Below are 228075 nucleotides of genomic sequence, written 5' to 3' on the forward strand. Positions count from 1 at the left end.
CGGTGGCGGCACAAAAGGAGCGCGTCCTCTGCCGGAGATTGCCGATCTGCAGGCCCGAGTGCGCGGGTGGGGCCTGGATGACGACAGCGAGGTCGTGCTCTACGATTCCAATGGCGGCCTGTCGGCGGCGCGCGGCTGGTGGACCCTGAAATGGGCGGGCTTGCCCCGCGTGCGTTTACTCGATGGCGGTCTGGCCGCCTGGGAAGAGGCCGACCTGCCGTTCGCGCCTCTGGCCCACGCACAGGCGCAGGGCACGGCTTCTTTAAGCGCCGGGCATCTGCCGCAGATCGAGGCCGACGAAGCGGCGGATTTCGCGCGCCATGACATCCTGCTCGATGCGCGCAACGACAAGGCCTTCGCCGCCGGTCATATCCCCGGCGCGCGCAACCTGCCGGCGTCGGGCAATCTCGATGGCAATGACCGCTTCCTGCCGGACGAGGCGCTGCACGCCCGCTACAGTTTCCGCGATGGCGCACGGATCGCCGTGTCGTGCGGCAGCGGCGTTTCGGCGGCGCATGATATCGCGGCACTGGCCATCATTGGCATTCAAGCGCCGCTGTATGTCGGCTCCTGGTCCGGTTGGTCGGCCGACCCGTCGCGGCCCGTGGCGCTGGAAGCCGCCTGATGTCTTGCCAGTTCTCAGGCCAGCTTGGCATCCCTCTTTTTCCGGAATATAGGAAGGGACTGTTCATGAAAGGACAAAGACGTATCCATGCTGTCCCAACGCTGCCGCTATGCGCTGAAGGCGATGCTCAATCTTGCGCGCGACACGTCGGGTCTGTCGAAACAGGTCAAGGCGATCTCCATCGAGGAGAGCATTCCGCGCAAGTTCCTGGAAGGCATCATGTCGGAACTGCGCCAGTGCGGGCTGGTGGAAAGCGCGCGTGGCAAGACCGGCGGCTACCGGCTGGCGCGTCCGGCCGAGCTGATCACCTTCGGCGAGATCATGCGCGACATGGACGGGCCGTTGGCGCTGCTCACCTGCGTCAGCCACAACTTCTACAAGCGGTGCGAGGACTGTACCGATGAGAAGACCTGCGAACTGCGCCGGGTCATGTCGCGCGTCCGGCGTGAAGCCTCGGATATCCTCGACCGCACGACGCTTGCCGATGCGGTGGCCAAACCCGGCCTCGGTGTTCCCTGATCCCTTTCCTTTCAGAGCTTTCCAATGATCTTCAAGACGATACCGCTGGTGCCGGCGGATACCGTGTGGCTGACGCGCGGCCCGGTGCCGACCGTGACCGCCATCGGCCTGCAACAGGGCTGGTTCGACCAGGCCTTCGCCCGCCATGGCTTCAATATGCAGACCCTGGAGGCGGCAAGTGACGCCGCCCTGCGATCGCAGCATCTCTATCACGATATCAAGACCCTGATCCGCGAAGGCGGCAATGTGCTGCCGCTGTGGTCGCGCGCCCATAATCTGGCGACCAGGGGCTATGACAATACGGTCGTTGTCGGCCTGACCTGGGTGGACGAGGTTCAGGTGCTGCTGGCGCGACCTGGCCTGGGATTGGGCGATGGTGATCTGTCGGCCCTGAAGGGCAAGGTGCTGGGGCTTTCCAATGCGCCGGGCGAGATCAATCACTGGCGCGCCATGGCGCTGCGCGGTTTCGAGACCGCCCTCGATCTGGCCGGGCTGGGATTTGAGGATGTCGTCCTGAAGGATATCGACGCCCCGCCGATCCGCTGGCAGGACCAGGCGCGCATCGGCGGCACCGGTTCCGAAGTGACGGAAGCAGCCTTGTTGGCGGGCGAGGTCGATGTCATCTATGCCAAGGGTGCCCCGGCGGTCGCGCTTCAGAAAAAGCACAATCTCGATGTCGTGCTCGATATCAATTCGCTCGACGATCCGCAGAAGCGCATCAATAACGGCACGCCGCGCATCGTCACGGTTCATCGCCACTTTCTCGACGATCATCCCGAGCTGGTGGTGGCGCACCTGCAGGTCCTGCTGGCGGCAGGCCGCTGGGCGCATTCGCACCCCGCCGAGGTCGAGGTCATTCTCGGTGCTGAGACCGGCACGCCGGTCGAGAATGTCCGGCGCGGCTATGGCCCGCGCCTGCGTGACAGCTTCGATGTCAACCTGACCGAGACGCGCATCGCCGCCCTGCAGAACCAGGCCGATTTCCTGTATCGCCATGGCCTGACCGAACAGGCGGTCGATGTGCGGGCCTGGATCGATTCCGGGCCTTTGCTGAAGGCGTTCGCCGAGCCGCTGTCGTTCGAAACGAAAAAGGCGCCACAGCCATGAGCCAGACGCCCTTTATTGTCGGCTTCGGCGGTACCACCCGCGCCGGCTCCTCCAGCGAACGCATGGTGGCGGCCGTCCTGAAAGAACTGGAAAGCCAGGGGGCAGACACGCGTCTGTTCGGTGGGGAGTTCCTTGCCGGCCTGCCGCACTATGCGCCGGAAAATCCGCAGCGGACGGACGCGCAGAGTGAGTTTGTCGATGCCATCCGGCGCGCCGATGGCATCGTCATCGGCTCAGCCGCGTGGCATGGCGGCGTGTCGGGACTGGTGAAAAACGCCATCGACCTGATCGGTGACCTGCAGGAAGACCGCCGCGTGTTCCTGCAGGGGCGGGCGGTCGGACTGGTGGTCACGGCCGGTGGCTGGCAGGCGGCCGGCACCACGCTTTCAGCCATGCGCGATATCGTCCATGCCCTGCGCGGCTGGCCGACCCCGGCCGGGGTGGCCATCAAGTCGGAACCGGCTCATTTCACGGCTGACGGAACCCTGACGGATACAGCCATACTGCGCACGGTTCAGGCGCAGGCCGGGCAGATCCTGGCCCTCAGCACGGCCGGCGTACTGGTTTGAAGCGTTTCAATCAGCTCGAAATAGCCCCATCGCGTTCTTTACCTACCTCGCGGTTACTTTGTGCCTGCACCTGAGGGTGACGAAGCTGGTCATGGCGGCGCAAACGACGGACTGACAACTCGGTGGGAAAGAAAAATGGGCACCATTCGCGCGTGACAGATGTGCGGATAAATGCCAGAACCGCCCGATCATGGCCTTGGAAACTTTTTGCTTCGTGCTGTTGGCAGCGGCGCTTCACGCCACCTGGAACGCTGTAGTCAAAAACGGTGGTCACAAGCTGTTCAGCACGATCCTGGTGACCTCAACAGCGGCCATGCTGGCTATGCTTCTGATACCATTTCAGCCCTTGCCGGCGATGGCCAGCTGGCCTTTCATTGTGGCATCCACCGTCCTGCAGGTCGGCTATTATTTACTCGTTGCGCGTATCTATCATGTCGCGGATATGAGTCAGACCTATCCTCTGATGCGGGGAACGGCGCCTTTGCTCGTCGCTCTGATCGGCTCGATTGTCCTGAAAGAGACGTTGCCGCTGATCGCCTGGCTCGGTATCGCAGTCCTTTGCTTCGGTATTCTCAGCCTCGCCTGGGCAGGGCGGTCCACAGCGGGACAAGGCGTGCGCCTGGCGTTTTTCAATGCTCTGGTTATCGCGGCCTATACCCTGGTCGATGGTATGGGCGTCAGGCGGTCGGGACACCCCTTGGCCTATACGCTTTGGATTTTCTGCCTCTCCGGCATCCCCTTGCTGATCTGGGTCTCGGTCCGCCGGCGGCAGGCCTTTCGCCAATACATGACAGGCAACTGGTGGTTTGGCCTGATCGGTGGGGTGGGCACGATTACCTCCTATGGCATCGCCCTGTGGGCAATGACCGTGGCGCCCATTGCCGTGATTTCAGCACTGCGTGAAACCTCGATTCTGTTCGGCATGGTTATTTCAGCAGTTGTCCTGAAAGAACGTGTAGATCGCGCCCGGATCGTTGCGGCCTGCCTGATTGTGGGGGGCGCAGCGGCCCTGAGGCTCGCCTGATATCCTTGATGGCATTCAAGTTTCGATAACACGCTGAACCACAGACCAGAGGGGGGCTGCTCATCGCGCGGGCGGCATTTGTAATTTAGGCTGTTTTCACAATGGTTCCATCCCGCGCTACCAGTGTGGTGTGTGGCGGCACATGGGTCCAGGTTTCGTTGCGCGTCAGCGGCGTCGAGGCCAGTATGGTGACACGGTCGTCCGGTGTGGTCTCCTGGGCGAAATCGACCTCCAGATCCTCGTCGATCAGGCTGGCCTGGCCGAAGGGGGCGCGCCGCTCGACATAGCACAGCTTGGTCGAGCAACTGGCGTAGAGCGCGCGGCCATCGCTCAGCAGGGCGTTGAAAACCCCCAGTCCGCGCAGTTCGGCAAAGAGTTCGGCAATGGCGCGGGCCAGGGCCCGGTCGGACGGGCGCTTCGGATACATGGTGCGCAGGCGATCGAGGAGCCAGCAGAAGGCGTGTTCGCTGTCGGTGGTGCCGATCGGCGCGTAAAAGGTGAGGGACCGTTTCTTGATGCCCTTCAGCTGACCATTGTGAGCAAAGCTCCAGGCGCTGCCCCACAGTTCTCGGCTGAACGGATGGGTGTTTTCCAGCGCTACCTTGCCGCGGTTGGCCTTGCGCACATGGGCTATGACGATCAGGCTCTTGATCGGGTAGGACTTGATGAAACGCGCCAGTTCCGAATGGGCACTCGGATTGGGGTCGTGGATGCTGCGGCAGCCCTTCTGTTCATAAAAGCTGATGCCCCAGCCGTCGGTGTGGGCGCCGGTGGCGCCGCCGCGTTGTGACAGGGCGGCGAAGCTGAAACGCACATCGGTGGGGACATTGGCGCTCATCGCCAGCAGTTCACACATGACTCTCTCTCGTAAGTATGTGGTCTGTGTCGCGGCTAATTGGTCGGCTGTAAAGCGATAATGGCTCTACCAATCGCGCAGGCTGGCTATATTGCTCAGTTGGAGGCGGCGGTGTCGTCTTCCGGCAGGCTGGCCTCCACGGCCTGCATCCGGGCTTCGAGCTGTGTCACGCGGGCCTGGAGCGCCGTGTTTTGCGCCTGGACATCGGTCAGCTGTTTTTCCAGGGCGGTGGTCTTGGGGCTGTCGCAGCCGGTCAGGCAGACGAAGGCGGCGAGGAGGAGGCAGACGGGTTTCATGGCCGGTCCTTTCTGTTTCCTGCAATCTACAGCTGAATGGGCGGAGATGCGTTAACGGGCTTGACTCTTTTATGTTAAAAATGTTCTCTATTTGTTCTTTTTGGAATTCGGAATGTTTGCCCTCAGCCTGTTCGATGCGCCATTGCTGTCCGGCCTGAGCTACCGGGATGACTATATCACGCGAGCGGAAGAAGCCGGCCTGATCGCTGCCATCGACCGGCAGCCGTGGTCGATGGAGCTGTTGCGGCGGCGGCAATGGTATGGCTGGGCGCCGGACGACACCGCATATGGCGCGCCTGAGGAATACCGGCCGCAGCCCATGCCGGACTGGCTTCGCTGGCTGGCGGAGAGGCTGTATGCCGATGGCCTGTTCGCCGGTGTGCCGACGCGGGCCCTGGTCAATGAATATCATCCCGGGCAAGGGATTGGCGCGCATAAGGACCGTGACACGGAGCGAATTCGCACGGTGGCCATTATCAGCCTCGGCTCGCCGATCATGATGGACTTCACCCGGCTGGGCCATGCCGCGCGCACCCAGTATCTATACCCGCGCAGCCTGCTGGTCATGCAGGGCGAGGCGCGGGAAAAGTGGATGCACGGCATTACCGGCCGCAAGACTGACAAGATCGGCGGGCTGGTCCAACCGCGCCAACGCCGGCTGTCGGTGACCTTTCGTTATGTCAGCTCCTGATCAGGGCGGTGCGTTCTTCCGGCGTGATGAAGCGCCACTGGCCTTCGGGCAGGTTGCCGATGCTCAAGGTCCCGATACGGACGCGGTAGAGATCGACGACGCGCAGTTCGCACATGTCGCACATGCGGCGGATCTGGCGGTTGCGGCCTTCCTTGAGGATGAAGGTCAGGGCCTGGTCGCCGGTCTGGATGACCTTGGCAGGCTTGAGCTTGCGGCCGTCGAGTTCCAGGCCGTGGCGCAGCCACTTCAGCTTTTCCTCGAAGATCGGCCCGCGCACCACAACTCGGTATTCCTTTTCCAGGTCGCTTTCCGGACCGATGATCGCCTTGGCCAGCACGCCATCTTCCGAAAGGATCAGCAGGCCGCGCGAATCCTTATCGAGCCGCCCGACTGGGGCCAGCTTGCTGTTCTGATCCGGATAGACGTCCGCCGGTCCGAAGACATTAGCACGCCGGATCATGCGCACCGCCGGGGTTTCGCCCGGCTCCGGCTGGCCGGACACGATGCCGATCGGCTTGTGATAGAGGATGGTCATGCGGGCATCGAGTGCCGCCGCGCCGCCCTGGCCGAGCGTCAGGGTCTGGCCGGGTTCGATCTTGTGGCCGGCGGAGATGACGGTCACGCCCTCGATCTTCACCAGTCCGTCAGCGATCAGGCTGTCGGCCTCGCGCCGCGAGCACACCCCGCTCTGGGCCAGCCACTTGTTGACCCGTACCGGCTCATCGCCATCATATGTTTTCGTTACGCTCATCTGCGCTTCCTACCCCCTGATTGCCGGACGGGCAAGTCTGGGTTACGGTCGGTAGCATGACCCACGACCTCTATATTGACTGGCTGAAGACGGCGCCGCCCCGCGCCGAGATCATGCGTGGCCTGCATACGCGCTTTGCGCCCATCCGTCTTGATGCCAAAGGTGCGCTTGCGCTTGGCCTGAAAGACGACCTGCCGGGCGATGCCGTGCTGGCGAAAGGTCTGCTGGTCGGCGGTTATGACGAGGAACGCGCCATCTATTCCGGTCCGGTATTTGAGGCGCCGGCGGGTGGCGAGGCGCGCACCGTCCACCTCGCCATCGACCTGTTCGAGGCCGCCGGCGCGCCGGTCTTTGCGCCTCTGGCCGGTGTCGTCCACAGTTTCCAGGACAATGCCAACCCGAAGGATTATGGCCCGACGATTATCCTCGAACACGCCGTGACCTCACAACTGACTTTTTATACCCTTTATGGTCACCTCAGCCGCGAGAGCCTGGAAGGCCTTTCTATCGGCCAGCCGGTGGCGGCGGGCGCACGGATCGCCACCCTCGGCGCGGCGGCGGTCAATGGCGACTGGCCACCCCACCTGCACGTCCAGGTCATTCTCGATCTCATGGGCAAGTCCGGCGATTTTCCGGGCGTCTTCAAGAAAAGCGAACGTGAACAATGGAAACGCATCTGTCCCGATCCCGCTCCCTTGCTCGGTATCTGAGTGGCGCCTTACTGGGGGTAATGATCCTGTCCGGCATGTCTGCCTGCTCGAAGGCGGCATCGCCGGAGCAGATCGCTGCCGGCAAGGCGGTCTTCACCGCCAACTGCGCCCTGTGCCATGACGCCAGCCCGGCCATGGCACGCCTGCAGGGGCCGCCCCTGTTCGGCGTGGTGGGCCGGACCATCGGTGGCGCTGTGGGCTTCGACTATTCGAGCGCCTTGAAGACGGCGCATGCGCGCGGGGAAAAGTGGAACGAGTCCAGTCTCGATGCCTTTCTGGCCGATCCGCAGACCGCCATGCCGGGTTCGAAAATGCCGGTCAATGTCCCCGATCCGACCGAGCGCCGCAATCTTATCGCCTATCTCACAAGTCTGAAGGGCAAGACCACCATCAAGCCCTCGATGAAGGGCGATAATGCCTCGGCCGATAGCCTGGACTGGCGCAAGGATGCGCCCGGCGTGGTCCATAAGGTTACTGTGGCGGGCCTGCCGAAGCCCTTCGCCACCCAGTCGGCCGGTAATGGCGCGCAGTTCGTGAGGCCTGCGGCGGACTTCCTGCCGAAAGTCCCTGCCGGGTTTGTCGTCTCGTCGTTTTCGCAGGGTGTGGATGGTCCGCGCAACCTGCGCACGGCGCCCAATGGCGATCTCTATGTCGTGGAATCGAGCCGTGGCCGCATCAGCGTCTTCCGTAATCACGGCGGCAAGCTGGATACGCAGCGGCAGACCTTCGCGGAAGGACTGGACCAGCCGTTCGGTATCGCCTTCCTCAACGGCTACGCCTATGTCGCCAATGTCGGTTCGGTGGTGCGCATCCCCCTGGCCGGTGGCGCGAAGGAGACTGTAGTGGCCCGGCTTTCGACCACAGGCGGGCATTCGACACGCGATATCGTGTTCTCGCGCGATGGTCAGTACATGTATGTCAGCGTCGGCTCGGCCAGCAATGTCGCCGAAGGGATCGGCAGGCCGCCGCAGGGTTTCGTAGCGGGCCATGCGCTGGGCGAAAGCTGGGGCAGTGAGGCGGGCCGCGCCCTGGTGCTGCGCTTCCGCATTGACGGCTCCGAACGCCATATCGTCGCCACCGGCATCCGCAATTGCGTCGGCCTGGTCATGCGACCGGGCAGCGACGACCTCTACTGTACCACCAATGAACGCGACGCCCTCGGCGACAATCTCGTACCGGACTATTTCACACGCGTCAGCGAAGGCCAGTTCTTCGGCTGGCCATGGTACTATCTTGGCGACCACGAAGACCCGCGCCAGGCCGGTATCCGTCCGGACCTGAAGGGCAGGGTCAGTGTACCCGATACCCTGTTCGTATCGCACTCCGCGCCTCTGGGTTTTGCCTTCTATCAGGCGCCGGCGGGCGCGGCCTCGGCCTTTCCGGCGGCTTATAATGGCGTGACCTTCATTGCCCTGCATGGCTCGTGGAACCGCTCGGCGCGCACCGGATCGAAGGTGGTCATGGTTCGGCTGTCCGGCGGTAAACCCATGGGCGAATACGAGGATTTCCTGACGGGTTTCATTCTCGATGACCAACGTGTCTCCGGCCGTCCGGTCGGTGTCGCGGTGGGGCCGGATGGGGCGCTCTATGTCTCGGACGATGCCGGCGACCGTATCTGGCGGGTGGCGCCTAAACCCTGATGCCTGCTTTTAGCGCGGCTGCCGCCAGGGCGCGGACCTGCGCTTCGCTTAAAGCGTCGAGACTGGTATCGAAGGTGGCTTCCGGGGCGTCGATGATCCGGCCTTTATTCAGGCGCAGGATTCGGTCGGCCAGGCGCTCGACCTCATAGGCATCGTGACTGACATAGAGGATCGGCAGGCCGATATCGCGCGCGAGGGCGGCGATCATCGGTACGATCTCGGCCTTGGCCTCGCCATCGAGGCTGGACAGCGGCTCGTCCATCAGCAGGATTTCCGGCGCGCTCATCAGGGTGCGGGCCAGGGCCACCCGCTGGCGCTCGCCACCGGAGAGTTTGTGGACCGAACGCGGCAGCAGGGCCGTCAGGTTCAGGCGCTCGATCAGGCGATCATCGACTGTATGGCCACCGTTGCGCTTCCGGGAAAAGTCAAGATTGCCGCGCACGCTGAGATGCGGCAGCAGCGAGGCCTCCTGAAAGACATAGCCGACGCGGCGCTTGTGGACCGGCACGAAACGGAGGCCCTCCTGCCAGACATCGTTGCCGATGCGAACATGACCTTCAAGTCGCGTCAGTCCGGCGACGGCGCGCAAAAGCGTGGTTTTGCCGGAGCCGGACGGCCCCCAGATGGCGGTGACGCCCTGCGCCGGCACACTGAAGACTGCATCGAGCATAAAGGCGCCGGCAGAGCCTTTGAGTGACACGTCAATCATGTCTCTGGCTCCAGCGGCGGTCGATCAAAAGCAGCAAGAGCAGGACGATAAAGGCAAAGACCATCAGGCCGCCCGCCAGTCGATGCGCATTCGGCCAGTCGAGTTGCTCGACCATTTGCCAGATGCGGATGGAGACGACCTCCGTCTTGCCGGGAATGGCGCCGCCAATCATCAGCACCACACCGAATTCGCCAACCGTGTGGGCGAAGACCAGCAGGGCAGCCGTCAGGAAGCCCTTGCGCGCCATCGGCAGGGCGACCGAAAAGAAGGTATCGAATGGTGTGGCTCTTAAGGTCGCGGCGACATCGAACGGCCGCTGACCCAGGGCTTCAAAGGCATTGCGGATCGGCTGGACGGCGAAGGGCAGGGAATAGACGATCGAGCCAATCACCAGGCCTGCGAATGAGAAGTTCAGCGTGCGGATGCCGAAAGGATGCAGCAGGTCCATCAGCGGGCTTTTCGGTCCCATGGCGACCAGCAGGTAGAAGCCGAGCACGGTCGGCGGCAGGACAATCGGCAGGGCCACGATGGCGGTGATGACATCCTTGATGAAATTCCGCCGGCGTGAGAGCCACCAGCCGATCGGCGTGGCGATGACCAGCAGGCAGAGCGTGGTGACCGCCGCCAGGCTGACGGTCACGTGGATGGCCCCCCATAACTCGGTCATTCGGGTTTATGGCAAACGGCTTCGATATTGTGCCCGTCGGGATCGAGCACAAAGGCACCGTAATAGTTGGGGTGATAGTGTTCGCAAATGCCCGGTGGACCGTTGTCGCGGCCGCCGGCCGCCATGGCAGCCTTGTAGAAGGCGTCTACGACGCTCCGGTTTTCGGCCTTGAAGGCGATGTGGATATGATCGGCCGGCTGGCCGTCCCCGATCCAGAAATCGGGCTTGCCGATGCCATAGCCGGTGCCCCAGGGACCGTCCATGACGATGCCGAAGCCCAGAGGCGCGAAGGCCGCCGTGTAGAAGGCCTTGCTTTTCTCCCGGTTGGAAACCTTGACGCCCATATGGTCGATCATGGCCTTATTTTACCTCGTAGCCGTAGGATTTGATGATCTTAACCGCTTCGGGGCTTTTGAGGAAGGCGATATAGGCTTTCGCCGCCGGATCATTGGCGCCGGGCGTCAGCAGTATGGCCTGCTGGTCGATCGGCGTATAGTCGGCGGCGGGCACGATCCAGCGTGAGCCCTTGTTCAGCTTGTAGATCTGCGACAGGGCGACGAAGCCCAGTTCGGCCGAACCGCTGTCGATAAAGCCATAGGCCTGGGCAATGGAACTGCCCTTGACGATTTTCGGCGACAGGGCGTCATAGAGGCCGAGTTTTTTCATGGTTTCGACCGCCGCCAGGCCATAGGGCGCCGCGGCCGGATCGGCGATGGCGATATGCTGGAAGTTACCTTTTTTGAGGACCTCTCCCTTGCCATCGACGAGGCCGGGCGTGGCGCTCCACAGGGCCAGGGTGCCGTAGGCATAGACAAAGCGTGTCCCTTTGACGCCGAGGTTTTCGGCTTCGAGTTTGGTCGGGCGCTCAGCGTCGGCGCTGAGGAAGACCTCGAACGGCGCCCCCTGCTGGATCTGGCTGTAGAAGCCGCCGGAAGGGCCGAAGCTCATGACGACATGATTGCCGGTTTTCTTTTCAAACGCAGCGGCGATCTCCTTGGCTGGTTCGGTGAAATTGGCGGCTATGGCCACCTGGACATCGCCGGCGAAGGCGGGGACTGCAACAACAGACAGGCACAGGGCCGCCAGCAGGAAGGCGCGCTTATGGAACGTGAGCTTTGAGGTCATCGCGGTTCTCTTTGGATTGGGGGGAAGAACATGTACGCGGTACTTCAAGGCCCGATGATCAGCTGAACACCGGGCCTTGGCAAGTCTTTTAGGCAAGTCTTTTGGGCAGGCCTTATATCAGAAGCCGAACTGGCTGCGGACCGCGAAGGTGGTGTAGTCCTGGCCGATCTGGTCGCCGGCGGCATTGACGCGGTTCACTTCCACGCTCTGGCCCTGGAAGATGAAGCGGACCGTGGGGGTCAGCTGCCAGTCGAGGCCCAGCGCGGTGATATCCTGTTGGCCGCCGAGCACCCGATCCGCCGTCAGCGTTGCGTCAGTGTGATAGTCCAGGTCGAGGGTCGAGTAGCGCGCCACCAGTTCGAAGGCACCCCAGTGGCCGGACTTCGGGTCGAAATTATGCGCCGGGGTCACGCCGTCGAAGGCCGCCGTCTGGGTGTTGTACTTGCGGCTTTCGCCGGTCAGCACCCAGCCGCCTTCCACATACCAGCCCGTAAACTTCGGATTGGTGACGCCGGTGGCGGCGTTCAGGCGCTGGATGCGATAATCGAAGGCTTCGCTTTGCAGGAAGAGGTTCTTGTACTGGGCGCCGAATTCGACGCCAGTGGCGGCGGCGGAATCGGCATTGATGGCGCCGGTATCGATCAGGCGGGTGCCATCGACGCGCAGTTCCGGACGATCACGCAACTGCACCGGATAGCGGGTGGTCGCGGAAGCGCCGGTATCGGCCGGATTGATGATGGCGGAATAGTTCAGACCCACATGGACCAGCGAATTCTGGCCCTTGATCGGCGTGCCGGCGATACGGGCGGTGACGCCCAGCTGCTCGTCGTTATTGACCGTATTGAAGCCGGAGGCCGCCGTATTGAGCGAGGAGACGGTGTTGCCGGTGATGGCCACGGCCCACAGATAGCGGTCCTTGGCGTTGAAGGCCGTCACGCCCATGCGGGTGTCGCCGCCGGCGAAGTTGCGGGCGATTTCGGCCGAGGCGGGGCGCTCCAGGAAGGGCGAGGCGCCCTGCGAGCCGGCATCGGCCAGGCCGACATTCGGGCCGAACTCACCGACACGGAACTTGGCCGACTTGAAGCCGGAATACTGAATCCACGCTTCGTGGACACGGCCGACATCCTCGGCGCCGGCGCCGCCGAAGTCGAAGGTCAGGTTATAGTCGAAATCGCTGAACATCTTGCCGTTGAAGATGACGCGGGCGCGGCGGATATTAGTGCCGCTGTTCAGATCGCGCGCGCTGACGGCGGCAGCGAGGTCCTTGTCCTGGCTGTAGCTCGCGGCGTCGGCCTGGAACAGGCCCTTGACGTTGAAGGTAAAGGCGCCGTCGCTGGAGGCAAGGGCGGGCGAGCCGTTCTTGAGCGTGGCGGCGACCGCAGGGGCTGCCGGCGCGGCCGGGGCCGGCTTGGGCGCAGTGACGGCAGCCAGTGTTTGGGATTGCGCTTGCGACTGGGTCTGCAGGGTCTGCAACTGGTCCGCCAGGCTGCGCACCTGGGCCTGGAGGGCATCGATCTGGGCCTGCTTCTGGGCTTCCGAAGCGTCGTTGTCCGCCTTTTGCAGGGCGACCAGCTTCTGGGCTTCGGCCATGATCATTTCATGGATATCGGCCTGGGTCAGAGGCTTGGCCGGTTTGGCCATGGCGGGCACGGCCAGGCTCAGGGCCATCAGGCTGGCGGCGGAGATGATGAGGGTCCGGTGTGTCCGGCGGGCAGAGGTACGCATGATTACTCCTTTAGAAGAGAGGGAGGAGGGTAAACGGATTAGGTTAATTGCGCGTTTCGTATAAAGGACAACGTGAGGTCGTAAGGGCAGAGCTTTTGTGAGTTAGGTCAAGTCGTCGAGTGGGCTTTAAAAGGTATTTGATTTGTTTAAATAAATTCTGTGTTCGTGGCGCTACACAGTAGCTATGTTGCTACATTTTTCACTTCGACTTCCCTTTTTCGGCCATAAAAAAACGCCCCAGAGCCGACCGTGAGACGGTGGCCTTGAGACGTCGTTGTCCTGATACTGTGGGCGGTTATATCGTCATTGATACGACCGCGCCGATATGTGCTCAGCCTTGAGCCGGGCAAACCTGACCCGCCGCCTGATATTCGTCAAGCGCTTCCGTGGGCTTTATGTGCGCTGCAATAAGTTAGATGCAAATCTGTCACAGGCCTATCCAGCCGTGCGCAAAACCGATAAGAGCCTCCTGACAAATGACAGGAGGCTCTTATGGCCATAGCGCAAAGCGATCTTCAGGCCCGTATCGAAGCGGCCTTTCCGGATGCGGAAGTGATTATCACAGACCTGGCCGGTGATGGCGATCACTACAAGGCGCGCATCGTATCCGAAGCGTTCAATGGCCTGCCGCGCGTGCGCCAGCATCAGCTGGTCAACAAGGCGCTGGCGGACCTGCTGAGCGGCCCGCTCCACGCCCTGGCCCTGGAGACGGTGGCGAAGGGGTAGTCCTTCCGGTGGGAGCCTAATCTTTCTTGCGTGACCCTAATCTTTCTTACGCGACCAGGTGTAGACGCCCTTGCCGCCTTCGAGACCGAGCGACAGGGTATCGCCGTCTACACTATAATCCGCCACGGAATTGGCGTTGAGTTCCCATTTGGTATCGAGACCGGGCGTCAGGCAGGCCATGCGCGTCATGGCCAGAGGTCCGAAGGTCAGGTGGCCGTGGGTGCCGTCGGTCGGTGTCATCTCCCAGATAGCGGTGGCACGGTTGCAATCCACCTTCATGGCGGCGCGGCCTTTGCTGAGGAAGGTCAGTTCATACTTGTCGGGTGCGTCCGGTTTCACAGGGGGCGCATCGGCGTCGTTCGGCTGGAACTGTACCAGTTGCCAGGTGCCGACCAGGGTCTTGGGTGGCTCGGCGCCGGCGGTGGGTGTGCTGGTCTCCACCGAAGCCTGAGGCGAATCCGTGGCGCAGGCGGTCAGGGCAAGGGTGGCGATGAAACTGGCGGTAATCAGAAATCCGGTACGAACGATCATGGAACGGCGCCTTCTGCTGGTGCGATGAGCCCGGTTTGCGGGCGTCAGCACCTTACCGCAGATCGCCTTTTCAGGGAAGATGAGGCTGCGCGTTCTCTTGTCGCATGTGTCACAGGCTCGGCGACGGATCGCGCTTCAGACGGCGCAGGCAGAAGGTCGAGCGGGCGTGGCGGATGCCGGGGAACTTCAGCAGGCGCTTGCGCAGGAAGCCTTCATAATCCTCGGTATCTTCCACAGCAGCAATGATCACATAGTCATATTCGCCGGTGGTCAGATAGGCGTCGGTCACTTCCGGCAATTGCGCCAGGTGGCGGGAAAAGGTCTCGATCTTCTCGTCGTCGTGCTGGTCGAGATTGACCTCGACAATGACCGACAGCGGCCGGCCGATCTTTTCCGGACTGAGCAGGGCGACATAGCCGGCGATCACGCCCGATTCCTCCAGCCGCTTGACGCGCGACCAGCAGGGCGTCTGTGACAAACCCACCTTGTCGGCCAGCTCCTGCGTGGTCAGGTGCGCGTCTTCGCGCAGCAGGCGCAGGATCTTGCGATCGATTTCATCCAGAGACTGGGCGTCTTTTGTCTTGTTCATTGCGTATTTTTGCCCTGCAGCAAAATATTATTCTCGTTGTCGTTATTATTGCAGAAAAATTCTCCCACGCCAATGGGCTTGCACCGGCAGTTTGGAAGCACATTCTCCTGAATCGGGTCTAGTCTCGCATGTAACGATAAAACGCAGGGATCGCTATGCGCGCACAGGTGACATTGGCGGATAAGTACGAACTGGACAGTGGCCGCGCCTTCATGACGGGCGTGCAGGCCCTGGTGCGACTGCCGATGCTGATCCGCGACATGGACCGCGCCCGAGGACTGAATACCGCCGGTTTTATCTCCGGTTATCGCGGTTCGCCGCTCGGTACCTACGATATGCAACTGGCCCAGGCGAAGGATCTGCTTGAGACGCATGATATCGTCGTTCAGCGTGGCATCAATGAGGATTTGGGGGCCACGGCCGTCTGGGGCACGCAGCATGTGCCGCTGTTCAACGGCCATAAACGCGATGGCGTGTTCGGTCTGTGGTATGGCAAGGGACCGGGCGTGGACCGTACGGGCGATGTGTTCAAGCACGCCAATTTCGCCGGGACCTCGGCCCTGGGCGGCGTGCTGGCGCTGGCGGGCGACGATCACAGCTGCAAGTCCTCGACCCTGCCCAACCAGTCGGAATTTGCTTTTGCCGATGCCGAAATGCCGAGCCTGGTGCCTTCGACTATCGATGAGGTGATCGAGTTCGGCCTCAAAGGCATCCAGCTGTCGCGTTATTCGGGCTGCTGGATTGGCATCAAGACCATCGCCGACCTGATGGACGCCTCGACCTCAGCCCATATCGACCACCGGCGCTGGCAGACCACCGTGCCCGATTTCGACCTGCCCGAAGGTGGCCTGAATATCCGCCTCGGTCAGACGCCGGACCAGAAGGAAATCCTGCACCGTCACTTCCGCCTGCCGGCGGCCCAGGCCTTTGCCCGTCATAACGGACTCAACCCACTGACCCAGGACGCGCCCGCCGCACGGCTGGGGATCGCCGCTTCCGGCAAGGGTTTCCTGCATGTCATGGATGCCCTGCGCCTGCTGGAGATCAGCGAGGCCGAAGCCCGCCATATGGGGCTGCGGATCTGGAAGGTCGGCATGGTCTGGCCGCTCGATCCGGTCGGGGCCACGCATTTCGCCGACGGGCTGGAAACTGTGCTGGTGGTCGAGGAGCGGCGCAATCTGATCGAATACCAGCTGCGCGATGCGCTCTACGGCCTGCCCGATGCCCGCCGGCCGAGAATCCGCGGCAAGGATCTGGTGCGCGATGTGCTCGATCTCGATACGGTGGGTGTCGCTATCGCCCTGTTTGAAGTGCTGCCGCCGGAGGCGCGCACCGAGGCGCGTCAGGCCATCATTGCCCGCTCTACGGCCCAGGCGGCGGCCAAGGAAAACGTCGTCCAGCTGCATACGCGCAAACCGTTCTTCTGCGCCGGTTGTCCGCATAATACCTCGACCACCGTGCCGGAAGGCAGCCGCGCCTCGGCCGGGATCGGCTGTCACTACATGGTGCAGTTCATGCCCGACCGGCATTCGGAAATCTGCACCCATATGGGCGGGGAGGGCGTTACCTGGGTGGGGCAGGCGCCCTTTACCGACGAGCCGCACATCTTCGCCAATCTTGGCGACGGCACCTATTTCCATTCCGGCCTGCTGGCTATCCGTCAGTCGGTGGCGGCGCACGTCAACATCACCTACAAGATCCTCTATAACGATGCCGTGGCCATGACCGGCGGCCAGCATGTCGATGGCGTGCTGCATCCGGTGACCGTGGCGCAGCAGGTGGCGGCCGAGGGCGTAAAGCGGATCATCCTCGTGTCGCCGCATCCCGATCGCTGGCGCAATCACCCCAAGATGCCGGCCAAGGTCAGCTTCTATCACCGCGACCAGATCGAGCAGGCCGAGGCCGAACTGAAGGCGACGCACGGCACAAGCGTGCTGATCTACGACCAGATGTGCGCCACCGAACTACGTCGTCGGCGCAAGCGCGGTCTGGCGCCGCAAATGAAAGAGCGCATCTTCATCAATGACAAGGTGTGCGAAGGTTGTGGCGACTGCTCAGCCAAGTCGAACTGCATCGCCGTGGGGCCGAAGGAAACCGAACTCGGGCGCAAGCGCGAGATCGACCAGTCGGCCTGTAATCTCGATACAAGTTGCGTCAAAGGTTTCTGCCCCAGCTTCGTTTCGCTCGAAGGCGCGCAGGTCAAAAAGGCGCAGCCCGCCGCCATCGATCACCTGATCGAAGGCCTGCCGGATATCATACCGGTCAGTTTGAGCGATCAGCCCTATAACCTGCTGATCACTGGTGTCGGCGGACTGGGCGTGACCTCGTTGTCGGCCATGGTCGGCATGGCGGCCCATATCGAAGGGCTGGAAGTCATCTGCGTCGACCAGATCGGCCTGGCGCAGCGCGGCGGCGCGGTCGATGCCCATGTCCGATTTGCCGCGCCGGGCGTGATGGTGCCCGGTGGCCGCATTCCACTGGGCGAGGCCGACGTGCTGATCGCCGCCGACATGATCACGGCGCATGGCAAGGCCTGCCTGCCGTTGTTGGGCAAGGACCGCACCACCGGCTTTCTCAACAGTGCGCTTACGCCCAGTGCCGAATTCACACTTAATACCAACACCATCTTCGATCAGGCTTCGATGACGCGCCGGGTGCGCCAGGCCGCCCGCTCGCTGGAAACGCTCGATGCCGCCGGTCTGGCCCGCACCTATATGGGCGATGCCGTCTATGCCCTGATGATCCTGTGGGGGGCGGCCTGGCAATCGGGCGTCTTGCCGCTGTCGCTGGCGGCGATCGAAAAGGCCATCGAACTGAATGGCGCCGCAGTGAAGGCCAATCTGTGCGCCTTCGCGCTTGGCCGCGCCTGGGCCGAGGGGCGGCTGGAGGCGAAGCCGGAAGAGACGCACGTTTTCGATCTGGAGACCTTTGTCGCGGCGCGTGTGGCCGACCTGACCGTCTACCAGAATGCCGCCTACGCCGCGCGTTACAAGGCTATGGTCGATCTGGTGCGGGGCGAACCACAGTTGACTGAGGCCGTGGCGCGCAATGCTTACAAACTGATGGCCTACAAGGATGAATACGAGGTGGCGCGCCTCTACAGTGATCCGGACTTCCGCAAGACATTGGCTGAACAGTTTGAAGACACGAAGAAAATATCCGTCTTCCTGGCACCGCCCTTCATGGGGACGAAGAAGCGCAAATTCGGCCCATGGGTCTTTCAGGCCTTTGTCCTGCTCAAGGCCATGAAGGGATTGCGCGGCACGCTGTTCGATCCCTTCGGCCATACGCACGAGCGCCGCACCGAACGGCAACTGGTCGTCGACTACGAGCGCCTGATCCAGCGCCTGGTGCGCGATCTCGCGCCTCATAATCTCGATCTGGCGGTGGCGCTGGCCAGACTGCCAGAGGAGATCCGTGGCTTCGGTCACATCAAGCTGGCCAATCTGGAAAAGACCAGAGCGAAGGAAGCCGATCTTGTCGTGCAATTCGAGGCCGCCACACCCAAAGAACCCCATACCAAAGCCCAACTGAAAGACGCAGTACATGTTTGATCATCCCGATTACGACGCCCACGAAAAAGTCCTCATGGTGGAGGATGCGGCCAGTGGCCTGAAAGCGATCATTGCGGTCCATTCCACCGCTCTGGGCGCCGCCGCCGGCGGTTGCCGCCTGTGGACCTATGGCAGCGGCGTGGCCGCACTCGGCGATGCCCTGCGCCTGTCACGCGGGATGAGCTACAAGAACGCCATGGCCAATCTCCCGATGGGCGGCGGCAAGGCCGTGATCCTGGGGCCGGTTCTGCCGGAGCGTCGCGAAGCGGTGCTGGAAGCCTTTGGCCGCGCGGTCGATAGCCTCGATGGCCAGTATATCACCGCCGAGGATGTCGGGGTTTCGGTTGCCGATATGAAGATCGTGGCGCGCACCACCGGCTATGTGTCCGGTCTCGATGCGGCGGTGGGCAAGAGTGGCGGCGATCCGTCACCCTTCACGGCGCGCGGCGTGCGGGTCGGTATCGAGGCGGCGGTCAAGGCCAAGCTTGGCCGTTCTGATCTGGCCGGCATCAAGGTGGCCGTGCAGGGGCTGGGCCATGTCGGCAGCTATCTGTGCGAGGAACTGTTCAATCTCGGCGCCCGTCTGGTGGTGGCGGATATCAATCCGGTGCGGGTGGAAGAGGTGTGCGACCGCTTCGCCGCGGAAAGCGTATCGGTCAACGACATTCTGCTCCAGACCGTCGATGTGGTGGCGCCGTGCGCCTTAGGGGGAGCGATCAGCGAGGTGGTGGCGCAGCAGCTTCAGGCCACCATTGTGGCGGGGGCGGCCAATAATCAGCTCCTGACGCCACAGGCCGGGGTGATCCTCGGCGAGCGCGGCATTCTTTATGCGCCGGACTATGTGATCAATGCCGGCGGCATCATCATGGTGGCCGGTGAAATCTCCGGTCATAATGACGAAGCCCATATACTGGCGCAGGTCGATGCCATCGGACCGCGCCTGACGGATATCTTCATCAAGGCAAAAAGCGCGAATGTGATCACAAATTTGGTTGCCGATTCGATGGCGCGGGATAAGATCGCCGCGGCAAAGGCCCGGCAGAATGTGACCGAGGCCGCCTGATCACCCAAAGAGAGAGACCTGATGCGCGAGATATCCCACTTCATCAACGGCAAGTCTGTGGCTGGCGCATCAGGTCGCTTCGGCGATGTCTATAATCCCAATACCGGTCAGATCGAGGCGCGCGTGGCTCTGGCCACAGCCGCCGAGATCGATGACGCCATCCAGAAGGCCGTGAAGGCGCAAAGTGGATGGGCGGCCATGAACCCTCAGCGCCGGGCACGGGTGATGTTCGCCTTCAAGGCGCTGATCGAGCAGAATATGGAGGAACTGGCGCATCTGCTGTCCTCCGAACACGGCAAGGTCATTGCGGATTCCAAGGGCGATATCCAGCGCGGACTTGAGGTGGTGGAATTCGCCTGTGGCATTCCGCACCTGCTGAAGGGCGACTATACTGAAGGCGCCGGACCGGGCATCGATGTCTATTCGATGCGCCAGCCTCTGGGCGTGGTGGCCGGTATCACGCCGTTCAACTTCCCTGCCATGATCCCGCTGTGGATGTCGGCGGTGGCGCTGGCCTGCGGCAATGCCTTTATCCTCAAGCCTTCGGAAAAGGACCCGTCCGTGCCGGTGCGCCTGGGCGAGCTGCTGATTGAAGCGGGGCTGCCTGAGGGCGTTTTCCAGGTTGTCCATGGCGACAAGGTGGCGGTCGATGCCCTGATCACCCATCCGGATATCAAGGCGGTGTCGTTTGTCGGCTCGTCGGATATCGCCCAGTATATCTATGCCACGGGCGCGGCGCACGGCAAGCGCGTCCAGGCCATGGGCGGCGCCAAGAACCACGGAATTATCATGCCGGATGCCGATCTCGACCAGGTGGTGAAGGATATTGTCGGGGCGGCCTATGGCTCGGCCGGTGAGCGCTGCATGGCCTTGCCGGTGGCGGTGCCCGTGGGCCAAAAGACGGCGGATGCCTTTGTCGAGCGCATGATCGACGCGGCGCGCAATCTGAAAGTCGGGATATCGACCGATGCCGAGGCGCATTACGGGCCGGTGATCTCTGCCGCCCACAAGACCAAGGTGGAAAACTATATCCAGATGGGCGTCGATGAGGGCGCAGAACTTCTGCTCGATGGCCGCGGGCTGAAACTGCAGGGGCATGAGGCGGGCTTCTTTATCGGGCCAACCCTGTTCGATCGCGTCAGGCCGGACATGGTGACCTATCAGGAGGAAATCTTCGGGCCGGTGCTGCAAGTCGTGCGCGCCGAGACCCTGGAAGAGGCGGCGGCCCTGCCGTCCCAGCACGCCTATGGCAATGGCGTGGCCATCTTCACGCGTAACGGCCTGGCGGCGCGGGAATTCGCGGCCAAGGTCAATGTCGGCATGGTGGGGATCAATGTGCCGATCCCGGTGCCGGTGGCCTATCACAGCTTCGGCGGCTGGAAGCGCTCGGCATTTGGCGACATGAACCAGTACGGCGAGGACGGCGTGCGCTTCTACACCAAGGTCAAGACGGTCACCCAGCGCTGGCCGGACGGTGATATCGGCGATCAGGCCTTTGTCATTCCGACGATGAGTTAAAGTACGAAACCTTTCCCGTGAGAGGAGAGGGTAAAACAGGCCAGGAAACCCAATGCCACTGAACGACGACCAGCTTATGATTCAGGCGGCGGCGCAGCGTTTTGCGTACGACCGCCTGCGGCCCCATGCCGGCGAGTGGGACGAACATAAGCACTTTCCGGTCGATGTGATGCGCGAGGCGGCGGGGCTGGGTTTCGCCGCCATATATACCGGCGAGGCGCATGGCGGATCGGGGCTGTCCCGCCTCGATGCCGTGCTGATCTTCGAGCAGTTGTCGCGCGGCTGCATCGCCACGGCGGCCTTCCTGTCGATCCACAATATGTGCACCTGGATGATCGACACCTTTGGTTCGGCGGCCTTGCGCGCACGGTTCGTGCCCCGGCTGACCGGCATGGAACTCATCGCCTCCTATTGCCTGACCGAGCCGGGCTCCGGCTCCGATGCCGCCGCCATGAAGACACGCGCCGAGGCAGAGGGTGAGACCTATGTGCTCAATGGCTCGAAGCAGTTCATTTCCGGCGCCGGCACCTCGGATATCTATATTGTCATGGCGAAGACTGGCGAGACCATATCGGCTTTTGTCGTGCCGAAGGCGACGCCGGGCCTGAGCTTCGGCGCCAATGAAAAGAAGATGGGCTGGAACGCCCAGCCGACGCGGCAGGTCATTTTCGAAAACGTGCGCATCCCGGCCGAAAACCGCATCGGCGGGGAAGGCGAGGGCTTTAAATTCGCCATGAAGGGGCTGGATGGCGGCCGGCTCAATATCGCAGCCTGTTCACTCGGCGGCGCGCAGGATGCCCTCGATCGCGCCCGGCAGTATGCGGGTGAGCGCAGCCAGTTCGGCAAGACGCTCGATCAGTTCCAGGTGACGCAGTTCAAGCTGGCCGATATGGAAACCGAACTCCAGGCGGCGCGCACCCTGCTTTATGAAGCGGCCGCAAGACTTGATGCCGGCGCGCCCGACGCCACCCGCTGGTGCGCCATGGCCAAACGCTTTGTCACCGATACCGGCTCGAAAGTCGCCAATGAAGCGCTGCAAATCCATGGCGGCTATGGCTATCTGCATGACTATGGCGTCGAGCGTATCGTACGCGACCTGCGGGTGCATCAGATTCTCGAAGGCACCAATGAAATCATGCGCGTCATCATCGCGCGCGATATGTTGAAAGGGCAGTGATGGACGTTGTTATCCGCATTGAGAACGGCATTGGCCGCATCACGCTCAACCGTCCGCAGGCCCTGCACGCGCTCAATACCGACATGTGTCGGCGGATGAGCGAGGCCCTGACCGAATGGGCGACCGACGATCGCGTGAAGCTCCTGATGATCGACCATGCTGAGGGCACACGTGGTTTCTGTGCCGGTGGTGATATTCGCATGGTGGCGCAGTCCGGCCGGGTGGATGGTGTCGAAGCGGCTGATTTCTTCCGTATTGAATATACGCTCAACACGCAGATCAAACGTTTCCCCAAGCCCTATATCGCCTGCCTCGATGGCGTAACCATGGGCGGTGGTGTTGGTATCTCGATCCATGGGTCGCACCGCATCGCTACCGAACATACGCTATTTGCCATGCCGGAAACGGGTATCGGCCTGTTCCCCGATGTTGGCGGTTCGTGGTTTCTGCCGCGACTGGAGGGTGAGTTGGGCACCTGGCTGGCCCTGACAGGGGCGCGACTGAAGGGGCGGGATGTGCTGGCCGCAGGCATTGCGACCCATTTTGTGGCTTCCGAAAAACTGCCGGAGGTAAAGGCGCGGATTCTGGCAGGCGAGGCGCCGGATACGGTGCTGGCCGGCTATACCGAGACACCCCGAACGCCGGTCTATGCCGAGCATCTCAATATCATCAATCATTGTTTTTCACGTCCGACCGTCACCGATATCTGTCTGGCGCTGAAAATGGCCGATGATGACTGGGCGACGGCGCAGGCCGATATCCTGAAAACACGATCGCCGCTCTCCATGGCCGTATCGCTCGAACAACTGCGGCGCGGCGCGCACATGTCGTTCTTCGAGGAGATTATGCGGATGGAATACCGCATCGCTTGCCACATTATCCGCACGTCCGACTTTTCCGAAGGCGTGCGCGCGGTGATCGAGGACAAGGATCATGCGCCGCAATGGTCGCCACAGACACCGGCGGGCGTATCGCAAAGTCAGATAGAGACCATGTTTGCCCCGGTGGCAGAGGAGCTGGCGCTATGAAAATCGCCTTTATCGGCCTGGGCCATATGGGCTCCGGCATGGCGGCCAATCTGGTGAAGGCCGGGCATGCCGTGCGCGCCTTCGATCTGAGCGAGGCGGCGATGGCGCAGGCCGTTTCCGATGGCTGCATCGGCGCGCCGTCCCTGGAAAAAGCCTGTGAGGCAGTGGAAGCTATCATTACCATGCTGCCCGGTGGCCAGCACGTCCTGTCCGTCTATTCGCAGGTGGTGGAGCACGCGCCGAAGGGCGCCTTGCTGATCGATGGCTCGACCATCGATGTCGACAGCGCCCGTCAGGTGGCGACACAGGCGCAAGTCGCCGGTTATCCGATGATCGATGCGCCGGTCTCCGGCGGAGTCACCGGCGCGAAGGCCGGCACCCTGACCTTCATGTGCGGCGGCCCGGACGCTGCCTATGAGCGTGCCGAACCGATCCTGAAACAGATGGGCAAGACGGTGATCCATGCCGGGGCGGCAGGGGCCGGTCAGGCGGCCAAGCTGTGCAACAACATGCTGCTGGCCATCACCATGATCGGCACCTGCGAGGCCTTTGCCCTGGCGGAAAAGCTGGATCTGAAGGATCAGGTCTTCTTCGATATCGCCTCCAAGGCCTCCGGCCAGAACTGGGCCCTGACCAGCTACTGCCCGGTGCCGGGGCCTGTACCGACCTCTCCGGCCAATAATGATTACCAGCCGGGCTTTGCCGCCGCCCTGATGCTGAAGGATCTGGGGCTGGCCATGCAGGCGGCGGCCCAGACCAACGCCGATACCCCTTTGGGCTCACGGGCGCATGCGCTTTATGAAGCCCTGTGCAACCAGGGCCACGCCGCACAGGACTTCTCCTATATGATGGAACGGATCAGGCGCGGGGCCTAAGCCCTAATGTAATTCAACACTTCCGGGCTGTTGGCGGCGGCGGCCATGACCACCTTGTTGAGGCCCTGCTGGGTGGTGCGCTCGTCGATCTCACCCTTGCGATACATCCAGGACAGCTTGCGCAGATAGTCGCGCAGGGCGATCTTGTCGTCCTCGCCGAAGCGAACCGAGGTCATGGATTCGATCTTGGCCTGAAGCTTTTCCCGTGCGGCCCGGCCTTCGCGTACGCCAACCTTGAAGGCGGCCATATGCTGATCGACGAACGCCTTACGCGTGGCTTCATTAAACAGATTGATACTCATGATAATGCTCCCGAAAAATCATGCGGGGACCGTCGCACGGACAAGCGCCTTCGCCAACTAACGCTTGCTCACTTCCGCGTTAGCCGCGAACACCAAAAAGGTGATCAATTGTGATCAGAGCGTTTTGTACATCACGAAGGCATCGACAAAGCCCAGGCGCGGATGATCGAAGGCGCCCGGCAGGCAGCCGGCGATCTCAAAGCCCAGTCTTTGCCACAGGGCGACGGCGCGCGCGTTGCTGCTGACCACGAAATTGAACTGCATAGCGCGGAAGCCCTGCGTCTTGGCCGTTTCCAGCGCGTGGCGGCACATGGCGCTGGCCACGCCCTTGCCGGTGGCCTGCGCCGAGACCATAAAGCCGCAATTAGCGACATGGGCGCCGCCGCCCTGGCGATTAGGCATCTGGAAATAGTGACCTAGGATTTCGCCGTCGCTTTCCGCCACATAGACCTGATGCGGCGGCGCGAACCAGTAGGCGAGGCCGGTGTCGCGGTCCCAATCGCGCGGCAGGGAATAGGTTTCCCCTTCGCGGACGATCGGTTCGATAATGGTCCAGATGGCGTCGTGGTCGGCGGGGGTGGCGGGTCTGATAAGCATGCACCGGCTATACGGTTTGTTGATCGCCGCGAAAAGCCTTAATGGCGAGGTGAGGTCGGGTATTTGGAAAAGGTTGGGCATTTGGAAAAAGTTAACGCCTCAGGCGCATCGTCGTCACTACCCCCATCGGAACCCTTCAGTAATGCGTACCCTTGCCCTGCTTACGGCCGCCTGTGCCTGCCTTGTTTCCACACATGTTAACGCCATGCCGCACGGCCCGGAAGGCGATGTGCTGGCCATGATCAATGCCGAGCGCGTCCGCCATGGTTGCCAGCCCCTTCGTGTTGAAGCCCGCCTGTCCGAGGCTGCCGAACGTCAGAGCCGCGGCATGGCCGAGCGCCACTATTTCAATCACAATGCCCCGGATGGCTCCACGCCGGGGCGGCGCGTGCAGGATACCGGCTATGTCTTCCAGATGGTCGGAGAGAATATCGAGGTCAATACGGATGATCCCGAAGAGGTATTCGCCACTTGGATGAACAGCCCCGGTCATCGGCAGAACATTCTGATGTGCGCCTTCAAGGAGACCGGCATCGCCATGGCCTGGCAGGAAGACGACCAGCGCGTCCCCGGTGTGCCGCCGGAATTCCATGCCTACTGGACCCAGGTCTTCGCCATGCCTCTCAATCTGGGTAAATAGCCGTCAGATCACATAGAGATCGACATAATCATTGACCGGCATGGCCTCAAGCGCCACCTGGTCGAGACTGACCTTTAGTATGGCGGCCTGCTGCTTTGCGGGAAAACGGCGCGCCAGGTTGGTGCGGAACTTGGCCTCCAGCAGAGGGATGCCGTCGGTGCGCCGGCGTTTATGGCCGATTGGGTATTCGACCACGACCTCATCAAGCACCGTGCCGTCAGTCAGTTCCACAGTCAGGGCATTGGCGATCGAGCGCTTGTCGGGATCGTGATAGTCGGTGGTGAATTGCGGGTCTTCAATGCAGATGATCCGGTCTCGCAACACATCGATGTGCGGATCGGCCGCCACGCTGTCTTCATAATCGGCGGCGGTCAGGCGGCCGAAGATCAGCGGCACGGCGACCATGTACTGGATGCAGTGATCGCGGTCGGCGGGGTTATCGAGCCGGCCCTTCTTGTCGATGATGCGGAGGCAGGCCTCGTGCGTGCGGATGGTGATGCGTTTGATATCCCCGGTCGTCTTGCCGAGGGCCGCAAGCTGGTGGTGCAGCCGCATGGCCGCCTCGACCGCGGTCTGGGAATGGAACTCGGCGGGAAAGCTGATCTTGAACAGAATCTGCTCCATGACATAGCTGCCATAGGGGCGCTGGAATTTGAAGGGCTGGCCCTTGAAGAGCACGTCGTAAAAGCCCCAAATCTTGGCGGTCAGGACTGACGGATAGCCCATCTCGCCTTTCTGCGCCATGAGAGCCAGCCTGACCGCGCGGGACGTTGCGTCGCCGGCCGCCCACGACTTGCGCGAGCCGGTATTGGGGGAATGGCGATAGGTGCGCAAGGACTGGCCATCGACCCAGGCCAGAGAGACGGCATTGACAATCTCGTCGCGATCCAGCCCCAGCATCTGCGCCACCACGGCGGTGGAGGCGACCTTGACCAGCACCACGTGATCGAGCCCGACCTTGTTGAAACTGTTTTCCAGCGCCAGGCAGCCTTGGATCTCGTGGGCCTTGATCATGGCGGTCAGGACATCGCGCATGAGCAACGGCTTTTTACCGGTAGAGACCGCAGTGCGTGACAGCCAGTCGGCGACGGCCAGTATGCCGCCGAGATTATCGGACGGGTGTCCCCATTCGGCGGCCAGCCAGGTGTCATTGAAATCGAGCCAGCGGATCATGGCGCCGATATTGAAGGCGGCCTGAACGGGATCGAGCTGGAACTGGGTGCCGGGCACTCTGGCGCCATTCGGCACGATGGTGCCGGGGACGATCGGGCCCAGCAGCTTGGTGCAGGCGGGATAGTCGAGCGCCTCCAGCCCGCAGCCGAGGGTATCGATCAGGCAGTTGCGCGCCGTTTCATAGGCAAGGTCGGAGGTGACCTCGTAATCGAGGACATAGTCGACGATATCGACAAGAACCTGATCAGGGGCGGGGCGTTCGTTAGGTATATGGGCAGACATGGTTAGGGACGGTCTTTCAGTGGCACAAAGGGCCGGTCTTCCGGGCCGGTATAGTTGGCATTGGGACGGATGATCTTGCCGTCCTGGCGCTGTTCGATAATGTGCGCTGACCAGCCGGCCGTGCGCGACATGACGAACAGGGGCGTGAACATGTCGGTCGGCACGCCCATCATGTGGTAGGAGACCGCCGAGAACCAGTCGAGATTGGGGAACATCCGCTTGGCGTCCCACATCACGCTTTCCAGCCGCTCGGCGATGTTGAACATCTTCAGGCTGTTCTGTTCATTGGACAGGCGGCGCGCCACTTCCTTGATCACCACATTGCGCGGATCTGAGACCGTATAGACCGGATGGCCGAAGCCGATGATGACCTCCTTGCGGTCGACACGGGCGCGGATATCGGCCTCGGCTTCATCCGGATTGTCGTAGCGTTTCTGGATATCGAAGGCGACTTCGTTGGCGCCGCCGTGCTTGGGGCCGCGCAGGGCGCCTATGCCGCCGATGATGCAGGAGTAGAAGTCGGACCCCGTGCCGGCGATCACGCGGGCGGCGAAGGTCGAGGCATTGAACTCGTGTTCGGCGTAGAGGATCAGCGAGGTGTGCATGGCGCGCACCCAGGAGTCGGGTGGCGGCTTGCCGTGCAGCATGTGGAGAAAGTGGCCGCCGATCGAGTCATCGTCGGTCTCGACCTCGATACGCTTGCCGTTATGGCTGAACTGATACCAGTAGAGCAGCATGGAGCCGAGTGATGCCAGCAGCTTGTCGGCGATATCGCGCGCGCCCGGATGGTTATGGTCCTCGCGCTCCGCCGACTGGCAGCCGAGCACGGAAACGCCGGTGCGCAGAACATCCATCGGGTGCGTGGAGTAGGGCAGGCTTTCCAGCACGGCCTTGAGCGTGGCGGGTAAGCCGCGCAGAGACTTCAGCCGCGTCTTGTAGGCGCTCAGTTCGCTGGCATTAGGCAGCTTGCCGTGGACTAGTAGGTAGGCGATTTCCTCGAATTCGGACGTCGCCGCCAGATCGAGGATGTCATAGCCGCGGTAAGCCAGGTCATTGCCGGTGCGCCCGACCGTACACAGGGCGGTATTGCCGGCAATCTGGCCGGACAGCGCCACGGATTTCTTGGGCTTAAAGCCAATCGATTCAGCGGGAGTATCCGCCATGGCTTGTCTCCTGTTCCTGTCTGTTTTGCCGGTCTTTGCCGGCTTCATTTTTGAACCACGAAAAGCACCAAAAGCACGAAAAAGCACAAAACTCTTAGTGTTGTGACTTCGACGCGAAGCGTCATTCATCAGCCATATAACACTGAGCCGTTGGTTGCCCTTCGGGCGAAAACGATTCAGCGATCTCAGATTTTCGTGCCTTTTGGTGCTTTTGGTGCTTTTCGTGGTTAAACCTTATTGCTGTTGAAGAGCGCATCGAGACGCGCCTCAAATTCCCAGTAACCGATGCGGTCATACAGTTCCTCGCGGGTCTGCATGGTGTCGAGCACATTGCGTTGGTGGCCGTCGCGACGGATAGCCTCATAGACATTTTCCGCCGCCTTGTTCATGGCGCGAAAGGCCGACAGCGGATAAAGCTGGATGGCGACGCCGGCCGAGGCCAGTTCCTCGCGCGAGAACAGCGGCGTCTTGCCGAATTCGGTGATATTGGCCAGCACCGGCACCTTCACGGCGTCGACGAAACGGCGGTAGGTGTCGAGATCATAGGCCGCCTCAGCGAATATACCGTCTGCCCCGGCTTCGACGCAGGCGATGGCGCGCTCAATAGCGGCGTCCACACCATCGACGGCGATGGCGTCGGTGCGGGCAATCAGGAAGAAGTCGGGATCGGTTTTCGCATCCGCGGCGGCTTTGACCCGGTCGACCATCTCAGCGGTGGAGACGATCTCCTTGCCGGGGCGATGGCCGCAACGCTTGGCGCCGACCTGGTCTTCGATATGGCAGGCGGCCGCGCCGAACTTGATCAGTGACTTGATCGTGCGTTCGATATTGAAGGCGGAAGGACCGAAACCCGTATCGATATCGACCATAAGCGGGAGATCGCAGACATCGGTAATGCGACGAATATCGGTCAGCACGTCATCGAGTGTGTTCAGGCCGAGGTCGGGCATGCCCAGAGACCCGGCCGCCACGCCACCGCCGCTGAGATAGATGGCCCTATATCCGGCACGCTTCGCCAGCAGGGCATGATTGGCATTGATCGTGCCGACGATTTGCAAGGGCTTTTCAGCGGCCAGGGCAGCACGGAACTTCCCGCCGGCGGAGGCAATCGTCATGGCAATATCCCTGTTTGTTTTTCTTGAAGGTATCAATTGAAACCATCAAGGTCAAGTCACAGGTTATTTACGTCTGCGTAAAGTTTTCCGTCAATTCACTCTGTCTTGATTGCGCGCAAACCATCGAGATATACGCGCAACTGCTTCATGCCGGAAAGCAGGACACGGGCATCCTGTCCGGTCTTGGCCAGTGAAATATAGCCCTCATAGCTGGCCACAAAGAAGGTGGCCGTTTCGCGCGCATCGATATCGCGTCTGACCTTGCCATTGACCTGGCCCAGCCGCAGGGCATCGGTTACACCGCCGATCCAGTTGGTGAAAATCTCTGACAGACGCATCCGGAAGCCCTCGTCGAGCGGTGACATCTCCTGTGCCAGGTTATTGAGCGGGCAGCCGCCATTGACCTCGGCCTCCGACGTGCCGGTGTCCTCCAGTATGCCGATCAGGGCATCGATCGGATCATCGACATCGTCAAGCGGCGCCAGCCATTTGTCCTGGGTGATCCTGGCGATCACGCCCTCGATCACCGCATGGCCGAGGGCCTCCTTGCCGGAGAAATGATGGTAAAGCGCGCCTTTGGTGACGCCCGCCTTGGCCAGGATCGTGTTCAGGTCGCTGCCGCGAAAGCCGGACTGATACACCTCTTCGAAGGCCGCATTGACCAGATGCTCACGGGTACGACCGGAATCCCGGCGGGAAGGAGTGGAGGCGATGATCTTTTCCATACCGACCAGTATGTATGATGCACGGGTAGAGTCAAGTCTTCACAATATGTGCGGTCTCGCCGGAATTATGCTGACAGAATGTGTCATCAGGCGGATGATAGGCAAGTCTCAGTGCCGCGTACCTGAGCCCACCTGACCAAAGGATGCCGTCATGTCACGCGCCACCCGCCTGCTGGACCTGCTGCAACTGCTGCGCCGCCACCGCTATCCGGTTTCGGGCGCTGAACTGGCGCGCGAACTCGATATTTCCCTGCGCACGCTCTATCGCGATATCGGGGCGCTTCAGGCACAAGGGGCGCATATCGAGGGCGAGCCGGGGGTCGGTTATGTGCTGCGGCCAGGCTATATGCTGCCACCGCTGATGCTGAGCCAGGAAGAACTGGAGGCCCTGGTTCTGGGTGTAAAGTGGGTGGCGGATCGCGGCGATGCCCGGCTGGGCAATGCGGCGCAAAACGCCCTGACCAAGATTGTCGCTGTCCTGCCGAAGGATCTGGCGGACGAGATCGAAACCTCCGGCCTGTGGGTGGTGCCCAGTTGGTCGACCCCGGAAAGCCGTATTGACCTCGGCGATATCCGCGCCTCTATCCGCAATGAAAGCCGTGTACAGGTCCGCTATACCGACCTCAAGGAGGTGACGACCGACCGCGTGGTCTGGCCGATCGCACTTGGTTTCTTCGAACATATCCGCATGGTGGTGGTGTGGTGCGAGATGCGCCAGGCCTTCCGCCATCTGCGGGCGGACCGGATCGTCTCCTGGACGCCGCTGGAAAACCGCTATCCCAAACGGCGCGCCGTATTGCTCAAGGCGTGGCGGGCGGAACGTGACGCTGAACATGCCGAGTATGAGGCGGCCGTCGCAGCGAAGACGGTATCGGCCGCCGTGGCCGTGCAATAAAAAACGCCCCCGAAACCGGGGGCGTTTTCTTTATTCCTTGACGATCGGCAGCCAGACCGCCGAGGCGGTATCGGCGCCGCGATAAACGCTCTCCGTCGCCGCCTTATAATCCGAGGCCTTGGCGTTGAAGATATTATCGACAAAGGTCTGCGGATTGCGGTCGTAAAGCGGGAACAGCGACGATTGCACCTGAATCATCATCTTGTGTCCCGGCAGGAAGACGTGGTCGATGTTCGGCAGGGCGAACTTGTATTCTTCCACCTTGCCGGGTGTCAGGGCTTCCGGCTTGTCGAAGCCATGGACATAGCGGCCACGGAAGATTTCGATACCCATCGGCAGTTCGAAACCGGCCATAGACGGCTTGGAGCCTTGAGAGGCATCTTCCGGCGATTCATTGGGATAGACATCGATGATCTTGACCACCCAGTCGCTGTCCGTACCCGAGGTGGCGGCAAACAGATCGACCTCCGGCGCCCCCATCACATGCACGGCCTTTTCCAGCGGCGCGCTGGTATAGGAGAGCACGTCCGGACGGTCGGAAACGAAGCGCTGATCATGGACCAGCCACGGCTTCCACTGCGAGGCATCGGACATATTGATCGGGCGCGGAATGAACGGCACCGGCTTTGACGGGTCGGAGACATAGTCGTCATGTGCCGCCGCGGCCGGCTTGTCGAAGCTGGCTGTGGCATTGTCGCCGATATAGAGCGGGGTCAGGGTGCCCATCGGCCACTTCGGCGACTCGTCCCAGTGATTGACGCCGGTGGCATAGGTCAGAACCGGCGGGGTCTTGGGATCGGGCGCGCCCTTCAGATAGTGGTCGAAGAAGGGCTTCATATACTTGACGCGGAATTCCTGCGCCGTGTCGCCGGTGAAGGTGAGGGCGCCGAGATCATAGCCATAGTGGTTGACGCCGGAATGGCGCCACGGCCCGATGACCAGCGAGACCATGTCGTTGTTGGTGTCCTTGGGCTCGATCGCCTTGTAGACCGCCGGGGCACCGTAGGAATCCTCCTGGTCCCACTGACCGACGACCAGCATGGTCGGCACCTTCAGCGGCTGTTCGGCCATCCACTTGTCGACCGCCTGGCCGGACCAGAAGGTCGTATAGGCGGGGTTTTCCATCAGCTTGCGCACGAACGGCACCTGATCGATGCCCCATTTACGGGCGTAATCACCGACCGAACCGGCATCGAGATAACGGTTATAGTCATCACCTACACCGCCGGGGATGGCGGCGCCGGCCTCAGCCTTGCCGGTGCTCTGCTCCAGGGCATAGTCGAAGCTGCTGACGCGGAAGGCGCCGTTATGGAACCAGTCGTCGCCCATCCAGCCATCGACCATCGGGCTCTGCGGCACGGCGGCCTTCAGCGCCGGGTGCGGATTGATTTCGGCCATTAGCGAGGTGAAGCCGAGATAGGATGAGCCGACAATGCCGACCTTGCCGTTCGATTCAGGGATGTTCTTGGACAACCAGTCGACGGTGTCGTAGGCGTCGGTCGATTCATCGATTTTGGTGTCATTGAGCGGTCCGGCGAGCGGACGGTTCATGACGTAGACGCCTTCGGAATTATGGATGCCGCGAATGTCCTGCGTTACGATGATATAGCCGTCATCGACGAACTCATTATACATCGCCGGCAGCACTTCCTTGATCGTCTGGCTGGAGCTGCGGGCCATGGTGCCCTTGGCGTCATAGGGCGTGCGGCTGAGCAGGATCGGGCCGTTGGTGGTGCCCTTTTTGAAGACGATGACCGTGTAGAGCTTGGTGCCGTCGCGCATCGGTATCATGACGACGCGGCGGACGAAGTCGGCGTCGGGCCGGACCTTGTCATAGCTGTCGAATATGTCCGGCGTCATGGGCGTGACCGGCGCATTGGCGGCGGGCGCCGGGGCCGGCTTCGGCTTGGCCATCACAGGAGACGAGGCCAGGGCCAGGAAGGCGGCGGCGCAGGTGAGGGTGCGGAAGGTCATGACTTAATCCTTGCTGTAAAGGGCCTTGGCATCGGCCTTGAAGGCGGTGCCGCTGCCGGCGCGGCTGTAGAACATATGGCCGCCGGGATAGACCGACAGCTTGACCTGGCGGGTGCCGCCGAAGGTCGGCATCTGGTCGATGACCAGTTGCGAAGCGAAGAAGGGGCAGGACAGGTCGTTATAGCCGTGAGCGATCAGCACCTTCATCTTGGGATCGTTGGCGATGGCCTGGCGCAGGTCGCTGACCGGCTTGTCCTCGTTGGGATACTGCTGCCAGCCTTCACTGACGATGGGTGACAGGGCCTCGTAATGGGCGTCCGTCTTCCAGCCCACCTCACGGGTGACGAAATCGGCCATGGCGCTGGTGGTGGGGGCCAGCAGGGCGTTCAGGATCGGGTCGCCCGATTTCTGGCTGGCGGATTCGGGGAAGGGATCGTAGGCGGTGACGTTGGAATCGTACCAGCTGCCGATCTTGCGCTCGTTGCGGTGGCTTTCGCGGATAAAGGTCATGCTGTCGACGCGGCCGTCCATACGTGCCACCAGGGCCGGATCGAGGCCGGTATATTCCGACACCTTGGCGACCAGGCGGCTGACGGCCTGCGGATCGGCGCGGCCGGCCAGGAAGTCGGTAACAAACTGGGTACGGTCGTATTGCTCGACCTCGGCGATGGCGGCGGGGGTCAGCTTGCCCTGCTTTTCCAGGTTGGCGGCGGCCATGGAAGGCAGGTTGATCATCCAGGGTAGGGGCGAAAGCGCGGTTTCCGAACCGACAGCAGCCGGATCGAGATAGGGCGAAACCATGATCAGACCGGAAACGCCGACGCCCATGCGGGTCTGCAGGGCATTGGCGATGCGCGGGGCACGGTAGCCGCCGTAGCTTTCCCCCATCACGTATTTTGGCGAGCGCAGACGGCCATTCTTGACCAGCCAGTCATAGACCACGCGCGACAGGTACTGGATGTCGGCCTCGGTGGACCAGAAGTCCTTCTTGGTTTGGTCATCGTCTTCCAGCGAACGCGAATAGCCCGTGCCGACCGGGTCGATGAAGACGAGATCACTCATGTCGAGCCAGCTGTTGGGATTGTCGACCGTGGTGCTGGAATCGGAAGGCGAGTCGCCTTCGTCGCCGAACTGGACGCGCTTGGGACCGATGGCGCCCATGTTGAGATAGACGGATGCGGCGCCGGGACCACCATTGAAGGCGAAGGTCACCGGACGATTGGGATCCTTGCCGGGCACGATATAGGCCGTGAAGACGACATCAGCGATTTTCTTGCCCTTGGCATCACGGACCGCGATACTGCCGACCGTGGCGTCGTAGGCCAGGGTCTTGCCGTCGAGCTGGATCGACTGATGGATGGTCTTGTCTTCCGGCAGAGGCGGCAGGCCTTCGTCGCTCTTGTCATCTTTGTCGGCAGGTTTATCGGCGGCGGCATCCGGCTTGGCCTTGTCAGCGGCGGCGGCGGGCAGGACGGCGCCGGCAAGCAAGAGGCAGGCCATGCCAGCCAGCAGGGCGCGAACAGAAACAGAGGAGCGGTGGATCACTGGGAGACCTTGTATTTATGTCGTTATCATTACGAAGCGATGACAATACACAGTTGGCGATCTGATACAATATACGCCGGTTTCATTTGCATCGAGGGGTGATGAAAATGCAAAAAGATGATGTGGGACTCAATGATGGACTCTTGTTCTGTTTTGCGTGGTGAAATAAAAAACTGATAAATCTCAAATATTTGAACATGGATTTGCTTGCGTAACGCGGTTCGCGGTGTAGGGTGTGCGCGGGCGGAGCTTCGGGGTTTTTGCTGTGACAGGAGCCTTGTTCATGAGTCCGACCCTTGCCCTGGCCTTTACCGGCGCCGCCGGTTTCCTTTTTGGCGTGGCGTCGCCCGCCCTTTTCGATCAGGTGCCCCCCGATGCCAGTCCCACCCCGGCGGCCGCGGCCGTGGCCGGCAGCGCCCCCCAGGTCAGCGATGCGCCCGTCCTGCCGGGACCGGACAGCCTGTGGGAGATTACCACGATCACCACCGTAGCCGGTCAGACGCCGACCACCACCACGGCCAGCCTGTGTGCCAGTCTGGAGGACCTTAAGGCGCCGCCCGCCGCCGTCACCGGGCCGCAATGCGACGGCCAGCAATTCAGCGAGGCGCGTAAAACCGTTTCCTGGAGCACGGATTGTGCGGCGGTGAAGGGGACCGGATCGATCACGATCGCCGAGGACGGCCAGTCCTTTGGCGGCGATGTGACGGCCTCTGCCGCCGGGCAGGACACCACTCTGCATGTGATGGGCAAGGTCACCGGCACCTGCACCAAGTCTTAAGGACAGAAAAGGTTTAACCACGGAAAGCACGGAAGTAATTACGCAAAGAGTTTCCGTGTCTTTCTGTGCCGCCGTGAAGCGGTGGTTCCGTGCTTTCCGTGGTTAAACCTTACTTTTGTTACCTCATCCACTATCCTGCCTTGACTGGAAAAGAGAGTCGCGGCCCCATGCGCGACAACAAAGGGACCGCGCTCATGACCGATATCAAACTCGATGAAGGCTGGAAGACCCTGCTGGCGCCGGAATTCGCCATGCCCTACATGGCCGACCTGAAGGCCTATCTTCAGGAACGCCGCGGGGCGGGCGCACGGATATTTCCCAAGGGGAATGACTACTTCCGGGCGCTCGACCTGACACCGCCGGAAAAGGTCCGGGTCGTGATCCTGGGACAGGACCCCTATCACGGCGAAGGACAGGCGCATGGCCTGTCGTTTTCCGTGAAGCCTGGCGTGCGCATCCCGCCATCATTGGTCAATATCTACAAGGAACTGCAGGGCGATCTCGGTATCGCACCGGCCCCTCACGGCTTCCTCGAACACTGGGCGAAGCAGGGCGTATTGCTGCTCAACAGCGTGCTGACGGTCGAGATGGGCATGGCCGCCGCCCATCAGGGCAAGGGCTGGGAGAAGTTTACCGATGCGGTCATCCGCGCGGTCAATGATCTGCCGCAGCCTGTGGTCTTCATCCTGTGGGGCAGTTACGCGCAGAAAAAGGCGGCCTTTGTCGATACCTCCAGGCATCTGGTGATCCGATCAGTCCATCCGTCGCCGCTATCTGCCCACAACGGATTTTTCGGCACGAAGCCGTTCTCGCGCGCCAATGATTTTCTGGCGTCCAAAGGCTATGCGCCAATCGACTGGCGCTTGCCGGATCAGCCGACAAGCGGATAAGTAGTCATTTTCCACGATATATGTCGCCGGCGAAACAAAAACTCCCCATTTCATCCTTACAAACCGCCTTCTAAAGGTTGGCGGGGGCCGATCGTTCGGAGTTTTTTCATGAAATCCAGTTTTCACCTTCTGTCCGCCAGCGTCGCCGTACTGGCCTTGTCCGCTCTGGGCCTGTCCGCCTGTAGCCCGTCCACGCCGGCTTCCACCGCCTCGGCTTCGAGCGAAACAGCTACGGTGACTACGGATGACACCACAGCGGATACCACCGAAGCGGTGACGGACAGCGAAGCCAGCTCGGCGGCGACCGTCGTGGTCACCCAGGCCGAGACCTACGATCCGGTGGTGATCAAGCAGATGGGCCAGAAGCCCGGCTACTGGGAAGTGAAGCATACCGATCCGAAGACCAAGAAGAGCTACGTCACCCATGTCTGCGTCGACACGGCGCTGGGCGCGAAGATGACCAACCAGGGGCCGGTTTCGGCGCCGTCCGATCGCCGCGACTACAAGGATGACGCCAGTTTCAAGGGCGAATGCCCGAGCGGTGTTCGCGGCGGCGATGTCCAGAAGAGCGACGGCAAGAAGGTCAATGCCTATGGCGACCGCAAGCCGCAGGCGAACGATCATGACCAGGCGCCGGGCAATGGCCAGGACAACAAGCCGGGTAATAACGACAGTCGCCCGAACGAAAACACTCCCGGAAACAATGCGGGCCCTAACGCTCAGAAGGACCAGTCAGGCGCTAAGACACCGCAAGGGTCTAACAATCCGCATGCCACGCCAGCGGAACAGCATGGCAATGACAAGCCGAAATCGGATCGCGCCGGCGATCAATCGACCAGCTCGGCCTTGCATCCGGGTGAAAACCACTAGTAAGTATGGCCTCAAGCCCCACTTCCGAATTTCGTATTTATAATTCCCGTGATTATGGTTTCGGAAGCGGGGCGTTTGAGAAGGTCATTTATGAAGCTATTTTTTCGTGTGTTTTCAATTGCCTGTGCCACATTTGCCTTAACTGGCCTTGGTGCCTGCCATTCGGAAACGAGCGATATGGAAGCCATGTCGTCGGATGAAAGTCCGGCGGCCAGCCTGACCGCAGAAGAAGCGGCGGCCTATGCCAGCTATGTGCCGGACATGGATTTCGATAAGAACACGCCCGATGGGGAGGCGGCGTCAAAATGAGGGCGACGGGTGTTTTTGCTACGGGGCTGATATTCCTGACGATCGCGGGCGGTCTGGCGGGATGCGGCAAGCCGGAAAAACCCCGGACACCGTTCGTGGAAGATGGCGGTGGTCTGTCGGCTGCCACCGCCTCGGCTTCTGAAGCCAGCATGGAAAGCAGCGCGGCCACTTCAGAAGCTGCGCCCGTCTACCAGATCAGCGCCCTGGGCCAGCGCGCCGGCCTGTGGCAACTGACCCAGACCCTGCCGCAACTGGGCGGCAAGACGGTGGCGAAGATCTGCGTCAACGATGCCCAGGGCGAGAAGCTGGCCCTGATCGGCCATGATCTGCCGGGCAAGCCGGAAATGGCGCATCTCGAATGTTCGGCCCGAACCGTGACCAAGAGCGATGATGGCGCCGACATCGATACGGTCTGCATGGTCAATGACACCACCCTGACCTCGCATATACATGTCGATATCGTTGGCCACGAAGCTTTCCACCAGACGGTCGAGACCCGTTATTCCCCTGCCTTTGCCGGCCATGGCGATCAGGTGACGATCACTGACGCCAAGCGCCTGGGCGACTGCCCGGCCGACATGAAGCCGGGCGATTACATCACGGGCGATGGCGTCAGGATCGGCGCCGGCGTGGTGCTGGCGAAATTTCGTTAAATCACCGTTCCTAACGCCGTTCTTCGGATGTATGCTGGCCGCATACAAACCGGAGGAGGCTGTGATGACCGTTCTGCGTTTGCGTACCTGGGTATTGATGGCGGCGTTGGGGGCACTGGCCGGCTGCAGTCCGTCGAAAGCCCCTGACGGCCAGGCGTCCGCCAGCGCCGAAGTGGCAAAGCCGGCCGCGCTTGCCGGCACCAGCCCGATCCTGCAGAAGCCGGGCCTGTGGGAAATCTCTACCGAGGTGCAGGGGCTTCCCAAGGGGATTGTCAGCCAGTTGTGCGTCGACGAGGCCTTGAGCGGGCGCATGGCCGAGATCGGCCTGAAAGGAATGAATGGCAATACGCACTGCTCGCAGAAGAATGTCGTCAGAACCGGCTCCACACTTGATATCGATTCGGTGTGCGAAATGATTGGCCATACCGTCACCAGCCATATTCATATGGAAATGGTCGGCGACAGTGAGTATCACCAGACAGTCACCGCCACGACGACACCGCCAATGACGGGGGATGGCAAGTCCACCACCCGGATTACCGGCAAGCGCACCGGCGACTGTCCGACGGATATGAAGGGCGGGGACATGGTCATGCCGGGCGGCATGAAGATGAATATGTACGACGCGGTGAGCCGGGCAGCGGCCGCCAATTCAGGCCAAAAAAGGATTGCATGAAACAGTATCTGATCGATGCCTTTGCGGACCAGCCGTTCAAGGGCAATCCGGCCTGTGTGCCCGAACCTTTCGATGCCTGGCCGGATGACGCCTTCATGCAGGCCCTGGCCATGGAGAACAACCAGGCGGAAACGGCTTTCCTGCTAAGAACCGACGATCCGGCGCGGTTCGGCCTGCGCTGGTTTACACCGGCTATCGAGGTGCCTTTGTGCGGACACGCCACCCTGGCCTCGGCCCATATGCTGTTCCGCGAAATGGGACTGACGGCGGATGAAGTCCGCTTCGATACCTTGTCGGGACCGCTGATCGTCCGGCGCGCGGGCCGTGGGTATGAGATGGATTTCCCCGGTTACCTGCCGCACGAAATCGCGCCGGTACCGGAGATCGAGGCCGTATTGGGCGTGAAGCCGCAACGCTGCTATGGCGGTCCGGCGCTGATCGCTTTCCTTGACAGCGAAGCGGCGGTGCGGGGCGTGACGCCGGACCTGGAAAAGCTGACCGCCTATCAGGGGACGGCCTATACCGATCGCCATCTGATCGTCACGGCCTTTGCCGATGAAGGCAAGCCTTACAACGTGGTCAGCCGTTTGTTCGCGCCGGATATGGGCATACCGGAAGACCCGGCCACCGGCTCCATGCACTGCATGCTGGCGCCGCTCTACCAGGCTCTGACCGGAAAAGCGGTGCTCGACTACTATCAGGCCCACCCGAAGCGCGGGGCGCATTTGCAGTGTGAAGTGGCCGGTGATCGCGTCAAATTGCGCGGTCAGGCGGTGACCGTGGCGCGCAGTGATCTGCTGATATAAAAGACGTTGGGAAGATAGATGTTGAAGACCTTTGCCCTGGCGGGCGCCTGCCTGCTGGTTTCGTTCGTTTCTGCGCAGGCGGAAGCGCCAGTCTTCAAGCCGCAGACACTGGTGCTGAAACACATTCCGAAAGCGACCGGTCCGGCTGTAGCGCTGTTCAATGGCAAGGATCTCGATGACTGGAGCGCCTGGCTGGGCTATCGCGACCCCGGCCTGACCTATAATCCCGGCAGTGCCCGTCCCATCGGTCCCGGTGGTAAGGGGGATACTTTCTCGGTGGTGGCGGAAGACGGTGCGCCGGCTCTGCGGGTGAGTGGAGAGACCTGGGGCAGTTTGGTTCACAAGGGCGACTTCCGGAATTATCACCTCCATCTCGAATATAAGTGGAGCGGCAAACGCTATGCGCCGCGCCTCGATCAGCCGGAAAACAATGGCCTGCTGTATCACACGCATGGAGCGCCCGGCGCGGTCTGGGGCACCTGGTCAAGGTCCGTGGAGTTCGAGATCATGACCGGCAGCGTCGGCATGGTGGTGCCGGTAGGGGCGGGGCTGGCGGTCGATTCGAGCGTGGCGATCGATCCGGCGATCATCGATCCGAAACAGCGGTTCATGGTGGGCGCGCCGAAAGGCGCGGCAGTCGGCAATACGGCGCTGTGGAATATCGAGAACAATGTCAATGCCGACAGGCCGGTCGGCGAATGGAACCGGCTCGACCTCTATGTCTTCGCCAACCATGCCGTCCATGTCGTCAATGGCGTGCCGGTGATGGAGGTCTGGGGCCTTTGTGATAAGGTTTCGGCGGACGCGCCCTGTGAACCCCTGACCCACGGCGCCATCCAGCTTCAGTCCGAAGGGGCGGAGACCTTCTTCCGCAATATCACGATTGAGCCGATCAATAGCCTGCCGGTCATTGAGGCGCACTAGACCGAAGCGGGTTCCCACAGCTCGATCTTGGTGCCTTCGGGATCGAGAATATGGGCAAAGCGGCCGCTGGGGTCTTCGTCATTACGCCAGATCGGCTTGACGTCGTGTTCGGCGCAACGCGCCAGCATGCTGTCCATGTCGTCAACACAGAAATTCAGCATGAACTCCCGCTTTGACGGCTTCATATAGTCGCTGTTGGACTTGAACAGTGAAAAGACCTGAATGGTCTTTTTCGGTGCGAGCTGAGGGGGGATAGCCGTTCCGAACCAGTTCGCGTCCATATTCATGCCCAGCACCTCGCGATACCATTTCGCCAGCGCCTTGGGCTTTTTTGCCTTGATGAAAACGCCCAGCCCTATGACCTGCGCCATAACCGGTCTTCCTTCCTGCTTTTATCTCTGCGGCAAAATACCGACGATTTGGGTCAGGATTCGGGCTTGGGCCGGGATTTTCGGTTTTTCCACCATCTGCTGAAAAGCCAGATCGCGGGCGTAAGAACAACCGCCAGCGGTAGCAGGAAGGCGGCGATGGTGATCAGCGCGCCGACCATCTGCATCATATTGTTGAGGATATTGCGCAAGGCATTGGTGACCGGACGGAAAGTGCCGTTCGAAGCGGCCGCCGCCTCGCTCTCGTAGGTGAGGGTGAGATGCGTGGTGGCCACCCGCTTGCGCAGTACCGCCAGGCTGGATTGGGCGGAGTCGATTTCGCTCTGCACCTGGGACAGCTGGGTTTCGGCCTCGACCAGATCGGCGACCTTGCCGGGGTGGCTCTGGATGATGGTCAGCAGGCGATCCCGCAGGGCCAGCTTGTTCTTGAGGTGCGCGTCTGTATCGACGATCTGCAGGCTCAGATCTTCACTGGTGACGTTCTGTGAGGTCAGGTGGCCGCCGACTTTCCTGAGGCCGCTGTCGAGATTGCCTTGCCAGGCGGTAAGCCATTGCGGCGTAACCCGAAGTTCCAGGGTTTTACGGACATAGCTGCTGTCGGGGTTGTTATTGGCGCTCAGGGAAATGACCTGACAGACGCCCGGTCCGGCCTTGGCGCAGGCCGCCTGATCCGCAGTGATCAGGGTCTCTATGCCCTTGGCGGAGGCCGAAAAGCCATACGCATAGTCATAAGCCAGTTGCGGGGCGCCGGATGGTGCGTCGGCTGGGGGCTTGGCATTGGCGGCATCCACCGGGCCGGGCGGCGCCACCAGATCCACATTGACCTTCTCTTCAGCGAAACCTTCTTCTGTCGCCGGTTTTGGCGTGCAGCCGCCGAGCGTCAATGCGATCCCCGCCGTCAAAAGAATGGCGGTTGGAATGAAGCGATATGTCATGGCGGTCCCCCCGGCGCATTGTTAAGCCGACTATGACTCCGAAATGCAGAAGTGACTACGCAAAAAGAAACCCCGCCGCAGATACGCGCGGCGGGGCCAAACACAGGGTCCGGTCAGTTGGGGGAGGTGTTTAATCGAGGGAGACGACGGTCACCGATTCTGGCGCCAGCTTCAGCACCAGGCTGCCGTTCTTCGCTGTGGCCGAGATGGCCTTCGGGACAACCGTATTCGGCTTATCGAAGGTGTTGATGCTGTCGAGCTTCGGTGCGGTCAGAGTCTGGCCGGAGGCGGACTTGGCCTTCAGGCCGAGCGCCGACAGGTCGACTTCCAACGGCTGGGTCGGGTCGATATTGGTAATCGAGACATAGACCTTGCCGTCTTTCGCCTTTGCAGCGGCAATATCGGCGCGCGGCAGGGTGACGGTGCCATGCGTATAGGTGCCGGCATCATAGCTGACCGGCAGGAAGGTGGCGTCCTGCCACGGCACGTACATCTTGAAGACGTGATAGGTCGGGGTCAGGACCATCTTGTCGCCATCGGTCAGGATCATGGCCTGGAGGACATTGATCATCTGGGCGATATTGGCCATGCGGACGCGATCGGCATGGCGCGTGAAGATGTTGATCGTCACGGCCGCCAGCACGGCATCGCGCTGCGAGTTCTGCTGATAGAGGAAGCCGGGATTGGTGCCGGGCTCATTCTTCAGCCAGGCGCCCCATTCATCGACCACGAGCGCGACCTTCTTCTGCGGGTCGTACTTGTCCATGATGGCTGAGTGCTTGGTGACCAGTTCGTCCATGCGCAGGGCGGTCTTGATCACCTTGGCGTATTCGGTCTCGTCGAAGCCAGTGGCCGGCTGGTAGGGCGGCCAGTTCTCGAAACCGGAATAGAAGTGCAGGGAGAGGCCGTCCATGCCCTGACCTTGCGTATCCTTCATGACCGTTTCGGTCCAGTTGTAATCATCGACATTGGCGCCCGAAGCGATCTTCTTCATCGGTACGGCGCTGTTGTAATTCTTGGCGTAGGTGGCGAACTGGCGATATTCGTCGGCATAGTGTTCCGGTGTCATATTGCCGCCGCAGCCCCAGCTTTCATTACCGATGCCGAGGAAATGGACGGCGTAGGGCGCCGGATGGCCGTTTTCACGGCGCGCCACGGCCAGGCTCGTTTCCTTTTCAGAGGTCATATATTCCAGCCACTCGGCGGTTTCACGCGGGGTGGAGGAGCCGACATTGGCCGAAACGTAGGAGTCGGCGCCGATCTGGCTCAGGAAGTCCATATATTCGTCGGTGCCGAAGGTATTGGGTTCGATCACGCCGCCCCAGTTGGAATTGAGCGTCACCGGACGTTTGCCTGTGCCGATGCCCTTTTCCCAGTGATATTCGTCGGCAAAGCAGCCGCCGGGCCAGCGCACGTTCGGCACCTTGATCGCCTTCAGGGCGGCGACGACGTCATTACGGATGCCGCGGGTATTGGGGATGGCTGAATCCTTGCCGACCCAGATGCCGCCATAGATGCCGGTGCCGAGATGTTCGGCGAACTGACCGAAGATCTGGCGGCTGATTTCAGCGCCCGGCTGGGTCGTGTCGACGGTGGCCTTGGTGACCGGTGTGGCGGCTTCGGCCATGGCGGCCCAGCCAAAGGCCGCGAGGCCCATTGCGGTTAAGGAAATGGCGTAACGACGCATGCAAAACTCCCTGAATTGCCCGATATTATGGTTGTGCTATTTGTAGGACAATTAAATCAGGCTGGCAAGGCGTCTTTGCGCCTATTTTTCGCGCATGGCCTTGTCTAAGGCCTTGACTTCCTCACGCAAAGCCATGAGGCCGTCGAGTTCCAGGCCTGAGGCGCACAGCATGGCCGGCGGGATGGCGCGGGCCTTTTCACTCAGACTTTTTCCATGTGGCGTCAGGTGAATGCGCACGATGCGCTCATCCTTTGCATCGCGCCCACGCGTGAGCAGGCCGGCCTTCTCCATGCGCTTGAGCAAGGGGGTGAGGGTGCCCGAATCGAGGTGCAGGGGATGGGCGATCTCATTGACCGAGCGGCCGTCCTGTTCCCACAGCAGCAGCATGACCAGATACTGCGGATAGGTGAGGCCCATCGGCTCCAGATAGGGTTTATAGGCCTGGGTAAAAGCGTGCGCCGCCGAATAAACGGCGAAGCAGATCTGGTTTTCCAGCTTCAGTTCGGGTGGGGAGGAATCGGGCATTGCGGGCTCACATACTTTTTTCATTACATAGCGCACAATTTAATTGACATCAAATTGCACACAATATAATTGTTCGATATTGAAATTTACAAAGGAGACCGATCATGACTGAAGCTGTAACTGTTCTGTACACTGCGCACGGCAAGGCCACCGGCGGCCGCGAAGGCACCGCCTCGGCGGGCAATCAAAATCTGAAACTCTCCACGCCGAAGGAACTGGGCGGCGCGGGTGGTGACGGCACCAATCCGGAAGAACTGTTCGCTATGGGCTATGCCGCCTGCTTCATCGGGGCGCTCAAGGCGGTGGGCGCCGGGCAGAAGATCGCCGTCCCGGCCGATACCCACATCGAATCGAGCGTCGGCATCGGCAAGATCAGCCATGGCTTCGGCATTACGGTCGAGCTGAAAATCTCGCTGCCCGGCCTGTCATCCGAAGTGGCCGACAAGCTGATTGCCGATGCCCATCAGGTCTGTCCGTATTCCAACGCCACGCGCGGCAATATCGACGTAAAGCTGTCGCGCATTTAAAGGGGCACGATTGAATGTAAAAAGCCCTCCGGTTTTGCCGGAGGGCTTTTTACATTTTGATGTATCGATCAGGCGATTGACGCCAGTCCGCGCTCCAGGGCGGCGATCAGGTCCGGGGCTTCTTCAAGGCCGATCGACAGGCGGATCAGGCCGTCACTGATGCCGGCTGTGGCCAGGGCTTCGGGCGACATGGCGGCATGGGTCATCGAGGCGGGGTGGACGATCAGGCTCTCGATACCACCGAGCGATTCCGCCAGCGAAAACAGTTCGATATGGTCGAACAGCGTCTTCACCGCGTCCAGCCCGCCGGCCAGTTCGAAGCTCATCATGGCGCCGAAACCGGCCTGTTGCTTCTTTGCCAGATCGTGCTGAGGGTGCGACGGCAGGCCGGGATAATGGACGGCCTTCACCTTGGGGTGGGCATACAGGAATTCGGCCACGGCCTGGGCCGATTGCTGCTGCTGGCGAACGCGGACGAACAGGGTGCGCACGCCGCGCAGGGTCAGGTAGCTGTCGAACGGCGCGGCGGTGGCGCCGACGCAGTTCGCCCACCAGCGGTACAACGTAACGTCTTCCGGCGTGGTGCAGACCAGCGCGCCGCCGATCACGTCGGAATGGCCGTTGATATATTTGGTGGTCGAGTGGACCACGAAATCGGCGCCGAACTTGATCGGGTTTTGCAGGGCGGGGGAGAGGAAGGTGTTGTCCACGGCCACTTTCGCTCCGGCCTTGTGGCCCAAGGCGATCAGTTTTTCCAGATCGATCAGGCGCATCAAGGGGTTGGATGGGGTCTCCAGCAGGAGCAGGGCTGTGGGCTCCGACAGTGCCTTTTCCAGCGCGGCCTCATCGCCCTGGTCGACATAGACCAGATCGATCAGGCCTTGTTTGGCGCGGGCATTGAGCAGGCGCTGGGTGCCGCCGTAGCAATCGTGCGGCACGACCACGCGCTTGTTGGGTTTCCAGGCTCGCACACTTTCGTCCGAAAAGTGGGGGCCACTTTTCGGAGTGTGCGACGGCAGATCCTGCCAAAGGAGATCGAGCGCCGCCAGACCAGAGGCGGTCATGACTGCGCCGACGCCGCCTTCCAGTTCGGCGATGACATCAGCGATGATCTCGCGGTTTGGATTGCCCGAGCGACCGTAATCATAGGTGCGCTTCTTGCCGAAGCCCTCGAAGGTATAGTTGGTAGTCAGGTAGATCGGCGGCATGACCGCGCCGTGCGCCGGGTCGGAATCGATGCCGATATTGATGACCTTGGTGCCGAGCCCGGCGTTCTTCAGATAATCTTTGGACATGTTACTTTTCGAGAGATGTGCGAACAATATCGGAAACGAGCTTGATTTCCTTCAGGAAAGCATCGTGACCATAAAGCGAGGGGAAGTCGATGAAGACGCTGTCGGCCAATGCTTCGTCCAGGGCCTTCATGTCTTCGTAAGGCACCAGCCGGTCGGTGGGGACGGCGGCCAGGAAGACCCTGGCCTTGATCTTCGACGGATCGACGCGGTGGCGGTCCAGGCTGTCGGACATCGAGATCCAGCGATTGACGTCGGTGGCGGCATAGGCGTCGCCACGGGCGCGCAGGTAACCACAAACGACATAGTTGCCGCCGGCGGCTTCCGGCGGCGGGCCGTCGAAGCGCTCGGAGAATTCGGCGTCGGAGCGATAGGTGGTCATGGCCAGCTGACGGGCCAGTGAAATGCCTTCCTGCGGCCTGCCGGTATCCTTGCCGAATTGCAGCAGACGGCGTTGCAGACCGCGGAAGGCCGTGGCCATGGGGTGGGCGCGGTGAGCGGCCGAGATGACGCACAGGCGCTCAACGGCATCCGGATATAGTTCGGCAAAGGCCAGGCCGATCATGGCGCCGTAGGAGGCGCCAATAAAACTGTAGATTTTCTCGACGCCGAGCTGATCGAGCAGCAGCTTTACCAGTCGCGCCTGGTCATGGGTGGTGATGGTATAGACATGTGACGCCGGCAGGCGCGGGGCGAATTCGATGGAGAGCACGCGGAAAGTGTTGAGGTCGAGCGCCTCGCCCGGACCGGCGACGCCTTCCCACCAGCCGGGGGCGGTGTCGGTACTATCTTCCTTGGCGAACAGCACGCGGCCGGCCGAAATGCCGCCGGCGGCTACGACCACAGGCGCGTCCTTCGGGCCATAGAGCCGCGCCACCACGTCATCCTGTTCCAGCTTCATGCCACTTTGCAGGCGGAAATCGGCAGGAATGGGAGCGGTGATATCGGTGCCGATCAGGTCGGGCGCGGTAAAATGGATGGCGTTCATGGTGTGTCCGGTCGCTGCAAAACCTCACCGGACCAGACGGGAAAAGACGCCGCGCGGGCGTTGGAGTTCCGTCTCATCTGTCAGGGAAATGCGCCCTGTAGGAGTTGGCACCATACTGCGTTTGCAGCGGTTGCCCCAGCGTCGTTGGGCCTTTCCCTCGGCTGGTCTCGATGAGTAAAGCCTATATGCGCAAATGCTGCGGTTGCGTCAAGAGGGCGTGTTTCAGCACTTCGAAGACGTGGTTGTCCTGCATCTGGGCGATATTGAAGCGCATGAAGCTTTGCGCCCCCTGGGACAGGCTGAAGGCATTGCCCGGCGCCAGCACCACCTTTTGCGCCAGGGCCTGGCGGGCCACCTCCGAAGCGTCGATGCCATTCGGCAATTCGCACCACAGGAACATGCCGGCCTGAGGTACATGCCAGGGATGAATGCCGAGTGCCGCCAGTTTGCGGAGGATGACCGGGCGCAAGGCGGCCAGCTTTTCGCGCATATCGGCCATGTGCTTACGATAATGACCGCTGCTCAGGATATGATACAGCAGTTCGGCGGACAGCGGATCGTGGGTGAAGCTGGTGGCGATCTTGAGATCGATCAGTCCTGCCAGCCAGTCCGGCCGGATCGCGATGAAGCCGCAGCGCACAGCCGAGGACAGGGTCTTGGAAAAACTGCCGATATGGATGACGCGCTCCAGCCCGTCGAAAGCGGCCAGCCGGGGTGAAGGGCCGTGCTCGAAATCGGCGTAGATATCGTCCTCGACAATCAGCAGGTCATGTCCTTGCGCCAGCTTCAGCAAACGATGGGCGATCACCGGGGAAAGCGTGGCGCTGGTCGGGTTATGCAGGGCGGAGTTGGTGATGTAGAGGCGCGGCTTGTGGGCGATCAGGGCGTTGGCGAAGGCGTTTATATCCGGGCCATTCGGCGTCATTGGCACGCCTATGACCGTGACCCGATGGGCGCGCAGCAGGGCCAGGAAGTTGAAATAGCAGGGATCATCGACCAGCACCGTATCGCCCGGCGTGAGCAGGAAGCGACAGATCAGGTCGATCGATTGCGTGCCGGAGCCGGTCAGCATGATCTGTGAAGGCGCAGCGTCTATGCCGCTGTCGGACAGGCGGCGCGACAGTAATTGCCGCAGGGGGGCGAAGCCCAGGGGCGTGGCATATTCCGTGAGATTGGTCGTCTCGGCGCGAGCCAGGGTGCGCAGGGAGCGGCGGATGTCGTCCTCCGGCAGCCAGGAGGAGGGCACCCAGCCACAGCCGGGCTTGAGATAATCGGCCTCGGTTTCCAGGGATTGGCGGGAAATCCACAAAGGATCGACCTGGCGATCCAGTTTCGGTCCGATCTCCGCCAAAGCCAAAGGCGCATGAGGGGCGGCGACGAAATAGCCCGAGCCGCGCCGGGCGGTGATGACGCCCTCGGCATGGAGGCGGTCATAAGCCTCCACCACAGTCGATTTTGACACCTTCTGCGTTTCGGCCATGGAGCGGATCGAGGGCAGGCGTGCACCCTGCGGTAATTGCTGACGGGAAATGCGGTCACGGATCTGCTCCATGACGCGTGAGGTGAGGGGCGCGCTGCTCATAACTGTACTGGTATCCGTACCCATATGGTTTGATGTAATTTTACCGGAGCGTGCCTGTCAGGGCGAGTCTTTTATCGTCATACGCAAGTTGTAATCGAGGAGTGTATGATGGACCGGAAAACGATCGGGTGGATCAATGGCGGACTGGGCGTGCTGACCTTCAGCGGCTCCCTGCCGGCAACCAAGGTGGCCGTGCAGGCGATGTCGCCTTTGTTCCTGACCAGTGCGCGGGCGGTGATCGCAGCCGGACTGGCGGCCATATGTCTGATCGTGCTCAAGGCGGCGCGGCCGGAAAAGCGCGATATCGCCTCGCTGATCGGCGTGGCGCTCGGCGTGGTGGTCGGGTTTCCGCTGTTGTCGGCCATGGCGCTGCAACACATCCCGTCCGTGCATTCCATTGTCTTCACCGGCCTGCTGCCGATCTCGACGGCGGTCTTTGCCAGTCTGCTGGGCGAAAAGCATCCACCTAAGCTGTTCTGGCTGTTTTCGGGCCTGGGCGGCGTCTGCATCATTATCTATGCGCTGACGCAGGGCTTTTCGGTCTCGCCGGTGGGCGATTTACTGATGCTGGCGGCGATCATTGTTTGCGGTTTTGGTTATGCCGAAGGGGCGCGGCTGTCGCGTAAGCTGGGCGGCTGGCAGGTGATCTGCTGGGCCTTGCTGGTGGCGGCGCCAGTCATGCTGGCTTTAGGCGTGATGACCTGGCCGAATGATCTCTCAGTCGTCCATTGGCCTGCCTGGCTGAGCCTGGGTTATGTGTCGCTGTTTTCCATGCTGATCGGGTTCATCTTCTGGTATCGCGGTCTGGCTTTGGGCGGGATTGCCGCCGTTGGACAGTTACAACTGATGCAGCCGTTTCTCGCACTGATCCTGGCGGCTTGCCTGCTAAAGGAGCCGATCAGTTGGGCCGTGGTGGCGGTAATGGTTGCCATCGTGGCTTGCGTGGCCGGTGCGCGGCGGTTTGCGTCCTAAGGCTTGGGCGTAGCCTTGAGACGACTCCATTCCGACAGGACAATGCCGCCGCAGACCAGGGCCAGGGCCACCAGATGGAAGCCGTGCAGCGGTTCGCGCAGGATCAGCACGGCGAGGAAGACACCGAAGATCGGCAGCAGGTTAATGAACAGGCCGGCGCGATTGGGACCGATCAGTTCGATGCCGGCGATATAGGTGGCTGAAGCGAGCAGGGCGACGAACAACGAGGCATAGACCACGACGCCCCAGCCGGTACTGTCAGGCGCGCCAAACGGATGGGTGAGAGCGCGCCAGATAATGAAGGGCAGGCAGGTCAGGGCGCCGCCGATGCAGGGAATGGCCAGCAGGCTTTGCCAGTGGATCGCCGGCTTCCATTTCAGACTGACTGTATAGCCGCCATAGACGAGAATGGCGCCCAGCATCATCACATCGCCGATATTGAGCTTCAGGTGTAGAAGCTGGTGGATATCGCCGTGGCTGGCGGTGATCAGCACGCCGGCAAAGGTCATGACGAAGCCGATAAGCTGGGCCGCGGTCGCCCTGATGCGGAACAGCAGGAAGTTGCCGAGGAAGATGATCAGGGGGATGCCAGCCTGCTCAATCATGACATTGACCGCGCTGGTCTGGGTCAGGGCTGAATAGAGGAAGATATTGAACAGGGCGAAGCCGCTGGCGCCATAACCAAACAGCAGCGGCCAGTGGCGTTTGATGACCGGCCAGTCGGTTTTCAGGTGTTTGACCGACAAAGAGACGATCACCAGGGCGGCGATCCACCAGCGCAGGGTGGTCAGCAGGATCGGATCGATATGCCCGGCAGCGATCTTGCCCGCCACGCTGTTACCCGCCCAGATCAGGCTTGTCAGGACAAGAAGGCCGTAGGCCCGGAACAGAACGGCGCGGTTATGCATGGGGCTGATTTGCCGCATTCGGAGGGGCTATTCAAGTCTGTCCTTCGGAAGCGGCAGCCGTATCGTCCGAAACCAACACCAAGAATCTTAACGCCAAACACGTTTTTTCTTGGCTCCAGCGTCAAAGTCTTATAGCGACCGTGCAAATTGGTCTGAAACGGGTGAATTATGTCTGTCCTGGTCGTTAAATTCGGTGGTTCGGTGCTCACGAGCGAAAGTGCGCTGCAACGCGCGGTCTCGGAGATTTACCGCTACGTTCGCGACGCGCACAAGGTGATCGCCGTGGTTTCGGCCTTCAAGGGCCAGACCGACCAGCTTTTGCGTCTGGCCGGCAGCTATACTCAGGCCTCGGTGTCTTCGGCGACGCCGCATCTGGTGGCGACCGGTGAAATGCGTGCGGCCACCTTGCTCGCCATGGCCGCCGAACGTTCGGGCATCGTGACGCAGTTCCGTTCGGCCTATGAAATCGGCTTGGTGGCCGAGGGCGAGCACCTTAATGCCAATCCCGTCTCCATCAAAGCCGAGGTGCTGACCAGCGACCTGCAGAAGGTCGATCTGGTGGTGGTGCCGGGCTATGTGGCCGAAAACGCCGGTGGCGAGCCGGTTCTGCTGGGCCGTGGCGGTTCGGACTTGACCGCTGTTTACATTGCCAAGGCGCTCGGTGTCACCGCCCGTCTGATCAAGGATGTCGATGCGGTCTATGACGCCGATCCTGCCAATGTCGGCGATTCCGCTAAACCCTATGAGTCGCTCAACTGGGAAGAGGCGCTGAAGATCGCCTTCCCGGTGGTGCAGGGCAAGGCAATGCGCTTCGCTGCTGACAATAACCTGATGGTTCAGGTCGCCGGCCTGGCCAAGGGCTACGAAACCACGCTCGGCAGCGAGACCGCCTATCGCAAGGGCCAGACCCTGAAACGCCCGATCCGCATCGCCGTCATGGGCGCCGGTGGCGTGGGTTCGAAGTTTCTCGAACGCTGTCTGGAATGGCCGGAACTGATCGAGGTCGATCGCATCCTGGTGCGTGATGCCTCGAAACGCCGCGATCATCCGCTGGCGGCGAAATTCACCTCGGATGCGCGGTCTTTCGTCCGTAACGATGTCGATGTGTTCGTTGATATCGGCACCGGCGTTTCGCCCTCGGCCGAACTGCTGGAAGGCTTCCTTAAGGCCGGTGTTTCGGTCACCAGCGCCAACAAGCAGGCCGTAGCCGCGTCGGCCGACAAGTTGCGTGCGGCCGCCAAGGCCTCCGGCGCCATGCTGACCTATTCGGCTTCGGTCGGTGGCGGGGCGCCGATCATCGAGGCGCTCAAGCGTGCCGCCGCGGCCGGCCATAAGGTCAAATCGCTGGCGGGCGTGCTCAACGGCACGTCGAACTTCGTCATCGACCAGGTGGAATCGGGCAAGACCTTCGATGCCGCCATGGATGAGGCGCGCCGTCTGGGCTTTGCTGAGCCGGATTCGACGGCTGATCTCGACGGCACTGATGTCGGCGCGAAACTCAAGCTGCTGCGTGAAATCGCCTTCCCTGGCCAGACGCCGAAACATATCGAAGTGGGCCAGATCACCGAAGACTCGCTGGTCATCCCGAAGGGCAAGGGCCTGCGCTATGTCGCCCGCGCCTATCCGACCGCCGACGGCCTGCAGGGCTCGATGAAACTGGAAGTGCTCGACGCCGATCATTATCTGGTCGGCGCGCGCGGCGAGCAGAACCGGGCCATCATCGAACTGGATAATGGCGAGACCTGGTACGTTACCGGTAAGGGCGCGGGTGCCTGGCCGACCTCGGAATCGCTGCTGGCGGATACCCTGCAAATCGCCCGCGAGATGCCCCTCAAGTGACACCTGCCGCCTTCAACGCCTTCTGCGCCACCTTGCCCCAATCCACCCATGTGGTGCAGTGGGGCGGGGCGGATGTCTGGAAGGTGGGCGGTAAGGTCTTCGCGATTGCCGGGTTTGTGGAAGAGATCGGTCTGTCGGTCAGTTTCAAGGTGACGCCGATCGGCTATGAAATCCTGAGCGACGCCGAGGGCTGCCGGCCGGCGCCCTATCTGGCGTCACGCGGTATGAAGTGGATTCAGGCCCGTGGCATTGCGGATACGGACCTGATGGACCATGTGCGCGGTTCTTATGATATTATTGTCGCTGCCCTGCCTAAGAAGACGCGGCGTGAACTGGGACTTTTATGAATTACCGCCACGGCTTTCACGCCGGAAATTTCGCCGATCTCGCCAAGCACGCCGCCATACTGGCCATGCTTCGGCTGCTGCGTGACAATGACCGGCCGCTGCTGACGGTCGATACCCATGCCGGCGCCGGTTATTATGACCTGTCCAATCCGGATTTCGCCCGCTCAAAGGAGGCCGAGGCTGGTATCAAATATCTGATGGGTCGCGATGTGCCGGAAAGCCTGAAGCCCCTGGGCGATTATGTTCGCGCCAAGAACGCGAAAGCAGGGTTCAAGGGACGCATCGGTATCTATCCGGGATCTCCGACGCTAATCCTCGACAACCAACGCGCCGGCGACCAGTATGTCGGATGCGAGCTGCGTGACGACGATTACCGCCTGTTGCATGACCGCATCGAACCGCGCGGCCAGGCGATCAAGGCCGACGGTTACAAGGTGGCTCTGCAAACCACCGAAGGCGACGAGGATCTGCTCTATATCATCGATCCGCCCTTCGAGAAGCCGGACGATTATCATCGCATCACCGATACGGTGCGCGACCTGCTGACACTGCGGTCCGATGCCCGGTTTCTGATCTGGCTGCCGCTCAAGGACCTGGAAACCTTCGATGCCTGGCTACGCCATATGGAGCGCGAAATGGGCGACATGGCGGAGATCCAGGTGGCCGAACTGCGCCTGCGGCCGCTATGGAATCCCATGAAAATGAACGGCTGCGCCCTGGTGGCGGTCAATGCGCCGGAAGGCTTCGCGCCGCGCCTCGAAGCCATCTGTCAGGCCGTGGTGACGACCTTTGGCGAGGCGGGGGCCGAAGCGCGCATACGGATATTGTGATCGCTCTCCTTATTGGAGACTCAACCGAAACATGCTATGCTGCGCCGCAATAAAATCCCCATAGGACGCAGAGGATAAGATGTTAAGCATGACCGATTACCCGACGCCGAAATTCCCCGCCTTCTCCACGCCGGAAGAGGTCAAGGCCGCTTCCGAAAAGGTGGTCAACTTCTGGGTCGGGGCCCTTTCTCCCATGTGGGTGCCCTTCTGGGCGGCCTCCAGCTTCGGCCTCAGCGCCTGGGCGATGACGCAGAGCCTGAGCAAGAGCGAAGGCCTGCTGAAGGACGTGCCGCAGATGGGCGACCTGGCCAAATGGCCGGGCTTCGGCACCACAGGTTTTGGTGGTGTCTGGGGCGCGGCGGAAAAGGTGGCCGGCGCCGTCGAACCTGCGGCTGAAAAAGCGGCATCGGTGGTCAAGTCGTCTGCCAGGGCGGCCCCAAAAACGGCAAAGGCAGTTGCCGAAAAGGCCGTGGATACAGCCACGGATACGGCGAAGACGGCGGTGAAGGCCGCAAGCAAGACGGTCGAGGCCACGACAGCGATGGTGACCGACGCCGTGGAGGCTATGCCTGAGCCCAAGGTTGCTTTCGATCCGGTGATCGAAGCGCCCGTCGCGGTCGAGGCCGCGGCCGTGGAAGCGCCGGCTGTGCTCAAGGCGGCGGCCATAGCGCCGGTCAAGGTCGAGCCCAAGCCGATTGCCCGCGCTGTCTCGGCGGTCAAGAAGCCCAAAAAGTAATTCTAGTTCACCCGCCGGACGTCGATCAGGATCGGACGGTGATCTGAACCGTTATCGGGTCCCACCTGACGATGTGACAGGCTGAAATGGCTGCCGGCAAAGGCATTGTCTATGCCTATGCGAAGCGCGCCGGGCAAAAGCGCCGGCCAGGTACCGGTCGGCGCCGCCACCGGACGGAACTTCATGTCGCGGGCAAAGTCCTGCAGAAGATAGGCGCTCAAGGATGAGTTGAAGTCACCGACCATCAGGGTGTCAGGGCGTTCGTCCGCGCCGATATCCTGACGCAGGCGGGTCATTTGCGATGACTGGCACTCATGCGAGGTGAGCCTGGGCTGGCAGAGATGCACCACGGCCAGGTGCATCAGGCCCTGGGGTGTGCGGATATCGAACATGTCGAAGCTGTATTCGGTATCGCCATGATGAGCCGACAGGATCGGGTAGCGCGAATAGACAACCGTATCCCGGTGCTTGGAATGGTAGGGATAGGCCTTATCCACCATCGGCGCTTCGTCCGGATCGGTCAGGTTTTCGACCGTGGCGACGATATCCGGCTTCTCACTACCCACCCAGTCGAGCAGGCGGGCGGGATCGCGGTTGAAGATATAAAGGTTGGAAAACATGACACGCACGGTTGGTGATTTGGTGTCCACCGGCGTTTGAGGGGGAAAGGCCTGCGGCCACAGGGCCAGTAACCAGGCGCCGGCGGCGACGAAACCCAGTCGCCAGGCCGCTTTCTCGCGCATCAGCCAGAAGGCGACGACGAGCGCGACCGTAGCGGTCAGCAGGGGCAGGGTAAAGATATCGATCAGGTAAAGCGGCGGGTAATGCGGATTTGTGTAGCATAAGGCGGCCAGCACAAGTGACAAGGCCGAAGCGCCGGTACACAGAGCCGACCAGATCGCTCTCAGGACAGTGATCGGCCGCATGGGACTCCAATCGGTATTGACAAGAACTGAGTTCCCCGCGTTATTGGTTAACGCAGGTTAAGAGTGTCATCATTCCAGTGTCTATTATGTGTCCATCCATCGGGGGGCAAGGGCCATGTTCGCGAAAACCCAGGACGAGGTATGGCGCATCTATGAATCGGTCGAGACCGTCAAACGGCTGTCGGACCGGATCATCGGCATAGGGCCGATCAATATCATCGGCTTGGACGGTATCCTGGCACTTTTGCCCTTTCCCTTCCTGTCCACGGTCTATTCGGTGGGGGCGGGGCTTATCCTCCTGTTCCAGGGCTTCCGTGCGCGGGTGACACCGGCCACGCTGATCATCTCGCTGATCATTCTGGCGATCGACAGTGGCATCACGACTGTCGAGGATGTCGTCAAGCTGATACCGGGGGCAGGGGCTGTGCTGGGCCTGATCCCCGGCGGGGTGGACGCGCTCTTCCAGGGCCATCTTTATGCCGCCCACCTGATTCAGCAGGATATCAAGAAGACGCATTATATCGAAGGCAGCGCTGCCCAGGCCCATCGTGACGGCAGCCATGAGCATAACATCAGCGATATGCGCGGCACCAAGGGCAAGAAGCGCCTGATCTATCTCTATAGCTGAATAACTAATCCCCGCCGGCAGAGGCCGCCCTCATCCTTCAGGACACATTCATTTCCTGAACAGGTGAGGCGTGAGCGATACGACACCCCGACTCCAACTGCCGCTGATAGGCGACCACAGCCAGAAGCGCATTGTCATGAACGCCGATCTGATGCGGCTTGAAAGCCTGGTGCAGGCGTTCGTCATCAGCCGCAGCGTGGCGGCCCAGCCGGCGGACGCGGTAGAGGGCGACACGTACATCCTGCCCGCCACCCCGACCGGCGATGCCTGGTCATTGCTTCCGGCAGGCAGCTTTGTCCGAATTGAGGGCGGCGTGTGGGAGGCGGTGGATTTCCCGGAAGGCGCCATTGTTTTTGTCCGGAGTGAGGGCATTTTCCTGCTGCGCACGGCCTCGGGCTGGACGAGCTTCGAGGACGCTATCAAGGCCCTGGCCAATCTGACGCGTTTGGGCGTGGGCACGACGGCGGATGCCTATAATGTGCTGGCCGTCAAAGGGCCGGCGGCGCTTTTGAGTGGCAAGACCGTGGCCGAAGGCGGCAGTGGTAACCTGTCGCTGGTTCTCAACAAGGAAGCCGATGGCAATAGTGCGCAACTCCTGTTCCAGAAAGGCTACAGTACGCGGGCGATCCTGGGCCTGCTCGGCGACAGCAACCTGACCCTCAAGGTGTCTCCGGACGGCAGCAGTTGGCGCACCGCCCTGACGGTCAACCGATCGAGCGGCCGGATGCGTTTCGGCAAGGCGATTTACAAGACGCCGGCCGTGCCGCAGCGCAACTATGTGACCGGCACGGCGTGGCTGGCCAGCACAAGCGCTGCCGATAACAACTGGCAATCGGTCTGCTGGTCGCCGGAACTGGGTCTGTTCTGTGCCGTAGCGAATTCCGGCACAGGCAACCGCGTCATGACCTCGCCGGATGGCATTACATGGACGGTTCGCACCAGTGCGGCGGATAATACGTGGATATCGGTGTGCTGGGCGTCCGAGCTGGGGCTTTTCTGTGCCGTAAGCAGTTCCGGCACGGGTAACCGTGTCATGACTTCGTCGGATGGCGTCACCTGGACGGCGCGTGCCAGCGCGGTGGATAATAACTGGCGCTCGGTTGGCTGGTCGCCTGAGCTGGGACTGTTCTGCGCCGTGAGCGCCACAGGGACCGGTAACCGTGTCATGACCTCACCGGATGGCATAAGCTGGACGGCGCGCGCCAGTGCCGCAGACAATACATGGCGGTCTGTCTGCTGGTCCGCGGAGCAGGGACTGTTCTGCGCGGTCGGTAACACAGGGACTGGCAATCGCGTGATGACGTCGCCTGATGGCATCACCTGGACCAGCCGCAGTTCTGCGGTCGACAACGACTGGCAGGCTGTCTGCTGGTCCGCGGAGTTGGGGCTGTTCTGCGCCACGGCCGTGACCGGCACTGGCAATCGCATCATGACCTCGCCGGACGGCATCACCTGGACCGCCCGCGTCAGCGCTGCCGATAATAACTGGCAATCCGTTTGCTGGTCGCCGGAACTCGGTCTGCTTTGCGCGGTAGGGGACGGTGGCACGGGCAACCGTGTCATGACCTCACCGGATGGTGTCGCCTGGGCGACACGATCCAGTGCGGCTGACAACAGCTGGGATGCGGTCAGCTGGTCTCCTGATCTGGGGCTTTTCTGCGCTGTCGGTGTCAGCGGCACAGCCAATCGCGCCATGACCTCCGTTTCGATGTTCAAATACCCTTACAGGAGTTAGGTATGAAACTCATAGACAACTGGCGTTCGGCCCTGCGCGCCTATTCCACCTGGGCCCTGGGAGCTGTGGCGGCGATTCCCGCCCTGTGGCTTCAGGTGCCGGACGAGGTCAAGGCGTTGATCCCGGCGCAGGATATGGCGAAGATCACTGCCGTGATCGCCGTGGCCGGACTTGTGGGGCGCTTTGTCGATCAGGGCACCGGCACGACCCAATCTTAAAGCCGGCTTTACGCGGTTTTTGCAGGATCGGTGGTATAGGGGTATCGCGCCCTCTATCACAAAAAGCTATATCTTGTAACAGTTCATTACAAGGATGGCGCCATGTTCCGCATCAGCTTCAATTTTCACAGCCGCCTGTCGGACGGCCGCTCCAGGGGGCGGCCGGTCAGCGATGCCACCTTCCGCCGGAAACTGGATACGTCGGATACCCTGCGTCACATGTGCGGATTTGATAGCGAACTTTACCAGGCGATCCGCCAACTGGGTGGCTGAATCCGGAAATTATGGACCAGAAATGGCGAAGGCCCGATCCCTTTAGGGGATCGGGCCTTCGTGGTGCCACGTGAGAGACTCGAACTCTCGACCTCAGCCTTACCAAGGATGCGCTCTACCACTGAGCTAACGCGGCCCGGAACAGGGAAACACAGAGAAACCATGTCCGAGGCGGCGGCTATAGCCAAAGTTTTTGAAAAGACAAAGCGAAAAATGCGGGGGAAGGGGTGAAAAAACGCAGGACTTGCATTTAATCCCCGGATTTCTTAAGCCGGAGACCTGACGACCCTCTCTTACCTGCCCCCAGCATGTCCGATACACCAGAAACATCGAACCCAGCCAAACGCCTAACCCAGGCCGAACGGCGCGCAGCGCGCCTGCAATCGGCCCTGCGCGATAATCTGCGGCGGCGCAAGGCATCGGCGGCGCCTGCAGGTCCATCCACTGATAACGAAAAAGCGAAGCCGGACGAGTCCTGAAAACGAAAACGAACTGTTGCGCGGCGCTCAATGTCATGTAGAACCGCGTATTCGCCGCTTCGGCGCAGAGGTTCGAGTTACAGGCCGGTTCATGGATCGCATTGCTATCGAGGGGGGCACCCCTCTTTTCGGAGACATTCCCGTTTCGGGCGCTAAGAATTCCGCCATCAAACTGATGGCCGCGTCCCTGCTGACCTCCGAGCCCGTGCGCCTGACCAATATGCCGCGCCTGGCCGATACCCGCCTGCTGGGGCGGCTGCTGACGCGCTTCGGCACCCAGATTACCGAATCGGATGGTGTGGATGGCCAGGAAACTCTGCTGCACACGCCCGAAATCACTTCGGCCTTCGCGCCTTATGATCTGGTGCGACAGATGCGCGCCTCATTTAACGTGCTGGGGCCGCTGATCGCCCGCACCGGCCACGCCAAGGTAAGCCTGCCCGGTGGCTGCACCATCGGTGCCCGCCCGGTCGATCTGCACCTGAAGGCGCTGGAAGCCCTGGGTGCCCATATCGACATGCACGAGGGCTACGTCTTCGCTCAGGCGCCGCGCGGCCTGAAGGGCGCCGAAATCGAGTTCCCGTTCGTCTCGGTCGGTGCTACCGAGCACGCCCTGATGGCGGCGGTACTGGCCCATGGCACGACCGTCCTGAAGAATGCCGCCTGCGAGCCGGAAATCTCCGATCTGGCCGAATGCCTGAACGCGATGGGCGCCAAGGTCTCAGGCCACGGCACCCCCACCATCGTCGTCGAAGGCGTCACCAGCCTGAAGGGTACGGACTGGTCGGTGATCTGTGATCGCATCGAAGCCGGCACCTATGCCGTGGCCGGCGCCATGGCCGGCGGCGAGATCCGTCTGACCAAGGTGCGCCCGGAACTGATATCCATCCTGCTCGACAAGCTGGTCGAGGCCGGCTGTGAGGTCCATCGCGGCTTCGATACCGTGACGATCAAGCGCTCTGGCGCCATCAGGCCGGTCGATGTGACGACCGATGTCTATCCCGGTTTTGCCACCGACCTGCAGGCGCAGTTCATGGCGCTGATGACCCTGGCCACGGGTGAAAGCGTTATTCGGGAAACCATCTTCGAAAACCGTTTCATGCACGTGCCGGAACTGGGCCGTCTCGGCGCCGACATCCGCGTTACCGGCAGCGAAGCGCGGGTGCATGGTGTCGCCGAACTGCGCGGCGCTCAGGTGATGGCCACCGACCTGCGGGCCTCGGCCTGCCTGGTCATCGCCGGACTGGCGGCGCGTGGCGAGACCACGGTCAACCGAGTCTATCACCTCGACCGCGGTTTCGAGAACCTGGAAGGCAAGCTTTCGGCCTGCGGCGCGAAGATCCGCCGCATCAAGGGCGATACGCCGGTGATGGAAGAGGAATAATGGCTTGGTTCGGGCTAGGTAAGGCACCGGCCAAGCCCCTGCGCCTCATGGCCCAGGCGGCTGAAGACCTGCCCGCCATCTCCGCCCTGGTGCAGGACGCCGCCCTGCGCGCCGGCGATCTCAGCTACGATCCGGCGGGCCGCCATCTTACCCTGCGCATGAACCGATTTTGCCATGAGGCCGATAAGGGCGTGCCCCTGCGTGCGCCCAGCGTGTTGCGGATTTCCGATATCACTTCGATCAAGCTGCGTGGACTCGACCTCAGGCAGGCGAGCCTGCCCCTGAGCCTGCTGGATATCGCGGTTGAGCCGCTGGAAGCGCCGGCCGTGGCCCTGACCCTGCGTTTTGCCGGGGCAACTCATCGCGATGTGCGGATCGAGGCGGAGTGCATCGACGTGCTGCTGCTGGACCTGGCCGCGCCGCGCCGCGCGAGAAGCGTGCCGATTCACGACTAGATTCGCGCCTCAAATCACGCCATGCTCGATGGTGTCACACGCAGAATGAGAGACGATCATGCGCATCGCCCGAATCGATATCGACGAAGAGTCCTTAAGCGCCCCTTCGGACCAGGTGGAGCATGAACGCAAGGTCGCCATCTTCGATCTGATCGAGAAGAACAGCTTCGTACCCGAAGGCGCGGAGGAGGCGGGCTCTTCGGGGCCATTCGACCTGCGGTTAGCTCTGGAAGACAACCGGCTGGTTTTTGACGTTACCGGACCGCAGTTCGCGCGCAAGATCATCCTGTCGCTGGCGCCCTTCAAAACCATGCTGCGCGATTACCGCATGATTTGCGAGAGCTATTACGAGGCATTGAAGAACGCTACCCCTGCTCAGATCGAGTCGATCGATATGGGCCGCCGGGGTGTCCACAACGAAGGCGCTGAACTGCTGGCCGAACGACTCAAGGGCAAGATCACCCTGGACCACGAAACGGCACGCCGCCTTTTTACCCTGGTGAACGCGCTTGTGCGTTCCTGAGTCGGCAGATTTTTCCTATCTTTATGATTTTATTACATTATTTTCATTCATGTTCGTTCAGCAATAGGGCGTGAATCGGGCTGAAACCGGCCATATATCACGCCGTTCGCCTTACTTAGGGCGAGGCTGTGGCAGTATGGCCTTATTTCGGCGCAATCACCTTAAAATGACCCCGTAATCGCCCCACGAAGGTCCGCCGGGATCGCCATATTAGCTCCAGACGACATCATGATCGTCCGGCCCGCACTCTCCCCGGTGCGTGACCAGTTTAATTTGGAGCACATATTATGAAGACCTTTCTGATCGCCACCGCTGCCGTGGCTGCTACACTCGTCGCCGGTTCCGCCGCCTATGCCCAGGATTCCAAGGATGTGGGCAAGGTCTACGGCTCGCTCGGTTACCAGTCGACGGATAACGACACGACCAATTCCAACCTGGGCAGCGTCAATGCCCGCGTAGGCACCAAGATCACCCCTCATTTCGGTGTTGAAGGCGAACTGTCCTATGGCACCAATGACGACAATGGCACGGGCGGCAATTACAAGCTGACCAACAAGGCCGCTGTCTATGGTGTAGGCTATCTGCCGGTATCACCCAGCTTTGACCTGATCGGCCGTGTCGGCGTCTCCGACACCGATCTGAAGGCCCCGGCTGCGGCTGGCAAGTATGAGCAGGGCACCGCTCTGGAATACGGTGTCGGCGGCCAGTATCACATCAATCCGGAATATGCGGTTCGCGCCGACTATACCCGTTCGGATTTCAATGGTGACAAGGGTAATGCCGATACGGCCACCCTCAGCCTCGTGAAGAAGTTCTAACTTCCCCCCGCAGAACACTTCACGTTCAGGCGCGCCTTGCTTCCCCGGCAAGGCGCGCTTTTCCTTTTTGGGCTTTCCAGTTGCGGCCTTTGGGTATAAAGGGCGCAATCGCAAAATTTCAGCCGGGTGAGTCCCTGAGGGGATCATTCGTGCATTCAGAGGGGCCGTATGGCAAAAGAAGAACTGTTGGAATTTCCGGGTACGGTCGTTGAACTGTTGCCCAATGCTACTTTTCGCGTGAAGCTGGAAGAGAGTGGCCATGAAATCATCGCCCACACGGCAGGCAAGATGCGCAAGAACCGCATCCGCGTTCTGGCTGGCGACCGTATCCTGGTCGAGATGACTCCTTATGACCTGACCAAGGGTCGTATTACCTACCGCTTCAAATAAGTTAAGCGCCATGATGGCTGAGCGCGCCCCACTTATACTGGCCAGCGCCAGCCCGCGCCGTCGTGACCTTCTGGCCCAGATCGGCATTGTGCCGGATCATATCGCGGCGGCCGATCTCGACGAAACGCCCCTGAAAATGGAAACGCCTGCGCAACTGGCGTTGCGGCTTGCGGTCTCGAAGGCGCAAGCCGTATCGGCGTCAATGCCGGGGTATGTGCTGGCCGCCGATACGGTGGTCTGTGTTGGCCGTCGTGTACTCGACAAGGCCGAAACCGCAGCCGAAGTCATCACCTGCCTCAAACAACTCTCCGGGCGCGGGCACCGCGTCTATACCGGTGTGGCGATCGTCGACCCGTCCGGTAAGATGTCGTCACGCCTGGTCGAAACGCGTCTGGCCTTCAAGCGTCTGAGCGAAGCTGAAATCGCCGCCTATGCAGCCAGCGACGAGGGGATCGGCAAGGCGGGGGGGTACGCCATCCAGGGGCTGGCTGGCGCCTATGTGATTCAGCTGGTTGGCAGCTATACCGGCGTGATGGGGCTGCCGCTCTATGAGACGAAATGCCTGCTCGATGGCGCGGGTTACGCGCCGTGATCACCCTGCATTACGAAAGCCGGTTCGGTCTGGCGCGCGGTGCCGTTTGTATCGATGGCCGGCCGCATCTATATGCCGAGGGATATGAGTTTAATCAATCATTGACCATAATAGGCACACGCTCTGTAGCGCGTTTAAAAGCCAAGGCGGGCGGTATGGCCTTTCTGGCCATGGTCGATGGTGACGAAGCCGTTCTGGACGTGCCCCAGGAGGTTCTGGCAAGGCTCAATGAAGGCGCGGCGCTCGAGGTCGGGATCGTCGCCGAAGCCCGGCAGGACAAGCGGGCGCGAGCGTGTTTGATTGGTCCGGTGGAAGGCGAACCGCGCCGTCTGTCACCTGTGCTTTCCCTGAAAGAGCGACTGCTGAATCGTGCAAACGCCTGGGGGGAGATTTTTGAATCAACTGTTGATTTGGGTGTGTTGGGCATGGCCGAAGAGGCCGCGCTCAATCCCTCCGGCGCTCTTCCAGAGGGCGGCTATCTGAGCATCGAGCGTACCCGCGCCCTCATCGCCTGCGATGTCGATTCGGCGGGCGGCGAGGGCATCGCCACCTCGAAAGCTTTCGCCAAAGGTTGCAATGAGCGCGCGGTCAGCGATATCGGCCGACGGTTGCGCCTGTCCGGATTGGCCGGGCTCGTGGTGATCGACCTGATCGGCAAGCGTCACGATGCCGAGCGCCTGCACCGCCTGCTAAAGGGGGGATTTGGCGCCGAGGCCGGGCAGCTGATCGTCGGGCCGGTCGGCAAGTTCGGCACACTGGAGTTTGTCCGCCCCTGGGGCGCCACGCCACTGATGGATACGGTGCATTCTCCGGTCCGTTCTGCCCATCGGCTGCTGCGGGAAGCGGTCGTGTCCTCCGAGGGCGAGCCGGGGCGCCTGCTGACCTTGCGCGCGCCGGCAGGCATACTAGATATCATCCGTCCGCTTCTGGCCGCATCGTACGATCCGCTCTCTGCGATCATCCGCCTGGAAGCGGCCACTAGGTCCGAGGTTATTGTCACATGATCCGTAAATGTACCCGCTGCCAGAAGCCTTATGGCGAGGATGTCGAAGGCGTTGTCAATGCCGCGCCGAATTTTGCGCCCTTCTGCTCGAAGCGCTGCGCCGATGTCGACTTGGTCCATTGGCTGAAGGGCGATTATGTCATTGATGGCGCCGGCAGCCTGTCGGTCAGCGAGGAAGACACGGATGCCGGACTGGCTTCAGTGCCTTCCGATGAAGATGATGTGGAAGACTGAGGGGTTTTCGAAAATTCCTGTCTTTTCGGCTGGACAAGGGGATGGGGCTCCCCTATAGACCTGCCTCCGCCCGAGGCGTCGTGAACCATAGCGACGCTGGCTTTGAGGGCCTGGATAGCTCAGTTGGTAGAGCAGCGGATTGAAAATCCGCGTGTCGCTGGTTCGATTCCGGCTCCAGGCACCACTATTTCCTTAAAATTCAATTTCTTACGTATTGTTTTGGCCTTCGGTTCGCGTCTTGGTATCAGGTCAGGTATCACGTTGCCGATCTGTTTTTGTTCTGTTCACTTGCGTTTTTGATGCGCTTGTCTTGCCCGCATCATCTGCCGTGCCTCGCCGGCATATTGCCGAATCATGGTCATTGTGGCGTGGCCGAAGAACGAAGCGATCTCGGCGTCGCTGCATCCCGCCCAGGCCAATTCCATAACGCCGCGGTAGCGCAGGGCATGCAGGTCATAGTCCTCAAGGTCGAGCCGGACGCGTTCTGATCGCATGACCTTGGCCATATAGAAGTATTTCATCCGATTGCCGTTCGATAACGACAGGATGGCCTTTGATACGTGCGGCAAGTAGCCGAGCCCTGCCTTGTGGGCGTCTAGCGCGGCCTTCAGGTGGTCTGTGCAGGGCAACACAAGGTTCACATCGGTTTTGCCCTGCGTGGCCCTTAAATTCGTCGCGTCGGCAAAATGCGCGCCTGAATACGCCCGGTCAGCTATGGCTTGAGCGCCATGCCCGGTTCGACGCTACCCGGCAGGCCTCTGCCATAAATCTCTGACAGGACGTCGACGCGATGATCGTTCAGCATACGCTGGCCCCGGCTGAGCTCCGCCTGCATGACGGCAAGCCGCCGTCCCGCCTGGCGGATTTTGAGAGGGCAAGTCGCAGGGCTTGCCAAAGAGCTTGGTCAAATGCCAAGGTAGCTGAGAGGGGGAGCGGTCAAGCCACAGTGTCTGGGCACATCTTATTGCGATGACCAGCCCCATCACAAAGAACACGAACATCGCTGTGTGAGTGCGGTGATATGACTTTATGTGGAATGCATTCGCGAAAATTCCAAACGCCAACGGCAAGGCAAACCCCCACGATAGATTGAAACTGAGGACGCGGTTTCGGAACTGATTAGCCAAGGTCGCCAGGAGGGCGGCATAGGGCACCAGAATGATCATGTCATAGTCCATCAGCCGAGGGTTGAGGAATACGGCCGTTCCTAAGCCGATGAGTATCCGCTCGTCGTCGGACCATTTGAAGCGACTGCCAATCAGGATGCCGCTGCCGGCGGCAACCGCCATGTAGGCAAGCGTAAGGATGGCATGCAGGGGCGTGCCGGTCCCTATGCCAAGCCACTCTGCCAGGGCGAACCAGCCCAGCCCCGGTTGTTCTTGTATCGCTACACTGCGCAGGGTGGCGAGCCAGTCCGAACGCATTGAGGCGGCCTGGATGAATGACAGCCAGACGACCCCCACGCCGCACAGGCAGGTGCAAGCGAACGCCCGCGCGCAAGCGAGCCACGAACGATCCTGGATCAGCAGAATAATCAGATAGCTTAGAAAGCTAGGCTTAATGTAGGCGCAGGCCAGGACGGTCGCGATGAACGGAAGCTTTCGGTTTCGGAAAGCCACCAAACTGAGAACGACCGTGGCATGCATGACAATGCCGATATTGGCACAACAAAAGGTCATGGGCGACAGCGCCGCAAAAGCCAGCCATCGGTAGGTCGGGGCAACGCCTGGGAAAGTCCGAATAAGAGCGAACCAAAGCATAAAGGCAGTCGCTGGCGCCAGGAGGAGCACAAGATACAGATCGTGCAGGGTATGAGCACCGAAAAGACCGACCAGGGGAGCCAGCGTGCGCGCGATCTGCGGCGCATAGACGTAGGCGGCAGGCGTCAAGCCGGGGCAAACCGGATTAAATGGGCTATGCGCGACGATCCCGTAAGCTGAATGGCCTATACCGACCGCACGGGCTGCGCAGATGACCGCATCAACGTCCATATACATCCAGGAGTGATGTTTTAATTTCGCAATAACACCAGCCACGACCGGAAAGAGACAAGCCGTCACGTAGAGACCGCGACTACCCTTGCCACGCGTGTGTTTTTCAATGAATTGCAGCGCTTTCATATTTGCTCCTTGAGGAACAATTTTATGAAAACAATGTTCGGGAAAAATAGGTCGGTCCTGTGTAGAGAAGGTAAAGTCCGTGGTGAAATGGTGGCGACATCCAGCGCGGAGAGGACGGGCTACGGTCGGACTTCAAAGTCCTCATTACGAAGCCGATACACTCTTTCAAAAACGATCCATCAAAAGCGATATTGAAACCCAAATACCGCATCTGAGCAGGCAAGCGACGAGGCAGGCAGCATTGCACGGCCGCAGGCCGAAGCCTGTTTCGTCGTCTCAGGGCTTGGGTGCGCCCGGCGGCGGCCCACCGGCATTGGCAAACGCATCCCAATGCTCGGCAATCTTGCCGTTTTCGATGCGGTAAAGTTCGAAGTCGCTGCCTTGTGAGACGTTGCGCGGTCCCTCAATATTGGGGGCGCGCATGAACAGCATGACAAAGTCTCCGTCAGCCATGACCAGTACAGGTGTATTCTGGATAACGCCCGTATCGGGCCCAGGGGTAGGCGACTGCCTCTTGAAGCGCGCGAACATCTGCTCGGTGCTCTCTTTCGCATTATGATGGCTGATGTAGCCCGGCGCCAGTAGCGCCCTGGCCTTATCGAAGTCGTGCACTTCAAAGGTCAGGCGAAAATAGTCGAGTACCAGTACTCGGTTTGCGGCTTCGCCGGGTGTGTCGGCCGCCAGGGTCGGCGTACCTCCAAGGCTCAGACCTAGTCCCGCCATCATGGCGATCGTAAAAGGATTGGCTCTCATTTTTATTTCACTCCCTGTTAGGCATGGAAATGAGCACCTCCTTAGCCGCGGTGGCAAATTCGGATTTTCGATAACGTGCATCGGAGATAGTCATGACAGAGGCAGTGCAGGGACTTGGCGCGATCCTGCCGCCAGGGTTACAGGGCGGGCTGCCGAATGGCGGCTGCCCGCGGCAGACGCAGTTGTGCCTTCAGGCCTTGATGCCCCGGAAGCAGAATGATGTCACCGCCGTGTGCGCGGGCAATCGACCGCGATACGGCCAGCCCCAGCCCAACGCCGGATGTATTGAGGTTGCGAGAGTGGTCCGAGCGATAGAATGGCATGAAAACACGTTCCATTTCGCCGGCGGGCAGACCTGGACCTTCATCCTCGACCTCCGTCACAACATCTGTCCCATCCTGAAAAACGCGGACATGCGCCCTTTCGCCGTACTTGAGCGCATTATCGATCAGGTTGGTCAAAACGCGCTCCACGCCGAGACTGTCGACATCGACAGGGACCCGCTCACCGGGATCGAGGCTGATGTCGCCCCCCATCAGGGCGGCGTTGTCGACGACGCACTCGAGAATGGAGCGCAACTCCACGCGTTCCCGCACAGACGGTTCGCTTGCATCACGGATAAAGACCAGAACCGAACTGATCATTTCCTCCATTTGCGCGATATCATGCGACATGCCCTCGCGGGCTTTCGGGGGCAGTTTCTCCAACCTAAAACGCATGCGGGCAAGAGGGGTGCGCAGATCATGGCTGATGGCGCCGACCATGGCCGTCCGATCGTCTATGTATCTGCGTAGCCGTGCCTGCATGTCGTTAAAGGCGCGGGCGGCCCGTCCGATCTCCGCCGGACCGTCCAGCGGTGCCTGTTTGCCCGACGGGTCGCGTCCCAGTCGCTCGGCCGCGTCAGCAAAATTAGCCAACGGCGAGGCAAGCCGCCGGGCAAAAACAAGACCGACTGGAACGACGATTGCAGACGATACCAGAAACCAGAGCATGATACGGCGCTGCCAGGTCGTCGGAAACGTCTCGGGCGCCGGTTGAACCGTCACCCACTGACCTGGGGACGTCTGAAGGGCGGCAACGAAGTCCCCTTGCAGATAGCGGGTTCCAGGCGTGCCGAAGAAGCCTTTAACAGGATCGTTGCCAGACGGCAGGAGGTAGCCGCCGCGATCGGCCGGGCTGACAATAAACCCTGTTTCGCTATCGGCCTTTCCCGATGGCTGGTTTGCGGAAGTCTCCAGTGCTGACTCATTGCGTGGGGGGGGGAAAGGGGCGATACTTTCGTTTGCGTGACTTGCGCCCGATACAGTCGTGCTGGGTGGCTCGTTACCCTGTTGTGCCTTAGGTTCCGGGAATAGGGGCGTCGATATGATGTCTCGCCAGAATGGGATCGTATAGGCGGACCCGCCCGCGGGCGGCGGGGGCGTATAGGCCGGCATCGCCGTTCCCGACGGCGATGCCCCGGACGTGCCTGGACCGCCTGGCGGAGGCGGGGCGGCGCTGACGGTCGGCGGTGGTGAGGCCTCTGGTGCAGCGGCCGAGGCCGGTTGCGGTTGGGGGGAAGACGGTGCAACCGTCTGGGTTTGCGAACTCACCTGTTGGCTTGCTTTGGGGACGACCGCTGACGACGATGAAACGCCCTGATTGGGCAATTCTGAGCGTTGTGGCATCTGATTTTGAGTGATGGGGCTGGGCATATTGGTCGGATAGTTGCCAAAGCCCCCGCCCGGAAAACTCCCGCCGGGTGCGCCCCCCGATCCGGGACCTCCCCCTGGGCCGCCCTGGAAAAAGGCCAGCCCGAAAATAGAAGCTTCGAGAACCTGCGCGTGCTCAGCCACAGGCGAATGAGGCACAGGAAGCTTCACGCCAAAGGACCATTCCAGATCAGATTTAGAGGGGGACTGTTCGGCGAGGGAGGCAGTTCCATTGCTGCCCGTTAGCGGGAGCGGCGAATAGAAAAGAATGCGGACATCAGTCACGGGGGCGCCGACCATTCGCGCCAGTTCCGCGCGCGAATGATCCGAAACCACCCAGTTTGGACTTTGGAGGCTCGGGGGCGCGGAGCGGACAAGACGTGTCAGCGGGCGCGGGTTGCTGACCTTAAGCGGTCCGCCTTTCAAGGCCAGCGCGACCTCTGTCAGCCGATATTTCGGCGCAGGCTTCGGCGGCAACAGGACTGTAAGGGCCAGTGTGGAGATTTGTGCCACGATAACGCTGGCCAGAAGCAGGATGACGAGCTGGACTCTCAGAGGCACGCCCCGAAGGCGCCAGTTACGCCAGCGAACCGGGATCATAGGGCGATGACCTTGGAATCCAGGATATAGCCCAGGCCACGGTGTGTCTTGATAATCTCCATCCCGCTTTGCTCATTTATCTTCTTTCGCAGCCGACTGATCTGGATATCAATAGCTCTGTCCAGAGACACGGCGGAATTACCGCGCGTAAAACGGGCAAGCTCTTCTCGCGACAGAATGCGCTGGGGGTTTTCAACAAGGGCGCCCAACAGCGAGAGCTCGCCCGGGGTCAGCATAAGGACGGTATCGTCGGGGGCGCGCAGTTGGCGGCGGACCAGATCGAAGCGAAAGCCTGAGAAGGCGTACGTCGCAATGCGGCTCTTCGGCGTGGATTGATTGCCACGCCGGCGCAGCAGAGCTCTCACGCGGGCCAGCAACTCGCGGGGTGTCACTGGCTTGACGACATAGTCATCCGCTCCCAGTTCGAGCCCAAGAACGCGATCTATGGACTCGCCCATTGACGACAACATGAGCACGCTGGGACCATCGGCCCCTTTTAGCGACTGGCAGATGGAGAGCCCATCCTCGCCTGGCAGCATGACATCCAGGATAACGACCTGGATGGGATGCGACTGCAACTGGGCGCGGGCTTCCTTGCCGTCACGGGCCTGATGCAGCAAAAACCCATGTCCGGCCAGGTAGTCAGCCATTTCGCGGCGCAGTTCATCATCGTCGTCGACAATGAGGATGTCTGCTTCTCTGGGGCGCAATTCGTCTTCAGCCATGCGGCATACGATACCATGGTTCGGCGCACACGAGTAGAGGATCGTGGCGCGGCGCGCGTTGGCTGGACCGTGAAGAGGTACGTTCTTTCCTCAATTCGGTATGCGACGGTAAGCGTGATGGTCGTCTTGCTTGTAACATCATGTCAGCCTCTCAACGCTCTTGCGGGACTGTGGGGGCGAAACGAGGGCGCGAGGCGCTCAATATTGAAACAATGGATTTCATCTTTGACATTCAAGGGGCCGGTTTGCCCTCTTGAGAGCCGAAAGTCGCTGTCCTGCCTTTCATTTCTGAAACAAAGCATCGCGGATGTTTCATGCCTGAGCGCGGACGTTTCCAACATCAGCGTTTCGCGCCCAATAGGCGCGCGAATGATGCGTCAAAGTCATCCAAGATGTCGCCCGGACGATCTGGTCGACACCCGTTGGGCACCTTAACGTTATCATCGAGGATCTACTATGTACATCGAGCGAACCGATCGGAATTTCGGCGTCACCCTGCGCGCGCGCGGGCACGTCCTGTCGACTGCTGGTACATTTGGCCAGCCGGGCCGGGCCGGTAGCGATGACACGGATATAGGGCAAACGTCCGAGGCTCAAAATCCCAAAGCCCAAAAGCATCATATTCTCATACTTCAAATCGGCGTCTCGGATAAACCGCAGCAGCACTTTAAATTCGATCCCGAGGTGTTCGACGTGACCCTCAGACCGTGGTCCGGCGGTTCAGACCTGGTCAGGTCGGTAGTTCCCGTCAGTCTGGTCATCGTCGAATTTGTGGATGGCGCCTACGTGGATACGGGTATTTACAAAGCCTTAGCGTACTCCCTGCCCGGGGTTCCAGTTATCATGCTGGCGCGATGTGAAGGCGCCATCGACCGCATTGTCGCGCTTGAAGTGGGATTCGCCGATTTCGTCTCGAAGCCTGCCCACCCTCGGGAGTTGGAAGCCAGAGCCCGTGCAATCCTGAGATACGAGCCGGTGCGCGGGAAGCTGCAAGAAGCCACTGGTGTCACCTATGGAGGCATTTATCTCTCATACCATGACAGGTCGGCAACGACGGCGCGCGGGCATGCCCGGCTGACAAATGTCGAGTTTTGCCTTCTCAACAAACTTATTGACGCCGGCGGGCGGATGGTTACCCGTGAAGCGTTGATGGAGTGCCTGGCGGAAGACGTGAAAGATACCCACCGTGAGTACCGGGGCATAGACGTTACCATAAGCCGGCTGAGGCGGAAAATTGACATTCCTGGGCAGGAGAGTCTGATCCGGACCGCGCGAGGTAAGGGATATTGTATCTGAAGCCCGGCTCAGTGCGCTCTGACTGCGCCTGCGTCGCTGGCTGGACGGAGAACAAAGTCGCGCACCGCAATGTCTGAAGCCGGAGCGGGCGTCTCCTGATGTGGTGGAGGCATCGTCCTCCCAGGCGCCTAGGCGGATTTCAGCGGAAACGTCTCTGGCAATAAGGTGGCCATGCCCGCCAGCATTTCGCTGACCAGTCCGGGCAGGTCGTAGCGGGCGCACCAGCCCCAGTCCTTCGCGGCCTGGCCGTCATCGAGCGAGTCCGGCCAGGCGGCGGCGATGGCCTGGCGATAATCCGGCGCGTAATCGATATGGAAGCCGGGGGACTGGCGGGCGATCTCGGCGGCGATTTCGGCCGGCGAGAAGCTGACGCCTGCAATATTGTAGCTGCCGCGTTCGGTGATGGCCTCGGCAGGGGCGGTCATAAGCTCGATCGTGGCACGCACGGCATCCGCCATATACATCATCGGCAGGGTTTCATCGCCATTGAGGAAGCAGGTGAAGGGCTCGTCCGCTACCGCCGCGCGGAAGATATCTATGGCATAGTCGGTGGTGCCGCCACCCGGCGGGGTCTTCCACGAGATCAGGCCGGGATAGCGCAGGCTGCGCACATCGACGCCATGGGTCTGGTGGTACCAGCGGCACCAGCCTTCGCCGGCCTGCTTGGAAATGCCGTAGATGGTCTCCGGCTCTATGATGGTTTTCTGCGGCGTACGGTCCGGGGGCGTGGTCGAGCCGAAGACAGCGATGGAACTGGGCCAGAAGACTTTCAGGTTAAATTCTCTCGCCAGTTCAAGCACATTTAGCAGACTGCTCATATTCAGGTTCCACGCCCACAGCGGCTTTTTCTCGCCGGTGGCGGAAAGCGCGGCGGCCAGGTGGTAGATCTGGGTGATACCGTTTGCACGTATCGCCTGGCGCAGGGCTTCCGCATCGGTGGCGTCGACAATTTCATGACGCAGGCCGGTCACGGTCTTCGGCGGCGCGAGATCGCTGGTGACGACCTGGGCGGCGCCATAGGTTTCCACCAGGGCTGCGGCCAGTTCACTGCCGAGCTGGCCATTGGCGCCGGTGATTAGAATCCTGGGTAATGTGCTCATTGGATCAGCCCCAGTTCACGCCCGGCGGTGGCGAAGGCGGCCAGAGCCTGGTCTAGTTCATCATCCGTGTGGGCAGCGCTGATCTGGACGCGAATGCGTGCCTGGTTCTTCGGAACGACCGGATAGAAGAAGCCGACGGCATAGACGCCGAGGTCCAGCAAGCGGGCCGAGAGTCGCTGTGCCGTCACGGCCTCTTGGGTCATGACCGGGATGATCGGATGTTCGCCCGGTTTCAGCTCAAAGCCCAGCGCGGTCATGCCTGTGCGGAAGCGCGTGGCGTTCTGCTCCAGGCGATCGCGCAGGGCGGTGTCGTGTTCCAGCAGGTTCAGTACCTCGATGCTGGCGCCGACGATCATCGGCGCCAGCGTATTGGAAAACAGATAGGGCCGGGAACGTTGGCGCAGCAGTTCGACCACCTCCTTGCGCGCCGCGGTGAAGCCGCCCGAGGCACCGCCCAGCGCCTTGCCCAGTGTGCCGGTGATAATATCGATCTGGCCGAAGACGCCCCGCAGCTCATGGGTGCCGCGTCCGCGTGCGCCGAGGAAGCCCGTGGCATGGCTGTCATCGACACCGAGCAGGGCGCCGTAACGATCGCACAGGGCGCGAATCTCATCGAGCCGGGCAATGATGCCGTCCATGGAGAAGACACCATCGGTAAAGACCAGCTTGTGGCGCGCCCCGACGGCATCGGCGTCTTGCAGGCAGCGCTCCAGATCGGCCATGTCATTATTCCGGTAACGAAAGCGCTGTGCTTTCGACAGGCGGATGCCGTCAATGATTGATGCGTGGTTCAGTTCGTCGCTGATGATGGCGTCGGCCTCACCCAGCAGGGTTTCGAACAGGCCGCCATTGGCATCGAAGGCCGAGCCGTAGAGGATGACGTCCTCGGTGCCGAGAAAAGCGGCCAGTCGCTGTTCCAGTTCCTTGTGCCGGTCCTGGGTGCCGCAGATGAAACGCACCGAACTCAGGCCGAAACCGCGGGCATCCAGCGCCTTGTGGGCGGCGGCGATGACAGCGGGATGCGAGGACAGGCCGAGATAGTTGTTGGCGCACATGTTGATCAACTGTTGACCATCGGACAAACGCACCAGTGCGCCCTGCGGCGTGGCGATCACGCGTTCGGACTTGAACAGGCCTTCCTGTCGCGTGGTGGCGAGCGTCGCTGCCACGCCTTCGTAAAAGGCATCCATGGACGATTGGGACTGGCTCGACATCGAAACCTCTTTGGGTTAGCTTGAACGTTAAATCGAACATAATTCAATATATCGATCTATTTGTTCGTTATAACGGATAATCTGGCAAAGAACAATACGCATGTCCAATCCCGCCACTGAAGGTCCGCCCGCCATAGGCGCCACATTGCAAGCCCTGCGTCAGACCCGGAAACTGTCACTCGACGAGTTATCCAAACGGGCAGGGGTGTCCAAGTCGATGTTATCGCAGATCGAGCGTAACACCACCAATCCGACCGTGGCCGTGCTGTGGCGTCTATCCAATGCGCTGGGGGTCTCGATCACCGATTTCCTGGCGAGCGGCCGTGCGGAACGTAAGGCGCCGCTGATTTCAGTCGTGGCGGCCCATGCCACACCGTCCCTGATCAATCCCGATGGTCAGAGCGAACTGCGAATTCTGGGGCCCATCGAACTGGCCGGGAAATTCGAATGGTACGAACTGATCATCCAGCCGGGCGGGGCCCTGACCTCTGACGCCCACGAACCGGGTGCCCGCGAGCATCTGTCGGTGCTGTCAGGTTCGGTGGTGGTGCGGGCTGGCGAGGAAGAGACGCGGCTCAGGCAAGGGGAGACGGCGCGCTATGCCGTCGATGTGCCGCACGCCATTTCCAATCCGGGCAAGTCGGTGGCGACCATGCTGCTGGTCGTGGCGCATCCGGACTAATTGTAGCGGCTGATTGACAGGTCGCCGGTTTCGATTTCCGGCGTTTGTCCGCTGATCATGTCGGACAGCACGCGCGCCGAGCCGCAGGACATGGTCCAGCCCAGGGTGCCGTGGCCGGTATTGAGCCAGAAGTTGTCATAGCGCGTCCGGCCGATCACCGGCGTGCCGTCCGGCGTCATCGGGCGCAGACCGCACCAGAACTTCGCCTGGGACTGGTCGCCGGCGCCGCTGAAGAGATCCTCGACCGAGTGGGTGAGGGTGGCCTGGCGGGCAGGAGGCAGGTCGCGGTTGAAGCGGGCGATTTCAGCCATGCCGCCGATGCGGATCCGGTCACCCAGGCGGGTGATAGCCACCTTGTAGGTCTCGTCCATGACGGTGGAGACCGGGGCGCGGGCCTCGTTGACGATCGGTACGGTGATCGAATAGCCCTTGACCGGATAGACCGGCAGGTCGAGGCCCAGCGGCTTCACCAGGGCAGGGGTATAGCTGCCGAGCGCGCCGATGAAGACATCGGCTGCATGATCGCCCTGGTCGGTCTCGACCGCGATGATCTTCTGACCGTCATGGCGCAGGCCGCGGATGTCGACATTATATATGAAGCCCACGCCGGCCTTTTCAGCCAGGGCGGCCAGGGCGGTGGTGAACTTGTAGCAGTCGCCAGTCTCGTCATTGGGCAGGCGCAGGCCGCCGACGATCTTGCTGGCATCGATGCCTGGCTCGGCGCGGGCACAGCCGGCTGCGTCCAGTATCTCAAACGGCACGCCGCCGGCCTTCAGCACTTCGACATCCTTGCCGATGTTGTCGAGTTGCTGCTGTTTGCGGAAAACTTCCAGAGTGCCTTGCGTGCGCTGGTCGTACTGGATGCCGGTTTCGGCGCGCAGGGCGATCAGGCAGTCGCGGGCATATTCGGCGATGCGCACCATGCGGCCCTTGTTCAGCGCATAGCGGGCCCTGGTGCAATTACGCAGCATGGCCAGCATCCAGCGCAGGGTGGCTGGATCGAGCGTCGGACGCACGATCAGAGGGGCGTGCTCCATGAAGAGCCACTTCAGCGCTTTCTGCGGGATGCCGGGAGCTGCCCAGGGTGAGGAATAGCCGGGTGAAATCTCGCCGGCATTGGCAAAGCTGGTCTCGAGCGCGGCGCCGGACTGGCGGTCAAGCACCGTAACCTCGTGGCCGGCCCTGGCCAGATACCAGGCGGAGGTGACGCCGATCACACCGGCGCCCAGGATAACGATCTTCATTCAAGCCCCACATATGTACGATGGAAGCGACGGCCCAGCGCCGTCAGGATTTCGTAGGAAATGGTGCCGGCATCGGCGGCGATGGCATCCAGGCTCTGATGCGGCCCGATCAGTTCGACGAAGCTACCCTCGAAAATGGCGCCTTCGGGCAGGCCGGTGACATCGACCATCAGGCTATCCATCGACACGCGTCCTACGATCGGCAGCCGGATATTGCCCAGCCAGACGGCGCCACGGGGGCTTAAGGACCGTGGCAGGCCATCGGCATAGCCGGCACCGATGGTGGCCAACTTCATTTCCCGTTCGGCCACATAGGTGCCGCCATAACCGATCTGCGTGCCGGCTGGCACGGTCCGAGTCTGGATAGCGGCCACATATAGGCTGACGACGGCCTGCATCGGATTCGGGCCGGCATCATTGGGCGCGCCGCCATAGAGGGCGATACCCGGCCGGGCCAGGGCCTGCAGAAAGCCGTCACCCAGGAAGAGGCCACCGGAATTGGCGAAACTGACCGGTACGCCGGGAAAAAGGGCGCGGATTGTATTCATCTGTGCCAGTTGCGCGGCATTGGCCGGGCTGGCGGGCGTATCGGCGCAGGCGAGGTGACTCATCAGGAAGCGGATGTCGAGCGGCTTAAGTATGCCCTGAGCGGCGGCGAGCGCCTCGGCCTCATCCGGTGCCAGGCCCAGCCGCGACATGCCGGTATCGAACTGGATAACCGCCGGCAGGGGCGTCCCGCGCGCCATGGCCAGGGCAGACCAGCGGCGAATCTGTTCGGTCGTATTGAGAACGGGTATGATGTCCTGATCGGCGCAGGCCTCTTCGATGCCCGGCATCAGGCCGTTCAATATATAGAGTGAGGCGTCGGCCGGCAGGTGAGGGCGCAGATCGAAGGCCTCCCGCGCCAGGGCAACGAAGAAGTGCCGGCAGCCCGCCTTATAGAGCACCTGAGACACAGCCCTGGCCCCCAGACCATAGGCATCGGCCTTGACCACGGCGGCGGTCAGGCCATCACCATTGCGCCTCGAAAGCTGCTGATAATTGGCCACGAGCGCGCCCAGATCTATACTCAGATATCCGCTGGTGCCGCAGGCAAACGCGGCTCGTTCTTCAGGGGTATTGACGATATCGGGCATGGGGGCATCCGGTGGCGCGGTAAGGGAAAGCCTAGGTCAGGTGTTGCGGGATGTGCTGTGAATCCGTCGGTAAAACTGTGAAAACAGGACGCGGGATTGGTAAAATAGTCAGAAGCCGCGCAAAAATATTGCGCTGCGAGATCGTGGAAGTCCAACGCGAAGAGGGCGGGGGTGAGCTAAGACGCTTTTCACGCCTTCTAACGGCGAGTCAGCAATCCCTTATAACGCCGTTTTTGGGAGCGCTAACATGGCGCGCGGCCGGTTGCGGGTTGCGATAACCGGCGATGATTCATCCAGAAGGCGTATTTTGCGAAACAAAGTGGTCCGGGCTGAATTTTTTTTGCCCGTGGTCCAAAAAAATTTTGCGAAGGCTTTGCAACATTAACTATCGGACATGTTTGAACTTTTGGTAAGAAGTTGACGGCAGGTTCGGGCCGAACGGTCACGGCGACGTGAAAACTCTGTAACTGACACCTTGACGTTTAACGCTCAGCCGGATCATTTAGGCCCAAACCGCTTGTTCACGGGTGTTACGACCTGTAACAAAGGGGTCGCCTTTTGAGCCATTCTGGTTCATATTGGCAGAGTTTGTGCTCAGGCGCGATGTGATGCGGACGTCAGATTTCGTACATATAGTGCCCGGACACGGGACTCGTTTAGGGGCCGAAGGCTGACGCCTGAGGTCTTTTACGCGTCTATTGTTTCAACATGGGGTAAACGCTTCCCCTTTAGTCCTTGGTCAACCCTTCGGTGGGTGAAGTCCATATTCAGGAATTGGCGAAAAATGCTCGAACACAAGAAATCTAACCCGCTCATTGCTCTGCTTGGCGCCGCCGCGCTGCTGATGAGCGCACCCGCCATGGCCGCCACGGCCTCGGCCCCCGCCCCGGCGGCCGCTCCGGCCGCTGCCCCGACGGAAGCTCCCGCGGCTGACGCCGCTACGACCGAAGACAGCTCTTCGGCTGCCAGCGCTCCGCACGCCGCCAACGTCGACTTCGTGTCGATGTTCATGGGCGCGACGATCGTCGTTAAGCTGGTCATGGCCATCCTGGCCATCTGCTCGGTTGTGTCCTGGGTCCTGCTGATCATGAAGCTGATGGACTTCTCGTCGCTGAACCGCGTCACCTCGAACTTCCTGGAAGCCTATCGTGGCGCCCGTTCCATCGCCGACATCAACCGCATCTCGGTGTCTGACGAGTTCGCCGGCAACCCGCTGGCCGACATGGCCGCCGTTGCCACTGAAGAAGTCCAGCTCTCCAAGCAAGCCGGTCTGTCGATCTCCGGTGAGCATCGCGATACCGTCCTGCACCGCGCTCAGGCTTCGGTTGCCGCTGTTCAGGCCGGTCTGGCCAAGCGTCTGTCGGGCGGTCTGTCCTTCCTGGCTTCGGTCGGTTCGGTTTCGCCGTTCGTCGGTCTGTTCGGTACCGTTTACGGCATCATGAACTCCTTCATCTCGATCGCCCAGTCGCACACGACCAACCTGGCCGTCGTCGCTCCAGGTATCGCTGAAGCCCTTATGGCTACCGGCCTCGGCCTGATCGCCGCTATCCCGGCCGTTGTCATGTACAACATCTTCAACACCGCCATCTCCAACTACGGCATCCGTTCCGAGCAATTCGTCTCCGAACTGATCAACTCCCTGTCGCGTCAACTCGACAAAGGGGCGTAACTGATATGGGAGCCAAGCTATCAGGTGGTGGCGGCTCGAAGTTTCACGTCGAGGCCAACGCGGAAATCAACGTTACGCCGTTCGTCGACGTCATGCTGGTTCTGCTTATTATCTTCATGGTGGCGGCGCCGCTCGCCACTGTGTCGGTAGAAGTGAAGCTGCCCCCGGCGGTTGCCAAACCGATCCAAAATCCGCCGAAGCCGGTTTATATCTCACTGCAAAAAAGTGGTGATGTATTCGTCGGCAACGAACCTTCGTCGCTCGATACCCTTGGGGATGACCTCAAGAAGGCTATCGGTGCACGGAACCCCGATGAAGAGCGTATTTTCATCCGTTGTGACAAAGGCACCCGCTACGCCGAGTTCATGAAGGTGATGAACAAGCTGCAGGACAATGGTTTCTACAGTGTCGCACTTCAGGGTGAAGACGACGCAAAGTAAGAGGGTCTGAATTTATGGAAGAAACACCCCATAGGAAACGGGACCCGATACTTGATCCGCCAGAGAAGAAGAATTCCGCCTCTCTCTGGGTCGGTCTTGGCGTCGCCGCCGCGCTTCACCTCGGTGTTGCGTACTACTTTCTCCAGGCGAAGTTTGAGCTGAAGGAAGAGAAGTTCACGGATGAGAAGGTGAATGTCGACCTGGTCGCACCGCCTCCGCCTCCGCCTCCGCCTCCTCCGCCTCCGCCTCCGCCGAAGGCACCGCCGCCTCCCGTGGTCCAGCCGCGTGAGACCCCGCCGGTCCCGAGCGTAACGCCGCCGCCGCCGATCCCCGTGCCGCCTGTTCCGCAGGAAAAGCGCGTGGAATACAAGGAGCCGCCGGCACAGATGAACACCGGCACACCGCCGCCCGTGACCCCGCCGGGGCCGCACTATGTCGGTGGTGACTGGAAGGTTCCGGGTTCGGCTGAAATGTCGGATTCCTATCCGGACCGCGCGGCGAACGACGAAGTGGAAGGCTCGGTCACCATCGACTGCGCCGTCAGCTCTTCGGGTCGCGTCACCTCGTGCGATATCCTGAACGAAAGCCCCAAGGGCTATGGGTTCGGTGCCGCTACGGTGAAGCTGTTCATCCGCTACGCAAAGGTCAGCCCCAGTTCCGTGGGCGGCGAGTTGCGTGACGGTGACCGCAAGAAGTTCACCTACAAGTGGCAGCTCGGCTAAGCCGGTCTCCATTGAACGAAAAGAAACGCCCTGGGTTTTGCCCGGGGCGTTTTTTTTATTGCGCTCGATTCTAATTGACGCTTGCGTCAAATTTGATGTGGTAGTATCGTGCTCTTATAAAAAGAAAAGCCAATACACTATACTCGTTGATGCAGGCGCGTACAGCCTTGTGTCGGTGACTATTTGCCGGGCGGGGACTGTTATCCTTCTGCGTGATTTTTAATCATGGAAGGAGATTTATTGTGATAGATGTTGTCCCTAACTACCATTCGCCCATTTTTGATGAGCCGAAATCCAGAAAGTTATCAGCTTCCTTCTACTGGGGTCTGCTTTTTGCTGTGCTTCTGCACCTGGCTTTACTCTACTATTTCTTCAATCATACCTTTACGACGGCCTTCGTGGATAATCCCCCTGAAACGCCATCGACGACTCTCGAATTCTACCAGCCGCCTGTGCCCCCGCCACCAACTGATCAGAAGCCAGCACCCAGCAAGGTGATTGTGGCGCATACGCCTGTGGCGACCACTCCGGTTGACGTACCGACCGTGCCGATCCCCCCTCAGAAGGCGCAGGCCACGGATGACGGGACGAAGACGCCGCCAGTCATCAGCACCGGGCAGGGGGAGGCCTTATCCAGCGCGTCTGCCAATCCGTATGTCGAGGCCCGCTGGACGCGCTTCCCGGATGCAGCGGCCCTGGGGGAGTACTATCCCGAACGCGCCGCCAATGACGAGATCGAGGGGACAGCGACGGTGGAGTGCACAGTGCTGGATGCCGCCGGTCGCGTCAGTTGCCGGGCGCTGTCGGAGGTTCCCGGTAATTACGGCTTCGGCAAGGCGACGGTGCGCATGGTTCAGGACAAGGGCCGAGTCGATACCACGCAAGGCAATGTCCGGATCGGGTCCGTCCTGCGGACTACGGTCAAGTGGCAACTGGGCTGACAAACAGAGCCTCAAAGGACGCCCCGGAAATCCTCCGGGGCGTTTTTGCATGAGGGGGCGCAGACTGATTTTCACATAAATCGCATTCATCCCTGTTTTAGGGGCTTGATTGAGGGGCCGCGCCATATTAGAGGATGGCCCCTCGCGATAGCGTGCCGCCTTAGCTCACTTGGTAGAGCGCCAGATTGTGGCTCTGGAGGTAGCCGGTTCGAAACCTGCAGGCGGTACCATCGCGTTTTTATCCGGTCACAGACCGCTTTTCCCTGCAAATGTCAGATTGCCGCATGGCCACCGCACGCGGAATCGCGTAGGTCGTCCGCATGGCGCAAACCTCTTCCCGATCGGTTATTATTGTTGGCGGTGGCATTACCGGCCTGACCATAGCCGTGGCCCTTCAGGCCAGCGGGCACAAGGTGACCGTGATCGCGCGCGATGCGCCGGAAGACACGGCCTCGGGTGTGGCGGCCGGCATGATCGCGCCGGCCATGGAAGCCATGAACGATCCCGATCCGGCTTTCAGCTTCGAAAGACTGAAGACCGCGCAGCAGGCGTGGCAGACATTGGCGCCTTTATGGCCGCAGAGCCTGCAGTTCCTGTGGCCCGAGGTCATGGAGGGGCATAGCTATTTTATCTGGCCGGAACGGGAAGGGCAGGGGCTCGAAGCGCTGCGTAAAACCCGAGCGGTGCTGGCCCCGCTTTCAGAAGACTTGCATAATGGGCTTGAACTGCCGGAAAGCTTGTCGGCCGTACGCGTGGCCGGTGACGGTAATGTCTCGGCCATGGACCTGCTGCAGGCCTTTGAAGCCCATCTGCGCGCTCTGGAGGGCATTCTTGTTCGCGGCGCCGTGATGCAGGCAGAGGCCGGCCGGGTCCTTGTCGATCATATCGGCTGGGTCAGCGGAGACGAAGTCGTCATTGCGGCCGGCTATGACAGTCACGTCCTGGGTGTCGGCCGACTGAGCCCGATCAAGGGGCATCTGCTTGACGTGACCACGCAGCGTCCGCCCGTCGTTCTGCGTGGGCAGGCGGGATATCTGGCGACGCGAACGGACGGAGCGCGTTTTGGCGCTACCATGCAGGCCGGTCAGTCGGATACCGATGTCGAACCCGAGGTGGTTGCCGATCTGAAGCGGCGGGCCCATGATCTGTTCCCGGATATCGATCTGACGGGGGCCGTCCCCCGCACCGGCATCCGTGCCTCTACGCCGGACGAATGGCCGCTGATCGGCCGCGATCCGGCATCCGGCGTACTGGTGGCCACGGGTATGCGGCGAAATGGCTATATCTTCGCGCCTTTGGCGGCGCAGATTATCCTGGCCCTGGTCGAAGGGCGGGAAAGCCCGGATGGCGGCATTTACCGGCCTGACCGCTTCGCACCCGGCACAAATTAACACTCGTTAAGTGCATATTAACCACATGGGCGGCAAAATCTGCCCATCTATAGTGGTGTCAATATGAGCGGCGTGCCCCAATCTCCTCTCGATCCGAACCTGCTGGGCCAGTTGGTGGACCAGATAAGCCGGCGCGTCAGTAACAGTGCGCGCGCGGAAACGCGCACCAATGGCACCGGCGTGATGGGAGCCCTGCAACGCGCCGCCGATGCCACGGGCGTTGATTTCAACTATTTGGTCAAGACGGCGACGCGCGAAAGCTCGCTTAACCCCAATGCCAAGGCGCCCAGTTCCTCGGCGGCGGGTCTGTTCCAGTTCATCGAACAGACCTGGCTCGGTACGATGAAGGCCCATGGCGCCAAGCACGGTTATGGCGCCTACGCCGATCAGATCACCAAGGGCAGCGATGGCCTCTATCATGTCAATCCGTCGGCGCGGAAGCAGGTGCTGGGGCTTCGCTATGACCCTAATGCCAGCGCCGTCATGGGGGCCGAACTGACCGCCGGCCATGCCGCCTATCTGAAGGGTCGCATCGGTCGCGATCCGACCCAGGGCGAACTCTATGCCGCGCACTTCCTCGGGCCGGAGGGCGCCGCCAGCCTGATATCGGCCAGCCAATCCCGTCCGGGGGCGGTGGCCGCCAGCCTGTTTCCCTCGGCAGCACGGGCCAATCGCAGCATTTTCTACAAGAATGGCCACGCGCTTAATGTCGGCGATGTTCTAGCCAATCTGACACGCACGGGCGGTTCTGATGCAGTGACGGTGCGCCAGCTGGATCCGATCGAGGATACGGACACGAGTACGGATACGCGCCTTGCCGCACGTTGGGACAAGCTGAAGGCTGACCAGGCCATCATGAACATGGTCATGGGCGGCGGCAATGATGGCCAGCAGAGCCTTCTGTTCGCTACGCAACTGCTCTCGGCCTTCGGTCCCGGCGAGGACGGCGATGGAGACAAGGCCCCGGATGCTTCCAGCGGCTACAGCCAGGCCTTCGGCAATATGTTTGGCTAAATCTGCGGTGCCGGCTGGCTCAGGGCGCGGTTCAGGGACTCGCGCGCCAGGGGCAGCAGCAGGGCGCGTACGCCGAGCGTGTTCAGGGCCTCTGCCTGATCGCCGTTAGGCAATACAGCCAGGATATTGAGTGGAGCATCGCTCTGGCTCTGGCGCATTGCATCAAGCCAGGTTTCCAGTTTTGCCCGTGAGCTGGCGTCCTCCAGAGGCTCGAAAGCGCCAGTGCTGATCAGGCAGGCGTCGATGGGCGCCTTTTTCGCCAAGGAGAGGGCACGCTCGCGCGAGGTCGAGGCGAGGCACTGATGGCCCTGGGTTTCCAGCATGTCGCGCAGCTGCGCCGCCCGCAGGGTGTCGTTGACGATCAGCAGCACACGCAGGGACTGCCGCGCGGTCGTTTCGGTCTCTTCAAAATCAACCGGGCGAGCCGGCGGCAGGGCGCTGATATCATAGGGGAGGTCTAGCCAGAACTTGGAGCCGACATCGAGCGTGCTCTCGGCGCCGGTGCGTCCGCCCATCATCTCGGCCAGGGAGCGTGACAGGCTGAGCCCCAGCCCGGCGCCGGAGTGCCCGGAGGAGGTGCGCAGGATACGGCTGTGTGGCGTGAAGGCCTGTGCCAGTTCTTCCGCGCTCAGGCCAGGACCGGAATCGACGACTTCAAGGCGCAGATAGCCTTCGGGCAGATACAGCAGTTTCAGTTCGACGCGGCCTTGCGGCGTATAGAGCACGGCATTGCTGAGCAGGTGGGCCAGGATCTGTTCGACGCGGTGGGCATCGCCGAGCACCGCGCCGCTTTCCGGCAAGCCCTGCGGATTATAGGTGAAACTCAATCCCTTGCCGCGCGCCAGATCGGCGAATTGCCCCATCAGGCGCTGGGCCAGCAGGTCGATATCGAGCGGCTGCATATCCAGCTCGATCTGGCCGGAGGCGGCCGTGTCATTATCGAGCGTGGTCACCAGTATGGTCTGCAGATGGCCGACTTCGGCCAGGGCAGCATCGACATACTGGCGGGGGGCAGGGGCGCGGGTGAGGTGCGTCAGGCCCTGCAGCAGGTTCTGTTCGACACCTTTCAGTCCGGTCTGAACCTCGCGCGACAGGGTTTCCATCAGCGCGACCTTGGCTTCATTCATGGCGTCGCTGTCGGCACGGGCAGCCTCGCGCTCGCGGGCGGCATCGAGCTGGGCGTTTTCCAGCAGGTAATGCTCCTGCATATGGCGGTTCATGATGAAGGCCATGGCGAGGGCGAGCGCCATGCCGCCGACCATCGGCTGAGCCAGGTCTCCGCTGGAATCGAGATTGTACAGGGCGAAAACCGGCCCTGCGGCCGCCAGCGGACCCAGGGTCAGCAGGAAGAGCAATACCGGTGCGCTGAAGAAGATTATGCCGACGGCCGCACCGGCGCAGAGCAGCAGGAGGGTGGCGGTATAGGGGCTGGCCCCGATACTGAGGCAGATGGCCAGCAGGGTGACCGTCCACAGGCCACCGGCCAGCCATTGCCGCCACAGGCGCTCACGGATCAGCATCCGTCGAATGGCCTTGTCCGGCACCGGCACAGGCGTCATGCGACGCGCCACCTGGCCTTTCATTATCATGAAGGCCGACCAGTTGACGATGAACAGCAGTATGTAAAAGGCCATCAGCCAGGCCGGCATGGAAAGGTGCACGGCCCAAAGGAAAAGCGGCAGACCGACGCCGAAGAAGCCGAGGGCATAGGGTGCCAGCCGCCATTGGGCGACCAGGCCGTAATCGAGCACGACAGAGTCACGGGAGGCGTTGCGCGGCAGGGGCGCCCGCGGACGCGGCAGATTGGGCGTAAAGGCATTCATGGTCGCAGACTAGCAGGCTTTCCTTGCTACCGCGTTACTCGCCGATGAGTGGCATAAAGATTCGATGTGGAATTGCGGAAGGGGCGATTAATGCCCGGACCTTTATTTGCAAGGGAAAGCGATATTGATCGTTATTTTGAGCCTTGTTTTTCAGGGTTAACCGCGTCGCAACCCTGCCGGTAAAGCTTTCGTTAGGATTCGGGCGCGACACTATGATTTCCAAGCCTTTTCAAGGATTCGTGCCATGACTGCCGGTAATGCCTCAACCCAGCGCGCCAGCCTTTCCGAACAAGACGTCCAGAAACTGGTGCGTAGCGAAAACGCCGATGATCGCGCCGTGGCGACGCACAGGATCTGTCGCCTCATGGAACGCGGTGACCTGACGCAGGCCGAGCGTACGGCGGCGCAGGAAATCATCCGCATGCTGGCCCAGGATGCCGCCGAGCTGGTGCGCCGCGCCCTGGCCGTGACCCTGCGCACCTCCGACCTGCTGCCGCACGATGTGGCCATGCGTCTGGCCCAGGATGCCACCACGGTTTCGGTACCGGTCCTGACCCATTCGCCGCTGTTCAGCGATGAAGATCTGGCGGCCATCATTCGTTCCGGCGGGCCGGTGCGTCAGGTGGCCATCGCCAAGCGTGAGGCGCTGTCGGAAATCGTCACCACCTCTTTAGCGGATAATGGTGTCGAGGAGGCGGTTGTCATCGCCTGCGCCAATGACAACGCGCGTTTCTCGGATGACGGCATGAACCGGGTGATGGACCGCTTCGGCACGTCAGAAGTGCTTCACAGCGTCCTGATCAATCGCAAGGCCCTGCCGGTTTCGGTCAGCGAGCGCCTGATCCATGTGGTCAGCACAGCCTTGCGCGAGCAATTGGTTTCGCAGCACGCCATATCGCCGGAAACGGCTATCGGTATCGCCACGGCCACCCAGGAACGCGCCACGGTCGACATGGCCGACCAGGCCGGCGCCAGTTTCGATCCGCAAGGTCTGGCCCATCATCTGATGACCTCCGGTCGCCTGACGCCCTCACTCATACTTCGAGCCTTGGCGCGCGGACATATGGGTTTCTTCGAACATGCCCTGGCCGAACTGTCCGGTGTGCCGCATGAGCGGACCTGGCTGATGGTGCATGATGCCGGCTCATTGGGCCTGCGCGCCATCTACGATCGTGCCGGCCTGCCGGCGCGCATGTTCCAGACCTTCCGCATTGCCGTGGAAACCTATCATACGCTCCAGGCGGAGGCTGGGCATCTCGATCCGCTGCGCCTGCAGGAGCGCCTCATCGAACGCTTCCTGACTCAGGTACCATTCGCGCCGCGCGAAGACCTGATTTATCTTTACGATCGCCTGGATCGCGACAGCAAGGGGCGCCGCTGGAGCCGCGCCACCGACAAGGCGCCGGCGACCGTCGCCGCCTGATAATCAATTATTGAGCAAATTGCGTCAGGCCGCCGACTGCGGCATACGCGGCGATATCAGGGCGGCGGTCTTCATGCTGGCATGGGTCACCCCTGCCAGTCTGGCCACAGCCATCTGGCGGTAATTGTCGAAGCCCTGAACCATGCATGCGCCCGCCGAAGCCTTGGCGGCCATAGCCAGTGCGCCGAGATAGTCGCGCAGATTGTCCTCGTCGCGCTTTACGCCGTCATATTCCAGGCAGACTCCCGACAGCCCGCACTTGGCCAGGCCCGCGATGACCTTACGATCGGGACTGACTGAGCCCACGACCGTCATGCAGAAGGGCTTGATCAGCGAGACGATTTCCAGGATTCGATGGGGCGGAACGCCGTCGAGACCGCGTACCTCGAACAGGACCTTCAGCCCCATCTCGGCGGCGGCCTTGTGGACCTCCTGGGTGATCTTCTGGCGGGCACGGGCGGAGGCAAAGGTCGAGAACGCCGCCGGCACCACCATCATCATCTTGCGTTGTTCGGGCGTGCGCAGTTTGAGCAGCTTCAGGCCCTGCTCAACATTGAGAATATCGATCATTTCCCGCAGACCCCAGTCGAGATTGGCCAGGGCCTTGCGATCAAGCAGGGCGTTATCCAGGCTCTCCATCACCAGGGCTTCGAGGCGATGGCCGATCATGACCATCTTCTTCATCTCGAACAGGGGCTCGATCGAACTGGCGACCTTGAGGCTGCGGCCGCCATGCGACAGGCTGGTCGCGACGATCATAGGGCGCTGGCCGCCTGTGCTTTCCGAACCAGCCTCTCCATTGCCGGGACGAATCCCCTGCGCTTTTATAGGCCCGTTGTCGTGGTCATCGGCGGGGAAATAGGTGGCGAGATTGAGCTTCTGTATCGAGATGCGGTCCACATCCTCGGCCAGCACGTCATAGAGAGGGATATCCAGGTCGGACATATCGCCGACAAAGAAGCCGCACAGTTCGCGCCAGGTCTCGGCCATGAACAGGGCGCCCTTGCGCGCGCCACTTTCCGGCAGCATGCCGAGCCAGCAGTCGCCATTGATGGGTATGCACCAGTTGGGTTCGGGATAAGCACGCTCGAAGGCGGTCTTCAGGTGGTCGAATACCTGCTCGCTCTTGCTTTCCCACTTGGCGCCCAGGCGCACGATCAGGGTGTCGAGCTTGAGCAGGAAGGTATGGCCGGTAATATCGACATGGGTTTCGCGCAGGCGTTCAATGATTTCGACGGCGTCGTCATGCGCGATGATCAGGTTCTCACGGCCGTGGCCAGCCGCGCGCATGACTGGTGCCCCGCTGTCCGCGGTGCTGGGCGTGGGCGCCGGATGGGCCTCCTGAGGCATATCGGACATGGATGTCCTTCTTGTGGGTACACTGAACGGCCAAAAGCCTAAGCCGGGGTCAATTGAGACAAGATTAATGCGATGCCATTTTATGCCGAATAATGGCGTTATCTCGGCTCAGGGTTGAGGGAGGTGTGCATTAAGCAAGTCTTCACCCTGTTTGGTCAGACTCCGTTTACCCGAATCCCCGCGTGTACGGTCTGTCATCATCCAGGAACCGCTGCCGTCTTGTCACCCTTGCCCATTGCCAGTCCCGAGCCGATCGACACCGCCGCGGTGCCGACCGAGGTGCGTCCGGCGGTCGAGGCAGGCCGGGCAGGAGCCGACATCTATACGGAAGAAGAGCTGATCGTCCGGTTGTGCGGCCTGCCGGTCAACCTGTCGGCGCCTCTGCTGAAATCGGTTTTGCCGACCCTGACGCCCGAAGTTCTGCTGGCCCTGATTGCCTCCACGGGCGAGTCGCACCATCGCCTTGTGGCGGCGCGTCCGGCCCTGGATCGGCGCGTCATCAAGGCCCTGCTGCGGACGCAGACCGACAGCGTCATCCTGGCGCTGGTGCGTAATCCCGGACTTTACCTGGATGAGGAAGACCAGGCTGTTGTCGCCAATCGCGCCAAAGGAAATCCCGGTCTGCGCGCCGCTTTGCTGGAAAGCGAGACCCTGCCTATCGCGAAGGCGCATCTGCGCGACTGGCGCGCCGAGGCCAGCGGCCACGATAATCTTCGACTGATCGCATTGCTGCGGGGCAGGGAAACCGCCGGTTTCGTGCGCGAACTGGCGCGGCGGGTGAAATGCGACCTGGCCGGCTTGAGCTTGGCCCTGGTGTCGGAATCCGCCGTGCCGCTGGCGCTTAGCCTGCGCGCCGCCGGCCTGGACCGGGCGGTCTTCCGGCCTGTACTGGCCCTGTGGCAGGCCGCCAATGACGGTATGCCCTATATGGCGGAGAGCGCTCAACCCTTGATCCTGTCGATATTCGACCTCCCGGCGGCGGAAGCCCAGCGCAGGTTAGCGACGCTGATCAATCGCGCGCACTGATTTCCTTAGACTTATTAGCGAAAACCGGCTTAGATATGCGGTGTTGCAACCCTTCTGACTGTCGCTAATGTCCCTCCGTCTCGATTTTACCGCCTCCGATCGCCCCGAAGCCCAGGCTGCCTGTGCGCGGCTGAAAGCCATGTATGGTTCGGTCGCCAATCCGGATGTCGTGGTGGCCCTGGGCGGAGACGGCTTTCTGCTGCAGACCCTGCACAAATACCTTAAGGCGCAGATTCCGATCTTTGGCATGAACCGGGGCAGTGTCGGCTTCCTGCTCAATGACTATGCCGAAGACCAGTTGATCGAGCGTATCCTCAAGAGTGAAAGCACCCTGATCAGCCCCTTAAGCATGCGGGCGCGAACTCGCGCCGGTACGGAACACACGGCCCTGGCCTTCAATGAGGTGTCGTTGCTGCGGCAATCGCATCAGGGGGCCAAGCTCAAGATCTATATCGACGGCAAGGTACGGTTGGACGAGCTGATGTGCGACGGCATCATGGTGGCCACGCCGGCCGGCTCCACCGCCTATAACCTGTCAGCGCACGGCCCCATCATTCCGCTGACGGCCAAGGCCCTGGCCCTCACGCCTATCAGTGCCTTCCGGCCCCGGCGCTGGCGTGGCGCCATCTTGCCCCATACGGCCCGGGTGCGCATAGAGACGCTGGAAGAGGACAAGCGCCCGATCAGCGCGGCGGCGGATACCTATGATGTGCGCGATGTGGTTCGGGTAGATATCGCCGAGGCGGAGGATATGAAGGCGACCTTGCTGTTCGATGCCGGCAATGGCTATGACGAGCGGGTGCTTGCGGAACAGTTCGCTTCCTGAAAAATTGAGGCGTATTAGGTCTTCTTAAATGACCTTCCTGTAATCTGCCTCGAAAGAGATTTGCGTGGAAGGTGTCTTACATATGGCAATGCCGGAAAAAGCTCAGATTATTCAAGTGCCCAATACCCTGCGTGCCAAGGTGGGCGGGCGTCTGGGTGCAATCGACGCGCAGGCCATTGCCAAGGCCGAAGCGGCTCTGGCCGACCTCTCCAGCCAGTTCGAGGACTGGCTGATGGAAGAGATCAAGAAGCTGGAGGCCGTTCAGCAACTGATCAAGGACGAAGGGCTTAACCCGGTCAATTCCGACCAGCTGTTCTATCGTGCCCATGACCTGAAGGGCCTGGGAACGACCTACGGCTTTCCTCTGATCACCCGCATTTCCGGCTCGCTGTGCAAGATGCTGGATGAAGAAGAAAAGCGCGCCGTGGCGCCGTGGAAGCTGGTCGAGGCCCATCTCGACGCCATCCGCGCTGTGGTTCGCGGCCAGATCAAGAGCGAGGACCATCCGGTTGGCGTGGCCCTGTCCGAAGCGCTTGAGGTCCGCGTCAAGGAACATCTCGACGAGCATAATCTCAATAGTTGATTGATCCGCAAAACCCAACAGCAAGATAATGAAAAGGCGGTCCGTGAGGGCCGCCTTTTCTGTCAGCTGAAAGTATCGCAGGCCGCTGGATCGCCGGAGGCAAAACCTGCCTTGAACCATTTCATGCGCTGCGCCGAGGTGCCATGGGTGAAGCTGTCAGGCACCACACGGCCTTGAGATTTTTCCTGAAGCGTGTCGTCGCCGACCGATGACGCCGCATTGATCGCTTCTTCTATGTCGCCGTCCTCGATCCAGTGCTTCTCGTCATTGGAGCGCTTGGCCCAGACGCCTGCATAGCAATCGGCCTGAAGCTCAAGCTTAACCGAAGGGCTGTTGGCGCCAGTCGTGCCCTGGGTCCGCTCCAGTTGCTGGACCTTGTCGCTGGTGCCAAGCAGGTTCTGGACATGGTGTCCGACCTCGTGGGCAATCACATAGGCGCGGGCGAAGTCACCCTTGGCGCCGAGTTGCTGGTCCATGGTGTTGAAGAAATCGAGGTCGAGATAGACCCGCTGGTCTTGCGGGCAATAGAACGGCCCCATGGCGGATTCACCCAAACCGCAACCGGTCTGAGTGCCTTCGGAATAAAGCACTATGGCCGAAGGCTGGTATTCACGGCCTTCCGACTTGAAAATTTCCGCCCAGGTGTCGTCGGCCGAGGTATGGATGGTCGAGGCGAACCGGCACTGGGTGTCATCCGTGGCGCAGGTGCTTTGCGCCACGGTCTGCTGCTCGCCCGTTGACTGAACGGATTGCGAGGCATTGAGGATCTGGCTCGGATCTATGCCAAAGACGAAATAGCCGATAAGCGCGATGACAACGACACCCAATCCGCCGCCGCCTATGACATGCGTTGCACCGATCCCTTTGCCGCGGCGGTCCTCGACTTCGCCTTCACGTCCCAGTTGCCATTTCATGCTGATCTCTCCCACAGAGTGTTCCCGACCTTTATCAGGTGAATTAACACTCTTTTCAAGCCGCAGAGTGTTTCATCACTGACAGATTTCAGCGAAGCTGTGGTATAGCGAATAGGGTAACGCCGCGCGGCGGCCGGGACACGCATGAGAGCGTGTTCGTGAATGATTTGTAATGTCGTCTTTCGTTGACTTGCAACGGGGGGCGAAGCAATGTGCGGCGTAAAGAAAACAACGGTGTCTGCCGAAATCGGCGACATAAAAAAGTAGGATCAATGGGCATGACTTGGGGAATTCTGAAAGCCGGTTCGCGGCCGCTGATGGCGGCGGGCCTGACCACGGCCCTGGTGCTGGGACTGGGTGTCAGCGGCTGTTCGGGCAAGAAAAAGGAAGCGGCGCCGGCGGCGCATGTCTCCGCTGTCAATTACGCCGTGGTCCGCCAGGTCTCGGCACCGGTCCAGATTACCGGTTCGGGCACGGTCAGCGCCTGGCAGGAAGTGGCCGTGGGCGCCGAAACCGGCGGCCTGACCGCTGTCGCTCTGCTGGTTGATGAAGGCCAGACCGTCAAGCAGGGGCAGCCCCTGCTGAAGATGGATGATGTGCTTCTCCAGGCTCAGCTCAAGCAGGCCAAGGCCAATTACAACCAGGCCAACAAGGCTTATCAGCGCTCCCAGACCCTGTTTCAGCAGGGATATCTCTCTGCGTCGGCGCTCGATAGCGCCGAACAGTCGAAGCTGACGACCGAGGCCGCCATGGAAACGGCCCAGACCCAGCTCGATATGGCGACGGTACGCGCGCCGGTCTCCGGCATCGTCACCCATCGCACGGCCGTTCTGGGCCAGAACGTCAGCCAGGGCGCCGAGTTGTTCCGTATCGTGCGCGACGGCCGCATCGAGCTGAACATGGAAGTGGTCGAAAACGACCTGCATGATATCCAGCCGGGCATGGCCGCCACGGTCACCAGCGAATCGACCGGCACGGTCGCCGGTTCGGTACGGATCGTTACGCCGCAGGTCGATGCCTCGACCCGCCTCGGCTATGCCCGCGTCAGCGTACCGTGGACCTCCGGCCTGCGTCCGGGCATGTTCGCCTCCGGCACGATCGATGCCGGTCTGCACGATGTGCTGGTTATTCCGCAAAAGGCTATCGTCTATACGCAGAATACCCCTAGCGTCTTCGTCATCGGCACGGACAACAAGGCCCGTGTGCGCAAGATCGTAACCGGCGGTCCGGTCGGCAAGGACGATGTGGCGGTGCGCGAAGGCCTGCAGGCCAACGAGCAGGTAGTGACCACCGGCGCCGGCTTCCTGAATGATGGCGACCTGGTCAAGGGCACGCTGTCGGCGACGCAGAAGGGCGCGGAATAAGATGTCGGACCCGAACACGTCTGCCGCCGAAGGGGGCGGCTTCCAGATATCCTCGTGGTCGATCCGCAATCCGATCCCGACGATTGTCTTCTTTATCGTCATGACCATTGTCGGCATACTGGGTTTCCAGTCAATGCGCGTCAACAACTGGCCGGATATCGACCTGCCTTACGTGGTGGTGACGGTTATCCGTTCCGGGGCGGCGCCTTCCGAACTGCAGAACCAGGTCACCCGTATCGTCGAGGATTCGGTCTCCGGTCTCGGCGGGGTGCGCCATATCCAGTCGACCGTCAATGAAGGCGCCTCGACCACGGTCGTGCAGTTCCAGCTGGGTGAGGACCTCGAAAAGGCTACCAATGACGTGCGCAATGCCGTGGCCGGCATCCGCAGCGACCTGCCGTCCGATGTGCAGGACCCAATCATTTCGCGCGTCGATAATGCCGCGGGCGGGGCGCTTCTGTCCTATACCATCCGCGCTGCCGAGATGTCGCCGGAACAGCTCTCCTGGTACGTTGATAACGATGTCTCCAAGCGGGTTCTGGCGGTTAAGGGCGTCTCCAAGCTGACGCGCGATGGCGGTGTTGACCGTGAGATCCGTATCGAGCTCGATCCGGCCAAGCTGGCGGCGCAAGGTGCCACGGCCTCGGATATTTCCAGCCAGTTGCGCTCGTTCAACGTCGATATGCCCGGCGGCCGGTTCAATTTCGGCGGCCAGGAACAGAATATCCGTACGCTCGGCAATGCCGATACGGTCCACCTGCTGGCGGAAAAGCGCATCGTTCTGTCGAGCGGTAAATCGGTTCGTCTGGGTGATCTCGGTACGGTAAGCGATACCTGGACCGAACCGCGCGTCCGTGCCCGTTATAACGGTAATGAAGTGGTCGGTTTCAGCATCCAGCGGACGCGCGGCACTTCGGAAGTAGCCGTGGCCAAGGGGGTAACGGCAGCGATCGAAAAGCTGAAAAATGATAATCCGAACGTCCGGATCGAGGAGGTGGCGTCTTCCGTTACCGATGTTCAGCGCAGCTATGACGCCTCGTTTGAAGCCCTGATTATCGGCGCTCTGCTGGCTGTGGTCGTGGTGTGGCTGTTCCTGCGCGACTGGCGGGCGACCTTCGTGTCCGCCATCGCCATGCCTATGTCCCTGCTGCCGACCTTCTTCGTCATGCATGCCACCAACCAGTCGTTCAACGTGGTGTCGCTGCTGGCCCTGTCATTGACGGTCGGTATCCTGGTCGACGACGCCATTGTCGAGATCGAGAACATTGTCCGGCACATGCGCGAGGGCAAAAAGCCCTATCAGGCGGCCATCGAGGCGGCGGATGAAATTGGTCTGGCCGTCGTGGCCACCACGGCGACCCTGATCGCGGTGTTCGCGCCGACTGGCTTCATGCCGGGTATCGTCGGGCAGTTTTTCAAAAGCTTCGCGGTCGCGGCCTGCGTCAGTGTCTTCTTCTCGCTGGTGGTGGCCCGGACCCTGACACCGCTGATGGGCGCCTACCTGCTGCGTGACAATCCGAAGCACAAGGACGATGAGCCCTTCTGGATGTCGACCTATCTGAAGATGCTGCGTTTCTCGCTGCGTCACAAGATTCTGGTCGTTTTCTGCAGCCTTGCCTTCTTCGCCGGCTCGGCGGCCCTGGTGGCCTTGCTGCCCAGCGATACTATCCCGGCCAGTGACCAGAGCATGTCGACCATGAGCATTTCCCTGCCGCCCGGTTCGCTGCTGGACGATACCGATGCCGTGGTGATGGAGGTCAGCGACCAGTTGATGAAGCGTCCGGAAGTGCGTTCCGTCTATGCGTCTGAAAGCATGGAAACGGCCAGTCTGATCGTCAATCTGGTGCCATTCAACAAGCGCAAGCTGTCACAGGCAGAGTTCGAGCAGGACTTCTCCAAGGCACTAAAAACCTATCCGGGCATAAGATCCAGTTTTGGTCAGTCCGGCGGCGGCGGCACGGGGGTTTCCTATATCCTCGTCTCCGAGGATGGCGATGCCCTGAGAGCGGCCTCGACACAGCTGCAAACCCAGATGGCGGGCCTGAAGGAACTGGCCAATGTCCGTTCCGAGGATAACCTGACCCAGCCGGAAGTGCAGATCACGCCGAAACTGGACGAGGCGGCGCGGATGGGCGTTTCGACCACGGCCATTTCCCAGGCGGCGCGCGTCGCCATGGTTGGCGACATCGACCAGAGCGTGGCCAAGTTCAATGACGGGGACCGCCAGTTGCCCATTCGTGTGCTGCTGAAGAGTGCCGCGCGATATGATCTGAGCAATCTCGACACCCTGATGGTGCCGACGGGCAGTGGCGCGTCCGTGCCCCTGACCGCCGTGGCCGATGTGACCTTTGGCGCCGGACCTATCGCCATCCACCGCCTTGACCGGACGCGTTCGGCCACGGTCAGCGCCGATCTGAACGGTGTGACCAACGGAACGGGGGAAGCTGCCGTCAAGAACCTGCCGATCATGAAAAAGATCGCAGCCGGTGAGGTGCCTGGTGTTCACACGGTTGTGGACCCGAACAACGAGGATTTCCTCGAAATGGTGCCGAACTTCATCGCCGCCATCCTGACCGGGATTCTTTTGATGTATGTCGTGCTGGTTCTGCTGTTCGGGTCTTTCACGCACCCGTTCACCATCCTGTCGGCTTTGCCATTGTGTTTCGGCGGCGCCTTCCTGGCCCTGATCGCCTGCCGGATGAGCCTGTCCATGCCGTCCTATATTGGTCTGATCATGCTGACCGGCATTGCCGCGAAAAACTCGATCCTGTTGGTGGAATACGCTATCATGGCCATGAAGAACGGCATGTCCCGGCATGACGCCCTGATCGAATCGGCCCGCAAACGCGCGCGCCCGATCGTTATGACCACGGTCGCCATGGGCGCCGGTATGTTGCCGGTGGCTATCGGCCATGACAGCTTCCGTCAGCCCATGGCGGTGGCGGTGATCGGCGGCCTGATCACCTCGACCTTCCTGTCGCTGCTGTTTGTGCCGGTGTCTTACGAACTGGTGGACAAGCTGTCGAACTTCTTCGGCAAGTTCATCAAGTTCAAGGCCGAGGGCAAGGATGAAACGGAGACGGTGCATCCAGGCGAATAAGGCCTGTTACTGAAAGCAAAATCCCCGCTGGAAAATCCGGCGGGGATTTTTTTATGCTCAGAGTGGAGAAATCTTGATCGCGGTGATCTGGTTGCGCTGGCGGCGCATGATCTGGAACTTGCGATCATAAAAGATAAAGGTCTGGCCCGGTTCGGGGATGGTGCGGGCCTCGTGGATCACCAGACCGGCGATGGTGACGGCGTTTTCATCGGGCAGTTCCCAATCCATGGCGCGGTTGAGGTCGCGGATGGCCAGGTCACCATCGACATGAATTGAGCCGTCGGACTGGCGGCGCAGCGCGGTGAGCACGGCGTCATGTTCGTCGTCGATCTCGCCGACGATCTCCTCCAGAATGTCTTCCAGCGTCACCAGGCCCTGCAGGGCGCCGTATTCATCGACAACCAGGGCGAAGTGCGCCTTCTTGCGGCGGAATTCGGCCAGCTGGTCCTTGAGGTTGGTGGTATCGGGGATGAACCACGGCTCACGGACAATGGCCATGACATCGACGCGCGTAATGTCGCCACGGGCGTGGATCACCGCCGCCATCAGGTCGCGGGCATGCAGAACACCGATGATATTCTCGGTGTTGTCCTTGTAGAGCGGTACGCGGGTGTGGCTGAAACCGAGGGCGATATCGATGATCCGGTCGGTCGGCAGATCAGCGTCGATCATGTCGATCTGTTTGCGGTGGACCATGATCTGACTGACATCGAGTTCGGCCAGGTCGAGCACGCCGCGGAACATGTTGCGGTCCTCGACCTGCACGGCGCCTTCGTCATGGTGATATTCGACCGCGCCGCGGATTTCCTCGTGCGCCGCAAGCACATCGACCTCCATGGACATGCGTACGCCGAACAGGCGCAGGACGGCGCGCACGAACCACTGCACGGCATTAATGATCGGCCCGAACACGAAGACCGTCCAGCTGACCGGGCGTGACAGAAAACGCGCCACGTCATCCGGTTTCATAATGGCCAGGGTCTTGGGCAGGACCTCGGCGAAGACCAGCACCAGTACGGTCATGAATACGGTGGAAACCGCCGCGCCCCAGGGGCCGGGAATGGCGCGGTCGATCGAGATGGTGGCGATGGCCGAGGCACCGATATTGAGCACGTTCTGCAGCAGCAGGATGGCGCCGATCATCTTTTCCTGATTGGTCAGCAGCCGGTTGACCCGCTTGGCGGCCCGGTCGCCGTCGCGTTCAAGCTGGTGCATGCGGCCGCGCGAGGCGGCGGTCATCGAGGTTTCGCCCGCACTGAAAATCGCCGATACCCCCAGGATCAGCAGCAGGACAGGAACCAGGGCGATAAGCGAGGCGATCAGCATGAGACACCTAAATTATTTCCAACGCTCAAGCGTTGGCAAGGGCGACCGCCCGCCGTCGCTTGTGCGACGAGCCTGCGCGGCCTCTGAGCGCATAATGCAATCTGCCTGCACTATGCGGATTATAAAACCACCGTTTTGCCCAAGGCGGATTGCGCGCCGTCCAGGCTCAGGAATTCGGCGATGGATTCGGCGGGCACCTTCTTGGCCACAAAGGCCCGGCCTATGCCATTGACCAGCACGAAGGTGAGGGTGCCGCCCTCAGCCTTCTTGTCGTGCCCCATATGGGTGATCAGGCGGTCGGCATCGAAGGGCGCGTTCCTGATATCGCTCATGCGCGTCGGCAAGCCAGCGTGGGCGATGGCCGCCACGGCGCGGGCCTCGTCCTCTTCCGTGCACTCGCCATTGAGCGCGCTGTAGCGGAAGGCCTGGGCCATGCCGATGGCGACGGCCTCGCCATGCAGAAGCGTGTCGCCGAAGCCAACCTCGGCCTCGAGCGCGTGGCCGAAGGTGTGGCCGAGATTGAGCAGGGCGCGCTGGCCGCCTTCGCGTTCGTCGGCGGCGACGATCTCGGCCTTCATCTCGACCGACCGCGCGACGGCATGCAGGATGGCTTCCGGTTCCAGGGCCAGCACCTTCTCGTCATTGACTTCCAGCCAGTCGAAGAAGGCCTTGTCGCCCAGCAGGCCATACTTGATGATCTCGGCATAGCCGCAGCGGATTTCGCGCGCCGGCAGGGTTTTGAGTATATCGAGATCGCACAGCACCAGGCGCGGCTGCCAGAAGGCGCCGATCAGGTTCTTACCCTTTTCGTGGTCGATGGCCGTCTTGCCGCCGACCGAGGAATCGACCTGGGCCAGAACGGTGGTCGGGATCTGGATGAAGTCGATGCCGCGCATATAGACCGCGCAGGCAAAGCCGGTCAGATCGCCGATGACGCCACCGCCGAGCGCGATCACTACGTCCTTGCGATCCAGCCCGCAATCGAGCAGGGAATCGAGCACGAACTTGAAGCCGTCATAGGACTTGCTCTCCTCGCCGGCGGGCACCACGATCTTATGCGTCTTGTGGCCGGCGGCCTCGAATTGCGCCAGTATGCCATCGGCATGCAGCGGCCCGACATTACTGTCAGTGACCATGACCACCCGCTTGTTGGTCAGGAAGGGGCCAACCCACTTTTCGGCTTCGGTCAGAAGGCCCTGGCCGACAATGACTTCATAGGCCTTGAAGCCTTCGCCAGCGACCGGAATGCGTTTCACAAGGCTCATTTGCCACCTGCGATATGGAGGCGCAGGGCCTCGACTACCTGATCGAGTGCCTTGCCGTGCGACTGGTCGCCCGTATCGACGGAAATGTCGGCGATTTCATAGAGCGGGTAGCGGGTCTTGACGTGTTCCTTGAGCACTTCGATAGGGTTCCGGTCTTTGAGCAGGGGACGATGCGGGCGGTTAGCGACGCGCTTGGCCAGCACCTTGATGTCGGTTTTCAGCCACAGGGTAATGGCATGGGTTTTCAGTTTTTCGCGGGTCAACGGATGGGTCAGCGCCCCACCGCCGGTGGCCAGGATGCGCGGCTCGCCTTCCAGCAGGCGCGCGATCACGCGCTGTTCGCCCTCGCGGAATTCCTTTTCGCCGTACTTGGCGAAGATGTCGGCGATGCTCATGCCGGCCGCCTTTTCGATCTCCTCATCGGCATCGACGAACGGCAGGCCGAAATGATCAGCCAGGCGGCGGCCGATGGTGGTCTTGCCCACACCCATTAGCCCGACAAGCGCAACGGTTTTCGGCAGGGGAAACACAGGGCGCGCAACGGGTTCGGGCGCGGAAGGCTCAGGCTGGGCGGTCATTCGCCTGCTTTACACGATATTAGCGGTACTTTGCCAGACTTAACCTTATGACTTCGCGATTCGACCCCGTAAAACAATTCCTGCAGATGCTGGCCGTGGAGCGCAATGCCGCGAAACCGACCCTGGAGGCCTATGGCCGTGACCTCGGCGATCTGGCCGATACGCTGAACGTGACACAGACGGGCCTGCTGGAACTGACGGAAGGCGATCTGGCGCATTATTTCACCCTGTTGAGCGAGCGAGGGCTTTCCGCCGCCACCAGCCAGCGCAAGCGTTCGGCGATCCGGCAGTTCTACCGTTTCTGCGTAGCCGAAAACCTGGCTGCCGCAGATCCCAGCCGCAAGATCGCCGCCGCGAAAAAGGGCCTGAGCCTGCCAAAAATCCTGTCACGTGAAGAGGTGGAGGCGCTGATTGCGGCCAGTGGCGCCAAGGACCCACACCAGGCCGTCCGCCTGGAATGCCTGATCGAGATGGCCTACGCTTCGGGCATGCGCATTTCCGAGCTGGTGGGGCTGAAACTCGATGCCGTCCAGCGTGATCCGGCCTTTCTGATCATCAGGGGCAAGGGCGGGGTGGAACGGCTGGTGCCGCTCAATCCCTCGGCGCGCACGGCGATTCGCGAATATCTCGATATCCGACCGGCTTTCCTGCCGGCGGGGGATAAAAACAATCCCTTCCTTTTCGCTTCACGCGGCGCCGATGGGCATCTGACCCGCCGACGCGTTGGTCAACTGCTCGATGAAGCGGCGGTCAATGCCGGGATCGATCCGGCGCGGGTGTCGCCGCACGTTCTGCGTCATGCCTTCGCGACTCACCTGCTGGAAGGCGGGGCCGACCTGCGCACGGTCCAGACCTTGCTGGGCCATGCCGATATTTCGACCACGCAGATCTATACCCATGTGGCCGGCGAACGCCTGCGCGAGGTCGTCGAAAGCCATCATCCGCTGGCCAAGGGACGCGCTTCCTGAAAAATCCCCTTTGACGGATCACGACTTGCTGTTAAACGGCCTGTCCTCTAAGACAGATGGCCTTTAAGGGTGATCCCCTTATTCGGTATTGGTTTTTAACGCCACGCGCGTACATTTGGGGCAATCAAGAGCGGCCTGATGCGACATTATCTCGAATTCGAACGTCCGATCGCGGACCTGGAAGCCAAGATCGAGGAGCTTTCCGCCCTGTCGCAAAGCGGTGGAGCGAATCTCGATGTCGAGGTGCAGGCCCTGCGCCAGCGCACGGAAGTCCTGCGTCGCGAAACCTATTCCCATCTCGATCCGTGGCAGAAGACCCTGGTGGCCCGCCATCCGGAACGCCCGCACCTGGTCGACTATATCAACGGTCTGATCGAGGATTTCGTCGAACTGCGCGGTGACCGCAAGTTCGGGGATGACCAGGCGATTGTCGGTGGTCTCGGTCGTTTCCGTGGCCAGTCGGTCGTGGTCATGGGGCATGAAAAGGGCCACGACACCACGACGCGCCTGAAGCACAATTTCGGCATGGCCCGTCCGGAAGGTTATCGCAAGGCCGTCCGCCTGATGGAAATGGCCGAGCAATTCGGTCTGCCGGTCCTGACCTTTGTCGATACCGCCGGCGCCTATCCCGGCATTGGCGCCGAGGAACGCGGCCAGGCCGAGGCCATCGCCCGTTCGACCGAAAAGGGCCTGACCCTGCGCGTGCCGGTCATCGCCACGGTGACGGGCGAGGGGGGATCCGGCGGGGCCATTGCGCTTGCCGCCGCCAATCGCGTGCTGATTCTCGAACACTCGATCTATTCGGTCATTTCGCCGGAAGGCGCGGCCTCGATCCTGTGGCATGACGGTTCGCGCGCCAAGGATGCCGCCGACCAGATGAAGATCACCGCCCCGGACCTGTTCAAGATGGGGATTGTCGACCGCATCGTCGAGGAACCGGCGGGCGGCGCCCATTCCAATCCGGAACTGATGATCGAAACGCTCGGCGATGTTCTGGAAAACGAACTCCAGGCCATGAGCTTCCTGTCGCCAGACCAACTGGTCGATCAGCGTGCCCAGCGCTTCTACGATATCGGCCGCAAGGGACTGGCGTAATCCACAGCTCTCAGCGAGTGGTTCAGGCTTCCTTTACCGCTCCCTAATAATCCAGCCTCTCAAATCACTTTGTGAACCGACAGCGCTATTCCTACGCTGCGGCGCAACAACCATAGTTTGGGAAGCCATCCAATGCGTCACCTGTTTATGCTTGCCGGCCTGATGGCCGCGGCCGTCGTCCTCCCCGCCACCGCCCAGGCGGTCGAACCTGATTTTATCGGCGCTCGCGTCGGTACCCTGGGGGGAGGGGCGGAATTCGGCCTGAAGCTCAGCCCGCACTTTACCCTCCGCGCCATCGCCAATGGCGCCAATATCGGCTATAACGACACCAGCGATGATATCCGCTATGACGGCGACCTGAAGCTGGCCTCATACGGCGCACAGTTGGATTATCGTTTCACGGAAAAAGGACCGCTGTATCTCAGCGCTGGTCTCTACAAGAACGATAACAAGATCGCCGCCACCGGCCGCGCCAACGGCACGATCACGGTCAGCGGTGTGACGTTGACGGAAGACCAGGTCGGCACGCTCAATGGCCGCGCCACCTTTGCCGACACCGTGCCTTACCTCGGTATCGGCGCCCGGTGGCCGATCGGCAAGGTCGAGATCAATGTCGAGGCTGGTGCCTACTTCCAGGGCAAGTCGCATGTGACCCTGACCTCTGACAGCGTCTATGCCGACCTGCCGGAAGTCCAGGCGGCGCTGGAAAGTGAGCGCCAGGATTTGCAGGACGATATCGACGATTACAAGACCTATCCGGTCGCTGAAATCGGCCTGCGCTATAAGTTCTAACCTACTTATTCAAGCTGACCTGATGCGGATAGGGGATTTCGATCCCCGCCGCATCGAAGGCGGCCTTGATATCGATCATCAGGCTGGTGCGTGCGCTGTTGCCATGCGCCGGCATGACCCACAGGAAGATGCGCGCGGTGATGGCGCTGGCGCCGAAGACCGTCAATCCAACCACCGGTTCATGCGCGCTCAGGCGCTCGGGCTGTTTCAGGGCGACATCCTTCAGGATATCGAGGGCCCGGTTCAGGTCGGTGTCATAGGCCAAATCGACCAGGACTTCTAGTTTCAGGGCCGAATTGGTCGTGACATTGTAGATCTCGTTGCTGAAGACCTTGGTATTGGGCACATAGACGCGGATATTATCGGCATTGTCGATTTCGGTGGCGAACAGGCCCAGGCGATGCACCGTGCCCTTGATCTCGCCGATATAGACTGTGTCGCCGATGCGGTAAGGCTTGTTGAACAGGATCATCAGACCGGCGGCCACATTGCCGAGCGTGCCCTGCAGGGCCAGGCCGATAGCCAGCGAAGCGGCGCCGAGCACGGTCAGCAGGGAGGCCGTCTGGACCCCCAGCCGGTTCAGCACCGCCACCAGTCCAACCGCCAGAATCAGCCAGCGCACCACTTGGGAAAAGAATTCCAGCAGGGTGCGGTCGCCGTCCTTGTGCACCAGCCGGCGCGAGGCGCGCTTGACGGCATCGGACGCCATGCTGGAAAGCATCAGGGTAATGGCGAAGATCGCCGCGGCCCAGCCGATATTGGCCATCATATCCGGATGCTCGCCCAGCTTGGCCCAGACAATGCCGGCTTCGCGTCCGATCTCATCCACGAAGGACTGCAGGGGACCGAGGTTGAAGCTTGTGCCGGACATTGAAAGGCTCCTTGGCAAATAACAGGTGACCGGCTATCCGTATGGGATGACGGGCGGACTGACAACCTTTTCATGGTCGCGATTTAACTGGCCGCAGGGCGCCTTTGCGGCCCGGTTGGTGCTGGCGGCTGTGCTGGCGCTGTTCGCCGGCCATTTTTTACCCGGCGGGCATGCCTTCAGCGCCGTGCTCAGCGCCCTGATCGTGGTGCGGCCCTATAGCCAGGGCGCCTTACGGGCTGGCTTGATGCGGCTGGTGGCCACGTTGTCAGGGATCGCGCTGTCGTTCGGCACTTTGTTCCTGCACCGCTTCGGCCTGAATGACTATGTCCGCCTGCTGATTGGCGTGGTGCCGCTGGCCTTGCTGACAGCCTATAATTCCGAATATCGCTCCTCACTGATCGCCGCCGTGCTGATGCTGGGCGCCGCATCGGCAACCACGGCCGGCGTGGAAGAGGCCGCTGTGGCCCGCGCGATTGTGGTTGGCCTGGGCGCCTGTATCGGCATCGCCGTTTCCGTCCTGGTCCTGCCGACACCCCATAAGCGCGCGGTGGCTGACAAGGCTTTGCAGATACTGGCGCAGATGATTGGCGGCCTGCTGACGCCGCCGGATGCGCGCTCGGAAAAAGCCGATACGAAACTGCGTCGGGCCTTGCTGGACCTCAGCCAGATGCACCGCGATAACGGCAAGGGCCATGCCGAGGACGATCCCTCCGGACAGATGGTTCGACTGGTGCGTCATGCCCAGGCGGTCTGCCTGCTGCTGCGCGTGGAATGGCGGCGCGAACCGGGGGAGGGCCGGGAAGCCTTTTGCGCAGCGCTGCTGGCTCAGATTGACGCTCTGCGCGCCGGCCAATCTGTTGACGACAAGACCGTCTGGCAGGCTTTACCGGAAGTGACCGGCGTGCAGAACTGGATGGTGCGCGCCCTGGCGGGAGATGTGACGCGCCTGGCGAAGCTGATCAGTTAAGGTTTCCGGCGCGCCTTGAAAAAGCTTTTCAGCATATCGGCGCTGTCTTCTGCCAGCACGCCACCGGTAACGTCTGGCTTCCAGTGGCAGGTCGGTTGCGCGAAGAATTTCGGTCCGTGCTCTATGGCGCCGCCCTTGGGGTCTGGCGCACCATAGATGACCCGGCCGATGCGGGCATGGCTGATGGCGCCGGCGCACATGGCGCAGGGTTCAAGCGTCACATAGAGCCACAGATCGGTCAGGCGATAATTGCCGATTTTCTCTCCGGCGGCCCGTAAAGCCCGTATTTCGGCATGCGCCGTGGCGTCATGTAACGAAATCGGCGCATTTCCCGCGCTTGTTACAACAGTTTTACTTGACGGATCGTAGATTAAAGCGCCTATCGGCACCTCGCCGGACCGGGCCGCATCTTGCGCCTGTTCCAGCGCCTTACGCATCAAGTCGATATCGTCTTCCATGGACGACTTAAAGACGGGCCTGAGTTCAGACGTCAAGCAAATACGGCGTCAAACACATTTAGAGAGATATACCGTGACCCAAGACAGTAACGCTGGAGAGCGTAACGAGCCCCAGAATGAATCCGAACGCGAACTGACGCCGCAGGAAATCCAGGCCGCGAAGGAATTGCAGGAGATCGCCGACGGTCACCGCTACATGCCGCAGGATATGCGCGACGCCAAGGAGGCTGCCGGCAAGAAGGACCGCGCTAAAAAACCGGCGAAAACCGATGCCAAGCCCGCCGCTAATACCGGTGAACGCATCGCCAAGGTGCTGGCGCGCGCCGGCCTGGCCTCACGCCGCGAGATCGAGCGCCTGATCGGGCTTGGCAAGATCGCCGTCAATGGTCGCATTCTCGAAACCCCGGCGGTCCTGGTCAAGGCGACCGATGTCATTACGGTCGACGGTCAGGAGGTCGGCAAGGCTGAACCGACCCGTCTGTGGCGCTATCATAAGCCGGTCGGTCTGGTGACCACCGAACGCGATCCTTCGGGGCGTCCTACCGTATTTGACAAGCTGCCGGCGGATCTGCCGCGGGTGCTCAAGGTTGGCCGTCTCGACCTCAATTCCGAAGGCCTGCTGCTGCTGACCAATGACGGCGAGTTGGCCCGTGCCCTGGAACTGCCTTCCGCCGGCTGGGTACGCCGTTATCGCGCCCGTGCGCTCGGCCACACGACCCAGGCGCGCCTCGATACGCTGAAGGACGGCACAACGGTTGACGGCGTCATCTATGGTCCGATGGAAGCGACGCTCGACAAGGTGGCGGAAAAGGCCGATGGCCGCGCCAACTGCTGGGTCACGGTCTCGATCACTGAAGGCAAGAACCGCGAAGTCCGTAAGGTGCTGGAATCGATCGGCCTGAAGGTCAATCGCCTGATCCGCCTGGCCTATGGACCGTTCCAGCTGGGCAATCTCGAAGTCGGTGAGGTGGAAGAGGTCGGACCGCGCGTTATTCGCGAACTGCTGGCCGATGTCGTGCCGCTGAAGAATCTGCCGCCGGAAGGCGCGTCGCAGACCCGCAGCCGTCCTGCTGCACACCGTGACGCGGAGGCGCCCGCCGGCCGCCGTGGCGGTGGCGATCGCTTTGAAAAGAAAGCCTTCGGCGATAAGCCGGCATTCGGGGCGAAAAAGTTCGGGGACAAGAAATTCGGTGATAAGCCGAAAGAATGGAAGCCGCGCACCGAGTTTGAAAAGCGTGACTATAAGGATCGCGATTTCGATGAGCGTCCGCGTTTTGAAGGCGATGGCGAGGCCCGTGATCGCCGCCCGTCGCGCGAGGGTGATTTCGCCGATCGCAAGTCGTTCGGGGAAAAGAAGTGGACGCCACGCGCCGAGAGCGGCGAGCGGAAGTCCTACGGTGACCGTCCGGCCTTCAGGAAGCCCTATGCAGCCCGCGAAGATGGCGAGCGCAAGTCTTACGGTGACCGCCCGAAGCGCGATTTTGGCGATCGCCCGCGATCAGACCGTCCTCAGGGCGACCGTCCGTTCAAGAAGCCCTACGCCAAACGCGATGACAATGGCATTCCCGCCGGTGAGTCCGGTGCCTATGAACGCGCCAAGCGCGAATTCGGTGGGGCGTCTCGTGAAGACCGCGGCGAGAAGAAGTGGACACCGCGTCCGGAACGCGGCGACCGTCCGCAAGGCGACCGCCCGGCCTTCAAGAAGCCTTATGCCTCGCGTGATAACGCGGGCGGCGAACGCGCCTATGGTGATCGCCCCAGGCGTGATTTTGGTGACCGTCCGCCGCGTGCGGAGGGGGATCGTCCGGCCTTCAAGAAGCCCTACGCCTCGCGTGATAACGCGGGTGGCGAACGCGCCTATGGTGATCGCCCCAGGCGCGACTTCGGTGACCGTCCGCCCCGCGCGGAAGGGGATCGTCCCGCGTTCAAGAAACCCTATGCCGCCCGTGATGGCGAAAGCCGTGGCCCCAAGCGCGACTATGCGCCGCGTGAAGGTGGTGAACGCAAGGCCTATGGCGATCGTCCGTCATCGGGCGGTTTCAAGGGAAAGCCGGGCGGCAGGCCTTCCGGTGGTCGCCCAACGGGTGATCGCCCGTCCGGCGGTCCCCGTCCAGGCGGGAAGCCAGGCTTCAAGCCGCGCCGCGATAGCTAAGCCGTGCGGATTGTCGGTGGCAATTTCAAGGGCCGCAGCCTTGTGACGCCGGACGGGCAGAACACCCGTCCGACCTCCGACCGCGCGCGCGAAGCGATTTTCAATATCCTGGCCCATGCCGACTGGGCACCGAATCTGGAGGGCGCGCGCGTCATGGACGTGTTCGCCGGTTCCGGCGCGCTGGGTTTCGAGGCCCTGTCGCGCGGGGCCGCCTTCTGCCTGTTTGTCGAAACTGACGAGGCGGCGCGTGGCGCAATCCGGGACAATGTCGAAACCTTCGGTCTTTTTGGCACAACCCGCGTCCACCGGCGCGACGCCACCCAACTCGGACCGCGTCCCGGTTCGCAAGCCGAGGCCTTCAACCTCGTTTTTCTCGATCCACCCTATCGCAAAGGCTTGGGAGAAAAGGCTTTGGACGCGCTGATCAGCGGTAACTGGTTGTCTGAAAATGCCATAATCGTCTTTGAACGAGCCGCTGATGAGGACGATTTTGTCACAGGCGTGTGGCAGAAAATCAACGTTAAAACCTATGGCGCGGCGCAGGTTCTCTTCCTGCAACAAAAAATTTTTAATTCGTAAGCGCTGGATTTCATTAAATAAAAAATCAATAAAAACGCCGTGCGTGGTATATTTAACGCAGGGTTAAAAATTATCTATTGACGGTTCTTAACTCTTATCCCCAATATGTCATTAACAAGGCATGAACAGCAAATCGGCCCGCAGAATGAGGCACAAAAATTGCTGGTAGCCTGAGTAGACTATTACTAAAAATTAGGGGTTAAGTGATGGACATTCAAACTGCACAAGCCGTATCGCCGCGCACCGTCAAGCGCCGCGCCGAGGGCCTCAAGCTGCTTCTGGTGGCTGGCCTCAGCGTCCAGGTCTGGGGCGTGGTCATGGGCCTCGGCCTGATCATTCTGAACCTGACACACTGATCCGTTTTTTGAGCCTGTAACTGTCCGTTACGGGCTTTTTTAATGGGTTTTCTCGGGGCCGGGGGCCATTGCCGGGGCGCGCGAAGGATCGCAGCGCCCCGGTCGTCTTTAACGACGCCCAAAAAGTTTTTCGATATCCTTGAGCTTTAGCTCGACATAGGTCGGCCGACCATGATTGCACTGGCCAGAATGGGGCGTCGCCTCCATCTGACGCAGCAGGGCGTTCATCTCGTCAGCCGTCAGCCGGCGGCCGGAGCGGATACTGTGGCGGCAGGCGTGATCGCCGCAGATTTCCGCCATCCGTTCCTTCAGGGCCAGCAGTTCGCCATGCTCGGTCAGGTCATCGACCAGATCGCGCACCAGGCCTGAGATATCGCAATCGCCCAGCAGGATCGGGATATCGCGCACCAGCACACTGGTCGGGCCGAAGGCCTCGATGCCTAACCCCATGGCCTGCAGGTCGGTCTGGCGCGCCATCAGACGGCTGACCTCCTCGCGCTCCAAGTCGACAATCTCCGGAATAAGCAGGCTCTGGCTTTGCACATGGCCTTCCGCCATAGCCAGCTTCATCTGTTCATAGACCAGGCGCTCGTGAGCGGCATGCTGATCGACGATCACCAGCCCGTCAGCCGTCTGGGCAATGACATAGGTTTCGTGCAGCTGCGCCCGCGCCGCGCCCAGGGGAAAGGCTTCCTCCAAGGTTGGGGCTTGCGTGGGCGCGAAGGCAGGAGCTGAGACTTCCGTTACCAGATCCGGAGCATAGGCCTCGGCCACGCCTTGGTAATCGCCGTAAAAGGGTTCCGGCTCGGCCTCGACCCGTGCGGTCGGGGCAAAGGGCGCCGGTTCGGAGGGATAGGGCGCCATATAGGGGCGCACGGCGGCGATCTGTGCAGGCGAGATCGGGTTATAGGGCCGGTTCAGGCCGAGCAGGGGCTGTACCACCTGCGGCTGGAAGGCGCTGATTGTCTGGTGCGCCACAGTGGTGGCGGCGCGGTGGCCGGCCGAGGCCAGGGCGTGCTTGAGGGCGCCGATGATCAGGCCACGCACCAGGTTCGGGTCGCGGAAGCGCACCTCGGTCTTGGCCGGGTGAACGTTGACATCGAGCTCCTGCGGATCGATCTCGACGAACAGGGCGGCCAGCGGATGGCGGTCACGCGCCAGGAAGTCGGCATAGGCCGCGCGCAGGGCACCGGCCAGCAGCTTGTCGCGCACCGGGCGGTTGTTGACGAAGAGATACTGATGCGCGGCATTGCCACGCGAGAAGGTCGGCAGGCCGGCATAGCCGGTCAGGCGCACACCTTCGCGCGCCTGATCGATCAGCAGGGCATTTTCAGAAAAATCGTTGCCGAGCAGGGCGGCCAAACGTTTCAGGCGCCCCTCGAATCCGGCGCTTTCGGCATGGAGCTTGAACTGTTTCTTGCCGTCGAGTTCGAGCGCGAAGCCGACATTTTCATGCGCCATGGCTTGACGCTTGACCTCTTCGGCAATGGCCATGTTCTCGGCGCGCTCGGACTTCATGAATTTCAGCCGGGCGGGCGTGGCATAGAACAGGTCGGTCAGTTCGATGCGCGTGCCATGCTCGCCGCCAAAGGCTGCCGGCCTGAGCGGGGCGATGACGCCGCCATCGACGCGGATATTGAGCGGGCTGCTATCCTTAAGGCGTGAGGTGATATCGAGCCGCGCCACCGAACCCATGGAGGGCAGGGCCTCGCCGCGAAAACCGAGGGTCTTGATATGCAGCAGGTCCCAGGTGCCATCGGCCTGGGGCTTGAGCTTGGAGGTGGCGTGGCGCTCGATGGCCAGCTGCAGGTCGTCCGACCCCATGCCGGAGCCATTGTCCTCGATCAGGATGCGCGACAGGCCGCCGAGATCGGCGCGGATGTCGATCCGGGTGGCGCCGGCATCGATGGCGTTTTCCACCAGTTCCTTGACTGCCGAGGCGGGCCGCTCGACCACTTCACCGGCGGCAATGCGATTGATAGTGTCCTGGGGGAGGCGCTGAATATTCGACATCCGGCCTTTATAGCGGGAGTCGGGAGATGTGTCTTGCATCGTTAAGGAGAACCACGAAAAGCACAAAATAGGAGAAGGTACGTCTTAAGGGCCGGGGCTCTTACAAAATAAAAACGTCAACCTCTGACATCGGAAGTGTTGCGCACAGGCGCTACACCACTTTGCGCTTTTATCTTCTTTTCGTGCTTTTCGTGGTTAAACCTTTAATGCAACGGCCGACGGAAGACCAGCGCCATGCGGTCGGTATGGCCCCGGATCGAGGAATCGAAAACATTCTTCGTGTGATCGTCCGCCGGATTGGCCAGGCTGTCATTGTCTTCCACCAGTTCAAAGCCGGCCGCTTTGAAATCGGCTAACACGGTGGCCTTGTCGATGCGGTGCAGGGTATCGGTCGCGGCGGCGCCCACACCATCGGCGGTCCGGTGATCGGTCAGGATGACCAGCCCGCCGGGCTTCAGCGTCGCCAGCAGAGTCTTGTCCATGGTCACTGCATCATGGCCGGCTTCATTATAGGTGTCGTGATAGATGGTGCCGATAAAGATGACATCGTACGGCGTCGCGGGCATAGGCACCTTGTCGAAATCACTCTGCACCAGATGGATATTGGGCCGGGCGGCGGCCATCTCCTCGCGCGCCGGCAAGGCTTTGAAATCGACATCCCATTTCTGCGGGTTCTGCGAATCGACGCTGCCGGAACAGACGGCCGCTGACAGCAGGTAGGAAGCATAGCCACCGCCGGCGCCGAGATCGAGCACGTGGTCGCCGGGCTTGACATGGTCGAGCACGAAGCGCGTCTCGCTCAGACGGTTGGCATCGTTGGCGCGCTGCTTGGCCGGGCGATCGGCCTTGGCCAGCACCGCCTCGATGCGTGTATCGAGCGTGGCGCTGGGGGCGCATTCCGGCGCTTCGGCGGCCATCGCGGTGTGCGTGAGGCCAAATAATGAACCTGCAAGGGAAAGTACCAGGGCGAAGGAGAGGATACGCTGTGAGACCATGAAAGTTCCTCCTGTTTATGATGGCCAAAAAAGAAAAGGCGCTCCGAGGAACGCCTTTACTATCCGAATTTTCAGTTCAACCTAGAGGCCCGGCAGCTTGGACTTCTTGATCGGCTTCTGGGTAATGATGATCTGCTGATCGCCGACCAGGGCCTTCAGGCGGGCTTCTTCCGAAGCGGCATCGACCGGTGTCGGTGTATCACCGATGGCGGCGTTGGCCGCGGCGGCCTTGGCGTCATCCGAAGCGACGGGCGGCTTCTTCCAGAACAGCACCTTGTCGGCGAAGGTCGGCTCTTTATAGGCCAGATCGCCGAATTCGTCGTCAACCACATAACGGGCCAGCGGATCGGCCTTGTCGCCGCCGACCTTGGCGACGAGGGCGGTCTCACCGGCGGAACGGTTACTGGCGTCGCGCTGGCCGAGCAGGGCCTGGCGCGCGGCGCTTTCCGGCTGGAGTTCCTGTGGGCGCGGCTCGCCGGGGGCGGGCGGACGCAGGGCGTAATCCGGCGGCACGACCAGCGGCGCCTTGGTGACCACGCGGAATTCATCGGGCACGACCTTGTTCAGGCCCAGGGCGTTCCGGGTGGATTGGCAACCCGAAAGGGCGACACCCGCCACGATCAACAGACCCGCCGCAATCTTAACCGACTTCATCATTTGCTCCAGTGTCCCCATTCGGTGCTTTAGCCACGCCGACCAATGCCGGGATCGTGGGGGAAGTGATACTTGTTTTATCTGCTGCTGCCAAGCGCTTTGCGTCAGGCAGCGTCCTTGCGTTTCGCTGTCAGGTCGGCGCGGACGAAATACCAGACCAGCAAAGCCACCCCGATACAGATCGCGCTGTCGGCGACGTTGAAAACCCATGGGAAAATGTGCGTTCCGGAAAAATCGAGAAAATCGATGACAAAGCCCAAACGGGCCCTGTCGATACCATTTCCGATCGCCCCGCCAATAATGAGCCCGAGGCTCAGGGCCAGCCAGGCATTGGTTTGCGTCCGCACATAGTCCATCAGGGCCAGGCCCATGCCGAACTGAAACAGCACCAGAACCCAGCGTCCGGCGCCTTCCGAATGGAAGAAGCCGAAGCTGATGCCCTGATTGTGAACCATCGTGAGTGAAAAGATGGGCAAAATATTGACCTGATCGCCAATGGTTTGCAGATTCAGGCCATGCCAGACGCCGAGCTTGGTCAGCTGGTCGAGGATCAGCACAAGCAGGGCCAGCCCCAGCGCTTTCAGGCCGAGCGAGGAGTAGAGCGGGGTAAAGTGGGCGCGCAGCTTATCCATAAGGCTTATCCAGCGTGGGTGGCGTCATAGGCGGCGACCGCTTCGGCGTCGCGCAGAGACAGATCGGGGTAGCGCGGGTCCGAACCGACCTCTGGCAGAATGCGCCACGAACGGGCACATTTGCGGCCTTCAGCCTGCGCGAAGACCACGGCGATCATGGCCAATCCTTCCAGCTTGAAAGAATCAGCAGGCGCGGGCTCGATCGTCAATGTGGCCTGGGAGGTGCGGAAGACCTCGGCGGCATCGATCTCCTGCATGGCTTCCCAGACGGCGTTATCAGCGATATGGACCACCGGCGCGGCTTCGAGGGCCGAGCCGATGACCTTGTCGCGGCGCTTTTCTTCCAGGGCGGCGGTGACGACCGACAGAACCTGTTCGATCTTCTGCCAGCGGTCGTGTTCGGTCACATTGTGCCATTCGTCAGGCGCCGCCTCGAGCACACGGAACAGGTTGGCCTGCGTGTTGCCACTTGACGCCCACGCTTCTTCGGCAGTGAAGGTCAGGATCGGCGACAGCCACAGGGTCAGGCGCTCGAACAGGATGTGCATCACCGTGCGACAGGCGCGACGCTTCAGCGACGAAGGCGCGTCGCAATAGAGACTGTCCTTGCGGATATCGAAATAGAGCGCCGAAAGCGTCTGGATGCAGAAATCGGCGACGGGACGAACCACGCCGGCGAAATCATAGACTGCATAGGCGTCGCGCACCTTGCCATCGAGGGCATGAACCTCATTGAGGATATAGCGTTCCAGCGAAGGCATGTCAGCATAGTCGACCGCCTCACCATCAGTGAAACCATTCAGCGCGCCCAGCAGGTAGCGAAGGGTGTTGCGCAACTTGCGATAGGCGTCGACCGTGGTCTGGATGATCTGCTTGCCGATGCGCTGATCTTCGGAATAGTCGGCGAAGGCGACCCACAGGCGCAGAATCTCGGCACCGGAGTCCTTGGCGATATCCTGAGGCGCGATGGTATTGCCCTTGGACTTCGACATCTTCTCGCCGTTCTCGTCGAGCGTGAAGCCGTGGGTCAGCACCGCCTTGTAGGGGGCGCGGCCACGCGTGCCGCAGCTTTCCAGCAAGGACGACTGGAACCAGCCGCGATGCTGGTCCGAGCCTTCAAGATAGAGATCGGCCGGCCAGGCGGAATTTTCACGGCCTTCGATGGTGAAGGCATGGGTACAGCCGGAATCGAACCAGACATCGAGGATGTCGGTGACCTTCTCATAGTCGTCCGGATTGTAGCCATTCCCAAGGAAATCGGCGTCCGGGCGGGTAAACCAGGCGTCGGCGCCGCCATCGGCGATCATCTGGATGATGCGTCCGTTGACAGCCTCGTCCTTCAGCGGCTCGCCGGTTGTCTTGTCGACGAACATGGCCAGCGGCGTACCCCAGTTGCGCTGGCGGCTGATCAGCCAGTCCGGGCGCGTCTCGACCATGCCGCCGATGCGGTTGCGGCCCTGGTCGGGATAGAAGGCGGTAGCGGCGATGGCGGCCATGGCTTTATCCCGTAAGGACTCTTCGCCGTCCATTCGGATAAACCACTGCGGGGTATTGCGAAAGATAACCGGAGCCTTGGAACGCCACGAATGCGGATAGGAGTGCTCGACCCGGCCACGCGCCAGCAGGTTGCCGGTCTCGATCAACCGATTCATGACGGTCGGGTTGGCGTCGCCGAACTTGCCCGCCTTCTTGCCCTCGGTTTCCAGCACCTTGAGGCCGGCGAAGAGCGGTACGTGTGGATAGTAGGCGCCATCGGGATCGACCGTATCGGGGATCGAATCGAGCGAACGGCCGGATTTCAGCCAGACATTGTAGTCGTCGGCGCCATGGCCAGGTGCGGTATGGACAAAGCCTGTACCGGCATCGTCGGTAACGTGATCGCCGGCCAGCATCGGCACGTCGAAGCCATAACCGGCATCGAGCGCGGCCAGGGGGTGCGACAGCCTGAGGCCGCCCAGAACGTCCGGCGGCACATCGATGACCTTAGTCCATGAGGTGGCATTGGCGGCCTGCAGCACGCCCTCGGCCAGCTTGTCGGCCAGGACCAGCTTGTCACCGGTCTTGACCCATGGCGCGAAGCCCAGGTCTTCCTCGGATTTAACGCCGGTGACCTCATAGACCGAATAGGCCACCTTGGGATTGAAGCTGACGGCGCGGTTGGCCGGGATGGTCCACGGCGTGGTGGTCCAGATCACGACCGAAGCGCCGTGCAGGTGCGCGAAAGCTTCCGAGGCATCGCCCCAGTCACCCGGCTGGATCGGGAACTTCACCCAGATGGTCGGCGACACATGCGGATGGTATTCGATTTCGGCGTCGGCCAGGGCCGTGCGCTCGACCGGCGACCACATCACCGGCTTCGAGCCGCGATAGAGCTGACCCGACATCAGGAACTTGTGGAACTCGGCCGTCACCTTGGCTTCGGTGGTGAAGTCCATCGTGGCGTAACGGTCCTGCCATTCACCGAGTACGCCCAGGCGTTTGAATTCCTCGCGCTGGACATCGATCCAGCCGGCGGCATATTCACGGCAGGCCTTGCGGAATTCGGCGGCGGGCACCTCATCCTTCTTGCGGCCCTTGGCGCGGAACTGTTCCTCGATCTTCCATTCGATCGGCAGGCCGTGGCAATCCCAGCCCGGCACGTAATCGACATCGTAGCCGGCCAGCAGTTTCGAACGGACGACGAAGTCCTTCAGGATCTTGTTGAGCGCGTGGCCGATATGGATGTTGCCATTGGCATAGGGCGGGCCGTCATGCAGCACGAACAGGGGGGCGCCGGCCGCCTGACGGGCCTTGCGCACGGCGTGATAGAGATCGGCCTCTTCCCACTTTTTCAGCAGCTCGGGCTCGGCCTTGGGCAGGCCGGCGCGCATGGGGAAGTCGGTTTCAGGCAGGAAGACGGTCTCGCGGTAATCGCGGGCGGTCACGGAAGCATTGGAATCGGACATGAATCTCAGGTCTTATAAAAGGATGTCTACAATTGGGCGCAACAAAACTCCCAGCACGGGCAACACGGCCTCGTACTGGGTTTCAAATTCGAATTATGCGGCCGGACATCAACATGGCTCTGGCTTTATCAGAGCGTCTCAATTTTTCCTAGCGCAATTGCGTCTTGGCGCGTTTGAAAGTGCCGTTGAAGCGCACGCTTTCGCCGCCGCAGCGGCCCTGGTCGGTGACCGCCAGGCTGTCGCCGAAGTTCAGCATGGCCACCAGACAGTCGGTTTCGCGTGGCGGATGCCCGTCCTCGGCGGCCTCGTCATAAAGCAGGACAGGGCCATTATAGGCGGTGGTGGCGGTGAACATGCCAAGATGCGTATCGGTGCCGCCGATGGTAGCGAAGCTATAGGCCGAATAGCCAGTCAGGCCGAGGCTTTGCGCGCTCAAACCACTCCGTTTCAGCGGGTCGTAGGTCAGGAGCGCATAGACCGATTCCGGGTCGGGATGAGCCTGCTGGGCCTGGTAGCGGCCTGAGAAATCTGCAACGCTCATGACGGTGAGATTGGCCTTTGTTTGCCCCTGATCGGCATGCCAGACGCCCTGCCAGGCCAGCGACGACAAGGGCTTTGCCTTTTTGATGCTGATACGGGCCTTGTCGACCCAGCCGGAACTGAAGCTGTCGTTTGTCTGGAAGATGACGCAGGCCACGGCATCGCGTTCAAAAGCGATGATCACCGACTGGCCGCGGTCGACCGTATTGGCAGGCGGTCCGCCGCACAGGGCCGGTTCGAGGCCGACGCAGGGGCCGGCGGCTTCGAACAGGGCGGCCGGCTTGAAGGACACGGTTTTCGATATCCGGCCGGTCGTGAAGGTCAGGCCGGGCGTGGCGAAGCGATGCAGATCGGAGAAATCGCAGTCATTATAGCCACTCATTGCACTGGCTATGCCCGGCAGGTACAGCGCAATCAGGCTTGAAATAATCAGCAGTGCCGTCCGCATCTGATATCCCCCACCAGAAAATGGTTAACGCAGGTTAACGCAAAATGGACAGGAGGCCAAGCCTGCCGGACATAAAGCCTGCTGGCAGTTTCTGGTCGCCATCGGGATAACAATGACCTGAAACAGGAGGCCATATGAGCAAGATCGATCTGAAGGCAGAGCACAAACCGCTCTACAGCGCGCCGATGAAGGACTTTGCGCTCGTCGAGGTGCCGCCGCTGCAATATCTGATGTTCGACGGCAAGGGCGATCCCAATACCGTGCCGGAATACCCGCAGGCCATCGAGGCGCTCTATTCCCTGTCCTATACGCTGAAATTCATGAGCAAGCGGGCCTTTGACCGTGACTTTGTGGTCGGTCCGCTGGAAGGCCTGTGGTGGGCAAAGGATATGAAGACCTTCGCCACGCGGGAGAAATCGAAATGGTCATGGAGCATGATGATTCTGCAGCCGGACTGGATCGAGAAGGCGCATCTGTGCGCCGCCCTAAGCGAGGTGGTGATGAAAAAAGGCCTGCCAGGGCTTGAAAAGGTAAGGTTGGAGCGGCTGGAGGAGGGGCTTTGCGCCCAGATTCTGCATATCGGGCCGTATGATGACGAAGGGCCGGTGCTCAGGCGGCTGCATGAAGACTGGCTGCCGGCCAATGGGCTGACTGAGACCGGCCGGCATCATGAAATCTATCTCAGCGATCCGCGTAAAACCGAACCGGCGAAACTGCGAACGATCCTGCGCCAGCCGGTCAGGCGGATTTAAGAAGGTTTATCCACAGTTTTACACAGATTAGAAATGCGCGTCAGCGCCTTCACCATCAGCCACGACTGAATAGTGGTTCAAAGTGCATGACTGGCGCAAGTGCGCCACTTAATCTGTGCAATCTGCCGATTCTACATCTTCTGGAACCAGGCCCGCGCCTTGGCGGCGTCGTTCTGGATTTCCAGCTTCATCTCGTCGAACGAAGCGAACTTCGCTTCCGGGCGAATAAAGTCGAGCAGGGCGGTTTCGACCACCTGGCCGTAAATCTCTTCACTGAAATCGAAAAGATAGGTTTCCAGCAACTCGATATCGCCGCCCACGGTCGGACGCACACCGATATTGCTGACGCCGTTGATCACGCGGCCATCGGGCAAGGCGGTCTGCGTAATATAGATGCCGTAACGCGGACGTTGGTAATCGCCCAGCGTCAGATTGAGCGTCGGAAAGTCGATGGTGCGGCCCTGCTTGGCGCCGTGGATCACTTCGCCGAGATAGGCCTGCGGGCGGCCAAGAATTTCCGTCGCCAGCTTTGCATCACCGGCCAGCAGGGCCTCGCGCACCGCTGAGGAGGACAGTTTGTGCCCTTCGGTATCGGTCTGGCAGGGCAGGATATCGGTGGTGAAGCCCAACTGTTCGCCAAAAGCCACCAAATCTTTGGCATGGCCGCCGCCGCGCTTGCCGAACTGGAAGTCGAAACCGGCCGAAACGTGGCTGAGCTTGATATAATCGCGCAGGATCAGCCGGGCGAAGTCTTCGGCCGTCAGGGCGGATAGATGTGTGTCGAAGCTCAGGACGAAGGCATAATCGACGCCCATGGCCTCGAAGGCGCGCAACTGCTGCGACAGGGTCATCAGGCGGAACGGTTTGCCATCGCGGTGAAAGAAGGTCTGCGGATGCGGATCGAAGCAGATGACCGCCGATGCTACGCCCTTGCGCCTGGCCACGGCTATGGCCGATTCGATGACATGCTGATGCCCCACATGAACGCCATCGAAACTGCCGATCGCCGCGCAGGCGCCGACGGGCAGGGGCGCATCGGTCCTCAGGCTGTGGTCTCCTGCCACGCCAAGCGTGACGACCTTGATGGAGCGGGGCAGAAGCGCGTTCACAGATTTAAGCAGGTCTTTTGGGGGCAATAACCACGGCGGTTCCGCTTAACATGGTCTTGTTGCGCACCTTGGCAAGGGTCGACAGTGTCACATGGCCCGATTTCAGGTCGATGGCCTTGATGGTCACCTCAATGGTCACCTCGTCGCCGGGGCGGACGGCGCGCTTGAAATCCAGAGTCTGCGACACATAGATCGAACCACGGCCGGGCAGGTCGGAGGCCAGGGTCGCCGAGATATAGGCGCCCAGCAGCATGCCGTGGGCGATGCGGCCCTTGAAGGGCGACTTCGCGGCGAAATCCTCATCGACATGGACCGGGTTATGGTCGGTCGACACATCGGCAAAGGCGCGGATGGCAGCATCGTCGACCAGGAAGGCGCGTGAGGCGGTCTGTTCCAGCGACAGTTCGTCAAGATAGAAGGCATTCGTCATGACTCTGCTCTAATTCACGCCGTCAGCACTGCCAAGGTATTTTTTAAGCACAATAAAACGTCCCATGGCGGCACAGAAAAATTCAAACAGAGGCGGAATTTTCACCATAATTCGTGGTTAATAGAGGATATATCGTTGAAATATAATGATAAATTTAGATAACGCTCTTAACCTGATTTTATCGTCTCGAAGCTAATCTGCGATTGTACAGACGGAAGGGCCTGCACTTTGCAGGGCTCGCTTAGAAAAAGTGGGGCGTTACATGGCCATCGATATGTCCATGCCGGTCTTGGTAGTTGATGATTACAAGACCATGCTGCGAATTATCTCCAACCTGCTGAAGCAGTTGGGTTTTGAAAATGTCGAAGAAGCATCGGATGGTACCGAAGCTCTGGAAAAGATGAAGAAGGGCTCTTACGGCCTGGTCATCTCTGACTGGAACATGGAGCCGATGACGGGCTATGAGCTGCTGCTCAAGGTGCGCGCCGATGACGTCCTGAAGCGTACGCCGTTCATCATGGTCACTGCCGAAAGCAAGACGGAAAACGTCATCGCGGCCAAGAAAGCTGGCGTTAACAATTACATTGTTAAACCTTTCAATGCTGCAACACTGAAGCAGAAGATCACGGCCGTCCTGGGTGAATTCTAAAACCTGGTGAGTGCACCCCGTTTCCCAGGAAACGTCTCGTCTATAAAGTAGGATTACTATGGCCCTGCCAGCATCAAAAACAGACGAAGGTTACGCACCAGACGGATTCGATCCGGCCAAGGTCGGCGAACTGGAGCCCAAGCTCATCAATCTGATGCAGCAGTCCGAAGCGCTCGTCGCCCTGATGCGCGGTTTCTTCCAGCAGCTCGACAAGCGTCGTTCGGAAGAATTCAGCGTCATCGCCGGCTATATCGCCAAGGCGAAGGAAGAGATCCGCGAAATGCGTCCGCACGACATTTCGCAGGAACGCATCCCGACCGCCGGCGCCGAACTGGAAGCCATCACTCGCGATACCGAAAACGCCACCCACAATATCATGAACTCCGCCGAAGCCATGATGGGCTTCTCGGTCGATCAGTTCGGCGGCGACGCCAATGCCTACAAGGCGGCGGTCGACGACGAGGTCATGAAGATTTTTGAAGCCTGCTCATTCCAGGACATTACCGGCCAGCGCGTGTCGAAGGTCGTCAATGTGCTGAAGCAGATCGAGGAGCGCGTTGGCCGTCTGGCCAATACGCTGGGTATCGAAGACGGTGCGCCGCGTGAAATGACGGCTGAAGAAAAGCGTGCCCACGATCTCCTGCTCAATGGTCCGGCCATCGGTGGCCCGGAAACCAAGCAGGACGCCATCGACGCCATGTTCGATTCCTTCGACGAAGCCCCCGCCGTCGATACGCCGAAGGTGGATGCCCTGGCTGCGAAAGCACCTGCGCCGAAGGCTGAGCCAAAGCCTGCACCCGCCCCGGCACCGGTGGCCAAGGCGCCTGAGCCGAAGGCTGAACCGAAACCCGCGCCCAAACCGGCTCCGGCCCCTGCGCCAGCACCTGCCGCAGAAGCCGAAAGCAACTCGCAGGATGATATCGACGCCTTGTTCGATATCCCCGCGGAGGACATGGGCAAGACCAATTCCCAGGACGATATCGACGCCCTGTTCGACTAACCCGATAAGCAAAACGGTCACGAAGCGCATCAAGACGCTGATGACCACAGAATAAAGTAATGCGTGATGGTGTAGGAACGCGGTGGCCCGGTTGGCCGCCGCGTTTCTTGCTTTTCAGGGCATTGGCTTTAAGAAGGACGCATGTCCGATCTGATCATCCGCGCCGTTACGCCCGAAGACCATGCCCTCTGGCTGCCGCTCTGGGCGGGCTATAACGCCTTTTATGGCCGTTCGGGCGCGAGCGCCCTGCCGGATGAGGTGACGCGCACGACCTGGGCGCGCTTTCTCAATCCGGACGTACCTGTGCATGCGCTGATCGCTTCCAGCAATGGCGAGATCGTCGGCCTGGCGCACTATCTCTTCCACCCTTCGACCTCGGCCGTTGATCTGACCTGCTATATGCAGGATCTTTTCACCGTACCGGCGCGGCGTGGGCAGGGGATCGCGCGGGACCTGATCGAGGCGGTCTATGAGGCGGCGAGAGAGGCCGGCACAACGCGAGTCTACTGGCATACGCACGAAACCAACCGCACGGCGCAAAGGCTTTATGACAAGATCGCGCAGAAATCCGGCTTCATCGTCTACCGGAAGATGCTTTAGGCTTTCCTGCGTCCATTTACTTCCAGCGTAAGGCCTCGGCGACGTAACGGGCATTGGCCATCTGGCTATCGAGCACAGCCTTCAGCAGCAGCGGATCGAGCTGGCCCTCGGCATTGGTGGCCTCGGCGGCATGGATGCCGGCGGCGATGAACAGCAGGTCGAGGCCCTGGCCATTGGCGCCCAAAACATCGGTCGGCAGGCCGTCACCAATGGCCAGGATACGGGCCTTGTCGTGCGGTTTGCCGGTGATTTTTTCCAGAGCCGCGTAGCATAGTTCATAGATCGGTGCGTAAGGCTTGCCGGCCATGATCACCGGACCGCCGAGCGAGGCATAGAGATCGGCCAGCGAACCGGCGCACATGATGATCTTGTCGCCGCGCTGGACCACCTTGTCCGGATTGGCGCAGATCATCACCGCCTTGCGCTGTGCGGCCAGGGTGAAGGCGTGCTGGTACTGGTCGAGCGTGTCGTTCTCGTCGTCGAACGGACCGGTGCAGGAGATGAAGGCAGCGGTTTCCGGTGTGCCGGAAAAATCGATGTCGATCCCTTCATAGATGACGTTGTCGCGTTCGGGGCCGACCTTCCAGGCCGCGCCTTGCGAAGCGAACTTCTTCAGATACTCGCGGGTGGCGTCGCCGGAGGAAATGACATCCGAAAAACCATCGGCCATGATGCCCAGGCTGGCCAGTTGCTCGACCAGGCTGTCATGCGGGCGCGGCGAGTTGGAGATCAGGATCACCGGGCCATGGTTTGCCTTGAATTCGCGCAGGGCTTCATAGGCGGTGGGGAAATGCTGGCGGCCATTGTGGATCACGCCCCAGATATCGCAGAACACGGCGTCATAATCACCGGCGACATCGGCCAATCCTTTTAAGAGATCAGGGCCGGTTAACAATTCAGGGTGGGACATCAGATTCACGATCTTACAGGCGAGGGAAGGCCTTTCCTTACCGACTGTGAGTGATGAGGGGAAGGCTGAAAGTCAGCTGATAATACAGAAAACTTCTGGGTGCAGGGGCTGTGCCCTGCTTACGCTCGTCTGCGAACCTGCGGCAGGGTAGACTTGATAAAGCCAGCGGGGGGATCGGTCTCGGCCAGCACCTGTTCCTTGATGGCGCGTGGTTCGCCGAACAGGTGACCCTGGGCATAGCCGATCTCGATATCGAGAATATCGACCACCTGCTTTTCGCTCTCGACCTTCTCGGCGATGACCTCGATACCGTAGCGCGCCAGCAGACCGGCATAATCGCCGGCATGGATGTCCTTCAGGAACTTCAGGGTCGGCTTGCCTTCCACATCCAGCAGCTGCTCGAGCAGCAGGGCGGCGCCCACCTTGACGTAGCGCACGTCGGAACGGTGCAGATCCTGCAAGTCGAAATCGATGCTGGTCACCTTGTCGATCGAGAAGCGGAAGCCGAGATCGGCCAGCTTGGCCATGTTGCGCGCCTCGACTGAGCCACGGGTGGCAAAGGCATCCTGACCTAGCTCGAAGATCAGCGAACCGGCGAGATCGCGGTTTTCATTGAGGAACTCGAGGAACTGCGGGAAGAAGGTTTCGTCGCGCAGGGAGGTGAGCGAAATATTGCAGAAGATGCCGATGCGGCGGTCCTGCTTGGCCAGGCGGCGCACGATCTGCACGCAGCGGAACAGCAGCAGGTTGTCGATGGAGGGCACCAGACCTTCGGCATCGGCGACATTGAGATATTCCGCCGGCATCAGCACGCGGCCGGTGACATCGCGCAGGCGCGAGAAGGACTCGTAGAAGATGGTCTTGCGCTGGGGCAAGGAGACGACCGGCTGGAGGTAGAGATCGACGCGGTTGGCGATCAGGGCTTCGCGGATCGTCTCGATCAGGGCCAGGGTCTGGGCTTCGCGGGCGTTCATGGCCGGGGTGCCGCGCAGGGGCACCACCGTGGCGGCGGGCGCGGCCTGCCAGGTATTCAGGCGCTCCTCGATGCTCTCGCCCAGCTTCATGACCAGATCTTCCAGCATCTTGACTTCCGAAGTCAGTTCCTCGGACCGCGAGGTGCGCTGGTTCTGGACGCGGTCGGCCAGTTCGATCATATCCTTCTGGGTGGAATCGATAGCGTCGACCATCAGGCGATGGGCTTCGCGCACGCTTTCGACATCCTGGGTGATGCGGCGCTCGGCCAACTGCTGTGAAGCATAGCCATGAAACGCGAGGAAACAGCCCAGCACCCCCGCCAGCACACCGAACGCAGCACCGCGATCCGATCCGAGCTGGTAAACCATGATGGCCAGGGTCGCACTGATTATAATATACGTTACTACCAGGATAGCCGGGGTGAATTTGCCCATTGAAAGTCCCATTTCACAGGAATCGGCGCACAGAATCGCAGATTGACTATGGAATGATTCAAATCACTCGCCTAGTGGGCGTTAAGATTTACTAACAGAAGATTAAAGTTAACGTCAGTAGGCGCCATCGGTGCTGCGGCGGCGCGGGCCGGCATAGGCGGAATCGCTGGTGCGGCGACGGTCCGGGCCGAAATAGGTCTTGCAGCGAATGAAGGGGCGGGGGCGCATGATCACGGAATCGAGCCGCCCCAGCAGCGAACGAGCGGTCAGTGGCTTGACGATGAATTCATTGACCCCGGCATCGCGCGCCTGGATGACTCGTGAGCGCTCGGAATGGCCAGTGATCATGACCACAGGGAGGTAGGGGTTCGAGGAATCCGGCGCGTTGCGCAGCAACTTGGTGAATTCCACGCCATCGATCGGGTCCATGTTGAAATCGACCAGGGCGATATCGGCCGGGTACTGGCGCAACATGTCCAGCCCCTCGGCACCATCGCGGGCCTCACGGACATTACGAATGCCGGTGCCCTTCAAGATGGCGATCACAATGGAACGCATATGCTGATTGTCTTCGATCAGCAGGATTTTCAGACTACTGTAATCGGCCATGACTTGGGGGAATGGATGGAAAGAGCGCTGTCTTATAGTGTTGTTATAAGAAACGCATAGGCCTGTTGTGCCAAATGTTCAATTATTTTCCATGCAGGCGGCAGTTTGTGGTAAATGGATAACGCTGTTCGGTGACAATCGTCTGACCTGAAGCGTCAGGTTTGCACCATCAGGCTGGGGTCCATATGGCGGTCGCCCCATTTCAAACGCCAGCACAGGTGCGGGCCGGTGGCACGGCCGCGGTCCCCCACAAGGCCGATCAACTGGCCCTGAACCAGGCGGTTACCGGCCTTCACCAGAACCCGCGACTGATGCAGGTACATTGAGATCACGCCCTGGCCATGATCGATAAAGGTCAGACCGCCTTCGTAGAACAGGTCAGGCTCGGCCAGGACCACCAGCCCGCCCTGGGGGGCATAGATCGGCGTGCCGATCGGCGTCGCCATGTCGAAGCCGTAGTGCGGGCTCTTGGGTACACCGTTCAGTATGCGCTGATTGCCGAAACGGCCCGAAACAATGAAGCTTTTCAGGGGCCAGATAAACGGGCTTTTGAAGTTGTCGTCCGTGTCGCGGCTGGCGAAGGCGGTGGCCTTCAGTGCGGCGTCCCGTTTGATGCGCTCCAGGGTTTCTGGCGCTTCCGGCGTCACGGTTTCGGGCGGCAAGCCGTCGACGCGCTGAGTGTCGTAGGTCTGCGGGGCGATGGTGACGGTGGTGGCCTCAATGCCGGCCGGGGTATTCAGCTCTATCCGGCAACTGGCCGGGGAATCGCGATCGAAGCCGACATAGAACCAGCCGTCTGACGAGGCGATGCCCTGGCGTACACCATCCACCCATAGTTCGGCATTGGGCGTTGAGCGGCCGACGCAATAGCCGCTCTGGATAAAGCGGCCCCTCAGGCCGAAAGGGTCAGGCGTTTGGGCATGCGCCGAAAGACCGAGGCCGCCGATCAGGGCGGTCGCGCCGGTAAGTAAGGTGCGGCGGTTCAGCGCTTCAGGTTTTTCCACGCCTGGGTGGCCTCCTCCGGACCGGCATAGGCTTCCTGAGTGCGGGGATTCCAGTATTTCAGCGCCTCCAGAGGAATCTGACGGCCGGAGACGGCGCAGATCACGAACTTGCCGGGACGCATGACGGTATAGTCGCCGTCGCCGTAATGGAGAACGGCTTGGCCGGGCAGGGGAGAGGGCATATGCATGTTCATGCGGTGAACATAGGCCTGATGCGCGGGCGGATCAAGAGAGCCATATCAAAAGAGGCTGCCCTGATCCGGTGCGCTGGATCTGGGCTTTGGGGCTGCCGGTTTGGGGGCTGGCTTGGCGGGCGGCGGACCGCCTTCACCGGCAATGACGCCCAGGGTCTGGTCGCCCTTGAAGGTCAGGACCAGGGCATCGCCGCTGGATACGCCGACCGGTGACTTGATCAGGGCGCCATCTGGCCGATTGACGCGGGCAAAGCCGAGATCGAGTGGCCGGTCAGGGTTGAGGCTCGTGCGCAATTGTTCAAGCCTTTGAAGGCGTTCCTGTCTTTGCCTGAGATCGCGCGCGAAGGCCTCGCTGAGCCTTTTGGCCAGTTCGGGCAGGCGGGCATGAGTGGCGGCGAGCGTGACGCGACGGCTGACGGCGAGGTCGAGGCGCTGGCCCAGTTGCCCCAGATGGGTCTGTTTCAGTTGGACTTCGCGTTCCAGCAAAGACGGCGAGAAGCGCCCCGACAGGCGGGCATAGGCGGTGCGGTGCAGGTTCAGGTTTTGCAGCAGGCCGCCGCCGAGCCGGTGTGCGGCATAGTCGAGCCTTTGCTGAGCGGTGTTGATCAGGTCGAGCGGTTTCGGCAGGGCGCGCGCCAGCAAGGCTATGCGCTCGCGACGCGTCTCCAGCAGGCGCGCCATCGTGCCCTGGCGCCGGCGCTCCAGATCGGCAGTGAAGGCGCGCAGTTCTCCCAATACCGGCGTTGCCATTTCGGCCGCGCCGGTAGGGGTGGGGGCGCGGCGGTCGCTGACATAGTCGATCAGGGTGGTGTCGGTCTCGTGGCCGACGGCGGAGATAACGGGGATAGTGCTGGCGGCCACGGCGCGCGCCAGGTCTTCGCTGTTGAAGGCCCACAGGTCTTCGACCGAGCCACCGCCGCGCGCCACGATGATCACATCCGGGCGGGGTACGGCGGGGTCCGTATGAAAGCCGCGCAAGGCATTGATCACCTGCGGCGCGGCGGCATCGCCCTGCACGATGACCGGCCAGACAATGACGCGGCAGGGCCAGCGGTCGCGGATGCGGTGCAGGATGTCGCGGATGACGGCGCCGGTCGGCGATGTGATGACGCCAATGGTACGCGGCGCATAGGGCAGGGGCTTTTTACGCGCCGGGTCGAACAGGCCTTCGGCGTGCAGCTTCTTTTTCAGGCGATCGAGCTGGGCCAGCAGGGCGCCAACGCCAGCCACTTCCATGGCCTCAATGACGATCTGGTATTTCGATGAGGCCGGAAATGTGGTGATCTTGCCGGTGACGATCACCTCCAGACCGTGCTCCGGCTGTGCCTGCAGGCGGCTGACATTGCCCTTCCAGATGACGCCGTCGATGGCGGCCTTGTCGTCCTTGATCGTCAGGTAGACGTGGCCGGAGGCATGGCGCGTGACCTTGGAGATTTCGCCGCGCAGGCGGACATGGTCGTAGGTGGTTTCCAGAGTGCGCTTGAGTGCGCCGGCCAGTTCGGAAACCGAATAGGCGGCGGCATTGGTTGATTCGGCGGTCAGAAGGTCATTGGCCATAAGGCATCTTAGCGTAATTTCGGGCCGATCCCCACCCTTGGGGGCCGGAATGATTTTTATCCACAAAACTTTGCTACTCAGACAAATCTTTAGGTTTTGTTGAGGGCGTCAAACTAAGCTGAGCCTTGGTAATCTGCAGGACAAAGCGCCATGCGCCGCCTAAATTCGAAGACTGATGACACCGGTCGCCATGCCGTATTTCATCAGCCGGACATTTTTGAGGCCGAACCCGACTCGGGTTTCGATCATCTGACCGCCCTGGCGGCGGATATTCTGGGTGTGCCGATTGCCCTGATTTCACTGGTGGACGGCGAACGCCACAGCTTCGTTTCCGCTCATGGTCTGGACCTGCGCTCCGTGCCGGCGGAAGTCTCTTTTTGTGAGCATACCTTGCGATCCGGCGCGTTGATGATCGTGCCTGATGCCACCGCTGATATGCGTTTTGCCGGTAATCCCTTCGTCACCCATGCGCCGGGCGTGCGCTTTTATGCCGGGCACCCCCTGGTCTGCGAGGGGGCGCTGATCGGTACCTTCTGTGTACTCGATACCGTACCGCATACCGATTTCGACGCCGTTCAGGCCGGTCGCTTGCAAAAGCTGGCCGCCAGTGTCTCCGAAATGCTGATCATGCGCAGCCGCAGCGCGGCGAAGAAGGCGTCGATCCGCAAGTTGCAGGAAACCCAGCGCAAGCTCGAACTGATGGAAGAGGTCGCTGGGGTCGGTTATTGGCATATCCACGCCCCGACCGGAGAGTGCTTTTGGTCGCGCGGCGTCTATGCCATTCATGGATTGAAGCGCGAGGAGTATCAGCCCCGGCTCGACAGCTCGATCAATCTGTTCCATCCCGATGACCGGGCGGCTGTTGAATCCTGTGTCCGTCAGGCCATGTCCAGCGGCGAAGATTTCACTTTCGAGCATCGCCTGATCCGCTCCGATGGCGAAGAGCGCATCGTCTATTCCAAGGGCGGGGTCGAGTTTTCCGAAGATGGCCAGCCGGAATATATTTTCGGCATCCTTCAGGATGTGACCGAGCAGGCGCATCTGGAAGATACCCTGCGGACGGCAAAAGAGAATGCTGAAGCCTTCGTTCTGGCCAAGTCGGACTTCCTGTCCAATATGAGCCACGAAATCCGCACGCCCCTGACCACCATCCTCGGCTATGCCACCCTGCTGAACAGCGTATCGGACCTGCCCAAGGACGCGCGCCACTATGTCGGTCGTATCAACAAGGCGGGCGAGGCCCTGCTCAGCCTCATCACCGACATTCTCGACTTTTCCAAGCTCGAAGCCGGACAGGTGCGCCTGGCGCCGCAGGCGACTAATCTGCGCGTCCTGACCTCGGATATCGTCGACCAGTTTGCTGTGCTTGGCGAAACGCGCAATATCGACGTTACCTGCCGGTACGATGCGAATACCCCGGACTGGCTGCTTCTGGACGATGTGCGCCTGCGTCAGGTCTTCTATAATCTCGTCGGCAATGCCTGCAAGTTCACGCAGAATGGCACGGTGGTCGTTTCGGCCGCCATGGTCGATGCTGGCGTTGATGCCGGCCACTTGCGCGTCGAGGTGCGCGATAACGGTCCGGGCATCCCCTATGACCAGCAGCCGCATCTTTTCACACGCTTCAACCAGATCGACAACGGCATCAGCCGCAAGTACGGCGGCTCGGGCTTGGGGCTTTCCATCTGCCACGAGATCATCAAGCTGATGCAGGGGCGGATCGGCGTTGACTCCGTGCCGGGCGAAGGCGCCTGCTTCTGGTTCGAAATTCCGGTCAGCGAAGCCTCGGTCCCGGCGCCGATCATGACCGCCAACGATCTCAAGCCGGTTTTCCTCGAAGACCGCAAGGTGCTGATCGTCGACGATCACCCAATCAATCGCGAGCTGATCCGTCTGCTGATGACCGATTCCGGCCTGGAAATCCATGAGGTCTGCAATGGCGAGGAGGCCCTGGAGCTGTGCGAGACGATCAAGTTTGACCTGATCTTCATGGATATCCAGATGCCCGTGCTGGACGGCATTGCCGCCACACGCTGCCTGCGCGAGCAAGGCGGCCCGAATGCGGAGACGGCGATCGTGGCGCTCAGCGCCGCCGCCCAGACCAAGCTTTCGGATGATACGCGCGGTCATGGCTTCAATCATGTGCTGACCAAGCCGATCGACATGCCGCAGTTTTTCAATACGCTACATGCCTGTCTCGAAGGCACGGTGACGCCGTATCGGCTGGCCAGCTAGCGGTCAGGCTGTCAGATTTCGCTTGACCCGGAAGGCCGGGTGAGGGAAGCGAAACCCATGAACATTCTGCTGATCGGTTCGGGCGGCCGTGAACACGCCCTCGCCTGGAAAATTGCGCAATCGCCGCTCTGTGGCAAGCTGGTCGTCGCGCCGGGCAATCCCGGCATGGCGTCGATCGGCGAATGCCGTAATATCAAGGCGACCGATGTGCCGGGCCTGGTAGGGCTGGCGCGCGAGATCAAGGCCGATCTTGTGGTGGTGGGGCCGGAAAACGCCCTGGCGGAAGGCCTGGCCGATGCCCTGGCGTCTGCCAATATCCCCTGTTTCGGGCCGCTGAAAAAGGCGGCGCAGCTGGAATCCTCCAAGGGCTTCACCAAGGACTTCTGCAAGCGCCACAATATCCCGACCGCCGCCTACGAGACCTTCGACACTGTCGATGACGCCCGCGAATTCCTGAAGACCTATAGCCCGCCCTATGTGATCAAGGCCGATGGCCTGGCCGCCGGCAAGGGTGTGGCCATTTCGCCCGATTACCAGGACGCGGTGGCCGAGGTCGAGGCCATGCTGGGCGGTCGCTATGGCACGGCCAGCTCTAATATCGTCATCGAGGAATTCATGAACGGGGAGGAGGCCTCGGTCTTTGCCCTGTGTGACGGCGAGACTGCCATCCTCTTCGGCTGGGCGCAGGACCACAAGCGTGCCTTCGATGGCGATACCGGGCCCAATACCGGCGGCATGGGCACCTACAGCCCGGCGCCGATCGTCACGCCGGACCTGCTGCGCATCACCGAGACCGACATCCTGGCCCCGACCATGGCCGGTATGAAGGCCGAAGGTAATCCGTACAAGGGCGTGCTCTATGCCGGTCTGATGATCGAGGATGGTAAGCCGCGCCTGGTGGAATACAATGCCCGCTTCGGCGATCCGGAATGCCAGGTGCTGATGCTGCGTCTGAAGAGCGATATCGTGCCCTATCTGCTGGCGGCCGCGACGGGCAATCTGAAAACCCTGCCGGCGCCACAGTGGTATGACGAGCCGGCCGTCTGTGTCGTCTATGCCGCCAAAGGCTACCCTGACAGCCCGCTGACCGGGTCGGTCATTCGCGGGGCGGACCAGGATTTCGGCGCCGACGTCACCGTGTTCCATGCCGGAACCAGCCGTGGCGAGGACGGAAGCCTGCGCGCAGCCGGCGGGCGTGTGTTGAATGTCTGCGCCCGTGGCAAGACTCTGCAGGAAGCGCGCGACAAGGCCTATGCCGCGATCAATGGTATTGACTGGCCGGGTGGGTTTTACCGCACCGATATCGCCTGGCGCGCCCTTTAGGCTGCGATCTTGGGGCGATTAGGGAAAGCGTACCTGCGGCGCTTGTCTCCTGCTACTCGCCGCAAAGCTCTGGCCTAAAGACGACCGGGAGAAGTGTCAGCTTTCAATCATGTAGGTAAAGGGTTTGCCGCGCGATTCCGGCTCCCAGCCATCGGCGATGGCCTTGCCGATCTGGAGGGCGACGTCGCGCTTGTCGACCTTTGGGCGCTGGGCATGGCGGCTGGGCTTGGGGAACGGATATTCCAGCAGCAGGATTTTCTGCGGATTGTCGGCGTGCTGCACCGATATGCACAGCCCCTTGGGACCATCCACCGACGACCATTGCGGCTCCCGGTGGATGTGCCAGCGGTAGGAGACGCCGTCCAGCAGGGCGACGTCTTCCATTTGTCGTTTCGCTTTCGCGACCATTATTTGCCTTTGGGAATGAGGGCGTCCAGAATCGGCTTCACCCATACCTTCTTTTCGGCGTCATAGACACCAAAACTACCGTCCCAGTACCAATAGGCGGTGGCAAAGCCGTATTTATGCGCCGTGTCGGATACGGCCTGGGTCCAGGCGGCCCGATCCTCTAACTTGCCATATTTGTCATAGGCACCGAATTCGCCCAGGAAAATCGGGCGTTTGGCGGCCTGCGACCACAGGAGAACGCCGCCCAGATCGTCACTGACCTTCTTCATTTCCTCCGGTGTGCCGGTCCAGCGTACCCCTTGCGTCTTTTCCAGATCCGGACCCGCCCAGTTGGCGCCCTGGTGAGTAAAGGTCATCGGCTCGTAATAGTGGATGGTGACAATGATGTGCTTGTCATTATCCGGCAGCTTGAGCAGGGGCAGATCGCTGCGGCTGTTCCAGTGGGTGGGGCCGATGATGACATTGCGCTCCGGATTGGTCTCGCGGACGATAGCCAGCAGGTCGATCAGCCAGGAATTCCAGATCTTGTCATCCACCTGGCCATTGGGCTCGTTCAGCAGTTCGAAAAGGACGCTGTTCGGATAGGCCTTGTAGTGATCGGAGAGTTCGTACCAGACATTCGCCAGGTTGCCGGCGCAGGCGTCGGCATCCTTGGCGCAGGTCTCGAAATCATGCTCGTCCAGAATGACAGTCAGGCCGTTGGACAGGGCGGCCGCCACCACCTGGTCGATCCGCTTGAAATAGTCGGCCTCCAGATGGCCGTCCTTGGTCAGGTGCTTGAAGGCGAACAGCGGAATGCGCACAGTGGAAAAGCCGGCGGTGCGGATCTTGGTGAAATCGCTCATGCTGAACTGGGTCTGGCCGCCATCCCAATAGGCGTCATAACCGCCAATGACATTGATGCCGGCGGCCATTTTCAGGACCTGCTGTTCCGGCGAGATCGGTTCGAACTTGGCGTCACCCTTTACGAAGCTGTTATAGCTGTCGATCTGCTGTTTGGCGATTTCAAGTCCGCGATCGGCGCGCATGGTCGGGGCGTCGGGCGTGATCGGGGTGCCGTTGACCTGGGCCGATGCGGCCAATGGAGACAGGGCGAGGGCAGCGGTGAAGGCAAGCGTGGATATGGCGCGCATGGATTATTCCTTATTAATGTTTATTGGGGGGAATAAGGGCATTGAGAATGGGTTCGACCCATTGCTGCTTTTTGAAATCGTAGAGAATGAAATCACCGGAAAACTGCCAGTAGGCGAAGGCAAAGCCGTGGGCTTCGGTGTAGTTGCCCTTTCCTCCGGCCTGCCAATAGGGATCGTAGCCGATGATATTGACGCCCCGGCCCATCTGGGCGACCTGGGCCTCAGGGGCAAGGGGTTGAAAAGGCGTTTCGGCGTTTGCCTGCGGGACCATCAGGCCAACACCCAAGGCCAGCGCCAGGCCCATGCCTGCCAGCTTCCTGAACACAATATCTCCTCCAACCAAAATCAATGATCTGGCATTTTATTTATGATTGTCGCCACATTAGCCGCAATTGACGGCAGATGGCAAGTCAGGCGGAGTGCGGGCGGATCAGGGCCAGCAGGCCGGCTTCGTCATCGAATTTGGCCGTGATCGGCAGGCAGGCGATGCGCGCACGCCAGGCGGGATCGAGCTTGATCCAGTCCTTCTGGGTGGTGATCAGGCGCGCATCGGCGGCGGCGGCTTTCGCAGCGAGTGTTTCCAGTTCGGCATCGCTCAGGGCGGCATGATCGGGAAAGCCTTCAAAGCCGGCGATATCGTAGCCTTCAGCGCGCAGTGTCGCTTCGAACTTCCACGGCTTGGCGATGCCGGCAAAGCCGTAGACCGGCGCGGGGATGGCCGGGGCATGGGCCTGCAGGCGGGCGATAAAGACCGGCTTCTCGCCCAGAAGCGCGACCAGTGCCGGATCGGGCTGAGCGTCGTCATCAGGCAGCCACAGGATGCAGAGATCGGCGCGAGCCAGGCCGGGGGCGAACGGTTCGCGCATCGGGCCATAGGGACAGATGCCGCCATCGCCGAAGGGCCAGGCGCCGTTACGCGTATCGCCATCGATCACCAGGACATGCAGGTCCTTGGCGATCTTCAGGTTCTGGTGGGCATCGTCGACGATCACCCTTTTGGGCTTCGGCGCCTTGCGGCGTTTTTCGATCAGACGCAGGCCGGCGGCGCGGTCGCGGGCGATGACAAAGAGATGATCTTGCGCCAGCATCAGGGGTTCATCACCGACCTCGGCGGCCGTATGTTTATTCGGGTCGACAGCGATTGGGCCAGCAAGCGTGCCGCCATGGCCGCGCGACAAACCCACCGCTTCCGGCGCCAGCAGATCGAGCAGGGCGGCGGCGATCGGCGTCTTGCCTGAGCCACCGAGCGTCAGGTTGCCGACGCTGATCACGAACAGGGATGAGCGATAAGGCCGGGCATTTGCGGCCTTCAGCGCATTGACCGCCCGCCATAGCAGCGACAGGGGCCACAGCAGCGGCCGCCACCAGGGCGCGCCGGCGGCGTTTTTCTTATACCACCAGTCTGGGGTCTTAATCGCCATCGTATTGTTTCGGGGTCTTTTTCGGCAGAAGGGGCTCCAGCGCCACCCACACGACATCGAGCGTATCGGCCTCCTTGCGGCTGACGGCCAGGGCCCTGTCATTGGCCGCCTTTACCGCCTCCGGGTGCTGGCGCAACTGGCTGAGCAGAAAGCCCAGCTCGGCCGTCCCCTTGACGCGGAAACCGGCATCGGCATCGAGCAGGTCGGCGTAGATGCCGGACCAGTTGCTGATATCCGGGCCGGTGATGACGCACTTGCCAAGCCGCGCCGCTTCGAGCGGATTATGCCCGCCGATATCTTCCAGGAAACTGCCGCCCATGATGGTGATGCCGGCGACCGAGAAGAACAGGCCGAGCTCGCCCAGGGTATCGGCGAGATAGACGTGGGTCTGGCTGGTGACGGCCTCGGTTTTTGAGCGTTGCGCCACCTTCAGGCCCATGGCTTCGAGATCGAGGCGGATTTCGCCGGCACGGATTGGATGGCGCGGCGCCAGGATCAGCAGGTCGCCGCCCCACAGCGCGGGCTCCAGCGCCTTGGCGATCAGGCTATCCTCGCCATAGTGGGTGCTGGCGGCAAAATAGACGAACTGTTTGCCGATCAGCTTTTTCAGTTCGCTCAATGCCTTGGCCTCGACCGGCGGGGCGGCGCCCAGCGTTTTCAGGTTGGCGCGCGGGCCGGGCGTGACGCCCATGGCCTTCAGGCGGTCCTCGCTGGCCTTGTCCTGTGCCATGATAAGGCTGTAGCCGGCCAGCAGGGAACGCATCGCGCCCTTGAAGCGCTGCCAGCCCTTGTAGGTCTTTTCGGTGATCCGGGCGCTGAGCAGGACATGCGGTATGCCGCGCCGGGTCAGTTCGCGCAACTGGGTGGGCCAGATATCGCTTTCGATGAAGACGGCGAGATCGGGCTGCCAATGATCGAGGAAGCTCTTGACCGCCTGCGGCGTATCGAGCGGCGCATACTGGTGGATGGCTCCCTTTGGCAGGCGTTTGGCCAGGATATCGGCGGAGGTGGTGGTGGCCGAAGTGATCAGCACGGTAAGGTCCGGACGCTCGATCGACAGGGCGGCGATCACCGGCAGGACCGACAAGCTCTCTCCGACGCTGACACCATGAAACCAGACAAGCGGGCCTGCCGGGCGCGCGAGGTCGGTCTGGCCCAGCTTTTCACGCCAGCGCAGGGCGTCTTCCTTGCCGCGCCTGACGCGGCGCTCCAGCAGGCCGGGCGCGATCAGGTGCGCTGTGCCCATCAATCGTTGATAGAGGGAGAGGCTTAGGCTCATGCCGCCCCCTGCGGCACCAGGCCCAGCAAGACATCGGCACGATCGGTCACGCCGGTCAGGGCCTGTTCGGCCTGAAGGCGGAGCGCTTCCAGTTGCCTGTCGTCCGTATCGGCCGGAATGGCAGGCAGCACGCCCCAGACCATGGCGCCGCGCGAAAAGGGCAGGGGAATGCGCATGCGGTCCCAGGTCTTGAATTCCATGTAGTGCTTAGTCGACTGGCCGAGGACGACCAGCGGCGCTCCGGACATCTGTGACAGCTTGAGCGAGCCCTCGGTCATGACGCGCGCCGGGCCGCGTGGCCCGTCCGGCGTCATGGCCACACAGCGGCCGCCGGTCTCGCGGTCGCCACGTATCCAGCGGATGAGTTCGCGGAAGGCCTGGGCGCCGCCCTTCTGCTTGGTCGGGTCGGACTTCTTGGCCGAGGAGCCGCGGATGGAATGATAGCCGAAGCGGGTATTGATCTTCATGCTGACCTCGCCACTTTTCGACATCGAGGCCAGGACGCAGACCGGCTGGCCGCGATCGCGTGGCCAGGAGGCATGGCCCAGATGCAGGCGGCCATGCCAGAACATCAGCACGACGGGGCCCTTGCCATCCCAGATGGCTTCAACCGGAGTCTGATCTTCTATAGTCCAGCGCGTTGTTTTGTAGCAGAACTTCAGATAACCGACGAGGGTATTGGCGATCAGATCCTGCATGAAGGGAGACTGGAGAATATCGCTCACGAGGCCACCTCCGCCACGGGGGCGCCGAACTGGGTGGCGGCCAGGCTGGCATAGAGGCCGCCGGCCCGGATCAGCTGGTCGTGTGTGCCGCGTTCGACGATTTCGCCCTGGTCGAGCACCAGGATCTGGTCGGCGTGGCGGATGGTGGAGAGCCGGTGGGCGATGATGAAGGTGGTCCGGCCGGCCATCAGGCGCTCCAGGGCCTCCTGCACCTTGATCTCGGACTGGGTGTCGAGCGCAGAGGTCGCTTCATCGAGCAACAGCATCGGGGCGTTTTTCAGGAAGGCGCGGGCGATGGCGATACGCTGTTTCTGTCCGCCGGAAAGACGCGAACCGGCCTCGCCGACACGGGTATCGTAGCCTTGCGGCAGCTCGCGGATAAAGTCATCGGCGGCGGCGTCCCTGGCGGCCTGTTCGATGTGTTCGACGGTGGCGCCGGCATTGCCGTAGGCAATATTGGCGCGGATGGTATCATCGAACAGGAAGGGATCCTGTGTCACCAGGGCGATGCGGCTGCGCAAACCGGCGATCGACAGGTCACGGTGGCTCAGGTCATCGAAACGGATGTCGCCGGCTGTCAGGTCATAGAAGCGCGGCAGCAGGTTGAGCAGTGTCGATTTGCCCGAGCCGGAAGGGCCGACCAGGGCGATGCTTTCGCCAGCCCGGACCACGAAGCTGACATCGCGCAGGACCGGTGCGTCCCCGTAGGCAAAGCCGGCATGGTCGAAGGTGATGGTTTTGAAATCGCGGCCCAACGGCTTTGCATTGGCGGCGTCGACGATTTCGGGTTCGATGTCCAGCGCTGTGAACAGACGACGAGCGGCGGTCAGGCCCTGGGTGAAAGTCCCTTGCAGCCCAGCCAGCTGGCGCAGGGCCTGACTGGCGGTGCCGAGCGCGGCGACATAGGCGAACAGACCCGCCACGGTTAGGTGTCCGGCATGCGCGCGCCAGCCGGCGAAGGCTAGCAGCCCGGCCAGCAGGAACGCGGTCAGCAATTCGGTGGCCGGCGCCGCCATCGAACGGGCATTGGCGCCCTTTATGAGAAAGCGCTGGCGGCGATTGATAACCTCACCCACGCGGGCTTCTTCCGCGGCTTCCTGGTTGGCGATCTTGACGATTTTGACGCCATCGAGGCTTTCCATGACGGCGGTGGAGAGCGAGGCGGTTTCCGCCATGGCGCCCTGCGCGGCCTTCCGGGTGGCCTTGAGATACTTGCCCATAACCGCACCGATGATCGGACCCGCCACCAGCACCAGCAAGGTCATCGACCAGTCGGTCCAGAACATGAAGGCCAGATTGCCGATCACAAGCAGCAGGGCCTGGACATATTGCACAACCCCGGTGGAAGCCGCGTCACGCACCTGATCGGCGTCATACAGCACGGACGACAGGTACTGGCCGGAATGCGCCTTCTGCAGATGACCGAGATCGGCGCGTACGAGACGCGAGAACAGCTGTTCTTGGATGCGGCCGACCAGTTGATTGCCGATGTGGTTGAGCGTGGTGGTTAGGCCGCGCTGGCCGGCGAAACGGAGCAGGCCGAAGATGAGGATGACCAGAGGCACGGACAGGAGCGGATGCGCGCGTATCCACGCCGGCAGGTGCAGCGTAATGCGGTCATCGGCGCTGCTGATATTGAACAGCAGGTTGATGGCGGGATTGAGCCAGCCCACCACAACGGTCGTTGTGACTGCCACGACGACGGCGCAAGCCAGGGCAAAGAACAGGCGCCCCTTCTGCGGTGCCAGATATTGCGACCACACGCGACCGATCAACGCAGAGGTGCGCATTTCGGTCGAGTAGGTGGCGGGTGTGTGCGTCATGCGTGGTCTGGAAATGGCTTTGTGAGCGATTATATAGGGTTATGCTCGAATTCTGAAAGCCTGTCGCCTGTTTATGTGTTAATGGGCGAGCGAATCCACAATCGAGGTGCCCTTGAAGCTGCTCCCAAAAAAATCGCACGTTAAGCCGTTTCCGACGGACACCAAATGGGGGCTTTTCACCACCTATCTGCATTATCTGTGGGCGGACCACGCCTATTTGCGAATCGGCTTCACCAATGCCCACTGGATCGGGCCGGACATGGTGCGCACAAACCAGCCGTGGCCGTTCCAGCTGGCCTGGTGGAAGAAGCAGGGCATCAAAACGGTTATCAATCTTCGGGGTGGCAAGGGCTCTTTCTATTATCTCGAAAAGCACGCCTGCGAAAAGCTGGGCCTCCAGCTTGAGGATTTCGGCCTGACGTCGCGCAGTCTGCCGACCGCCGCAGAGTTCCGCGAGGCGAAGGCGCTGTTCGACCGTATCGAATATCCGGCGCTGTTGCATTGCAAGTCTGGCGCCGACCGTGCGGGGATGATGAGTGTGCTTTACCGCCATTTCCACCTCGGCCACTCGATCCGCGATTCAGCCAAGGAACTCGGTCTGCGTACCCTGCATATGAAAGCCGGACATACCGGCGTGCTCGACTATGTGTTCGAGGTTTACTTGCGCGATATCGAGCCGCAGGGCATCAGCTTCTGGGACTGGACGCAAGGGCCGGACTACGATCCGGACAAGCTGAAAGCCAGTTTCAAGGCCAGCTGGTGGGGCACCCTGCTGACCGACAAGCTATTGAAACGGGAATAGAAAAAGCCGCCGGATCATCCCGGCGGCTTTTTAGGTGTTTAGTGGCTGTGATCGTCGCTCGACGGATCGATCAGCTTGTGGGCGTGGATCACGAAGTAACGCATCAGGGCATTATCGACAGTGGATTGCGCCTTCGAGCGCCAGGCCAGGACGGCTTCGGCGTTGTTGGCATAGGCGCCAACGAACTCGATCTTCTTCAGATCCTTGAAGGTGGTGCTTGTGAGGTCGGTCAGTTCGCCGCCGATGACGAGATGGAGGAGTTGCTTGTCGCTCATTGTCTTACTCTTACACGTTGATATCAAAGGGTTTCCAGGTGAGCGCACCTTCGAATGATTTCATCGAAAAGCGGCGCGCCCGCGCAGATCAGGCTGGGTTTGAGGCTGTCTATAGCATTGAATCCATAAGGATTGCCTAAATGGTCCGAGACCACCGCGCCGGCTTCCTGGGCAATCAGGGTGGCGGCGGCCACGTCCCAGTCGCGTTTCGGCGTCAGGGCCAGGGTGAAATCGGCCTTGCCGGCAGCGACGCAGACCATGCGGTAGGCAACGGACGGACGGGAGTGAACGCTGAGGCGTGGCCAGGGCAGGGGCCAGATATCCTTGCCGAACAGGCGGGCATCGCCCAGCACCTCGGCGTCTTCCAGGGTGTCGCGCTGGCTGGCGTGAATCGGTTGGCCATTCAGCCAGGCGCCTTCACCGTAAGCGGCCGAATACAGTTCGCCGGAATCGGGGGCATAGACCACGGCTGCGACCGGCTGATTGGCCTCGATGACCGCCAGGGCGATGGTCCAGTAGGGGCTGCCCTTGGACAGGCCCATGGTGCCGTCGATCGGATCGAGCACGAAGGTGCGTAAGGAAGTCAGGCGCTCAGTATTGTCGGCTTCTTCCTCGCTCTGCCAGCCATAATCCGGGCGGGCGGCCAGCAGAGCTTCCTTGAGCCATAGATTGACCTCGGTATCTGCATTGGTAACGATGGAGCCGTCCGATTTGTAACGGGTGATCAGGCCATTCGCCTTTAGATGCTGGGCGAGCGCGCCGGCGCGACGAACCTTGTCGGTAATGAGCTCAAGGTCGGTCGCGTGATCGTCGCGCATTATTTGCCCCCGACGCTCAGGGCTTCGACGAGCAGGCTCGGTGTATCGAGTGTGCCCTTGATTTCCAGGTCGCTGGCGGGGACGAGGCGGCTGTAGATGTCGATCAGGTTGCCGGCCACGGTGATTTCATTGACCGGATAGGCGATGACGCCATTCTCGAACCAGAAGCCGGAAGCGCCGGCCGACCAGTCGCCGGTGTCGTTATTGACGCTGGGGCCGAACATCGAGGTGACGATTACGCCCTGGCCGACCGAGGCCATCAGGCTTTCCGGCGATTGGGTGCCGGCGCTCAGGGTGACATTATGCGTCGAGACGCCCGGCGCGCTGGTCAGGCTGCGCGAGGCGTGGCCGGTTGAGGCCATGCCCAACTGGCGGCCCGCGGCGCTGTTCAGCAGCCAGCCGCCCAGGACGCCATCCTTTATGAGATGGCGTTCGCTGACCGCCACGCCTTCATCGTCGAACAGGCAGGAGCCCAGGCCGCGCACACGCAGGGGGTTATCGATGATCTGGATGGACGAATCGAACAACCGCTGGCCGAGCCGGTCCTTCAGAAAGCTGGAACCGCGCGCCACCATGGTGCCGGAAATGGCGCCGATAAACTGGCTGATCAGCGACTTGGCGATGCGCTTGTCGAAGATGACGCTGGTCTTCTGCGTATCGATCTTGCGGGCACCCAGCGCCGCCAGAGCACGTTCGGCGGCGATTCGGCCGGTGTCTGAGGCGTCAGGCAGGTCAGAAGCGAAACGGACCGAGCGGCCTTCGCCATCGCGCTCCATATTGCCTTCGGCATCGGTGGCGATATAGCGGCCGGACTGGAAGAACAGGCTGGTGGTGTGGTTGCCGCGAAAGCCGCCGGAGGTCAGCATCGACCACTGATTCTGGACGTAGCCGGTGCTGGCGGCATCGCTTTGAAGCGCGTCACTGCCGAGCGACAGGCCGGCGGCCTCGATATCGAGCGCGCGCTGTTGCAGGCTTTCGGCGCTGAGATGCGTGCCGTCGAATAGCTGAAGATCGGTGACTGTGCCCGCATAGAGCAGGGCCGGGTCGGCCAGGCCGGCATAGGCGTCATCGGGCGCCAGCTGCGCCATGGCGATAGCGCGTTCGACCAGACGGTCCAGCGTACCTTGCGAAAATTCGGAAACGGAAACGACCGCCTGCTTGCGGCCGACAAAGACGCGCAGGCCAAGATCGCTGTTCTCGTCGCGCTCGACGGTTTCTACTGCCGCCTTGCGCACGCCGACCGACAGGGAGCGGCTTTCGGCAAAGACGGCCTCGCAGGCATCGGCGCCGGCTTTGCGGGCCGCCGTCAGCAGGTTTTCGAGGCGCTCGAACCGCGCATCGGGCGCGGCAGTCAGCGGGGCGTTTCGCGATTGCAACATGCTCAATTCTATAGGCCCGCCACGGATATGAAAGCAAGTCTCGTTTGTGACAATTTGACCCGAAAGGCGAGCGGAAAATATGCGCAAATTGCATCCGAATACCGCTGGGTTAGCGGTTTTTTTAGGTGTCGCTCTTACGGTGCCGGCGATCAGGCGCGTCCTGAGGGATTAGGGACCAGGACTGGCGTATGCTGAGTTGGATAAAATTGACCTACGCCAGCCTGTTGTCGCAGCGCAAAAAAGAGACTGCCCCTCTGGATCTGAGTGAGGCGGAGCAGGTGGCGGCGATGAAACCCATCGTCTCCAGCTATTGCCTGACCATCGGTTTCTACTACGCCTATGTGACTCTCAATCGCTTCTTCACGGAAACGGGGAACGCCCTGGTCGCTATGGCGACCCTGTCCGGACTGACGACAATCGCCAGCTTTTATCTCTATTGTGTCTACCTGAAATCGGCACGGCGCGTTTCAGAGCTCAATGTCGCTAGCCTGACGGTCAATATTCTCCTGTTCGCCAATCCGGTCACTTTTCAGGCCTTGCATTTCGATCCCAAGAGACTGGTCTATTTCGTTTTCCTGGCCTTGATCTTCTCCATGACCGGGATCAGCCTGCAGGTCGTTGTTCCCAGCGTTCTGGTGACCCTGCTGACCGTTGGCTATATGGCCATCAAGTTCAATGGCGGGGTGTCGATCGACAATGTCGGCATGATTATGCTGATGGTGCCGCTGGCGATCCTGCTGGCCACTGTGGTGCGCCAGACCCTGCTGCGGGCCGTGCAGGCGCGTGTCCGGGCGGAAAGCCTGCATGTCGAGGCCCAGGCCATGGCCGACAGCGACATGCTGACCGGCTTACCAAACCGCCGCAGTTTCTTCCGTCTGATCGAGGCGGCGATTGCCGGCCTGAAGGTGGGGCAAAAGGGCTTTCACCTGGCCCTGATCGATCTGGACGGCTTCAAGCCGATCAACGACATCTACGGCCACAGCGTCGGCGATGCCCTGCTGATCGAGGTCGGGCGGCGCCTGCGTGAGGTCTGCGGCGAGCGAGCCTTCGCGGCGCGCATGGGTGGGGACGAATTCGCCCTGATCTTTTATGGCGATGTGCCGCCGGCCGAGCTGGACAGCTTCGGTCAGCAGCTTTGCGACACTCTGCGCGACACCTACCTGCTGGGGGGCATCACCGCCAATATCTCCGCCAGCGTCGGCTTTGTCCGCTGCGCCAACGATCACCTGACGGCCTCGCAGTGGCTGGAACGCGCCGACTATGCCCTCTATTTCGCCAAGCAGAACCTGCGTGGCGCACCGGTCGTCTTTACCGAGAAGCACGAAACGGAGATGAGCGATTTCAGCCAGGTCGACCAGACCCTGCGCACCAGCGACCTGGAGGCCGAACTGTCGATCGTCTTTCAGCCGCAGGTCGATATCACCGAACATCGCACGGTCAGTTTCGAGGCCCTGGCGCGCTGGAACAGCGCCAAGCTGGGCAATGTCCGGCCGGATATTTTCATCAAGGCGGCCGAGCGCTCCGGCCTGATCACCCAGATCACCCTGCTGCTGCTGGAGAAGGCTCTGACCAAGGTGCGCACCTGGCCGGCCGATACCAAGGTGTCGTTCAACCTGTCAGCGCGTGATCTGCGTTCCGGCATTTCGATCACCAATATCTGCAAGGCCGTGCGCGACTCCGGCATCGATCCGCAGCGCATCGAATTTGAAATCACCGAAACTGCCATGCTGACTGACTTCGAGCAGGCGTGCGAGGCGCTGGTTCGGCTGAAGGCCATGGGGTGCCGCATCGCCATCGACGATTTCGGTTCCGGCTATTCCAGCTTCAGCTATATCCATCGGCTGCCGGTCGATAAAATCAAGATTGATCGCAGCTTCGTGGTGCAACTGCTCCAGCACAGTTCGGCGTTGAAAATTATAAAGACAATCATCGATTTGTGCCGAAATCTGAACCTGGAGTGCGTCATAGAAGGCGTCGAGACTGAGGCCGAGATGCACAAGCTGATGCAGGTACGCGCCCGCTATATTCAGGGCTATCTGTTCTCCAAACCTCTGCCGGCGGATCAGGTCCTGCCGTGGCTGGACAACGAGGTCAGGCAGGTGGGGGCAGCCGCGCAGACGGGACCGGGTCGCGCGACGGCTTAATAGCAAGTTCATTTCAGCAAATGGTTAAACTTCCGGTGGTAATCTTAACTGACCTAGCGCCTGCGGCGCTCGATCAGAAAGAGATTTAGTCGCTTGAAACCATCGAAGCAGTTGGAAATGTCGGCGGACAAGCGGTTGCGGCGCGTGACCTTTGCTTACCAGACGGCTTCTCTTGTAGTGGCCCTGTTCAGTCTTTTCTGGGCGGTGGTATTTGCCGCCAATCGGCAATGGGGGCTGGCGATTGCCGAACTCTTCCCGACCATCACCGGCGTGGTGGGCTTCGTCCTGGCACGGGCCGGCCGGCTCGATGCGGTGCTTGTCATTGCCGAGCTTGCCTTCTTCATATTCATCACCGGCTTTTGTCTGTGGTTCGATACGAATATGGCGGATGCGCCGCGTGTGACCCACCTTTTTTTCCTGACCCTCGCGGTCATGGGCTATCTCAACCATATGCGGCGCCGGTCGGTATTCCAGATGGCTATAACGGGTGCCAGCCTGATAGCCTTCGTGGTTTTTGCCAGTTGCAACCTTCAACTGCCGGGCGCCCAGCCTATTCCAGTCAGCATCCGCCAAATAGGGGTGTGGCTGAACGCTTCGTTGTCAACCGCCCTCTTGTGGGGCATGATTTGCGCGTTGCAACGCGAATTCGTCAATCCCAGCGCCGTCGCACGCGAACTGCCAGCCGCGATCCGCAATGGTCAGCTGCAACTATTCTACCAGCCGCAAACCGACCTCAACGGTGTGATCGTCGGCGCGGAGGCCCTGTTGCGCTGGAATCACCCGAAGCGGGGTTGGGTATCACCGGATATCTTCATTCCCGCAGCCGAGACAGCAGGCCTTATGCCAACCGTCGGCGGCTGGGTATTGAAGGCAGCCTGCGAGACACTGGCCGCATGGAAGGCGCAGCCCGCACTGTGCGACTTGACCCTGGCTATAAATGTCAGTCCCAGCCAGTTCAACCGCGATGGCTTCGCCGAACTGGTGCAGGAAACCGTGTCATTGTATGGCATCGATCCGACGAAGCTCAAACTGGAGCTGACCGAAAATGTGCTGATTGGCGGGATCGAGGCGGTGGCCGAGCGGATGAACATTCTGCGCACCATTGGCATCAGTTTCGCGCTTGACGATTTCGGTACCGGTTATTCCTCGCTCAGTTATCTGCGGCGCCTGCCCGTATACCAGCTCAAGATCGACCGCAGTTTCGTTCAGGGAGCGGTTGAAAGCCCGCAAGGCGCTGCGCTGGTTCGCAACATCATCCGTATGGGACGGGACCTCGATTTTATTGTGCTGGCCGAAGGGGTGGAAACGGCCGCCCAGCACCTGTTCCTGCGCGATGGCGGCTGTCACCAGTTCCAGGGTTATTATTTCGGGCGCCCCGTGCCGATTGGCACTTTTCAGCTTCAGGTCGTGTCAGCCGAGCTTGTCACGACGCCTCACACTCTGCAGGCCCGCATTACGGCAGCGTTTTAAGATCCTTTGTTCCAGATATCTTTTCCTGAACCGGGCAGGCCCATCTCGGCCCACTTTTCCGACACGCGATCAATGATGGACTGTTCCATATAGAGTTTCTCACCCCATTCGCGATGGGTTTCCGGCGCCCATTTGTTGGTGGCGTCGAGCCCGATCTTGGAGCCGAGGCCGCTTTCAGGGGAGGCGAAGTCGAGGTAGTCGATCGGTGTATTCTCCACGACCGTGATATCGCGGGCCGGGTCCATGCGCGTGGAGAGCGCCCACATGACGTCCTTCCAGTCGCGGGCATTGATGTCGTCATCGACCACGATGATCCACTTGGTGTACATGAACTGGCGCAGGTACGACCAGGCCCCCATCATCACGCGCTTGGCGTGACCGGGATAGGCCTTCTTCATGCTGATGACGGCGATGCGGTAGGAGCAGCCTTCCGGCGGTAGCCAGAAATCGACGATCTCCGGGAATTGCTGGCGGATCAGCGGGATAAAGACCTCATTCAAGGCTTCGCCCAGAACGGACGGCTCGTCGGGTGGACGGCCCGTGAAGGTCGAGAGATAGATCGGCTTTTTCCGCATGGTGATGGCGGAAATCTCGAAGATCGGGAATTTTTCGACCGAATTGTAATAGCCGGTGTGGTCGCCATAAGGGCCTTCGTCGGCGTACTCGTCGAGCAGGACATGGCCTTCCAGCACGATCTCGGCATGGGCCGGCACCAGCAGGGGGACGGTCTTTGCCGGCACAAGCTCGGCCTTCTGGCCGCGCAGCAGGCCGGCGAACTGGTATTCCGACAGGGTATCCGGAACGGGTGTGACGGCGGCCAGGATCAGGCCCGGATCGGCGCCGAGCACGGCGGCGGCGGGCAGGGGCTCTCTCTTGCCTTCCGCCTTCCAGCGGCGGTGGTGCTGTGCGCCGCCGCGATGGGCCAGCCAGCGCATGATGGTGCGGTTCTTGCCCATCACCTGCATACGGTAAATGCCGAGATTGTAGTCGTCCTCGCGCTTTTCCGAAGGTCCTTTGGTGACGATCAGCGGCCAGGTGATCAGCGGGGCGGGTTCGCCGGGCCAACAGCCCTGGATCGGCAGTCTGGTTAAATCGATATCTTCACCGGTCAGTACAACCTCCTGAACCGGTGCGGTTTTTACTGTCTTCGGTCGCATGGAAAGCACGGTCTGCATCAGCGGCAGCATGCCGACGGCATCCTTCAGACCGCGCGGCGGCTCCGGCTGGCGCAGGAAGGCCAGCAGTTCGCCGACCTCGCGCAGTTCGGCGCCGGTGGTGCGCTCGCGGCCTTCGAGCGTGACCCCCATGGCGACCCGCTTGACCGTGCCGAACAGATTGACCAGGACCGGCATGGGCGAGGGCGTGCCGTCTTCCAGTGTGACGTTCTCGAACAGCACGGCCGGGCCTTTTTCGGCCAGCAGGCGGGTCTGGATTTCGGTCATTTCGAGATGTGTGGAGACGGGCGTTTTCACGCGCACCAGTTCGCCATCGGCTTCCAGTTTATCGATAAAATCACGCAGGGATTTATAAGCCGCCATGTCACACCTCAATTTACTTGCCGACATAGGCCGGAACGTGGCGAATGGCAATGGCGGCGCATGCCATTGAAAAGCTCATGCAATTCCGCCAAGCTGGTCGGATTCGCGGAGATCAAGCGTGAAGGAAGACAAGAAAGGCCTGCTGGTTATCGGTGCCCGTTCCCTGGTGGGGCGGCGCATGCCTGAGGCTGTTCGTGCCGTGGGCTGGCCGGAGGCCTCGGTGGCGTATAGCTCGCGCCAGCCGCTGGCGGGATCGGGACTGATTCTCGATACCGAACGCCCCTACGAATTCCAGCCGAACCATACCTTTCCGGCGGTGATTGTCTGCGCGCCGGTCTGGCTGATTACCGATACCCTGCTCGAACGCCTGCTTGGGCTGGGCATGAAGCGGATCATCGCCTTTTCCTCGACCAGCCGGTTGACCAAGGCGGCTTCGGCGGAGGCGGAAGAACGCGAGGTGGTGGCGCGTCTGGCCCAGGGCGAACAGACCCTGGTCGATTTCTGCGCGGTGCATGGCGTGGCCTATACCCTGTTGCGACCGACCCTGATCTATGACGAGGGCAGGGATGAAAATATCACCCGGATCGCCGGCCTGATCCGCAAGCTCGGTTTTTTCCCGGTCTGCGGCCTGGCTTCCGGCCTGCGCCAGCCGGTCCATGCCCGCGACCTGGCAAAAGCAGCCATGCAGGCCCTGACCGCGAAGCCGGCCTATAACAAGGCTTATAATCTCAGTGGTGGTGAGGACCTGACCTATGTCGCCATGGTGCGGCGGATATTCGAGGCGCTGGACCGCATGCCGGTGATCGTCGCCCTGCCGGAAATCCTGTGGCGGATCGGCTTTTTCGCCGCGAACCTGATCCGACCGAAGAAGCTGAAGCGCAATATCAGTATGGTCCTGCGCATGAATAGCGACCTGTGGTTCGACCACAGCGCCGCGACGCGCGATTTCAGCTATCAGCCGGGGCCATTCAAGCCGGAGTTTGAGTAACTATTCCGGCTTCCAACGCATGGAGAGGTGCAGCGACTTGCCGTCGAACGACTTCGCCCAATCGGTCTTGTTACCGGAACTGCCGAGCCGGTCCATGATGTGCATCAGAGCAGAGCCAAAGCCGTAATCCTTCGGGTCTTCGGCGGTCAGGACGCAATCATCAAAATCGCCGGTGGCGGTGAAGCGGCATTCGGCCTCGGCCCGGCCGCTGACCCGGTCGTTCTGGGCATCGCCGGGATAGGCTGAAACGCTCAACTGATCGTAATAGCCGTGGATATCCAGGGTCTGGAAGCGCGGATCGCTGTTGTCGGTGGCGTAGAAGATCACGTCCTGCGGAATCTTGCCCAGCTCCAGCACATCGTCGCGCGTCGCATCGGGATGGGCCTTCAACCAGTCCTTCGCGGCGCTATCGTTATCGACACGGGCCAGGATATCGTAGAGCCGGCCGGCGCGCCCGAGGTCCGCCGGCGTGCCCATGCCGGACTCATACTGGTGCGCCAGCAGGCGGACGGCCTCGCGGTTGCCGCACCGGGCCGCCTTCTTGAACAGGTTCAGCGATTCGGTTTCATTGCGCGGTACCAGATCGCCGATCATGTAGATCTGGCCAAGTTCGGTCAGGGCGGCGCCGTGGCCCTGGTCGGCGGCCTTTTTCAGGTTGGCGAGTGCCAGGGCGCTGTCGGCCGGAAGCCCCTTGCCTTCGAGATAGACCATGCCCAGGGCATAAAGTGCGTCGGCATCGCCTTTTGCGGCGGCGCTCTGGCAATAGGGCAGGGCCTTCGTCCAGTCGGCGGTTACTGTCTCGCTCTGGGTATAGGTGGTGCAGACAAAGGCGCGAGCGTCGTCCTGACCCTGGTCGGCGGCCTTTTGGTACCAGTTCAGCGCCTGATCGCCATTGGCTTTCGTGTGATGGCCGAGGCGGTAATCCTCGGCGAGATCGAACTGTGCCTCAAGCTTGCCGCCCTCGGCGGATTTGGTGATCCAGGCAATGCCGGACTTATCGTCCGACTTCTGGCCGAGCAGGCCGTCGAAATAGACCTGCGCCAGGTCGTATTGCGCCTGGATATCGCCGCCCTCGGCCCTGGCGCTCAGGGCCTTGAATTGTTCCTTGGCGGTTGGCGGCTTGGGCGGGACAAGCGCCGCCGCGGCAGGAGACGCCGTGATCGCCAGAGTACTTATCAGCATACCTGTCAGCGGAAGCCAGCCCAGCCTGTTCACTTAAGTACCTACTTGTCGGACCACACGGCCAGTTCGTTACCGGCCGGATCGGTAAAATGGAAGCGGCGGCCACCGGGAAAATCGAAGATCGCCTTGGTTATTCCGGCCCCTTGCGCCTTTACGGCGGCAAGCGATGCCTCGATATCTTCACTATATAGGATGACCAGCGGCTTTGCGGAAGCCTCCGCCGCATCGCCCTGAAAACCACCGTCCAGCCCGGCATCGGCCAGTGCGGCGTAGGTGGGGCCGTAATCGATGAAATTCCACCCAAAGGCCTTGGTGTAGAAGCTTTTGACCGCGCCGAGATCGCCGCCAGGCAGCTCGATATAGTCGATCTTGTGGTGTTGGGGCACTCAGGTCTCCAGTTTCCAGACACTGGCCGGTTTCACGGCGGTTTCCTCGATATCGGCATTGGTCAGGATATCATAATCCGCTAGCCGGATCAGTCCCGTTGTCGGGAAATAGGTCCGGTGCGGATCGCCGATATAGGTCTCTATTCTGTGCCGCGCGGCGCGGCGAAAATATGTCAGCATGGCGTCAGTCATCGGTTTTTCGTAGCAGATATCCCCGGCCAATATGACATCGACCTCGGGCAATGGGCCTTCTGGCAATGAGCTGGCCAGCAGGTCATGACCGGTGAAGGCGAGGTCGACGCCGTTCAGCGCCGCATTCAGCGCCACGGCGGCGCCAGCATAGGGATCGATGTCATTGCACAGCACGCTGTGCGCGCCGGCCTGACTGGCGGCGATACCGACCAGGCCGGAGCCGCAGGCGATATCGAGCACGCGCCGGCCGCGCACGATTTCAGGGTTTTCCAGAATATGGCGCGCCAGGGCCTGTCCCCCCGACCAGGCGAAGGCCCAGAAGGGGGGTGACAGGCGCTGGCTGGCCATCTCCTGCTCGGTCATCAGCCACAGCGGCGTGACCTCGTTAGCCTGATATAGCCGGATCAAAGGCAGGGAGGGCACGGGCAGAGGGCGGGTCTGTGCCTGGATAAAGGCGGTCAGGTCGGTCACTCGGCGTCCGGATCGCTGAGGGCCTGCTGCGCGACCGGCTCGCCGCCGAACTGATCGGCAAATTCGGAGGCGATGACGCCTGTGAGCAGGCTTTGCGGCACGCGGATCTCATAGGGGCCTTCGGCATAGGGGCCGACATCGTAAGGCGCATAGAGGGCATCCACCGCGCCGATCCTGCCACCAGCCTGGGCCGGGATCAGCACCAGTCGGCTGTCAGTGAATTTCGGGCAGGCGAAGCCGGAACTGGCCTGCGAAACCGGCTCGCCGGCCCGCTTCGAACGTGCGGCCTCGACCTGACGGCAGAGATAGGTGTCGATCGTACGGAAATCGGCATTGGGCTGGAACAGGCGTTGGGTGTCGATGATCGATCTGGTGTTGCGGTCCCACAGCAGGGTCTCAATCGTATGGTTGGGATGGGCGCCGCCCTGATAGTCGTCGGCTTCGGAATAGACCGAGACGAGTCGTGGCGTCTGGGCGGAAATCTTCCAGACGATACTGTGGTAATAGGGTGGCTCTTCGATGCCGTCGGCGCTGTTCTGGGCGCGGTCCTTGTGCGCCTGATCCACGAAGGCGGTCAGTTCGGACTGTCCCTGGTTGTACAGCCGGGTATGCAGTTCGGGATAGAGCTTGATGCCTTCGGGCAGGGTCAGATTGACCTGTGCATCGGCCGTGGTGCTGGCGATGGTCAGGGGCGGCGGCGGACCGGCCGGCACAGTGGCCGCCGGGCTGGCGGCGGGCTGGTCCTTAGGCTTTTTCTGGCAGGCCGTGACCGTGACGAGAACGCCCAATGCCATGGCGGTGGCGAAACGGCGTGTCGATATCGGCGGCATGACCTCTCCTGATCTTATGAATTCATCGCACCGGTGAAATGCACCGCCAGCAGGCTCAGGAACCACACTATGCCGGTCAGCCGGTTGGACTTGAACAGTTTGAGGGCCAGGGGGCCATTCCACCGTTCACCTGACGAATCCGGCCGCAGACGCGTCACCTGCATAAATAGATGCGCCAGCACCAGGAAAAGTCCACCGAAAAAGAGCGGCGACAGGCCCGCCAGCCAGCCAGCGATGCCGGTGAGCAACGCTGCCATGCCGTAGAACAGGCTGACACCGCTGACCGTGTGCTTTCCGAGGGCCCGTGCGCTCGATTTGACGCCGATCATGGCGTCATCCTCGATATCCTGCAGGGCATAGATGGTGTCATAGCCCAGGGTCCAGAAGATCAGCCCGGCATAGAAGAGCAGGGCCGGCAGGGTCAGGGTATCGGTCACCGTGGCATAGGCCATCAGGAACCCCCAGTTGAAGGTCAGGCCCAGCCAGGCCTGCGGCCACCAGGTGATGCGCTTCATGAAGGGATAGGCGGCCACCAGCAGCAGGGAAGCGGCGCCGAGCGCGATGGCCAGCCAGCCCAGCTGGATCAGGATCAGAAAGCTGATCAGCGAACAGATGGCGGCGAAGGCGATGGCCTGCTTCGGGCTGATCTGGCCGGAGGGGATCGGGCGGCCGCGTGTGCGCTCCACCTTCGCATCGAAGTCGCGGTCGACGAAATCGTTGAAAGCGCAACCGGCGGCGCGCATCAGCACCGAGCCGATGGCGAACAGTAAAAGTTTGTACCACGGAAAGTGATAGCGCAGGACGTCCAGCGGCGGCATGACCTGGCTGTTGCCGCTGGTATCGGTGGCGAAAAACGGATGAGCGATGGCGAAGGCCAACCCCATGGCGCCCGGCAGGAACAGCAGCCAGATGCCGATCGGCCGGTCCAACCGGCCCAGTTTCAGCCAGGGTTGCAGGGCGCGGGGGGCGTAGCGGTCAACCCAGTTGAGCGTGGCGGCGTCAGGGAGAGGCGCCTGAGAAGGAGCACGTGTCGTCATGCGCCGTTGATGAACCGTGCAGGGCGAATTGTCGAGGGGATTCTGAGACGGTTGCGCGTGCTCTGTCTGACGAATGGGGCAAGGGCCTGTAGCCCTTGCTAAGCCCGGCGCTTGATCAGTTGCGAGCGGTCGCGGCGCACCTGGGCGGCCGGGATGACGCGGGCGAAGGGACGCCGGCCGAACAGGCTGTCTTCCATGCCGGTTTCCAGGATGTCGCCGCGCTTGGGGGCCTTCAGGAAGAGGTCTTCCATCGGTGTGATGACGTAAAGGCCTTCCGGGGCATAGACCAGCACCAGACCTTCGTTCTTCGGCATGACTTCCGACCAGATTTTCAGCTGCTCATAATAGTGCGGGCGGCGCCAGTCGTACGGCCGGTCGGGATCGACATCGACGGCCAGGGTGGTGCCGTTGGGTTCCAGACGCAGCACGAAACCGGCGTGATCCGGCCGCCACAGGCCGTTCATATCGTCATGCTTCAGCCACAGGCACTTGAATTCCTGACAGATCTGCGGGTGCAGGCCCCAGACGCCGCAGCCGCCTTCGGGCCGCACGTTCATGCAGGTGTGGCCGGCTTTCTTTTCGAGATCGGGGATGTCGTAGACCTTGCAACACAGATTGCAGGTGCCGCACTCTTTCAGGCTGGCCCGTTTTACGGGAGCAGGTGGGGGCGCCTTCTGGCTGTTTACGTCATGTGCGCTTCGCGTCACGCGGGGTATCATAGGCCCTGAACCTTTTGTTCAGACTGACGGCCCTTTTGCCGACAGCAACGCCATGACCTTCTCAAAACAGAGTCAATAAACGGTTACTTTAACCTTTTATTTTTCAAGAATTTGCCGCGTGATTCGATGTTCCCGTCCTGTTCACGGCTGGAGTTTCTTGCGACCCTCGATCACCTCGTCATAGGAAAAGAGGATATCCGGATCGGGGGCGGCGACATCGCGGCCGGCATGGGGGCAATCCAGTACCTTGAGGACGTGACGCAGAATGTTTTCACGTGCCTTGACCTTGCTGTCGGTGGCGATGCAAATCCACGGGCCATGTTCATGGTGCGAGCGGCGCAGCATGTCGTCGCGTGCGGCGGAATAATCGGTCCAGCGGTCCTGCGCCACCTGGTCGAGATCGCTGACCTTCAGCTTCTTGCGCGGATCGGAGCGGCGGTCATCGAGGCGTTCCTTCTGCTCCTTCATCGAGATATCGAGCCATAGTTTGATCAGGGTGATGCCGCTGCGCGCAATCATGCTCTCAAAATCGGGCACGTCGCGGATAAAGGTTTCCTGCTGGTCGGGCGTGGAAAAGCCCATGACCTTCTCGACCCCGGCGCGGTTGTACCACGAGCGGTTATATACTACCCATTCGCCGGTGGAGGGGAGACGGTTGACATAGCGCTGGAACCACCAGGCGCCCTTGTCGAAATCGGTCGGCTTGGGCAGGGCGATGACATGGGTATTGCGCACCGACAGGCATTCGGTCAGGCGCTTGATGGCGCCGTCCTTGCCAGCGGCGTCGCGCCCCTCGAACAGGATACAGACCTTGCGGCCATTGGCCATGGTCCAGATCTGGGTGTCGACCAGCGCCACCTGCAGGGCTTCGAGACGTTTCTGGGCGACTTCCTTGTCGTCGTGTTTTGACACCTGATCCTCCTTATTAAACGCTTCCAGCTTGCCGGAATTTCGTAAGGAAACAAGTGTAATCCGTGTTTCAGGCGATACGGCGACCGTCCGAAGTTACAAGGCGCAGGTGCGAGATCTTCTCGGCCGGTTCCGGTTCGATCAGCCGCGAGGCTTCAAGAGTGTAGCGGCCGAGCACGCCATTGGGATTGCGCGGCATCGGGCTGAGGGTCTGGTAGAGGCCGACCATGCGGTCCACCTTGCCGTAGCCGTTCAGCATGGGACACAGGCAGATTTCCAGGCGGACTGTCTCAGTCTGGAACAGGGCCAGTTCTTCCGGCGACATGTCGGGATGCGAGACGTTCCACGGCGCGGTCAACGACAGGATAACCGGCAGTTCGCGGCGGCGGGCCAGCATCAGGGCCGTGGTCAGCGAACTGAGCGAGGCGTTGCGGAAGAGTGCCGGAAAGGCCGTATCCTTCAGGTCATAGCCATGCAGGGAGCGCAAGAATCCGCCCGACAGGCGAAACCGGTGATGGTGATCGGTGGTCGAGACCATCATCATCTGCGGCATCAGGGCCTTGAGGCGGGCCGGATCAAAATGCTCGCGCAGGGGCGCCTTGTCCGGTTGCATCTGCAGGCCGCGCCAGTAATTCAGGAATGAAACTGTACTGGAATGGGGCACAACGATCTCCTTTGCCGGGACAAGAGGCAAGATCGCTGCCGAAAAACGGTGTTTTAGTACATTTTCGGTGCATGATTTAATCAAAAGGCAAGTTTGGCGCGGTATGGTTCTTGCTGAGGAATGGCCAAATAGCCACGAGGGCGAAAAGCCATGAGGAAAGTTTTGATGCGCGCTGTCTTTAAGAATATTGTGATCGCCCTGCTGGGCATTGGCCTGCTGTCCTTTGCCGGAGGCGCCATGGCCTGCGATTGCAAGCCGTCGGCCCCCACCAAGCCGAGCAACCCGCGTCCCCCGCAGAACGGCTGTAATTCGGGCTGCGGTGGTGGTGGCGGATCGAAATCCAGTTCCTATTCCAGCTCGCGTTCCTCCAGCTCTTCGAACTCGACCTCGAGTTCGTCCAGCTATTCCGGCGGCTACAGCAACTGGTCGCAGACCCCGGGCTATCCGCAGTCGGTCGGCGCGCTGAACGTGGTCGGCGGCGACGAGTCGGCTTTTGAATCCTACAGCGAACAGCAAACCTTCACCAAGCAGACCATCATTCAGGCCAGCTGCATTGACGATACCGGCGTGCCGCATCCGGCCTCGCAGGTCTTTGCCGGCCGTGACATCGCCGGTTCCTACCGCGGTGAGGTTTATCGCTGCATCGCCGGCACGCACATGCAGTGGACCTATTCGGACTATGACGGTTCACACATTAATTTCGACGGCGGCAAGAACGCCACATGCGCCAAGAACGAGGCCCTGTGGTTCGAAAACGGCGCCCTGACCTGCAAGGTGCAGATCCCGCAGCGCCAGTGCAACGAGCGTTCGCTGCTGCGCCGCTTCGGCGTCGGCGTCAAGGTTCTGACCCTGACCCGTACCGAGACCATCACCAAGCAGCGCCAGGTCGCCTCGGCCCGCAGCAGCGCCGGCCTGACGGTAATGACCTTCGATGGCGGCGTCGGCGGCTTCGTCCAGTAATATACCTATAATAAAGTGCACCAAGACAAACTGAAAACCCCGCCGGTTCATCCGGCGGGGTTTTTGTTTGCCTATTTGGTGGCCGTGTCCGTCGTCGGTTTGATCTGGATGCGCAGGGCCTTGCTCATGTCGAGATACTCATTGGCCAGCTTCTGGATATCGGCCACCGTCACCGCCTTGTACTGCTCACGGCGGTTACGGATATAGTCGAGCTTCTTCGCGTCGGTGGTCGAGCCCGGCAGGGCGCCGGCCCAGTAAGTATTGGTCTTCAGGTCGGTATCCATGCGGTCGAGCAGGGGCTTCTGCGCGCGCAGCAATTCGTCATCGCTGATCGGATGGGCCTTGAGGTCGGCCACGATACCGGCCACGGCGTCGTAATAGGCCTGGTCGTCTTCCGGCTTCACCTGGGCGACGGCGCTGAGATAGCCATAGCCGGGGAAGGTCTGCGAATAGTAATTGCTGGCATCGGGGCTATAGCTCAGCCCCTTCTGTTCGCGCACGATATCGGTCAGGCGCAGTGACAGCACCTCGGCCAGTACAGTCAGGCCGCGCGCCCGCTGGGTATCCGAGAAGAAGTCGGTGCCCGGCCAGGCGATATAGCTCAGGTCCTGGTCGGCGCGACCCTGATGCTCGAAAGTCTGCTTCAGGTTGGTCGTCGGGAAGTGCAGGGACAGGCCATCGGCGGGGATGGAGGGCTTGTCCGGACGCTTGGCCAGTGTAGCGAAGGTCTTGGTGATCTCCGCTTCGGCTTCCGCCTCGGAAATATCGCCGACAACGGTGATTTCGACTGGTGCGGTCTTGAGTTGATGGTCGATCAGGGCCTTGACCTGGTCATTGGTGGTGGCCAGGAAGTCGGCCTGGCTCGGCATTGTGAAGCGCGGATCGTTGCCGCGCAGGGCGGCCGCGCCGCTCATTTGGAAAACGCCGCCGGGGGTGGAATTGAGCTGATTGTAATAGTCGGGGATGAAGGCCTTGAGGCGGGCGAAGGCGTCGGGGCTGTAGGCGGCATCCTTGGTGAAGGCTATCAGCACCTGCATCTGGGTGGCGAAGTCGGTCGGATTGGTGCCGCCCGAAAGCGTGGTGGCGTCCTCGCCGATATCGAGGCCTATGCTGTAGATCTTGCCGGTCAGGGTGTCCTTGATCTCGGAAGCGCTGAGTTTTCCGAGGCCGCCTTCCTGCAGGTCGGAGACCGAGGCGGCAAAGACTGGCGGCTTCGAAGCCGGCGACAGGGCGCTTAAGCCCCCGGCGAAGCGCACCGTGATGCCGATCTCGTCGTCCTTGAAATTGGTCGTCTTGATGGTGGCGCGTACGCCATTGGACCAGGTCAGCTGGGTCAGGCCGAGATCCTTGATCTCCTCGCGCTTGACCAGCTTCGCCGGCGTACCGAAATCGGTATAGGGCCAAGGCTTGATGGTGCGGGCTTCCTGTGCCGTCAGCTTCGTTGACTGGACGGCCGTATAGGTATCGAGGAAGGCCTTCTGGTCGAAATCGCCCAGGGTCGCGCCCTCATGCCACAGCAGCGGGCCATCGCCGGCAAACAGCGGCTTGATGCCGGCATTGAGCGTATCCAGCGTGATCGAAGGCTTCAGCTTCTGAAAATAGTCCCAGTCCTGCTGCGGTGAGGTGAAGACCTCGCCATCGGCCACAGTGTTGACCAGGGATTCGGCCAGTGTGCGGCTGTTGCGCGTATTGGCGCCCATCAGGGCTTGCTTGAAATAGGTTTCGGTGTCGCTGAGCGTGCGATCGAGTTCGGACTGATCGGCACCGAATTCGATGAACTGGCGCACGGCGGTATAGGCGGCGACGAAGGCCTCCTTCTCGCGGCCGGGCTTGGGCGTGATCGACACTTGAGTGACGGTGGCCGTGTGATCGACATCGTCATGGCCGATCGAGGCGGCGGCGAAGGGCGTATCTGCCAGCTTGGCCAGGCGCTCCAGGCGTTCATTGAGGATCTGGGTGCGCAGGCCGTCGAGGAAATCAACAGTTTCCTTGGCCTCATCCTGATAGACCTCCTTGATCGGCTGCGACCAGGTGAGGGTTAGTTCGGTGCGCAGGCCCTTTTCGGCATAGGCCTCGGAGGTGACGCCCTTCGGTTTATAGGCGCCGAAATCGGTCACGCGGATCGGCGCGGCCGGGGCCTGCCAGTCGGAGAATTTTGCCTTGATGCGGGCTTCCATGGCGTCCGGATCGAAATCGCCGACCACGACAAGGGTCGCCTGTTCCGGACGGTAGAAGCTGTTGTAATAGTCGACAAAGCGGTCGCGCTTGGCGGTCTTGATGATGTCGATCTGGCCGATCGGCAGGCGGACGGGATATTTCTGGCCGCCGAAGGCCGCGTCGGCCCACTTCATGTAGGCGTGGCGGCCGGGGCTGTCGCTGGCGCGTTCCTCGCCCAGGATGACGCCGCGCTCGCGGTCGATGGCGCCGTCGTCGAGCGACAGGTTGCCGGCGGTTTCGCGCATCAGGAACAGGCCGGTATCGAGGTCGTCATCGGCCACCTTGGGCAGGTCCAGTTCGTAGACGGTCTCGCCGAAACCGGTATGAGCGTTGGTATCGGCGCCGAAGGACAGGCCGTGACGCTCCAGGATCTTGACCATGTCGCCCTCGGCCACGTTCTTCGAGCCGTTGAAAGCCATGTGTTCGAGGAAGTGAGCCAGGCCCTGCTGGCTGTCGTCTTCCATCAGCGAACCACCATTGAAGCGCAGGCGAATCGAAGCGGTGCCCGGCGGGGTGGCGTTCTTAAGGATGATATAGGTCATGCCGTTGGGCAGCTTGCCGAAGCGCACGGCCGGGTCGGCCTTGATGTCCGAATGGTTCTGGGCGAAATCGAGGCCCTTGCTGACGTCGACAAGCTGAGCGGAAACAGGTGCCTGCGCATAACCGCTGACAGGGGTGAGGGCGGTCGTGGTCAGGGCCGCGATGGCGAAGGCGGTCAGCAGGGATTTCTTTATCGTCATCAGTGTCGCTCCGGTTATGGAACCGGACACTGCCGCAGGATTACGGCTGAATAAAGCAAAATCCGTCAGGACGAGCGCATCCTGAAAAGTGTGACGCACTTTTCAGATTAAGATGCGCGTTAAACAAGGGAATAGAGCGCAGATCCTATTCTTCAGGATCGACGCTTTAGCTCTTGTTAAGTGAGGGCGATGGCGTGGCCGGCAGGGGCTCCGCCTTTTTCTTCTTGACCGGCTGGCAGACAATCAGGGTGACGGGCACATTGCGCAGATTGCATTCATCGCGTGTCATATACTGGTGATAGGTCAGGGGAGCGTAGAAGAGGTAGCTGCAGGCGATCAGCACGCTCAGGCCGCACAGAAGGCCGAACCTGTATTTCGCCACCAGCGGCACCTGCCGCGCCACGATCTTGAAGCACAGGGCGATCAGCAGGAAGGTCAGGGCCAGGCCGATGAAATAGTGGTAGATGTACATGACCCGGTGGATGCCGAGATAGATGTGGAAGGTCCAGAACACCATGAACATGGCGAACAGGGCCTCCAGCCGGTCATAGTCGCGGGCGCGTGCTTCCGCATCCGGTGTCTCCCGGCGATCGAAGCGGCGGCGTGCGATCAGGACAGCCGCTCCGACGATGCCGATCAGGCCCAGTCCCCAGTTGACCGGATTGCCGAGCATGTGAGTATAGGCGGTCTTCTTGCCGTCGAAATCCCAGCGATAGGTGATGGCCTTGGCCATAAAGGGCCACAGCACAGGTTGCGAGCCATTGGGTTCGGTCTTTACCTCGCCGGTGAAGTCATACTTCATGTACTTGTAATAACCGACCGTGGCGTCCCAGACGACGGCGGGTGACAGGCCGCGCTTGTGGGCAAGGTAATCTCTGTAGACCTGGCCCATGGCGTTGTAATCGCGTGTGCCGGCCTTGGTGGTGATGTCGGGCTTGTTGGGATTGAAGGCGACATGCAGGGTGAAGATCAGCACGACAACCGAAAGGAAAGCGGCGGCGATGGCGCTGCCGCGGCCGAACTGCCGCAGCCAGTTGCGGCGCGAATGGTCCATCCACAAAGCGCGGCCCAGGCTCAGGGCGCCGAGCGCCAGCATGACCAGCGAATTGACCTTAACCATGAAGCTGAGGCCGCACAGCAGGCCAAAGGCGGCATAGGTCAGGAGCGGGCGTTTCGGTTCGCGCCCGAAGGTATGCAGCCACACCAGTATCGAGCCGAGGGTGAAGGTGAACTGGTAGGAATCGAGATGGGCGGCGCGGAAATGGACGATGTAGGCGTTCTCGAAGACGAACAGCAGCGAGAAGACAAAGGCCTCGAAGGCCTCTCCATTGAGCTTCAGTATGATCAGGTAGAAGAGTAGGGCGCTGACAATGGCGAACAGGGCCGAGGGCAGGCGGATCGGGGTGAAGTCATAACCCTTGGGCACGATGCGCGAATCGATCTTCTTCACATCGCCGAGGGCATGGGTGTCGATATGGCTGTTGACGCCCAGCATCTTGCCGGTCTTGACGCCCAGGTCCATGAACATGAAACCAAGCGGGGGGTGCGAGGCATATTGCGCCTTGCCCTCGACATAGCGCTGGGTCGTGGTCAGGTAATAGGATTCGTCCCAGAAGGCGTGGTAGGGATTGTTCAGGTCACGTACGAAATTGAAGCAGGCCAGGATGATGATCAACACGCCCAGTACCCAGCGCAGGGTCTGGTCATCGGCATTCCACAAACGATCGGCAAAGGTCCGGACCTTCTGTGAGAAGGTAGCGGCGGGCATGTTCGTATCGACCGTCATCTGGGCTCGTTTATGTCGTTTTGGCAGGGGCGTTCCTTATGCCCTATTCGTCCGGTTCTGCCTATAGAGTCCGCAGGCTTTGATTCAGCAAGTGCACTCGATCGCTAGGGGTGCAATTTTTGCGGGAGATCCTGGCGCCCTGTTAATAAAAATACAACCTTTGAGGGTCTATTTTGTAAACGCGGCCTGATCAATTCCCCTGAGGTCATGTCGTGTATCGGGCGCAATTCTTCCCTCTTCCGGACGCGCACCGTCATCCCGCCGGACCTGCTGGTCCCGGGTCCGGCAGGATGTTTTTTAGCTCTGTCTCAACTTCTCAGGCGATAGCCGGTTTTGAAGATCCAGGCGATGACGGTGACGCAAGCCGCCATGAAGACCAGGGTCATGCCGAAACTGATCAGCACATTGACATCGGCCTTGCCGTAGAAGGTCCATCTAAAGCCGTTGACCAGATAGACGATCGGGTTGAACAGGGTAACGGTCTGCCACAGCTCGGGCAGCATCTTTATGGAATAGAAGGTGCCGCCCAGGAAGGTCAGGGGGGTGATGATCAATAGAGGCACCACCTGCAGCTTCTCGAAACCATCGGCCCAGACGCCGAGGATAAAGCCGAACAGCGAGAAGGTCAGGGCGATCATGACCAGGAAAAGCGCCGCCCAGACGGGATGGGCGATCTCATAAGGCACGAAGAGGCGCGCCGTGATCAGGATGATGGTGCCGAGGATGACCGACTTGGTGGCTGCGGCCCCAACATAGCCAAGCAGGGCTTCAGCTACAGACACTGGCGCCGACAACAGTTCGTAGATCGTCCCCGTGAAACGCGGCAGATAGATTCCGAATGAGGCGTTCGAGACGCTTTCCGTCAGGATCGACAGCAGGGTCAGGCCGGGCACGATAAAGGCGCCGTAGGAGACGCCATCGACCAGGGTCATTTTACTGCCGATGGCCGAGCCGAAGACGATGAAATAGAGCGAGGTCGAAATAACCGAGGCGGCGATGCTCTGGAACAGAGTCCGCCAGGTGCGGTGCAGCTCAAAGAAATAGATGGCGCGGACGGCGTGGAGGTTCAAGTTCATGCTTTTTTCTCCACCAGGTCGACAAAGATATCTTCCAGCGACGAGCGTTTGGTACTGACGGACTTGAAGTCGATCTTCCGGTCCATCAGGGCCTTGAGCACGTCGGCTACGCTGGCATCCTCGGCATCGCCTTCACCTGTCAGGGTAAAGGTCAGGGTTTCGCCGTCGTCGGAGAGGTCGAGCTTTTGTGGGATATCCGGCGGGGCATCGAGTTTCGATTTCAGGCCGATGGTCACGCGGGTCTGGCCCAGCTTTTTCATCAGGGCGTGCTTTTCCTCGACCAGTATGATCTGGCCCTTGTTGATGACGCCGATGCGATCGGCCATCTCCTCGGCTTCTTCTATATAGTGGGTCGTCAGAATAATGGTGACCCCCTGTTCGCGCAGGCGGCCGATCATCTTCCACATATCGCGGCGCAGCTCGACATCGACGCCTGCGGTCGGCTCATCGAGGAACAGGATTTTCGGCTCGTGCGACAGGGCCTTGGCGATCAGCACCCGGCGCTTCATGCCGCCGGAGAGGGTGGCGATCTTGTTGTCCTTCTTGTCCCACAGGGAAAGATCCTTCAACACCTTTTCGATATGGGGCGGATTAGGCGGCAGGCCGAACAGGCCGCGCGAGAAGGTCACGGTCGACCAGACGGTTTCGAACATGTCGGTGGCCAGTTCCTGCGGCACCAGGCCAATCTTGGCGCGTGCCTGGCGGTAATCCTTCGTGATGTCGTGGCCGTCGGCGATCACCGTGCCGCCGGTCAGTTTCACCAGTCCGCACACCACGCCGATCAAGGTGGTCTTGCCGGCGCCGTTCGGCCCCAGCAGGGCGAAGATTTCGCCACGTTTAATATCGAGATCGATGGATTTCAATGCCCGGTGACCGCTCTTGTAGGTCTTGTCGAGTTGCTTGATCGAGATGACCGAATCCATCTGATATCCTTTGCCGGGTAGCGTATGGCCTATATAGTCCGTTATGCGCCAAAAAACGACAGGGGATAATCGCCAATGAAGAGAGTTTTGTGTCTGGTGATGGGGCTTACCGCCTTTGGCGCACAGGCGAAAACACCTGCCGCCGACACGGTCTTCCGCAATGCCTATGTCTATACGGTCGATGCGAAGGACAGCACGGCCCAGGCCCTGGCGATAAAGGATGGCCGCATCGTCTATGTTGGCGATGACAGCGGGGCAAAGGGTTATGTCGGTCGCAAGACCCAGGTCATCGATCTCAAGGGACGGATGATCATGCCGGGCCTGATCGATGGCCATATGCATCCGCAATCGGGTGGCCTGCGCATGCTGAGCTGCAATCTGAACTATGAAAGCCTGACCGTAGCGGAATTCCAGGCGCGCATTCAAAAGTGCGTCGACGACGACAAAACGGCCGGACCTGACGACTGGCTATTAGTGATCAACTGGTTCGAGCAGGGCGCGAAACCGCAAGGCACAGTCCTGACCCGCGCCGCGCTCGATGGCGTGAAGACCACGCGCCCGATCAAGGTGCATTCGTCGTTCGGCCATTCCAACCTGACCAATACGCGCGGCCTGCAACTGGCCGGCATTACGCGCGATACGCCCCAGCCGAAGGACGGGGTGATCGTCCGCGATGCCGCGGGTGAGCCAACCGGGCTTCTGCAGGACGCGGCGCAGGACCTGCTCGACAAGGTGGTGCCGCCACCGACTGTGGAGACCAATTACAAGGCGACGCAACTGGCGCTGAAGGCCATGCGCGAACAGGGGATCACGTCCTTTCTCGACGCCTATACCGATATCGAGACCATGACGGCCTATCGTACGGTCTCCCAGCAGGGCGGACTGACCGCGCGGGCGCATTTCGCCGTGCTGATCGATTCTCCGGCCGACTATGATGCGGATAAGGCCATTGCCGAGGTGCTGAAGGAAAAGGCCGAATTCGAGCAGGCGGATGACGGCGTGAAGCCAATCATGAAGGTCGATACGGCGAAGCTGTTTCTCGATGGCGTCTATTCGGCGCCGGCCTATTCGGCGGTGATGGTCGAACCCTATTTCGAGAACGGCAGGCCGGGGCAAAATTACGGACCCAAGCCGTATTTCTCGCAAGATCAACTCAATGAGACCCTTACCAAACTGGCGGCAGCCGGGCTCAATCCGCACATGCACGCCGATGGCGATGGCTCGGTACGGATGGGGCTGAATGCGGTGGAAGCCATGCGCAAGGCCCATCCGACGGACGAAATCCGCCCGGCCATCGCCCATGACGAAATCGTCGATCCGGCGGATTACAAACGCTATGCCGAGGTCAATGCTCTGCCGGTCCTGTCGTTCCAGTGGGAGCGGCCATCGGTGGATATCGAGCAGTCGAAACCGGCCCTGGGGCCGGTACGGTCCGCCCTGATGGAGCCGGCAGGCATACTCGAACTCTACGGCGCGCGGATCGTCTATGGCTCCGACTGGCCTGTGGACGCGCTCAATGAATGGCTGGCCCTGCAGATCGCCGTCACCCGCTCGGCCATCGGTGAGGACGCAGTGACATATCCGGGGCGGCTGGGCATCGATCCCGGCCTGACGGTGGGGCAAGCCATACGCGCGATCACGCTCAATGCCGCCTATAGCCTCAGGCAGGACAAGGTGACGGGGTCGCTGGAAACCGGCAAGTTCGCCGACCTGATCGTGCTCGACCGTAATCTGTTCCAGATCAGACCCGAGGAAATCGGTGACACCAAAGTGTTGCTGACCATGGTCGGCGGCAAGGTCGTCTATAAGGCGGATGACTTGAAATAGGCAAACAAAAGGGCCGGCGAGGGGGATATTCGCCGGCCCGGAAGTTATGTCACACGGACTTTATCAGTACTTGTAGGTGATCTGCAGGAAGCCCGAACGACCGACGCCGTCGTACCAGTTGCTGTTGTAGTACGGATAGCTGGTCCAGGTGGAATCGTAGGAGGGATCGGTATCTAACAGGTTGTCGATGGCGAGTGACAGCGTGATCTTCTCGTTGATCTCGTACTGCGCCGAGGCGTTGTATAGCGTGTACGGCTTGACCCAGCCGTCCTCGTCATAGTTCGGCAGGCGGCCGATGAAGTTGCCGTCGATGTTGAACTTCCACTTGCCGGTCTTCAGGTTGACGCTGCCCGAAGCCTTGTTGCGCGGGATGTAGTAGCCTGAATCGTAGGCCAGCTTGTCGATGGGGGTATCGCCGGCATAGCGGGTGTAATCGTGATCGATGGCGTGGGTGTAGCTGCCGGACAGGCCGAGAATACCGATCGGCGTATCGAAGCGCAGGTGCGCCGCCACGTCGATGCCGGACGTATTTTCCTCGGCGACATTGATCGGGCTGACATAGACCTGGGTGATGTCGCCGTCCGAGTCACGGGTAACGCGGGCGATGGCGTCCTGGCAGGTGGGGGAATTGATATCCTGTATGCCATTGCGGCATTCGCCTTCGGTCCGGGTCAGATTGTTGATGACAAGGTCCTCGACCACGCCCTTCATGGTGATCTTGTAGTAGTCGACGCTGAGATCGAAGGCGCGTGATGGGGCCCAGACGAAGCCGGTATTGAAGCTTTCGCTGGTTTCCGGGTCGAGATCGCGGTTGCCGCCGGTCTGGACGGAGATGCGCGAGCCGCGGCCACAATCGCCCGGATAGTCTTCCGGCGTGTCGTTATAGCAGGCGTAGTAGTCGGTGGCGCGGCCTTCCTCGTAACCGATTCCCTGATAGACATAGTTGAGGTCCGGTGCGCGGAAGCCCGTGCCCCAGGCGGCGCGCAGCAGCAGGGTTTTGAGCGGACGATATTCGAGGCCCAAATTGTATGTGGCCTGACCGACATCGTGCTCAGCATAGCTGTAGTGATCGTAACGGGCCGCCAGGCTGGACGACAGGGTTGACAACAGTGGAATGCTGAATTCCACGCCGGTGCCGTAGTGCGTGCGGTGGCCCTTCGAGATGAAGTCGGTCCAGCTGAAGAAGTAGGGCTCCGCCGCCTTGGGGTCGGTGCCCTGGTCGTAGTCCTGGCGGCCGCCTTCGACGAGGAAATTGAAGCCCACCGGGCCGGCCGGCATCTGGAACAGGTCGCGGGTGCCGATCTGGGCCGTGAGCTCGCCGACCGAGCTCTTGGGATGATAGACCGCGTTTTCGGCGATCGAGTCATATTCCTCGACCGTCAGCGGGGTGTAGAACCGGGTCGGATCGGCGTTGAAGACCGGCAGGCCGTAGTCATCGTCCTCACCATCCTGTGTACCCAGGAAAAGCGCATTGGCCTTTGCCGCATTGATCAGCGGGAAGATGACCTCGGCCGTATAGGCGCTGTAGTTGAGCGCAACCTCGTAATTCCACTTGTCATCCTTGCCGAAGGTGCCGCGCACGCCTGGCGTCAGCGTATAGGTGGTCGAGTTGACATGGCGCATAGCCTTGTCGAGCCCGCCCATTTCTTCCGGCGTGAAGATGCGATACCAGTTGTCGGTGCCCCCGGTATAGCTGTTGTAGAAGTCGCCGGTGTCGTCGCCATCGGCGGTCTGGTAACTCCAGGAGGTCGGGCGCTTCAGCAGCGAGACCTGGCTGACGCCGAACTGCACGTCGGCAAAGAAATGCAGGGTATCGGAATAATCGTAGGTGAAGGAGCCCACCAGGTTGCCGGCATGGCGCTCGGACTGGATGGTGCGGTAGCCGGCAGCGGATTCGCTGCCGCAGTAATTGCCTGCCGCGTCATTGTCACCCCCCGAATAATAATCATCGGTCGCCAGATGCGTGGTGCCATTATTGGTGGAAGTGGTCAGGGCGCACTGCGCGTCCGTGGCATCGATGGCGTACACATCATAATCGACGCGCTGCCAGTTGGTTATGGCCGTCTGGTATTCCGGGTCCGGCGCATCCAGTGTCGAATCCTGTTTCTTGCGCTGGTAGCCATAGATCGGGTCCTGCCACAGAATTTCACCGCCGAAGACGCCGTGGAATTTGCCGGCATCGAAGCCTGAGGAATAGTTCAGGCGGTGCGACTGGCCGCCACCCTTTTCGGTCCAGCCATAGCGGTAGTCGAGCGTCGAGCCGTCATACCGCTCCTTGAGCTTGAAATTGACCACGCCGGCCAGGGCGTCCGAACCGTAGATGGCCGAGGCCGAGCCGGACAGGATTTCGATCTGGTCGACCATCCCGAGCGGAATGTTGGAGATATCGGTGAAATTGCCGTTGCCATCGAACGGCATGGGGAAATCGGAAATGCGGCGTCCATTGACCATGACGAGGGTATGGTTGGGGCCGAGGCCGCGCAGGTCGACCTGCTGGGCGCCGGGGGAATAATCGGCGGCATTGCCCGATTGCTGCGATTCCGTTTCACCGCTGTTTTGTGTCACGGTCTTGAGCACGTCCGGTACGCTGGCATAACCGCCGGCGCGAATTTGGTCGGATGTGATCACGGTCACGGGGGCCGGACCTTCCTTCTGGGTGCGGGGAATACGCGAACCGAGCACAACGACGGTCTGCGGTTCTTCGCTCCCGGCTGTCGTCGGGGTTGTGGCGGAAGTGTCCTGTGCGTGGGCGGCGCCATAAAGACCATAGAGGCTACACCCCGCCAGCAGGGTCAGCCGGCACAGACGAGTAAAACTGGGGCGTGTGAAGTTTGTCTTCGTCATTAAGCAGCTCCTGATTTTTACGTAACAATGTTCGCTTTTGCGAATTGGAAAAAATTGCAAATATAGTTTCAAAGTGCACTAAATTTGCTGAAACATGAAGAAAAGTGACATCAATATGTCATCTAGTGCAATCAAATTGTTGCCTTAGGGGCAATTTGAGATCACAGTTGTGGTGATATGTTGCATTTGCGCACTAACCACACGGAGCCCGTCATGCGTCACCTGATTCTCGCCTTAAGTCTCGCCTGTGTAACTTTAAATGTGGCGAATGTAGCGGAGGCGAAGGAATGGACAAGCGGGCCGGGCTACAAGACCTTTGTTATCGGTGATGAGGCCAAACCGACCACCGATCCGGTAAGCGGCGGCTTTCTCCTGAGCGGTGGCGGTGACTGGGCTTATGATGCCTTCCGCTGGTTCACCGCTCATGCCGGTCACGGTCATATCGTCGTCTTGCGCGCTTCAGGCACCACGGAATCGCAGGATGAATTCTATAATCAGGTGAAGGGCGTCAGTTCGGTGCGTACCTTCCTGTTCACCAATCGCAAGGCGGCCTACGATCCGAAGCTTCTGGAAGCGGTGAAGAAAGCCGATGGCATCTTCCTGGCGGGCGGCGACCAGTCCAACTATGTGCGCATGTGGAAGGGGACGCCTTTGAACGAAGCGCTCGATGCCCATGTGGCGGCCGGCAGGCCGATCGGTGGCACCTCGGCCGGCCTGGCGGTGCAGGGGGCGTGGCTCTATGGCGCCATGGATGGCGGCAGCGTTACCTCGCCCGAGGCCATGAAGGACCCGATGGGACCGGCCGTGACCATGGAAAGCGATTTCCTGCATTCGGAGCTTTTGGCCAATATCGTCACCGACAGCCATTTCGGCGTGCGAGAGCGCCTCGGCCGCCTGATCGCCTTTGTCGTCAAGTCGGAAACCCTGCGCGATGCCGATGGCAAACGTTACGCCCATCCGTTGGTTGGTCTGGGAATCGACGAGGAAGCCGCCATGACTGTCGAGGCCGATGGAACCGCAAAGGTCTATTCCAATCTCGATGGCCACGGCTGGCTGGTTCAGGGCGGCGAGGTTCATGACCTGGCGGCGGGCAAGCCGCTCAATATCAAGAATGTCAGCGTCACCGGCATCGGCAAGACCAGCACCTTCAATATAAAGACCCTTGAGGTCGGCCAGCCGTCCTTTACCCGCACCTATGATGTCACCGATGGCGTCCTGACCCAGCAGAAGCATTGGTCGCTGGCCATTCACGGCGGGGCTGGCGTGATCGACCGCGGCGATCTGACGCCGGAGAAGGACGCGGCCTATCGCGCCGGTCTGGCCGAGGCGCTGAAGGCGGGGCAGGCGGTGCTCGACAAGGGCGGCACAGCGCTCGATGCGGTTGAGGCCACGATCAAGCCTCTGGAAGATAATCCCCTGTTCAATGCCGGCAAGGGCGCGGCCATCGCGGCCGACGGCAATGTCTATCTCGACGCCGCGATCATGGACGGCGGCACGATGAAGGCCGGCGCCGTGGCGGCCCTGACGCGCACCAAGAACCCGATCCTGGCGGCGCGCGCCGTCATGGACAAGACGCGCCACGTCTTCCTGGCCGGGGAGGGGGCGGATGCGTTCTCGAAGGCGCAGGGGCTGGAACAGGTCGATCCGAGCTATTTCCACACACCGGAACGCGAACAGATGCTGGTAGACTGGAAGAAGGACCACCAGGCGATGATCAATCCCACGCATATGTACGGCACGGTCGGTGCGGTGGCGCTCGATTCGGACGGTCACCTGGCGGCGGCGACCTCGACCGGCGGCCTGACCGGCAAGCAGTGGGGCCGTATCGGCGACAGCCCGCTGATCGGCGCCGGCACCTATGCGCGGGATAGCGACTGCGCGGTTTCGGCCACTGGCACCGGCGAATATTTCATCCGCGATTCCGCCGGCCGCCAGGTCTGTGACCGCGTGCGCTGGAATCATCAGAACATAGAAACGGCCGCTTATGACACCATCATGTCGATCGGATCGATAGGCGGTGATGGTGGCCTGATCGCCATGGACGCCAGCGGAAAGCCGGCCTTTGCCATAAATGATGTCGGGATGTATCGTGGGGCGGTCTCTTCCGATTCCCCCGTTATCCAGACCGCCATCTATGGCGACGAGAAAATGAAATAAATGACCACGCGCAAGCCCGCTCCGGAACTCGACGCCATCGACCGTAAACTGATGGCGTCGCTGCGTGAGAATTCACGCCTGCCGGTGTCACAGCTTGCCACCATGCTCGATATTCCGCGCACCCAGGTCTATGCCCGTCTGGAGCGGCTGGAAAACGAAGGCATTATCGACGGCTATACGGTCAGGCTCGGGCAGGCCTATTCGAAATCGCGTCTGCGGGCGCATGTCATGATCAAGACCCTGCCGCGACTCTGTCAGGAGGTCGAGGTCAGCGTGGCCGAGATTTCCGAGGTGTCCGCCGTCTATGCCATCAGCGGCGAGTACGACATCATCGTCATGGTCGAGGCGGCAGACAGCATCGAAATGAACGAGCTGATCAACCGCATTGGCTTGCTGGATGGCGTTGAGCGCACCACCACCTCGATCATCCTGGCGGCCAAGCTGGAACGCTAAGCCCGGTGGGCAAACCACTGGGTCAGCCGGCGGATCGCCTCCTCGATCTGAGGCGTGGAGACGGCAAAGCTGAAGCGGATGAAGTGCCGTCCGTCCACCGGATCGAAATCATACCCTGGGGCCGCGGCCACGCCTGTCTCGCGCAGCAGGGTTTGGCAGAAGTCCAGGCTGTTGTCGGTCAGGTGGCCGATATGGGCATAGATATAGAAGGCGCCATCGGGCGGGGCGATTGACGTCAGCCCCATGGCGGGCAGGGCGTCGAGCAGTAATTGCCGGTTTTTGGCATAGACCGCGACATGACCCTCCAGTTCCTCATGGCAATCCAGCGCCACCAGCCCGGCGTGCTGGCTGAGCGAGGGAGCGGTCAGGAACAGGTTGCCGACATAGGCGCGTGCCCGCTCCAGATGGCCCGGCGGCACCAGAAGCCAGCCCAGCCGCCAGCCGACCATGCTGAAATATTTGGAGAAGCTGCTGACGACCAGGGCGTCCGGTGCGAATTCCAGCATGGAATGAGCGGGTTCGACATAGCTCAGGCCATGGTAGATCTCGTCGGAAATGATGCGGATGCCGCGTTCCCGGCAGACGGCGGCGATGGCCTCCAGTTCGGTGGCGTCAATGATCGTGCCGGTCGGATTGGCCGGGCTGGCGATGATGACGCCATCCGGCGCCGGTTCGACAGCTGCCAAAGCCTCGGCCGTCAGCTGGAAGCGCACCGAGGCATCGCAAGGAATCTCCACCGGCACCTGACGCAGGGCCTTGACCGTGTTGCGGTAGGCGACATAGCCCGGCCGCGCCATGGCGATGCGGGCGCCCGGTTCGAAACTGGAGATCAGAGCCAGCAGCAGGGCGGGCGAGGCACCGCAGGTCAGAATAAAGCACTCCGGCGCGACGGTGACGCCATAGGTTTCCCGGTAGTGGCGCGCCAACCGTTCGCGCAGGGCCGGGCTTTCCCAATAACCCAGACCGTCCGTATCCAGCACATGATGCGCGGTTTCGATCGCCCTGGCGGGAGCGCCGGTCGAGGGCTGGCCAAACTCCATATGGATGATCGAGCGGCCGTCGGTTTTTAACTGGTGCGCCAGGCGGCTGATGGTGATGGCGTGGAAGGGTTCGATATCGTGCATGTGTCATCCCTAAGCCAGATGGGCGCCGATCCCAACTGGAAAATGGCAGGGTTTAAACGCTTAATTTGAATAGCTACGTTATGTTTTTTAATGCTTTGGACCGCTTGCCAGAGTAGGGAATTGTTGTTAATGCGAATGATTATCAAGTTAATGCGGTATTTCTCTCCTTATGGCCAGTTCTTCAACGGCAAAATCAGGCTTCTGGCGTAACCAGCTACGTCAGTGGCACTGGATTAGCTCGGCCATCTCTCTGATGGGGCTGCTGCTGTTTTCCGTGACCGGCTTCACGCTCAACCATGCGACGCAGATCGAGGCCGAGCCGAAGGTAACGAAGATTGAGCGCCAGGTGTCGCCCGCTACACTGGCCGGACTGACATCTGTAACCGCCAATGTGCCCCTGACGGCCACGCAAGCCATAGCCATTCGCGGGGCGACGGGCATCGATGTGCGTGGCGCTGCGGTCGATGCCGATGATGACGGCATTTATCTCAGCCTGTCGGCGCCGGGCGTGGATTCGACTCTGGAGATCAGCCGTATCGATGGCCACGCCATCTATGAACGTACGGACCGGGGCCTGATCGCGGTGCTCAATGACCTGCACAAGGGCCGCCATTCCGGGCCGGTCTGGGCCATGTTCATCGACCTGATCGCCATTGCCTGCGTGGTGTTTTCCGTCACCGGCTTCGGCCTGCTGTGGCTTTACGCCCGTGGCCGCCGCATCACCTGGCCACTGGTGGCGCTGGGCCTGGTGCTCCCCTTCATTCTCTTCCTTTTGTTTGTTCACGCCTGAGGTTTCCCATGACTGCCAAATACCTTGCTTTCGCCGCGGTTGCGGCCACCGGCCTGACCGCTTCCGTCGCGAATGCGGGCCAGGTCGTGCTCGATATCGAGATACCGACCCAGAAGGTCGCCGAATATCACAAGCCCTATGTCGTCGGCTGGATCGAGGATACGTCCGGTAATCACGTCGCCAACGCCTTCCTGTGGTACGATACCAAGAAGCAGGAAAATCACGGCGCCCGCTGGCTGAAGGACCTGCGCTCCTGGTGGCGCAAGAGTGGCCGCGACCTGGTCTCGACCGATGGTTTCAGCAGCGCGACACGCGCTCCCGGCCGCAACAGCCTGACCCTGGATACCAATAATTCCGCATTCAAGGGCCTGAAGCCCGGCGCCTACAGCTTCGTCGTCGAGGCTTCGCGCGAACAGGGCGGCCACGACCAGGTAAAGCTGCCGCTGAATTGGAACCCGGCCAGGGCGACGACCGCCACGGCGGCCGGCACCACCGAACTCGGTCAGGTCAAGCTCACCTATAAGCCGTAAATGTCCCTGCCGCTGCCCGCCCTCGATCGTCGCGTCCTGATCCCCGACCTGGTCGCGGAACCGCATCCGCCTGTCGGAACGGTCCGCCACGATCTCGGCGGTTCGGCCTTCGCCACGACCTGGCGGGTCAGCTTCCATGCCGAGGCCGATGCCGTCCTGCTGGGACTGCCGGCGCGGCTGCAGGCAGTGCTGGACGGAATCGACCGGGAAATGAGCCCGTACCGGATCGATTCCGACCTGACGCGTTTCAACTTGGCGCCGGCCGGTACCTTCGTGGCCCTGCCGGCGCGGATGATGACGGTCATACGCCATGCCCTCGCTACGGCGGACCTCACGGATGGTGCTTTCGATCCGGCTATCCTGCCGGCGGTGGAACTGTGGGGCTTTGGCGCTAAGGCTGTGCCCGAGGGGCTGCCGGATACCTCGGTCCTGTCGCCCGGCCGCTGGCGCGATCTCGTCTGGCAGGCGGATGGCATGATCAAGCCAGCGGATGTGCGCCTGGACCTGTGCGCCATTGCCAAGGGGTATGCCGTCGATGCCCTGATGGACCTGCTGAAGGCCGAACCGGGCGTGCGTTCCGCCCTGATCGAGGTTGGAGGCGAACTGAAAGGCTGGAACGTGCAGCCGGACGGCCTGCCGTTCTGGGTCGAGATCGAAACACCGGCTATGACCGCTACCGTGGCCGCGCTGTGCGATCTGGCTGTGGCCACGTCCGGCGAACGGGTGCGTTCGTTCGTGCATGAGGGGCAGGTGCATTCGCACATCATCGACAGCCGTACCCAGGCGCCGACGCGCTCGGGGATTGTCAGCGTGACTGTCTTTGATGCCGAGTGCTGGCGCGCCGACGCCCTGGCCACCGCCCTGATGGTGATGGGGGAAGCAAAAGCCATGGCCTTTGCTGCGACCAGCAATATTCCCTGCCTGGTCTGGCTGCGCGAAGGCGATGGCTTCCGTGAAGCCGTGAGCCCGCGTCTGGAGGCCTGGCTGTGACGCCCTTCCTCGATACCCTGACCACTGACCCCGAACACTGGGCCTGGGCGGGCGGCTTTGGCGCTTTCTTCGTGGCGGTCAGCCTGTGGGCGGCGCTGAAGGGCCGCAAGCGTTCGAACACGACCAGCGACTATCTGGTGCTCTATGCTTCGCAAACCGGACAGGCCGAGGAGATTGCCCGCGACAGCATGGCCTCCCTCGTGGCGGGCGGCCGCGAGGCGCAGGTTCTTTCCACCGACAAGGTGAGCCTGGCGCAATTGAAGGCAGCGAAACATATTCTCTGCGTGATCTCGACCACGGGCGAGGGGGACGCCCCGGACGAAGCCCTGCGCTTCGAGAAGACCCTGATGCGCGAAACGCCGGACCTTTCCGGGCAGCGCGTGGTCGTCCTGGCTCTGGGCGACCGCAAATATCATCAGTTCTGCGCCTTCGGGCACCGTGTTTTCAACTGGCTGGTCTCCTGCGGCGCGGAAGCCGTGGCGCCGGCGGTCGAGGTCGATGATCTCGATGCGGCGGCGCTGAAGAAATGGCATGACCTGCTGGTGGCTCTGGGGGGGCAGGAGACCGTTCATGCCGACGCCGGGCTGCCGTGGCGGCTGGAAACGCGCACGCGCCTCAATCCTCAGGGCAGCCATCCCCTATATCACCTTGGCTTCACCGGCCAGACGGTGGACTGGCAGGCAGGCGATCTCGTTGAAATTACCACGCCGCTTGGCCATCGCCGCGACTATTCGATTGCCAGCCTGCCGCAGGAGGGCCGTCTGGACCTCTATGTCCGCGAAGTGCGCAAGGCTAATGGCGAACGCGGTGACGGTTCCGGCCTGCTGATCGCAGGTCTGGAGACGGGCGGAAGCCTGCCGTTGCGGGTCAAATCACACAAGGGGTTCCATATGCCGGAAGGCGACGGTCCCCTGTTGCTGATCGGCGCCGGATCCGGCCTGGCCGGCCTGCGGGCGCATATCCTTCAGGCGAAGGCGCAGGGGCGCAAGGTCTGGCTGATCTACGGCGAGCGCCATCCGGTGAATGACGGTGCGCTGGCGAACGAAATGACGGCGTGGCGCGAAGCCGGACAACTGGCGCGTCTCGACCTGGTCTTTTCCCGGCCGGATGACGGCCAGGGGCAATATGTCCAGGCGGTGGTGACGGCTAAGGCTTTGGATATCCCGGCCTGGCTGGGCCAGTCTGGCGCCATTCTCTGTTGCGGCGGCCGTGATATGGGGCTGGCAGTCGAGCAGGCGCTGGTGGGCGCGCTCGGCCAGGCCTGGGTCGATGACGCCAAGACTTCCGGCCGATACCGCCGCGATCTTTACTGAATTATATGCGTTTTTGGGAGACACTCATGTTCAAACCTGTCCTGTCCGGCCTTGCCGCCAGCCTCACCATAGCCGCCCTGTTCGCCACGGTTTCCGCTGAGGCACGCACCAGCTATATCCTGCCCTATAATTTCGCGCCGACCGATGCCTATGTCACGGCCGAGGCAGCGACCTCGGAGAACCTCTTCATACCGGAAGGGGCGCTGAAGGTCGACGGCTTCCAGATCATCGACGACAAGGGAGCGGCCACGACGGCCAAGAGCACACAGTTCAAGGAAGTCACCCTGTTTGAAACAGCTCTGCCGCACGAAGGCACCTTCCGCCTGACGACGGGCAATGTGGAAATGCGTTCGATGCAGATGGTTGAGCTCGATGGTCAATGGCGTCCGGTGCGCGGTCCGGGCGGCCCCGGTGGCCCCGGCGGCGGGCAAGGGGGGGCGGCCCCCCAGGGGCAAGGTGCGCCGGGCGGCGGACAGATGCCGCCCCCGCCAGCCATTCCCGCCGATGCCCGGACCGTTACCGTCAAGGGCATGAGCCGCGCCGACAGCTATATTTCGCTGAAAAAACCCTCCGATAGCCTGCCCCCGCTTGAAGGCAAGGGCCTGGAAGTCGCGCCGGTCACCCATCCCAGCCGCCTGTTCGCCGGCGGCACGTTTGATTTCGCCGTGGTGTTCGATGGCAAGCCCCTGCCGGCGGCTGATTTCAAGATCGAGCGCGGCGGCGACCAGTATCGTGACGCCAGCTATGTCTATACCGGCACGACCGGCGCGGACGGCAAGGCGCAGGTGACCTTCGAGACGCCGGGCGTCTATGTCATCGAACTGAACCGCAAGTGGCAGGATGGCGACCAGAGCGATCCGCGCAGCTGGTCCTACAGCCTGACAATTGAAGTCGCGCCCTGACGGACGGCTTCTGCACCTGTCTGCATGGATATTAAGGCCGCCTGGGAGACCAGTGCGGCCTGCCTTTTATGAACAGATTGGCCGTCAGCCGGCCCATGAGCGGATCAGCGCTCAGCGGCATGTCGGAGGGGATAATGCCGGAATGCAGCAGGCTGCCCGGATATATGGCCAGGCGATCCGGCACGGCCTCGATCTCTCCGATCTGTTCGAACCAGGCGTTTGAGCCATTGATATAACCCTCCTGCGGCCATTGCGGGCTTTCGAGCCTGAGCAGGGTGACCAGGGCGTCGACATTTTCGGCCGTCACCCGTTCGATGCCGGTGGCGCGATGGCGGTAGAAGGCCGTGCCCCTTCCCTGTGTCGGGCTGAGATAGTGCAGAATGGCGAGATAGTTCGGATCGGTATCGTCGAAATGCGGCACGCGCTGGTTGGCGGAGAGGGTTTCCGGTCCGCGTGTCACCATGGAAAAGCTGGACTCCAGGATATCGAAGCCGTTGAGACTGTATGTATCGTTGATCAGAGGCGCCGCCGACTGGAGCAGGTCATCGGCATAGGCCTGGGCGGCCGTATCGGCAGGCGTGATGAAGCGCCGCAGGCCCGGATAGTAGGTGCCAGCCGCGGGCGGGAAGGGGGCAAGCCCGGCCGCGAGGTTGCGAATCCGCTCGCAGGCGCCGGTAAAGCCATCCACAATCACGATCCGGCTCTGGTTGTTGCCGATGACCCGCAACTCAGGTGTCATGATTTGTGTCCCCCGTGACAGGATGTTGCGGCTGTTACCTGAAAAGCACATTGTTTTTCACAATAAATACAATGTTTTGCCGCTTGTCATTAATTTGTTTCGCGTTCGACAAGATTGCTTCTTGAAAGCTTGCAAAAACTGTCACCTGGCGGGATTACGGCGGTTTTCCCATGGAACACTGGAGTTCCGTGGGGATATATCATGAAAATCACGCTGTTCACTTCTGTGGCCGCTTTTGCACTGATGAGCGCTGGCCTGGTCCACGCCCAGGATGCTGCGCCTGTTGCCGATGCCGTTGCGCCGGCCGCTTCCGAGCAGGTTACCGAAGTCATCGTCTACGGCCAGGGCCAGAGCCGCCAGACCCAGTCGGTCAAGGCCGACGACATCACCAAGGTAGCGCCGGGCACCAGCCCGCTGAAGGTGCTCGACAAGCTGCCGGGCGTCTCCTTTCAGTCATCCGATCCTTTCGGCGCCTATGAATGGTCGGCCCGCATCTCGGTGCGCGGTTTCAACCAGAACCAGATGGGCTTCACGCTGGATGGCATCACGCTCGGCGACATGTCCTACGGCAACTATAACGGCCTGCACATCTCGCGCGCCATCATCAACGAGGACATCGCCCGTGCCGACCTCTCGCAAGGCGCCGGTTCGCTGGATTCGGCGACTTCGTCCAACATGGGCGGCACCCTGAAGTTCATCTCGCGCGATCCGTCCGAAACGCTCGGTGGCGAACTGGCCGGCACGCTCGGCTCGGATGAGATGCACCGCCTGTACGGCCGCTTTGAAACCGGCGCGATCTCGGCCCTGGGCGGCCTGCGCGGCTATATATCCGCTGTCGACATGAAGACCGACAAGTGGAAGGGCGGCGGCGAGCAGAAGCAGCAGCAGGTCGATGCCAAGGCGGTCCTGCCGATCGGCGAGGGCTCTCTGTCGGCCTTCGTGAACCATTCCGAGCGCCGCGAGCAGGACTATCAGGACATGTCGTTCGAAATGATCGACCGCCTGGGCTATGACTGGGACAACTTCCAGCCCAACTGGCAGCTGGCCAACGAAGTCGCCGCCGCTTACCAGGCTTCCGCCGTGAGCGGCACTGCGGCGACCTATCCCGGTTCAATCGCCACCGTGGATGACGCCTATTATTACGGCGGAGGTGTGCGCGACGACACCCTCTCCGGCATTTCGCTGAACCTGCCGGTGTCCGACAAGCTGAAGTTCAACGGCACCATCTATAACCACACCAACAAGGGCCAGGGCCTGTGGGTCACGCCTTACCTGCCTTCGCCGGGCAATGCCTACATGCAGGCCTTCGCGCCGGCGCTCTATGACGCGACCAGCACCGATGACGCCAATGTCTCGATCCGCACCACGGAATACGACATCGACCGTACCGGCGCTATCGGCGGCGTGGCGCTCGATCTCGGCGCGCATCAGGTTTCGGCCGGCTTCTGGGTGGAAAACAACGACTTCAACCAGGCCCGCCGTTTCTATGGCGAAAGCCTCGAAGCCCCGCACCGCGACAGCCTGGGTTTCCAGAGCAACCCCTTCTATACGCAGTGGGAATATGCCTTTAACACCAAGACCACCCAGTTCTATCTCCAGGATGTCTGGACGATCAGCGAGGCCTTGAAGGTCAACTATGGCTTCAAGTCGCTGGAAACCACCAACAAGGTTGACCAGCTGGTCGGCGGCACCATCAAGGCGGAGCTGAAGTCCAAGGACAACTTCATGCCGCAGGTCGGCGCGGTCTACAAGATCGACAGCCATTACGAAGTCTTCGGCTCCTATTCCGAAAACATGGATGCCTACGTCTCCGCCGCCACGGCCGGTCCGTTCAGCTCGCAGTCGCAAAGCAATATCGACTACGTGAAGGACAACCTGAAGCCGGAATCGTCCAAGACCCTCGAAGGTGGCCTGCGTCTGCGCTTCCCGCAGTTCTCCGGCGTCGCGGCGCTCTATAACGTCAAGTTCGACAACCGTATCCTGGCCGTAGCGCAAGGCTCCGGCATCCAGGGCAATGCCCCGGTGCTGTCGAACGTCGGTGGCGTGACCAGCCAGGGCGTCGAACTGGCCGGCACCTATCGCTTCACCCCGCAATGGAAGCTCTATGCCTCCTACAGCTACAACGACTCCAAGTATGAGGACGATGTTGTCTCGGCGGATGGCACGATCCAGGCCCACACCAAGGACAAGACCGTTGTCAACACGCCGAAGAACCTGCTCAAGACCGAGCTGGGTTATGACAATGGCGCGCTGTTCGGCACGCTGGGTGTCAACTTCACCGGCAAGCGTTACTACACCTATGAAAACATCGGCGGCGAAGTGCCCTCCAGCACGATTTCCGACCTGACCGTCGGTTATCGCTTCGAGAACGTCGGCACCACCATCCAGCTTAACGTCACCAACCTGACGGACGAGAAGTACATCTCCACCATCGGTTCCAACGGCTTCGTCAATTCCGACGCTTCCGGCACGAGCCAGACCATCCTGCCGGGTGCTCCCCGCCAGGTCTTCCTGAACGTTCGTAAAACTTTCTAACTTTTGCTTTACCTGACTTGACCAGCCGCGTTCACCACCGCGGCTGGTTTTTCTTTTCGCAAGGCGCTACCATGATGCATCTTAATCGTCGCCGGCTTCTCGGTGCAGGACTTGCCACCATGGCCGCCGCCACAGTTGCCTATGCCGCCAGTCCGAAACGCCCCCTGATCGTGGGCCACCGCGGCGCGCCGGGCTACCTCCCCGAACACACCATTCCAGGCTATGAACTGGCCATAAAGATGGGTGCCGATTTTATCGAGCCAGATGTGGTCTCCACCTCCGATGGCCATCTGATCGTTCGTCATGAGCCGCTGCTCTCGGTGACGACCGATGTCGTGGATCGTCCCGAATTTGCCGACCGCAAACGTACGCGTACACTCGATGGCATTGAAACAACGGATTTTTTTACCTGCGATTTTACCCTGGCCGAGATTAAACGTCTGCGCGCCCGTCAGGCGTTCGAGGACCGCGACCACAGCCATGACGGCCTCTATCAGGTGCAGACCCTGCAGGAGGTCATCGACCTGGCTCAGGCGAAAAGCCGCGAAACCGGCCGCGCCATCGGCGTCTATCCGGAAGTCAAGCATTCGACCTTTCACCAGCAACTGGGCCTTCCGATTGAGGACAGGCTGCTGGACACCCTGAACCGTGCCGGCCTGGACAAGGCGTCATCGCCGGTCATCATCCAGTCGTTCGAGACCACCAACCTGAAATACCTGCGCGGCAAGACAAAGGTGCGCCTGATGCAACTGATCGACGGTTCGGATACCGATCCGGATACGGGCGCCATGATCCTGAAACCGCCGTCCGACAAGCCCTATGACTGGGTGGTGGCCGGCCGGGCAGGGGATAACCTCGATCAGCTGTCGCCGGCGGGGCTGAAGGCCATTGCCGCCTATGCCGATATCGTGGCGCCATGGAAGCGCCACCTGATCAGTTTCGCCAAGGGGCAACTGGTGCGCCGCAAGGATATCGTTGACAATGCCCATGCCTGTGGTTTGCAGGTCCATAGCTGGACGATGCGCAATGACCGCCTGGACCCGTATTACAAGAACAATGCCCAGGCGGAATATTTCGACCTGTTTGACCTGGGCGTGGATGGCCTTTTCACCGATTTCGCCGATGCCGGCGTCAGGGCTCGCGATGCCTGGATGGGGGCTCGGAAAGGCTGAATTTAAAAACTTTGGAAAAAGCGAATTTAGCGCTTGTCATGGCAAAATAATTGGCTATGTTCCGCGCCTCACCGCCGGGGTCACCAAGCCCGGCAGGTTACGAAGATTGGTTCGGGTGTGTAGCTCAGTTGGTAGAGCAGCTGACTCTTAATCAGCGGGTCCACGGTTCGAGTCCGTGCCCACCCACCAATTTCTTCTCTTATTTCAATAAAATATGCTGATTTCTGTGCGCGTCAAGTTGTGGCTCGCATAAAAGAAACGGCTCTGCGTTTAGAGGCAGAGCCGTCTGCGGTGTCTTGAGAATTCTGGATCGCTATTTCACCGACCGGATCGGCAGGACGAAGAACGACCCCGCGAAGACGAAGACCAGGGCGGCGATGAACAGCACGCGATAGTCGGTATGGAAATATTTCAGCAATTGCGCCGCCATGACCGGTGAGATGATCTGCGGAATATTGACGGCGGTGGTCAGCAGGCCGAGATCCTTGCCGGCTTCGCCCGTGTCTTTCGGCAGAACCTGGGTCATGAGCGCCATGTCGATCGACATAAAGGCGCCGTAGCCTATACCGATCAGGGCCGCATATCCGTACATGCCTTCGAGGTTCGGCATGAACAGCGGTACGACCAAAGCCGCGCCCATGATCAGGCTGGCGGCAAAGACGAACGGCTTGCGGCGCTTGATCCAGTCAGACAACACGCCCGACAGGAAGGAAGAGGTCATGACGCAGACGAAGGTGATGGCCGAGACCGTGCCGATGACGATATTGGCCTGATCGGTGCCCAGGCCGATATAGTCCTGCAGGATGTAGAGCAGATAGGTGACGATGGCCTGATAGCCCATATAGATGGTGAAGCGGCCGGCAAAGGCCCACCAGAAATCGGGATAGGCCTTGGGATCGATCCAGAAGCCCTTGAGGAAGTCGCCGGCGCGGAATTTGGCCAGCGGCTCTCCCTTAGATGAGGTGTCGTGGTTGAGGATAACGAAGGCAATACAGCAGAAGGCAATCGCGCCGGCGAAGACGGCATAGGCCAGCGGCATATTGTTGGCCAGACGCCCGGCGACGATCATGCCGACCGTACCCCCGGCGGTCATGCCGGCGCCGACAAAGCCGGAGGCGGTGCCGCGGGCATGTTCGGGGAAGCGGTCGGCGACCACGGTGGTCAGGGCCGGTTGCATGGAGTTGAGCGCGATGGCGGCGATGACCCAGACGGCCGTAATGGTCCAGAAGGTTGGCATATAGGCGACGCTGGCCAGCGCAATGGCGCCGATTACCGAACCGGCGACGATCCATGGCGTGCGGCGGCCCCATTTTGAGCGGGTGCGGTCTGAAAAGGCGCCGGCGATGGGGGTGGTCAATGTTGAGAAGATCGAGGTGACGAAGAACATCAGGCCGAGGTTCTCTACCTTGTGCGCCGGATCGAGCGTGGCGATCTGGTTGGGCAACAGCACGGCCAGCACGCCGCAATAGAGCGCCAGCAGCATGAAGAAACAGACGAACAGCGAGCACAGCAGCAGCCAGCGGCGGCCGCCTTCGACATGCGGGATGCCGGAAAAGGAAACGGCGGGCGCTTCGGTCAGGGTGGGTTGCTGGTCCATTGTTTCCTCTTTTTTTATAAATGATAGACGGTCCGGGCGGTGCCTGACCAGACCTCTGTTTGCTGATCCTGCGGCAGATAGGCGATGGCAGCGGCCACGACGGCCTGCCAGCGCGCATAGCCGCCAGCGAGATTAACCACCGGCCAGTCACCGCCGAACAGGCAGCGTGAGGGACCAAAGGCGCTCAGGGCGTGATCGAGGTAAGGGCGGAGCTGTTCGGGCGTCCAGTGGTCCCAGTCGGCCTCGGTCGGCAGGCCGGATAGCTTGCAAAAGACATTAGGCAGGGCGGACAGATTATTGATTTCGTTGATCCAATCGTCGCCGGACATATCCGCGCCATGGGCCTTGATATCCGGCTTGCCGAGATGATCGAGAACGACACGCGCCTCGGGCACAGCCGCGAATAACCGGTCCAGCGCCCGGCGCAGTTCCGGCAATTGGCGGGCGCGGATGCACATATCCAGGCTGAAACCCGCCTGCGCAGCGGCGATCAGTCCGGCCACATAGCCGTCCGAGGTCATAAAGCCGTCGGGCTCATTCTGCGCATTTCGGCGGATGCCGACGACCTTCGGCTTGGCTTTCAGGGCGTGAATATGCGGCGTGTCACCGAGTTCCAGCGGCGCATAGGCGACGATACCCAGAATGGGAAAGTCGAGAGTGTTGATCCAGTCGACCTCATCCAGCGCCTCGGCGCAATCGGCCTGAACAAAGATCGCGCCTTCGAGAGACGCGCCCGTCGCTGCAAATTCTTCCGGGCCCATATGACCGCTGATCGCCGGCACATATTGCAGCCAGTCATAGGTCAGCTGTTGCGGATTCCAGAAATGCAGGTGGGCGTCAATCATTGATCACTGGCCTGCCTTGCCGCCATTGCCGGGCAGAATGTCCCAGCCCTGGTTCAGCACCGGCGCCAGAACAGCCTCGACCCGCGCCAGCAGACCCGGGTCGATCGGTTCGGACAGAGCGGCCACATTATCGCGCATATTGGCCGGACTGGAGGAGCCGATGACGGTCGTCGCCATGCCGTTTTTCACCGCGCCCTGCAGAGCGAATTGCAGGGCCAGTTTCGAGATATCGCTGCCGGCCTCAGTGCAGATCCGAGCGGCCTCGGCGGCGGCGGCATGGACCGTAGGATGGCCCGGATGCCAGTCGGGCGGGCCACGGCGAGTCAGCAGGCCCATGCCCAATGGCGAGGCATTGAAAACATTGATCCCTTTCGCCTGAAGCCGCCGGGCCACCGGCGCCAGACGTTGATCCTGGAGCGTGTAGGTGCAGTAGGCCATGACGGTATCGACGCGCTGCTCGACAGCGACCTTTTCCAGCAGGGCGAGATCGTAACCGGTAATACCGACAAGGCTTATGACGCCCTGACGCTTCAAATCATGCAGGGTGGGGAGGGCCTCGCTGATCAATTGTTGATAGTCGCCCATCTCGATATCGTGGCATTGCAGGATATCGATATGGCCGCATTTCAGACGGCTGAGGCTGGCATCCAGACTCGCCAAGGTGGCTTCGCGCGAGAAATCCCACTCCTTGTCGCCATAGCGGCCGATCTTGGTGGCCAGCACATAGGAGTCCCGCGGCACACCCGTAAGGGCGTGTCCCAAAGCGGTCTCGGCCCTGGTCAGGCCGTAATAGGGCGCGACATCGATGAAATTGACGCCCAGCTCCAGCGCGGTCTGCACGGTCTGGTCGGCATGAGTTTGCGAAACGTCTGAATAGACGCTGCCAAGCGAAGCGGCACCCAGGGCAAGCGCGGATATGGCAGGGCCATGCGGACCTAATCGAATCGTCTGCATCTCGGTTTTCATTTCGCTTTTCTGGTCAATTTTTCAGTTTTCCGGCACCAGCCGCAGGCCGGCGCGAGCCGGGCGGACATGGGGGCCGCCCGTAACATTCCACTGGCCGGACTGACGCTTGTCGAGGATCGCGGCCTCGTCGACCGTAATGCCGAGGCCCGGCGTATCGCCCAGAATGATGCCGCCATCGGCAACCTCCTGATCGACCGTCAGGCCGAAGGGCACCTTCCAGTCCTGAACCTCGACCGTCAGCAGGTTGGGCACGGCCGCCGCGGCATGCGCCACCGGATTACCATTATACCCGACCGGCGAGACCGGCAGGTTATGGGCATGGGCGGCCATGGCCACGCGGTTGAAATGGGTGATGCCCCAGACCATACCGGCCTGGACGACATCGACCGCGCCGGCGGCAAGAAGCGGCAGGTATTGGTCAAGCCCTGTCAGGTTTTCACCCGTGGCCACCGCGCATTTGGAGGCGCGGCTAATGACGGCGTGGCCCTCGGCGTCCCAGCGACGCACAGGTTCTTCGATCCAGGTCAGGTCGAGATGCTGTTCGATCTCGGCGATATGACGCACGGCCTGCTTGCGTGACCAGGATTCGTTGACATCGAACATGATGGCGGGGCGGGGCGTGTTGCGACTCAGAACCTCGCGTACGCCCAGCATCCGGCGGATATCGCGCGTGATATTGCGCCCGCCTTTCAGCTTGGCCGAGCTGTAGCCGCGTTCCGCCCATTGGCCGTAGAGGGCGTACAGCTCGTCATCGTCCAGGCCCATGCACAGGCCGGAGGCATAGCCGGGCACGAAGCGGTCGCGCGCGCCAAGGGTACGCCACAATGGCTCGCCCGCCATCTTTGCCTTCAGATCCCACAGGGCCATGTCGACGGCGCCGATAGCGCCATAGGTGGCGCCGGCATGACCGCTCTTGAAAACATGGGCGAGCATCCGGTCGTAAAGCGCTGAAACTGCACGTGGATCTTCACCTTCAATAGCGGGAAACACACGGTCAATATCGCCGTGGGCGCCCAGACCCACGCCGGTCAGTCCCTCATCGGTTTCGAGAAGCAGGATCGGTACATCGGTGATGCCGGAGCGCACCAGCCCGTTGACATCTCCGATCGGACGGCCCCAGTCGTGTATGGTGGTGAGGCTGCGATAGCCGGTAATCTTCATCTGGGGTCTTTCTGGTCGTTTCGTCCCATTGATCGGGCGGATCGCCTGCCTCACCGGCGGGAGGAATTCCGCAATGTGAAGTTATAATATGTATGATGAAAATTAACATCGCGTTCCGGACTTGGCAAGGGCTGAAATGGCGTCCTTGCAGGTTTGAAATAATAAGCCGTTGAATTGCTTTATAATAAGACTTGCGGGTTGTTGAAAAATATATGACATATTCTGAATGAAGCGGGTCGCTGCGGGATTGAAGCCCATGTGAATTTCCGCGATCCGTGTTACGCTTAATGAGAATCGACTTTCCGGGATATGAGCCCCTTGAATACCACCGTAGCCTTTTCCGCCCGCAATGCCCGCCGCCGTCCACGCCTAGCCGTGGCCGTGGTCGAAGATCTCGTGACCGCCATCGTAACCGAGGTCTATCCGGCCGGCTCGGCCTTGCCGCCGGAAAACGTGCTGTGCGATATGTTCGAGGTCAGCCGCACCGTCATCCGCGAGGCGACCACGGCCATGACCGAAAAAGGCCTGGTGGTCTCGCAGCAGGGGCGTGGCACGATCGTGCAGGATTCATCGCACTGGAGCCTGCTCGATCCGATGGTGCTTGGCGCCCTGTTCCAGCGCGATGACGGCCTGAGCTATCTCGATAACCTGATCGAGATTCGCGTCACCCTGGAAGCCTCTATGGCCGCCAAGGCCGCCCAGAAGGCCACGGTCGAGGATCTGGCCGAACTGAAGGGCCAGATGGAAAGACTGGAAAGTCTGATCCAGACCCCGGCCGCCTATGTGCATGAGGATGTCAGGTTCCACGATATCATCATGCGGGTTTCGGGAGACCGCCTGAGCGAAGCCATCATCAATTCGATCCAGGGCAAGGCGCTGAAGAACCTGAACTATTCCGGAAAGCTCAATGTCGAGCATATCAAGGAAACCCATGCGGCCCATGCGGAGGTCTATCAGGCGATCCTGAAACATGATGGCGAAGCGGCGGCCAAGGCCATGCGTGACCATATCGAAAGTTCGTGGAAGAAGCGCCGGCCAACGAGCCTGAAAGCCTGATTTCGGCCTTCAGGAGCGGAGGATCAGCCGATAGCGATATCCGTTCCATTCTTCTGAACGATCTGGCTGGCGGCAAAACCTTCGATCCGGCCCCCCTTCACATCGTCCAGAACGATGGCGGGCCGGGCATCGGCTTTTTCCACGTCGAACTGACAGTCACGTAAGTTCAGGCCGCGCACATTGCGTCCATAGAAGCCATAGGCGGGCAGGGGGCCCATGAAACTGACCTCCAGGCTGGTTTCACGCTTTTCCTTCGGTGTCCGGGTCGCGTCTTCCGCCGTGCCGCCGCCGGCGCTGACGACATGTAGCTTTGAAAAGCTGACATCCATCACCGGGGCATCGGGAATGCCCTGCACGCCGCAGGGATAGCGGCCATCGGCACCGGACACGTCAATATTATCAAAACGCACCCGCCGGCAGGTGCCGACCGCCGTGCCCGCTGGCGCGCGCAACCGGGCCGCCTGGCGGACAAACAGGGGGTGGTTGACCGGGTTTCGCAGGATGATGTTCGAGACGACGACATCCTCCAGTACACCGCCATCGACCACGCCGACCAGGATGCCGCGGGTGTTTTCGCACAGGCAATCGCTGATCAGTATATTTCGGAAACCGCCATTGCTCTCCGTGCCGAGCTTGATACGGCCGAGCACGCCGATATCGTCCACCGAGCGGTAATCCGACAGGCGATAGCTGCCATCGAGCACGGAGCCGGTCTCGAAACCCGAGGTCTGGCAATGGCTTATGATAATATTCTCACAAATGACCGGGCGGCCGAGGGCATAGCTCGATTTGACGACAATGCCGTCATCATGCGGGGCATTGACTCGACAGCCGGTCACGCGCACATCGCGGCAGCAATCGATATCGATGCCGTCCCGGTTGGTGTCGACCGTGATGCTGTCAATGATTGAATTGGTGCAGCCGAGCAGGTGGCAGGCGAAGTGTCCGCCTTCGAGAATGGTCACGTCACGCACCAGCGCATTGCGGCAGTTTTTCAGGCCGATCGCGCGGAGGCCCTGGCCCTGCGTGGCGATTTCCTTCGGATCGGCGCTGCGCGGTGCGATCCAGCCGGTGGCGCCATGCCAGCGGGCACCCGGATCTTCACGCACCAGCCCCTTACCGTGGATCAGGCCGCGCCCGATGATCGAGACGTGATCGGCGCCATCGGCATAGATCAGGCTGCAATGGAACTGGGTGATGCCGAAGTCCTGGAACTGTTCCGGCAAATCAGCCTCGGCCAGGTCATAGCCGCCTGTGTGGATCGCCGGATTAGCGGCTTCAAGCACGCAGCCTTCGGCAAGCAAAAGCGTAATATGATCAAACAGACGCAGCGAAAAGCTGAGATAATGCCCGGCCGGCAGCAGGACCGTGCCGCCACCGGCCCGGCGGGCAGCGGCGATAGCCGTATTGATCGCCGGGCTGTCGAGCGTGACGCCATCGCCGCGTGCGCCGAAGTCGCGGACATTGAACAGGCCATTCGCCGCGAAAGCCGGCAAGGCGATCAGCGCCGCCACCCCCGTGAGCAGTGACCGCCGGATCATTCCTTGCGCGTCTTTTCGGCGATGGGCGAACCGTCCGGCTTCGGCAGGCCGGCAGGACGCGCCAAGGGCTTCACGGCGCCGAATTCGACCGGCCCGGCCTCCGGCATGATGCCGGCATTGGCCATGACCTGCTTCGCCGCTTCCGGCCACTGGCCATCCGTAATCAGGTGGTCGTCAAGAATCAGATCTTCCTGATAGGGCGTCCAGATGCCGCCGGTCTTGGTGGTATTGTGCCAGTTGCCGCGGGCCGTATTGTTGACCGAGGTGCGCAGGGGCAGGGCGCCGCGCGCCGTATTGATGTTCAGCCAGACGCCGGCATCTTCCACCACATTATGGCGCGCCAGTATGCCGCGTGAGCCCTCGTCGAAATAGAGGGCGATACGGTCGCCGATATCGAAGACATGGTTTTCGGCGAAGACGCAATCCGGGCAGGCGCCAAGATTATAGATGGCGCCGCCGTCGCTGAAGAGCTGCTTGACCTTGTAGACGCGGTTGAAGCCGACAAAGACGTCCTTGTGCGTCGTCGGCGTGTCATAGACCGGCTGGCCGCCGCCGCCCTGGGCCACGGCGTCATAACCGCGCTGGCGGGTGCGGTAGTTGGGGTTGCCGCCGGCATCGACATAGCCCCAGCCATAACCGACATCGATCGCATCATAAGGGGCGCCGGAAATGTCGTTATGGATGATGACCGTATTCCACACATAGGTGGAAAGGATGGCGGCATTGTCCTTGTAATCCTGGCTGACGTTCTGGACCAGGTTGTTCTCGACCAGCAACTGGCGATTGGTCAGATTGCCGGAAGACGGATGGTGCGCATCCGGCAGCACGCCGCCGGAGGAAATGGCGCCGCCGGCCAGATCGGTGAAGACATTGCGCGAAACGATGATATCGGCCGTGGCCAGGCCCTGGCCGGTCAGATTGGCATTGGTGTCATTGCCGATGCCGAGCGCATACTGGCCGAGATGGGCGAAGACATTGCCATCGAGCACGATATGCTGGGCAGCGGCAATCTGCACGGCGGCGGGCGTCTGGTGCCATTTGTCGCGCACGGTCTCGAATTCCGGGCAGCCGGTCTTGCAAACCTGAAGCACGTTCTTCGGATAGACGGCGGCCCGGTCGGTCAGGAAGGAACCGCTCTGCTGGCTGGCGAAGCCTTCCGGTGAGGAGGGGCCCATCCATGAACTGTAGGAGAATTGCAGGCCGGTAAAGGTCAGGTCGGTGACCGGGGCTTCCGGCGTACCGGCCGCGCTGACCAGCACCTCCAGGCGCGGCAGGATGACCTTCGCCTTGGCCATATCTACCCCGTCGGCGGGCTTGTAATAGAGCTTGCCGGCGGCCGGATCGATATACCACTGGTTGGCCTTGGTCAGGAAGGCCAGGCTGTTTTGCAGATAGAGGTGCGACCATTCCGGATGGAACGGGTAGGGGATGCTGTCATAGCCCCAGATATTGTTGGCCCAGGCCGGTTGCTGCATGGTGAGGCTATTGCCGCTGATGGTTTCCACCGGTGAGAAGCGCGAGGTGAAGAAACCCTGGCTCTCGATTTCGATCCGTTTCTGGTCCGGCAGTTTTTCCAACCAGGCGAAGCGCTTGTCTTTCAGCACCATGCCGGTTTCGGTGAAGCTTACCGCGTCGCGCGGCAATTCCACCTGGGCGCGTTCGGCCAGGGCGTCATTGACCCAGAGCTGGCGGCTGTCCGTCCCCTTCGGCACATCGGCGACATAGATGTGCTGTTTGGCGTCATGGACGCGCCAGCCGGTGACCGGCACCCCGCCGGAAAGCACCGGATGCGCCTGCGGGGCGGCCTGCCAGGTGACGGTAAAGCCCTTCTGCCCGCCATCGGCCTGGGTGAAGACGAGTGGCGCCGACAGCGGATAGGTGCCATCGGCCAGGATAACGGCCACATCGCCCGCGGCATTGAACTGGCGCACGGCGGCCTGGGCACGGGGCAGGGTTTTGAAAGGGTGCGCCGCCGAGCCGTCGCCGGCGTCATCGCCTGCGGGGGAGACATGGATATCGTGACTGGGATGATCCCATTTCGTCTGGGCCTGTACGGGCAGAGCGACCAGGGGCGGTGTGGCGATAAGGGCCAGGGCGGCGAAAAGGCGGCGATCAACAGGCATTATCCACTCCCACGGGACTATGTTTTTGCGCGGCTTGAACCGCATTTATGCGTCATCCTTCAAACATAATACATCATATGTCAAGGGTGTGATGTGTTCGCAAAAGCTTACATCATCCTGATTTTTTGTCCTGAAGCTACGCATGGCAAGCCTATGGCCATGAAGGCTAAAGCAAGACATCGAGCAATATCGCTCCGCTCGGACCCTTTATCTGAGGTATTCAAATGCTCAACTTTCCCAAATTCAAAGCCGGCGGTTTTGCCCTGGCCCTCGCCCTGACCACCACCGCCCTGGTACCGGCCGTTATGCCGCAGGCGGCCGAGGCCGCCACCAAGGCCGATATCAACAACGATTCCCAGTCGGCGCTGAATTCGCTCTATGCCGGCAATGCCACGGCCAAGCTGATTGGCTCGCGTGCCAAGGCCATCCTGATCTTCCCCAGCATCGTCAAGGCAGGGCTTGTCTTTGGCGGCGCCTATGGCGAAGGCGAATTGCTCGCCAATGGCGGGGTGGAGAACTACTACAACTCCTTCTCCGGTTCCTGGGGGCTGCAGGCCGGTGCCCAATCCTACGGCTATGCGGTCTTCCTGATGACCGACAGCGCCGTGAAGTACCTGCATGACAGTTCGGGTCTGGAAATCGGTGTGGGCCCAACCGTGGTGGTGGTCGATGAGGGCGTGGCACGCAACCTCTCGACCTCTACCCTGAAGGACGACGCCTATGCCTTCATTTTCGATCAAAAGGGCCTGATGGCCGGCGTCTCCATCGAAGGCACCAAGATATCCAAGATCAAACAGTAGTCCCCCAGGTTTGATCTTGCCATGGGCCCTCCGGTTACCCCTGCCGGAGGGCTCTTTTTATTCCAGGGTCAGTCCACCCAGTCCTTTTTGATCGTGCGTGAGGCCAGGGCCATCAGGACCGCTGCCACGATGTAAAAGCCGAGCCCGATGACGAAGGCCCATTTCATCGAATCGGCGCCGTAGTGGGGTTTCAGCAGATCCGACAGTTTGCCGAAAAAGTAGGGACCGACGCACAACCCGATCAGGTTGGTGATCAGCAGGAACAGGGCCGACATCTGAGACCGTGAATTGGCCGGGGCCAGATGCTGGGTTGCCGCCAGCAACGGCCCGATCCAGGTCAGGCCGAGCGCCTGGGGGATCAGCACGAACAGAAACGCCATCTGTGGCGTCTTGGCCATGACACACAGGGCATAGAGCGGCGCCGAGATGATAAAGGCGATGGCGGGTATCAGTGGGTAAGCGAATTTATGCCCCGGCCCCAGACGATCACCCAGCCAGCCGCCTCCGAAAATGCCGGCAATACCGCTGATCAGAAAGGCCCCGGCGAACAGTTCCGATCGGCTGACGATATCCATATGCAGCGAGCGCGCCAGGAAGGTCGGGAACCAGTACAGGAAGCCATAGCCGACCAGTGAAGCGCAGGCCGTGCCGAAGGAAATCAGCCAGAAGGTCGGCTTGCCGGCCGCGAGCCGGACCACGCCCATCAGATTAAGCTGACCGGTCTGCGGTTTGTCGAAGCGACCGCGTACCGGGTCTTTCACTAGCAGACGTAAGACCGGCGCCAGCAGGACGCCAAGGCCGCCAATCACCAGAAAGGCCCAGCGCCAGTTTACCGTCGCCGCCATCAGCCCGCCAAACAGGATACCGGCGGCGCTGCCGAGCGGAATGGCCAGGGAATAGAGCGACAGGGCGCGGGCGCGCTGCTTCGGCGGATAGAGGTCGGAAATCAGGCTGTAGGCTGGTGGCGTCCCTCCAGCTTCACCGATTCCGACGCCCATGCGCGCCAGGAACAGTTGCGGAAACGAGCCGGCCAGTCCGCATACGGCGGTGAAGCCCGACCAGATCGCCAGCGCAGTAGTCATGATCCAGACGCGGGAATAGCGATCCGCCAGCCAGGCCACGGGAATGGCCAGCACGCTGTAAAGCAGGCCGAATGCCAGCCCGCCCATCCAGCCCAACTGGGCATCATTGAGGTGCAGCTCGGCGGCGATCGGCTCCTTGAGAATGCTCAGGATCTGGCGGTCGAGAAAGTTCAGCGCATAGACCGCGATCAGCAGGCACAGCGTAAACGATCGGCCTTTCACAGGCGTGGTTTCCGATGACATGGTCCGTCTCCCCATCTTCGCCGCCTTCATAGGCGTATCCGGGACATCCGACAAAGGAAAAGCGGTGGTTTCATTGAGTTGTCATGAAAAGAGGACTAAACCGGAGCTTCCCATCACACATCAGGAGAGTAGCGCATGATCCGTACCGCACAGGCCCACTGGGCCGGCAATGGCCAGCAGGGCGAAGGCACGCTGACGACGCAGAGCAAGGTGCTGAACAGCCAGCCCTACAGCTTCAAGCTCCGTTTTGAAAACGCCGATGGCCAGGCCGGCACCAATCCGGAAGAACTGATCGCCGCGGCCCATTCCGGCTGCTTCTCCATGGCCCTGGCCTTTGCCCTGGCGGCGGGCGGTTTTACAGCCGACAGCATCGATACCGAGGCTTCGGTCAAGCTCGATCCGGCCGAGGGCGGTTTCGCCATTACTGGCATCACGCTGAAGCTGACGGCCAAGATTCCCGGTATTACCAAAGAGCAGTTCGACGCCATCGCCGCTGGCGCCAAGGCCAATTGCCCGGTCTCCAAGGCGCTGTCATCGGTGCCGATCACGCTTGAGGCGACACTGGTTTAAGGCTGATCGACGTCACAGTCGTTCGATTTCAAGAACCCGGTATAGAGTCGGAAATCCGACTTCTTGCCGGGTTTTTTCAGGCGGGAAACCGTACCGGCGTCTTGCAGGTTGGCAAAGCACCGGGCCAGGTCCGGCGTATGACCCGCTGAAACCACGATCAGGGCGCGACTGCCGGGCTCAGGACGATAATCCGGCCAGTTGTAGCGATCCTGTTCAGCCATAGGCACTATGGCGTGGTCTGACATCCAGAGATGATGATAACTGATCTCGCCCTGACTGTTGTAATCAGTGGTGGCGATCCAATTGGCATCCGCCTTGTGAGCGGCATTATCGACCTGGTACATCAGTCCCTTCCAGCCCTGGCTCAGTCCGGCGGCACCGGTCATCTGCGGCAGAACGGCGCCAAGGGCGAGATAGGCGAGCGCAAGCGCGCTTAGCCCGATGCCCATCGGCGGCGCCCATTTGCGCGCCCAGCCGAACCGGCCGCCTTCCGCCGCCACTGCCGCCAGCAACACCAGTCCGGGAAAGACCGGCGCCGGCCAGTTACCCTGGATGCGGTCGTGAAAGACATGGACCAGCATATAGGCCAGCAGGGGCAGGGGCAGGGCGACCAGCAGGGTCAGGGCGGAGTTGTCGCGCTGTTTCCACCACGCCTTCACGCCCAGAACCACAAAGACAAAGATTAGCGGATTGAGCAGCAGGGGCTGTGAAATCAGAAATTCCAGCAGATATTGCGCTGTCAGGTGCGCACCTTCGATACGGCCGAACTGTTTGGCGAAGGTGATCCACTGGTGTTGTGCGTTCCACATCAGGTTGGGCGCCATGGCTGCCAGAGCGATCACGCCGCCGAGCCATGGCCAGGGCGTCAGAAGCCACTTGCGCGCCGGCTTATCGAGCACAAACCACGCCAGAACACCTAAGCCTAAGAAGAAGTTGGTATATTTGGCCTCTATGCCCAGCCCGGCGAACAGGCCGAACAACAGCCACCAATAGCCCTTGCCAGTCGCCTGCAGCTTCGCCAGCGCCCACAGTCCAAAGGCCCACATCAGCACCGACGGCGGATCGGGCGTGGCGACCACCGAACCGATGCTCAAAAGCAGGCAGGCATTGAGCCACAAGAGGGCGCGGCGGGCGACGGCGTCGCTGAAAAGAGTCTTGCCGGTATCATGGATCAGCCAGCTCAGAATCGCGAAACTCAGGACAAACGGCAGCCGAACCAGCAGGGCTGTATCGTAGAGCCAGGTAAAGGCCGCGATCCACCATGCCACCATCGGCGGATGATCGTAATAGCCAAAGGCCGGATGCTGCGCCCACAGCCAGTAATAGCTTTCATCCGGCACCAATCCGGCAAGCCCTGCCGCCAGCAGCCGCAGGACCATCAGTCCGGCGAGCAGGGGCAGGTAGGGGATACGGCGCAGGCGGTCAATCAGGCTCATACGCTCTTATTGGCCGGTTTCGCCCCTATAAACAAGTCTGGTCAGACAAGCTTCATGACGGCCGGACCGCCCAGGGCTGGATCGGTCACGGATGGCTGTCCGGTTTCGATATGACCGGCAAAGCGATGGCTGAAGCCGTTGCCGCTGACGCTGATATCGTACCACTGTCCGCTGGCCGCCAGATCGAAGGGCAGGTCTTGCGATTGCCCGGCGGTGAGCGTGACCGTCCGTTCTGGCTGGCCATAGGCCTCGTCACGCAGGATCACCTGGCCTTCGCCCCTCAGCGTCAGGCGGTTATCGTGCCATTGCGCCGGTATGGCCTGCGCGGTCTTGCCGGCAAAACGGCGATGGAAACCATTCGGCGCATAGAGCCACAGGTCATAGTCTTCACCCGCCGGGATCAGGGCGGTCAGTTGCCCGCCGGCCTTCACCGTATAGCGGCGCGGTGGCGCGGCCGGCGCCAACTGGTCATAGATATGGAAAACCACGGCGGTCGCGGTGCCCGAATTGCTGAGATCGAGCACCACAAATCCAGGTTTGGTCGCGGCATTGGCTTCGAAAGCGTAGGGCAGGGGGCGCCGCGGCCGCTGGCCCTTTTCCTGAACCGGCGGGGTGATCTGCGCCGGCGGCTTCGGCGTGGGCTGGCCGTCCAGCTTGCGGGCACGCTCAGCGAGTTCAGTCGTTTTCGGCAGACCCTGGAAGAAGGCTTCGCTGTTCGGGCTGGCGAAATCGAAACAGCTGGTCAGGTCACCGCAGACGGCACGGCGCCACGGGCTGATATTGGGCTCATGCACGCCGAACCGCGTCTCCAGGAAACGGATGACCGAGGTGTGGTCAAACACCTGCGAATTGACGAAACCGCCCTTGCTCCATGGCGAAATGATATAGAGCGGCACGCGCGGGCCGAGGCCGTAGGGGCGGTCTTTCCAGTCCTTGTCGTTATGATATTCGCCGGTGGTGTCGACCTGGCTCTCGCCGTAGGTCACGCCGTCGAGCTTGGCGGGCACCGAGGGGGGCGGCACATGGTCGAAATAGCCGTCATTCTCATCGAAATTGATCAGGAAGACCGTCCTGGCCCAGACCGCCGGATTGGCGGTCAGGGCGTCGAGCACCTGGGCGGTATAGTCCGCGCCCTGCGCCGGGGAAGACGGGCTCGGGTGCTCGGACCCCGCCTCGGTGGCGACAATCCACGAGACCTGCGGCAGCTTGTCGGCCAGCACGTCTTCCTTCAGCTTGTCGAGGGCGCGGGTACGCAGTGAACGCGCCGCCAGGTCTACCAGAGGCGCGGACTTCGACTTGTCGGCCATACGGTAGAGCTTGAAGCCGGCCAGGGGATTGTCGGTGAAATTGTCGTCCATATCCTGATAGATCTGCCAGCTGATGCCGGAAGCGGTCAGGCGTTCGGGATAGGTGACCCACTCATAGCCGCCATGGCCCTGCGGATCGGATTTCAGATTGTCGTAGCCGTTATCGATGGCCGGGCCGTGATGCGTGCCGGAAGGATCATTGGTGCCGGTCCAGATGAACAGGCGGTTCGGATTGGTGCCCGCATGGATGGCGCAGTGATAGGCGTCGCAGATCGTGAAGGCCTCGGCCAGGGCGAACTGGAACGGGATATCCTCACGCGTGAAATAGCCCAGGCTGTGATTGTGCTTGGCTCCAGGCCAGTTATCCAGCCGGCCCAGATCCCAGGCGTCCTGCGCGTTGACGAAATTGTGCGGCGTGCCTTCGGCGCGCATATAGGTAAAATCCTGAACCGTATTGAAACGGTAGGGCGCGATCAGGTGCTTGGCGTCATGTTCGTCGGGCTGGGACCATACTGTGCCGTTGACGGTCGGGATCGGGAAGCGGTCGGAAAAGCCCCGCACGCCTGAGAGCGTGCCGAAATAATGGTCGAAAGCGCGGTTTTCCTGGGTGAGGATGACGACATGCTGCACATCCCTGATCGTGCCGGTGCGATTGTCTGCCGGGATATCGAGCGCGCGGGCGATTGAGGCGGGCAGGGTGCCCAGCGAGGCCGTCAGCAGGCTGGACAGCAGGAAACGGCGGCGATCTATGGTCATGATGTCCCCTCAAGGCAGGTGCCTTAGGGGCATATCAGCCGGTTATGACGGTTTTATCAAGGCTGAAGACTGGTCAACACCTTGATTATGCGGCGCGTGCGGGTCTCAGCCGTTTTGGCATCTGTCACCGAGCGGACATGTTCCTTGCGATAGGTGAAGGCCAGCGTGTCGAAAGCGTCGCGCTTGCCGGCGTCTTCAAGAGCGCTGGCCAGGTCGTCCGGCACCTCTACCGTGCGCACTTCGGTATCCAGGGCCAGCTCGATCTCAACTTCATCGCCTGCCGCTACACCGGCCGGAGCGCGATTTTCGAGGCTGAGCGGCAGCATGAAACGGCCGCCCATGACCGAGATTGTGGAGCGATAGGTATAGCCATTGATCGTCACCCGAACCGGCGGACGCTTGCCCTTGCCGAGCGCCTCGACGATTTCCGGGGGCACGATAATGCCCGTAACATTGCGGGCTTCGGGCTGATCGATGATCGTGCGGAATTTCATGAGCCTCTCACAGTTTCAGGAACCAGCGCTTTTGCCAGCATAACAGAAGCGGCAGAAAGATCACCGTCAGCATGACCATGCCGAACAGAAACGAGGCCAGGTGCGAGTCTGCAAAGGTGCTGAACGTCACTTGGCCCAGGCCGCGTAGGGAATAGGCGGGCGGCTTCAGCCAGACAAAATCAATTACCGGTCCGAGCAGGAAGCTCAACACATAGGCCAGCAGGGGATTGGCGCCATAAACCTTTGCCGGGAAAAGCACGGGCGCGGCCTTCAGGCGTTCGATCAGCACGGTGATCAGGGCCAGGGACGCCCAACTGAATCCGCAGGTGAAGAGGATAAAGGTCGAGGTCCAGATGTTCTTGATGATCGGGCAGAGGCCATTCAGCAGAACGGCCAGGGCCATCAGCAGCGTGCCCACGGTAAACAGAGTGACGAGGGGGCGTTTCAGCGAGGGATAGAGGGCACCGGTCAGCGCGCCGAAAAGGACATTGGCGCAGACGGGGATCGTGCTCAGCAGGCCATCGGGATCGAAGACCACCTTGCCGTCGACCGGCCAGTAGGGGAACATGTGATCGGTGGTGAAGACGGCGCGATCGATATAGGCGGGCCAGCTACCGACGGGATCGAAACGTGGCGCCCCAAATCCCGGCACCGGCACAAGATAGAGCCACAGAAACCAGCCGATGGTGACGGCGGCAAAGGCAATGGCCGTGGCTTTCACCGGATTACGGCCGCCGGCAAACAATACAAACAACGAGACCAGAGCATAGGCCATGCCGATCCGCTGCAACACGCCCGGCAAACGCAGATGGGCGAAGTCGAAACCTGGATAGCCATTTAGGAACAGGCCGATCACTACCAGCAGCGCCGCGCGGATGAGGATATGCCTCACCAGCTCGGCCTTGCCGGCGCCTTTTTCAGTCCGGCGGCGCAAGGACAGCGGAATAACCACGCCGATGCAGAACAGAAAGACCGGCGCCACCATGTCGATAAACTCGCCGCCCTGCCAGACCGCATGAACCAGCCAGCTATAGGATTGCCCCCAGGCGCCGGGATTGAGACTGAGCAGCATAAAGATGATGCTCAGTCCCCGCAGTATATCGAGCGCCTCCCAGCGTTTCGTGGTCGTGGCTTCCATGGTTTTTCCCTTATGTTTGTTATGGTGTCCCGAACAGTTTAAAATCCGGCAGCTTGCCGCGCCGTTTCACTTCATCGTCCGTACCGATGCGGAAGACTGAGCCGTCCGAACCATCGAAGGCCTTCCAGATGGGCAGACTCGCGCCGTTCGGATCGCCGGTAGCGGCGAAGGCCACCCAAGTGTCGGCCAGTTGCGCCGCCAGTTGCCGGTCCTCGGCTGTCCACGGGCGCTGTTCCCAATCCAGGTGATCGAAGACGTACTGGATTTCGGCGCCATGGCCGATGCCGCAGCCATAGCCGCAGTTCGGCAGTTCCGCCGGGCGATGGGCAAAATAATAAACGTATGGCTTTGAGCGGCCGTTCCTGACTTGCAAACTGGCCCAGTACTGCATCCGCCAGCCCCACCAGTCGTTGGTGAGTTGGTTGATCGACTGCCTGGCTTCGGCATCGGTTGCGTTGGGATAGGCGGCCAGGAGGGCCGGAGAGGGTGCATGTCCGAGCAGCTTCGTCACCAGGGCCAGGTGGTTGGCGGCGGTGAAATCGCCGGTGCCGAGGATTTCCGGCGCCAGGTCCTTGCCTTCTTCAGCGTTCCAACCGACCAGCAGGGGGACGTCGTTCTGGCGGTGGTTACGGTAGGTGGTGGTCAGATCTTCGACCAGAACGTGGCCGTCGACGATAGGCACTGGCGACCATGGCTGTCCGCGCAGTTGATCGACGCTCAGGGCACGCAGGTCAGCCAGATGGGCCGCACCTGCGGACCGGGTAAAGGCCACACCCTTGGCTTCCGCCGTGGCGCGGTCGAAATGCGCGTTCTCGCTGGCATCGATCGGCAGGGCATCATTGCCGCTTTCGGCGATGGCGCGCTGGAACAGCCCTTTGGCCAGCGGTGAGGCGACCAGGATCGCGACGGATTCGCCGCCGGCGGATTCGCCCATGAGGGTGACGCGATGCGGATCACCGCCAAAGGCCGCTATATTGGCCTGCACCCAGTGCAGCGCCGCGATCTGGTCTTCGATACCCTGGTTGCCGGATGCATGATCAGGGGATTCCGCCGTCAGTTCCGGATGCGCAAAGAAGCCGAAGATGCCAAGCCTGTAATTGATCGTGACTACGATGGCGCCGTGTTTCGCCAGATTGCCGCCGTCGAACACCGGCTGCCCGGCTGTGCCGCCATAATAGCCGCCGCCGTGAATCCACATGATGACCGGCAGGTCTTTGGCGTTTTCAGGCGCCCAGACATTGAGGTACAGGCAGTCCTCGCTTTTGGCGTTGGGCAGCCAGTCGGCATTGGGGGCGCAGGCCGGCGAGAAGGCTGTCGCCGCCTTTGCGCCATCCCACGGCACGACCGGTTGCGGCGGACGCCAGCGCAGATCGCCGACCGGCGGCGCGGCGAAGGGAACGCCTAGCCAACTCCGCACCTCACCGGTGTCGGCACCCGTTATCATCCCGCCGGTCACGGATACTGGCGGGGTCGTCTGGGCAAGGGCAGGGAGTGTCATCAGCGCGGCACCAAGAACGATTAAGCTACTCAGTACTCGCATGGCGTTTCTCCCCCCGCCCAAAAACTTGGAAAGCTTATTTGCCGATCACCTGAACCAGTGACGGGGCCGACTTGGCGAAGGCCTTGTCGGAACCGGAGGCGGTCAGGGTCTGGCTGGCATCGTTCCAGTGCAGGGTGGTGGTCGTTGCCCCCTTGCCCTTTTCATAGTCGTAGCTCACGCCGTCGTCGTCATAAAGCGTAAAGTCGCCGTCCTTGCCGGGATAGACCTTGAGCGCGGCGATGGTCTGCCTGGTGGCGGTCGACTGGATGTCCGACCCCACCGGCACGATCGAGCCGGCCTTCACGAACACCGGAATCTGGTTGATCGGCGCGGCCACCTTGACCCACTGGCCACCGGTCAGCTTCTCGTTGGTCCAGTAATTGTACCAGTCGGCGCCGGCCGGCAGGTAAACGTCCTTTTCCGTCTGGCCCTGTTTGGTGACTGGGGCGACGAGGAAGGCTGGGCCGAACATATACTGCGTGCCGATATCGGCGACGTTCGGATCGTTGGGGAAGTCCATCCACAGGGCGCGCATGAACGGGGCGCCGGTGTCGTAGGTCGTCTTGGCCGAGGAATAGAGATACGGGATCAACTGGTAACGCAGGCGGTCATAATCGGCCAGGATCGCTTCGGCTTGCTTGCCGAAGGCCCAGATTTCCGTGTGTTTGCGATCACCGTGCAGGCGCAGTGTCGGCAGGAAGGTGCCGTACTGGAACCAGCGCGTGAACAGCTCCGGATAGTCATTGTTCTGGCCGACCGTTTCGCGCGCGTCCGACGGATCGAGCAGGGGCGTGCCGGTGAAACTGGTGGTCTGCGGCAGCCATTGCCAGCCGCCGATATCATTGCCCCAATACGCAATCCCCGATGCGGTCATGTTCAGGCCGGTCGGGATCTGGCGGGCCAGGGCTTCCCAGGTCGGGTTGATGTCCGACGACCAGAACAGGGCGCCGGTGCGCTGCGAACCGAGATAGGCGGCGCGCGACAGGATCAGCACGCGCTTGTTCGGCTTCCATTCACGCATCCCTTGCGCCACGCCCTCGACGTGCAGCAGCGGGAAGACGTTGTGATAGCGGTCGCCGGAGCCGATGGAATAGTAGAAGCCATCTGGCACCAGGTCCGGCTCAGTCTCGTCCAGCCACGGATAATCGAAGCCGTGCGACAGGATATTGTCGCGGGCGTGCTCCCAGAACCACTTGCGCGCTTCCGGGTTGGTGGAGTCGATCAGGCCGCCGGTGCGGTCGGAACGGAAGGGCAGGCCATCGACCGACTTGCCGTCCTTGTCCTTCAGCAGGAAGCCCTTGCGGTCCAGTTCGTTGAAGTAGCGGCCCGAAGTCTCGTAGCGCGGCCAGATCGAGATGATCGACTGCATGCCCATGTCGTGCAACTGCTTGTTCATGGCGTCGGGATCGGGATATTCGGCCGGATTGATGTCCATCTGGCCCATGCGGGTCCAGTAGAACCAGTCCACCACCATGACATCGAGTGGGTATTTCTTTTCACGATAGGTATTGGCGACGCGCAGCACTTCCTGCTGGCTGTCATAACGCGCTTTGGACTGGATCAGGCCGAAGGCGGACTTAGGGGGTATCGGCGTCTTGCCGGTCAGGCGGGCATAGCCGGAATAGATCTCTTCCGGCGTCGAACCGGTGATGACGAAGAACGACACGCGCTCGCCGACCTTCGACTGGAAGCCGAGGCGGCCATTGACGCCGCCGACAAAGCGGGTGGCCGAGGCATTGTCCCAGACAATGCCGTAGCCTTTCGAGGAGACCATGAAGGGCACGCAGACGGTTTCGCCGGCCGGGGCGTCATACCAGTGCTGGCAATCGATGGTGCGGCCGCGCAGGTCAAGATCGCTCAGCGATTCCTGGTTCTGGCCCATGCCGTAATAGTGCTCGCCGGCGGGGGCGGCGAAGGCGGCACCAACCTGGTAGGTCTGCTCACCGGCCACTTCGTGCGGCGACATTTCCCAGCCATTGAGCGTCAGGACGGTCTCGCCCTTGGCGTTCTGGACTTGCAGGCCGACCGGGGCGAGGGCGGGGGCGAAGTACTTCTCGCCCTGGCTCGGCACATGCGGTGCCGGGGCGGCATTGACGTGCAGGGTCAGGCCATTCGACGTGAAGGTATCGCCATTGCTGTCGCTGGTCTGTTTGAAGGCGCCATTATCGGCATGATCGGCCAGAATGCCGTAGCCCGGCCCCTTCAGGACCTCGGCCTTATCCACGGCAATGGTGACATGGACGATGTTCGGGCCATAGGCCTCGACCGAGACCCAGGCGCCGTTGCGATCCAGCGTGGAAATCGGCGCAGCCTGTACGGCGGACGCAATCGCGAGGGCCGACACAACGCCCAAAAGGGTGGTTTTTAAAAGGTGACGCATGATCTTCTCCCACAGGTCAGTGCGCCATTGATAGCGCTATCATTAAAGCCACGGCTAAGCTTTGATCGCGGACTCGTCAAGTCCAATCATCGTACAAATCGCGCTTCCGTGAAAATCTGGCAAGGAAGTTTTCACCGGCCAAACCGGCGCCCCGTAGACTCATGGCTTTGCCGGAGGGGCCATGATCATAGACCGCAAAGCCTTTTTCGACCGCGTTCGCGGCTCGCTTTTTGCCGGGAAGCTGCTGTCCAGTCGCGTGGAAGGGATGAGTCTCCTACTCGATGGCTGGGACGCCCGCCATGCAGGTCAGGACTTGCGCTGGCTGGCCTATGCCCTCGCGACCGTCTATCACGAAACCGCCTTCACCATGCAGCCGGTGACCGAGCAGGGCGGGGTGCGCTACCTGACCTATATGTACGATCCGCAAAGCCCCAATCCGAAACGCGCGGCGCAGGCGTTGGCGAACGGCAATACCCATCCTGGCGACGGCGTGAAATACTGCGGCCGCGGCTATGTGCAACTGACCTGGGCCAACAATTACCGGCGCATCGGCGACCTGATCGGCCTTGACCTGCTGTCGCATCCCGAAAAGGCCCTGGAACCGGAGATCGCCGCGCGTATCCTGTTTGAAGGCATGATTGGCGGCTGGTTCAGCGGCGTCGGCCTCGGACGCTACCTCAACACCCGATCCACCGACTGGAAAAACGCCCGCCGCATCATCAATGGCCTCGATTGCACCGATCAAATCGCTGGTTATGCCAAGGCTTTCAACATTGCATTGGCCTAAAAAACTACGGCAAATTTGATCGTCTTTAATTATTAATGCAATAATTACGTGAAATTTCATCATTAATAACACGTTTACGTTGATTTGTTATATTTAAAGTTGCAAATCTAGAACGGAGCGCTTGATGAGCGGGCAACTTTTCTTCGGAGATAACCTACATATTCTCAAGGAATATGTTCGATCTGATAGTATAGATTTAATTTACCTTGATCCTCCCTTCAATTCAAATGCTAGCTATAACCTTCTGTTTAAAGGACCTGCGGGCAGGCAAGCGGAAGCACAAATCGAGGCCTTTGACGATACCTGGCATTGGGGGTTTGCTGCGGCGGAGGCCTATGAAGACGTTTTGCGTTCTGGAACAAATGCCGCCCCGCTCTTAAAAGCTTTGCGTTCTTCGCTTGGTGATAGTGACATGATGGCTTATTTGGCTATGATGAGTATACGTTTAGTAGAGCTTCATAGAGTTCTTAAATCAACAGGGAGTTTGTATCTTCATTGTGATCCTACTGCTAGTCACTATCTTAAATTAGTTCTCGATTCCATTTTTGGAGGATGTAATTTTAGGAGTGAAATAATTTGGAAGCGGACGAGTGCTCATAATTCAGCTAAACGTTGGGGACCAGTTCATGACGTCATTTTATTCTATACTGCTTCTGAAAAATACACTTGGAATAAAGTGTATCAAGATTACAACTCAGCTTATGTTGAAGCGTTCTACCGATATGTTGACTCCGATGGAAGAAGATATCGTATAGGGGATTTAACTGGTGCAGGGCAGCGGCAAGGGGAATCTGGGGCAATTTGGCGAGAAATAAATCCCACCTCTAAAGGTCGGCACTGGGCTCCACCACGTACATTTCCAGGAGGAAGCTTAGTCCCAAAAAATGCTTTAGCTGCATTAGATTATTTGGATTCTGTAGGTAGAATATATTGGCCCCCCAAAATTAATGGCGTGCCTGGTTTTAAACGCTATTTAGAAGATATGAATGGCGTGCAAATTCAGGATATTATTGACGATATTGGTCCTGTCTCTTCGCAATCAAAAGATCGCATCGGCTATCCGACTCAAAAACCGTTTGCCCTTCTCGAACGTATAATTGCGGCGTCGAGTAATAAGGGCGACATTATTCTCGATCCCTTTTGTGGCTGTGGTACTGCAGTTCATGCCGCGGAAAGGAATGAACGTAATTGGATCGGCATAGATGTTACTTTCCCTGCCATTCAAGTAATCAATGATAGGTTGAGGCATTATGCGCCTGCAGCGCAATATGAAATTGGTGGTATTCCAAAAACTTTAGAAGATGCAGAAGCTTTGGCTACTTTGGATAAGTTCCAATTTCAATTTTGGGCAGTCGCGCTTATTGGCGGGCACTCTAAAAGTGGAAGAGGAGCAGACCATGGTATTGATGGTCAATTCTTTTTCAAATTAGATGCGAAAGCTGATGGTGTCGGACTGATATCAGTCAAAGGCGGTAAAAATCTCAATCCGTCCATGGTGCGCGATTTACGCGGCACCATGGAAAGAGAGGGAGCTGAAATGGCGGTATTTGTCTGTATAGGTGAACCTAGTGCGCAAATGGTTACGGAGGCCGCGAGTGCAGGTTTTTTCACTAGTTCTCAAGGAAGGCATCCCCGGTTACAGATAAAGACAATTCGTGATTTATTACAAGGCAACGGAATTGATAGTCCCCTTTTATACACAACCGTATCTATGGCTGAGAGCAACAGAAAATCAGTAAGGGCTTCTCAGCAAAAACTAGCTATTCCATCGAGAGAATTGTTACGCCAACGTAATTTACTCCTTCCGATTATCGGGGGCAATGCAAAAGGCCATAAAGGGCAAGTGGAATTGCCATTTGACCAACACGCAGAAAAGTTGAGCCGAGCAATTAATAAATAACTTAATCTGCGTTCGGCGACTGACGAGGGGCGTGACCTCATCCTGCAAGTCTTCTGAATGCTGGATGGCAGGCCTAGAAGGAACTTGACGTCAGCGCTAGTCTGCAAGTCGCTTTGCCTACATCTGTCATATCCGCATGACCGGCGGCTTCGCCTTGCTTGTCGTCAGCCTCATAATTTTCTCTATTTTCATGGGAAGATAAAGTAAAAAAGCCCGGTCAGCGAACTGACCGGGCTTTTTTACTTAATGCTGAAGCTTTTTTTATGCCGCGCGCAGGCGGCCGACGAAGGCCATGACCTCGTGTTGCAGGTCTTCCGAACGCGTTTCGAGATCAGAGGAGAGGCTGAGCAGGGTCTTGGCCGCTTCACCCGTCTGCGAGGCCGCATCGCCTACGCCCGCCATATGGCCGGTGACTTCGCGGGTGCCGTCGGCGGCGCGGTTGGTATTGCCGGCGATTTCCTGGGTGGCGTAGCCCTGTTGCTCGACCGAGGCGGCGATGGCCGTGGTCAGGCCGCCGATCTGCTCGATGGTGCGCACGATGGTGTCGATGCTGGAGACGGTCTCGCTGGTCGCCGACTGGATCTCGCCGATCTTGCTACGGATGTCGTCCGTGGCTTTGGCGGTCTGCTGGGCCAGTTGCTTGACCTCGGAGGCGACGACCGCGAAGCCCTTGCCGGCCTCACCGGCGCGGGCCGATTCGATGGTGGCGTTGAGCGCCAGCAGGTTGGTCTGGGCGGCGATGGCCTGGATCAGGTTGATGACCTCGCCGATCTGCTGGGCGGCGGTGCTCAGGGTCTGGATGGCGGCCTCGGTCTTGGCGGCTTCCTCGACCGCCAGGCGCGTCACCTGCGAGGTGCGGGTGACCTGCTCGTTGATCTCGCCGACGCTAGCCGAAAGCTCCTCGGTGGCGGCGGCGACGCTCTGGACATTGTTGGCGGCTTCGACGGCGGCATTGTTGACCGACTGGACACGCACGGCGGCATCGTCGGCGGCATGGGTCAGGCTCTTGGCTGAGTCGGCGACGGTGCGTGACGAGGTGGCGAAGCGGCGGGCCAGTTCACCCATGCTCTGCTCGAACTCCGAGGCGATGCGGTTGCGTTCGTCGCGCATGTTCTCGGCGATGCGCATTTCCTCTTCCTGCTGGTGCGCTTTCAGGGTTTCACCTTCGGCGGCGCGGTCACGCAGGGTGCGGATCGAGCGCCACAGCGATGAGATTTCGTCCTTCGCGTGGGTTTCCGGCACGGCGGTATCGTAGGCGCCTTCGGAAATGCGCATGACGCTTTCGGTGACATGGTGCAGCGGGCGCGAGATCGACTTGATGGCCACCCACAGCGAGGCGGCGATCAGGGCCAGGATGCCGGTGCCGGCGATCAGCAGGAACTGCCAGACGCGGGTGTGCTGATACTTGGTCATGTCGGCCTTGGAGGCTTCCAGATTGCCCTTGATGTGCTTGACCATGGCGTCGATCGAGGCCTGGAAGGCCTTGCGGTTCTCGCGGTTGGTGTCGTTGTTGCCCAGCGTGCTGGCCTCGGCCGGCGTGGCCTCGCGGCCCAGGCGGGCCAGTTCGCGGCGCAGGGTGATGAATTCGTTGGCCTTGGCTTCGACATCGGCAAATTCCGGCAGTTCGCCCGGCTTCAGCCCGGCCTTCCACTCGGTCATCATGCTGCCGATTTCGTTCAGTTGCTTATCGACGCCATCCGCGTACTTGGTGGCTTCCTTGGTATCCTTGGACATGTAGACGCCGCGCGATTCCATGACCGCCGCGGTGACCAGGCGGTTCAGGTGTTCCCCGCGATAGGCGTTATCCTGAGCCTTATCAGCACTTTGCAGCATGTGGTTGTAATCATTGATCGTCATCAGGCCAAGCCCGGTGACGGCCGCCGCCATGATCGCGAAACAAGCGACGAGGGCAAGGATGCGCGCCTTAATGGTCATGTGGTACTCCGCTACTTATCCAACTGAATAATAAAGAGGTTTTAGCCTATCTCTGGTTAATGGACTCTAACCGTGTTCTTTGAAAACGCTCCCAGGGATTGCGTAAAATGGCTACACCCTTTGCGGGCAAGGGTTTCCTGATTTCCCTAGCGTTAACCTGTGGCTCGAATTGCGGGGAGAAAACGCATTTAACCTTGTCAAAAGGGGCAAAGCTTCGCAAAAAGGCACCACTGATTTTAAGGAGTCCTGACCATGAAAACCCGCGCCGCCGTCGCCTTTGCCGCCAATCAGCCGCTGGAAGTCGTCGAGGTCGATCTCGAAGGGCCGCGCTATGGGGAAGTGCTGGTCGAGATCAAGGCCACCGGTATCTGCCATACCGACGCCTACACGCTCGATGGCCTCGATTCGGAAGGCATTTTCCCGGTCATCCTGGGCCATGAAGGCGCCGGCGTGGTGGTCGAAGTCGGCGAGGGCGTCACCACCCTGAAGCCGGGCGATCACGTCATCCCGCTCTACACGCCGGAATGCCGCCAGTGCAAATCCTGCCTGAGCCGCAAGACCAACCTCTGCACCGCTATTCGCGGCACCCAAGGCAAGGGTTTGATGCCCGATGGCACCACGCGCTTTTCCTATAAGGGCCAGCCGATCTATCACTATATGGGCTGTTCCACCTTCGCCAACCACACCGTCCTGCCGGAAATCGCCCTGGCCAAGATCCGCGACGACGCCCCGTTTGACAAGGCCTGCTATATCGGCTGCGGCGTGACCACCGGTGTGGGCGCCGTCACCAATACGGCGGGGGTTGAGCCCGGCGCCAATGCGGTGGTCTTCGGCCTTGGCGGCATCGGCCTCAATGTCATCCAGGGGCTGAAAATGGTCGGTGCCGACAAGATCATCGGCGTCGATGTCAATAACGCGAAGAAAGAGTGGGGCGAGCGCTTCGGCATGACCCACTTCGTCAATCCGAAGGAAATTGAGGGCGATATCGTTGCGCACCTGGTCGAACTGACCGGCGGCGGCGCGGACTACACCTTCGACTGCACCGGCAACACCACGGTCATGCGCCAGGCGCTCGAAGCCTGCCACCGCGGCTGGGGCGAGAGCATCGTCATCGGCGTGGCCGAGGCCGGCAAGGAAATCTCCACCCGTCCGTTCCAGCTGGTCACCGGCCGCGTCTGGAAGGGCTCGGCCTTCGGCGGTGCGCGCGGCCGCACCGATGTGCCGAAGATCGTCGACTGGTACATGGACGGCAAGATCGAGATCGACCCGATGATCACCCACACCCTGCCGCTGGAGCGCATCAACGAAGCCTTTGACCTGATGCACAAGGGCGAAAGCATCCGCTCGGTGGTGGTGTTCTAAACTTACGGAAATTTGTGTTTCCGCAAGCGTAAACCCAACTGACAGGGCAAACCAGCAGCCTCAGACTGAAGGTCCGGCATCTGAGGCTGTGACACCATGACAGGGACTATGGAATGTTTTCAGTGGAATTTATCTCCCAGCATCGCGTCTATGACGGCATCCTCTATTTCATTCGTCATGACAGCGCCGCCACGCAATCGAGCATGAGCGCCAGCGTCTTCGTGCCCGATGTCGCCGAAACGCGCACCGATGCCCCGTTCCCCGTGCTCTACTGGCTCTCCGGCCTGACCTGCACGGCCAATAATTTCACCGAAAAGGCCGGCGCCTATCGTAAGGCCTCCGAGCTTGGCCTGATCATCGTGGCGCCGGATACCAGCCCGCGTGGCGCCGCCGCCGATGACGAGGCCCATGACCTGGGGCAGGGGGCCGGCTTCTATGTCGATGCCACCCAGGCGCCGTGGAAGCCGAACTTCCAGATGGAAACCTACATCACCAAAGACCTGATCGAGGCCATCGAAGCCAATTTCCCGGCCGATCCGAAACGGCGCGGCATTTTCGGCCACTCCATGGGCGGACACGGGGCGCTGACCCTGGCCATGAACCATGCGCACCTGTTCAGGTCGGTTTCGGCTTTCGCCCCGATCTCATCGCCCAGCCGCGCCCCGTGGGGCCAAAAGGCCTTCGCCGCCTATCTCGGCAATGACCACGACACCTGGGAACGCCATGACGCCGCCATCTTGATGGCCAAGGGCATGGCCGCGCCGTTCGATGATATCCTGGTCGATCAGGGCCTGGCCGATCCCTTCCTCGAAAAGCAACTGATGCCCGACCTGCTGGAACAGGCCGCCACCACCGCCGGCCAGAAACTGACGATGCGCTACCACGAAGGCTACGACCACAGCTACTACTTCATCCAGAGCTTTATCGACGACCATATCGCCTTCCACGCCGAACGGCTTTAGGAGCCCGTCATGAAAACCCTTATCCTGGCAATGACGCTGATCGCGGCCGCCTCTGCGGGGCAGGCCTCAGTGGCTCAAGCCCAAGCGGTGAGTGCGCCCGCCGCGGCCTGCACGACGCCTTCCGATTCCAACCTGCCGCCCGCCTGGTCGGGCTGGATATCACCGGAAACCCTCGCCGCCGCGGGCGATCCGGCGAAATCGCCCGATGTTTCCGTAAGTCATGCCTATGACCTGACCCTGTTGTCGGTCGCCCAGGTGATGTATCCGGTTGCCGCCGACAAGGCGCCCATGGTCAACAGCTTTGGCGGTCTGCTGTCGCTCAAGGTGACCGAGACCGGCACCTACACCGTGGCGCTGGATGACAAGGCCTGGGTCGATGTCGTCAGGGACGGCAAGATTGTGAAGTCGGTGAGCCATAATCAGGGACCGGCCTGCACCACAGTCCACAAGGCGGTGGATTTCACGCTCGAACCGGGCGTCTACGCCATCCAGCTCAGCAATGCGCCATCCGCCAGCCTGAAGTTACTCATTATTCGGAAGTAACGCAGATGTCATGTGTGCGCCATGGCAAGAGCCGTTAGGCTTATGCCGTGACCGCCTGAGGTCTCGTCCGGATTCTCCCTCAAATGCTGCTCTTTGCCGGTGCCGTCGTCCTGCTCCTCGTGGTGCTGAACGGTATCTTTTCCATGTCCGAACTGGCCGTGGTCTCCTCCAAACGTCCCAAACTGCAAAGCCGCGCCGACCGTGGCGACAGGGGCGCCGCCGAAGCGCTCAAACTGGCCAACGATCCCAACCGCTTCCTCTCGGCCGTCCAGGTCGGCATCACCCTGATCGGCATCCTGGCCGGCGCCTATGGCCAGGCAACCCTGGCGGGTGAACTGGACAAGCTGATCAATCCCATTCCCGCTCTGGCGCCCTATTCGGAAGCCATATCGACCGCCGTTGTCGTCGTGGTCCTGACCTATCTGTCGCTGATCATCGGCGAACTGGTGCCGAAGCGCCTGGCCCTGCTGTTCCCGGAGCGCATCGCCGGCACGGTGGCACGGCCGCTGAACTTCCTCTCCCTGCTGCTGGCACCGTTCGTCTGGCTGCTGACCAGTTCCACGTCTCTGGTGCTGAAGCTGATCGGCGTCCGTGATGAGAAGGGCGAGTCCATTACCCAGGAAGAGGTCGAGACGACGCTGGCCGAAGGCATGGGGGCCGGTCTGATCGAGCCCGGTGAAAAGCAGATGATGACCGAGGTGATGCGCCTGGGCGATCGCACGGTCCGCGTGGCCATGACGCCACGCACCGAGGTCTATCGCGTGTCGATCGACGAGGACGCGGCCGATCTGATGAGACAGATCCGTGAGTGTCCCTATTCGCGCTTCGTCGTGGTGCGCGGGCAGGACCTTGAGGAACCGCTTGGCGTGGCGCACAAGCGCGATATCGCCGATGCGCTCCTGGCCGGTGCGCCGCTTGATCTGGCCGCGATAGCGCAGGAGCCGATCTATATTCCGGTCACCACCTCATTGCTGGTGGCGCTGGAACGCTTTAAGGAATCGCGTCTGCATATGGCCTTCGTCATCAATGAATATGGCGGCTTCGAAGGCGTGCTGACGCCGACCGACCTGCTGGAAATGATCGCCGGCGACCTGAACGAGACCCACGACGACGATCGCCTGATGATCGTCCGCCGCGAAGACGGTTCTTTCCTGGTCGATGGCCGCGCCGATCTGGTCGAACTGGGGGATGCCATCGGTGAGGATTTCGAAACCGGCGGAGGCTTCCATACGGTGGCTGGGCTGATCCTGCACAAGCTGGGACGCTTCCCGAAGGAGGGCGAGATCGTGACGCTGGGCCGGTTCCGGGTCGAGATTGTCGATATGGACGAGCGCCGCATCGACAAACTGCTGTTCCACAACAGCTGATTAGCCCTTGGTGACGGGCGGCTTAGACTTGCCCGTCAGCTTTTCCAGAAAACCGAGCAGCAGGGCCGAGATCACAAAGGCCAGGTGCATGGCGATGACCAGCATGATCTTCTGGTTGTCGTATTTCTCAAGGTTCAGGAAAACCTGAAGCATATGGATCGAGGAAATGGCGACGATGCTGGAGGCCACCTTGATCTTGAGCGAGCCGGAATCGAGCTTGCCCAGGAAGCTGACCTGGTCCTTGTCGCCATGGTCGTCCTCGTCGAAGCGCGAGACGAAGTTCTCATAGGAGGAGATCATCACCATGACGATCAGTGAGGCCACCAGGGCCGCATCGATCAGGCCCAGCATGGCCAGGATCATCTCGTTCGGATCATAGTCGAAAGTGTGCAGGGCCACGCTGTAGAACTTGACGCAGAAGGAGACGCCATAGACCGCCAGGGCGCAGGCGAGGCCGAGATAGAAGATCACCAGCAGCCAGCGGCTGGAAAGGATCAGGCGTTCGATGATGTATTCAAGTTTGAGCATGGGCACTTGTCGCCCGATATGCCGGCTTAATCAAGCACCAGTTCGCGCAAAGCCTGTTCTTCTTTCAGCTTTTCGTCCGACAGGCGCTCAGCTTCGATGGCGTGGGCCTTGAGCACGCCGAGCGCGCGCCATAGTTCGCCGATCTCGGTGCCCATGGCGTCGGACTGCTCGCTGGTCGGCAGAGCGGTGTCGTATTCGCCCTTCGAAATCCGGATCATCGACTGGCGCACGCGGTCGAGCGGATTTGTGATGGAATCGATCACGATCCACAGCGACCCCAGCACCAGAAGCAGTATGCCGATGGAGGCCATGACGAGGAACTGGGTCTGGCGTTCGCTGCGGAAACGATCCATGGCGTCATGCGAACGGGCCTGCTGCGCATTGATCCGCGCCACCATGGCATCGATATCGGCCTGGGTGTTTTCCCGGTGCACCCGGAAGATGTCGTGATTGCCAAAGGCGCGGGCGCTGTCCAGGCCTTCATTGCGGGCCAGGCGGGCGACGGTGTGGCCATCGGTGGCAAAGTCCAGAACGTAGGGTTCGACCTTGGTGAACTCCGGCAGTTCACCGGGTTTCAGTTCTTTTGCCCAGTCCGTGATAAAGGCGGTCAGCAGGTTGGCGCGGACATCGACCTGATCAGCGGCGGCTCGGATGGCTTCCGGCGTCTTCGCCGCATAGACGGCCCGGCCTTCCATGGCTGCGGTGGTGAGGTAGCGGTTCAGGCGTTCGCCGCGAAAGGCGTTTTCCGAGGCGTGATCATAGTCGGCGATGATCCGGTCATAATCGGCCATGGTCTTCAGGGCCAGCCCGGTAATGGCGATGGCCAGCACCGCGAAGGCCGCGACCAGCGAGAGAATCTTGGCCTTGATCGTCATGATACCCCACCACTCTTACACGTCCGCAGTCTAGTGACTTGGGTATTAACAGAATGCCTAGCCCGCACGTACCTTGGCCACGAACTGTGCGATCTGCTCACGCATCTGGGCCGATTGCTCGACCAGACGCGATGCCGTATCCAGGGCCAGGTTGGAGGCCTGGCCGGTTTCCTGTGTTGCCTGGGCGACGGAATGGACATGGCTGGCCACTTCATCCGTGCCCTGGGCGGCTTCGTGGACATTGCGGGCGATATCGGCCGTGGCGGCGCCCTGTTGTTCCATATTGATGGTGATGGCCTGGGCGATCTGGTTCATCTCGTCGATGGTCGCGCGGATCGACTGGATGGCGTCAACCGTGCCGCTGGTGGCCGACTGGATGGTGCCGATGTGCGAGCTGATATCTTCGGTGGCCTTGGCGGTCTGGGCGGCCAGGGTCTTGACCTCGGTGGCGACGACCGCGAAACCCTTGCCGGCATCACCGGCACGGGCGGCCTCGATGGTGGCGTTGAGCGCCAGCAGGTTGGTCTGCTGGGCGATGGCCTGGATCAGGCTGACGACCTCGCCGACCTTGGCGGCGGCGGCTTCCAGATCGCGGATACGCGCATCGGACAGATTGGCCTGTTCCACCGCCTGCTGGGCGATGGTGGAAGACAGCTGCGCCTTCGAGGTGATCTCGTGGATCGAACTGGACAGTTCCTCCGAAGCCGCTGCGACCGTGCGGACATTGGTGGCGGCCTGTTCGGTGGCCGAGGCGATAGAGGTGGTCTGGCCGGAGGCGCGCGAGGCGATGGCGTTGAGCGCTTCGGCGGAGGCCTTCATCTCATTCGAGGCCTCGCCGACTTCGTTGACGATGGAGCCGACGGCGCGTTCGAACTGGGTGGCCAGTTCGCTCATGGCGGCGTGGCGCTCGCGTTCGGCCTGGGCCTGGCGCTGGATTTCCGCCTCGGATTCGGCGTGCGCCTTGGTCCGCAGACCTTCGCGGAAGGCCATGACGGCCTTGCCGATCAGGCCGATTTCGTCGATGCGCTTCGCTTCCGGCACGTCGGCATTGTGATCGCCGCCCGCCATCTTGTCGAAACTGCCCTTCAGGCTGTTGAGCGGCTTGCCGACCAGCGAATAGAGCACGAAGAAGATCAGGCCGGCGGAAATCAGGATGCACAGCAGGGAGATACCCAGCATGAAGCGGTTGTTGTGATCGACCTGCGCGTTCAGCGTGGCCACAGGCACCTGCACGACGACCGCCCAGGTATCTTCGGTACCGGCCGCGGCGATAGGGGAGGCCAGATAGCGCCAGGGTTTGCCGTCCGGCCCCTTGGCGTCGATCTGCACAGTCTTGTTGGCGGCGATGGCGCGGGCGGCGGCATCGGCGGTGCCGGCATCGAAATCCTTCATCGGCTTGCCCGCCGCCTTGGCGTTCGGGTAGCTGACGGCGAGGCCCGTCTTGGAAATCAGGGCCACGAGACCGGTATCAAACGGCTTGATGGCGCTCAGTTGCGCGTTGAGCGAGCCCAGATCGACATCGACCCCGGCGATGCCGACAAACTGACCGTTAATGGTCAGGGGGCGCGTGAAGGAGGTCATCAGCACGTCTTTTCCGGCGATCGGATAGACGTAGGGCTCCATGGCGACAGCGCGGCCTTCATTTTTCGGGCGCTGGTAATAGTCGCCGGCGCCGGGCTTGTCATAATCGACCAGAATTTCACGGATGATGCTGCCGGTGCCGCGGTTCCAGTAAGGGACATAACGGCCGGAGGCATCATTGCCTGCGGTGCCGGCATACTGGGCGTCCTTGCCGTCGAGCGCGTTCGGTTCCCAGGCCGTGTAGGTGCCGAGAATGTCCGGATGTTTTTCGAGGAGAGCCTTAAGCAGGGCATCCTGGGCGCTGCGTTCAGTCAGGCCGGTCGATTTAATCGCCAGCGAGGAGGCGGCAATGTCGTCGGCAATGGTCGCGGCCTGGTCCAGCCGGTTGCGCACGACGTTGGATTCCTTCTCGGCAACGTCGGCCTGCAGGGCATTGGTCTGGTTGGTCAGGCTGTGGCCGGTGCCCTGTGACAGAATGAAGCTGCTGGTTCCGAAGACGAGCGCGAGGGCGGTGGCGCTGATCAGCGCGATTTTCACCGGGAGAGACCGTGACAACATAAGCAACCCCTGTACCTTATACCTGACTAAATTAACGCATGGTCAGGTCCGGACTGTGGATAGAAACGGTTGCTCAAATATTAACCCTGTCCGCTTCGCGCAGAATTATTCGCTGACGAAACCGACGCGGGCATGGCTGCCGTCACAATAGGGCTTGTTGCCGGAATGTCCGCAGCGGCAAAGCTGGAGCGCCTGAGCCTTGCGAATGGTTCGGCCGGTGCCGCTCAGCACTTCCAGATTGCCGGAAATGCGCAAGGGGCCGTTCTTTTGCGGATTGATCTGAACCTCGCCATTACGCACCGCCAGCGCCGTGACATCGCCGGTTTCCGGTTCGCCCGTGGCGATGAACGGATCGTCGCCTTCCTTGTGGGTCTGGTCGCAGAAGGGCTTGTTCTTCGAGCGCCCGCAGCGGCAGAGCGTGGCGCGATAACCGATCGGCTGGCCGTCCAGGATCAGCGCGCCGCGGAAACCATTGGGGCCGTTTTCACGCACCTGGATCAGGTTGACGAGCGGCGGCAATTCCTGCGGACGGCCATCCTTGCGTTTGTACTGGATGGCGCCGGACGGGCAATTCTGCGCCGTGGTCACCAGATTGTCGGCGCAGTCGGCGTCATCCGGCGCGATCCAGGGCCCCACGACATTGGCCTTGAAGACGCCCGGCTGTTGCAGCACGCAGAAGCGGGCATGGATGCAGCGCTTGGCCTCGAATTCGATGATGACGTCCTTGCCCTCGGCATATTCAATCGACGGCGCCTGGCCGTTTTCATAGCCCTTGGTCTCAGCCTTACCGGCCTGGGGTTCAGCCATAACCGTCTCCTTTACGGGCGCTGTTTGAATGCCGCGCAGTTTCTTTGCCAGTGTCGCCAACCGGTTGGACGTGCCATTCGCCAGTTCACCCGTCAGGGCCTTGCGGGCGCCTTCGGAGAGTTCTTCCAGACGTTCGGCGATGAAGGCCAAGGCCGGTTTGCCATCGGGGAGGGGCGTGACATCGCGCAGGGTGGCGAAACTCATCCCCGCCGTGACATCCGGCACGGTGGTGGAAGCTTTCAGCCGGGTCAACTGTTCGGCCACCGGCGTCAGGGCGTACATGCCGTCGATCGAGACATCGATAAAGGCGCGCTTGCGCACCGGATCGTTGTCGGCAAAGCCCTGTGACAACGCGCGCAGCATGACGTTATAGATGGCATTGGCCAGATCCATGACGGCGGCCGCCTCCGGTGCGTCGACCCACAGATTGCCGCGATCCGGTCCGCGCCGCATGACCGGATTATCGGCGACCGGCCGTGACGGCGTGAAGGCTGGATCGGCGGCCTCCATCTGATGATAGGCGTCGCACATGGCCAGGAAGCGGTTGTAATGTGAGCGGGCATTATCGCCATCCGCCCCTTCGCCTTGGTCGACAATGGTATCGCAGGCCGCCAGCGCTGTTTTCAGGCACTTGACGATCTTCAGGCCGGGCAGGGGCGTCATATCGGGGCCGACCTGCAAGGACATGTCGCCTATGAACAGCCTGTTTTCTCCCAGGCGCTGACTGAGATCGGCCAGGGCCTGCCGGATACCGCGATACAGGTGGCCGACGGTGGCGTAATCCTGACCGTTGGGCATGAGCTTGTCAGCGCCCATATTGCGGTCGTAGGTCTCCGCCTTACGGGTAAAGGCGGCGCCGTCGGGACGCGTATCGCCTTCCGGCCGTTCCAGATAGATGAAGTGATCGAGCGTCGATTTGTTGAAGGGATGCAGTTCGACCACCACGCCGGAGGGATGATAGCCGGCGGCAATGGGGAAGTTCGGCCGGCCGAAATGCGGTGAGCCGCCAATCGCAATGGTGATATTGGCCACCAGGGCCAGATGACCCATTTCCTCGACCGCTATGGAAATGATGTCGCGCCGCCAGGCGGCCACTACCTTTGCCTGCTCAGGCGACAGGCCATCGGCTTCGGTTTTCAGCGAGAAGGCGGCGAACAGATAGCAGCACATCAGATTGTGCTCGATTTCCGCCGCCTCGGCCAGCAGGAAGATCAGTTCCTCGCGGGTGCTGACACGGATGGGCGTTTCTGCGGACATATCTATACCTTGTGATGGATTGCGTATAGCGATACTCAGATCCCCGGCCAGCGGTCTTGTACAAATGTGCCACTGTCATTCGCCGGCTGGCAAGGGCTCATTTCTGCGAAAACGCCTTATGGTGCTTGACTCCCGCTCACCTTTCCGACATAAGCCGCCACTTCAACGCCCCAGACATGTCCGGGACGTTATTACGGGTTGATCCTGAACCGCCGTTGCAATCGCCTTTCGCACGTCCGCGGGAAGCCGGTCAGGGTTAGATATCGAAGGTACGATATGTCGAAGCGCCACAGCGCCAAGTACAAGCTCGACCGCGTCATGGGTGAAAACCTGTGGGGCCGTCCCAAGTCCCCCGTCAACAAGCGCTCCTATGGCCCCGGCCAGCACGGTCAGCGCCGCAAGTCGAAGATCTCGGACTTCGGCACCCAGCTGCGCGCCAAGCAGAAGCTGAAGGGTTACTACGGTAACATCACCGAAAAACAGTTCCTGCGCACCTACGAAGAGGCCGACCGCCGCAAGGGCAACACCTCGGAAAACCTGGTGGGTCTGCTGGAATCGCGTCTGGACGCCGTCGTCTACCGCGCCAAGTTCGTGCCGACCGTCTGGGCGGCCCGTCAGTTCGTCAACCACGGCCACGTCCTGGTCAACGGCAAGCGCGTCAACATCGCGTCCTACCGCGTGAAGGCCGATGACGTGATCGAAGTCCGTGAGCGTTCGCGCAATATGGCCCTGGTTCTCGAAGCCCTGCAGTCGCCCGAGCGCGACGTGCCGGACTATATCGAGCTGGATGCCAAGGGCATGAAGGCCCGTTTCGTCCGCATGCCGGAACTGGCCGAAGTGCCGTATCCGGTCAAGATGGAACCGAACCTGATCGTCGAATATTACTCCTCGTAATTTTCGGATTATCGGAATGAAGAAACCCCGGAAGATCGCTCTTCCGGGGTTTTTGTTATTTTGCCCCTGAAGATTCAGGCGGGGAAGAATTGTCATTCATGATCTTCATCACCTCGGCTGTCGGCTTGCCGGCAGTGATGGCATCAACGGTATTCTTGATGCGTTCGGCCTGAGCGCGGTTGTGCGGATCGCCGACAAATGGCTCCAGTGCCGCCACAGCATCGTCACGGCGATCATTGACGAGATCGGCAAAGGCGGCCAGACCGGCATATTCCAGCACGCCCGGCGCCAGCACATGGGCGCCGTTGGCGGCATTGACCACATTCATGTCTGGAAAGCCAGGCTTGCTGGAAAAGCTGCGCGCGAGGAAATATAGGTTTGGCGCATCCATTTTCTTCAGACGATAGGCGGTGACGAATGAGGCGCGGGCCTGATCGATCAGGGCGTTGGCGTCATCGCCGGATTTGCCTTCGGCCTCTTTCAGGTAGGCGCGTCCCAGCAGATAATTGGCTTCAAAACTGTCAGGCGCACTGTCAACCAGTGCCTTGAGGCCAGTTTCTGCGGCACGCACATCGCCATACAGGATTTGCGCGTGTGCGACGGCCAGGCGGAGCTCTGGCGAGGCCTGGGCCGTCAGGTGGGTCTGCAAACGGCTCAAGATGGCTTTCCCCTGGGTGTCGACCGGACAGGTCGTTAGCAGTGAAGCATCAAGCAAATAGGCAGAATCTGCGGCCGGGACAGGGGTAACGACAAGCTGACTGTCAGGATAGTCCGTGACCGGAACCTTCAGGTAAAAGGTCTTTTGTGCATATCGTTGCAGAATGGTCTTCAGACTGCTGACCTTGATGCCCGTTGCTGCCTCGAAAGCGGCAACGGGGGCTTCGCCTTCGCGCAGTCGCTTGAAATAGGCATTCAGATTCTGCGCGCGCTTGTCGTCACTGAGCATGTAATGCGTTAGCAGCCACGATTGGGCGTAAAAACTTTCGATCTCCCAGCTGTTGTTGTTCTTGTCGCCGGCAAAACCAAAACCGGGATCGAGCACCCGGTTGAAGGATATCCAGCGGTCCTCTGCGAGCGTATAGCTGCGTCCTTCTGACATTTCTCCAATGGTGATCGTGTCGTTTTCCGGGTCGGCCGTGGACAGATATTCGGCAAAACCTTCAACATACCAGGCCGGGTAATAGGTGCGCGCGTGCTGGAACATGACATAGTGACTGTACTCATGGAACAGCACGACCAGGTTCCAGTCCTGAGCGGCGCCACTGGTATTCTGCACGGCGCTGTATGCCTGAGTACCTTCAATGCAATTGAAATAGACGCCGCCGACCTGCCTGGCAAACTCCGGACGTACTGACAACATCTGGTCGTCCTTGGCCAGTATGTAGAGCGTAAAACGGGTCTGCGGGCCGTTATCCGAGGCCCCCAGCAGCATATTGGTCAGGGTGCGGAAGGCTTCCAGTTTTTTGGCGTAACCGCGCGTCTTCTTCTCGGATGCGTTGCTGTAAAGGGTGAAATGTGCGGTTTCCGCCTTCAACCAGTCTTCGGCATGTGCGCTTGGCGCAATGAGAAACGCCACGAGCAGAATCGCAGCTGTGGCGTTACGTAAAACAAACTTCATGATGTCCCCCCAGATTATTTAGAGGGAGGATAAATCAGGATGCCGATTTGTAAAAGAGGCGTTTTACGCCTCGATCAGGCCCTGGTCGGCAAGCGCCGTCTTCAGTTCACCGGACTGGAACATCTCACGCACGATGTCGGCGCCGCCGATGAATTCGCCCTTGACGTAGAGCTGGGGAATGGTCGGCCAGTCGGAAAAGACCTTGATGCCTTCGCGCAGGTCGTTGTCCTGCAGCACGTCGACGCCGATATACTGAGCGCCCAGATGATCGAGCACCTGCACGACGAGCGAGGAGAAGCCGCAGCGCGGCTGATCGGGCGTCCCCTTCATAAAGAGGACGATGTCGTGCCCCTTGATGGTGGTGTCGATGAAGCTGTGGACGTCGGTCTCTGCGCTCACGGTACGCTCTCCTTTAAACAGTCTTTCCGCATATAGGCGAAGCGCGCAGGCAAATAAAGAGCAGTGGCTGAAATTTACCCACCAGCGAGTTTGTGCGCACGCTCATTGAAGCGCGCCATCTCGATCTGGGCCGGGACTGAGGAGGGCAGGTGGCGTTCCGGCACATCGGCCAAAGATTCGAGATGCTCCGGGCTTTCGGCGTCGATCAGGATGCACGACATGCTGGACTGGGCGAGTGCATAACCGAGGCAGAGCTGTTCCGGCGTCCATTCGGGCGTCTGGTGCAGGAAGGCGTGGGTGCCGGCGCCAGCCAGCGGGTTCCTGGGCTTGCCGCCGAAAAAGCCGCGCCGGGCCTCCTTCGGCACTACGTCCGACTCTTTGCGATAGGCTTCGGGGTAGAAGTCGGTGGCGATGACATTCATGTCGCGCACCACGGCGTCATCGATCTTGCGCCGCTTGTCCCAGCTGGAATCGATGTCGAAGCTGGTCTGGATGACGTTCATATAGTCGCAGGCAATCAGGTCATACAGGGATTCTGTTTCACCCAGGCCGCCCAGAAAACGCAGCATCTTCGATTTCTGCAGGCTGAGCAGGAAGTTCTGCGTTTCTTCCGAAAGCGTCGTGGCGCCGGGCTGGCTGAAATACAGCACGTCCAGCCATTGCAGGCCCGAATCCTTGATGGCGCCGCGCAGGCGCTCCTTCAGCGGCGGCAGGGCATAGGTGGTGTTATCCGGCGATTGCCACGACTCGTGCGCCGTAACGGAGATGAACAGCAGCCGGCGTTCGACCACCGAAAAGGCTTCGGCCGCCGCGCGCAGGATGCCGACATCCAGGGTATCGAAATGATAGGTATTGATGCCGTTTTCCAGGGCGGTCACAATCAGCCGGTGCATCAGAGGGCGGTTATTGTTCAGGTTCGCGGATTTCAAACGCAGCCCGATCGTCGATAACGCCATGCCGGAGCGGCCGAAGGGACGGTAACGCATGGCTACGGCCTCCTGCGTGCGATACAGCGTGTCGTCTGGGGCATGGTGAACACTGTGATGAAAGCCATATGCGGAAAGCGGAATCGGTCACTTAAAGACTAGGCCGCAAACCGGTTAAGAGAGCTTTAAGCCTGTTGCGGAAACTGGCCGCAGATACGAAAAAGCCGCCCGTTTTGCGGGCGGCTCAGGGGCGTCATATCGGTAAGCTTATGCCTTGCCGGCCATGTAGGCGGGCAGCCAGGCCTCATTGGTCCGGCGCAGGGTCTCGATATCGAGCGAAAGTCCGGCATAGCTCAGGTCGGTGCCGCCAGCCACGCCGATGACCGCGGCATGTACCTCGGCTTCGGCGGCCTGGGCGATAACCAGATGGGCCGAGGCCTCATCGACGGCCAGCAGGTAGCGCGCCTGATCCTCGGCGAAGCCGAAGACGTGATCGGCCAGTTCAGTCGGGTTCTTCAGCGACAGGCCGATCTTCGAGGCCAGCACCACATCGACCGCCGCCGACAGCAGGCCGCCATCGGAGAGGTCATGCACGCCCTTGGCGACGCCCGACTTTATCAGGCGGCGCACCAGGGTGCCGTTGTTCTTTTCACAAGCCAGGTCGACCTTCGGCGGGGCGCCCTTTTCCTGGCCGCAAACTTCGCGCAGGTAGAGGGATGAGCCCATTTCGCCCTTGGTTTCGCCGATCAGTATCAGCACCTGTCCGGCCTGGACCTTGTTGAAGCCGACGCGCTGGTCGTAATCCTTGAGCAGGCCGACGGCGCCGACGGTCGGCGTGGGCGGGATGGAGACGCCGTTGGTCTCGTTGTACAGCGACACATTGCCGGAAACGACCGGGAAGTCCAGTTCGCGGCAGGCCTCGGCCATGCCGTCGATGGCGCGGACGATCTGGCCCATGGTTTCGGGCTTTTCCGGGCTGCCGAAGTTCAGGTTGTCGGTGATGGCGATCGGCTCGGCGCCGACAGCCGTGAGGTTGCGCCAGGCCTCGGCCACGGCCTGCTTGCCGCCTTCGTAAGGATTGGCCTGGACATAGCGCGGCGTGCAGTCGGAGGTGACGGCCAGGGCCTTCTTGGTGCCGTGGACGCGGACCATGCCGGCGTCGTGGCCGGTCGATGAGTCCGACAGGGTGTCGGCCATGACGTGGCGGTCGTACTGTTCCCACAGCCAGCGCTTGGAGGCTTCGTCCGGGCAGGAGATGACCTTGAGCAGGGCGTCGTTCAGATCGTGCGCCGGCACATCGGCCTCGGTCAGCTCGGGCTCGACGGCAGGCTCGACCCACGGACGGTCATAGAGCGGGGCGTCGTCGGACAGCGGGGCCAGCGGCAGGTCGCAGACGATCTCGCCCTTGTGCTTGAGCACGATATTGCCGGATGTGGTGGTTTCGCCGATCACGGCGGCATCGAGGCCCCATTTTTTGAAGATGCGGTAGCCGTCTTCTTCGCGGCCGGGCTTGAGGATGGCCAGCATGCGCTCCTGCGACTCGCTGAGCATCATCTCGTAGGCGGACATGTTTTCTTCGCGCTGCGGCACCTTATCCAGGTCGAGCGTGATGCCGAGCCCACCCTTGCCGGCCATTTCGACCGAAGAGGAGGTGAGGCCGGCGGCGCCCATGTCCTGAATGGCGGCGACGGCCCCTGAGGCCATCAGTTCCAGCGTGGCTTCGATCAGCAGCTTTTCGGCGAAGGGGTCGCCGACCTGCACGGTCGGGCGCTTTTCCTCGGCGTCTTCAGAGAATTCGACCGAGGCCATGGTAGCGCCGTGGATGCCGTCGCGACCGGTCTTCGAGCCGAAATAGACCACCGGCAGGCCGGGCTCGGGCGCGGCGGAATAGAAGATCTTGTCGGCATCGGCCAGACCGACGCACATGGCGTTGACCAGGATATTGCCATTGTAACCGGCGTGGAAGTTGGTTTCGCCGGCCACGGTGGGCACGCCGACGCAGTTGCCATAGCCGCCGATGCCGGCCACGACGCCCTCGACCAGGCGACGGGTCTTCGGATGTTCCGGCTCGCCGAAACGCAGGGCGTTGAGCAGGGCCACCGGACGGGCGCCCATGGTGAAGACATCGCGCATGATGCCGCCAACGCCGGTCGCCGCGCCCTGATAGGGCTCGATATAGGACGGGTGGTTGTGCGATTCCATCTTGAAGATACAGGCCTGGCCATCGTCGATATCGATGACGCCGGCGTTTTCACCGGGGCCGCAGATGACGCGCGGGCCCGTGACCGGAAACTTGCGCAGGTGGAGGCGCGAGGATTTGTAGGAGCAGTGCTCCGACCACATGACCGAATAGACGCCCAGCTCGACGTCGTTCGGTTCGCGGCCGAGACGGTTCAGGATCACCTGATATTCGTCGGGTTTCAGGCCATATTCGACGGCCTTTTCGGCCATGGTTTTTTGGGGTGCGGGGGCTGTGGTGCTCATGCCCGCGCATATAGGGGATTCAGGGCGCGATGTCACGCCGTTAGCCGATAAAAAGCGCCGTCCTCTTGATAACGGGAAACGACTGGCCTAACCTGGCTTTGAGACCATCAGAAGAGGATGCCAGCCGACATGTAATTTCCAGCCGAGAAGCCCGTTTCAATGCTTTTCCCAAGGAATACACATGCCTGTCTCCATACATGTCTCGGACCTGTCGTGGTCCACGCCGGATGGCCGCGCCGTCCTTTCCCATCTCGACCTGACCTTTACCGCTGAGCGCACCGGGCTTGTCGGCCGCAACGGCACGGGCAAGACGACCCTGCTGAAACTCATCTCCGGCGACCTTATGCCACTCACAGGCCGGGTGTCCGTCACCGGCACGCTTGGTGTATTGCGTCAGAGCGTTCAGGCTGGCGGCACGATTGGCGACCTGTTCGGTGTCAGCGATGCCCTGGCGGCCTTGCGCCGGGCCGAGGCAGGAGTGGCCACGCTCGACGATCTCGCCAATGCGGACTGGACACTGGAGGACCGGCTGATCGCCGCCCTGGGCCAGGTCGGGCTCGATGCTGCGCCGGATACACCACTCGATGCCCTGTCCGGCGGGCAGCGTACCCGTGCCGGGCTGGCGGCTCTGGTCTTTGCCGAACCTGATTTCCTGCTGCTCGACGAACCGACCAACAACCTTGATCGCGACGGGCGACGGGCGGTGCATGACCTGCTGGCCAACTGGCGGGCCGGCGCCATCGTGGTCAGCCATGACCGTGAGCTGCTGGAGGCGATGGATGCCATTGTCGAGCTGACTTCGCTGGGCGCCACGCGCTATGGCGGCAGCTGGAGCCATTACCGGGGGCGCCGGGCTGAAGCCCTGGCGGCGGCCGAAGGCGACCTGGCCGATGCCGAAAAGCGCGTGGCGGCTGTGGCGCGCCAGGCCCAGACGACGGCCGAACGCAAGGCGCGCAAGGATGGCGCCGGTCAGAGGAAAGCGGCAAAGGGCGACACGCCGCGCATCCTGTTGGGGGCGCGCAGGGAACGCAGCGAAAATACCAGCGGTGAAAGTGTCCGTCTGGCGGAAAAACAGAAACAGCAGGCATCGGAGGCGGCATCGGCGGCACGGGCGCGGATCGAAGTGCTTCAGCCGCTGACGGTCGCCGTACCGTCGACAGGGCTATCGCCAGGGAAGGCGGTGCTTCAGGTAGAGGATCTGTCTGCCGGTTATGATCGTCCGATCATTCAGGGACTCAGCTTCAGCCTGACCGGACCGGAGCGCGTGGCCATCACGGGCGCGAACGGTTCCGGTAAGACGACCTTGCTGGCCACCCTGACCGGGCAGATGGAGCCCCTTGCGGGCCAGGCGCAAATTCCTGTTCCCTATGCTTTCCTGGATCAGCAGGTGCGTTTGCTCGATCCGGCCCTGTCGATCCGTGATAATTTCCGGCGGTTAAATCCGGGCGCCGATGAAAATGCCTGCCGGGCAGCCCTGGCCCGGTTCATGTTCCGGGCAGAGGCGGCCCTTCAGGCCGTTGGCACCTTAAGCGGCGGGCAGATGCTGCGCGCCGGTCTGGCCTGCGTGCTCGGCGTGTCGCCGCCACAGCTGTTGATCCTCGATGAGCCGACCAACCATCTCGATATCGAGGCTATCGAGGCCGTGGAAGCCGGTGTGCGCGCCTATGACGGCGCGTTGCTGGTGGTCAGCCATGACGAAGCGTTTCTGGCGGCGATCGGGATTACCAGGCGGCTGGATTTATGACTTACCCAGGTCGAACGGGAACTTCGGCAGGTCAGTCTTGATGCAGGTGGCGTCGACATTCGGATCGGCGGTTTCGAGGAACTGGCGGATCATCTGTTTGGCGCATTCGCTGCCGGCGATGGTGTGGGTGCGGTTGGGGAAGAAGTAGTTCCGGCCCTGGCTCAGGCGCTTGACCGCAGCATCGGAGAGCTCCGCCGGGCAGCCGGCATCGATATCAGCCGACAGCATCAGAGTCGGGATATCGCTGGTCAGGGGCTGGTTTTCAACCGGATCGGCCTTGCCGGGATTGAAGGCCTTGCACACCGCGAAGAAACGCTTCGTGTCGTGCGCCGTCGCTACCTGGATCGGATCGTTAGGGTCGATCTTGTCGAGATCGGCGGGATTTTCGAAGGCGAATTCCTCATTGCACAGGGTGGTGAAGAACTGGCCTTCGGTATAGCCGGCCTGGGTTTTCTCGAAGGTATCCAGGGCCTTGTAATCGCCCTTCATGATTGTATCGAGCGTCAGGGGCAATTGGTGCGCGCCATCGGCGGAATAGATTTCATCGAGCAGGAAGGCGGCTAGCAGATCGGCCGTATAGGTGTGGTCATTGGCGGTGACCGGTTTGGCCAGCCAGGCGGTCATCATTGCATCGAGGCGCTTCTCCATGCCGGGGAATTTGGCCTTGCAGGCGGTGTCCGCCTCGCAATAGCGCAAAACCTGGCGGGTCTCGCGCGATACCAGGCCGGGCAGGGGCGCCGTGGCATTACCTTCTGGCGGCCAGGTCGAGGACAGGACGACGGCCCGCAGGTCTTCCGGATCGTGCTGCATCACCGCCATGGCGACGCGCGTGCCGTAGGAGCCGCCATAGAGATTATAGGTCTTGATGCCGAGGGCAGCGCGCAGGTCGCGAACATCCCTGGCCACGGCCGCGCTGTTATACTGCGTCAGATCGTAGCCGGCGGCCTGATATTTCGCCAGGCAGTCGCTGAGCACTTTTACGCCCGCGTCGCTGGTGATGCCGGCATCGGAAAGTGGCGCATTGCCGCAATCAAAGGACGGATTGGACAGGCCGGTGCCGCGCTGATCGAAGAAGATCCAGTCGCGATCCGGCGTGACGCGGTAGCGGGTGCGCAGACCTATGGCCAGGCGTCCGACCATGCCACCGCCGGGGCCGCCATGCAGCATGATGACCGAATCGGGCTTCTTGTTGGCATCCGTGGCGCGGACGATGACCACGGGCAGGGCGACGGTGCGGCCGTTCTTCGCGCCGCGCGTTTCCTCAACCACCATGGTTCCGCATTCGATATTTTTGAGGCCGGTATAAAGGGCAGAACAGGCCTGCTTATGATATCCTAGGGCGGTTTCCGGCTTCGGCTGGCAGCCTGTCAACATCAGGCCCGCCGCCAGAACAACACTCAAGATACGCCACATAGAAAACAACCCTCGTTACATTGGTAACAAGGGTTGCAGGTCGTGGCAGATTTGTAAAGAGGCTTAGGCCGTTTGCAGGGCGTTCACCAGGCTGTGGAACATCGGGGCGCCGTCGGCCGAACCGAGGGCTTCCTCGAAGGCGCGGTCGGGGTGGGGCATCATGCCCAGCACATTGCCAGCCTTGTTGACGATGCCGGCGATGTCATTGACCGAACCGTTTGGGTTTTCGGCGTAGCGGAAGACGACCTGGTTGTTGTCCTCGATCTCCTTCAGCACGTCCGGCTCGGCGAAGAAATTGCCGTCGCCATTGCCCTGGGTCATCCACACGCGCTGGGCATTGCCATAGGCGTTCGTGAAGCGGGTGTTGCGGTTCTCGATCTTCAGCTCGATCGGCTTGCACACGTACTTGAGCGCCGCGTTGCGCAGCAGGGCGCCGCGCAGCAGGCCGGCTTCGCACAGGATCTGGAAGCCGTTGCAGATGCCCAGCACAGATACGCCGCGCTCGGCTTCGGCCTTGACCGCTTGCATGACAGGCGACAGCGAGGCCATGGCGCCGCAGCGCAGGTAATCGCCATAGGAGAAGCCGCCGGGAATCACAATCAGGTCCAGGCCGGAGGGCAGGGTGCTTTCCTCATGCCAGACCATGTCGACCTTGCCGCCGACCGTGGTCTCCACCGCCGTCTTGCAGTCGCGGTCGCAATTGGAGCCGGGGAATACGAGAACCGCTGCCTTCAGTGCCATGTTACGCGACCTCAACCTTGTAGGATTCGATGACCGTATTAGCCAGGAGCTTTTCGCACATGGCCTTCAGCTCGCCCTTGGCGGCCTCCGGATCGGCGCCGGTCAGGTCGAATTCCAGCAGCTTGCCGATGCGGACATTGGAAACGCCGTCCCAGCCGAGGCCGTGCAGGGCGCCTTCGACGGCCTTGCCCTGGACGTCGAGCACGCCGGGTTTCAGGTATACGTGAACCTTGGCCTTCATATTACTGAACTCCGCCTTCAATAACCTTGGGCATGTCGCCCATGATGCCGAGACGCTTGGCGACCTCGGTGTAGGATTCGATCACATTGCCCATGTCGCGGCGGAAGCGGTCCTTGTCGAGCTTCTCGCCCGAGGCCGTGTCCCACAGGCGGCAGCTGTCGGGGCTGACTTCGTCGGCCAGGATAACGCGCGAAAACTCGCCTTCGAACAGGCGGCCGTATTCGATCTTGAAATCGACCAGGGTGATGCCGACCGCGGCGAACATGCCGCACAGGAAGTCGTTGACGCGCAGGGTCATGGCCAGGATGTCGTCGATCTCCTGGGTATTGGCCCAGTTGAACGCCGTGATGTGTTCCTCGGTGATCATCGGATCGTTGAGGGCATCGTTCTTGTAATAGAACTCGACGATCGAGCGCGGCAGCTGCTGGCCTTCCGGCAGGCCGAAGCGCTTGGCCATGGAGCCGGCCACCACGTTGCGGCAGACGACTTCCAGCGGAATGATCTCGACTTCGCGGATCAGCTGCTCGCGCAGGTTCAGGCGCTTGATGAAGTGGTTCTGGACACCGATCTGCGTCAGCTTCGTCATGACGAACTCGCTGATGCGGTTGTTGATCACGCCCTTGCCTTCGAGCTGGGCCTTCTTCTCACCGTTGAAGGCGGTGGCATCGTCCTTGAAATACTGGACGAGTGTGCCGGGCTCAGGGCCTTCGTACAGGATCTTCGCCTTGCCTTCGTAGATTTTCTTGCGGTTCTTGGTGCTCATGTGTGTTCCAGTCGGAATATCCAAACGGCGGTTGGCGCCGGGAAGCAGGCCTGTCGAACTGTGATCTTGGGGAGCGGCTCGAAGGCGGAATATCGGGCAGCATCCTAAAGGACGCGCTTTCGCGCCGCAAATAAACAAAAATGTCCGTCATGTATAGGGCGGACACGGACATTTCGTCTCTTTTTTAACGTCCGGCGCCTTGGTGCGCACAAGAATCTGGTAGCAATCTGACAGTTGTGGTTGCGCGGGGACGAAAGGGGAACTAAAACCAGTCTTACCTGAAAGGTTTTTCTCTATATGCCGATGTCTGATACGCCCGCCGATTCCAATAACCACCCCATCCAGGGCAGTGAGGCATTTGAATTTCAGGCCGCCGCCAGCCGCAATCGCATGATGGCGCTGTGGGGGGCGGAAAAGATGGGGCTTAGCGGCAAGACGGCGGAAAACTACGCCAAGGCCGTGGTCCGCGCCGATGGCGACCAGCCCTCGGAAGAAGACGTGATTCGCAAGATTCTGGGTGACCTGACCGCTTCCAATATTGCGGTGCGGGAATCGGAAGTCCGTACCAAGGCGGCCGAGTTCCTCGCCCAGGCCCGGCAGGCGCTCAAGAGCTAGGCTCAGATCCCGGAGATGATTATGAAAAAGGGTATTACAGCGTTCATGATCATCGGATTTGCCGCCGCCCTGGCCGGCTGCTCCACCTTGCCGAAACATTCCGATCTCGATACCCAGCCTGTGGGGGCGCCGCCCCCTCCGCCACCGCTCGATACCCAGCCGGTGGACGCCCCGCCGCCGCCGCCGCCGCCGACTACGGGCAATTAAGCGCTGAAATGCTGGGGGAATGGCTTAAAAAGCAGGATGTACAGGCTTTACGAGCAAAGAACCGCTTTGTCATGATTGCTTATGCGCTGGGCTTGTTGCTCTCGCCGATAGGATTTTTAAAGGTCCTCATAGCCTATGGCTCCGCGCCTGCCTTTGCGGTTGGGGCAGGGATCGTACTCTCATTACCGATTGCGATATTCAGTCTGCGAAAATCAGATGAGCCGTCGGATCGATTGATTGCTACGCTTTTGGCTGCCCTGGGGTTGCCCATAATCGCCTTGCTGTGCTGGCGTTTTTTCAATGACCTGGCTCATGGACAGATTGATATGAGCCCATATCGAACCTGGCGCCGCGCCATCGGCGGGCCTTGCCTGTTATTGGGTATGATGTGGCTCTATTGGCATGAGTTGAAGCGCTTCAGTCGATCCCGTTCAAGCCTCAGCCAAACCGTCCGGTAATCGAGAAGCGCGGGCCGCCGGCATAGGGCGCTACACTGGCAATGCTGCGTGGTTGATCACCCGCATAGAGCGACAGGTCGTTGAAGCGCGGCATGATCCCGCCTTCGATATCGCCCGACGGCGAATGGAACAGCATCTGTCCGCCCCAGTCCGAGCGCCAGCCCTGCGTGAAGTTCCATTCGAAACACAGGCGCGCCGAGGTGTCGGTGTGCTGGGTGAAGAAATCGCCATTGCGATAGCAGACGGCATCGAGCGAGGCCAGTTCCAGCCCGGTAAGCCCCGTCAGCTGGCCGCAGAAGGCCGCGAAGGCTTCCGATTTCAGCAGATTGGCGAAGGGAGCCAGGGCAATCGTGTCTTCATCGATCAGGTCGAGACCGAGGCGTAAGTATGAGAGGCCGGTCTGGGCGCGTTCGGCGGCGTCCTGCAAACGGGTCTGGATGATCTCCGGCGACAGGGTTTCCAGTTCGGCGCGCGACAGGATGGCGGGCTTACCGTCTTTGGTGACGATCTGCAGGTCCCACGGCGTCTGCTGTTCAAGCGCATGATGGACGCGCTGGGCGTGGTCTTCGGGCAAAGCGCCTTCGAGGCGGATGCGGCCCTTGCCGGTGAAACGGCTTTCATAGCCGGCAAAGTCGAACTGATCAGTAAGCAGGGTGGGCATGGTTTGTAACTTTATAATCGCCCGCCCCATTTATGGGGAGGGGGGACCGCGAAGCGGTGGGCGGGGCTTATGTCAGTGAAACAGCCCCTTCCGTCATTTGCTTCGCAAATGCCACCTCCCCCATGAATGGGGGAGGCGAAGAATTGAGCGTTGCCTACCTAAACACGCGGCTGAAAATGGTATCGACGTGCTTGGTGTGGTAATCGAGATTGAAGAACGGCTCCAGTTGCTCGCGGGTGAAGAACTTCGACACGTCTTCATCGGCGGCCAGGAAGTCGAGGAAGTTGCCCTCGCCGCGCCACACCTTCATGGCGTTGCGCTGGACGGCCGAGTAGCTGTCCTCGCGCGACATGCCCTTCTGGGTCATGGCCAGCATGACGCGCTGGCTGTGGACCAGACCGCCGAGACGATCGATATTCTTCTGCATGTTTTCCGGATAGATCAGCAGGTTATCGACGACATTGGCCAGGCGGCGCAGGGCGAAATCGAGGTGGATGGTGGCGTCCGGGGCGATGCCGCGTTCGACCGAGGAGTGCGAGATATCGCGCTCGTGCCACAGGGCGACGTTTTCCATCGCCGGCACCACGGCTGAACGGACGAGACGGGCGAGGCCGGTCAGGTTTTCGGTCAGGACCGGATTGCGCTTGTGCGGCATGGCCGAGGAGCCCTTCTGGCCGGCCGAGAAGAATTCCTCGACTTCCAGAACTTCGGTGCGTTGCAGGTGGCGGATTTCGGTGGCCAGGCGCTCGATTGACGAAGCGACCACGCCCAGCGCGGCGAAGAAGGCGGCGTGGCGGTCGCGCGGGATGACCTGGGTCGAGACCGGCTCGATTTCAAGGCCCATCTTTTCAGCCACATAGGCTTCGACCTCGGGCGAGACATTGGCGAAGGTGCCGACGGCGCCGGAGATGGCGCAGGTCGAGATTTCCTCGCGGGCCACCACCAGGCGCTTACGGGCGCGGGTGAACTCGGCATAGTAGCCGGCCAGCTTCAGGCCGAAGGTTACCGGCTCGGCGTGGATGCCGTGCGAACGGCCGACGGTCGGCGTGAACTTGTGCTCAAGCGCGCGCTTCTTCAGCGCCGCCAGGACGAGATCGACGTCCTCGATCAGCAGATCGGCCGACTTTTGCAACTGCACGGCAAAGCAGGTGTCGAGCACGTCCGAGGAGGTCATGCCCTGGTGCAGGAAGCGGGCTTCGGGGCCGACGATTTCCGAAACGTGGGTCAGGAAGGCGATGACGTCGTGCTTCACGGTGCGTTCGATCTCGTCGATGCGGTCGGCGTCGAACTGGGCGTCCTTGCCCTTGGCCCACAGGGTTTCGGCGGCCTCGGTCGGGATGACGCCGAGTTCGGCCATCTTGGTGGCGGCGTGGGCCTCGATCTCGAACCAGATCTTGTACTTCATCGCCGCATCCCAGATGGCGGCGGCTTCCTTGCGGGCATAACGGGAGATCATGGGCGATACCTTACAGCTTGAAACGATTGTCTTGAATGATTGTCGGGGTGGCAATGGGAATATGGGGCGGCAATGTCAAGCTTTTTTGCTTTTCCTCAGGGGCGGCCACATTCGTGGCCTTGGCTACGCGCCAAACGTGGCGCGGGCGCTCAATGCGCCATTACACCCTTTAAACTGCCGGTCAGAGGGCTGCAATTGTGGCCAAAAAATGAAGTTAATTTACGCTTTGCAGGTGTGCGGACTTGGCGAGAAGGTTTATAAAGGGTTAATTTTGCGGTAATTTTGAATGTGCGAATCTTTGAAGGTGCTATTGTGCGTAAGCTTTTCCTGAAATCCGGTGTGGCTCTGCTGGTGCTGGCGAGTGTAAGCGTGGCGCTACCTGTCATGGCCAAGGCCAAGCCCACTGTGCGGCCGGTTTCCAAGACCTTCGAGAAAGAGTCGCGCGTCGCCGCGCAGCGCACGGTAACCGTCATCCAGACCGGCACGACCCCGGCCGAGCCCTCTACCGGCAATATCGATCAGGTCATCGCCATGACCGATGCGCCGGCGGTGGCCTGCCCCAGCGGGCCGGTGGGATCGCCGGAATGGGAACAGGTGCCGGAAGAACTGCGCAAGCACGCCATTCCCGGCCAGTGCTTCTCGCGCCTGATGCTGCCGCCCAAGACCGAAACCTATATCGATCACGTTATGGTATCTCCGGAACGCGTGGCGACGCGCCAGCTGCCGCCGGTGGTCGAGGTGGTCGAGGAGGACGTCACGGTGCGCCCGGAACGCACAGAGCATCGCGTCATTCCCGCGGTCAGCCATGTCGAGGCCGTCACCGAGGTCGTGCGTCCGGCCAGCTTCCGCGAGGAGCCCGTGCCGGCGCAATATGAAACCCATATCGAACATGTCATGGTCCAGGAAGCCCGCCGCGAATGGGTGCGCCGCGACGCTATCCAGACCGATGCGCCGATGGTGACCGCCGGCGATCACGCGCCGATCCGCTATCGCGCCGACGGTACCCTGACCTGGCCGGGCAAGTATGCTCAGACTGTGCAGGCTTCGCCTGAGGCCGCCGAGTATCTGGAGCAGCGCGATCAGTCCGTCTGGTGCCTGAAGGTCATTCCCGGCGTCTATGAGGATCGCCCTGTGCGTGTCGAGGTGGCGCCGGCCAGCGTCCGCCGCATCGAGATCCCGGCCGTAACCCGCCAGGTGCGCCGCACGGTCATCGATGCGCCCGAGCGCTATGAGGATGTGATCATCCCGGCCGTGACGGAAAAGCGCCGTGTGCGCCGCACCACCCAGGATGCCCGCGTCGAATCCTATACGGTGCCGGCGGTTTATGACGATGTGACGCGCGAGCGCATTGTCGGCTCACCGGAGCCGGTGTGGCGTGAAGTGATCTGCGGCAAGAACACCTCCAGGGAAAAGATCATGGAGGTCCAGCGCGCCCTGGCCGCCAAGGGCTATAATCCCGGTCCGGTCGATGGTCAGCTCGGCAAGCAGACGGTCAGCGCCATGCAGAAGTTCCAGGCCGATAACGGCCTGCCGCAGGGCCAGCCTTCGGTCGAGGCGGTCCAGGCCCTGGGTGTGCCGCTGATCCCGCTCCACGATTAAAACACATCGTTTTTTGATTTTCGCCCGCTCTACACCTGACAGATCAGTGTTTGGAGTAGTGCATGTTCGATCTTGGCAGTCTTGATCCCTTCATCGGTTACTGGTCGGGAGGCAGCGAGGTCGCGGCCAATCCGTGGACGCCGAGCGGCAGCAATCGCGGACGCTGGGCCTTCCGCTTTGACGACGCGCGCAAAAACGTCATCCACGATTACGAACAGAGCGGACCGGATGGCTCCGGTTTCGATGGCCATGGTGTCTTCTGCGCCGATCCGGCAACGGAGGATCTGTGCGGCTTCTGGTTCGACGATCGCGGCCTGCCGCCGCTCAATCCGGCACGGGGCAAATGGCAGGAGGGGCGCCTGATCCTCTATACCGTTTCGCAGCGGGGCAAGGCGCGCTGGACCCTGTATATCGAGGACAACGATCTAATTTACATCATCGAACGCTGCCCGATCGATTCCGATACCTATTCCGATGTGCTGCGGGGACGGTATCATAGGAGCTGATTTC

The 228075-nt window shown here is 61.0% G+C and carries 214 protein-coding genes, 4 tRNA genes and 1 riboswitch (1 of these 219 cut by a window edge); of the genes, 105 read left to right on the forward strand and 113 right to left on the reverse strand.

Features of this window, described 5'->3' with window-relative positions; genetic code table 11:
- The 5 genes from QM647_RS09710 to QM647_RS09730 all read left to right on the forward strand — a co-directional run.
- Positions 1-625, forward strand: the 3' portion of a protein-coding gene (locus QM647_RS09710) for a sulfurtransferase (protein WP_414995314.1). The gene continues 161 nt to the left of window position 1, outside the view; the window shows 625 of its 786 coding nt (coding positions 162-786); its start codon lies off the left edge, out of view; it ends in the stop codon at positions 623-625.
- Positions 626-712: 87 nt separating this feature from the next.
- Positions 713-1144: an RrF2 family transcriptional regulator gene (locus QM647_RS09715; protein WP_414995315.1), complete on the forward strand. Its 432-nt coding sequence runs from the start codon at positions 713-715 to the stop codon at positions 1142-1144.
- Positions 1145-1168: 24 nt separating this feature from the next.
- Positions 1169-2251: an ABC transporter substrate-binding protein gene (locus QM647_RS09720; RefSeq protein WP_414995316.1), complete on the forward strand. Its 1083-nt coding sequence runs from the start codon at positions 1169-1171 to the stop codon at positions 2249-2251.
- A complete protein-coding gene (locus QM647_RS09725; protein WP_414995317.1) occupies positions 2248-2820 on the forward strand; it encodes an NADPH-dependent FMN reductase in 573 nt (190 codons plus the stop codon). Before QM647_RS09720 ends, QM647_RS09725 begins: the two co-directional genes overlap by 4 nt.
- Positions 2821-3010: 190 nt before the next feature.
- On the forward strand, positions 3011-3844 hold the full coding sequence (locus QM647_RS09730) for an EamA family transporter (protein ID WP_414995318.1): 834 nt from the start codon (positions 3011-3013) through the stop codon (positions 3842-3844).
- An 85-nt stretch (positions 3845-3929) separates the two neighbouring features.
- Here QM647_RS09730 and QM647_RS09735 read toward each other — a convergent pair whose 3' ends face one another.
- Both QM647_RS09735 and QM647_RS09740 read right to left on the reverse strand, forming a co-directional pair.
- Complete coding sequence (locus tag QM647_RS09735; protein ID WP_414995319.1) at positions 3930-4700, reverse strand: class II glutamine amidotransferase; 771 nt, start codon at positions 4698-4700, stop codon at positions 3930-3932.
- Positions 4701-4795: 95 nt separating this feature from the next.
- Positions 4796-4996: a hypothetical protein gene (locus QM647_RS09740; RefSeq protein ID WP_414995320.1), complete on the reverse strand. Its 201-nt coding sequence runs from the start codon at positions 4994-4996 to the stop codon at positions 4796-4798.
- A gap of 112 nt (positions 4997-5108) precedes the next feature.
- On the opposite strand from QM647_RS09740, the gene QM647_RS09745 reads away from it, so the two are divergent.
- Positions 5109-5687: an alpha-ketoglutarate-dependent dioxygenase AlkB gene (locus QM647_RS09745; RefSeq protein WP_414995321.1), complete on the forward strand. Its 579-nt coding sequence runs from the start codon at positions 5109-5111 to the stop codon at positions 5685-5687.
- On the opposite strand, the gene QM647_RS09750 is transcribed toward QM647_RS09745, so the two are convergent.
- Positions 5677-6438 (reverse strand): pseudouridine synthase, encoded by a 762-nt coding sequence (locus tag QM647_RS09750; protein WP_414995322.1) that lies wholly within the window; start codon positions 6436-6438, stop codon positions 5677-5679. The genes QM647_RS09745 and QM647_RS09750 overlap by 11 nt on opposite strands.
- Before the next feature lie 56 nt (positions 6439-6494).
- Between QM647_RS09750 and QM647_RS09755 the strand changes: the two genes are divergently transcribed.
- Positions 6495-7148: a peptidoglycan DD-metalloendopeptidase family protein gene (locus tag QM647_RS09755; RefSeq protein WP_414995323.1), complete on the forward strand. Its 654-nt coding sequence runs from the start codon at positions 6495-6497 to the stop codon at positions 7146-7148.
- 20 nt (positions 7149-7168) lie between these two features.
- Positions 7169-8788 (forward strand): PQQ-dependent sugar dehydrogenase, encoded by a 1620-nt coding sequence (locus QM647_RS09760; RefSeq protein WP_414995324.1) that lies wholly within the window; start codon positions 7169-7171, stop codon positions 8786-8788.
- Here the strand turns inward: QM647_RS09760 and QM647_RS09765 are convergent.
- The 5 genes from QM647_RS09765 to QM647_RS09785 all read right to left on the reverse strand — a co-directional run bounded on the left by QM647_RS09765 (position 8778) and on the right by QM647_RS09785 (position 13014).
- Entirely contained in the window at positions 8778-9497 is a 720-nt protein-coding gene (locus tag QM647_RS09765) for an ATP-binding cassette domain-containing protein (RefSeq protein WP_414995325.1), read from the reverse strand. The two genes, QM647_RS09760 and QM647_RS09765, sit on opposite strands and share 11 nt — an antisense overlap.
- Entirely contained in the window at positions 9490-10164 is a 675-nt protein-coding gene (modB, locus tag QM647_RS09770) for a molybdate ABC transporter permease subunit (RefSeq protein ID WP_414995326.1), read from the reverse strand. Before modB ends, QM647_RS09765 begins: the two co-directional genes overlap by 8 nt.
- Positions 10161-10520, reverse strand: a complete 360-nt coding sequence (locus QM647_RS09775; protein ID WP_414995327.1) for a VOC family protein — start codon at positions 10518-10520, stop codon at positions 10161-10163. Before QM647_RS09775 ends, modB begins: the two co-directional genes overlap by 4 nt.
- Before the next feature lie 4 nt (positions 10521-10524).
- A complete protein-coding gene (gene modA / locus QM647_RS09780) occupies positions 10525-11289 on the reverse strand; it encodes a molybdate ABC transporter substrate-binding protein (protein WP_414995328.1) in 765 nt (254 codons plus the stop codon).
- A 117-nt stretch (positions 11290-11406) separates the two neighbouring features.
- Positions 11407-13014, reverse strand: coding sequence for an OprO/OprP family phosphate-selective porin (locus QM647_RS09785; RefSeq protein WP_414995329.1), 1608 nt, complete (start codon positions 13012-13014; stop codon positions 11407-11409).
- A 492-nt stretch (positions 13015-13506) separates the two neighbouring features.
- Here QM647_RS09785 and QM647_RS09790 point away from each other — a divergent pair, with 492 nt between their 5' ends.
- The gene (locus tag QM647_RS09790) at positions 13507-13740 is read left to right on the forward strand and encodes a BolA/IbaG family iron-sulfur metabolism protein (protein WP_414995330.1); all 234 of its coding nucleotides are present in this window, start codon (positions 13507-13509) and stop codon (positions 13738-13740) included.
- Positions 13741-13776: 36 nt separating this feature from the next.
- On the opposite strand, the gene QM647_RS09795 is transcribed toward QM647_RS09790, so the two are convergent.
- Together QM647_RS09795 and QM647_RS09800 are read right to left on the reverse strand one after the other, a co-directional pair.
- Positions 13777-14271 carry an META domain-containing protein gene (locus tag QM647_RS09795; RefSeq protein ID WP_414995331.1) on the reverse strand — a complete coding sequence of 165 codons (495 nt, stop codon included), beginning with the start codon at positions 14269-14271 and terminating at the stop codon, positions 13777-13779.
- Positions 14272-14380: 109 nt separating this feature from the next.
- Positions 14381-14860: an Lrp/AsnC family transcriptional regulator gene (locus QM647_RS09800; RefSeq protein WP_414995332.1), complete on the reverse strand. Its 480-nt coding sequence runs from the start codon at positions 14858-14860 to the stop codon at positions 14381-14383.
- Positions 14861-15015: 155 nt separating this feature from the next.
- Between QM647_RS09800 and QM647_RS09805 the strand changes: the two genes are divergently transcribed.
- From QM647_RS09805 to mmsB, 6 genes are read left to right on the forward strand one after another with little or no spacing between them, the layout of a single operon-like run.
- Positions 15016-18414 carry an indolepyruvate ferredoxin oxidoreductase family protein gene (locus tag QM647_RS09805; protein WP_414995333.1) on the forward strand — a complete coding sequence of 1133 codons (3399 nt, stop codon included), beginning with the start codon at positions 15016-15018 and terminating at the stop codon, positions 18412-18414.
- Entirely contained in the window at positions 18407-19477 is a 1071-nt protein-coding gene (locus QM647_RS09810; RefSeq protein ID WP_414995334.1) for a Leu/Phe/Val dehydrogenase, read from the forward strand. The genes QM647_RS09805 and QM647_RS09810 overlap by 8 nt, the downstream gene beginning before the upstream one ends.
- A 21-nt stretch (positions 19478-19498) precedes the next feature.
- Positions 19499-20995 (forward strand): CoA-acylating methylmalonate-semialdehyde dehydrogenase, encoded by a 1497-nt coding sequence (locus QM647_RS09815; RefSeq protein ID WP_414995335.1) that lies wholly within the window; start codon positions 19499-19501, stop codon positions 20993-20995.
- A gap of 52 nt (positions 20996-21047) precedes the next feature.
- On the forward strand, positions 21048-22172 hold the full coding sequence (locus QM647_RS09820) for an acyl-CoA dehydrogenase family protein (RefSeq protein ID WP_414995336.1): 1125 nt from the start codon (positions 21048-21050) through the stop codon (positions 22170-22172).
- Positions 22172-23200 (forward strand): enoyl-CoA hydratase/isomerase family protein, encoded by a 1029-nt coding sequence (locus QM647_RS09825; RefSeq protein ID WP_414995337.1) that lies wholly within the window; start codon positions 22172-22174, stop codon positions 23198-23200. Before QM647_RS09820 ends, QM647_RS09825 begins: the two co-directional genes overlap by 1 nt.
- Entirely contained in the window at positions 23197-24075 is an 879-nt protein-coding gene (gene mmsB / locus QM647_RS09830; protein WP_414995338.1) for a 3-hydroxyisobutyrate dehydrogenase, read from the forward strand. Before QM647_RS09825 ends, mmsB begins: the two co-directional genes overlap by 4 nt.
- On the opposite strand, the gene QM647_RS09835 is transcribed toward mmsB, so the two are convergent.
- Both QM647_RS09835 and QM647_RS09840 read right to left on the reverse strand, forming a co-directional pair.
- On the reverse strand, positions 24072-24377 hold the full coding sequence (locus QM647_RS09835) for a hypothetical protein (protein ID WP_414995339.1): 306 nt from the start codon (positions 24375-24377) through the stop codon (positions 24072-24074). The two genes, mmsB and QM647_RS09835, sit on opposite strands and share 4 nt — an antisense overlap.
- A gap of 114 nt (positions 24378-24491) precedes the next feature.
- Positions 24492-24974, reverse strand: coding sequence for a GNAT family N-acetyltransferase (locus QM647_RS09840; protein ID WP_414995340.1), 483 nt, complete (start codon positions 24972-24974; stop codon positions 24492-24494).
- 142 nt (positions 24975-25116) lie between these two features.
- Between QM647_RS09840 and QM647_RS09845 the strand changes: the two genes are divergently transcribed.
- The gene (locus QM647_RS09845; protein ID WP_414995341.1) at positions 25117-25614 is read left to right on the forward strand and encodes a CAP domain-containing protein; all 498 of its coding nucleotides are present in this window, start codon (positions 25117-25119) and stop codon (positions 25612-25614) included.
- 3 nt (positions 25615-25617) lie between these two features.
- Here the strand turns inward: QM647_RS09845 and QM647_RS09850 are convergent, their stop codons facing one another.
- The 4 genes from QM647_RS09850 to QM647_RS09865 form a co-directional block, all read right to left on the reverse strand.
- A complete protein-coding gene (locus tag QM647_RS09850; protein ID WP_414995342.1) occupies positions 25618-27069 on the reverse strand; it encodes a bifunctional 2-methylcitrate dehydratase/aconitate hydratase in 1452 nt (483 codons plus the stop codon).
- 2 nt (positions 27070-27071) lie between these two features.
- Complete coding sequence (prpC, locus tag QM647_RS09855; RefSeq protein WP_414995343.1) at positions 27072-28232, reverse strand: 2-methylcitrate synthase; 1161 nt, start codon at positions 28230-28232, stop codon at positions 27072-27074.
- Positions 28233-28459: 227 nt separating this feature from the next.
- On the reverse strand, positions 28460-29347 hold the full coding sequence (prpB, locus tag QM647_RS09860; protein WP_414995344.1) for a methylisocitrate lyase: 888 nt from the start codon (positions 29345-29347) through the stop codon (positions 28460-28462).
- A 95-nt stretch (positions 29348-29442) separates the two neighbouring features.
- Positions 29443-30072 carry a TetR family transcriptional regulator C-terminal domain-containing protein gene (locus QM647_RS09865; protein ID WP_414995345.1) on the reverse strand — a complete coding sequence of 210 codons (630 nt, stop codon included), beginning with the start codon at positions 30070-30072 and terminating at the stop codon, positions 29443-29445.
- Positions 30073-30223: 151 nt separating this feature from the next.
- Between QM647_RS09865 and QM647_RS09870 the strand changes: the two genes are divergently transcribed.
- Entirely contained in the window at positions 30224-30967 is a 744-nt protein-coding gene (locus tag QM647_RS09870; RefSeq protein ID WP_414995346.1) for a helix-turn-helix transcriptional regulator, read from the forward strand.
- Positions 30968-30997: 30 nt separating this feature from the next.
- Here QM647_RS09870 and QM647_RS09875 read toward each other — a convergent pair whose 3' ends face one another.
- Both QM647_RS09875 and QM647_RS09880 read right to left on the reverse strand, forming a co-directional pair.
- Positions 30998-32941, reverse strand: a complete 1944-nt coding sequence (locus QM647_RS09875) for a CocE/NonD family hydrolase (RefSeq protein ID WP_414995347.1) — start codon at positions 32939-32941, stop codon at positions 30998-31000.
- Between the two features lie 3 nt (positions 32942-32944).
- A complete protein-coding gene (locus QM647_RS09880; RefSeq protein WP_414995348.1) occupies positions 32945-34486 on the reverse strand; it encodes a S10 family peptidase in 1542 nt (513 codons plus the stop codon).
- Positions 34487-34769: 283 nt separating this feature from the next.
- Here QM647_RS09880 and QM647_RS09885 point away from each other — a divergent pair, with 283 nt between their 5' ends.
- The 8 genes from QM647_RS09885 (at position 34770) to QM647_RS09920 (ending at position 40392) form a co-directional block, all read left to right on the forward strand.
- The gene (locus QM647_RS09885; RefSeq protein ID WP_414995349.1) at positions 34770-35264 is read left to right on the forward strand and encodes a DUF3617 domain-containing protein; all 495 of its coding nucleotides are present in this window, start codon (positions 34770-34772) and stop codon (positions 35262-35264) included.
- A 194-nt stretch (positions 35265-35458) separates the two neighbouring features.
- A complete protein-coding gene (ung, locus tag QM647_RS09890) occupies positions 35459-36154 on the forward strand; it encodes a uracil-DNA glycosylase (RefSeq protein WP_414995350.1) in 696 nt (231 codons plus the stop codon).
- A gap of 108 nt (positions 36155-36262) precedes the next feature.
- Entirely contained in the window at positions 36263-37024 is a 762-nt protein-coding gene (locus QM647_RS09895; RefSeq protein ID WP_414995351.1) for a hypothetical protein, read from the forward strand.
- Between the two features lie 177 nt (positions 37025-37201).
- Positions 37202-37333, forward strand: a complete 132-nt coding sequence (locus QM647_RS09900) for a hypothetical protein (RefSeq protein WP_414995352.1) — start codon at positions 37202-37204, stop codon at positions 37331-37333.
- Positions 37330-37986, forward strand: a complete 657-nt coding sequence (locus tag QM647_RS09905) for a DUF3617 domain-containing protein (RefSeq protein ID WP_414995353.1) — start codon at positions 37330-37332, stop codon at positions 37984-37986. The genes QM647_RS09900 and QM647_RS09905 overlap by 4 nt, the downstream gene beginning before the upstream one ends.
- Before the next feature lie 64 nt (positions 37987-38050).
- Positions 38051-38662 (forward strand): DUF3617 domain-containing protein, encoded by a 612-nt coding sequence (locus QM647_RS09910; RefSeq protein ID WP_414995354.1) that lies wholly within the window; start codon positions 38051-38053, stop codon positions 38660-38662.
- On the forward strand, positions 38659-39468 hold the full coding sequence (locus QM647_RS09915; protein WP_414995355.1) for a PhzF family phenazine biosynthesis protein: 810 nt from the start codon (positions 38659-38661) through the stop codon (positions 39466-39468). The genes QM647_RS09910 and QM647_RS09915 overlap by 4 nt, the downstream gene beginning before the upstream one ends.
- 18 nt (positions 39469-39486) lie before the next feature.
- Positions 39487-40392: a DUF1080 domain-containing protein gene (locus QM647_RS09920; protein ID WP_414995356.1), complete on the forward strand. Its 906-nt coding sequence runs from the start codon at positions 39487-39489 to the stop codon at positions 40390-40392.
- On the opposite strand, the gene QM647_RS09925 is transcribed toward QM647_RS09920, so the two are convergent.
- From QM647_RS09925 to QM647_RS09940, 4 genes are all read right to left on the reverse strand, one after another.
- On the reverse strand, positions 40389-40763 hold the full coding sequence (locus QM647_RS09925) for a VOC family protein (protein ID WP_414995357.1): 375 nt from the start codon (positions 40761-40763) through the stop codon (positions 40389-40391). The genes QM647_RS09920 and QM647_RS09925 overlap by 4 nt on opposite strands.
- A gap of 53 nt (positions 40764-40816) precedes the next feature.
- On the reverse strand, positions 40817-41716 hold the full coding sequence (locus tag QM647_RS09930; RefSeq protein WP_414995358.1) for a DUF4349 domain-containing protein: 900 nt from the start codon (positions 41714-41716) through the stop codon (positions 40817-40819).
- Between the two features lie 130 nt (positions 41717-41846).
- Positions 41847-43403 (reverse strand): alpha-N-arabinofuranosidase, encoded by a 1557-nt coding sequence (locus QM647_RS09935; RefSeq protein WP_414995359.1) that lies wholly within the window; start codon positions 43401-43403, stop codon positions 41847-41849.
- An 81-nt stretch (positions 43404-43484) separates the two neighbouring features.
- Positions 43485-43928 carry a MarR family winged helix-turn-helix transcriptional regulator gene (locus QM647_RS09940; RefSeq protein ID WP_414995360.1) on the reverse strand — a complete coding sequence of 148 codons (444 nt, stop codon included), beginning with the start codon at positions 43926-43928 and terminating at the stop codon, positions 43485-43487.
- 104 nt (positions 43929-44032) lie between these two features.
- On the opposite strand from QM647_RS09940, the gene QM647_RS09945 reads away from it, so the two are divergent.
- Positions 44033-44455 carry an organic hydroperoxide resistance protein gene (locus tag QM647_RS09945; protein ID WP_414995361.1) on the forward strand — a complete coding sequence of 141 codons (423 nt, stop codon included), beginning with the start codon at positions 44033-44035 and terminating at the stop codon, positions 44453-44455.
- Positions 44456-44523: 68 nt separating this feature from the next.
- On the opposite strand, the gene metB is transcribed toward QM647_RS09945, so the two are convergent.
- From metB to QM647_RS09960, 3 genes are all read right to left on the reverse strand, one after another.
- Complete coding sequence (gene metB, locus QM647_RS09950) at positions 44524-45750, reverse strand: cystathionine gamma-synthase (RefSeq protein ID WP_414995362.1); 1227 nt, start codon at positions 45748-45750, stop codon at positions 44524-44526.
- A gap of 1 nt (position 45751) precedes the next feature.
- Positions 45752-46735 (reverse strand): homoserine O-succinyltransferase MetX, encoded by a 984-nt coding sequence (gene metX / locus QM647_RS09955; protein ID WP_414995363.1) that lies wholly within the window; start codon positions 46733-46735, stop codon positions 45752-45754.
- Between the two features lie 70 nt (positions 46736-46805).
- A riboswitch (SAM riboswitch) is annotated at positions 46806-46912 on the reverse strand.
- Between the two features lie 4 nt (positions 46913-46916).
- Positions 46917-48317 (reverse strand): PLP-dependent aminotransferase family protein, encoded by a 1401-nt coding sequence (locus QM647_RS09960; RefSeq protein WP_414995364.1) that lies wholly within the window; start codon positions 48315-48317, stop codon positions 46917-46919.
- Positions 48318-48425: 108 nt separating this feature from the next.
- Between QM647_RS09960 and QM647_RS09965 the strand changes: the two genes are divergently transcribed.
- Positions 48426-49289 carry a DMT family transporter gene (locus QM647_RS09965; RefSeq protein WP_414995365.1) on the forward strand — a complete coding sequence of 288 codons (864 nt, stop codon included), beginning with the start codon at positions 48426-48428 and terminating at the stop codon, positions 49287-49289.
- Here QM647_RS09965 and QM647_RS09970 read toward each other — a convergent pair.
- Positions 49286-50197: a DMT family transporter gene (locus QM647_RS09970; RefSeq protein WP_414995366.1), complete on the reverse strand. Its 912-nt coding sequence runs from the start codon at positions 50195-50197 to the stop codon at positions 49286-49288. The genes QM647_RS09965 and QM647_RS09970 overlap by 4 nt on opposite strands.
- A gap of 168 nt (positions 50198-50365) precedes the next feature.
- Here QM647_RS09970 and QM647_RS09975 point away from each other — a divergent pair, with 168 nt between their 5' ends.
- From QM647_RS09975 to QM647_RS09990, 4 genes are all read left to right on the forward strand, one after another.
- Positions 50366-52036: a homoserine dehydrogenase gene (locus QM647_RS09975; protein WP_414995367.1), complete on the forward strand. Its 1671-nt coding sequence runs from the start codon at positions 50366-50368 to the stop codon at positions 52034-52036.
- Positions 52033-52383, forward strand: a complete 351-nt coding sequence (locus tag QM647_RS09980; RefSeq protein ID WP_414995368.1) for an MmcQ/YjbR family DNA-binding protein — start codon at positions 52033-52035, stop codon at positions 52381-52383. The genes QM647_RS09975 and QM647_RS09980 overlap by 4 nt, the downstream gene beginning before the upstream one ends.
- Positions 52380-53213 (forward strand): 23S rRNA (adenine(2030)-N(6))-methyltransferase RlmJ, encoded by an 834-nt coding sequence (gene rlmJ / locus QM647_RS09985; protein ID WP_414995369.1) that lies wholly within the window; start codon positions 52380-52382, stop codon positions 53211-53213. Before QM647_RS09980 ends, rlmJ begins: the two co-directional genes overlap by 4 nt.
- An 88-nt stretch (positions 53214-53301) precedes the next feature.
- Complete coding sequence (locus QM647_RS09990; RefSeq protein WP_414995370.1) at positions 53302-53949, forward strand: hypothetical protein; 648 nt, start codon at positions 53302-53304, stop codon at positions 53947-53949.
- A 2-nt stretch (positions 53950-53951) separates the two neighbouring features.
- On the opposite strand, the gene QM647_RS09995 is transcribed toward QM647_RS09990, so the two are convergent.
- Positions 53952-54875: an endonuclease/exonuclease/phosphatase family protein gene (locus QM647_RS09995; protein WP_414995371.1), complete on the reverse strand. Its 924-nt coding sequence runs from the start codon at positions 54873-54875 to the stop codon at positions 53952-53954.
- Positions 54876-54990: 115 nt separating this feature from the next.
- On the opposite strand from QM647_RS09995, the gene QM647_RS10000 reads away from it, so the two are divergent.
- The 4 genes from QM647_RS10000 (at position 54991) to QM647_RS10015 (ending at position 57729) form a co-directional block, all read left to right on the forward strand.
- The gene (locus QM647_RS10000) at positions 54991-55503 is read left to right on the forward strand and encodes a DUF4112 domain-containing protein (protein WP_414995372.1); all 513 of its coding nucleotides are present in this window, start codon (positions 54991-54993) and stop codon (positions 55501-55503) included.
- A 70-nt stretch (positions 55504-55573) separates the two neighbouring features.
- Positions 55574-57238, forward strand: a complete 1665-nt coding sequence (locus tag QM647_RS10005; RefSeq protein WP_414995373.1) for a DUF2793 domain-containing protein — start codon at positions 55574-55576, stop codon at positions 57236-57238.
- A 2-nt stretch (positions 57239-57240) separates the two neighbouring features.
- Positions 57241-57456 (forward strand): hypothetical protein, encoded by a 216-nt coding sequence (locus QM647_RS10010; protein WP_414995374.1) that lies wholly within the window; start codon positions 57241-57243, stop codon positions 57454-57456.
- Between the two features lie 102 nt (positions 57457-57558).
- Complete coding sequence (locus QM647_RS10015) at positions 57559-57729, forward strand: hypothetical protein (RefSeq protein ID WP_414995375.1); 171 nt, start codon at positions 57559-57561, stop codon at positions 57727-57729.
- A 61-nt stretch (positions 57730-57790) separates the two neighbouring features.
- Here the strand turns inward: QM647_RS10015 and QM647_RS10020 are convergent.
- Positions 57791-57865 (reverse strand) — tRNA-Thr (locus tag QM647_RS10020).
- A gap of 434 nt (positions 57866-58299) precedes the next feature.
- On the opposite strand from QM647_RS10020, the gene murA reads away from it, so the two are divergent.
- The 9 genes from murA (at position 58300) to QM647_RS10065 (ending at position 63791) form a co-directional block, all read left to right on the forward strand.
- Positions 58300-59592: a UDP-N-acetylglucosamine 1-carboxyvinyltransferase gene (gene murA / locus QM647_RS10025; RefSeq protein WP_414995376.1), complete on the forward strand. Its 1293-nt coding sequence runs from the start codon at positions 58300-58302 to the stop codon at positions 59590-59592.
- Entirely contained in the window at positions 59592-60047 is a 456-nt protein-coding gene (locus QM647_RS10030; RefSeq protein ID WP_414995377.1) for a DUF2948 family protein, read from the forward strand. Before murA ends, QM647_RS10030 begins: the two co-directional genes overlap by 1 nt.
- A 58-nt stretch (positions 60048-60105) precedes the next feature.
- The gene (locus QM647_RS10035; RefSeq protein ID WP_414995378.1) at positions 60106-60570 is read left to right on the forward strand and encodes a UPF0262 family protein; all 465 of its coding nucleotides are present in this window, start codon (positions 60106-60108) and stop codon (positions 60568-60570) included.
- 287 nt (positions 60571-60857) lie between these two features.
- Positions 60858-61388: a porin family protein gene (locus QM647_RS10040; protein ID WP_414995379.1), complete on the forward strand. Its 531-nt coding sequence runs from the start codon at positions 60858-60860 to the stop codon at positions 61386-61388.
- Between the two features lie 168 nt (positions 61389-61556).
- Positions 61557-61778 (forward strand): translation initiation factor IF-1, encoded by a 222-nt coding sequence (gene infA / locus QM647_RS10045; RefSeq protein ID WP_023450735.1) that lies wholly within the window; start codon positions 61557-61559, stop codon positions 61776-61778.
- Between the two features lie 10 nt (positions 61779-61788).
- Positions 61789-62370: a Maf family protein gene (locus tag QM647_RS10050; protein ID WP_414995380.1), complete on the forward strand. Its 582-nt coding sequence runs from the start codon at positions 61789-61791 to the stop codon at positions 62368-62370.
- Positions 62337-63374, forward strand: a complete 1038-nt coding sequence (locus QM647_RS10055) for a ribonuclease E/G (RefSeq protein ID WP_414995381.1) — start codon at positions 62337-62339, stop codon at positions 63372-63374. Before QM647_RS10050 ends, QM647_RS10055 begins: the two co-directional genes overlap by 34 nt.
- The gene (locus QM647_RS10060) at positions 63371-63607 is read left to right on the forward strand and encodes a DNA gyrase inhibitor YacG (protein ID WP_414995382.1); all 237 of its coding nucleotides are present in this window, start codon (positions 63371-63373) and stop codon (positions 63605-63607) included. Before QM647_RS10055 ends, QM647_RS10060 begins: the two co-directional genes overlap by 4 nt.
- Positions 63608-63715: 108 nt before the next feature.
- Positions 63716-63791: transfer RNA gene (locus QM647_RS10065), tRNA-Phe, on the forward strand.
- Positions 63792-63891: 100 nt separating this feature from the next.
- Here the strand turns inward: QM647_RS10065 and QM647_RS10070 are convergent.
- The 5 genes from QM647_RS10070 to QM647_RS10090 all read right to left on the reverse strand — a co-directional run bounded on the left by QM647_RS10070 (position 63892) and on the right by QM647_RS10090 (position 69496).
- On the reverse strand, positions 63892-64248 hold the full coding sequence (locus QM647_RS10070; protein WP_414995383.1) for a hypothetical protein: 357 nt from the start codon (positions 64246-64248) through the stop codon (positions 63892-63894).
- Positions 64249-64350: 102 nt separating this feature from the next.
- Positions 64351-65727 (reverse strand): hypothetical protein, encoded by a 1377-nt coding sequence (locus QM647_RS10075; protein WP_414995384.1) that lies wholly within the window; start codon positions 65725-65727, stop codon positions 64351-64353.
- A gap of 276 nt (positions 65728-66003) precedes the next feature.
- The gene (locus tag QM647_RS10080) at positions 66004-66480 is read right to left on the reverse strand and encodes a nuclear transport factor 2 family protein (protein WP_414995385.1); all 477 of its coding nucleotides are present in this window, start codon (positions 66478-66480) and stop codon (positions 66004-66006) included.
- 137 nt (positions 66481-66617) lie between these two features.
- Positions 66618-68771 (reverse strand): ATP-binding protein, encoded by a 2154-nt coding sequence (locus tag QM647_RS10085; protein WP_414995386.1) that lies wholly within the window; start codon positions 68769-68771, stop codon positions 66618-66620.
- On the reverse strand, positions 68768-69496 hold the full coding sequence (locus tag QM647_RS10090) for a response regulator (protein WP_414995387.1): 729 nt from the start codon (positions 69494-69496) through the stop codon (positions 68768-68770). The genes QM647_RS10085 and QM647_RS10090 overlap by 4 nt, the downstream gene beginning before the upstream one ends.
- 456 nt (positions 69497-69952) lie before the next feature.
- On the opposite strand from QM647_RS10090, the gene QM647_RS10095 reads away from it, so the two are divergent.
- Positions 69953-70792 (forward strand): winged helix-turn-helix domain-containing protein, encoded by an 840-nt coding sequence (locus tag QM647_RS10095; RefSeq protein WP_414995388.1) that lies wholly within the window; start codon positions 69953-69955, stop codon positions 70790-70792.
- 128 nt (positions 70793-70920) lie between these two features.
- On the opposite strand, the gene QM647_RS10100 is transcribed toward QM647_RS10095, so the two are convergent.
- Together QM647_RS10100 and kbl are read right to left on the reverse strand one after the other, a co-directional pair.
- The gene (locus tag QM647_RS10100) at positions 70921-71892 is read right to left on the reverse strand and encodes an NAD-dependent epimerase/dehydratase family protein (RefSeq protein WP_414995389.1); all 972 of its coding nucleotides are present in this window, start codon (positions 71890-71892) and stop codon (positions 70921-70923) included.
- Positions 71889-73106, reverse strand: a complete 1218-nt coding sequence (gene kbl, locus QM647_RS10105) for a glycine C-acetyltransferase (RefSeq protein WP_414995390.1) — start codon at positions 73104-73106, stop codon at positions 71889-71891. The genes QM647_RS10100 and kbl overlap by 4 nt, the downstream gene beginning before the upstream one ends.
- A 100-nt stretch (positions 73107-73206) precedes the next feature.
- On the opposite strand from kbl, the gene QM647_RS10110 reads away from it, so the two are divergent.
- Positions 73207-73788 carry a helix-turn-helix domain-containing protein gene (locus QM647_RS10110; RefSeq protein WP_414995391.1) on the forward strand — a complete coding sequence of 194 codons (582 nt, stop codon included), beginning with the start codon at positions 73207-73209 and terminating at the stop codon, positions 73786-73788.
- On the opposite strand, the gene QM647_RS10115 is transcribed toward QM647_RS10110, so the two are convergent.
- Both QM647_RS10115 and alr read right to left on the reverse strand, forming a co-directional pair.
- Entirely contained in the window at positions 73785-75032 is a 1248-nt protein-coding gene (locus tag QM647_RS10115; RefSeq protein WP_414995392.1) for a D-amino acid dehydrogenase, read from the reverse strand. The two genes, QM647_RS10110 and QM647_RS10115, sit on opposite strands and share 4 nt — an antisense overlap.
- The gene (gene alr / locus QM647_RS10120; RefSeq protein ID WP_414995393.1) at positions 75029-76168 is read right to left on the reverse strand and encodes an alanine racemase; all 1140 of its coding nucleotides are present in this window, start codon (positions 76166-76168) and stop codon (positions 75029-75031) included. Before alr ends, QM647_RS10115 begins: the two co-directional genes overlap by 4 nt.
- A gap of 784 nt (positions 76169-76952) precedes the next feature.
- Here alr and QM647_RS10125 point away from each other — a divergent pair.
- The 7 genes from QM647_RS10125 to QM647_RS10155 all read left to right on the forward strand — a co-directional run bounded on the left by QM647_RS10125 (position 76953) and on the right by QM647_RS10155 (position 82345).
- Positions 76953-77837, forward strand: a complete 885-nt coding sequence (locus tag QM647_RS10125) for a MotA/TolQ/ExbB proton channel family protein (RefSeq protein ID WP_414995394.1) — start codon at positions 76953-76955, stop codon at positions 77835-77837.
- Between the two features lie 5 nt (positions 77838-77842).
- On the forward strand, positions 77843-78277 hold the full coding sequence (locus QM647_RS10130) for a biopolymer transporter ExbD (protein ID WP_414995395.1): 435 nt from the start codon (positions 77843-77845) through the stop codon (positions 78275-78277).
- 14 nt (positions 78278-78291) lie between these two features.
- On the forward strand, positions 78292-78999 hold the full coding sequence (locus QM647_RS10135) for a TonB family protein (protein WP_414995396.1): 708 nt from the start codon (positions 78292-78294) through the stop codon (positions 78997-78999).
- 338 nt (positions 79000-79337) lie between these two features.
- The gene (locus tag QM647_RS10140; protein WP_414995397.1) at positions 79338-79940 is read left to right on the forward strand and encodes an energy transducer TonB; all 603 of its coding nucleotides are present in this window, start codon (positions 79338-79340) and stop codon (positions 79938-79940) included.
- Positions 79941-80094: 154 nt separating this feature from the next.
- Positions 80095-80170 (forward strand) — tRNA-His (locus tag QM647_RS10145).
- A gap of 90 nt (positions 80171-80260) precedes the next feature.
- Positions 80261-81331 carry an NAD(P)/FAD-dependent oxidoreductase gene (locus tag QM647_RS10150; RefSeq protein ID WP_414995398.1) on the forward strand — a complete coding sequence of 357 codons (1071 nt, stop codon included), beginning with the start codon at positions 80261-80263 and terminating at the stop codon, positions 81329-81331.
- A gap of 183 nt (positions 81332-81514) precedes the next feature.
- Complete coding sequence (locus QM647_RS10155) at positions 81515-82345, forward strand: transglycosylase SLT domain-containing protein (protein WP_414995730.1); 831 nt, start codon at positions 81515-81517, stop codon at positions 82343-82345.
- Here QM647_RS10155 and QM647_RS10160 read toward each other — a convergent pair.
- The gene (locus QM647_RS10160; RefSeq protein WP_414995399.1) at positions 82342-84168 is read right to left on the reverse strand and encodes an ATP-binding protein; all 1827 of its coding nucleotides are present in this window, start codon (positions 84166-84168) and stop codon (positions 82342-82344) included. The two genes, QM647_RS10155 and QM647_RS10160, sit on opposite strands and share 4 nt — an antisense overlap.
- A gap of 244 nt (positions 84169-84412) precedes the next feature.
- Here QM647_RS10160 and QM647_RS10165 point away from each other — a divergent pair, with 244 nt between their 5' ends.
- Positions 84413-85591 (forward strand): DUF2336 domain-containing protein, encoded by a 1179-nt coding sequence (locus QM647_RS10165; protein ID WP_414995400.1) that lies wholly within the window; start codon positions 84413-84415, stop codon positions 85589-85591.
- 24 nt (positions 85592-85615) lie between these two features.
- Here the strand turns inward: QM647_RS10165 and QM647_RS10170 are convergent, their stop codons facing one another.
- Entirely contained in the window at positions 85616-86950 is a 1335-nt protein-coding gene (locus QM647_RS10170) for a hypothetical protein (RefSeq protein WP_414995401.1), read from the reverse strand.
- Positions 86951-87169: 219 nt separating this feature from the next.
- Between QM647_RS10170 and QM647_RS10175 the strand changes: the two genes are divergently transcribed.
- The 3 genes from QM647_RS10175 (at position 87170) to QM647_RS10185 (ending at position 89385) form a co-directional block, all read left to right on the forward strand.
- Entirely contained in the window at positions 87170-87976 is an 807-nt protein-coding gene (locus QM647_RS10175) for a DUF2336 domain-containing protein (RefSeq protein ID WP_414995402.1), read from the forward strand.
- Between the two features lie 67 nt (positions 87977-88043).
- Positions 88044-88802, forward strand: coding sequence for an NAD kinase (locus QM647_RS10180; protein WP_414995403.1), 759 nt, complete (start codon positions 88044-88046; stop codon positions 88800-88802).
- Between the two features lie 88 nt (positions 88803-88890).
- A complete protein-coding gene (locus tag QM647_RS10185; RefSeq protein WP_414995404.1) occupies positions 88891-89385 on the forward strand; it encodes an Hpt domain-containing protein in 495 nt (164 codons plus the stop codon).
- A 62-nt stretch (positions 89386-89447) separates the two neighbouring features.
- Here the strand turns inward: QM647_RS10185 and QM647_RS10190 are convergent, their stop codons facing one another.
- Positions 89448-90299, reverse strand: coding sequence for a neutral zinc metallopeptidase (locus QM647_RS10190; protein WP_414995405.1), 852 nt, complete (start codon positions 90297-90299; stop codon positions 89448-89450).
- Positions 90300-90577: 278 nt separating this feature from the next.
- Between QM647_RS10190 and QM647_RS10195 the strand changes: the two genes are divergently transcribed.
- Positions 90578-91663, forward strand: coding sequence for an efflux RND transporter periplasmic adaptor subunit (locus tag QM647_RS10195; RefSeq protein ID WP_414995406.1), 1086 nt, complete (start codon positions 90578-90580; stop codon positions 91661-91663).
- 1 nt (position 91664) lies between these two features.
- Positions 91665-94763: an efflux RND transporter permease subunit gene (locus tag QM647_RS10200; RefSeq protein WP_414995407.1), complete on the forward strand. Its 3099-nt coding sequence runs from the start codon at positions 91665-91667 to the stop codon at positions 94761-94763.
- A 57-nt stretch (positions 94764-94820) separates the two neighbouring features.
- On the opposite strand, the gene QM647_RS10205 is transcribed toward QM647_RS10200, so the two are convergent.
- From QM647_RS10205 to QM647_RS10215, 3 genes are all read right to left on the reverse strand, one after another.
- A complete protein-coding gene (locus tag QM647_RS10205) occupies positions 94821-96089 on the reverse strand; it encodes an HlyC/CorC family transporter (RefSeq protein ID WP_414995408.1) in 1269 nt (422 codons plus the stop codon).
- A gap of 119 nt (positions 96090-96208) precedes the next feature.
- On the reverse strand, positions 96209-97354 hold the full coding sequence (gene aroB / locus QM647_RS10210; RefSeq protein WP_414995409.1) for a 3-dehydroquinate synthase: 1146 nt from the start codon (positions 97352-97354) through the stop codon (positions 96209-96211).
- The gene (locus tag QM647_RS10215; protein WP_414995410.1) at positions 97351-97932 is read right to left on the reverse strand and encodes a shikimate kinase; all 582 of its coding nucleotides are present in this window, start codon (positions 97930-97932) and stop codon (positions 97351-97353) included. The genes aroB and QM647_RS10215 overlap by 4 nt, the downstream gene beginning before the upstream one ends.
- A 47-nt stretch (positions 97933-97979) precedes the next feature.
- On the opposite strand from QM647_RS10215, the gene QM647_RS10220 reads away from it, so the two are divergent.
- The 3 genes from QM647_RS10220 to QM647_RS10230 all read left to right on the forward strand — a co-directional run bounded on the left by QM647_RS10220 (position 97980) and on the right by QM647_RS10230 (position 100787).
- Positions 97980-98900 (forward strand): site-specific tyrosine recombinase XerD, encoded by a 921-nt coding sequence (locus tag QM647_RS10220; protein WP_414995411.1) that lies wholly within the window; start codon positions 97980-97982, stop codon positions 98898-98900.
- 135 nt (positions 98901-99035) lie between these two features.
- A complete protein-coding gene (locus QM647_RS10225; RefSeq protein WP_414995731.1) occupies positions 99036-99995 on the forward strand; it encodes an acetyl-CoA carboxylase carboxyltransferase subunit alpha in 960 nt (319 codons plus the stop codon).
- 132 nt (positions 99996-100127) lie between these two features.
- On the forward strand, positions 100128-100787 hold the full coding sequence (locus tag QM647_RS10230; protein ID WP_414995412.1) for a hypothetical protein: 660 nt from the start codon (positions 100128-100130) through the stop codon (positions 100785-100787).
- Position 100788: 1 nt separating this feature from the next.
- Here the strand turns inward: QM647_RS10230 and QM647_RS10235 are convergent, their stop codons facing one another.
- Positions 100789-101658, reverse strand: coding sequence for a mechanosensitive ion channel family protein (locus QM647_RS10235; protein ID WP_414995413.1), 870 nt, complete (start codon positions 101656-101658; stop codon positions 100789-100791).
- Between the two features lie 25 nt (positions 101659-101683).
- Here QM647_RS10235 and QM647_RS10240 point away from each other — a divergent pair, with 25 nt between their 5' ends.
- Positions 101684-102625, forward strand: a complete 942-nt coding sequence (locus QM647_RS10240) for an FUSC family protein (RefSeq protein ID WP_414995414.1) — start codon at positions 101684-101686, stop codon at positions 102623-102625.
- Here QM647_RS10240 and QM647_RS10245 read toward each other — a convergent pair.
- The gene (locus tag QM647_RS10245; RefSeq protein ID WP_414995415.1) at positions 102622-103083 is read right to left on the reverse strand and encodes a nucleoside deaminase; all 462 of its coding nucleotides are present in this window, start codon (positions 103081-103083) and stop codon (positions 102622-102624) included. The genes QM647_RS10240 and QM647_RS10245 overlap by 4 nt on opposite strands.
- Positions 103084-103156: 73 nt before the next feature.
- Between QM647_RS10245 and QM647_RS10250 the strand changes: the two genes are divergently transcribed.
- From QM647_RS10250 to QM647_RS10260, 3 genes are all read left to right on the forward strand, one after another.
- Positions 103157-105235, forward strand: a complete 2079-nt coding sequence (locus QM647_RS10250; RefSeq protein WP_414995416.1) for a pseudouridine synthase — start codon at positions 103157-103159, stop codon at positions 105233-105235.
- 3 nt (positions 105236-105238) lie between these two features.
- Positions 105239-105814, forward strand: a complete 576-nt coding sequence (rsmD, locus tag QM647_RS10255; protein ID WP_414995417.1) for a 16S rRNA (guanine(966)-N(2))-methyltransferase RsmD — start codon at positions 105239-105241, stop codon at positions 105812-105814.
- A 206-nt stretch (positions 105815-106020) separates the two neighbouring features.
- Positions 106021-106170: a hypothetical protein gene (locus tag QM647_RS10260; RefSeq protein WP_414995418.1), complete on the forward strand. Its 150-nt coding sequence runs from the start codon at positions 106021-106023 to the stop codon at positions 106168-106170.
- 108 nt (positions 106171-106278) lie between these two features.
- On the opposite strand, the gene mutL is transcribed toward QM647_RS10260, so the two are convergent.
- From mutL to QM647_RS10290, 6 genes are all read right to left on the reverse strand, one after another.
- Positions 106279-108183, reverse strand: a complete 1905-nt coding sequence (gene mutL / locus QM647_RS10265; protein WP_414995419.1) for a DNA mismatch repair endonuclease MutL — start codon at positions 108181-108183, stop codon at positions 106279-106281.
- A gap of 203 nt (positions 108184-108386) precedes the next feature.
- Positions 108387-109178 (reverse strand): methyltransferase, encoded by a 792-nt coding sequence (locus QM647_RS10270; RefSeq protein ID WP_414995420.1) that lies wholly within the window; start codon positions 109176-109178, stop codon positions 108387-108389.
- A gap of 81 nt (positions 109179-109259) precedes the next feature.
- Complete coding sequence (locus tag QM647_RS10275; protein WP_414995421.1) at positions 109260-109832, reverse strand: DUF3035 domain-containing protein; 573 nt, start codon at positions 109830-109832, stop codon at positions 109260-109262.
- A gap of 104 nt (positions 109833-109936) precedes the next feature.
- Positions 109937-110464, reverse strand: a complete 528-nt coding sequence (gene lspA / locus QM647_RS10280; RefSeq protein WP_414995422.1) for a signal peptidase II — start codon at positions 110462-110464, stop codon at positions 109937-109939.
- 5 nt (positions 110465-110469) lie between these two features.
- Positions 110470-113409, reverse strand: coding sequence for an isoleucine--tRNA ligase (gene ileS / locus QM647_RS10285; protein WP_414995423.1), 2940 nt, complete (start codon positions 113407-113409; stop codon positions 110470-110472).
- A gap of 148 nt (positions 113410-113557) precedes the next feature.
- Positions 113558-114397, reverse strand: coding sequence for a hypothetical protein (locus tag QM647_RS10290; protein WP_414995424.1), 840 nt, complete (start codon positions 114395-114397; stop codon positions 113558-113560).
- 134 nt (positions 114398-114531) lie between these two features.
- Here QM647_RS10290 and QM647_RS10295 point away from each other — a divergent pair, with 134 nt between their 5' ends.
- A complete protein-coding gene (locus QM647_RS10295) occupies positions 114532-115149 on the forward strand; it encodes a GyrI-like domain-containing protein (RefSeq protein ID WP_414995425.1) in 618 nt (205 codons plus the stop codon).
- 131 nt (positions 115150-115280) lie between these two features.
- Here the strand turns inward: QM647_RS10295 and ribF are convergent, their stop codons facing one another.
- Positions 115281-116258, reverse strand: coding sequence for a riboflavin biosynthesis protein RibF (gene ribF, locus QM647_RS10300; RefSeq protein WP_414995426.1), 978 nt, complete (start codon positions 116256-116258; stop codon positions 115281-115283).
- A gap of 4 nt (positions 116259-116262) precedes the next feature.
- Positions 116263-116688: a MaoC family dehydratase gene (locus tag QM647_RS10305; RefSeq protein WP_414995427.1), complete on the reverse strand. Its 426-nt coding sequence runs from the start codon at positions 116686-116688 to the stop codon at positions 116263-116265.
- A 268-nt stretch (positions 116689-116956) separates the two neighbouring features.
- Between QM647_RS10305 and QM647_RS10310 the strand changes: the two genes are divergently transcribed.
- From QM647_RS10310 to QM647_RS10320, 3 genes are all read left to right on the forward strand, one after another.
- Entirely contained in the window at positions 116957-117337 is a 381-nt protein-coding gene (locus tag QM647_RS10310) for a response regulator (RefSeq protein ID WP_414995732.1), read from the forward strand.
- Positions 117338-117395: 58 nt separating this feature from the next.
- Positions 117396-118337 (forward strand): protein phosphatase CheZ, encoded by a 942-nt coding sequence (locus QM647_RS10315; protein ID WP_414995428.1) that lies wholly within the window; start codon positions 117396-117398, stop codon positions 118335-118337.
- A gap of 141 nt (positions 118338-118478) precedes the next feature.
- Positions 118479-118937 (forward strand): GNAT family N-acetyltransferase, encoded by a 459-nt coding sequence (locus QM647_RS10320; protein WP_414995429.1) that lies wholly within the window; start codon positions 118479-118481, stop codon positions 118935-118937.
- A 16-nt stretch (positions 118938-118953) separates the two neighbouring features.
- Here QM647_RS10320 and QM647_RS10325 read toward each other — a convergent pair whose 3' ends face one another.
- The 6 genes from QM647_RS10325 to xseA form a co-directional block, all read right to left on the reverse strand.
- Positions 118954-119847 (reverse strand): TIGR01459 family HAD-type hydrolase, encoded by an 894-nt coding sequence (locus QM647_RS10325; protein WP_414995430.1) that lies wholly within the window; start codon positions 119845-119847, stop codon positions 118954-118956.
- 119 nt (positions 119848-119966) lie between these two features.
- A complete protein-coding gene (locus QM647_RS10330; protein WP_414995431.1) occupies positions 119967-121256 on the reverse strand; it encodes an EAL domain-containing protein in 1290 nt (429 codons plus the stop codon).
- A 114-nt stretch (positions 121257-121370) separates the two neighbouring features.
- Complete coding sequence (locus QM647_RS10335; RefSeq protein ID WP_414995432.1) at positions 121371-121865, reverse strand: response regulator; 495 nt, start codon at positions 121863-121865, stop codon at positions 121371-121373.
- Between the two features lie 155 nt (positions 121866-122020).
- Complete coding sequence (locus tag QM647_RS10340; protein ID WP_414995433.1) at positions 122021-122869, reverse strand: M23 family metallopeptidase; 849 nt, start codon at positions 122867-122869, stop codon at positions 122021-122023.
- Complete coding sequence (locus tag QM647_RS10345) at positions 122848-123057, reverse strand: DUF2093 domain-containing protein (protein WP_414995733.1); 210 nt, start codon at positions 123055-123057, stop codon at positions 122848-122850. Before QM647_RS10345 ends, QM647_RS10340 begins: the two co-directional genes overlap by 22 nt.
- Positions 123058-123108: 51 nt before the next feature.
- Positions 123109-124620 carry an exodeoxyribonuclease VII large subunit gene (xseA, locus tag QM647_RS10350; RefSeq protein WP_414995434.1) on the reverse strand — a complete coding sequence of 504 codons (1512 nt, stop codon included), beginning with the start codon at positions 124618-124620 and terminating at the stop codon, positions 123109-123111.
- A 150-nt stretch (positions 124621-124770) separates the two neighbouring features.
- Here xseA and QM647_RS10355 point away from each other — a divergent pair, with 150 nt between their 5' ends.
- Positions 124771-126855: an ATP-binding protein gene (locus tag QM647_RS10355; RefSeq protein ID WP_414995435.1), complete on the forward strand. Its 2085-nt coding sequence runs from the start codon at positions 124771-124773 to the stop codon at positions 126853-126855.
- 57 nt (positions 126856-126912) lie between these two features.
- On the forward strand, positions 126913-128178 hold the full coding sequence (gene purD / locus QM647_RS10360) for a phosphoribosylamine--glycine ligase (RefSeq protein WP_414995436.1): 1266 nt from the start codon (positions 126913-126915) through the stop codon (positions 128176-128178).
- Positions 128179-128274: 96 nt separating this feature from the next.
- Here purD and QM647_RS10365 read toward each other — a convergent pair whose 3' ends face one another.
- The 7 genes from QM647_RS10365 to QM647_RS10395 all read right to left on the reverse strand — a co-directional run bounded on the left by QM647_RS10365 (position 128275) and on the right by QM647_RS10395 (position 134967).
- Positions 128275-128562, reverse strand: a complete 288-nt coding sequence (locus QM647_RS10365; protein WP_414995437.1) for a hypothetical protein — start codon at positions 128560-128562, stop codon at positions 128275-128277.
- A 23-nt stretch (positions 128563-128585) separates the two neighbouring features.
- The gene (locus QM647_RS10370; RefSeq protein WP_414995438.1) at positions 128586-129719 is read right to left on the reverse strand and encodes a glycoside hydrolase family 5 protein; all 1134 of its coding nucleotides are present in this window, start codon (positions 129717-129719) and stop codon (positions 128586-128588) included.
- Between the two features lie 13 nt (positions 129720-129732).
- Positions 129733-130044, reverse strand: coding sequence for a hypothetical protein (locus QM647_RS10375; protein WP_414995439.1), 312 nt, complete (start codon positions 130042-130044; stop codon positions 129733-129735).
- Between the two features lie 85 nt (positions 130045-130129).
- A complete protein-coding gene (gene lpxK / locus QM647_RS10380; RefSeq protein ID WP_414995440.1) occupies positions 130130-131140 on the reverse strand; it encodes a tetraacyldisaccharide 4'-kinase in 1011 nt (336 codons plus the stop codon).
- Positions 131130-132419, reverse strand: a complete 1290-nt coding sequence (locus tag QM647_RS10385) for a 3-deoxy-D-manno-octulosonic acid transferase (RefSeq protein WP_414995441.1) — start codon at positions 132417-132419, stop codon at positions 131130-131132. Before QM647_RS10385 ends, lpxK begins: the two co-directional genes overlap by 11 nt.
- Entirely contained in the window at positions 132416-133144 is a 729-nt protein-coding gene (locus QM647_RS10390) for a lysophospholipid acyltransferase family protein (RefSeq protein ID WP_414995442.1), read from the reverse strand. The genes QM647_RS10385 and QM647_RS10390 overlap by 4 nt, the downstream gene beginning before the upstream one ends.
- Entirely contained in the window at positions 133141-134967 is a 1827-nt protein-coding gene (locus tag QM647_RS10395) for an ABC transporter ATP-binding protein (RefSeq protein ID WP_414995443.1), read from the reverse strand. Before QM647_RS10395 ends, QM647_RS10390 begins: the two co-directional genes overlap by 4 nt.
- Positions 134968-135079: 112 nt before the next feature.
- Between QM647_RS10395 and QM647_RS10400 the strand changes: the two genes are divergently transcribed.
- On the forward strand, positions 135080-135769 hold the full coding sequence (locus tag QM647_RS10400) for a fused DSP-PTPase phosphatase/NAD kinase-like protein (protein WP_414995444.1): 690 nt from the start codon (positions 135080-135082) through the stop codon (positions 135767-135769).
- A 38-nt stretch (positions 135770-135807) separates the two neighbouring features.
- On the opposite strand, the gene QM647_RS10405 is transcribed toward QM647_RS10400, so the two are convergent.
- Genes QM647_RS10405 through QM647_RS10415 form a run of 3 tightly spaced genes read right to left on the reverse strand, consistent with a single transcriptional unit; the run spans position 135808 to position 138241 of the window.
- Positions 135808-136044 carry a DUF4170 domain-containing protein gene (locus QM647_RS10405; RefSeq protein WP_414995445.1) on the reverse strand — a complete coding sequence of 79 codons (237 nt, stop codon included), beginning with the start codon at positions 136042-136044 and terminating at the stop codon, positions 135808-135810.
- Between the two features lie 23 nt (positions 136045-136067).
- Positions 136068-136862 carry an inositol monophosphatase family protein gene (locus QM647_RS10410; protein ID WP_414995446.1) on the reverse strand — a complete coding sequence of 265 codons (795 nt, stop codon included), beginning with the start codon at positions 136860-136862 and terminating at the stop codon, positions 136068-136070.
- Positions 136862-138241, reverse strand: a complete 1380-nt coding sequence (locus QM647_RS10415) for a TldD/PmbA family protein (protein WP_414995447.1) — start codon at positions 138239-138241, stop codon at positions 136862-136864. The genes QM647_RS10410 and QM647_RS10415 overlap by 1 nt, the downstream gene beginning before the upstream one ends.
- A gap of 188 nt (positions 138242-138429) precedes the next feature.
- Between QM647_RS10415 and QM647_RS10420 the strand changes: the two genes are divergently transcribed.
- A complete protein-coding gene (locus tag QM647_RS10420) occupies positions 138430-140385 on the forward strand; it encodes a putative bifunctional diguanylate cyclase/phosphodiesterase (RefSeq protein ID WP_414995448.1) in 1956 nt (651 codons plus the stop codon).
- 93 nt (positions 140386-140478) lie between these two features.
- On the forward strand, positions 140479-141855 hold the full coding sequence (locus QM647_RS10425; RefSeq protein ID WP_414995449.1) for a putative bifunctional diguanylate cyclase/phosphodiesterase: 1377 nt from the start codon (positions 140479-140481) through the stop codon (positions 141853-141855).
- On the opposite strand, the gene QM647_RS10430 is transcribed toward QM647_RS10425, so the two are convergent.
- Positions 141852-143393, reverse strand: a complete 1542-nt coding sequence (locus QM647_RS10430) for a UbiD family decarboxylase (protein WP_414995450.1) — start codon at positions 143391-143393, stop codon at positions 141852-141854. The two genes, QM647_RS10425 and QM647_RS10430, sit on opposite strands and share 4 nt — an antisense overlap.
- Before the next feature lie 118 nt (positions 143394-143511).
- Between QM647_RS10430 and QM647_RS10435 the strand changes: the two genes are divergently transcribed.
- Positions 143512-144381 carry an NAD-dependent epimerase/dehydratase family protein gene (locus tag QM647_RS10435; RefSeq protein ID WP_414995451.1) on the forward strand — a complete coding sequence of 290 codons (870 nt, stop codon included), beginning with the start codon at positions 143512-143514 and terminating at the stop codon, positions 144379-144381.
- Here QM647_RS10435 and QM647_RS10440 read toward each other — a convergent pair whose 3' ends face one another.
- From QM647_RS10440 to QM647_RS10475, 8 genes are all read right to left on the reverse strand, one after another.
- Positions 144382-145563 (reverse strand): tetratricopeptide repeat protein, encoded by a 1182-nt coding sequence (locus tag QM647_RS10440; protein ID WP_414995452.1) that lies wholly within the window; start codon positions 145561-145563, stop codon positions 144382-144384.
- 41 nt (positions 145564-145604) lie between these two features.
- The gene (locus QM647_RS10445; protein WP_414995453.1) at positions 145605-145949 is read right to left on the reverse strand and encodes a VOC family protein; all 345 of its coding nucleotides are present in this window, start codon (positions 145947-145949) and stop codon (positions 145605-145607) included.
- Positions 145950-146612 carry a class I SAM-dependent methyltransferase gene (locus tag QM647_RS10450; protein WP_414995454.1) on the reverse strand — a complete coding sequence of 221 codons (663 nt, stop codon included), beginning with the start codon at positions 146610-146612 and terminating at the stop codon, positions 145950-145952.
- Positions 146609-147442 carry a PdaC/SigV domain-containing protein gene (locus tag QM647_RS10455; protein ID WP_414995455.1) on the reverse strand — a complete coding sequence of 278 codons (834 nt, stop codon included), beginning with the start codon at positions 147440-147442 and terminating at the stop codon, positions 146609-146611. Before QM647_RS10455 ends, QM647_RS10450 begins: the two co-directional genes overlap by 4 nt.
- A gap of 14 nt (positions 147443-147456) precedes the next feature.
- The gene (gene ubiA / locus QM647_RS10460) at positions 147457-148479 is read right to left on the reverse strand and encodes a 4-hydroxybenzoate octaprenyltransferase (protein ID WP_414995456.1); all 1023 of its coding nucleotides are present in this window, start codon (positions 148477-148479) and stop codon (positions 147457-147459) included.
- A gap of 98 nt (positions 148480-148577) precedes the next feature.
- Positions 148578-149186, reverse strand: coding sequence for a hypothetical protein (locus QM647_RS10465; RefSeq protein WP_414995457.1), 609 nt, complete (start codon positions 149184-149186; stop codon positions 148578-148580).
- 153 nt (positions 149187-149339) lie between these two features.
- The gene (locus QM647_RS10470; protein WP_414995458.1) at positions 149340-150110 is read right to left on the reverse strand and encodes a polyphosphate kinase 2; all 771 of its coding nucleotides are present in this window, start codon (positions 150108-150110) and stop codon (positions 149340-149342) included.
- A gap of 67 nt (positions 150111-150177) precedes the next feature.
- On the reverse strand, positions 150178-150771 hold the full coding sequence (locus QM647_RS10475; protein WP_414995459.1) for a PAS domain-containing protein: 594 nt from the start codon (positions 150769-150771) through the stop codon (positions 150178-150180).
- Positions 150772-150936: 165 nt separating this feature from the next.
- Here QM647_RS10475 and QM647_RS10480 point away from each other — a divergent pair, with 165 nt between their 5' ends.
- Complete coding sequence (locus tag QM647_RS10480) at positions 150937-151731, forward strand: hypothetical protein (protein WP_414995460.1); 795 nt, start codon at positions 150937-150939, stop codon at positions 151729-151731.
- A 71-nt stretch (positions 151732-151802) separates the two neighbouring features.
- Here QM647_RS10480 and QM647_RS10485 read toward each other — a convergent pair whose 3' ends face one another.
- From QM647_RS10485 to QM647_RS10500, 4 genes are all read right to left on the reverse strand, one after another.
- Positions 151803-154688: a M16 family metallopeptidase gene (locus tag QM647_RS10485; protein WP_414995461.1), complete on the reverse strand. Its 2886-nt coding sequence runs from the start codon at positions 154686-154688 to the stop codon at positions 151803-151805.
- 166 nt (positions 154689-154854) lie between these two features.
- Positions 154855-156474, reverse strand: a complete 1620-nt coding sequence (locus QM647_RS10490) for a phospholipid carrier-dependent glycosyltransferase (protein WP_414995462.1) — start codon at positions 156472-156474, stop codon at positions 154855-154857.
- Positions 156475-156782: 308 nt separating this feature from the next.
- Positions 156783-157544: an ABC transporter permease gene (locus tag QM647_RS10495; RefSeq protein ID WP_414995734.1), complete on the reverse strand. Its 762-nt coding sequence runs from the start codon at positions 157542-157544 to the stop codon at positions 156783-156785.
- Between the two features lie 2 nt (positions 157545-157546).
- On the reverse strand, positions 157547-158473 hold the full coding sequence (locus QM647_RS10500; protein WP_414995463.1) for an ATP-binding cassette domain-containing protein: 927 nt from the start codon (positions 158471-158473) through the stop codon (positions 157547-157549).
- A 75-nt stretch (positions 158474-158548) separates the two neighbouring features.
- On the opposite strand from QM647_RS10500, the gene QM647_RS10505 reads away from it, so the two are divergent.
- Positions 158549-160300 (forward strand): amidohydrolase, encoded by a 1752-nt coding sequence (locus QM647_RS10505; RefSeq protein ID WP_414995464.1) that lies wholly within the window; start codon positions 158549-158551, stop codon positions 160298-160300.
- A gap of 63 nt (positions 160301-160363) precedes the next feature.
- Here QM647_RS10505 and QM647_RS10510 read toward each other — a convergent pair whose 3' ends face one another.
- Positions 160364-163144: a TonB-dependent receptor plug domain-containing protein gene (locus QM647_RS10510; protein WP_414995465.1), complete on the reverse strand. Its 2781-nt coding sequence runs from the start codon at positions 163142-163144 to the stop codon at positions 160364-160366.
- A gap of 213 nt (positions 163145-163357) precedes the next feature.
- Between QM647_RS10510 and QM647_RS10515 the strand changes: the two genes are divergently transcribed.
- Entirely contained in the window at positions 163358-165301 is a 1944-nt protein-coding gene (locus QM647_RS10515; RefSeq protein WP_414995466.1) for an isoaspartyl peptidase/L-asparaginase, read from the forward strand.
- A complete protein-coding gene (locus tag QM647_RS10520) occupies positions 165302-165754 on the forward strand; it encodes an Lrp/AsnC family transcriptional regulator (RefSeq protein WP_414995467.1) in 453 nt (150 codons plus the stop codon).
- On the opposite strand, the gene QM647_RS10525 is transcribed toward QM647_RS10520, so the two are convergent.
- Positions 165751-166878, reverse strand: coding sequence for a pyridoxal phosphate-dependent aminotransferase (locus QM647_RS10525; protein WP_414995468.1), 1128 nt, complete (start codon positions 166876-166878; stop codon positions 165751-165753). The genes QM647_RS10520 and QM647_RS10525 overlap by 4 nt on opposite strands.
- 169 nt (positions 166879-167047) lie before the next feature.
- On the opposite strand from QM647_RS10525, the gene QM647_RS10530 reads away from it, so the two are divergent.
- The 5 genes from QM647_RS10530 to QM647_RS10550 are packed head-to-tail and all read left to right on the forward strand — an operon-like array spanning position 167048 to position 171403.
- Entirely contained in the window at positions 167048-167668 is a 621-nt protein-coding gene (locus tag QM647_RS10530) for a PepSY-associated TM helix domain-containing protein (RefSeq protein ID WP_414995469.1), read from the forward strand.
- Positions 167669-167676: 8 nt separating this feature from the next.
- Positions 167677-168198 (forward strand): DUF2271 domain-containing protein, encoded by a 522-nt coding sequence (locus tag QM647_RS10535; RefSeq protein ID WP_414995470.1) that lies wholly within the window; start codon positions 167677-167679, stop codon positions 168196-168198.
- Positions 168199-169188, forward strand: coding sequence for an FAD:protein FMN transferase (locus QM647_RS10540; protein ID WP_414995471.1), 990 nt, complete (start codon positions 168199-168201; stop codon positions 169186-169188).
- Positions 169185-170501, forward strand: coding sequence for an NADPH cytochrome P450 oxidoreductase family protein (locus QM647_RS10545; protein WP_414995472.1), 1317 nt, complete (start codon positions 169185-169187; stop codon positions 170499-170501). The genes QM647_RS10540 and QM647_RS10545 overlap by 4 nt, the downstream gene beginning before the upstream one ends.
- Before the next feature lie 26 nt (positions 170502-170527).
- On the forward strand, positions 170528-171403 hold the full coding sequence (locus tag QM647_RS10550; protein ID WP_414995473.1) for a DUF4198 domain-containing protein: 876 nt from the start codon (positions 170528-170530) through the stop codon (positions 171401-171403).
- Between the two features lie 31 nt (positions 171404-171434).
- On the opposite strand, the gene QM647_RS10555 is transcribed toward QM647_RS10550, so the two are convergent.
- Complete coding sequence (locus QM647_RS10555; protein WP_414995474.1) at positions 171435-172142, reverse strand: DUF6445 family protein; 708 nt, start codon at positions 172140-172142, stop codon at positions 171435-171437.
- 201 nt (positions 172143-172343) lie between these two features.
- Between QM647_RS10555 and QM647_RS10560 the strand changes: the two genes are divergently transcribed.
- From QM647_RS10560 to QM647_RS10570, 3 genes are all read left to right on the forward strand, one after another.
- Positions 172344-174677 carry a TonB-dependent receptor gene (locus QM647_RS10560; protein ID WP_414995475.1) on the forward strand — a complete coding sequence of 778 codons (2334 nt, stop codon included), beginning with the start codon at positions 172344-172346 and terminating at the stop codon, positions 174675-174677.
- 71 nt (positions 174678-174748) lie between these two features.
- Positions 174749-175849, forward strand: a complete 1101-nt coding sequence (locus QM647_RS10565; protein ID WP_414995476.1) for a glycerophosphodiester phosphodiesterase — start codon at positions 174749-174751, stop codon at positions 175847-175849.
- A gap of 113 nt (positions 175850-175962) precedes the next feature.
- A tRNA-Lys gene (locus QM647_RS10570) sits at positions 175963-176038 on the forward strand.
- A 124-nt stretch (positions 176039-176162) separates the two neighbouring features.
- Here QM647_RS10570 and QM647_RS10575 read toward each other — a convergent pair.
- Genes QM647_RS10575 through QM647_RS10590 form a run of 4 tightly spaced genes read right to left on the reverse strand, consistent with a single transcriptional unit; the run spans position 176163 to position 180418 of the window.
- On the reverse strand, positions 176163-177446 hold the full coding sequence (locus QM647_RS10575) for an MFS transporter (protein WP_414995477.1): 1284 nt from the start codon (positions 177444-177446) through the stop codon (positions 176163-176165).
- Between the two features lie 14 nt (positions 177447-177460).
- Positions 177461-178291: an amidohydrolase family protein gene (locus tag QM647_RS10580; protein ID WP_414995478.1), complete on the reverse strand. Its 831-nt coding sequence runs from the start codon at positions 178289-178291 to the stop codon at positions 177461-177463.
- A gap of 3 nt (positions 178292-178294) precedes the next feature.
- Entirely contained in the window at positions 178295-179257 is a 963-nt protein-coding gene (locus tag QM647_RS10585) for an aldo/keto reductase (RefSeq protein ID WP_414995479.1), read from the reverse strand.
- Between the two features lie 21 nt (positions 179258-179278).
- On the reverse strand, positions 179279-180418 hold the full coding sequence (locus QM647_RS10590; protein ID WP_414995480.1) for a mandelate racemase/muconate lactonizing enzyme family protein: 1140 nt from the start codon (positions 180416-180418) through the stop codon (positions 179279-179281).
- A gap of 318 nt (positions 180419-180736) precedes the next feature.
- Between QM647_RS10590 and QM647_RS10595 the strand changes: the two genes are divergently transcribed.
- Positions 180737-181474 (forward strand): FadR/GntR family transcriptional regulator, encoded by a 738-nt coding sequence (locus QM647_RS10595; RefSeq protein WP_414995481.1) that lies wholly within the window; start codon positions 180737-180739, stop codon positions 181472-181474.
- A 23-nt stretch (positions 181475-181497) separates the two neighbouring features.
- Here the strand turns inward: QM647_RS10595 and QM647_RS10600 are convergent, their stop codons facing one another.
- Together QM647_RS10600 and QM647_RS10605 are read right to left on the reverse strand one after the other, a co-directional pair.
- Positions 181498-183015, reverse strand: coding sequence for a glycoside hydrolase family 28 protein (locus tag QM647_RS10600; RefSeq protein WP_414995482.1), 1518 nt, complete (start codon positions 183013-183015; stop codon positions 181498-181500).
- Positions 183012-185138: a right-handed parallel beta-helix repeat-containing protein gene (locus QM647_RS10605; RefSeq protein ID WP_414995483.1), complete on the reverse strand. Its 2127-nt coding sequence runs from the start codon at positions 185136-185138 to the stop codon at positions 183012-183014. The genes QM647_RS10600 and QM647_RS10605 overlap by 4 nt, the downstream gene beginning before the upstream one ends.
- Positions 185139-185362: 224 nt before the next feature.
- Here QM647_RS10605 and QM647_RS10610 point away from each other — a divergent pair, with 224 nt between their 5' ends.
- Positions 185363-185938: a YSC84-related protein gene (locus tag QM647_RS10610; protein WP_414995484.1), complete on the forward strand. Its 576-nt coding sequence runs from the start codon at positions 185363-185365 to the stop codon at positions 185936-185938.
- A gap of 68 nt (positions 185939-186006) precedes the next feature.
- On the opposite strand, the gene QM647_RS10615 is transcribed toward QM647_RS10610, so the two are convergent.
- Positions 186007-187278: a spinster family MFS transporter gene (locus tag QM647_RS10615; RefSeq protein WP_414995485.1), complete on the reverse strand. Its 1272-nt coding sequence runs from the start codon at positions 187276-187278 to the stop codon at positions 186007-186009.
- A gap of 120 nt (positions 187279-187398) precedes the next feature.
- Between QM647_RS10615 and QM647_RS10620 the strand changes: the two genes are divergently transcribed.
- The gene (locus QM647_RS10620; protein ID WP_414995486.1) at positions 187399-187833 is read left to right on the forward strand and encodes an OsmC family protein; all 435 of its coding nucleotides are present in this window, start codon (positions 187399-187401) and stop codon (positions 187831-187833) included.
- Here the strand turns inward: QM647_RS10620 and QM647_RS10625 are convergent.
- From QM647_RS10625 to QM647_RS10650, 6 genes are all read right to left on the reverse strand, one after another.
- Positions 187830-189269, reverse strand: a complete 1440-nt coding sequence (locus tag QM647_RS10625) for an ArnT family glycosyltransferase (protein WP_414995487.1) — start codon at positions 189267-189269, stop codon at positions 187830-187832. The two genes, QM647_RS10620 and QM647_RS10625, sit on opposite strands and share 4 nt — an antisense overlap.
- 41 nt (positions 189270-189310) lie before the next feature.
- On the reverse strand, positions 189311-191332 hold the full coding sequence (locus tag QM647_RS10630; RefSeq protein ID WP_414995488.1) for a phosphocholine-specific phospholipase C: 2022 nt from the start codon (positions 191330-191332) through the stop codon (positions 189311-189313).
- A 56-nt stretch (positions 191333-191388) separates the two neighbouring features.
- The gene (locus tag QM647_RS10635) at positions 191389-191826 is read right to left on the reverse strand and encodes a YdeI/OmpD-associated family protein (protein ID WP_414995489.1); all 438 of its coding nucleotides are present in this window, start codon (positions 191824-191826) and stop codon (positions 191389-191391) included.
- Between the two features lie 7 nt (positions 191827-191833).
- Positions 191834-192964, reverse strand: a complete 1131-nt coding sequence (locus tag QM647_RS10640; RefSeq protein ID WP_414995490.1) for an acyltransferase family protein — start codon at positions 192962-192964, stop codon at positions 191834-191836.
- Between the two features lie 19 nt (positions 192965-192983).
- A complete protein-coding gene (locus QM647_RS10645; RefSeq protein WP_414995491.1) occupies positions 192984-194462 on the reverse strand; it encodes a carboxylesterase/lipase family protein in 1479 nt (492 codons plus the stop codon).
- A 76-nt stretch (positions 194463-194538) separates the two neighbouring features.
- A complete protein-coding gene (locus tag QM647_RS10650; protein WP_414995492.1) occupies positions 194539-196884 on the reverse strand; it encodes a TIM-barrel domain-containing protein in 2346 nt (781 codons plus the stop codon).
- Positions 196885-197065: 181 nt separating this feature from the next.
- Here QM647_RS10650 and QM647_RS10655 point away from each other — a divergent pair, with 181 nt between their 5' ends.
- On the forward strand, positions 197066-197671 hold the full coding sequence (locus QM647_RS10655; RefSeq protein ID WP_414995493.1) for a glycoside hydrolase family 19 protein: 606 nt from the start codon (positions 197066-197068) through the stop codon (positions 197669-197671).
- Positions 197672-197795: 124 nt separating this feature from the next.
- Entirely contained in the window at positions 197796-199571 is a 1776-nt protein-coding gene (locus QM647_RS10660) for a site-specific DNA-methyltransferase (protein WP_414995494.1), read from the forward strand.
- Between the two features lie 261 nt (positions 199572-199832).
- Here QM647_RS10660 and QM647_RS10665 read toward each other — a convergent pair whose 3' ends face one another.
- A complete protein-coding gene (locus tag QM647_RS10665; RefSeq protein ID WP_414995495.1) occupies positions 199833-201506 on the reverse strand; it encodes a methyl-accepting chemotaxis protein in 1674 nt (557 codons plus the stop codon).
- Positions 201507-201758: 252 nt separating this feature from the next.
- Here QM647_RS10665 and QM647_RS10670 point away from each other — a divergent pair, with 252 nt between their 5' ends.
- The 4 genes from QM647_RS10670 (at position 201759) to QM647_RS10685 (ending at position 205740) form a co-directional block, all read left to right on the forward strand.
- Complete coding sequence (locus QM647_RS10670; RefSeq protein ID WP_414995496.1) at positions 201759-202868, forward strand: S-(hydroxymethyl)glutathione dehydrogenase/class III alcohol dehydrogenase; 1110 nt, start codon at positions 201759-201761, stop codon at positions 202866-202868.
- 113 nt (positions 202869-202981) lie between these two features.
- Positions 202982-203830, forward strand: a complete 849-nt coding sequence (gene fghA / locus QM647_RS10675) for an S-formylglutathione hydrolase (RefSeq protein ID WP_414995497.1) — start codon at positions 202982-202984, stop codon at positions 203828-203830.
- A 9-nt stretch (positions 203831-203839) separates the two neighbouring features.
- Positions 203840-204373: a hypothetical protein gene (locus QM647_RS10680; RefSeq protein ID WP_414995498.1), complete on the forward strand. Its 534-nt coding sequence runs from the start codon at positions 203840-203842 to the stop codon at positions 204371-204373.
- A gap of 83 nt (positions 204374-204456) precedes the next feature.
- Positions 204457-205740, forward strand: coding sequence for a hemolysin family protein (locus QM647_RS10685; RefSeq protein ID WP_414995499.1), 1284 nt, complete (start codon positions 204457-204459; stop codon positions 205738-205740).
- Here the strand turns inward: QM647_RS10685 and QM647_RS10690 are convergent, their stop codons facing one another.
- The 4 genes from QM647_RS10690 to QM647_RS10705 form a co-directional block, all read right to left on the reverse strand.
- Positions 205741-206268, reverse strand: coding sequence for a TIGR00645 family protein (locus tag QM647_RS10690; protein ID WP_414995500.1), 528 nt, complete (start codon positions 206266-206268; stop codon positions 205741-205743).
- Positions 206269-206294: 26 nt separating this feature from the next.
- Positions 206295-207143 (reverse strand): hypothetical protein, encoded by an 849-nt coding sequence (locus tag QM647_RS10695; RefSeq protein ID WP_414995501.1) that lies wholly within the window; start codon positions 207141-207143, stop codon positions 206295-206297.
- A gap of 57 nt (positions 207144-207200) precedes the next feature.
- The gene (locus tag QM647_RS10700) at positions 207201-209282 is read right to left on the reverse strand and encodes a methyl-accepting chemotaxis protein (protein WP_414995502.1); all 2082 of its coding nucleotides are present in this window, start codon (positions 209280-209282) and stop codon (positions 207201-207203) included.
- Positions 209283-209387: 105 nt separating this feature from the next.
- On the reverse strand, positions 209388-211346 hold the full coding sequence (locus QM647_RS10705) for a ferritin-like domain-containing protein (RefSeq protein ID WP_414995503.1): 1959 nt from the start codon (positions 211344-211346) through the stop codon (positions 209388-209390).
- 276 nt (positions 211347-211622) lie between these two features.
- On the opposite strand from QM647_RS10705, the gene rpsD reads away from it, so the two are divergent.
- Positions 211623-212240 (forward strand): 30S ribosomal protein S4, encoded by a 618-nt coding sequence (gene rpsD, locus QM647_RS10710; RefSeq protein ID WP_090647917.1) that lies wholly within the window; start codon positions 211623-211625, stop codon positions 212238-212240.
- Between the two features lie 55 nt (positions 212241-212295).
- On the opposite strand, the gene QM647_RS10715 is transcribed toward rpsD, so the two are convergent.
- From QM647_RS10715 to purL, 4 genes are all read right to left on the reverse strand, one after another.
- On the reverse strand, positions 212296-213858 hold the full coding sequence (locus QM647_RS10715; RefSeq protein WP_414995504.1) for a hypothetical protein: 1563 nt from the start codon (positions 213856-213858) through the stop codon (positions 212296-212298).
- Between the two features lie 63 nt (positions 213859-213921).
- Positions 213922-214257, reverse strand: a complete 336-nt coding sequence (gene grxD, locus QM647_RS10720; protein WP_414995505.1) for a Grx4 family monothiol glutaredoxin — start codon at positions 214255-214257, stop codon at positions 213922-213924.
- A gap of 74 nt (positions 214258-214331) precedes the next feature.
- Positions 214332-215243, reverse strand: a complete 912-nt coding sequence (locus tag QM647_RS10725; RefSeq protein ID WP_414995506.1) for an aldo/keto reductase — start codon at positions 215241-215243, stop codon at positions 214332-214334.
- Between the two features lie 207 nt (positions 215244-215450).
- Positions 215451-217667 (reverse strand): phosphoribosylformylglycinamidine synthase subunit PurL, encoded by a 2217-nt coding sequence (purL, locus tag QM647_RS10730; protein ID WP_414995507.1) that lies wholly within the window; start codon positions 217665-217667, stop codon positions 215451-215453.
- A 181-nt stretch (positions 217668-217848) separates the two neighbouring features.
- On the opposite strand from purL, the gene QM647_RS10735 reads away from it, so the two are divergent.
- Positions 217849-219411, forward strand: a complete 1563-nt coding sequence (locus QM647_RS10735; protein WP_414995508.1) for an ABC-F family ATP-binding cassette domain-containing protein — start codon at positions 217849-217851, stop codon at positions 219409-219411.
- Here the strand turns inward: QM647_RS10735 and QM647_RS10740 are convergent.
- The 4 genes from QM647_RS10740 to purC all read right to left on the reverse strand — a co-directional run bounded on the left by QM647_RS10740 (position 219406) and on the right by purC (position 222569).
- Positions 219406-220824 carry an alpha/beta hydrolase gene (locus tag QM647_RS10740; RefSeq protein WP_414995509.1) on the reverse strand — a complete coding sequence of 473 codons (1419 nt, stop codon included), beginning with the start codon at positions 220822-220824 and terminating at the stop codon, positions 219406-219408. The two genes, QM647_RS10735 and QM647_RS10740, sit on opposite strands and share 6 nt — an antisense overlap.
- A 63-nt stretch (positions 220825-220887) precedes the next feature.
- Positions 220888-221559, reverse strand: coding sequence for a phosphoribosylformylglycinamidine synthase subunit PurQ (gene purQ / locus QM647_RS10745; protein ID WP_414995735.1), 672 nt, complete (start codon positions 221557-221559; stop codon positions 220888-220890).
- A gap of 7 nt (positions 221560-221566) precedes the next feature.
- On the reverse strand, positions 221567-221806 hold the full coding sequence (gene purS, locus QM647_RS10750) for a phosphoribosylformylglycinamidine synthase subunit PurS (protein WP_414995510.1): 240 nt from the start codon (positions 221804-221806) through the stop codon (positions 221567-221569).
- Between the two features lies 1 nt (position 221807).
- On the reverse strand, positions 221808-222569 hold the full coding sequence (gene purC, locus QM647_RS10755; RefSeq protein WP_414995511.1) for a phosphoribosylaminoimidazolesuccinocarboxamide synthase: 762 nt from the start codon (positions 222567-222569) through the stop codon (positions 221808-221810).
- Between the two features lie 297 nt (positions 222570-222866).
- On the opposite strand from purC, the gene QM647_RS10760 reads away from it, so the two are divergent.
- From QM647_RS10760 to QM647_RS10770, 3 genes are read left to right on the forward strand one after another with little or no spacing between them, the layout of a single operon-like run.
- A complete protein-coding gene (locus QM647_RS10760; protein ID WP_414995512.1) occupies positions 222867-223184 on the forward strand; it encodes a DUF1476 domain-containing protein in 318 nt (105 codons plus the stop codon).
- 21 nt (positions 223185-223205) lie between these two features.
- The gene (locus QM647_RS10765) at positions 223206-223391 is read left to right on the forward strand and encodes a hypothetical protein (RefSeq protein ID WP_414995513.1); all 186 of its coding nucleotides are present in this window, start codon (positions 223206-223208) and stop codon (positions 223389-223391) included.
- Positions 223392-223399: 8 nt separating this feature from the next.
- Positions 223400-223849, forward strand: coding sequence for a hypothetical protein (locus QM647_RS10770; RefSeq protein ID WP_414995514.1), 450 nt, complete (start codon positions 223400-223402; stop codon positions 223847-223849).
- Here QM647_RS10770 and QM647_RS10775 read toward each other — a convergent pair.
- A complete protein-coding gene (locus tag QM647_RS10775) occupies positions 223830-224510 on the reverse strand; it encodes a 2OG-Fe(II) oxygenase family protein (RefSeq protein ID WP_414995515.1) in 681 nt (226 codons plus the stop codon). The two genes, QM647_RS10770 and QM647_RS10775, sit on opposite strands and share 20 nt — an antisense overlap.
- Positions 224511-224664: 154 nt before the next feature.
- Positions 224665-225966, reverse strand: coding sequence for an adenylosuccinate lyase (gene purB, locus QM647_RS10780; RefSeq protein WP_414995516.1), 1302 nt, complete (start codon positions 225964-225966; stop codon positions 224665-224667).
- On the opposite strand from purB, the gene QM647_RS10785 reads away from it, so the two are divergent.
- The 3 genes from QM647_RS10785 (at position 225965) to QM647_RS10795 (ending at position 228071) form a co-directional block, all read left to right on the forward strand.
- The gene (locus QM647_RS10785) at positions 225965-226246 is read left to right on the forward strand and encodes a hypothetical protein (RefSeq protein WP_414995517.1); all 282 of its coding nucleotides are present in this window, start codon (positions 225965-225967) and stop codon (positions 226244-226246) included. The genes purB and QM647_RS10785 overlap by 2 nt on opposite strands.
- Before the next feature lie 32 nt (positions 226247-226278).
- Positions 226279-227565 (forward strand): peptidoglycan-binding domain-containing protein, encoded by a 1287-nt coding sequence (locus QM647_RS10790; protein WP_414995518.1) that lies wholly within the window; start codon positions 226279-226281, stop codon positions 227563-227565.
- A gap of 62 nt (positions 227566-227627) precedes the next feature.
- Entirely contained in the window at positions 227628-228071 is a 444-nt protein-coding gene (locus QM647_RS10795; RefSeq protein ID WP_414995519.1) for a hypothetical protein, read from the forward strand.
- Positions 228072-228075 lie beyond the last annotated feature (4 nt).

The sequence above is a fragment of the Asticcacaulis sp. genome (assembly GCF_047605585.1).
GTDB lineage: Bacteria > Pseudomonadota > Alphaproteobacteria > Caulobacterales > Caulobacteraceae > Asticcacaulis.

Excerpts from the sequence above, each read along its gene's own strand:
- QM647_RS09715 (WP_414995315.1), top strand. The coding sequence starts at position 713 with ATGCTGTCCCAACGCTGCCGCTATGCGCTGAAGGCGATGCTCAATCTT.
- QM647_RS09720 (WP_414995316.1), top strand. The coding sequence starts at position 1,169 with ATGATCTTCAAGACGATACCGCTGGTGCCGGCGGATACCGTGTGGCTG.
- QM647_RS09725 (WP_414995317.1), top strand. The coding sequence starts at position 2,248 with ATGAGCCAGACGCCCTTTATTGTCGGCTTCGGCGGTACCACCCGCGCC.
- QM647_RS09730 (WP_414995318.1), top strand. The coding sequence starts at position 3,011 with ATGGCCTTGGAAACTTTTTGCTTCGTGCTGTTGGCAGCGGCGCTTCAC.
- QM647_RS09735 (WP_414995319.1), bottom strand. The coding sequence starts at position 4,700 with ATGTGTGAACTGCTGGCGATGAGCGCCAATGTCCCCACCGATGTGCGT.
- QM647_RS09740 (WP_414995320.1), bottom strand. The coding sequence starts at position 4,996 with ATGAAACCCGTCTGCCTCCTCCTCGCCGCCTTCGTCTGCCTGACCGGC.
- QM647_RS09745 (WP_414995321.1), top strand. The coding sequence starts at position 5,109 with ATGTTTGCCCTCAGCCTGTTCGATGCGCCATTGCTGTCCGGCCTGAGC.
- QM647_RS09750 (WP_414995322.1), bottom strand. The coding sequence starts at position 6,438 with ATGAGCGTAACGAAAACATATGATGGCGATGAGCCGGTACGGGTCAAC.
- QM647_RS09755 (WP_414995323.1), top strand. The coding sequence starts at position 6,495 with ATGACCCACGACCTCTATATTGACTGGCTGAAGACGGCGCCGCCCCGC.
- QM647_RS09760 (WP_414995324.1), top strand. The coding sequence starts at position 7,169 with ATGATCCTGTCCGGCATGTCTGCCTGCTCGAAGGCGGCATCGCCGGAG.
- QM647_RS09765 (WP_414995325.1), bottom strand. The coding sequence starts at position 9,497 with ATGATTGACGTGTCACTCAAAGGCTCTGCCGGCGCCTTTATGCTCGAT.
- modB (WP_414995326.1), bottom strand. The coding sequence starts at position 10,164 with ATGACCGAGTTATGGGGGGCCATCCACGTGACCGTCAGCCTGGCGGCG.
- QM647_RS09775 (WP_414995327.1), bottom strand. The coding sequence starts at position 10,520 with ATGATCGACCATATGGGCGTCAAGGTTTCCAACCGGGAGAAAAGCAAG.
- modA (WP_414995328.1), bottom strand. The coding sequence starts at position 11,289 with ATGACCTCAAAGCTCACGTTCCATAAGCGCGCCTTCCTGCTGGCGGCC.
- QM647_RS09785 (WP_414995329.1), bottom strand. The coding sequence starts at position 13,014 with ATGCGTACCTCTGCCCGCCGGACACACCGGACCCTCATCATCTCCGCC.
- QM647_RS09790 (WP_414995330.1), top strand. The coding sequence starts at position 13,507 with ATGGCCATAGCGCAAAGCGATCTTCAGGCCCGTATCGAAGCGGCCTTT.
- QM647_RS09795 (WP_414995331.1), bottom strand. The coding sequence starts at position 14,271 with ATGATCGTTCGTACCGGATTTCTGATTACCGCCAGTTTCATCGCCACC.
- QM647_RS09800 (WP_414995332.1), bottom strand. The coding sequence starts at position 14,860 with ATGAACAAGACAAAAGACGCCCAGTCTCTGGATGAAATCGATCGCAAG.
- QM647_RS09805 (WP_414995333.1), top strand. The coding sequence starts at position 15,016 with ATGCGCGCACAGGTGACATTGGCGGATAAGTACGAACTGGACAGTGGC.
- QM647_RS09810 (WP_414995334.1), top strand. The coding sequence starts at position 18,407 with ATGTTTGATCATCCCGATTACGACGCCCACGAAAAAGTCCTCATGGTG.
- QM647_RS09815 (WP_414995335.1), top strand. The coding sequence starts at position 19,499 with ATGCGCGAGATATCCCACTTCATCAACGGCAAGTCTGTGGCTGGCGCA.
- QM647_RS09820 (WP_414995336.1), top strand. The coding sequence starts at position 21,048 with ATGCCACTGAACGACGACCAGCTTATGATTCAGGCGGCGGCGCAGCGT.
- QM647_RS09825 (WP_414995337.1), top strand. The coding sequence starts at position 22,172 with ATGGACGTTGTTATCCGCATTGAGAACGGCATTGGCCGCATCACGCTC.
- mmsB (WP_414995338.1), top strand. The coding sequence starts at position 23,197 with ATGAAAATCGCCTTTATCGGCCTGGGCCATATGGGCTCCGGCATGGCG.
- QM647_RS09835 (WP_414995339.1), bottom strand. The coding sequence starts at position 24,377 with ATGAGTATCAATCTGTTTAATGAAGCCACGCGTAAGGCGTTCGTCGAT.
- QM647_RS09840 (WP_414995340.1), bottom strand. The coding sequence starts at position 24,974 with ATGCTTATCAGACCCGCCACCCCCGCCGACCACGACGCCATCTGGACC.
- QM647_RS09845 (WP_414995341.1), top strand. The coding sequence starts at position 25,117 with ATGCGTACCCTTGCCCTGCTTACGGCCGCCTGTGCCTGCCTTGTTTCC.
- QM647_RS09850 (WP_414995342.1), bottom strand. The coding sequence starts at position 27,069 with ATGTCTGCCCATATACCTAACGAACGCCCCGCCCCTGATCAGGTTCTT.
- prpC (WP_414995343.1), bottom strand. The coding sequence starts at position 28,232 with ATGGCGGATACTCCCGCTGAATCGATTGGCTTTAAGCCCAAGAAATCC.
- prpB (WP_414995344.1), bottom strand. The coding sequence starts at position 29,347 with ATGACGATTGCCTCCGCCGGCGGGAAGTTCCGTGCTGCCCTGGCCGCT.
- QM647_RS09865 (WP_414995345.1), bottom strand. The coding sequence starts at position 30,072 with ATGGAAAAGATCATCGCCTCCACTCCTTCCCGCCGGGATTCCGGTCGT.
- QM647_RS09870 (WP_414995346.1), top strand. The coding sequence starts at position 30,224 with ATGTCACGCGCCACCCGCCTGCTGGACCTGCTGCAACTGCTGCGCCGC.
- QM647_RS09875 (WP_414995347.1), bottom strand. The coding sequence starts at position 32,941 with ATGACCTTCCGCACCCTCACCTGCGCCGCCGCCTTCCTGGCCCTGGCC.
- QM647_RS09885 (WP_414995349.1), top strand. The coding sequence starts at position 34,770 with ATGAGTCCGACCCTTGCCCTGGCCTTTACCGGCGCCGCCGGTTTCCTT.
- ung (WP_414995350.1), top strand. The coding sequence starts at position 35,459 with ATGACCGATATCAAACTCGATGAAGGCTGGAAGACCCTGCTGGCGCCG.
- QM647_RS09895 (WP_414995351.1), top strand. The coding sequence starts at position 36,263 with ATGAAATCCAGTTTTCACCTTCTGTCCGCCAGCGTCGCCGTACTGGCC.
- QM647_RS09900 (WP_414995352.1), top strand. The coding sequence starts at position 37,202 with ATGGAAGCCATGTCGTCGGATGAAAGTCCGGCGGCCAGCCTGACCGCA.
- QM647_RS09905 (WP_414995353.1), top strand. The coding sequence starts at position 37,330 with ATGAGGGCGACGGGTGTTTTTGCTACGGGGCTGATATTCCTGACGATC.
- QM647_RS09910 (WP_414995354.1), top strand. The coding sequence starts at position 38,051 with ATGACCGTTCTGCGTTTGCGTACCTGGGTATTGATGGCGGCGTTGGGG.
- QM647_RS09915 (WP_414995355.1), top strand. The coding sequence starts at position 38,659 with ATGAAACAGTATCTGATCGATGCCTTTGCGGACCAGCCGTTCAAGGGC.
- QM647_RS09920 (WP_414995356.1), top strand. The coding sequence starts at position 39,487 with ATGTTGAAGACCTTTGCCCTGGCGGGCGCCTGCCTGCTGGTTTCGTTC.
- QM647_RS09925 (WP_414995357.1), bottom strand. The coding sequence starts at position 40,763 with ATGGCGCAGGTCATAGGGCTGGGCGTTTTCATCAAGGCAAAAAAGCCC.
- QM647_RS09930 (WP_414995358.1), bottom strand. The coding sequence starts at position 41,716 with ATGACATATCGCTTCATTCCAACCGCCATTCTTTTGACGGCGGGGATC.
- QM647_RS09935 (WP_414995359.1), bottom strand. The coding sequence starts at position 43,403 with ATGCGTCGTTACGCCATTTCCTTAACCGCAATGGGCCTCGCGGCCTTT.
- QM647_RS09940 (WP_414995360.1), bottom strand. The coding sequence starts at position 43,928 with ATGCCCGATTCCTCCCCACCCGAACTGAAGCTGGAAAACCAGATCTGC.
- QM647_RS09945 (WP_414995361.1), top strand. The coding sequence starts at position 44,033 with ATGACTGAAGCTGTAACTGTTCTGTACACTGCGCACGGCAAGGCCACC.
- metB (WP_414995362.1), bottom strand. The coding sequence starts at position 45,750 with ATGTCCAAAGATTATCTGAAGAACGCCGGGCTCGGCACCAAGGTCATC.
- metX (WP_414995363.1), bottom strand. The coding sequence starts at position 46,735 with ATGAACGCCATCCATTTTACCGCGCCCGACCTGATCGGCACCGATATC.
- QM647_RS09960 (WP_414995364.1), bottom strand. The coding sequence starts at position 48,317 with ATGAGCAGCGCGCCCCTCACCTCACGCGTCATGGAGCAGATCCGTGAC.
- QM647_RS09965 (WP_414995365.1), top strand. The coding sequence starts at position 48,426 with ATGGACCGGAAAACGATCGGGTGGATCAATGGCGGACTGGGCGTGCTG.
- QM647_RS09970 (WP_414995366.1), bottom strand. The coding sequence starts at position 50,197 with ATGCATAACCGCGCCGTTCTGTTCCGGGCCTACGGCCTTCTTGTCCTG.
- QM647_RS09975 (WP_414995367.1), top strand. The coding sequence starts at position 50,366 with ATGTCTGTCCTGGTCGTTAAATTCGGTGGTTCGGTGCTCACGAGCGAA.
- rlmJ (WP_414995369.1), top strand. The coding sequence starts at position 52,380 with ATGAATTACCGCCACGGCTTTCACGCCGGAAATTTCGCCGATCTCGCC.
- QM647_RS09990 (WP_414995370.1), top strand. The coding sequence starts at position 53,302 with ATGACCGATTACCCGACGCCGAAATTCCCCGCCTTCTCCACGCCGGAA.
- QM647_RS09995 (WP_414995371.1), bottom strand. The coding sequence starts at position 54,875 with ATGCGGCCGATCACTGTCCTGAGAGCGATCTGGTCGGCTCTGTGTACC.
- QM647_RS10000 (WP_414995372.1), top strand. The coding sequence starts at position 54,991 with ATGTTCGCGAAAACCCAGGACGAGGTATGGCGCATCTATGAATCGGTC.
- QM647_RS10010 (WP_414995374.1), top strand. The coding sequence starts at position 57,241 with ATGAAACTCATAGACAACTGGCGTTCGGCCCTGCGCGCCTATTCCACC.
- QM647_RS10015 (WP_414995375.1), top strand. The coding sequence starts at position 57,559 with ATGTTCCGCATCAGCTTCAATTTTCACAGCCGCCTGTCGGACGGCCGC.
- murA (WP_414995376.1), top strand. The coding sequence starts at position 58,300 with ATGGATCGCATTGCTATCGAGGGGGGCACCCCTCTTTTCGGAGACATT.
- QM647_RS10030 (WP_414995377.1), top strand. The coding sequence starts at position 59,592 with ATGGCTTGGTTCGGGCTAGGTAAGGCACCGGCCAAGCCCCTGCGCCTC.
- QM647_RS10035 (WP_414995378.1), top strand. The coding sequence starts at position 60,106 with ATGCGCATCGCCCGAATCGATATCGACGAAGAGTCCTTAAGCGCCCCT.
- QM647_RS10040 (WP_414995379.1), top strand. The coding sequence starts at position 60,858 with ATGAAGACCTTTCTGATCGCCACCGCTGCCGTGGCTGCTACACTCGTC.
- infA (WP_023450735.1), top strand. The coding sequence starts at position 61,557 with ATGGCAAAAGAAGAACTGTTGGAATTTCCGGGTACGGTCGTTGAACTG.
- QM647_RS10050 (WP_414995380.1), top strand. The coding sequence starts at position 61,789 with ATGATGGCTGAGCGCGCCCCACTTATACTGGCCAGCGCCAGCCCGCGC.
- QM647_RS10055 (WP_414995381.1), top strand. The coding sequence starts at position 62,337 with ATGCCTGCTCGATGGCGCGGGTTACGCGCCGTGATCACCCTGCATTAC.
- QM647_RS10060 (WP_414995382.1), top strand. The coding sequence starts at position 63,371 with ATGATCCGTAAATGTACCCGCTGCCAGAAGCCTTATGGCGAGGATGTC.
- QM647_RS10075 (WP_414995384.1), bottom strand. The coding sequence starts at position 65,727 with ATGAAAGCGCTGCAATTCATTGAAAAACACACGCGTGGCAAGGGTAGT.
- QM647_RS10080 (WP_414995385.1), bottom strand. The coding sequence starts at position 66,480 with ATGAGAGCCAATCCTTTTACGATCGCCATGATGGCGGGACTAGGTCTG.
- QM647_RS10085 (WP_414995386.1), bottom strand. The coding sequence starts at position 68,771 with ATGATCCCGGTTCGCTGGCGTAACTGGCGCCTTCGGGGCGTGCCTCTG.
- QM647_RS10090 (WP_414995387.1), bottom strand. The coding sequence starts at position 69,496 with ATGGCTGAAGACGAATTGCGCCCCAGAGAAGCAGACATCCTCATTGTC.
- QM647_RS10095 (WP_414995388.1), top strand. The coding sequence starts at position 69,953 with ATGTACATCGAGCGAACCGATCGGAATTTCGGCGTCACCCTGCGCGCG.
- QM647_RS10100 (WP_414995389.1), bottom strand. The coding sequence starts at position 71,892 with ATGAGCACATTACCCAGGATTCTAATCACCGGCGCCAATGGCCAGCTC.
- kbl (WP_414995390.1), bottom strand. The coding sequence starts at position 73,106 with ATGTCGAGCCAGTCCCAATCGTCCATGGATGCCTTTTACGAAGGCGTG.
- QM647_RS10110 (WP_414995391.1), top strand. The coding sequence starts at position 73,207 with ATGTCCAATCCCGCCACTGAAGGTCCGCCCGCCATAGGCGCCACATTG.
- QM647_RS10115 (WP_414995392.1), bottom strand. The coding sequence starts at position 75,032 with ATGAAGATCGTTATCCTGGGCGCCGGTGTGATCGGCGTCACCTCCGCC.
- alr (WP_414995393.1), bottom strand. The coding sequence starts at position 76,168 with ATGCCCGATATCGTCAATACCCCTGAAGAACGAGCCGCGTTTGCCTGC.
- QM647_RS10125 (WP_414995394.1), top strand. The coding sequence starts at position 76,953 with ATGCTCGAACACAAGAAATCTAACCCGCTCATTGCTCTGCTTGGCGCC.
- QM647_RS10130 (WP_414995395.1), top strand. The coding sequence starts at position 77,843 with ATGGGAGCCAAGCTATCAGGTGGTGGCGGCTCGAAGTTTCACGTCGAG.
- QM647_RS10135 (WP_414995396.1), top strand. The coding sequence starts at position 78,292 with ATGGAAGAAACACCCCATAGGAAACGGGACCCGATACTTGATCCGCCA.
- QM647_RS10150 (WP_414995398.1), top strand. The coding sequence starts at position 80,261 with ATGGCGCAAACCTCTTCCCGATCGGTTATTATTGTTGGCGGTGGCATT.
- QM647_RS10155 (WP_414995730.1), top strand. The coding sequence starts at position 81,515 with ATGGGAGCCCTGCAACGCGCCGCCGATGCCACGGGCGTTGATTTCAAC.
- QM647_RS10160 (WP_414995399.1), bottom strand. The coding sequence starts at position 84,168 with ATGAATGCCTTTACGCCCAATCTGCCGCGTCCGCGGGCGCCCCTGCCG.
- QM647_RS10165 (WP_414995400.1), top strand. The coding sequence starts at position 84,413 with ATGACTGCCGGTAATGCCTCAACCCAGCGCGCCAGCCTTTCCGAACAA.
- QM647_RS10170 (WP_414995401.1), bottom strand. The coding sequence starts at position 86,950 with ATGTCCGATATGCCTCAGGAGGCCCATCCGGCGCCCACGCCCAGCACC.
- QM647_RS10180 (WP_414995403.1), top strand. The coding sequence starts at position 88,044 with ATGTCCCTCCGTCTCGATTTTACCGCCTCCGATCGCCCCGAAGCCCAG.
- QM647_RS10185 (WP_414995404.1), top strand. The coding sequence starts at position 88,891 with ATGCCGGAAAAAGCTCAGATTATTCAAGTGCCCAATACCCTGCGTGCC.
- QM647_RS10190 (WP_414995405.1), bottom strand. The coding sequence starts at position 90,299 with ATGAAATGGCAACTGGGACGTGAAGGCGAAGTCGAGGACCGCCGCGGC.
- QM647_RS10195 (WP_414995406.1), top strand. The coding sequence starts at position 90,578 with ATGACTTGGGGAATTCTGAAAGCCGGTTCGCGGCCGCTGATGGCGGCG.
- QM647_RS10200 (WP_414995407.1), top strand. The coding sequence starts at position 91,665 with ATGTCGGACCCGAACACGTCTGCCGCCGAAGGGGGCGGCTTCCAGATA.
- QM647_RS10205 (WP_414995408.1), bottom strand. The coding sequence starts at position 96,089 with ATGCTGATCGCCTCGCTTATCGCCCTGGTTCCTGTCCTGCTGCTGATC.
- aroB (WP_414995409.1), bottom strand. The coding sequence starts at position 97,354 with ATGAGCCTTGTGAAACGCATTCCGGTCGCTGGCGAAGGCTTCAAGGCC.
- QM647_RS10215 (WP_414995410.1), bottom strand. The coding sequence starts at position 97,932 with ATGACCGCCCAGCCTGAGCCTTCCGCGCCCGAACCCGTTGCGCGCCCT.
- QM647_RS10220 (WP_414995411.1), top strand. The coding sequence starts at position 97,980 with ATGACTTCGCGATTCGACCCCGTAAAACAATTCCTGCAGATGCTGGCC.
- QM647_RS10230 (WP_414995412.1), top strand. The coding sequence starts at position 100,128 with ATGCGTCACCTGTTTATGCTTGCCGGCCTGATGGCCGCGGCCGTCGTC.
- QM647_RS10235 (WP_414995413.1), bottom strand. The coding sequence starts at position 101,658 with ATGTCCGGCACAAGCTTCAACCTCGGTCCCCTGCAGTCCTTCGTGGAT.
- QM647_RS10245 (WP_414995415.1), bottom strand. The coding sequence starts at position 103,083 with ATGGAAGACGATATCGACTTGATGCGTAAGGCGCTGGAACAGGCGCAA.
- QM647_RS10260 (WP_414995418.1), top strand. The coding sequence starts at position 106,021 with ATGGACATTCAAACTGCACAAGCCGTATCGCCGCGCACCGTCAAGCGC.
- mutL (WP_414995419.1), bottom strand. The coding sequence starts at position 108,183 with ATGTCGAATATTCAGCGCCTCCCCCAGGACACTATCAATCGCATTGCC.
- QM647_RS10270 (WP_414995420.1), bottom strand. The coding sequence starts at position 109,178 with ATGGTCTCACAGCGTATCCTCTCCTTCGCCCTGGTACTTTCCCTTGCA.
- QM647_RS10275 (WP_414995421.1), bottom strand. The coding sequence starts at position 109,832 with ATGAAGTCGGTTAAGATTGCGGCGGGTCTGTTGATCGTGGCGGGTGTC.
- lspA (WP_414995422.1), bottom strand. The coding sequence starts at position 110,464 with ATGGATAAGCTGCGCGCCCACTTTACCCCGCTCTACTCCTCGCTCGGC.
- ileS (WP_414995423.1), bottom strand. The coding sequence starts at position 113,409 with ATGTCCGATTCCAATGCTTCCGTGACCGCCCGCGATTACCGCGAGACC.
- QM647_RS10290 (WP_414995424.1), bottom strand. The coding sequence starts at position 114,397 with ATGCGGACGGCACTGCTGATTATTTCAAGCCTGATTGCGCTGTACCTG.
- QM647_RS10295 (WP_414995425.1), top strand. The coding sequence starts at position 114,532 with ATGAGCAAGATCGATCTGAAGGCAGAGCACAAACCGCTCTACAGCGCG.
- QM647_RS10305 (WP_414995427.1), bottom strand. The coding sequence starts at position 116,688 with ATGACGAATGCCTTCTATCTTGACGAACTGTCGCTGGAACAGACCGCC.
- QM647_RS10315 (WP_414995428.1), top strand. The coding sequence starts at position 117,396 with ATGGCCCTGCCAGCATCAAAAACAGACGAAGGTTACGCACCAGACGGA.
- QM647_RS10320 (WP_414995429.1), top strand. The coding sequence starts at position 118,479 with ATGTCCGATCTGATCATCCGCGCCGTTACGCCCGAAGACCATGCCCTC.
- QM647_RS10325 (WP_414995430.1), bottom strand. The coding sequence starts at position 119,847 with ATGTCCCACCCTGAATTGTTAACCGGCCCTGATCTCTTAAAAGGATTG.
- QM647_RS10330 (WP_414995431.1), bottom strand. The coding sequence starts at position 121,256 with ATGGGCAAATTCACCCCGGCTATCCTGGTAGTAACGTATATTATAATC.
- QM647_RS10335 (WP_414995432.1), bottom strand. The coding sequence starts at position 121,865 with ATGGCCGATTACAGTAGTCTGAAAATCCTGCTGATCGAAGACAATCAG.
- QM647_RS10345 (WP_414995733.1), bottom strand. The coding sequence starts at position 123,057 with ATGCATATGCCCTCTCCCCTGCCCGGCCAAGCCGTTCTCCATTACGGC.
- xseA (WP_414995434.1), bottom strand. The coding sequence starts at position 124,620 with ATGGCCAATGACCTTCTGACCGCCGAATCAACCAATGCCGCCGCCTAT.
- QM647_RS10355 (WP_414995435.1), top strand. The coding sequence starts at position 124,771 with ATGCGCCGCCTAAATTCGAAGACTGATGACACCGGTCGCCATGCCGTA.
- purD (WP_414995436.1), top strand. The coding sequence starts at position 126,913 with ATGAACATTCTGCTGATCGGTTCGGGCGGCCGTGAACACGCCCTCGCC.
- QM647_RS10365 (WP_414995437.1), bottom strand. The coding sequence starts at position 128,562 with ATGGAAGACGTCGCCCTGCTGGACGGCGTCTCCTACCGCTGGCACATC.
- QM647_RS10370 (WP_414995438.1), bottom strand. The coding sequence starts at position 129,719 with ATGCGCGCCATATCCACGCTTGCCTTCACCGCTGCCCTCGCCCTGTCT.
- lpxK (WP_414995440.1), bottom strand. The coding sequence starts at position 131,140 with ATGGCGATTAAGACCCCAGACTGGTGGTATAAGAAAAACGCCGCCGGC.
- QM647_RS10385 (WP_414995441.1), bottom strand. The coding sequence starts at position 132,419 with ATGAGCCTAAGCCTCTCCCTCTATCAACGATTGATGGGCACAGCGCAC.
- QM647_RS10395 (WP_414995443.1), bottom strand. The coding sequence starts at position 134,967 with ATGACGCACACACCCGCCACCTACTCGACCGAAATGCGCACCTCTGCG.
- QM647_RS10405 (WP_414995445.1), bottom strand. The coding sequence starts at position 136,044 with ATGAGCGACAAGCAACTCCTCCATCTCGTCATCGGCGGCGAACTGACC.
- QM647_RS10410 (WP_414995446.1), bottom strand. The coding sequence starts at position 136,862 with ATGCGCGACGATCACGCGACCGACCTTGAGCTCATTACCGACAAGGTT.
- QM647_RS10415 (WP_414995447.1), bottom strand. The coding sequence starts at position 138,241 with ATGTTGCAATCGCGAAACGCCCCGCTGACTGCCGCGCCCGATGCGCGG.
- QM647_RS10420 (WP_414995448.1), top strand. The coding sequence starts at position 138,430 with ATGCTGAGTTGGATAAAATTGACCTACGCCAGCCTGTTGTCGCAGCGC.
- QM647_RS10430 (WP_414995450.1), bottom strand. The coding sequence starts at position 143,393 with ATGGCGGCTTATAAATCCCTGCGTGATTTTATCGATAAACTGGAAGCC.
- QM647_RS10440 (WP_414995452.1), bottom strand. The coding sequence starts at position 145,563 with ATGCTGATAAGTACTCTGGCGATCACGGCGTCTCCTGCCGCGGCGGCG.
- QM647_RS10455 (WP_414995455.1), bottom strand. The coding sequence starts at position 147,442 with ATGCCGCCGATATCGACACGCCGTTTCGCCACCGCCATGGCATTGGGC.
- ubiA (WP_414995456.1), bottom strand. The coding sequence starts at position 148,479 with ATGACGACACGTGCTCCTTCTCAGGCGCCTCTCCCTGACGCCGCCACG.
- QM647_RS10480 (WP_414995460.1), top strand. The coding sequence starts at position 150,937 with ATGCGCGCTGTCTTTAAGAATATTGTGATCGCCCTGCTGGGCATTGGC.
- QM647_RS10485 (WP_414995461.1), bottom strand. The coding sequence starts at position 154,688 with ATGACGATAAAGAAATCCCTGCTGACCGCCTTCGCCATCGCGGCCCTG.
- QM647_RS10490 (WP_414995462.1), bottom strand. The coding sequence starts at position 156,474 with ATGACGGTCGATACGAACATGCCCGCCGCTACCTTCTCACAGAAGGTC.
- QM647_RS10500 (WP_414995463.1), bottom strand. The coding sequence starts at position 158,473 with ATGGATTCGGTCATCTCGATCAAGCAACTCGACAAGACCTACAAGAGC.
- QM647_RS10505 (WP_414995464.1), top strand. The coding sequence starts at position 158,549 with ATGAAGAGAGTTTTGTGTCTGGTGATGGGGCTTACCGCCTTTGGCGCA.
- QM647_RS10510 (WP_414995465.1), bottom strand. The coding sequence starts at position 163,144 with ATGACGAAGACAAACTTCACACGCCCCAGTTTTACTCGTCTGTGCCGG.
- QM647_RS10515 (WP_414995466.1), top strand. The coding sequence starts at position 163,358 with ATGCGTCACCTGATTCTCGCCTTAAGTCTCGCCTGTGTAACTTTAAAT.
- QM647_RS10520 (WP_414995467.1), top strand. The coding sequence starts at position 165,302 with ATGACCACGCGCAAGCCCGCTCCGGAACTCGACGCCATCGACCGTAAA.
- QM647_RS10525 (WP_414995468.1), bottom strand. The coding sequence starts at position 166,878 with ATGCACGATATCGAACCCTTCCACGCCATCACCATCAGCCGCCTGGCG.
- QM647_RS10530 (WP_414995469.1), top strand. The coding sequence starts at position 167,048 with ATGGCCAGTTCTTCAACGGCAAAATCAGGCTTCTGGCGTAACCAGCTA.
- QM647_RS10535 (WP_414995470.1), top strand. The coding sequence starts at position 167,677 with ATGACTGCCAAATACCTTGCTTTCGCCGCGGTTGCGGCCACCGGCCTG.
- QM647_RS10540 (WP_414995471.1), top strand. The coding sequence starts at position 168,199 with ATGTCCCTGCCGCTGCCCGCCCTCGATCGTCGCGTCCTGATCCCCGAC.
- QM647_RS10550 (WP_414995473.1), top strand. The coding sequence starts at position 170,528 with ATGTTCAAACCTGTCCTGTCCGGCCTTGCCGCCAGCCTCACCATAGCC.
- QM647_RS10555 (WP_414995474.1), bottom strand. The coding sequence starts at position 172,142 with ATGACACCTGAGTTGCGGGTCATCGGCAACAACCAGAGCCGGATCGTG.
- QM647_RS10560 (WP_414995475.1), top strand. The coding sequence starts at position 172,344 with ATGAAAATCACGCTGTTCACTTCTGTGGCCGCTTTTGCACTGATGAGC.
- QM647_RS10565 (WP_414995476.1), top strand. The coding sequence starts at position 174,749 with ATGATGCATCTTAATCGTCGCCGGCTTCTCGGTGCAGGACTTGCCACC.
- QM647_RS10575 (WP_414995477.1), bottom strand. The coding sequence starts at position 177,446 with ATGGACCAGCAACCCACCCTGACCGAAGCGCCCGCCGTTTCCTTTTCC.
- QM647_RS10580 (WP_414995478.1), bottom strand. The coding sequence starts at position 178,291 with ATGATTGACGCCCACCTGCATTTCTGGAATCCGCAACAGCTGACCTAT.
- QM647_RS10585 (WP_414995479.1), bottom strand. The coding sequence starts at position 179,257 with ATGAAAACCGAGATGCAGACGATTCGATTAGGTCCGCATGGCCCTGCC.
- QM647_RS10590 (WP_414995480.1), bottom strand. The coding sequence starts at position 180,418 with ATGAAGATTACCGGCTATCGCAGCCTCACCACCATACACGACTGGGGC.
- QM647_RS10600 (WP_414995482.1), bottom strand. The coding sequence starts at position 183,015 with ATGATCCGGCGGTCACTGCTCACGGGGGTGGCGGCGCTGATCGCCTTG.
- QM647_RS10605 (WP_414995483.1), bottom strand. The coding sequence starts at position 185,138 with ATGCCTGTTGATCGCCGCCTTTTCGCCGCCCTGGCCCTTATCGCCACA.
- QM647_RS10610 (WP_414995484.1), top strand. The coding sequence starts at position 185,363 with ATGCTCAACTTTCCCAAATTCAAAGCCGGCGGTTTTGCCCTGGCCCTC.
- QM647_RS10615 (WP_414995485.1), bottom strand. The coding sequence starts at position 187,278 with ATGGGGAGACGGACCATGTCATCGGAAACCACGCCTGTGAAAGGCCGA.
- QM647_RS10620 (WP_414995486.1), top strand. The coding sequence starts at position 187,399 with ATGATCCGTACCGCACAGGCCCACTGGGCCGGCAATGGCCAGCAGGGC.
- QM647_RS10625 (WP_414995487.1), bottom strand. The coding sequence starts at position 189,269 with ATGAGCCTGATTGACCGCCTGCGCCGTATCCCCTACCTGCCCCTGCTC.
- QM647_RS10630 (WP_414995488.1), bottom strand. The coding sequence starts at position 191,332 with ATGACCATAGATCGCCGCCGTTTCCTGCTGTCCAGCCTGCTGACGGCC.
- QM647_RS10635 (WP_414995489.1), bottom strand. The coding sequence starts at position 191,826 with ATGAAATTCCGCACGATCATCGATCAGCCCGAAGCCCGCAATGTTACG.
- QM647_RS10640 (WP_414995490.1), bottom strand. The coding sequence starts at position 192,964 with ATGGAAGCCACGACCACGAAACGCTGGGAGGCGCTCGATATACTGCGG.
- QM647_RS10645 (WP_414995491.1), bottom strand. The coding sequence starts at position 194,462 with ATGACACTCCCTGCCCTTGCCCAGACGACCCCGCCAGTATCCGTGACC.
- QM647_RS10650 (WP_414995492.1), bottom strand. The coding sequence starts at position 196,884 with ATGCGTCACCTTTTAAAAACCACCCTTTTGGGCGTTGTGTCGGCCCTC.
- QM647_RS10655 (WP_414995493.1), top strand. The coding sequence starts at position 197,066 with ATGATCATAGACCGCAAAGCCTTTTTCGACCGCGTTCGCGGCTCGCTT.
- QM647_RS10660 (WP_414995494.1), top strand. The coding sequence starts at position 197,796 with ATGAGCGGGCAACTTTTCTTCGGAGATAACCTACATATTCTCAAGGAA.
- QM647_RS10665 (WP_414995495.1), bottom strand. The coding sequence starts at position 201,506 with ATGACCATTAAGGCGCGCATCCTTGCCCTCGTCGCTTGTTTCGCGATC.
- QM647_RS10670 (WP_414995496.1), top strand. The coding sequence starts at position 201,759 with ATGAAAACCCGCGCCGCCGTCGCCTTTGCCGCCAATCAGCCGCTGGAA.
- fghA (WP_414995497.1), top strand. The coding sequence starts at position 202,982 with ATGTTTTCAGTGGAATTTATCTCCCAGCATCGCGTCTATGACGGCATC.
- QM647_RS10680 (WP_414995498.1), top strand. The coding sequence starts at position 203,840 with ATGAAAACCCTTATCCTGGCAATGACGCTGATCGCGGCCGCCTCTGCG.
- QM647_RS10685 (WP_414995499.1), top strand. The coding sequence starts at position 204,457 with ATGCTGCTCTTTGCCGGTGCCGTCGTCCTGCTCCTCGTGGTGCTGAAC.
- QM647_RS10690 (WP_414995500.1), bottom strand. The coding sequence starts at position 206,268 with ATGCTCAAACTTGAATACATCATCGAACGCCTGATCCTTTCCAGCCGC.
- QM647_RS10695 (WP_414995501.1), bottom strand. The coding sequence starts at position 207,143 with ATGACGATCAAGGCCAAGATTCTCTCGCTGGTCGCGGCCTTCGCGGTG.
- QM647_RS10700 (WP_414995502.1), bottom strand. The coding sequence starts at position 209,282 with ATGTTGTCACGGTCTCTCCCGGTGAAAATCGCGCTGATCAGCGCCACC.
- QM647_RS10705 (WP_414995503.1), bottom strand. The coding sequence starts at position 211,346 with ATGTCCGCAGAAACGCCCATCCGTGTCAGCACCCGCGAGGAACTGATC.
- rpsD (WP_090647917.1), top strand. The coding sequence starts at position 211,623 with ATGTCGAAGCGCCACAGCGCCAAGTACAAGCTCGACCGCGTCATGGGT.
- QM647_RS10715 (WP_414995504.1), bottom strand. The coding sequence starts at position 213,858 with ATGAAGTTTGTTTTACGTAACGCCACAGCTGCGATTCTGCTCGTGGCG.
- QM647_RS10725 (WP_414995506.1), bottom strand. The coding sequence starts at position 215,243 with ATGCGTTACCGTCCCTTCGGCCGCTCCGGCATGGCGTTATCGACGATC.
- purL (WP_414995507.1), bottom strand. The coding sequence starts at position 217,667 with ATGAGCACCACAGCCCCCGCACCCCAAAAAACCATGGCCGAAAAGGCC.
- QM647_RS10735 (WP_414995508.1), top strand. The coding sequence starts at position 217,849 with ATGCCTGTCTCCATACATGTCTCGGACCTGTCGTGGTCCACGCCGGAT.
- QM647_RS10740 (WP_414995509.1), bottom strand. The coding sequence starts at position 220,824 with ATGTGGCGTATCTTGAGTGTTGTTCTGGCGGCGGGCCTGATGTTGACA.
- purS (WP_414995510.1), bottom strand. The coding sequence starts at position 221,806 with ATGAAGGCCAAGGTTCACGTATACCTGAAACCCGGCGTGCTCGACGTC.
- purC (WP_414995511.1), bottom strand. The coding sequence starts at position 222,569 with ATGAGCACCAAGAACCGCAAGAAAATCTACGAAGGCAAGGCGAAGATC.
- QM647_RS10760 (WP_414995512.1), top strand. The coding sequence starts at position 222,867 with ATGCCGATGTCTGATACGCCCGCCGATTCCAATAACCACCCCATCCAG.
- QM647_RS10765 (WP_414995513.1), top strand. The coding sequence starts at position 223,206 with ATGAAAAAGGGTATTACAGCGTTCATGATCATCGGATTTGCCGCCGCC.
- QM647_RS10770 (WP_414995514.1), top strand. The coding sequence starts at position 223,400 with ATGCTGGGGGAATGGCTTAAAAAGCAGGATGTACAGGCTTTACGAGCA.
- QM647_RS10775 (WP_414995515.1), bottom strand. The coding sequence starts at position 224,510 with ATGCCCACCCTGCTTACTGATCAGTTCGACTTTGCCGGCTATGAAAGC.
- QM647_RS10785 (WP_414995517.1), top strand. The coding sequence starts at position 225,965 with ATGGGCGATACCTTACAGCTTGAAACGATTGTCTTGAATGATTGTCGG.
- purB (WP_414995516.1), bottom strand. The coding sequence starts at position 225,966 with ATGATCTCCCGTTATGCCCGCAAGGAAGCCGCCGCCATCTGGGATGCG.
- QM647_RS10795 (WP_414995519.1), top strand. The coding sequence starts at position 227,628 with ATGTTCGATCTTGGCAGTCTTGATCCCTTCATCGGTTACTGGTCGGGA.